This is a genomic window from Paenibacillus tritici (genome assembly GCF_018207515.1).
Lineage (GTDB): Bacteria > Bacillota > Bacilli > Paenibacillales > Paenibacillaceae > Paenibacillus_AQ > Paenibacillus_AQ tritici.
Genome location: NZ_CP073365.1, coordinates 1,210,778 through 1,441,463 on the forward strand (window position 1 = coordinate 1,210,778; position 230,686 = coordinate 1,441,463).

Consider the following 230,686-nt stretch of genomic DNA (forward strand, 5'->3'; position numbering starts at 1 on the left):
GTATCCTGATGCCAGGACCAGAGCACCGGCTTCAGGCCCATGCTGTTGGACACATCAATCAGGGTCTCGTCATACATTCCGCCCGGCGGCCTGAACAGGCTGCTGTGTCTGCCGGATACCTTCACAATCTCCTTCTCCGTAAGCTCCAGCTCCTGCTGAATCTGCTCCCCGGAGATGGGTTTTTTGAAATACACATGGTTATAGGTATGGTTCGCCAGCTCATGTCCTTCATTAATAACGCGTCTGGCGACATCCGGATAAGCGGCGATCCGCTTGCCAATGGCAAAAAACGTGCATTTCGCATGATACTCATGCAGCACCTCCAGAATGCCGTCCGTCTCCAGCGGGTCCGGGCCGTCGTCGAAGGTCAGCGCAATGACCTTCTGGCTGGTGCGCACTTCCCAGATCATGTCGCCCCGCTCCTCATAGTAGTAGCGGTTCTTGGGCTTGTCCAGACTGCCCTGGGCAAGCGCTGAGGAGGTGTGCATCAAGGTGAGGGCTGCAAGAACTGCTGCGGTTAGTCTGGAAGCTGTTGTCATAGTCTCGGGTTCACTCCACACTTGTGTCGTTATAAGCTGCTCCTGCAGTTTAAGTCTTAGAATGCTCTATCGTCCCCGGTTACTATGCATTTACAAGCGCCTGCACAGTGAATTGCATTTTAGAGTGAAAGTTCCGGCGGAAATGACTTATAATAAGTTACTAAATACAGATCAAGGAACAGGAGCGGCGGAGATGACACTGATTGAGCAAAGAGAACATAGACAATATCCGGAAATTACCAAGCTGGAAACCTCCAGAGCCGCATATGAACGCGACTATTCGCGTCTGATCCATTCGCCGACCTTCCGCCGGCTGCAAGGCAAATCCCAGGTGTTCGGAGCCGGGACCGGGGATTATTACCGGACACGCCTGACTCACTCGCTGGAGGTGGCGCAGATCGCCCGCGAAGCGGCCAAGAGCCTGCTGCGCTCTTACCCGGAGGTAGAGACAGGGGCGGCCGGGAACCCGGGGCTGGTCATTGATCCGGAAGTAGTGGAATGCGCGGCTATCGCGCATGATTTCGGCCATCCTCCATTTGGGCATAAGGGAGAGGAAGTGCTGGACAGCCTGCTGGAGAGCCTCATTGTCAAGAAAACTGCGGAGGCTGCAGCCAAAACCGGCGCCGGTCCGGTCCAGAAGCAGACTATCTATGAGAGCCTGAAGCGCAAATACGAGCATTTTGAAGGCAATGCCCATAACTTCCGCCTGATCATGTTCCTGGAGAAACGGGAGAATATCGACGGTCTGAACCTCTCTGATGCGGTGCTGCTGGGGATTAACAAATATCCTTTTCCCGGTACGGTCCTGAAGAAGGGCATGTATCTGCATGAATGGAACTATATCAACGAGATCCGCAGCCAGTGGGGGGTTCCGGCGGGCAAGAAGACACTTGAAGCCCAGCTGATGGACCTGTGTGATGATATTGCCTATTCGGCACATGACCTGGAAGACGGCATTAAGGCCGGGAAGATTGAGGTGCATGAGCATTTCATGCATGACGACTATATCCAGCGGCTGATTGTGGAGAAAATCACCACGCTGGAGGATGCCTTCTGGTCAGGCTGGAACGAGGCGGCAATCCGCTTCAAGGTAGAGGATGTGCTTAGCTCCTTCCTTCGCGTATGGATGGAGAAGATGCCGACCTGTGAGAATGACTATTCCCGCACCCGCCGTGAAGTTAAGGCCTATTGGGTTAGTACCTTTGTCGCCAGTCTCGGCGTCATTGAGGACGGGGATTGGAAGAAGGTCACGTTCATTAAGGAAGGCAAGGAAGACGAGGACATGCTGCGGACCGTCAGTGTGCTCAAAAGCTTCGCCTGGGTGACCATGATCCGTGATTTGCGCGTGCAGCGTCTGCAGAAACGGAGCGAATGGATTCTCCGGCGGCTGTGGGAGGCCTTTCTTGATCCCGAGACGTCGCGGAATATTATTCCTACCGACTGGCTCCAGCGGTTTGAGAAGGACCAGAAGTCGGCGAAGCCGATCTGGACCTGGGAGCATATGGTGATCGACTATATTGCCGGAATGACCGATGCCTTTGCCGAGAAAATATACAACGAGCTATACGGGCTGAAGGTCGGTTCGATTTACGATCTGGACTAAATATTGGGTTAGAGAACCTGTGGTTCTATTTACTTGTCGGCCATTTGGGCCGGCAGGTACAACCTTACATAGTGAGATGTATAAATTTTTAATCCCCTGTTGCCGAAATAGTACGTATATACTATTTTTTTTTGTCTTTTTATGAAAAAGAAAGGGTAACAGATGGAAAATGGTGTAATATTCTCGGCAATTATCAAGGGGGCATACAGGTATGGGTAAGGGTCAGCGACTGAAGGATTGGTTTAGTAAAGGGAGGAATGAAGCGGATAAGAAGCAGCGGGTCAGCCTGACCGGGCGCGGTAAAAGTATTGGCTTCAAGATTGCCTCCGGGTACGCGGCTCTGGCTGTGCTGGTTCTGGTGACCGGCGGGGTCTCGCTCTATCAAATGTACGGTATGCAGAAGAACACAGGTAGTATTCTTAATCAGAGCATTCCTGCACTGGATAAAATCCACAATGTTAATTATCTCACAGAGCATGTGATGGCGCTCAGTATGCAGCATATCCTGAACTCGGATATTGCGGAGAAAAGCGTACTTGCGGAAGAGCGGGCCAAATTCATCAGCAAAGTGTCAGATACGATGAAGGAATACAAGCTCACCTTGCACGGGAATAAGGAACTGGGGCAATTACAGTCGCTCGTCGGGAAATGGGCGGAGTTCCTGACCGTCAATAATCAGGCGATCCTGCTCAGCAGCTCGAATGACGAGGCATTGGCCCTGGAGGTATCGCGCAAGGGGATCGCGGCGTTTAATTCCATGCAGGTTGATCTCGATGCGCTCGTTAAGCACACTCAGGACGAAGCAGCGAAAGAGGGGGAAGTTTCCGAGCAAATTTTCCATACTTCGCTGACATTGAATATTGTAACTGTGCTGATTGTCTTGTTAGTCATCGGAATCATTAACATGGTGATCCGCAGAACGATCATCCGTCCGCTGAAGAAGGTAACCGCCCAGCTCCAGCAGATCGCAAACGGGGATCTGACGGCGGAGGAGACCGTGATCAGCAATAAGGATGAGATTGGCCTGCTGGCCAAGACCGTGAATGAAACCAACCGCACCCTGCTGGAGATGGTCAGCCGGATTCGTAATGTGTCCAACGTCATATCCGAGCAGGGTGATGAGCTGATGCATACGATTGCCGAAACCAGGGAAGGCAGCAGTCAGATTGCCTTGACGATGGAAGAGCTGGCTACAGCCTCGGGAAGCCAGGCTGAAGCAGCGGTGGAAGCCTCCAAGGCAGTAGAGGACTTAAATAAGCTGATCGAGAATTTTGCCGGCAGAGGCACGGATCTCTCCCTTCATTCGGAACAGGTGCGGCTTAAGGGTGAGAAGGGCCGGGCGCTCATGGAAAGCTCCGTATCGCAGATGAACCAGATTGCCGAGACCGTCTCACTGTCCATGGGAACCGTGGAGGAGCTGAACCGCAAGAATGAAGGCATCTTCCAGCTGGTAGGTGCCATCCGGAGCATCTCGGAGCAGACGCATCTGCTGGCCATTAATGCTGCGATTGAAGCCGCCAGGGCCGGTGACAGCGGACGCGGCTTCGCGGTAGTGGCCCAGGAGGTGCGTAAGCTCTCGGAGGATGTGCAGCGGACCGTATCGGAGATCACGGAGATTACGCAGGGAATCCAGCTCGACTCCAGAACCATGGTGGAGCAGCTTCGCGGAGGCGTAGCCAAGACGGAGGAGGGCAGCCGGCAAATTGTTGAGACAGGCGAAGCCCTGGCTGAAATCAACGGCTCGGTCCTTGGGATGGCGGTAACCATTGATGAGATGAGCCAGGACCTGCAGCAAATGACTGGAGCCAGCGAAACCATGAATGAGTTCAGCCAGCATATCTCGGCCCTTTCCCAGCAATCTGCTGCAGGTGTGGAGGAGACCTCGGCATCGGCGCATCAGCAGTTCACTGCCACTACGGAAGTGGCTAACGGCATCGGGCAGCTGAAGGTGCTGCTTACTGAGCTACGGGAGTCTGTTACGCGATTTCAGGTGTAGGGGGATATAAGCTGAAGGTGAAATAGAGTACTTAGGGATACGCCGTGACTACAGAGAATATTTGGACTTCCGGCCGCTGTTGTTCCCGGATTTCCTGATTGGTACCGCTAGCAGCGGTTGAAATCCGGGAACAAAGGCGGTCGCTACCGCTCCTACAGTTCCAAAATTCCCCTCCGCCACTTCTCCCTAAATTTAAATTTCAAGCTCAGTCTATATAGTGTGTATGTATATAATAAACAGCCTCTGCTTAGTTCAGCAGAGGCTGTTGGTATTTGTATAGGTGAATCCTGCACAAATTGCAACATTCGCTCATTAAATCAACCCTAAATCGAAGTTTGTTGCAGAAAAGGCAGCATTTTGCCCACATCCAGCAGGTTATCGTGACAAATTATTGCATTTGTTGCAACAATTGTATCAGGTGTGCGTTATCTGCGAGCCGGAGTTGTAATAAGTACAACATTTCGCCGGAGCGGGGCGTTCGAGTCAGGTTCATCCATCCGCTGACCAGGCGAGCGATCCGCCGGGACACCTTGGCCCCCCAGAGCACCAGCCTAATACTGGCGGCTGTAATCCACCAGATTGCGCGAAGGCTTGCCGGATTCCAGATACGCTTTCATGTTCTCCACAAAGATGTCCACGACCCGGTCAGCATAGCGGTCGGTTACCCCGGCACAGTGAGGGGTCATGATGACCTGCTCCATCCCCCAGAGCGGGTGATCCTCAGGCAGCGGCTCGGTCTCGAATACGTCGAGGCCCGCACCGGCGAGCTGTCCGCTGTTCAGCGCAGCGATCAGATCGTCCGTATGGGTAGTCACTCCCCGGCCAATATTAATATAATATGCCCCCTGCTTGCAGGCGGAGAAGATCTCTGCATCGAACAGTCCACGGGTCTCGTCCGTCAGCGGAAGCGTGTTGATCACGAAGTCAGCCTCGCGGACGGAATGCTTCAGCTCCCCGGTGGTGAAGACTTGATCGAAGTTCTCCACCGGCCGCCCAGAGCGGCTGACACCGATGGTCTTCATCCGGAAGGCCTTGGCAATTCTGGCGGTCTCGCTGCCGATGGCGCCGGTTCCGGCAATGACTGCGGTCTTGCCGGTCAACTCACTCTCTTGCCCGTCCGAGTGCCAGCGTCGGTTCTGCTGGTTGCGGATAGCGGTATGCATATTGCGCGTGAACATCAGCATGAAGCTGAGGATGACCGCCGTAATCGGTTCAGCATGTACACCGCTGGCATTCGTCAGCAGGATTTCGCGTTCCTTCAGCGCTTCCAGCGGAAGCTTCTCTACACCGGCAGACCAGGCTTGTACCCAGCGGAGCGGCGAATCCTGCCGCAGTACGGTATCGCGGATGCCTTTGCCCCAGCCGATAATAATCTCTGCGCCGGAGAGCAGCTCAAGATCAGGGTTCCTGGAGTCTCCAAGGGTAAGGGTGTAATCTGGTGCAGCAGCGCGGATCATCTCCTGCTGGCCTGACGAGAGGTGCTGCAGACAAACGATGGATTTAGTCATGTTGGTGCCCTCCTGTTCTACATTTCAGTAGAGAAATGGACGATAAGTATAGAATAAGCATAACAAATCTGCCTGGAAAGGTGAAATTAGCATGAGACCTATAGAACCGGAGCAAGAAGTTGAGCGCCTGTTTGTGGCAATACCGCTGCCTGATGCGCTATGCGATTATCTGAAAAATGAGTCTGCCCATGTGTCGTCCGGGCTTCATTTTGCCAGATGGACACATTTTAAAGATTTCCATATTACGCTGCAATTTCTTGGAGATACCCCCAGGGAACATATTCCAGCTCTTTATCAGGCACTCCGGGAGGTTGCGAAGTCAAGTAAAGGCTTTCAGCTGAAGCTCGGGGAGTGGGGCACTTTCGGTCTCCCGGATTCGCCAAGAGTACTCTGGACAGGGGTTTCCGGCGAATTGGAGCCGCTGAAGGAGCTGCAGAAACGGGTGGTTTCCGCGACCCTTCCATTAGGATATACGGCAGAGATGCGAACGTACAATCCCCATTTGACACTCGCCCGCAAATACCGCGGAGAAGGCTCTTTTACGCTGGAGCGGCTGGAAAATTTACGGATGCAAGGGCGTCCTGCGGGACAAGCACTTCCAGACATAGGCTGGACGGTTGATGCTTTTGTGGTGTATGCTACCAGGATGTATGCCATTCCTATGTATGAAATGACCGAAAAATTTACATTTTTCTCAACATAAATCGACAAGTGAGTTTTCAAGGCTTCCATTTTCGGTTACATACAATAGGAGTGTGCCGTAAAATAGGAGGTAAATTATGTTGATTTTTAAACAGAGCCGCTATATTGCGCTGCTGGTTGGTGTAATCCTAGTGTCTTTCTCAGCGATAAGTTTGATGAACCCCGCAGGATCTGCTGCTACCGGGGAGAATATGATAGAAATGGGTAAATTGAAGTCTGCAAGCCACCAGTCTGTGGAGCGGCTTGTCCCGCAAGCTGCATCAGTCCTGCATAGGACAAGCCCTTCAGCCAGCACGATTACACCCATGCTTTACACCACAGCCGCCAAACCGGCCCATACCTGGACCCGCACGGTTCATGCAGGATGGTTAAGTCCCGAGAAGCTTCAGCGTAAAGACGCTGCACAGAAGACTGCCATTCCGCCGAAGCCTAAGGTAACTGTGGTGAAAGCATCGCCGCCAGCGGCGCAAGTGCCGAAGATAGCGGCAACGGGGACAACGAGTGTCATTCCAAGCAAAGCTGTAACTCAGTATCATCCCCCCGCAACATTGTTCTTCTCTCGGACCAAGCTACTAACCAAGGAGCAGCAAGCTGAAGCTACCTGGAGCTACGCCGTATCCGAAGAAGACCTGCATCTGCTGCAAAAAATCGTTATGGCAGAGGCAGAAGGCGAACCGTACAAGGGCAAGGTGGCAGTTGCCAACGTTGTTCTAAACCGGCTGCGGTCAGCCAATTTTCCCGACACAATCAGAGAAGTAATCTATCAAAAAAGACAATTCAGTCCTGTGGCCAACGGGCGTCTTAAACGTGTGAAGCCTAATAAGGACAGTATTAAGGCTGTTAATGCAGCGCTGCTGGGAGTTAAGGAAGTGACGGACGATACGTACTTCTTCCTGTCGCTGACGCTGGCCCAGGACCTTACTGTGCATCATTCACGGACACTCGCCAAGACGATCGGCAATCATACATTCTATAAATAAACAAGGACACAATACATTAGGACGCTATAAGTCTATTCTATTACGGCCATTCAGCATTTCCGCGCAAAAAAAGAACCTCCAACTCCACGCTTACCGGTGGATTGGAGGTTCTTTGCGGCTTGGTTCCTATAATCCGCTTAAGGAGTGACATAGACAGCTTCTTCATTCCGCACCTTTTGCGGAGGGACATTCCAGGCCTCTGAGACGGCTGCAGCAGCGGCGGGCTTGCCCAGCAGCTGAAGTACGGTCGCTGCGCAGTGCTGCGGCTGCTGGCGGTCCGGGGAGGTCCGGCGTCTGTGCGGTGCCCCCTGTCCGGCATATTCACGCAGGAGCATCGTGAACCATTTGTCCACGACGGCCGAATCCAGCATCTCAGCCAGCCCCAGCTCAACGAAATATTGGCTGTTCTTCTCTTCCTGTCCCGGTATTGCGTTGTAGAACAACATCGGGATGCCCTTAGCCTGACCTTCGGTGCAGGTCATTCCGCCGGGCTTGGTAATCAGCAGATCGGAGGCATCCATCAGCTTGTTAATCTCACTGCTGTACCCCAGTATTCTTACATTGGGATGGTTCAGCAGGGGGTTGGCTTCCATCTTGGCTACCGCCTTGTCATTGCTGCCCATACAGAAGATAAGCTGAATCTCATCAATCCGGGCCGTGAGCGAGTCCATGATATCCTTGCCGAACATCAGCCCCCAGCCGCCGCCCATAATAAGCGCAGTCGGGATGTCGGCAAGACCCAGCTCTTTGCGCAGCTGGGTCTTGCCCTGGCACTCCCAGAACTTCGGATGCACCGGAATCCCGGTAACCGTCACAAGCTCGGAAGCTACGCCGCGTCCGGTAAGGATCGACTTGACCCGGGAAGTCGATACCAGATAGCGGTCCGACTCCGCATTCACCCAGCTTCCGTGGGCATCATAATCAGTAATCAGCGTATAGAACGGTACATCCAGCCCCTGGCGCTTCAGCCTGGAGATGACAGCAGCGGGAATCGGATGCGTACAGATAATCAGATCCGGCTTCAGCTGTTCAATGACCTGTGAGGCATGTGTATAAAAAATCCGGTGAAGTGCCAGCTGGGTCAACCGGTTCAGTGATTTATGATATTGGGTCTTATACATCATGCCGACCAGCTTGGGCTGGCTGCTGACGGTTTTGCGGTAAGCGGAAAGAATCCAAGGAGCGACCGTAGGATTTAGGAATTTCCCGAGCTCAATGACCCGGCACTGAACATCCGGGTTCAGCAGTCTTATTCCTTCAGCCAGAGCATAGGCTGCCCCTGTATGGCCCGTGCCGAAGCCTTCCGAAAACAGCAGTACTCTTTTCTTTCGCATAAGTTCACCTGCAACTTTCCATATAGGTAGATTTACGAATTCTCTTCATTAGTCCATGTGCTTATCCTGCGTGCTTGTTCTCTTACTCCTAATATTATACTAGGGATTTTGCTTCTTTTCTCACATTATACAAATAAGACGTAAATAGAAAGTTAAAACACTGCAATAAAATAAAAAAAATTATACAAAAGTATTGCAAAGACATAGGCAACATGATAAAGTTGGTCTTGACCGAATGACCGTATCAGTAAAACGGTCATAACGAGGATGTAAGACATTCCTGAGGGAAAGGAAGTGTATGAATGGCTGTGGTAGATCGAAGGCAGCAGGTGCTGCAGGCGGCGACCAAATCTTTTTCATTATTCGGCTATAAGGCAACAACCATGGATCAGGTCGCTAAGATTGCCAATGTCGGCAAAGGGACGATTTACACCTTTTTTACAAACAAGGAACAGTTATTTGATGAGATCCTGCGTGATGTTATTACCGAGATGAAAATTATCGCCGAGCGGGAGATTAAGCGTGACAAGCCGTTTTTTGATAATCTGCACCGCGTACTGGATGCCCTGCTGGAATTTCGCAGCGAACACGAGCTATTCATCAAGCTGTCCCAGGAAAGTCATGACTTCGGAACGCCGCAGGCCGGTGAAGGACTCGACAAGATCGAGAGTGTAGTGCTTGAATATCTGGAACGGGAGGTGGAGCAGGCCATTCGTCAAGGGGAGATCAAACCCTGCGACCCCCAGATTGTATCGGTGGTAATGTTCAGGTTATATATTGTGCTTACGGCTGAACTGAGTAAGGTACACGTGCCTTTGACCAAAGAACAGATCAAGAGCTATTTTCAGCTTTTTTTGGTAGAGGGGCTGGCACAGTAGATTATAAGTTCAGTATAGGGACGGCGTGTGCACCGCACTGCGCTATCCCGGAATAATTTTTTTTGCCCTCGAATGACTAAATGGGTAAAACGGTCATCTGGTGTTACTGTAACATTCACGAAACTATCATTTCGAAAAGCATTTTAAAGAGAGCATATGATCATAAGGAGAGAACCAGAATGAAATCTTTATCCGTGTTTATGAAGGATCTTGGCGCGGTTTTTAAGAATCCCAAGATGCGTATTTCCATGTTTGCCATTCTGTTTATTCCTGTACTGTACAGCGGATTGTTCCTGAAGGCATTCTGGGATCCTTACGGCAAAATGAACGAGCTTCCGGTGGCTGTTGTCAATGAAGACAAGGGTGCCGATTATGAGGGCTCCAAGCTGAGCGCAGGATCAGACCTGGTCGCCGAGCTGAAGAAGACGGACGGGTTCAAGTGGAATTTCGTCAGCCGGGAGATTGCGGAAGCCGGACTTGCCGATAATACTTATTATATGGCAATTGTGGTTCCGGAAGACTTCTCGGCCAAAGCAACTACACTGCTTGATGCGGATCCCCAGCCGGCCAAAATTATCTACGAGCCGAATGAAGGCTACAACTTCCTGGCGGGTCAGATTGGCGGCACGGCGGTGAAGGATATCAAGACCAAAGTATCTGCCAAAGTCACAGAGGCTTACACTAATTCTGTATTTGATAAAATTACTGAAATCGCCAGCGGTCTTGGCGAAGCCGGAGACGGCGCAGCCAAGATTGCAGACGGTGCCACCAAGCTGGATGACGGTGCACTTAAGCTGAAGGACAATCTGCTTGTGCTGACAGAAGGCACCGGCAAGCTGCTTGACGGAGTAGCGCCGCTTACCCAGGGTGTGAGTGATCTGAATAACGGAGCAGCCGCACTGAAAACAGGCAGCAGCACGCTGGCCGGAGGGCTTCAGCAGTTGTCCGCAGCGCATAAGCAGCTCCAGGACGGGGTGGCGCAGTCGGCGGCAGGCAGCAAGCAGCTTCATGCTGGGCTGCAGAAGACAACGGCCGGAGCATCTGCGCTCAAGGATGGAACACAGTCGGCTGTAGTCGGTACCGAGAAGCTGCAGGCGGGTACGAAGTCGGCTGTTGACGGCAGTGCGAAGCTTGCCGCCGGATTATCCTCCGCCGCCGAGGGCAGCGCGAAGCTCGAAGCCGGACTTACGGCATCGAAGGACGGCAGTGCGAAGGCAGCAGCCGGAGCCAAGGCGGTAGCCGATGGCCTGCAGGCGCTGGCGAAGTCGAATCCTCAGCTTGCGGCTAGCCCGGATGTACAGAAGCTGCTGGCGGCAAGCACCGCAGTAGCTGCGGGTACAGCCCAGCTGGACCAGGGCCAGCAGCAGCTCCTGGACGGAGCGGCAGCCCTGAACAGCGGCCAGCAGCAGCTACTGCAGGGAGCGAATCAGCTGCACAGCGGAACGCAGCAGCTGGATGCAGGGGTAACGCAGCTGCATGACGGAGCGCAGCAGCTAAGCACTGGCAGCGCACAGCTGCTTGAAGGCCAACAGCAGCTGGTAGCCGGTGCCGGTGCGCTTGAGACCGGCGGCGGCAAGCTGGCAGCAGGCATGAAGCAGTTCGGCGCCAAGCTGGGCGAAGCGGCAGCAGGCGGCACGAAGCTGGCAGACGGCGGCAAAGCGCTGGAAGCCGGTACAGCGAAGCTGCTGAACGGGGCAGGCCAGCTTGGCAGCGGCCTCAGCTCGGTAGCCGACGGGTCGAAGAAGCTGAGTGACGGAGCAGGCCAGCTTAAGGACGGCCTGGATGAGCTGAAGACAGGCTCCGGTGAGCTGGCAAGCAAACTGGGCGATGCCGCAGCACAGACGAAATCGGTGAATAAGACCGATGGAATGGTATCTATGTTCGCCCAGCCGGTACAGATCGAAGAAGTGAAGGTCAACGAGGTGCCTAACTACGGTACAGGGTTCGCTCCTTACTTCCTGTCACTAGGATTGTTCGTAGGCGCACTGATCTGCACCATTGTTATTCCGATGAGGGAATCCGAAGTGATTGGAGCCAGCCGGTTCAACCGGTTCATGAGCCGTACGCTTACGTTCTCCTTGATGAGTGTGCTCCAGGCTCTGCTCGCTATCCTGATTGTCTTGTACGGTCTGGGACTTGAAGTACAGAATGTGCCCTTGTTCTACGCTTTCTCCTTCATTACCAGCCTTGCCTTCATGTGGATGATCCAGGCCATTGTAACCTGGCTGGACCAGCCGGGCCGTTTCGTAGTCATCCTGATTCTGATCTTCCAGCTGACTACAAGTGCCGGAACCTTCCCTCTGGAATTGATTCCGGACTGGATGAAGATTGTAAGTCCGCTGCTGCCAATGACTTACAGTGTCCAAGGCTTCAAGGCAGTGATCTCGACAGGGGACTTCGGCTCCATGTGGAGTGATGCAGGAATGCTTGGCGTATATGGAATTATATTCCTCGCGCTTACCTTCACCTACTTCATGACCCGTGACCGGGGCAATGAGGCTGTGCTGAAAAGTGAACAAGTTTTGACTGTATAAAAGAACATTATTTCCTGTAAACCGTGTGAACTGGAAACGCCCCCTTAGGGGGCGTTTTTGGTTTATAGTGAAAAATAAACAGCTTAGAAAAGTGCCATCTCCATGGCAGGAAAAAAGTTGAAACGTTTTCAATGCATAAGTACTTATTCGTCATTTATGCATAAATATACATTCGAAAGTTTTTTTACGCTTCTATTCGCTAAAGCTGCGCTGCAAAAGCATTTGTTAATCAAGCTCATAAAAAAGTTTAAATTGCACTGATGTCAGCGCGATGATAAAATAATAACACCAATTCTGCCTGAATAATTATTAAGATTTTCCGCTGAAAAATTTTCCTGGAATTCCGTCTACTTTATAATAGAAAGGTTGCGTATGATGAGACACACTGAACTGCCCGGCAAACAGGGCCTTTATGATCCCCAGTTCGAAAAAGACGCTTGCGGCATGGGATTTGTCGCCCATATTAAAGGCAAACCGTCCCATGATATTGTTAGCAATGCGCTGACTATGCTCTTCAATATGGAGCATCGGGGGGGCCAGGGAAGCGAGCCGAACTCTGGTGACGGAGCCGGCATCATGCTGCAGATTCCTCACCGGTTCTTCGCCGGCGAAGCCGCCAAGCTGGGCTTCGAGCTTCCTGCACAGGGCCATTATGGCGTGGGCATGATCTTTCTGTCTCATAACGAGGAGATCCGGGCCCGCCATGAGGCACTCCTGAGCGAGATTATCGCTGAAGAGGGCCAGCAGATCCTCGGCTACCGTGATGTGCCTACCTTTGATGAGATGCTCGGCAAGACGGCTAAGGCTGCCAAGCCTTATGTACGCCAGGTATTCATCGGCCGCTCTGAAGGAATCAAGGACGACCTTTCTTTTGAACGCAAGCTGTATGTCATCCGCAAACGCGCGGAGCTGTCCATCCGCTACGGCGGGGGAGAAGAAGGCGAATCCTTCTATGTGCCAAGCTTATCCTGCAAGAAGATCGTATACAAAGGTATGCTCACCACTGTTCAGGTAGGACAATTCTATCTGGACCTTCAGGATGAGACCCTGGAATCTGCAATTGCGCTTGTCCACTCCCGCTTCAGCACCAACACCTTCCCTAGCTGGGAACGTGCCCACCCTTACCGCTTCATGATCCACAACGGTGAAATTAATACCCTTCGCGGCAACGTCAACTGGATGCATGCCCGCCAGTCGCTGTTCAAGAGCGAGGTGTTCGGAGAGGATCTCGGCAAAATCAAACCGGTTGTGAATCACGACGGCTCCGATACCGCAATGTTCGATAATACCTTTGAATTCCTGTACCTGAGCGGACGCTCCCTGCCGCATGTGGCGATGATGATGGTTCCTGAGCCTTGGAGCAATCATGACAGCATGGACGCGAAGAAGAAAGCCTTCTACGAATACCACAGCACTCTGATGGAGCCATGGGACGGGCCTGCCGCAATGGGCTTCACGGACGGTGTGCAGATCGGGGCTATCCTTGACCGTAACGGATTGCGTCCTGCGCGCTACTATGTAACGAAGGATGATCTGATTATTCTCTCCTCCGAAGCGGGTGTCCTTGATATTCCGGCTGAGGATGTACTATACAAAGACCGGCTGAGACCAGGCCGTATGCTGCTCGTGGATACGAAGCAGGGCCGGATCATCTCTGACGAAGAGGTCAAGGCGGAGATTGCCTCCGAGCAGCCTTATCAAGAGTGGCTGGATGAGCATCTGATCGGCCTCGATGAGCTTCCGGATGCGCCGGAGCTTCCGAATCCGAAGCATGATAACGTGCAGCAGCTGCAGCAGTCCTTCGGCTACACCTTTGAGGATCTGCGCAAGGTGCTGGAGCCTATGGCTTCGACTGGCGCTGAAGCAGTCGGCTCCATGGGTTACGATTCCCCGCTGGCAGTGCTGTCAGACCGTCCGCAGCGGCTCTACAATTACTTCAAGCAAATGTTCGCCCAGGTAACCAATCCGCCGATTGATGCCATCCGTGAAGAGCTGGTAACCTCCACGGCGACCACCATCGGACCGGAACGCAACCTGCTGAAGGCTGAACCGGAGAGCTGCCGGCAGATCTCGCTGGCTTCCCCGATTCTCTCGAACGAGGATTTCGCCAAGCTGCGCCATGTTCGCCGTGCAGGCTTCAAGTCGATGTCGATCCCGATTCTTTTCCCGGCTGAGCTGGGGGCAGAAGGACTGCGCATCGCGCTTGAGCGTATGAATGAGGCCGCAGACCGCGTAATGGGCAAAGGTCATAATATTCTTATTCTGTCCGACCGGGGTGTAGACCGCGAGAATGCCGCTATTCCGGCACTGCTGGCTGTCTCCAGTCTGCATCACCATCTGATCCGCTCGGGAACACGGACCAAGGTCAGCATTCTGCTGGAGTCCGGTGAACCGCGTGAAGTTCATCATTATGCGCTTCTGCTTGGATATGGCGTCAGTGCGGTCAATCCTTATCTGGCCTTCGAGAGTCTGGATGATATGATCGGCCAAGGCCTGCTCCGCGGAATCTCACATGAGAAGGCTGTGAAGAACTATATCAAGGCAGCTACGAAGAGTGTTGTCAAAATCCTGTCCAAAATGGGGATCTCCACCATTCAATCCTACCGCGGCGCACAGATTTTTGAAGCGGTTGGGCTGAATTCGGAGTTCGTGGACCGCTACTTCACCTGGACACCTTCCCGGATCGGCGGGATTGGCCTTGCGGAAGTGGCTCAAGAAGCGCTTGCCAGCCATAACCGCGCCTTCACCGACAAAGACGGCAACGACAAGGTGCTCGATTCCGGCGGTGAATACCAGTGGCGCAGTGACGGGGAAGAGCATCTGTTCAATCCGCAGACCATTCATCTGCTGCAGCATTCGGTGCGCAGCGGAGATTATGAGATGTACAAGAAGTATGCGGCACTCGTTCAGGGCGAGAGCGAGAAGCACCAGACGCTGCGTTCGATGCTCCAGTTCAGAAGTACGAATGCCCCTATATCCCTGGATGAGGTAGAATCGGCTGAGTCGATCATGAGACGCTTCAAGACCGGCGCGATGTCCTTCGGTTCGATCAGTAAGGAAGCGCATGAGACACTTGCGATTGCGATGAACCGTATCGGCGGCAAGAGCAACACCGGTGAAGGCGGGGAAGATCCGGCGCGCTTCATTCCGGATGCCAACGGCGATTCCCGCCGCAGTGCGATCAAGCAGGTGGCATCGGGACGGTTCGGCGTAACCTCTAACTACCTGGTGAATGCCGACGAGATTCAGATCAAGATGGCACAAGGAGCTAAGCCGGGCGAAGGCGGACAGCTTCCGGGCCGCAAGGTATATCCTTGGGTGGCAGAGGTCCGCGGTTCCACAGCGGGCGTAGGGCTGATCTCGCCGCCGCCGCATCATGATATTTACTCGATCGAGGATCTGGCGGAGCTGATCTATGATCTGAAGAATGCCAATCCGCGTGCCAGTATTAACGTGAAGCTGGTCTCTGAAGTCGGCGTAGGCACCATCGCCGCCGGTGTGGCCAAGGGCCGCGCTGATATTATCCTGATCAGCGGTTATGACGGCGGTACCGGCGCTTCGCCGATGAACTCTATCCGTCATGCCGGACTCCCTTGGGAGCTGGGGCTGGCGGAGACTCACCAGACGCTGATGCTGAATAATCTGCGTGACCGTGTCGTGCTGGAGACAGACGGCAAGATGCTGAGCGGACGCGACCTCGCGGTAGCTGTTCTGCTCGGTGCCGAAGAATACGGCTTCGCCACTGCGCCGCTGGTTGCTGTAGGCTGCATCATGATGCGCGTATGCCAGATGGATACCTGCCCGGTGGGCGTAGCTACACAGAACCCGGAGCTTCGCAAGAACTTCATGGGCGATCCGCAGCATGTAGTGAACTTCATGACCTTTGTAGCACAGGATCTGCGCGAGATTATGGCAGAGCTGGGCTTCCGCACCATTGAAGAGATGGTCGGCCGCACCGATTGCCTCGATGCGGTGAAGGCTTCCGCGCACTGGAAGAAGAAGGGCGTCGATCTGAGCAGTCTCCTGCATACTCCGGCTATGCCGGAAGGAAGCACCCGCTTCCGCAGCAAATTCCAGAACCACGGCCTGGACGAAACGCTGGATGTAACTCATCTGCTGGATATTGCTGCACCTGCGCTGGAATCCGGCACTGCAGTGGAAGCCTCCCTGCCGATCACGAACGTCAACCGTGCAGTGGGGACGATTCTGGGCAGTGAGCTGACACGCAAGTATGGCGCGGCAGGGCTGCCGGATGACACTATCCGGCTGCATTTCACCGGATCGGCCGGACAGAGTCTGGGCGCATTCGTACCGAAGGGCATCACCATTACGGTCGAAGGCGACTCCAATGACTATGTCGGCAAAGGGCTGTCCGGAGGCAAGCTGATTATCAGACCTTCCCGCAAGGCAACCTTTGCGGCGGAAGATAATATCATCATCGGGAATACGGCGCTGTACGGAGCGACCGGCGGCGAGGCCTACGTCAGCGGCATCGCCGGTGAACGGTTCGCCGTCCGCAACTCCGGGGCGAATGTAGTTGTTGAAGGTGTGGGCGACCACGGCTGTGAATACATGACCGGCGGCCGTGTGGTGGTGCTGGGTGCAACGGGCCGCAACTTCGCAGCTGGGATGTCAGGCGGTATCGCCTATGTCTATGATCCTGACGGCACGTTCATCAGACGCTGTAACCTGGAGATGGTGCTGCTGGAGCGTGTGGAGGAAACGGATGAAATCGCTGAGCTGCATGGCCTGATCACACGTCATACCGAGCTTACAGACAGTAATGCAGGCAAAGCGATTCTCGATTCATGGGATCAGGCGCTGCCGAAGTTTGCCCGGGTCATTCCGAAGGATTACAAACGGATGCTTGAGCAGATCCGCAAGGTGGAGAGCAGCGGGCTGACCGGTGAGGCTGCGCTGATGGCTGCTTTTGAAGCGAATATGCGTGAGCTTGCCCGTGTGGGCGGTTAAGATTCTAATCTAAGTTATTCAAGAGACCATGTCTTTCCATTGCGGAAGGATGTGGTCTTTCTTTAAAATATAAAAATTTATATGTTCCACATGATAAATTATCCTTCTATTTCTCGCTGAAACGGCTACGCTGTCCTTTAAAGGACGGCGTAGCCGTTTCTACTTGCTATTCCTGCATATTTTTCCGGTTTTCAGGAAAAAGGTAAACTGTGGTAAAATATAAAAATGGTTGAAACGGGTTTTGGATATAACAATAAAGTGTAAGTAACGGAGGGGATGTTTGGAACTGTAGGAGCGGTAGCGTCCGCCTTTAGGTTTGGATTTCTACCGCAACCAGCGGTTTTAATCAGGAAATTCAAACCTAACAGCGGCCGGAAGTCCAAACATTACCCGCAGTTACGATGGACACTTTAATTACAATCTCTACCCGTTTCATCCCAACCGACGAAAGGAAGTGAAGTTATGCCGAATACGGCAGAAGTGGTAAAGCCGGTGGCCAGTCTGATGGGGGTCACCAAAAAGATCGGCTCCAAAACGCTGGTCAGCGACTTGACACTCGATATTCCACCCGGGCAAATCTTCGGATTCCTGGGACCGAACGGAGCCGGTAAAACAACAACCATCCGCATGATGGTAGGACTTATCTCCATCAGCCGCGGAGATATTCTGATCTGCGGACGCAGTATTAAAGACCATTTTGAAGAGGCCATAGCCAATGTAGGGGCCATCGTAGAGAATCCGGAGATGTACAAGTTCCTTACCGGATACCAGAATCTGCGCCAGTATGCCCGCATGGTGCCCGGAGTAACCAAAGAGCGTATTAATGAAGTGGTCAAGCTGGTCGGTCTTGGACAGCGGATCAATGACAAGGTCAAAACCTATTCCTTGGGGATGCGCCAGCGTCTGGGGGTAGCCCAGGCCCTCTTGCACCGGCCGAAGCTGCTGATTCTGGATGAACCGACCAACGGACTGGACCCGCAGGGCATCCGCGAGCTGCGCGATTATCTGCGTCAGCTGTGTCAGACCGAGGGCACAACGGTGTTTGTCTCCAGCCATCTGTTATCCGAGATGGAGCTGATGTGCGATAGTGTAGCCATTATCCAGAACGGCCGTCTGATTGATGTGAAGCAGCTGAAGACGGTTGGTGATGTATTGATACCGGTGGGCGAAACCTTCTTCGAGGTGGATAATCCTGAAGCTGCGCTGGCCCTGATCGGCCAAGGTGTGCTGAAGGAAGGCGGAGTGGCGGTAGGGGCGGCACGTGAGGAGATTGCCGAGCTGAATGCGAGGCTGGTAGCCGGCGGCATTAAAGTGTACAGCATCAAGGCGCTGTCCCGTTCGCTCGAAGATCAATTCTTGGAAATTACAGGAGGTGAAGGCATTGGGTGAGTTCGCTGCTCTCATACATAATGAGAATATCAAGATTTTCAGACGTCTGCGGACATGGATTATGCTGTTCATTCTGGCACTGATAAGTGCGCTGTTTCCTGCGCTGATTCATTTCACCAGCAATGGCAATGATGTCACCGGGATTTGGGACAGCTTTCAGACCACAATGGCTATCGCTTTTTTCCTGAACACTATCTTCACAGCTCTGGTGGCTGCTGACTCCGTTGCGGGCGAATTCACCTGGGGAACGATTAAGCTGCTGCTGATCCGCCCTTGGAGCCGCTCCAAGATTCTGCTCTCGAAATATCTGTCCATGGTCATCTTCAGTCTGATTAGTACAGCGGTGCTGATCGGATTCGGGTATGGCTCCGCGCTGATCTTCTCTTCCTCGGCAGTAGAGCCGTTAGGCGGGAATGTGATGAGCTGGAGTCAGGGGGAATATGTCTTCCTGCTGATTCTGTGCAGCTATATTGAGCTGTTCCTGACGGCAGCTATTGCCTTCATGATCTCCAGCGTCTTCCGTTCAAGCGGCCTGGCGATTGTACTGTCGCTGTCCATCATGTTCACCAAAGATATCTTTATCGCCATCTTCAGCCCGGAACGGTATGAATGGGCGAATTATCTGATCTTTGCCCATATGAATCTGAGCAACTATCTGCTGACGGACACCGGTCCGGGAGGAGCTACGCTGGGGTTCGCCATTGCGGTCCTGGCCGTGTACTATGTTATTCTCATGGCGGTATCATGGATTGTATTCCGTAAAAGAGATGTCGCTGCCTAATTAGGCAGCCGGGCGGTACAAGCGTACAGGAGGCTGGAAATAAGCGGCTCATGCGCCTTCCAGACTGCTCTGTTTATCCGCTCTGCGTTTGCCTGTCTTATTCTTGGGAGTGACCGTATGCAGCCCGCCCGCTGTCTCAGTGGCGGGCTGTTCGGTCATGGTCATAGCCACAGCCCCGTTAACCAGGCTGCCTTCCGTAATGCTCAGGGAGCCGGCTGTAATGTTGCCGTGCAGTTGTCCGGTTCCGGTAAGGATCAGCTTCCGCTGGGCCGTTACGTTGCCGTAGACCGTGCCGGCGACAATGATCTCCTGCGCCTCGATACTGGAATGGACCGTGCCTTGTTCACCCACCGTCACTGTGCCTTCGCACAGAATCTCCCCGCTGAAGTTCCCTTCAATCCGCAGGTTGGTATCGCAATGTACCTTCCCTTCGAGCGTGCCTCCATACCCGATAAGCGAGTCGGTGGACGGGTATGAGCTAGTCTGCCGTCTGTTCCACATGCCTGCATTCCCCTTTCTGTTCTTAAGGATTCACATAATTGAGCGGATTCACCGGCTTGTTCTGCTTCACGACCTGAAAATGAAGATGGGGACCGGTGCTGCGTCCGGTGCTGCCCAGCATTCCGATCTGCTCGCCTTTGCTGACCGTGTCACCAGGGGAGACCAGCATATGATTCAAATGCATGTACCAGGTCTCGAGTCCGTTATCATGACGGATCACAACATATTTGCCTCTGGCCCCCATCTGCTCTGCGGAGATGACCACTCCACCCAATGCCGCGTATACCGCATCTCCGATATTCCCCGCAATGTCAATTCCGGAATGATAGGCGGAGCTCCCCTTGAAAGGATCGGAGCGGTACCCGAAGCTGGAGGTAATGATCTTCGAGCCGGTTGGCCACATTACGGCCCGGGTTAGTCTGGATTGCTTCTCCTGTGCTTGCTTCGCCTGAAGTTCTGCCTTCACCTTATTGGCTTTCTCTGCCTGTGTAATGGTGATCGGGATACTGTTGATCATCTCATCCAGCAGGCTGTGGATCTCCTCAAAGTCGTCTTTCGCTTCCTGGACCAGCTTCTGCGGATCTTCCTCATAGACGGCGATGTATTCACCGCCAACCTGCGGATTAACCGTACTGCGCAGGGCCTTCCCGGCAGCTCTGATCCGAAAAATAGCGGCAGGCGAGCCGGCGGAAGGTACAGCTTCGGGCTGCTCCTGAATGAATGGACCGGCGCTTAACCGGCTGACTCTTCCGTAGGTTCCTGCGGCTGCGGCGCTGAGTTCCGGCGGGGCCGGGAGTAACGGCTGGCTGCCTTTACCGGAAGCGGAAGCTGCGGAGGATGTCGTATCGGCGTCGTACGTTCCGTCACCGGCATCGGCACCTACACCAGCAGGAGAGCCGGTCTCCTTGTCGATCAGCGATTGAAGCTGCTGCTCCAGCTCCGTCACACTCTTCAGCTTGTCTTTAATGTCCTCAGCTTCCTCCGAGAGCTCGGTCACCTGGCCGCGAAGCTGCTGGAGCGCCTGATCCTTATCGGCAACCTTCAGCTCCATGCGGATATTAGTCAGCGATAATGCTGCTGCTTCGGCCTCCAGCTCTGCGATGGACCGGGAGGCATGAATATGCATGGAGGTGACCAGACTGGAGAGGGACAGGGCGGCTGCGGCAGGCAGGGCCAGCGCGTAGGACTTCGACATCTCCAGCTGTCTGACGGGCCTTCCGGCCTCACGCATAACGAGCAGCTTAATCTTTTTATGACCTGGCTGACTCTTCATAACGTCTCCTTACTGCGGCTTGGGCAGCCGCTTGGTATGAATGACTGATTGCAACCTGTTCATGGTGCTGGGGCTTATCCGGTTCGTCCTACTACTCTATGTATTCCATAACTAAGGTGAACATGACAACGGTTTACTTGAATAAAGAAGGAGAGTTAAGGCAAAACCTGTAGTAGTCATGCATTTTTCAGGAGGCCTAGGATGAGGATATTTGCCGTTATATTATGCTTATTTATTGTGCAGCTTGCCATCATATTAGGTTCGGAATACCGGCGTCCGCAGAGAGCCGTCGCCTGGCTATGTATAACATTCTGCTGCCCGCCGCTGGGGCTGCTGTTCTATTATTTCCTGGGACGCGATTACTGGCAGAGCCGCAAGCTCGGCACAAGATGTGTCTCCCTGCTGCGCGAAATCCGCGCCCATATCACCGGTAAAATTCACAGGGTCAAAAATGTGGAGGAGACGGGTAATCCCGGGTTTGTGGACCGCCCTGAGCTGCTGCATCTGCTGAACGGACTGGCAGAGAGCCACGTTACGCAATATAACCGGTGTGAGGTGCTCTCCGGCGCGCAGGAGGCTTATAAGTCTATGCTGGAGGCGATGGAGGGCGCGCATGAGCATATCCACATGGAATTTTATATTTTCCGGGAGGATGGGATCGGCAGGCGGTTTCAGGAGCTGATGATCCGTAAGGCACGCCAGGGGGTGAGAGTACGTCTGCTGTGTGATGGCCTTGGGAGCCATAAGCTGAGCCGGAGCTTCGTGAATACGCTGAGGAATGCGGGGGTGCAGGTGCATTTTTTCTTGCCTCCGCTGACTGCGCTGCCGGACCGCCGCTTCAATTTCCGGAATCACCGCAAAATCCTCGTCGTTGACGGACTGGCCGGATTCACCGGAGGAATGAATATCGGGGATGATTATCTGGGCAAAAACCCGAAGATGGGGGAGTGGCGGGATACGCATCTGCGGCTTGAAGGGGATGCTGTATATCAGCTGCAATATGTGTTTCTTAAGGACTGGAGGCTGGTAACCGGAGACGTTCTCAGCCATCCGCGGTTTTTCCCTGATCATGCCTGCAGCGGCAGGGAGGCGGTTCAGATTGTAGCCGGCGGCCCGGATGGGGCGATTGATGTCACTCAGGAGATGTACTTCGCGTCCATCTGTGCAGCGAAGCAGCGCGTCTGGATGACCTCGCCGTATTTCATCCCGGACCCCGCAGTTTGCAGGGCGCTTAAGAATGCGGTGCTCAGCGGAGTGGACGTAAGGATCATCATCCCGGCGAAGCCGGATAACAGGCTGGTCTATTATGCAACGCTGTCTTACCTGGAGAATCTGCAGGATGCCGGGGTGAAATTTTACCGCTACACCGCAGGGTTCATGCATGCCAAAGTAATGATTATCGACAGCCTGCTGGCAACGGTCGGCAGTGCCAATCTGGATATGCGCAGCTTTTATTCCAACTTCGAGCTGACGGCGGTGCTGCTCCAGCCGGAGGTTATTGCCGAGCTGGCTGAGGACTTTAGCAGAGATTTGAAGCATAGCGAATACATTGATCCGATAAAGTTCAGGGAGCGCGGCCGTAATGTCAAACGGATTGAGAGTCTATGTCAGCTCTTATCTCCGCTATTATGAGAGAAAAGATGGCTGAATCATCGTTTATCGAAGGTTATATCAATTTACATGCGTTATTTGAGGTTCCTTTATGATATAATGTGAATATAAGAAGAACAGGGGAGAAGGCACGCCTGTCAGCACTGCTTTCGTATACTTCTTAGATACACTATTTAGAGGGGGAGTTCTATGACTGTAAGCCAACATATCTTTACGAGTGAAGAACAGAAGAAGCCACAGAAGTCCGGAGTTTTTAAGACGGCAAGACTGGCCCAGCGGATTGTGATGATTATCATCGGAGCGGCTATGATGTCTGTTGCGCTTGAGATTTTTCTTGTTCCCAATAAGTTGATTGATGGCGGAATCACCGGTATTTCCATTATGTTGTCCCATATTTTTAATATACCGCTTGGTATTTTGTTAACCCTGCTTAACCTGCCGTTCCTGGTTATCGGTTATAAGCAGATCGGTAAGACATTTGCCTTATCTACGCTATTCGCTGTAATTGTGATGTCCATCGGAACACAGTTGCTCCATCCTGTTCATCCTATTACGGTTGAGCCGCTGCTGGCAGCCGTATTCGGAGGGGTAATCCTCGGCGTAGGGGTTGGACTCGTTGTCCGTTATGGCGGATCGCTTGACGGCACGGAGATTGTAGCCATTCTTGTGTCCAAGAGGCTTCCGTTCTCTGTAGGGGAAGTCGTCATGTTCTTCAACCTGTTTATTCTGTCCGGCGCTGGTTTTGTGTTCGGGTGGAACAATGCGATGTTCTCACTTATTGCTTATTACATTGCTTTTAAACTGATAGATATTACACTTGAAGGTCTGGATCAGTCGAAATCAGTATGGATTATCAGTGATAAGTTCCGCGATATCGGCGAAGCCCTGACGGAGCGTCTGGGACGCGGAGTAACCTATCTGGATGGTGAAGGCGGATTCTCCGGCGATAACAAGAAAGTGATTTTTGTAGTCATTACCCGGTTGGAAGAAGCTAAGCTTAAGACTATTGTGGAGGATTGGGATACCGAAGCATTCATCGCAATCGGCAATATCCATGATGTTAAGGGCGGCCGATTCAAGAAAAAAGCAATTCATTAGCGTAGTCAGCCCGAGCTGGAACGCTTCCGAAGGAAGGTATATTTACGAACGACAGATTAACCAATACGGCGGTTCTGACATGCTGCGCCGTATTCTCATATAGAATACCTTCCGTCCAAGATTTGGACGCCAGGATAAGCCCGCAGCCTGATAAGGCATTGCGGGCTTATTGCTGTCCTGGGGGCAGCTTGGCAATAATTGCTTCGACAGGCTGGGGAGGAACCCCTGCGATCAGATCTCCTGTCCGGGCCAGACGGTCCTCAATATTCAGCAGGTGGTAATCTGTTGGCTTGACGTCCCGTTGCACTTCCTCCCACAGGAGGGGCGTTGAGACGGTGGCAAGCGGCCTGGCACGCGGGGTATACGGTGCAGCAAGTGTTTTGCCGCCGTAGTGCTGCAGGTAATCAAAGTATATTTTGTCCCCGCGGTGTTTCTTCAGGCGCTCCAGGGTGAAAAGATCAGGCCGCTTCTCCGTGACATAACGGCCTACGAAATGCCCGATCCGGCGCAGGTCATCGAAGGTTACGCCCGGCTCCACCGGAACGATAATCTGCACTCCGGTGGCTCCGGAGGTCTTCGGAACGGATTCCAGACCAAGCGACTTCAGCACCTCCCCCACAAGGGCGGCTGCCTCCATGATACGCGGCTCCTCTTCAAGCGAAGGGTCCAGATCAATCATCCATTCGCAGGGCAGTGTACTGCCGGCGTAATGTAGCGAGGGATGAAATTCCAGTGCGGCTAGATTGCCCAGCCAGAGCAGCTCCGGCAGCCCTTGCAGCACAATATAGGTAATATTCTCATGCACAGCCGTATGGACGTATTCCGGTAGCGGCTCCGGGGCGTTCTTCTGATAAAAGGACATTCCCGGCACACCGTGGGGATAACGGATCACCGTCAGCAGCCTGTCTTTGCAATAGCGCAACAGATAGGGGGAGAGGGCGGCCAGCTTTTGCAGATAAATCTGCTTGGTGATGCCGCGTTCAGGCCACAGCGGCTTATCCGGGTTCGTAATGGTAATCTCATGTCCCTCTGCGGTAATGGTGCCTCTAACCTTCTGCGGCATAACCCGGTTCCTCCTTCTGAGCTTAATGACTAACTCTTCTGATCCATCCGGCAGGATAATGGCGGCAGCCCGACCTGGGCTTGAATCACCGGCTGGCGGAAGGTGCCGGAGGGATTCCACTCCAGGAAATGCAGCTTGAACACCAGCTCCGGCTTAATCCAGACCGCGCCTTTGCTGCGCTCAGGAAGCTCTGCAAAAGGCATACGCTCCGTAATTAGCCCCTCTATCTGTGCGGTCAGCGTCCGCCAGTCCTGGACGGTCATCCTGCCCGCCCCGGCATGTCCGATATAATGCAGCTTGCCTGCATCATCATACAGTCCGAAGAGCAGCGCGTTGACCTGGCCGTCGCGGAAGGTGACGCCACCGGCGACAGCGGTGACATCGGAGATAATTTTGAGCTTCTGCCAGCGTCTGTCTTTGCCGCCGGGGGCATAGGTGCTGTTCAGGTCCTTGCAGACAATTCCCTCCAGACTGCCCTTACGGGCTGCGGAGAACAGCTGGGCAGGATCATGATAGCTCGGCACCTGCTGCACATGAGGATGGGGCAGCAGGTGCTCCTTCAGCAGCTCCTGCCGCCGGGACAGCGGCTCGTCCAGCAGCCATGAGCCGTTGCAGTACAGAATATCAAACACCATATACAGCACCGGAACCCGGGGCACTGCTACCGCAATCGCGGCCTCATTCTTCAGGCTGTCGCGCCGCATGACCTCGTGGAAGGAAGGCTTGCCGCCGCTTAGCGCTATAATCTCGCCATCCAGAATGACAGAGCCGGCCCGGCAGTAGGCCTCGGGCCTGGCGAGCTCGGGATACTGCAGGGTGCGCCGGTTGCCCCTCCGGTTAATCAGCTCAGCGCTGGTTCCGTCATAATAGGCGAGCATCCGTACTCCGTCCCACTTGATCTGGGCGATCCACTGGCTCCCGGAAGGAATCCCGTATGCCAGCACAGGTTCTAACGGAGTGAGCGGCTGCAGCTTCAACGAAGGGTAGGTGCCTGCCGCCCCAAGCGTCCGGCTTCTAGGCACCGGTACCCTTGCTCTTGGCCGTCCGGCGTTTCGGCTTCGGGGCGATCACCGGAATAGGTCCGGTGGCATCATCTGCAACCGGAGCAGCAGGCGTACCGGCGTCTGTACCGGTGTCTTTGGACTTGGCTGTCCGCTTCTTCGCACCGGCGGCTGTCCGCGGCTTCGCACCGCTGCCTGCCTTGGAGGGGCCGGGATCGGAAGGGATATGCTGCACGGCCTCGATACTGGCCTGGAGGGCCGCCATCAGGTCGATGACATTGTTCTCCTGGCGGGCCGGGGCAATATGGAACTCTTCTCCGGCAATCTTGTGCGTGATCAGATCAAGCATCCGCTGGCGGTAATCATCGGTATATTTGGCCGGCTCAAAAGGCTGGGACAGCTGAGAGATGAGCAGCTTGGCCATATCCAGCTCTTTGTCGTTGACCGTTCCCGGCTCCGGCAGGCCGGGTACCTGCGATACCGGACGGACCTCGTCCGGGTAGTAGATCGTCTCAATCGCGAGGCAGTCAGCCAGGACGCGGATTGCGGCCAGACTGCTTTTGGAGCGGATGGAGATTTTGGCGATGCCGATCTTTCCGGTCTGGCGCATGGCCTCCATCAGCAGACGGTAAGCATTGGCGCCGGCCTGATCTGGAGAGAGGTAGTAGGTTTTCTGGAAATAAATCGGGTCGATCTCCGTCAAATCCACGAAATCCAGAATTGTGATGCTCTTGCTGCTCTCCTCGCTGAGCTGGTCCAGCTCTTCCTTGTCGAACAGGACGAACTTCCCTTTCTCATATTCGTACCCCTTGCCGATCTCCTCCCAGGTGACTTCCTTGTCACAGACAGGACATTTGCGTACATAGGACAGCGGGCTGCCGCATTCTTTGTGGATATAACGCAGCGAGATGTCTTTGTCCTCCGTAGCGGAGAACATTTTGACCGGTACATGCACAAGCCCGAAGCTGATGGCTCCTTTCCAAACAGTATGCATGAGAATCGCCTCCTGATGATGTGTGTTATGGCTTAGTATGGAGCGTCAGGGCTGTTTCTAGCCGGATGCATGAATTGAGAAGTATGGGAAAAAATAAAGCGGTTCCGCTTAGAAAGAGGCAGAGTCTGCCCTTGTTAAAGGAGGCGCCATGGACAAAGAGCTGAATCACTGGAGCGATGCCTTGTCAGAGCAGGATATTCCGGCAGAGGCTGTCCAGTGGGAGAATATTATTGCCGACCCGGAGGATGCCGGGCTGGATGAAGCTGCAGCGCTGCTGGATGCCGAAGCAACGATAGGCGAACTTCCGGCGGAGGACGAGGATGAATAAGGAGGGAAGAGCAGAATGGATATAACACGGGCAAAGGATATTTACGACTCCAAAGACAAGATCGCGGTGCATCTTGACGGAGAGCCGGTCTGGATTGAGCATGTGGATACGGATAACGGCATGGCTACGGTTCAGGTAGGCTCCCGGCCGACTAATACACAGACTGTCGGGGTAGAACGGCTGGAGGAGCAGGGACATTAAGGTAACAGAGCAGGGGAACCTCCTGGGATCGTTATTCCGGGAATACCCCTGCTTTTTTGTTGTGTGGTCACTCCAGGACGGCCTGCGGCCTGTTGCGGTGCAAGTATCATACCGATATAATTAAATATATTGTTAACCGGTAAGGGATATTTAAATTAAGGTGGTCGTTGCAGTCTTGGACAATAATACAGAAACGGTGTTCACGTACCGTTCATTCGGCCTTCAGGATACGGAGGCGCTGGCGGCCGCTATTGCTGACGCGTCATCGGCGGGCATGGTGATCGGCCTGGACGGGGATTTGGGCGCGGGCAAAACCGCGTTCTCGCAAGGATATGCGCGCCATCTCGGCGTGGAGGGCATTGTGAACAGCCCTACTTTTACAATTATCAAAGAGTATGAAGGACGTCTGCCGCTGTATCATATGGATGTCTACCGGATTTCGGTGCAGGAAGCAGATGAGCTGGGACTGGAAGAGTATTTCTACGGCCAGGGTGTGAGCCTGGTGGAATGGAGCCGGATTATTGCAGACCTGATGCCGCCGCGGCATCTCCATATAGAGCTGAAGACAGCCGGCCCGGACGAACGGGAGATTACGGTGACCGGAATCGGAGAGCCATACGGCGAAGTGTGCCGGACGCTGATCCAGAAGTGGGGTAAAGAAATATGACGAACTCGAATATTGAGCCGCGCAAGCGGTTTTTGGCGCTGGATACCTCGACGGCTGTTCTGGGAGTGGCAGTGACGGCAGGCGGGGAGCTGCTGCATGAGATTAATGCTTCCGGGGAGCGGAACCACTCTGTCCATTTGCTGCCCATCATTGAACAGGCGCTTCAGGCTTCAGCAACTACTGCAGATAGAATCGGCGGAATCTCGGTTGGCATCGGCCCGGGCTCCTACACCGGAACGCGGATCGCCGTAACCGCAGCGAAGACGCTGGCCTGGGCCTGGAGCGTCCCGGTTACCGGCGTATCCAGCCTTCATGCGCTGGCCTGGGGCGGATACCATGCGGCTTTTGTGCAGCAGCCTGAAGCTCAGCACACGGAGCAGCCATCTGTGACCCCGGCGGCAGGACCCGACTGGATCATTCCGCTGATTGACGCCCGGCGGGGACAGGTCTACACCGCTGTATTCGCGGCAGACGGGGACAAGCCTCCCCGGCGGCTGGCGCCGGATGCCATCCGGCTGATGGCGGACTGGGTACAGGAGCTGGCCACGCGGCTTACGGAAGCCGCAGGCGAAGGCAGAATGCCGGGCAGCCTGTGGTTCGTAGGCGAGACGGCGCTGCATGGAAGTGCGGAATCACTGGCTCCGCTTATGGAAGCGGGCAATGTCCGCACCCTGCCGTATGAGCTTGAAGGCCGCTGGACCGGCTTCCTTGCCGAAGCGGGCATCTACGCGGAGAGCGGAGATCTGCACACGCTGATTCCCAATTATACGCAGCTGTCGGAAGCGGAGGCCAATCTGCGCCGCAGCAGCGAAGGGAGCCTGAACACACGATGATAGAACCGGAACCAGTAAGGGCTCAGGGGGCTGACCTTGTTTTTCGGCTGATGCGGCTTGAGGATATCCCTGAGATTCTTGTGATTGAACGGGAGGCCTTCACCATGCCCTGGACGGAGGAAGCCTTCCGCAACGAGCTGAACCATAATCATTTCGCCAAATATATGGTGATGGAGCTGGAAGGGCGGTTAATCGGCTATGCCGGAATGTGGGCCATTGTGGATGAGGCTCATGTCACCAACATCGCTCTGCTGGAGGCTTACCGGGGGCGCAAATGGGGAGAACGGCTGCTGGACGAGCTGATGCGAACGGCAGCTTATCTCGGGATGCAGTCGATCACACTTGAAGTACGGGTCTCGAACGAGGTGGCCCAGAATTTATATCGCAAAAAAGGCTTCCGGCCGGCCGGTACCCGCAAGGGTTATTATTCGGACAACCGTGAGGATGCGCTCATCATGTGGGCGGATCTGCCGGACTACGGGGAGCAAGCTGTAACGGAAGGAAGCGTGGACTTGAAATGAAGACAGACACGGGCTTACTTGAGCCTGTATTAATTCTTGCCATTGAGACGAGCTGTGACGAGACCTCTGTAGCGATCGTGAAGGACGGCTGTGAGGTGTTGTCCAATATCATCTCAAGCCAGATCGAGACCCACCGCGCATTCGGGGGGGTAGTGCCTGAAGTGGCCTCCCGCAAGCATGTCGAGGTGATTACGCTGGTGATTGAAGAAGCCTTAAGCACGGCAGGCATACATCCGCAGGAGCTGACGGCAGTGGCGGTAACCCAGGGTCCGGGACTCGTGGGAGCGCTGCTGGTTGGGGTAGTGGCTGCCAAAAGCCTTGCGCTGGCCTGGGGCAAGCCGCTCATCGGCACCCATCATATTGCCGGCCATATCTATGCCAACCGGCTGGTCCGGGAATTGAAGTATCCCAATATGACACTGGTAGTATCCGGCGGGCATACGGAGCTGGTCCATATGGAGCGGGAGGGCGAGTTCCGGATCATCGGGCGCACCCGTGACGATGCGGTTGGGGAAGCCTATGACAAAGTGGCGCGTGCCCTCGGCTTTCCTTACCCGGGAGGCCCGCATGTGGACAGGCTGGCCCATGAAGCGGAGGAGGCCTTTGTACTGCCGCGTGTCTGGCTGGAGCCGGGCTCCTATGACTTCAGCTTCAGCGGCCTGAAGTCTGCGGTGCTGAACGCGGTGAATCAGAGCAAGATGAAGGGACTTACGCCGGATGTGGCCGGAATCGCCCGAGGGTTCCAGGAATCCGTAGTGGAGGTGCTGGTGGAGAAGGCGGTCCGTGCGGTCCGCGAGTACAACGCAGGGCAGCTGCTGCTCTGTGGAGGCGTAGCGGCGAATAAGGGTCTGCGTGAAGCCCTGATCCGGCGCTGCGGGGCAGAGGGCATCGAGCTGATCATCCCGCCGCCGGTCTATTGTACGGATAATGCGGCGATGATCGGTGCCGCGGCATATGTGAAATGGAGACATGAAGGCGGGATTCCGCTGGATATGGTCGCCGATCCCGGCTTCTCGCTGGAGAAGTGGTCGGTAACTGCCTATTGACTTTGGGAGAAGCAGGCGGTTATAATCAGTTCAATTCAAGAAACTTATATTTGAACAAACGCAATGATCGGAAGCAGTAAGGTAACTCCGGGATAAGAGAGCTGCGGTATGGTGCGACGCAGTCGAAGGAGACCTGAACTCGTCCGGGAGCGGAGCGGTGGAAGCAGGCAGCTCGTTGTAACAGGAGCACTGACCGGAGTAATCCTTAATCCGGTGGCCTTATGTACACCGTTACGGTTAACCTCCGTGAGAGGGTGGTCAAGCAGGGGATTACGGAGTGAGAACTTCCGGAGAATCTTGCAGGACTTGGAGTGGGTATCGCAGGACAGCCGAAGCAAGTGGCTGAAGCCGGGTATCAACAAGAGTGGTACCGCGACAGTTAACAGCCTGTCGTCTCTTGAAGGAGACGACAGGCTTTTTTGTGCGCTTATCCAGGCACACATAGGAATGACACGCAATGATCGGGAGCAGTAGACGGCCAAGGTGAACAGAGAGCTGCGGGGAGGTGCGACGCAGACACCGGAGGCCGGCGAATCTCGCCCGTGAGCGGAGCGGCGGAAAGAGCACCAGGTACGCAGCTACGGATGTCCCCGTTACAGGACGGTTCATATCTCCCGGGCTTCGCGTTACGGAGCATGGGGATATGATGCTGAGCTGGACGCAGCTTGGGCTTGCAAGCAGGAGCCTTATGCGTCAACAAGAGTGGTACCGCGGAGGGGTGACCCGCCGTCTCTTATATGAGACGGCGGGTCTTTGTGTTTTTTTAGATGGTGACCCTTGAAGGATCAACCCAATATGAGGAGGAACTAACGATGATTATTCCGGTAAAGAAACGAATTCAGATCTTTGACACCACGCTGCGTGATGGAGAACAGGCTCCGGGGGCCAGTCTTACGCCCGAACAGAAGATTATTCTGGCTGCGAAGCTTGCCGAGCTGGGTGTAGATGTGCTGGAACCGGGTTTCCCTGTATCCAGTCCGGGCGACTTTGCAGCGGTGGAGACCATCTCCCGCAAAATTCAGGGACTGGAGATCTGCGGCTTCGCCCGCGCGGTCAAAGGGGATATTGATGCTGCTGTCCGGGCCACCCGCGATGCTGAGCGGCGGCGGATTCATCTGTTCATCTCCTCCTCCGACATTCATCTGCGCCATCAGCTGCGCATGAGCCGCCCTGAGGTTGTGGCTGCCGCGCGTGAGATGACGGCTTACGCCCGCCAGTTCTGTGATGTGGTGGAATTCACCGCCATGGATGCCGCGCGGACCGGAATCGACGATCTGATCGAGATGGTCGAAGCCGTGATTGAAGAGGGCGCGTCGATTATCAATCTGCCCGACACCGTAGGGTATGCGCTGCCGCAGGAATACGGCGAGATGTTCCGGCGTGTACGGCTTGGGGCGAGAGGCGGCGACAAAGTCATCTACAGTGCCCATTGTCATAATGATCTGGGCCTGGCCGTGGCGAACAGCCTGGCAGCGATTGAAGGCGGCGCAACGCAGATTGAGGTCACGGTGAACGGAGTGGGGGAACGTACCGGCAACTGTGCGCTGGAGGAGTTGGTTATGGCTCTGGAGACGCGCGGCGATTCCATTGGTGCCGAGACAGGAATTGTACTCGACAAGCTGTATGACACTTCGCGTATGATCAGCGGAGCGATGCATTTCCCGATTGCCTACAACAAGCCGGTTGTCGGCCGCAACGCCTTCCAGCATGAATCCGGTATCCATCAGGACGGCCTGCTGAAGGACCGCAGCACCTACGAGATTATGGACCCGGAACGGCTGGGCATCCCGCGCAGCATGATTATCCTGGGCAAGCATTCCGGCAGACATGCGCTGAAGGACCGCGCTGCGAAGTATGGAATTGCCCTGGATTCGGCGGAGCTCGACGCGCTGTACGAATCCTTCAAGGAGACGGCTGACCGCCAGAAGGCCGTCAGCGATGATGAGCTGCTGCGGATGGTCAGCAGCACCACCGGGCAGCTCGCCCAGGTATACGAGCTGGGCGAAGTGCAGGTGCTGGCCGGCAGCGCGCCGCGCCGGGTGGCCGCAGTGACGGTGCGCCATCTGCAGAGCGGCGCAGAGACGACGCAGACCAGTACCGGAGACGGTCCGCTGGAAGCGATCATTGCCGCCATCGGGCAAGGCATCGCTGAGGATATCCGCTTTGACGGCCTGGAGCTGCATTCTCTGGGCAGCGGCGGGAATGCCCAGGCAGAGGCTGCTGTAATGGTGGAGTGGAAGGACAGTAAATTCCGCGGCACAGCCATTCATCATGATATTGTGATGGCTGCGGGGATTGCTTATATTGCGGCCTGCAATGCGGCGCTGCTGTCCGATGCAGCGGTCGTGTATCCAGACACGGCTGTGAACGGCTAGAGCGAAGTTCCCCACAGCTTCAGAGCTGTCTGTTTCTAAATGCATCTGCCCATGTCAGTGCTGACATGGCAGATGTTTTTTGCTGATCTCAGTGACTACGTCTTTAACGTTTTATAGAGTTAGTTGGACAAACGTAGCTTAATTTCTCGATTTCTGACGTTTATCCGTAAGCAAGTGGAATAACAGCATCTAATGCTGCTGATTTTGCCGCTTTGACCTGAATTGTGATCCAGTAAGTGATGTTTATCCAACTGCTCTTGCAGCAGAACCCCATTCGTGCATCAGCAAGTGTAGATCATCTAACTGCTGTTGTTCTAAAAAACTAACATGATTTTTACTCTCAGCGGCTTTTGTCAAGCTGTGGACAACGTTATCCACATATTCCGCACGAGTTGTGTAAAAACCGTGTAAAATCAGCAATAACGCCTTTTTTCTGAACCCTATAAACAGGAGGTTATACAATGAAACATATTTGTGGGAATTGTGGATAATGTGGATAATTCGGTGGATAAAAAGTCCTTGACAAGCGGAATAGCGATATTACGCATGAAAAAAGCCCCGAAGGGCTATTTTTAACCAATAGTTATGCACGAAAACTGTGGATGGCGCTGTGGATAACTTTATTTGAACAAATTGGAAACCGTTAAAATTTATTTTTAGCTTCCTTTAGCTTATTCTTCAGCCAGTTTCTCCCATTCGCTAAATAAATCTCCCAGCTGCCGTTTTTTGTCTTTAAGATCACTTTCATGCTCCTGAAGCGCCAGATAATCCTGATAGACCTCAGGCTTGGTCATTTCATGCTCGACGACCGAGATGGCTTCCTCCAGCTTGGCGATCTGATCCTCCAATTCGGAGATCCGCCGCTGGCGGTTACGCTCCTCACGTTTGGCCTGCTTGTCCGCTTCATAGGAGAGGGAGGTGCCTTTCTCCGCTGAACTGGCTTCATTATCGGCATTCCGCGAGCTCTTGGCGGCCGCCAGCTCGGCTTGCTCCTCGGCAATCGCTTCGAGCTCGCTTTTTTTCTCAATATAGTCGTCATAATTACCCAAATACTGATCAATTCCGTCCGGATGCAGCTCTAGAACCCGTTCAGCCATTTTATTCAGGAAATAACGGTCATGGGAAATGAACAGCAGTGTGCCTTCGAAATCAATCAGGGCCGATTCCAGCACTTCACGGCTGACGAGATCCAGATGGTTGGTCGGCTCATCCAAAATCAGCATGTTGGCTCCCCGCAGCATCAGCTTGGACAAGGCCACCCGTGCTTTCTCGCCGCCGCTCAGGGCAGCTACCTTCTTCAGCACATCTTCACCGCTGAACAGGAAGTTGCCGAGAATCGTGCGGATCCGGGCCTCCTCCAGCATCGGGTACTCACTCCACAGCTCTTCCAGCACGGTGTTGCGCGGGTTCAGCCTTGTCTGCTCCTGGTCGTAGTAAGCGATCTTCACTTTGGTTCCCCAGTTCACGCTTCCGGCGGAGGGCTCGCGGGTGCCGGTCATACACTGCAGCAGCGTGGACTTCCCGATTCCGTTCGGCCCGATCAGTGCCGCTGTCTCGCCGCGCCGCAGCTCGAAGGAGGCATTGCGGAACAGCGGGGCGGCTTCTTCACTAAAAGCCACAGCCACGCTGCGGACCTGCAGCACTTCCTTGCCGGACATGAAGTCCGGTTCGAAGGAGAAGCTGGCTTTCTTGAGGTCGCCCAGCGGCCTGTCGATGCGCTCCATTTTGTCCAGTGCCTTGCGGCGGCTCTGTGCCCGCTTGGTGGTGGAGGCCCGCACAATGTTGCGCTGCACGAAATCCTCCATCCGTGATATTTCATCCTGCTGTTTCTCGTATTGCTTCATGCGGATCTCATATTCTGCAGCCTTCAGCTCCATATACCGGCTGTAATTGCCCGTGTATCTGCGGGTCTGGTGCCGTTCAATCTCCACGATGGTCGTCACCAGACGGTCCAGAAAATACCGGTCATGGGATACGACCAGAATACCTCCCGGGTACCCGCGCAGATAATCCTCCAGCCAGGTGAGCGTCTCGATGTCCAGGTGGTTGGTCGGCTCATCGAGCATGAGCAGGTCAGGAGCCTGGAGCAAAATGCGGGCCAGTGCCAGACGCGTCTTCTGGCCTCCGCTTAAGGTCGAGATGGGAGTCTCAGGTGCGAACTCCCCGAAGCCCATACCATGAAGAACGCTGCGGATACGCGTATTCATCTCGTAGCCGCCATGATCCTTGAACCAGTCGGAACGTCTGGCGTAGCGCTCCAGCAGATCCTCATAACGCTTCGGATCTTCGGCGAGTGCCGGATCGGCTATATCCGTCTCCAGCTGCCGCAGCTCAGCCTCGGCCTCCAGCAGCGGCGCAAATACGGCCAGCATCTCTTCCTGTATGGTTTTATCCGACTGCAAGCCGCTGTTCTGGGCCAGATAGCCAATCGTAGTCTCTTTGGACTTATGAATTTGCCCGCTGTCGTAAGACATTTCCCCGGCCAGAATCTGCAGAAAAGTCGATTTGCCCGCTCCGTTAACGCCGACGAGACCGACTCGTTCCTTCTCATTCACCATGAGGCTGATGCCGTCCAGCACACTTTGTATTCCGTATGATTTCGTAATTCCTGTCGCTTGAAGAAGCATTCTGTATGAAACCTCCGCCCTTGCAAATTGGCCTTGGCAGCTTGTGCCCCGGCTATATCATAATCTTATTCTCCAGTTTACATGAAAAAGGTTTGCCGTGCGAGGTTCATTCTTCTAACAAGGGTAATGGATCAACCTTGGCGAACCAGTGAGAAGAGTGGTAAACTGAGCTTACAAACTATGATAAGCTAGGAACAAGTTAAGGAGGAGGCTGCCCATGCAGGAGCAGAGCATGCAGCTTACCGAGTGGAAGCGCAGGCTGCGGGCCGGGAATACCGCGCTCCGGGACGCCCTGTCTATAGAGCAGCGGGCGCTGTTATCTGCCCGGGTATGCAGTCATGCCTGGAGCTGGTTCTCGCAGGCAAAAGCGGCTTCCCTGCTCGCTTATGCCCCGTTCCGCTCGGAGCTGGACTGCCGTCCGCTTCTTGCGGAGGCATGGGCGGGCGGGTGTGAGGTGCTGCTTCCCCGTGTGAACCGGGAGAGCGGGGACTTAAGTCTCCACCGCGTCCGCTCCTGGGAAGAGCTTGTCCCGGGCGCTTACGGAATACTGGAGCCTGCAGCCGGGGATATCGCTCTAACCGGACCCGGCACGGCGGCAGGCGGGAGGACCGGCTGGCCGGAGGCCGTTTTCGTGCCGGGTCTGGCCTTTGACCGGAAGGGCGGCCGCCTCGGCTACGGACGGGGGTATTACGACCGCCTGCGCGCGGCAAGTGAAGCCGGGCTTCCCGAAGGGGCTGTCAGGCCGCTATGGATTGGCCTGGCCTATGACCTGCAGCTGGTCCCTGAAGTACCGCTTGAAGAGCATGATGCCCTGATGGATCTGCTGATTACGGAGAACGGCATCTGGGATTGCCGGAAGGAGAGGGTTAGATGGAGTTAACTCATTTCAACGAGCAGGGCAGAGCCCGCATGGTGGATGTCAGCGATAAGGAAGTTACCAAGCGGACAGCTGCTGCCCGCAGCCTGGTGCGTATGGCCGCGGAGACGCTGAGCGCGATTAAGGCGGGCACGATCCGCAAAGGCGATGTGTTAGCTGTAGCACAGGTTGCCGGCATTATGGCTGCGAAGCAGACCTCAAGCTGGATTCCGATGTGCCACCCGCTGCCGCTTACGGGAGTGGATATCCGCTTCTCGGATAACAGCAAAGATGAACTATATATAGAAGCAACCGTCAGCACAACGGGTAAGACCGGGGTGGAGATGGAGGCGCTGACTGCCGTTTCTGCAGCGGCGCTGACCGTATATGATATGTGCAAGGCGCTGCAGAAGGACATGATTATCGGGCCAACACTGCTGGTGTCCAAGAGCGGCGGCAAGAATGGGGATTACGCGCTGGAAGCAGAATAGAGAGCAGCATGGAATTATTTGTACAGCAGAAGGCGCAGCGGCAGCTTCTTCAGCAGCCGGACATACATAGTACATAGAGAGGGAGGGACAACCTATGGCGTGGAAAACAGCAATCCTGACGGCCAGTGATAAAGGGGCCAGAGGCGAACGGGAAGACACGAGCGCCCAGGTCATTCGGGAGCTGGTGGAAGAGGAGCTTGGCGGTGAGATCATTGAATACCGGATCGTGCCCGATGAGCAGGATGAGATTATTGCTGCACTGATTGAGCTTACAGATTATTTCCAGGCAGATCTGGTGTTGACCACCGGCGGAACCGATCTGGCTATCCGCGATGTTACGCCGGAGGCAACGAGGCGTGTCATTGAGCGCGAAGTACCCGGACTCTCCGAGGCGATGCGCAGTACGGTTATGCAGAAGAACCGCGCAGCCATGCTGTTCCGGGGGATCTGCGGGATTCGCGGAAGAACATTGATTGTCAATCTGCCCGGTACCCCGAAGGGGGTCCATGAGAACCTGGCGGCGATTATGGATCAGCTGCCGGAAGCCTTGTTGATGGTTACGGGCCAATACCGCCAGTAATTCCATCTCCTTTTGTATAAAACGTTCATGATAGAAGATGGATGTGTGATATAAGTTATGGTATTATTATTTTATTGTTAACGATATCATGAACGGACAGAAGGATGGGAGGAAACCGGAATGATAAGTGGTATTGGCGCACCCGGAATTATTTTGCTCGTGATCTTGGCGTTGCTGCTCTTCGGCCCCAATAAGCTTCCTGAGCTTGGGCGGGCAGTCGGGCGTACCTTCCGTGAATTCAAGGACGGCGCGCGGGAGATTGTGAATGAGCCGGAACCGGCCAAACGGAGCGAATCACCTGCTCCTGCGGCTCCGCAGACTGTAGCAGCAGAACTTCCGCAGGACCGCCGTCTGCCGGAATAATCTTCAGGTTACCCATGCAGGGGCGTCTTTCCCAGGTCTGCTTCAGACTGGGGCGGCGCCCCTTTTTTCTCTAATGTATATAGCCATATTCATATTCGGGTGGTGTCAGTCATGTCTCTGGAAGCGGAAGAAATGTCCCTGGTCGATCATCTGACGGAGCTGCGCAGACGGCTTATCTACGTGCTGATCGTGTTCGTGGCCGGACTTGTGCTGGGCTTGTTCGTTGCCAAACCAATCTATCTGTACCTTATCGACGCTGACGCGGCGCAGGGCTTCGTGCTTCATGCCTTCTCCTTCTGGGACGGGATCGGCATGTACGTGAAGATTGCGATGGCGGTATCGCTGGTCTTCTCTGTGCCGTTTATTGTTTTTCAGCTATGGGCGTTCATCAGCCCCGGCCTGCGTCCCGTGGAGCGGAGCGCTGCACTGCGTTATGTGCCGTATGTGTTCGTTTTGTTTATTCTTGGTATTGCTTTTGCCTATTACATAGTGTTCCCTATGGCCTTATCCTTCACCATTTCGATTACGCGCAGCATGGGACTTGAGGAGACCTACGGCATCGCGGAATACTTCAGCTTCCTGTTCGGTCTCGTGATTCCGCTGGCCCTGCTCTTCGAGCTGCCGCTGATTGTCATGTTTCTGACCAAGCTCAGGGTGCTGAACCCGCTGCGTCTGCGCCGGATGCGCCGGTATGCGTACTTTGCGCTTGTGTTTATCGCTGTGGTGATTACGCCGCCTGACTTCATCTCGGACTTCCTCGTGACGATTCCGCTGCTGGCGCTGTATGAATTCAGCGTGTTTCTGTCTGCGTTCGTCTACCGCAGGCAACTGGCTGAAGATGCGGAGCGGGAAGCACGTTATGTTAAGGCGGAATAGGGGAGGGGCATATTTTGCCCTTTGGGGGATAGAATGTAGTAGAGTGTGTGTCGGACAAGCGCTGAAACCATAATTTTACCAAAAACAAATACGATTTTACGTAAAAGGACTTGAAATTCGTCTTCAAGTTGAGTATCATAAAAATTGTTGTTAGCACTACAGAGGGTTGAGTGCTAACGCTGCGAAAAAAAACGGGAATAGCCGGAGCAACATCCTTTTTCAAGGTGCTGATCAGCTATATTGCCGCCTAACGGCAGATCCCCGCAGTTCAAACTATGTTTTCAAGGCAAATAACATAATTTCAAAGGAGGCTATTTTTTCATGATTAAACCACTAGGTGAACGCGTATTGGTAGAACCAAGCGAGCAACAGGAAACCACTTCTTTCGGGATCGTGCTTCCGGACTCTTCCAAAGAGAAACCGCAAGAAGGTACGATTATCGCTGTAGGCAGCGGAGCTTTGAAAGACGGAGTCCGTGTAGCGCTGGAAGTTAAAGAAGGCGACCGTGTGCTTTTCTCTAAATATGCCGGAACTGAAATCAAATACGAAGGCAAAGAGTATCTGATTATGAAAGAAAGCGACATTCACGCTATTCTTGACTAGTCCGGGATGCTTCTCATAAGTTAGATTCAGAGTACTTATATTCAAGGCAAGTGAATGCTCACAATACTATTAGGAGGTTAACTATACAATGGCAAAAGAAATTAAGTTCAGTGAAGATGCTCGCCGTGCAATGCTGCGCGGGGTTGATGCTTTGGCAAATGCAGTAAAGGTTACACTGGGTCCAAAAGGCCGTAACGTGGTGCTTGAGAAGAAATTCGGCAGCCCGCTGATCACTAATGACGGTGTGACGATCGCCAAAGAAATCGAACTCGAAGATGCCTTCGAGAACATGGGCGCACAGCTCGTTAAAGAAGTAGCTACCAAAACCAACGATGTTGCCGGTGACGGTACTACGACTGCAACTGTTCTGGCTCAGGCGATGATCCGTGAAGGTCTGAAGAACGTAACTGCAGGCGCTAACCCGATGGTTATGCGTAAAGGTATCGACAAAGCGGTTAAAGCTGCTGTAATTGAGCTGCAGAATATTGCTAAGCCGATTGTAGATTCCCAAGCGATCGCTCAAGTAGCCGCTATCTCCGCTGCCGATGAAGAAGTGGGCCAACTGATTGCTGAAGCTATGGAAAAAGTGGGCAAGGACGGCGTAATCACCGTTGAAGAATCCCGCGGATTCCTGACTGAGCTTGAAGTGGTAGAAGGTATGCAGTTCGACCGCGGTTACATCTCCCCGTACATGATTACGGATACGGACAAGATGGAAGCTGTTCTGGAGAACCCGTACATCCTGATCACGGACAAGAAAATCAGCAGCACACAGGAAATCCTTCCACTCTTGGAGAAGATCGTTCAGCAGGCGCGTCCGCTGGTGATCATCGCTGAAGACATCGAAGGCGAAGCTCAGGCGATGCTGATCGTGAACAAGCTGCGTGGAACCTTCAATGCTGTAGCGGTTAAAGCTCCTGGATTCGGCGACCGCCGCGAAGCTATGCTGCAGGATATCGCTGCTCTGACAGGCGGCCAAGTGATCACTGAGAAGCTGGGCCTTGATCTCAAGAGCACTTCCATCGAGCAACTGGGTAACGCCCGTCAAGTGCGCGTAACCAAAGAAAACACTACCATCGTAGACGGAAGCGGCGACAAAGCGGATATCAATGCACGTGTAAGCCAAATCCGTTCCCAGCTGGAAGAAACTACTTCCGAGTTCGACAAAGAAAAACTGCAGGAGCGTCTGGCTAAATTGGCTGGCGGCGTAGCCGTTGTCAAAGTCGGTGCTGCTACTGAAACTGAACTGAAAGAGCGCAAGCTCCGCATCGAAGATGCCCTGAACGCAACCCGCGCTGCGGTTGAAGAAGGTATCGTATCCGGTGGGGGTACTGCTCTTGTGAATGTATATGCTGCTGTAGCTGCTGTTGTAGCTGAAGGCGACGAAAGAACCGGCGTCAATCTGGTGCTGCGCGCATTGGAAGAGCCAGTTCGCACCATCGCTGCTAACGCAGGCCAGGAAGGTTCCGTAATCGTGGACCGTCTGAAAAAAGAAGCTATCGGCATCGGCTACAACGCTGCTACCGATGAGTGGGTAAACATGTTCGAAGCAGGGATCGTTGACCCTGCCAAGGTAACCCGTTATGCGCTGCAGAACGCAGCTTCCGTAGCGGCTATGTTCCTGACTACCGAAGCGGTTATCGCTGACAAGCCAGAGCCTGAAAAAGGCGGCGGCATGCCGGATATGGGCGGTATGGGTGGAATGGGCGGCATGATGTAAATTAACAAAGAACCCTTGTAGTCACAAGGGTTTGGCGTTAGGGGAAGGGTATTTCCCCACATTTCCCCCACAAGGGGTAACACAATTAGAAGCTTCTCATGAGTTCATTGAACTTGTGAGAGGCTTCTTTTTGTATGGCCGGTGAATTTCTTCCCGGTGTCAACGTTCATATTATGTCGGGACACTGTGGGAGGAAATAGGTGGATTTACTCCACTTGCTGAGGAACAAATAGACTCTGCTCAAACAGCAGTTGGATAAAGAGCACTTAAATATTCGCATTTCAGCCCAAGTAGCAGAAACCCCGAACATTAAATGTTGTTTTTCCACTTGCTTGCCCCAAATCCGCCCAAATCCACAAATTAAGATACGTTTATCCACTTGCTTGTTGGAGCCGTTGGTATCGCCCGCAATTCACTCCCTTTTTGTTCAGATCATTCAGCAGTGTCCGAAGTAGAGCAGACGGTCAGGGAGTTGGAGATAGGTATATTAACAGGTTTTGGATTGACGGATATTTAGAACGGTGGTAATATTAACCCAAAGTAAAAACCTTTAAACTTTTGTAAAGATTAATAAGGTTTGTATGGAGAGAAAGCTGACATTTAATGTTCTATTATCAGTGGGGACAAGGATATATCATGATATGTAAGGAATTTTTTATTTTCACTAAAAGTTTAATCGTTTAAACTTTGGAGTGAAGGAGGCGGGTAATCTTAGATGAATATTCATGATGTAGCCAAAAAGTCGGGGCTCTCGGTAGTGACTGTATCCAGAGTGCTTAACCACTCACCGTCTGTGCGTGAGTCCAATAGACAGAAGGTGCTTAAAGCGATGGAGGAGCTGAATTATCAGCCCAATTCCGCAGCGCGCAGTCTGGTACGCGGCAAGACGGGAGTCATCGGGATGTCGATTAACAACTTTAACGATTCTTTCTATGACCGCGTAATTCGTGTGGTCAACCGCAAGCTGACGGAGCAAGGGTATTTCTTGGCGTTATCCATTGCCGAGAATGAGGATGAAGGGGATAACTTCCTGTTTCAGAAGGACCGTGTGGACGGGATTATCCTGTTGTCCCCGCTGGAAGAGGAAGCATCTGTAGAGGAACTGAAAAGAAAAAACATTCCGTTTGTACTGCTGGATAACCAGTTCCAGCATGAGGATGTTCCCAGTGTCGTGGTCGATAATTACCAGGGCGGTTATGAGGCAACCAAGCATTTGATTAATCTTGGACACACGCAGATTGCCTTTATCGGCGGCCCTTCGGTATTCCTGAGCGTTGCGGAACGTAAGCGGGGGTACAGCCAGGCACTGGAGGAAGCAGGGCTAACGTCGTTCGGCACAGATTCCTGCGGGTTCACGGTAAGCGGGGGGTATGAGGTCGCCAAACGCTGGGTCCGTGAAGATAAGCTGCCGACAGCCTTTTTTTGCGGAGATGACTTCATTGCTCTTGGAGTAGTCCAGGCGCTGCGCGACGAGGGAATTCGGGTCCCCCATGATCTCTCGGTTGTCGGATTCGATGATCAGCAGTTCGCAGGCGAATTCTACCCGCGGCTCACGACGGTCAGGCAGCCTGAGGCACAAATGGGCAGCATCGGGGTTGATCTGCTGATGCAATTAATCCATGGGGAGGTGATGCCGCCCGCTGTAACGAAGCTCGCTCCTCAGCTTCTCGTGCGCGAATCGTCAGCAAATGTAAGATTAACCTGAATATTAGGAGTGAAATGATCTGTGAAGTATTACTTGGGAGTGGATGCTGGGGGCAGCAAAACCTATGCCATGATTGCAAGTGAACAAGGTCAGGTTATCGCTGTAGGCCGGGGAGGAAACGGAAATCACCAAAAGAATTGCGAGCAGGCAGAAGAGAGCTTACAGCAGGCGGTATCGGAAGCGGTCATGGCGTCAGGGTTGACGAAGGACCAGCTGGAGTATTCCTGGTTTGGAATGGCAGGAGCCGACAGAGAGGCTGACTTCAGGATTCTGCGGCCGATCATCAGCCGCCTCAGCCTTCCCCGGACGGAGATTTCCTGTGATACCTGGAATGCACTGCGCTCCGGCACCGGGGAGAATTATGGAGTTGTACTGATTTGCGGTTCAGGTGTGAATTGTGCCGGCAAGAATCCGATGGGTGTTATGCATCAATGCGGGGGGTTCGGTTACCGGTTTGGTGATTTTGGCGGCGGCTATGATCTAAGTATTGAGGTATTCCGCAGCGTGATGCGGGCGCATGATGGAAGGGCGGGCAAGACGGTGCTGGCAGAGCGCTTGACCCGGCGGCTGGGCTATTCCAGCGTTACGGAGCTGCGGGAGGAGTATCTGGATCATTACCGGGAATTACCGGCTGATATTGCCGAGCTGCTGTTTCAGGCGGCAGAGGACGGGGACGAGGTTGCCACTGAATTACTGATCAGACAAGGCGAGGAATTGGGGCTGGCTGCGGCGGCGACAATCCGCCAACTGGCGATGGAGAAGGATACGTTTGACGTTGTACTGGCTGGCAGCCTGCTGACCAAGGGAGACCGTTCGGGAATCATCAAGCGCGCCATTGAGCAGAGAGTGAAACAGTCGGCTCCGAATGGCACCTTAAAGATATTAAACCGTGAGCCGGTGGTTGGTTCGGTCGTTCTGGCGATGGAAAGCAGCGGGATGCACGTTAATCACGAGGTTCTTGACCGCCTGTCTCTGGAGCAGGTAATCAAATGAAAATGGTGAAGGAAGGTTCTATCATGGAGGAAACATTGAAGCTGGTTGTAATCGGAGCCGGGTCATCGTATACACCTGAGCTTATCGAGGGGATTATCAAGCACCACCAAGAGCTGCCCATCGGCGAAGTATGGCTCGTGGATATTGAGGAGGGGCGGGAGAAGCTGCATACGATTACGGAACTAAGCAAGCGTATGATTGCGGAGTCCGGCCTGCCGATCACATTAACGGAAACGCTTAACCGCAGGGAAGCCATCGCCGGAGCGCACTTTGTCTGCACACAGATCCGGGTAGGTATGCTGGAAGCGCGGAAATGGGACGAATTGATTCCGCTGAAGTACAATGTGATCGGTCAGGAGACGACAGGCTCCGGTGGGATGATGAAAGGCCTGCGGACGATCCCGGTCATTCTGGATATCTGCAGGGATATGGAGGAGCTGGCCCCAGAGGCCTGGCTGCTGAATTTCACCAATCCGGCGGGCATGGTGACCGAGGCGGTACACAAATATTCTTCGGTAAAGAGCGTAGGGCTGTGCAACTCTCCCATCGGTTTTCAAAAGTGGCTCTCCGAGTTCTTCGGACTCCCTACGGAGAAGATTTACGCCGAGTTCGTGGGCATCAATCATCTGCACTGGGTATCTGATGTGGTGATTGACGGAAAGAGCAAGCTGCAGGAGCTGATTGACTATCCTCAGAATTACAAGGCCAGCAATGTACCGTTTGATTCCTGGGACCACCGGTTCCTGAATGGGTTAAAAGCGATCCCTTCCTATTATCTAAGCTATTACTATATGACAGACGACATGCTTGCGGAACAGAAGGAAGCGGCAGCATCAACCGGCTCGCGGGCTGAGGTGGTGAAGCAGGTGGAGGAAGAGCTGTTCGAGCTGTACCGGAACGTAGAGCTGAAGGAGAAGCCGAAGCAGCTGGAGCAGCGCGGCGGAGCCTATTATTCGGAGGCGGCGGTACTGCTGATGCGGTCTATCTATAATGATTCGCGCGACATCCAGACGCTGAACGTACGAAATAACGGAATCATTGATTTCCTGCCGGATGATGCTTCCATCGAGGTGAACTGTCTGGTGACCAAGCAAGGTCCGCTGCCGGTCCCGCTGCGCCGCATTCCACCATCCGTCAGAGGTCTGCTGGCGGCGGTTAAGCAATATGAGAGTCTGACCATCGAAGCAGCCGTTCGCGGAGACCGGGATATTGCCCTGCAAGCCCTGGTGCATCATCCGCTAATCCCTTCAGTCACCGTAGCTGAACAGCTGCTGGATGAGATGCTGGAGCACAACAAACCGTTTTTGCCATTATTTCATTAGACTTAACGCCGGGGGGAAGACGGATGAAGATGGCTGAGAAATCAAGGGTAAGGCATAAGTTTAGGGATCAGTTAGATTTACAGTCCATGGTTTGGCCGGGCATTATCTTTGTTCTTATATTCAGCTACATTCCAATGTATGGCGTGGTTATGGCCTTCCAGCAGTATGATATCTTTGGCGGCATGATGAAGAGTCCGTGGGTCGGATTTATGAATTTCAAAATGTTCTTTGAAGCGCCGGAGTTCTGGAATGTGATGAGAAATACAATTGTGATTAGCTTGCTGAAGCTGCTGATTACGTTCCCGGCCCCCATTCTGTTTGCGCTCATGCTGAATGAAATCGGGAATATGGCGTTCAAACGGTTCATCCAGACCGTCAGCTATCTGCCGTATTTCCTGTCCTGGGTCATTGTATCCGGGTTCGTATTCTCGCTGTTATCTGTGGATAACGGAACGCTGAATTATTTGCTGGAACGGCTGGACCTGATTGTAGAACCGGTTAACTTTCTGGCGATTCCGAAATACTTCTGGTCCATTCTGGTGAGTGTCAATGTGTGGAAGGAGATCGGATTCGGGAGCATTGTCTATCTGGCCGCGATAGCGGGTGTTGATCCGGCCTTGTATGAGGCAGCCTCTATAGACGGTGCAAGCCGCTTTAAGCAAATCTACCTGATTACCCTCCCCAGTATTGCTTCTATTATTATCATCTTTATGATTCTTGCCATCGGTAATCTGCTCAGTGCAGGATTTGAGGACATTTTGCTGCTGGCGACCAATCCGGTCTTGCGGCCATACTCCGATGTCATTGACACCTACGTATACCGTGTCGGGATATTGAATGCCAGATTCTCTTATGCGACAGCGGTAGGACTGTTCAAAGCGGTGATCAGTGTAATTCTGCTGGTGACAGCCAACAAAATCGCCCGCCGGGCAGATGTTAGTCTCTGGTAGACCTACAATCTATAGGAGGAGTGAACAATGAGACTAAGCCTGGGCGACAAAATCATGCAGCGGACGATCTATATCCTCTTGACACTGATGGCTGTTATTATGCTCTATCCGTTTTGGAATGCGCTTGTGATCTCCTTTAATCAGGGGAGCGATACGGCGCTGGGCGGCGTAACCCTGTGGCCGAGAGTGTACACCTTCGAGAATTATTATATTGTGTTTCAGGATCACCGCCTGCTGAACTCTTTCCTGATCACCGTCCTTAGAACCTTGAGCGGCACGGCCTTGTCGGTCTTCTTCACGGCCCTGTTAGCCTACGGCATGTCCAAAAAGACATTGCTGTACCGTAAGCAGTATATGGTATTCTTCATGGTTACGATGTTCTTCAGCGGCGGGCTGATCCCCACTTATCTGCTCATCCGCTCTCTGCATATGCTGGATACCTTCTGGGTACTGATTATCCCGGGAATCATCAGCGTCTACAATATGATTGTGATCCGCACCTTCTTCGCTGCGCTGCCTGACGGGCTGGAGGAATCGGCCAAGATCGACGGCTGCGGCAACTATGGAATTTTCTTCAAAATTGTCATTCCCGTCTCCGGCCCGGTCCTCGCTACGATTGCATTATTTACAGCGGTGGGGTACTGGAACGACTGGTTCACGGGAGCCATCTATATTACGAAGGACAATCTGCTTCCTATACAGACTCTGCTGCGGCAGATCATGAACTCCAACATTATGACTGAGATCGGCTCATCGAATGCCATTGCACTGGATCATATGAACCGGAATCGCACGGTCACCACGAAGTCATTGACTATGGCTACGATGATGATCGCCACTATCCCGATTATTTTGACGTACCCCTTTCTCCAGAAGTATTTTGTTAAGGGCGTACTGATCGGTTCATTGAAAGAATAGCAGTCTTTCATATCGTGTAGAAAGAAGGGGACAACATGCGCATTCAGTTGAAATGGGTATCGCTTCTGCTTACCGGCCTGCTGCTGCTCACTGCCTGCAGCAGTGGCGGGGAATCCGGCACTTCGCAGAACACAAGTGAGGGAGAGGCCGGGGCAGCCACAGATGACGGCGGCATTAAGCCTACTACCTTCAGCTTCTATGGGAACTACGACTGGCTTACAACAGCCTCTTGGGGGGAGAATGAGGCGACGAGATGGATTCAGGAGAACCGCAAGGTTACCGTTGAGCCGGTGCAATCCGGGGGGGCGGCCGCAGAAAAGCTTAACACGATGATTGTCAGCGGCGCGCTGCCGGATGTGATCTTCACGGACCGGGGAGCCACAGTGGAACGGCTGGTACAGGCAGGAAGGCTCGTGGCGCTCGATGAGTATTATGAGAAATATCCGAATTTCAAGAAATATGTAAAGGAATCCACGCTGAACCTGCTTCGCTCTGAGGACGGCAAAATCTATCAAATCCCCAACTGGTACACCTCCGGGCAGTTTGGTAACGGGGGCTATATGGTCAATAAGGATATCTATAACGCACTCGGCAGACCGAAGCTTGAGACCTTCGAGGATCTGTATCAATATTTGCTCCTGGTGCGAGATAAGTACCCGGATGTAGTGCCTCTGGAGGTCGGTGAGAAGGGGGGCGGCCTTGACATTATGTACGGTGGTTTCAAGGAGAATGCCACCAGCAAATTCATCTCCCTTATGGGTTATCCGGAAGGCGACAGGCTGATCCCGATCTATGACGATCCTGCTTTTGAGGACATGATGCTCTATATCAACAAGCTGTTCCGCGAACGCCTGATTACCCAGGATGCACTGCAGCAGGTCCAGGATGCGGTGAAGGAGAAGGTGAATACCGGCCGGGTGGCGGTCATGGTCGAATCCAACATCACTACGTACGGCGCCGAGGGGCACCGGGCACTGACTGCGGGCAACCCGGACAGCGGATATGAGATTATTTGGCCGGTGCATAAGGCGGGAATAGACAAGAATAAGGTGTTTGTCAGCGGCTTCGAGACACTGGGCTGGAACGTCAATGTCATTACCACCTCCGCCAAGAACCCGGAGGCCATCTTCGCCTACTATGACTGGATCACGGGTCCGGAGGGACAGAAGGTCCTGTTCTTCGGTCCGAAGGGTCTGTATTGGGATGAAGAGGATGCAGACGGCGCCCCGGTTCCGAACGAGAAATACAAGACAACACCTGCTAATGAGCGTACGGAAACTATGCGGAAGTTCGAAGATTTCAACTGGGCGGGCAACACGACGCTTATTGATACGGCAAAAATGAGCCTGGAGGCTTCGCTTGCCGCCAACCAGAAATCATGGGAGACGGTAGCGCAGTCCACGGTGACCTGGAAAACCGCTCTGGACATTACGGAATTCGTGAATACCGATCCGGTTCCCGATACGGAGATGGGGATCATAGCCCAGAATGTTCAGAATATTCATACCCTGGCTTTTGCCCAGATGGTTCAGGCGAAGTCGGATGAAGAGGTACTATCCGCGCTGGAAACGGCAAGAAAGAACGCCAAAAAAGCCGGGCTGGATAAGCTGCTCGAGTTCAAAACGCAAAGATGGCAGGGGAATGTCCAGAAGATTAACGCGAAGAAATAATTCTTGTTGTGACCCGAATAAGACTATTATTATGGAGGCGTGTCTATGACAATTACCCTGAGAGCAAGGTTCACTGCGGTGTTAAGCTTGGCGTTGGTTTTCTCTGGAATAGGTGCTTCGGTTCCGGCTATGGCCGAGGAGGAGAGCAATCCGCCTTTTGAGACGGAAGTCATTGTACGAACCGTTAACCAGTTCAAAAATGTGGCGGATGTCGAGGACTTTATTGAGCTGGCCGACCAGCAAGGAGTGGATGTCATCAGCTTGAACGTGAAGCAGGATGAAGATGATGAGGTCCCGTCCGGGCGGGTATTCTATCAGAGTGATATCGCTCCGATTGCCCAAGGCTACGAGAACTTCGATGCCCTTCAGGAGGTAATTACAGCCGCACACGCCGCAGGAATTAAGGTTCATGCGTGGATTCCGCAGTTCCATGACCAGGAGGCCTTCCTGGCGCACGATGAATGGCAGATGCAGTCGCTGGTGAACGGGGTTCAGACTCCGTTTACTGGCGCGAACGGCAACGAATACTTCGTCAATCCGCTGCATCATGAGGTGCAGCAGTATGAGCGCTCCATCATTCAGGAGGTCATTGAGAATTATGCGGTGGACGGTGTGGTGTTAGACTGGATCCGCTTCGATAATTACAACATGGATGTCAGCAATTATACGGTAGCCAAATATCAGGCAGCGTTCGGATATTCTCCGCTCACTATTAATTTCGATGTGGATTCTGCGAAGCGGCGGCAGTGGAATGAATGGAGAACCGAACAAATCGGCCAGTATGTAGGTGATATCCGGCAGGACATTACCGGGTCCTCGAAACCGGATGTGGAGCTTGGCGTGTATATTTTGCCGCCGGAATTCACTGAGGTGGGGCAGAATGTCGCCAAATTCAAGGATGATATCGACTTCGTCGCCCCGATGGCGTATTTTGATGACTGGGAATTCAACAGCGACTGGGTGTACAGCACTTCCTACGGTATCCTGAAGGATACGAGCGACCGGATCAGCGGCAGCCCAGTAGACATTGTGCCGACGCTGGATAATGATTGGACGAATGATCAATATCAGGAGATCTACCAGGGAATCCGCCAGAATTATCCTGGCGTGAAGCGCCTGTCGTTCTTTTCTTATGGGGCCTGGCCTGAATCCGAGTTAATCAAAATCAATGAACGTACAACCTGGCCGACCCCTGACTGGACAGCGCCGGGGGAACATGACTATCCGGCCCAGTTACCGGCAGGCTGGAAGGCCAGAAATATCGGCTCCAAGCCGGGGAGTGCCACCTATAATACTTCCAAGAAGCAATTTACGCTCAGCAGCAGCACTACGGATATTTGGGGAAATGGAGACCAGCTGAATTATATCTATCAATCCTTGAGCGGCAATGCGGAGATTATAGTTAAGGTGCAGTCCACAAGCGGACTGGACGGCTGGGCCAAGGCCGGGGTTATGATTCGTGAGTCGCTGAGTTCGAATTCGAAGCACGCGGATATGATGCTTACCCCGGAGAATGGGGCAACCTTCCAGTACCGGACAGCGACTGCGGGCACTATGACCGATCAGACTGCGGCGGCTTCGGTTCCGAAGTGGCTAAAGCTGAAGAGAACCGGAAATACCTTCAAAGGCTCTATCTCATCTAATGGAAGCAGCTGGCAGACGGTCGGAACCGTGCAGATTCCAATGAACAGCCAGGTGTATATTGGAATAGCTCTCAGTAATCCGGGGGATGCAGCCGGGAGTAAGGCCGTGTTCGGCAATGTGAAGATCACCAATTAAGCTCAATGAACCAGTTAGCAAGCACGCCCTGTAGGGGGGCGTGCTTTTTCTTGTTCTCGCCGGAACCGTTCCGCTCCTATCCCGGCTGCACTACAATATACCGCTCTACCCAATCCAAATAGCAAGTCCTGGAGTAGACTAGCTTGAGGGTGGTTTTGTTAGACTCGCGGCAATGGATTGCGCCAAAAATGTGGACAGGGGTTAAGATGCAATCCGTTCCGATTCCATTAGGAAATGGGGGATACAGATGGATTTCAGTGCGTTGACTGGCCTTTTCGTGGATAACAATGGTTCAGTCGTACTGAATGTTCTGTTATCTACTGCCTTGATCTGGAGTGTTAAGCAAATTGCGAACAAAGAGAAAGTGATCCAGAACTATCAGAAGCGGGATGAGGACAATGAGAAGCAACTGAGCGAATATAACCGCACATTAGTGAAGCTGCTGATTGAGAGAGGTACCGCTCAGACAAAACCTAATGATGAGGAGGTCGTCAACAAGTGAAGCTCCTCGATATATTCCGAAAACACGAGCTCAAGCCCAGCCGGGTCAAACGCGAAATTGAGACTTTGGGCCAAATTCAAGAGGCGTATGAATCCAATGATCTAGAGCGGCTTATTGATCTGCACCGCACCGGTTTAGGTAGAAGGGGAGATGATCTGCATGGACATTATTGATTTGATCCTGATCACACTGGAGACGATAGCCTTGATTGCTTTTACCGCGTATGTTATCCGCTACAGCAGGTATTTCATGGGACGGGGTCCTATGCGCACGTATAATTTGTATCTCCGCAGTGTATGGGTAACTTACGGTGCGGTAGCGCTGCTATGTCTTAATCTGTTGTGGGGAAGGTTAAATATCATTCTCGGATATAGTACAGAAGGCGCTCTATCCAATATCATGCGGGAGTATGTACTGGTTCTGACCCTCGTGATGCTGGTATTCGCTGGCTGGATGCACAAGGAGCTATGGGACACCAACCGGAAGAACAAGACCCGTCCGAAGCGTACCAAACAGCGGGAACTTGAATAGATAATCCTTAAGGGATCACTCCCGGCCAGCCTACGGCTATTCAGCCCTATAATCTCTCTATATGAAAAAGCACCAGCTCCAGTTGAAACCGCTGACCACTGTAAGAAAGATTAAACAACCCTCCGGCTCTCTCAATCGTCTGGCGCATGTTTCGCAGTCCGATACCGTGGGCACGCTTATCGCCTTTGGTGGTCAGAAGCTCACCGTGCGGGCTTAGGCGAATAGGACCGGAGTAAGGATTCTGAATTCGTATAAATAAGCTGTCATTCAGATAATGCATATGTACAGCGATGTACCGCTCCGCTCCTGATTCCTTCGGTACCTGGCAGGCAGCCTCTAACGCATTATCAAGGGCATTGCCCAGAATAACGCTGATCACAGCGGTATCAAGCATTAGCCGGGGCGGAAGGTTCAGCTCCAGGCGCAGGGCGATCTCCGCGGTGTCTGCCTCCCGCCGTTTGTAGTCCAGAATGGAATCAATGACCGGGTTGCCGGTATTGCAGAAAGCGCCGGACTGCCCGGTCCAGCCCAGTAGAGCATCCAGCTCGGCTGTGGTGGCCGCTTCTTCTCCGTTAAGCACGCTGGCCCGCAGGCCTAGCAGGATATGATTGAGGTCATGGCGGAATCGGAGGGCTTCCTCCTGAAATTCCCGGTTCCGGTGATACTGGTTCACATAATAGCTGTTCTGCTGCTCCAGCAGCAGGCGCTGGCTGCGCTCAGAGCGTGCACTTAGCACGCGGTCCGTCAGAATGAAGATCAGGACATTAATGGCGAGCAGCAGTGCCGGAACGACAGGGAATAACCGCGGATATAGCCGAAAGAAGGGACTTCCGGACAACTGGAGCAGAGCGGCAATACTCAGAAAAGGACAGAGCCAAATGGCAGACCCTAACCATCCGGTCGGCTGGCCCCGGCCTTCGCCTCTAACGACCCGGCGCAGCAATAGAACGATGAAGAGCATCAGCAGCTTGGAGAGCAGCAGGCCAAGCCTGTAGCCATTGTCTGTCGGGATAAGCGGAATCCCCGCATCGCTGAGAATAATCACAGCTGAGATAAAGAGCGCAGCGTACAGCCGCCACTTAAGCTCGCCCCTGTAGAACAGGGACAGACCGAGGATAAGTCCGACATTGCCTGCCAGCAGCAGCAGGGCGGGCAGGGAACTGTAATGGAGCAGAATATGGACAACTATGTACAGAATATATAGCGCCATCAGCCGCAGCCGGGACTCCGTCAGACGGGTGAAGAAGCGGCCGAAGAAGAGATGCAGTATGACTGGCAGCAGCGGAAGTACAGCTAAATAGATCAGTTCATCCAGGAGGACAGGATTCAAGCAAGCTCCCCCCTGAAACGCAGATAAGCCTTACGTAATGCGTGGCTGTATTTATCACTCACCGGCAGCTCGCAGCCGGTGATCAGAATGATCTTTTTGGCGCTAATAGCCTTGATTGAATAGAAGTTGACAATATAGGATTGGTGAATCCGCACAAAATGGCTGGCCGCCAGCTTCTGCTCCTCCAGGGCCAGCTTCCCGTAATATTGCAGCGTGCTATCCCGGGCAACCAGCGTGATCCGCCTTATACTGCTCTCCAGATAGAGAATTTCCCGGTGGGGAATCCGCAATTCCTGGTTCTTTAGCTGCACTGCAAGGAAGTTCGTCCGGCCCTGCTGCCTGGTGCGGATGGTTTTGTGTATAGCTCCGGCCAGCTTCTGTCTGAAGCTCTCCGGCTCCACAGGCTTCTTGATGAACCCTGACGGACGCAGGTCAAACAACTGCATATGGTACTCTTCATGGCTGGAAATATAGATCAGCTGCACCGGATCATTGCCGTCGTCCTCGCGCAGAAGCTGGCCCGCTGTAATGCCATCGAGTCCACCCAGCTCAATATCCATCAATATAATATCGAAGCACCGGCCGTCCCGGAGGGCACGGGCGAAGCTTTCTCCTGAATAATATAAAGAAATTTCAATGTGCTCGTCCAAGCTTTCCCCGGATTCCATGATCAGACGCTCGGCTTCTCCGGCTGCGCGGGGCTCATCATCACACACGGCAATATGAATCATCGTCTTCTCCACCTCTGCAAGTATTCCTTCATTATACAATTTATCCCTTAAAAACGACATGATCTCCCGTGAATATGACACTGGCTGCACCGGAGGGAGAGGGCGGTGTTAGGGTTAAGCCTGGAACAGAAATGAGATAGAGAAGGAGTGTTTGGTTTGACGGCAGCGGTATTTGAGGCTGAGGGCTTATCCAAGAAGTATCCTTCGGGTTATGCGCTGGATCAGCTCAACATGAGGATTGAGGCAGGGGATGTGTATGGATTCGTAGGAGAGAACGGGGCGGGAAAAACTACGCTGATGAGAATGATCGGCGGTGTCGTGCAGCCGACAGCCGGGACAATAGCCTTGTTCGGAGAGCAGGCCAAAGAGAGGCTGATTGCGGCCAGACGCCGGATCGGCTTCCTGATCGAACGGCCTTCACTCTACCCGCATATGAATGCGCTGGAGAATCTGGGCTTTTATTGCCGGATCTTCGGAATCAGGGATAAGGGCAGGAGCGCTGAAGTGCTGCGGATGGTAGGTCTCAGTGAAGCGGGACCGAAAAAAGCCGGAGAGTATTCGCTCGGGATGCGCCAGCGGCTGGGGATTGCAGTTGCTCTACTGAATCGGCCGGATTTCCTGGTGCTGGACGAGCCGGTGAACGGATTAGATCCTGCCGGAATCGTGGAAATCAGGCATATCCTGGAGCAGTTGGCCCATGAACGAGGGGTGACTATTCTAATCTCCAGTCATATTCTGAGTGAGCTGCAGTTACTGGCCGGCAAATATGGCTTCATTCATCAGGGCAGGCTGATTAAAGAGATTGCCGCTACGGAATTGCAGCAGTCTGCGCAGGTCATGATCTGTATTACGACATCAGCTCCTGCAGCAGCAGTAAATATGCTGAAGCAGGAGCTGCAGCGTGAGGATATTCGGATCAATAAGGCCGGAGAAATTGAACTTCCACGGGACGGGGTGGATCTGGAGCACCTGATGTCTCTTCTTGTACAGCGGGGAGTTCCGATTGACGGTTTTAACCTGACAGCGCCCAACCTGGAACAGTATTATATGGATTTGATCGGGGGCGGCGGAAGATGAGAAACTTGTGGCAGGCAGAAATCTACTATTTGCGTAAAGATCTGGCGTTCAAAAGCGTCACTGCCGTCTTCGCGCTCGCCAGCTTCGTGCTTGTTCTAATCCTGGGCAGCAACGGAGGTTATGCCTTAAGGAGTTATGCGGAGCCGCTAAAGTCCGCTGCTTCGTTCTCCATCCTGTTCTATCTGGTTATTCCGCTGCATGCCTGCTTCTTCGCAACGGAAGGCTTTGAGCATGGCTCGGTGCAAAATATTATTGCTGCCGGGCACAGCCGGATGAAATACTTCACCAGTAAATATGTGCTGGAGTTGCTTGCAGCTCTGGGTTGGCTGCTGGAGTTCTACGGATTATTCTATCTCTTCTATCTCGCCGCAGCGCTGATCACAGGAGCGCCAATGGGTCATGCCGGATTTACAGCTGATCTGATGGCCAGTATGACGGCATTGGGGCTGAACCTGCTCTATCTGGCTGCCTATTGTGCGGCAGTCATGATGCTGGGGATGCTGATCCGCAAACCGGCCTCGGCGGTGGTAGCTGCTTTTTTCTTTATTTTCGGGAACCTTCTGCTCAGCGGATATCTCAAGGATTCATCCTCTGCGGTTCTGCGTGTGATCTCAGAGTATTCCCTGATGACGCAGATTCTCAAATTCTCAGGGATCTACGTGGCGCAAGCCCGGCTTGTACTCCTGTCGGACGCGGGAGATTATATACGTGCGGTGCTGATTCCTGTAATTTGGATCGCTGTTTGCCTGAGCGCTGCCCTGCTTGCTTTGGAGAACAAAGATATTCATATATAATAGGAGAAAAGCGTACAGGGAGGCGGTCTGTTTGACTGAAGAGACTACGCTGCAGCTGGCTACCTTTGCCGGCGGCTGCTTCTGGTGTATGGTTAAGCCGTTCGACGAGCTGCCGGGAATCGTCTCGGTGGTGTCAGGGTATACGGGCGGGCATACGGAGAGTCCAACCTATGAGGAGGTGGGGTCAGAAACCACCGGCCACCGGGAGGCGGTGCAGATCGTCTTCGACCCGGAGCTGTTCCCCTATGAACGGCTGCTGGACATCTACTGGCAGCTGATTGATCCGACGGATGACGGCGGGCAATTCATGGACCGGGGGCATTCGTATGCGGCGGCGGTCTTTGTTCACAATGAGCAGCAGCGCAAGACAGCAGAGCTGTCGAAGGAGCGGCTGAAGGCCAGCAAGCGCTTCAAGGCGCCGATTGTAACGCCGATATTGCCTGCTGCACCCTTCTATCCGGCTGAAGCGGAGCATCAGCAGTATTACCGGACCCATCCGCTGGATTATAAGTTATATCAGAAAGGCTCGGGCCGCGATGACTTCACCGCGCTGCACTGGAATGGCCGTGAGGACAAGCAGCGGCTGCGCAAGCGGCTGACGGAGCTGCAATATGAGGTCACCCAGCATAAAGGCACGGAGCCTGCATACCAGAATGCGTATTGGGACCACTTCGAGGAAGGTATCTACACGGATATCATCAGCGGTGATCCGCTGTTCAGCTCGGCGGACAAATTCGATTCCGGTACGGGCTGGCCCAGCTTCACGGGGCCGGTGGAAGACGGACTGATCCGGCGGGAGGCCGATTATAGCGGCGGGCAGGTACGGACCGTGCTGCGCAGCAGGCTGAGCGGAGCTTATCTCGGGTATCTAACCTTTGATGGCCCGGAGCCGGCGAAGCAGCATTACCATGTCAATTCCGCCGCGCTGGAGTTTGTCCCTAAGGCGGAGCTTAAGGACAGAGGGCTGGGGCGGTATTTGGGACTATTTTCCACAAGTTGAAAGCTTGGTCATATTTATAGCTGCCGGGAGCATATGCTTGATCTATAGTCCTGTCCACAAAAGGGGTTGAAGATTTGGCGGGTGCACTTTTAGGCAGCTTTTGTTCTGCAATGGCAACGGTGCTGGGCGTTATTCCAATTCTGTTCGTAAGGCGGCTGTCCGAGCTGTGGAAGGATGTGCTGGTTGCCTTTACCGCCGGGATTATGGTCTCTGCAAGCACCTTCGGGCTGATGCCGCAAGCGATTAAGGAGTCAGGCATTATTGCGCTGACCCTCGGGCTGATTACCGGTGTGCTGCTGCTTGATCTGATTGAGAGCCATATTCCGCATATTGATGTAGAGAACAAGCCGGGCCTCAGCAACCTGGATTCCAAAGCGCTGCTCGTAATGATTGCGCTGTTCATCCATAACATTCCTGAAGGGCTTAGCACAGGCTTCAGTTATGCCAGCGAGCAGACAAGCCTTGGCCCGATGGTGGCGATTGCCATCGGAGCACAGAATATGCCGGAAGGGCTGATTCTGGCGATCTTCCTGATGAATGCCCGCGCCACCCGGCGCAAGGCCCTGACCATAGCCGCCCTGACCGGTCTCATGGAGATGGTATCGGCCGTGATCGGATATTTCACAGCCAGCTATGTACAGAATGTGGTTGGATACGGATTGGCGTTCGCTGCCGGAGCGATGCTCTTCATCGTGTATAAGGAGCTGATCCCGGAGAGTCACGGCCACGGATTTGAGCGGCCCTCGACGTATTCGTTTATATTTGGGCTGCTGGCGATGGTCTATATTACACAGTTCTTTGGCTAAGCTGCTTCTGTAGCACTGTCATTTGCATCTGCCGGCGGTAGCCGCTATACTATTACGCAATCCCCGGTTCCTATGGATGAGGAGTGATGACAGGATGATTAGTCTGGAATGGGAAGCTGTATTATCCTTCGTATTATTGATTGCTTCGTACCTGTGCTTGTATGCTGCCATTCACAAACGGACGAATTTCGCCCGCTACAGTATGATAGTTCTCCTGGTAGCCAGTGGAGCGCCGCTGGCGGTCATGCTGATCCTGGAGAGCAGGAGGGAAGCGCTGGATGCCAATATCGGGTTAGGTATGGCGTTCCTGCTTACATGGCTCATTAGCGCAATAGTATTGGTGGCTGCACTGATCACCTGGATCGTTAAGGCAAGAAAGCGTGCATCCTAAGAATTAAGAAACAAGAAAATGAAGCTGTCCAGAGACTGTATTGTCTACAGTATCCGGGCAGCTTCTTCTGTGCGTTCCTCTTTACCGATCGGCCGCTCTACACATGCAGTGTATACCGGCCTGCCTTGCTGATCTCCTGTACTGCCTCAAGCTCCAGCGCAGAGAGGGGCTGTGAACGGGCTGCTGCAATATTCTGCCGCAGCTGCTCCAGGCTGCTGGCTCCCGGAATAATAGCGGCCACCGCCGGATCGGCCAGCGGATATTGCAGCGCGGTCTGCGTCAGTGTCCGGGTGAGGGTAGTCTGGCTCATTAGCTGTCCGTGCAGCTCTGTAAGCTCAGCCTCCGTATAGTCCAGATATGCCCGCTTAGCCTTGCTGCTGCCATGCTCTGTCAGGATGCCGCTCGCCAGCGGCCCCCGTGCAATCAGGCTGATGCCTGCGCGGGCCAGCAGCGGAAGGATGCTCTCCTCCGGGCGTCTGTCGAGGATGCTGTACTGGCTCATCACGCTGACTATGCCGGAACGCTGTACATATTCACGGATCACATTCGGCCGGATGGAGGAGATGCCGTAATGCCGGATAACCCCTTCCCGCTTAAGCTCTTCGAAGGCTTCAATCGTCTCGTCAATATCATCCTCCAGCGTTCCCCCGTGAAGCTGATACAGGTCAATATAATCGGTCTGCAGCCTGCGCAGACTCTCCTTCACCGCGGAGCGGATATAGGCCTTGGAAGCATCCCAGCTCCAGCCCTCTTTACCGGGAATTCTGCGGTTGCCCACCTTGGTCGCCAAGATAACATCTGCGCGGCGGTGCCGGATGGCCCGGCCGATGATCTCTTCATTGCGGCCCTCATCGTAGAGGTCGGCGGTATCCAGGAAGTTGATCCCGCGGTCCAGCGCTTCGTGGATAATGGCCGTTGCCTGCGCTTCATCGGTGCCCAGTGACATGCAGCCGAGGCCCATGGCACTTACGTCTAAATCGGATGATCCCAATCGGTTAGTCTTCATCGGATGTCCTTTCGTTACTGCAGTTATAGTTGAATTCATTATAGCATTCAGGGCGTTCTCTAATCCCATTACACCAAAACGGCAATCCTGCACCACCGCGCGAATAAGCGGATGGGGAGGATTGCCGTCATGATCTATAGGTGGAGTGCCTGCTTAACTTATCCGCGCAGAATCTGCTCGATCTGCTCCAGTTCTTCCGCACTTAGCTCAGGCGCATTGAGTGAAGCTACAGCATCTTCGATCTGGCTTACCTTGCTCGCACCGATCAGTGCAGAGGTCACTTTGCCGCCGCGCAGGACCCAGGACAAGGCGAGCTGGGACATCTTCTGTCCGCGGGCTGCGGCAATTTCGTTCAGCTTGCTTACCTTGGCGATCACCTCGGCAGTGATCTCCTTCTCGGAGAGGAACACACTCGGTCCGGCGGCACGGGAATCGGCAGTGATGCCGTTCAGGTAACGGTCGGTCAGGATGCCCTTCTGCAGCGGGGAGAAGGCAATGGTGCCGATGCCTTCTTCTTCGAGCACATCCTGCAGGCCGTCCTCGATCCAGCGCGACATCATCGAGTAGTTCGGCTGATGAATCAGGCAAGGCGTGCCCAGGCGGCGGAGAATCTGCGCCGCTTCGCGCGCCTCTTCAGGTCTGTAGTTCGAGATGCCGACATACAGTGCCTTGCCCTGCCGCACCAGCAGATCGAGGGCGGACATCGTTTCTTCCAGCGGCGTATTCGGGTCCGGGCGGTGGTGGTAGTAGATATCGACATAATCCAGTCCCAGCCGCTTCAGGCTCTGATCCAGACTGGACACCAGATTCTTTTTGGAGCCCCATTCCCCGTACGGGCCAGGCCACATATAATACCCGGCTTTGCTGGAGATGATCAGCTCATCGCGGTAAGGGGCGAGGTCCTTCTTCAGCATCTGTCCGAAGCTCTCTTCAGCAGAGCCGGCGGGCGGGCCGTAGTTATTGGCGAGGTCGAAGTGGGTAATCCCCAGATCGAATGCCCGCCGGACCATAGCGCGGCCGTTCTCAAATACATCCTGGCCGCCGAAGTTATGCCACAGCCCGAGCGAAATCGCCGGGAGCAGCAGGCCACTGCGGCCGGTGCGGTTATATTTCATAGTGTCATAGCGTTCAGGACTGGCAATATACATATTGGATTCCTCCTAAGTTTAAGTTGTGCAGACTGGATACCTCCCTAATTGTAGAGGATAAACGCTTCCAATCGTATGTCAGCATGGATGATTTTTATAGCACAATGTCCGTATCTGTATGGCGGAGCCGGTATTCTTTGGGCGAGCAGCCCTTCACCTTCTTGAACATCCGGGAAAAGAGCAGAGCATCCTGATACCCAACCGATTGCGAGATCTCCCCGATGGTGCAACCGGTCTCCGTCAGCAGCTCACAGGCCTTGGACATACGAAATTGGAGCAAATATTGCTGCGGAGGCAAGCCAACCGTCCGCTTGAACAGCGCCGACATATATTTGCGGTCCAGCTTCAGGGAAGCGGACAGGCTCTCCATCGTCACATTCTCGGCGTAGTGGGCTTGAAGGTAATGCAGGCACTGCTCGACATAGACACTTCTGCTGCGCGGAACCGGGCTTTCGGCAGCCGGGACCGTGCGCAGCAGCAGGGAGAAGAACTCATAGAGCATCACCTTCAGCGGCAGATCCAGCAGTTCCCTGCTGCTCCCCGTTTCAGATAACCTGGCAGACAGAGAGGGCATCAGCTCCTGGTCCATCGGGAACACCGGCTGCTCCGGGGTCAGTGAAGTCCGTGCCAGCAGATAACCCGCCTCCTCCCCGGTAAAAGCAATCCAGGAATACAGCCAAGGGTCATCTTGATCTGCAGCATAATGCGTTACCACATGCGGATAAGTGAGGAAGGCCTGCCCTGCGCCCAGTGTATGTGTGGCTTCACCGACGGTTACCTTGCCGGTTCCGGCGTGTATGAAGTGGATTTTGTACAGGCTTCGCACCCCGGGTCCGAACGAATGACCGGGTGTGCACTGCTCCTGGCCCCAGTAATGCAGATACAGGTCAGGACTGGCCCGGTGGGGGCGATGGGCGTTATATTTGAATACAGTCATGCTTTGCAGCCTCATTTCCGGGTAGTAAGATCGTGCTCCGCATGAAAGCGGTTATCTCCATTATACATCAGCCCGGTGAGAGCCAGACAACCCTAAAAAATTCCAGCGTGCAGTTTTCTGTTTCATAAATTTTTTTGTGGAACCCGGGCAAAGATTGAAAGTTACCAGTTTCGCGGAGGAGCGTTTGGTTAAGTAAGGGGTGTGAAAGTTAAGCGAGAACTAAATTACAAATCAGCTACCAGGAGGGAATCGTTATGAATAAGAAAATTGTAGGTGTATTCCATACGGAGCATGAAGCTTCGCGGGCTATTGAAGACCTGAAGGCACATGGATTTCTGACAGAGGATATCTCAGTGATAGCGAGAAATAGACGCGATGCGGAAGCGATCAATGAAGAGACAGGGACCAAGGCGCCTGAGGGGCTGGCATCCGGGGCGGCGACTGGCGGCGTGCTGGGCGGTGTGACTGGACTATTGGCAGGCATCGGCGCCCTGGCGATTCCGGGAATCGGGCCGATTATCGCAGCAGGACCGATCGCAGCGACATTGACCGGAGTGGCCGTAGGGGCAGGAACGGGCGGTCTCGTGGGCGGTCTGATCGGGCTAGGTATTCCTGAGGATGAAGCGGCAAGCTACGATAATGATGTGGATGAAGGCCGCATTCTGGTCATGGTGGATGCAGATAACAAGCGGGAAAGTGAAGTGTATTCTGTATTCCGCAATCATAATTCAGCGAACGCTGACCGTTATATGACTGATACAAGTGCTGCCGGGGATGCCCCGCGGGACTCCGTCACAGATGCTGTGGATGCGGCGTTCAACGGCTCTGGTCTTGAAGGCAGACATGATACAGGGCTGGATACTATGAATTCCGCTAGTGAGCATGACCTCCCGGAGCGAAGAGCGGTGGAGGACATGAACCGGCCGGGGATGACAGGAGACCTGTATTCCGGCACGCGTAACGGCATAGACAAGACACCGGATCATACAGCGGACCGCAGACTGGCGGATCTGGAGGAGAAGCAGGCACAGAATGCTGCAAGGAATGAAGGAGCACGAGCCGGCCAGAGCCGTGAGGGCGGACGGTTGTAGTGAACTGCTGCTAGACCAGAGCATGGTCGCAGCTGGCAAGCGATGAATGTAACATGTGAATGACACAAACAAGGGTTTCCCGAAGTCCCGCCGGACTTCAGGGAAACCCTTGTTTGTCGCTGTAACGAATGACGTCTATTAAAAGGATGGCGGAGCCTGTTCCTGCTTGACGGATAAGCTGCCGGGCAGAAACCTACATCCAAGCCGCATCCTGCCTGGCCGCAGCAATCTGCGGGATCTCCTTGCCGGGCAGAAAATGGATGCTGCGGATGTAACGGATCGTGCGGCTCTGCGCCCGCATGATCACGGAATGGGTCTCGGCGCGTTCCTTGCCGATGAAGCGGACGCCGCTGAGGAACTCGCCGGAGGTCACTCCGGTTGCGGCGAAGATCACATCACCGGTGCCGACCATGTCCTCCATGGACAGCACCCGTGCCGGATGGTCCAGGCCCATCTGCAGGCAGCGCTGCATCTCTACAGGGCCTTCGGGCAGCAGCCTGCCCTGAAGCTCCCCGCCCAGGCAGCGCAGTGCGGCGGCAGCCAGTACGCCCTCCGGTGCACCGCCGGAGCCCATGTACAGATCGACATCGCTGTCCGGCAGCGCGGCGGCAATCGCTCCGGCAACATCGCCATGGCCCAGCAGCTTGATGCGTACGCCCGCTTCGCGCAGAATGGCGATCAGCCGCTCATGCCGCTTGCGGTCCAGCACCATCACCGTCAGCTCGGAGAGCGATTTGCCGGTAATCCGGGCCGCATTGTGCAGCGTTACTTCCGCCGGGTCCGCCAGGCTGAGCCTGCCAGCCAGCTCCGGACCGCAGGCCAGCTTCTCCATATAGATGTCAGGCGCATGAAGAAGGCTGCCCTTATCCGCAATGGCAATGACAGACTGGGCATTATGCAGCCCGCAGGCCACCACCTCTGTGCCTTCCAGCGGGTCCACCGCCACATCGACGGAAGGGCCGTTACGGTTGCCGACCCGTTCCCCGATGTAGAGCATCGGGGCTTCGTCCATTTCTCCTTCACCGATCACGACGGTCCCGTCAATGGAGACGGAATCGAACATGGAACGGATTGCAGTTGTGGCAGCTTCATCTGCCGCGTGCTTGTCGCCCCGGCCGATCCAGCGGGCTGAGGATAATGCCCCAAGTTCAGTGACCCGTACAATTTCCAGTGCCAATTCGCGTTCCATAAGATTCCCTCCAGTTCAGTCTGATTAGATATAGCCCATAATAATGCCGGCCGTTTCTTCAATAGCCTTATCCGTAATATCAATGACCGGACAACCCAGCTTGGCGAATAGGGCTGCCGCATATTCCATTTCCTCTGTAATACGTTCAAGGCTGGCATACTGTGAGCCTGTGGGCAGACCCAGCATCTTCAGCCGCTCGGAACGGATCTTCAGCATATATTCGGATTTCATGGTGAGTCCGATGATCCGTCCTGCAGGCAGGCTAAGGAGCTGCTGCGGCGGGCCTACCTCCGGCACAACCGGATAATTCACAACCTTTTTGCCCCGGTGGGCCAGAAAGATACTAAGCGGCGTCTTCGAGGTGCGGGACATGCCGAGCAGGACGATATCCGCCTTCAGCATCGCACCGAGGTCGCGCCCGTCATCGCAGGCGACGGTGAATTCAATAGCCTCCATCCGCCGGAAGTAATCCTCGTCCAGCTGGTGCAGCAGTCCCGGACGAGCCTGGGGCGCATCGTCGAAGGTATCAATGAAGGCCTGCATCATCGGCCCCATGATGTCAACCACTCTCAGATCGAGGCGGACGGCCTCTTCACGGATCACCTCCCGCAGTTCAGGCTGAACGAGAGTATAAGCTACGAAGCCCTGGTGTTGAGCGGCCTCTTCCATTAACTTGCGCAGTTCATCTTCATGTCTGACATTACCGTATCTTCTGATGGTGACACGCTGATTCTGAAATTGGTGTATCACGGCCTGCACAACAGCCTCCGCCGTATCTCCAATAGAATCCGAGCATATCGTAATGAAATGGGTGGATGGCTCCATGCTCTATCAATTCCTCCGTTATCCTTTGGCTTCAAGCTCGAGGAGAAGCTTTACGATGGAAGTCTTGGTCAACCGCCCGACTACGTCCAGCCCGGTGGCGGACCCTTCCCCGCTGCCGGGAATAACTACCGGCAGACTGTCTACCTCGTGATATATCATGCGCTGCGCGGCGTCAAGCACCGTGTCATCGGGCGAAACAGTGACTACCTTGGGCTGACGCGTCATGACCATGCTCACAGGCATGGTTACCGCTCCGGGATTACCGAGCGTGACCTTCAGGAAGTCCTTGCGCGAGGCGACCCCGGTTAGCTTACCGTTGCTATCGCAGATGATCAGCGTACCGACATCCTGCAGGAACAGTGTAACTACAGCATCCTGAATCGTCGTATTCTCGCGGATAATGACCGGGATGCTCTGGATATCGCTAACCTTGGTATCCTGAAGCAGGCCCCGGCTGTTATGGCGCGCTGCCGCCTTGGTGCCGGGGAAGTAGCCGACCTTGGGCTTCGCGTCCACATATTCAAGCATGACCAGGATGGACAAGTCTCCCCGGATGGTCGGCCGGCTGAGGCCCAGGCTTTCGGCGATTTGGTCACCGGTAATCGGCGCTCTTTTTTTCACAATCTCAATAATTTGCAATTGTCGGGTTGTCAGTTCGATCACAATGTTCCTCCGCTTTCCGGTATACGAATAGATGCAGGCACTTCTCTATATAGAAAAGGAGTACCGTTCCGCCGATTCCCCCTTTCAATCAGACGTCCTAATGGAAGCTTATTCCCTAACTTGGTTATATAATACGCAATAATGATCATAAATGCAACATATAGTACGTCATATATAAAATTAATGAGACTTGGGCAAACAAAAGATAGGTGAGTTGTGTCCGACGTTGGGAAATATGGTAAGGTTTGGAGAGAGGTTCAGGCAAGGAGGTGTATTCATTTGAGGAAATCATGCTTCATTCTATTGTATAGCGTGGTCCTACTATCATTGTTAGTTGCCGGATGCAGCAAGGGTACCCCGAAGTATGCAGAACTGTTCACACAGGTGGAAAGGCACCAGGCTGTGTTCAAGCAGCCACTCGAAGAAGGGCTTGCTGCTCTGGAAATTACGGATGCCGTAGGGGAATACGATACAACTCTGGGGACAGTGATGCAGGATGAAATCCTAACCGTGAATGATATGGAGTTCATCCAGCAGATTACAGCAGATGTACCAACGGATAAGATCATTGGCTACCGGATCGGGACAGTATTTCCCAGATCAGAGTCCGGATATGAGAATGCGAGGGAGCTTGTGCGCGTATTCCTGGAACATTACAAGCCTGCGGATAAGGAAGAGGCGGCCAAAGTTGAGCAATCCATCCAGAAGATTAACCGGATGGCGCTTCCGCTTAAGCCGCTGACTGGATCCATCGAAGAATCATGGACCTACGGCGAGGGTGAGAACAAACTGTATATCACCTACAAGATATCGAACAGCAACCAGAGTGATGAGGAATTGCCGCTGAATTTGTATTTCAGTTCGGAAGAGAAGCATTAAACTCCAGGGCACCCCAAGCCCTATGAAAAGACAACAGAACAGCCTGTAACCCTTAAAGTCAGGGTACAGGCTGTTTGTGTTTCTGCAGGACACCTATAAGGAGTACTGTCTATAAGAAGCACTAAAGAAATAAACAAAAAGTAAAAGAAGCGGAGGGGAAATTTGGAACTGTAGGAGCGACAGCGACCGCCTTTGTCACCGGATTTCCACCGCGAAGAGCGGTATGAATCAAGAAATCTGGGGACAACAGCGGCCGAAAGTCCAAATGTTCACCGCAGTGACGATGAAGCTTCAAGTTAAAAACTTAAGTGCTACCCTTACTCCTGCGGAAGTGCTTCAATGCCCGCTTTTGGCAGCACGGGGATTATCGGTTTCGGCTTGAATATTAATTGCCTCAGGGCACCCGCATTCACCAGGATCGTTCCGGCGATAATGGTAATTACACCAAGCAGCGTTACCCAGGTGACCGCCTCGTTATAGAACAGGAAGCCTACACCGACGGCAATCGGCGGAGAGATGTACAGCCAGGTGGACGGAAAGACGGGATTCGTCTTCGAGACGAGCCAGTAGAACAGGGTATGTCCAACCATGGAGCCGATAATGGTCAGGTAGAGCAGAGAGCCGGCGGTTTGGAACGACAACAGGTAGGAAGGGTGCAGCGGCTCGGTGAACAGGGACAGGATAAACAGCAGCACCCCGCCGTACATCATCTGGGCTGCGTTTAGGGCCACAGGGGATACTCCAGAGAAGGTGGTGATTACTTTTTTGGAGTAAATGGCCCCTGCCGCATAGCAGAGTTCTCCGATCAGCACAACCACACAGCCGATCAGCCAGAGCGGAGTGACATCAGCCGCAAGGCTGGGCAGCACCAGCAGCAGGACGCCGGTGAAGCCGATGATACAGCCGAATAGAGAATAGGCGGGCGCTTTTTGCCGCATAAAGGCCATCTGCATGAGCAGAATCATCATCGGCCCGGTGGCAGACAATACGGCGGCAAGCCCGGAGGATACATATTGTTCCGCCCAGTAGAGAGCGGCGAAGGTGCCGAAGGTCAGCGCAGCTCCTGTGAGCAGCATTTCCTTGCGCAGCAGCAGGGAGAAGCGGGCTTTGCCCCGCAGGACCATGAACAGGAACAGCACCGCACCCGCCGTGAAAAAACGCAGTCCGGCAGAGAAGAAGGGCGGCGCTCCGGCGTCTACGCCGATTTTGATGGCCAGGAAGGTAGTGCCGAAGATCAGACAGACCAGTGAATAAGCTAACATAATCATGATTCAGTTCCCCTTTGCGGTGGTAATGAGGCAGCCTCTTAAAGTATTCTGTTCATCATATCCTCATAGGCACAGAACAGATTGCAGAACACAGAACAGTTACCGGGCGGAATGCTGTACAATAAGGCGGAGAGAAGTTAGCGGTAGAGTGTGCAGGAGCTAGCAGGAGTAACCAGTGAGCTGTGAAGCGATTGCGGTTAAATGAAGGAGAGGCGGTGTAATTATGAGAAAAACGGCGGGAGCCGAGCCAAGTCATCCCTTATTTCGCCAAGTCTATGAATTCATGCTGAAGCGGATTGAGCGCGGGGAATGGAAGGCCGATGACAAGCTGCCGTCGATCCGGCAACTGGCGGATGAACTGGGTGTCCACCGGCTGACAGTCTTCAAGGCTTACCGGGCGCTGAGCGAGAATGGCAAGCTGTATGTCAAGGATAAATCCGGTTATTATGTTACCCCCGGCAGCAAGCTGGACAGGAATATCGAGGAGGGAGCAGGCGTGGCAGGGTATAGGGTCCGCAGTCCGATGTCCGACATCCAGCGGCTGCCGGTCACTTACCAGTTCTCACAGGCATTGATTGATCCGGGCCTGCTGCCGAACCTTTTTCTGTCCGACTATGTCAAAAAAGTATTCGACCTCTACCCGAAGGTGATGGGCACCTATTCCTCCGTGCAGGGGGATGAGGAGCTGCGCACTACACTGAGCAGCCATTTCCACGAACGGTACAGGCTGCAGCTGTCGGCCCGTGAGCTGCTGATTACTTCCGGCGCACAGCAGGCCATTAATCTGATTGCCGGGATCATGCTCGGCCCGATGGATGCCGTATTGGTGGAGCGGCCTACGTATAGTGTGGCGCTGGATATTTTTCGGCGGGCAGGGGCGCGGCTCGTAGCGGTAGAGATCTCGCCCCAGGGGTACGATCTGGCGGCGGTGGAAGAGCTGATGCGTAGGCACAAGCCCCGGATGTTCTATATCAACCCGACCCATCATAATCCGACGGGGTATACGGTTCCTGCGAAGCAGCGCAAGCTGCTGGTGGAGCTGGCGGAGCGTTACCGCTGCCTGATCGTAGAGGATGATCCGTTCCGCGACATGTACTTCTTAGAGGAGCCGCCCCCGCCGTTCTTCGCTTATGATACGGAGGGATGGGTTATGTATATCAGCAGCTTCAGCAAATATGTGGCCCCCGGCCTGCGGATCTGTGCGGTGGCCTGCCGTTATCCGTTCATGGAGCGGCTGATCGCCGCCAAGTCCTTGGCAGATAACGGGACGCCGCTGCTGAACCAGAAGATATTCCTGCATTACTACACCTCGCCGCGCTTACAGCAGCATCTCGGGAAGCTGCGGATTGCGCTCCAGGTGCACAAGGAGATTATGGAGGAGGAGCTTGCAGCCACCGGCTGGGAATGGCTCACCCCGCAGGGCGGCCTGAGCCTATGGGTGAAGCTGCCGGAGGCGGTCCCGGTAGATAAGCTGTTAGCCCGCTGCCTGGAACATTCGATCTCCTTCGTTCCGGGTGAAATCTGTGATCCGCTGGGGGAGATGAAGTCCTGGCTGCGCCTTAGCTACTCCTTCGCCAGCGAAGCGCTGCTCCGCGAGGGGGTGCGGCGGCTCACCGCGATTGCGCGGGAGATTGAGGCTGAAGAGGGAAGCTGAGAGCAGAAGATAGATGCAGGGAGGAAATGCAGGAGGGCCTGCGTTTAATCCCCCGGACAACAGCAACCGGGAGTCTAGGCAGGTAATAGCTGTTCCGATTGTTCTCTCCGCTGCTGTTTGCCAATTTTGTTTTATTTTGGCTGGAGCGGTAACCTTTCTCCTGTTTTTCCGTCTTGTTAATAAGGAGAGTGATTGCGATGTTTGCGATAAGGAAAATCCGGGGCGTTATGCTCATGCTTCTCTGTGCCTTGATGGTCTTCATAACGCTGCTGACTGTTCGCCCGCAGGTAACGTATGCCTGTTCCTGTGTCATGCCAGCTCCGCCGCTGGAGGCGATGGAGAAGAGTGCGGCTGTTTTTGAAGGAACGGTGGTCAGGATTGAAGAGGAAGTTAAGCCTATGCAGTCCAGCATGGACCCGGTGTCAGTAACCTTTCAAGTAGGCTCCCGCTGGAAGGGAGAAGTGGGGGAGCAGGTGACTGTAACGACGGCATTGTCGGATGCGAGCTGCGGATTCGAGTTCACCGAGGGTGAACGCTACATGGTATATGCAAGTGGAGAGGAAGCAGAGGGCAATGGGGGAACCACTACTAAGCTTACGGTCAGCCTGTGCAGCCGGACGGCGCTGTTCTCTGGAGCGCAGGAGGATCTGAACGCGCTTGGTGCAGGGATGTTGGGGGGCTCGCCCACGGAGCCGCCTGGGATCGCTGACGATCAAGGGGCGGTCTCTGGTAACCATCCAACCTCAACTAACTATCCAGCTTCTGAAAATAACCCAACAACTGAGCCTGAACCCACATCTGCATCTTGGCTGCCATACGCCGGAGCGGGTGCCGGAATCGTAGTCCTTGGAGCCGCCGCACTGATTCTCCTGCGCCGCTAATCTAATTCGCGCAAGTAATCTAGAGCATCTGGAGTATCCGTAACTCCAGAATGCAGCGGACGGGGAGCGATGGGCATAGGAAGAGCTGAAGTGCACCTGAATTTGCCGGATGCGCGCTAAATGAGCGAATGAGGAGCACTAGTGCCTCTGAATGCAGCAGATGCGGGCTAAATGAACGAATGAGGAGCACTAGTGCCCCTGAATGCAGCGGATGCGGGCTAAATGAACGAATGAGGAGCACTAGTGCCCCTGAATGCAGCGGATCCGGGCTAAATGAACTAATGAGGAGCACTAGTGCCCCTGAATGCAGCAGATACACGCCAAATAAACAAAGGAGGGGCATTATCGCCCCTCCTTATTCCGTTGCTCTTTTTCCATCAGAGCTGATAAAGCCTATGCTCTGTCAGCCAGCTTATCAGCTCTTCCATACATTGTTCCGGCGTACGCTCCGCCGTGTGCAGCGTCAGCTCCGGGTCAGCCGGAGCCTCGTAAGGATCGGAGATTCCGGTGAAGCACGGAATCTCACCGGTGCGGGCCTTGGCGTACAGCCCTTTGACATCCCGTGCTTCACAGACGGGGAGCGGGCAGTCGACATAGACCTCCACGAAGCCCGGCAGCTCCTGCCGGGCATAGCTGCGCATGTCGGCATAAGGGCTGATCACCGAGACCACAGTGATCACGCCATGCCGGTTCAGCAGCCCGGCGACGTAGACGGCCCGGCGGATATTCTCGAACCGGTCCTCACGGCTGAAGCCAAGCCCCCGGCCCAGGCTGCGCCGCAGCTCATCGCCGTCCAGCCATTCCACCGCCTGCCCCTGTTCCCGCAGCCGGTCTGTGAGCAGTGCGGCAAGCGTGGACTTGCCTGCCCCCGACAGACCGGTAAGCCAGATCGTTAATCCATTAGGTGTGTGTGCATGTACCTGAGCCGTCATTGCTCTGTCCTCCGTCTCATGTCGTTATAGATAGTCACAATTGCTATAATAATGGAGCCAGTTGAACGGTAACGTTTCGGGAGCGGGCTATACTTAGGCATGAAGCCAAGCTAAGGAACCTTAGCTATAGACCTCGCTTATGGACCTTGCTTATGGACCTTGCTTATGGACCTCGCTTATGGACCTTGCTGATGAACCCCGCTTATGGCCCCCACCGGAATATAACTGTATTTGATGCAACTAAAATCATCAGATAACGGAAGGCAAGCACTTTAGTTGCACTTTCTACACTTAAAAAGTCCGTATTACCTCGAAAGTCCACTTTACGGCAATTTTAGCTGTACAGAATACACCTATCAGAACAATTTGATGTTTAAACCTGATTTTAGATGTACGAAATACAACTATTCGCGATCCGCCGTCCTGCCGCCATGTTTCAGCTCATTGGAGCTAAGGCGATAGCCACTCCTCGCACCCGGTTCCTGCGGAACCTTCATTTCCTCAGTTCATGGGGAATGATCTCTTCAGGGCGGGAAGAAGCCCCGCGCCGTAAGGAATCCGCTCCAGCAGGCCGGAGCCGTAGACCTGCTCCAAACCAAGCTCCGGCATGTGAATATAGCCGATGTAGCAGTCGCATACCTTCATGCGGCAGCTCCGCTGGGCAGCCAGTCCTTCCAGTCCGTCACGGTAGAGGTTGCCAATGACTGCGCGGTCTTTGTAGCACCGTTTCACCAGGCCGGGCCCCTGCACATAGAACACGTTGCGGCCGGCGTTGCAGCTTGCGCCGAGGCTGTCGTAGTCCACCGCATTAATCTGAAAATGCGGGTCGATGCCGCTAAGGAAGCTTATGTCCTCAGCGGTATAATAATCCGGCTTGTCCTTGTAGGCGTTCACCCACAGATAGACATCCTCCGGCAAGGCGGCCCGCAGCGAGGCAATGGCCGGAAAAGCGCCGCGCAACCCCACACTGCCCACACTGAAAGGAATGCCCTGCCGGTATACCGTCATGCACTGCGCCAGGAACTTTTCCTCACTCACCTGACCGGGATGATAAGTCGCCCAGAAGGCAGCTTTGGCCGGGTTCAGCTCAGCGGTGAAGTCAAGCCGGGCTGACAGATTGGTCTGGATGGCGACTTTGTCCACATGCTCCATATGGGACAGCGTAATCAGCGCGTCACGGTACCAGCGGTGAGTCAATCCCTCACCGTAAGGATTGAAGAATATAGACAGACGGTGGCCTGCCGCCTCCTGCTCCGATACCCAGCGAACGAAGGTGTCCAGGCCCGCACGGTCTTTGGCGAGGGTGGCGGCGCTGTCTTTGGTTTTGCCGAAGGGGCAGTAAGGGCAGTCGTAGTTACAGGAAGAGAGGGAGCCGCGATAGTAGAGGACCGCCTTCATGGCACGATGAACTCCTGCATCTGCTCCCTGATCTCACCGGAGATGAACCAGTCCCCGATCGAATCGGAGTATCCCAGCCCATCCGGTGTCAGCCGCAGAATGCCCTCTTCCTCCGTAGCGAACCCGCTCTGCACCAGCAGGCCCAGCTCGGGATGATCTTCCCACAGCGAAGATCCAAACCGCCGGTTGTAATCTGCCACGGTGAGTCCTTCGCTGTGCAGGATGGCTTTTAGAATGAAGCGCCGTTTCTGCTCCGCAAGGCTCAGCACGATGCCGTAATCGGCCGTATCGTAACGCTCAGCTGCAACATAATCGGCGATGATGCTCTCCGTAGCTTTGCGGCTGACGCCGTAGCGGGAGGCATAATGTACATTCCGGGTATAGGACCGCGCGCCGCAGCCGAGGCCGACCATCCCTTCCTCCTGGCAGCTGTAATCGAGAAGCTCCTTACTGGTTCCTGCATCCTCCTTGGCGAACCGCCGCATCGAATATTGGCGGTAGCCATGCGCTGCCAGCAGCGCACATGCAGCCTGATAACAGTCATGGCGGATATCACTCTGGCTGAGCAGATCGCCCGGCTTCACAATGGTATGCTCACGGGTGTAGAGCGGGTAGATGAAGATTTCCTCCGGTTCCTGCAGCAGCGCCTGATTCAGCGAATAGAGCCAGGAATCCACCGTCTGCCCCGGGAGTCCGTAGATCAGATCCAGATTGAGGACCGGAAAATCATATTGGCCCAGCAGCTCCAGCGCACGGTAGACCACCTCCGGGTCCTGCGGCCGGTAGATGGCAGCCGATTCGGCGGCGACGAAGCTCTGGATGCCCATGCTGACCCGGTCCACCGTATGCTCCTTCAGAATCGACAGCTTCTCCTCGGTCAGAGTCTCGGGCGAGGTCTCCACGGAGATGGAGGTGGTGCTGAGGTCTACTCCCATAATATCTGTGGCGATGCTGAACAGCCGGTTCAACTGCGCAGGGGCCAGCAGGCTTGGTGTGCCGCCGCCGATGGCGAAGCGCGCGTAAGGCTTGTGTCTGGTGAAGGCGGCCCACTGCTTCGCCTGACGTTCCAGCGCATCCACGTATTCGGCGTGGACATTCGCTCTTTTATCGGGCAGCGTGAACAGGTTGCAGAAGCCGCAGCGGGCGCCGCAGAAGGGAATATGCATATATAAGAAGAAACTCTCCGCAGGCTCATCCCGCCACAGCTCCGCTAAAGAGAGGGGGGAGGCGAACTCGCGGTAAGCGGTTTTGTGCGGATAGGAATAGAGATAATTGCGGTAGGGATGGGCCGTAATCTGCCCGGTCCACTGCTGAAGCTCCCCTGAAGAGAAGGGAGGTTGTCCGTCTTGGTTCGTGTGGTGCAGAGATTGCCGGATGGACGTCATACGTTCTCCTTCCTTGTGCGGGATCAGATTTGGATTAACTTGTTACATCATGAATTCGCGGTAAGGAACATTCCATACCGTGTCATGCGCCAGCCGGTGGCCCTGATAGCCGTCTTCGCCGTAAGCCGTACCGTGATCGGAAAAAGCCAGACAAAGAACCGGATTCCCGCGCTCACGGAACGCATCGAACAGCCGCCCCAGCTCTCCGTCGGCATAGCGGAGGGCCGCGCGCTGGCTGTCCACAGAATCCCGGCGGGCACCCGGAAGGAACATATGATTCGGGCCGTGGATCGCTGACACATTGAGGAACATGAATAGCCGCTGATCCAGCGGGGTATTGCCCAGCAGCTTGAGCGCGTGGTTGACCTGATGCTCCGTCGAGCGGGGGTTCGTCACCCCGAACGTCATCCGCCAGTAGCTGTGCTGGAAGTAGCCGGGCAGGACACGGGCGAGAGGCACTTTTTTGCTGAAAAAGATGACGCCTCCGATACACACCGTCTGATAACCGGCCGCCGCCAGCCCTGACACCATATCCGGCGTATCGAACAGCCAGGTATGGGGATGGGTCTTCATCCCGGTATTCCTGGAATGGAACAGCCGCACATGCTCCGCCTTATTCGTAGTGGCCGGAGTAGGCAGGAAGCCGCCGAAGAAGGCGTGATGAGCCGCGTAAGTGAAGCTGCCGGGGGTATGCCGCTGCTCCCAGGAGCCGCTGCCGCAGAGGTTAGGGCAATTCGCCTCCTCCAGAACAGCCGCATCATAACGCAGGGTATCGAGTGTAATCATTAAGATATCGTGGGTGCCGACGACGGCATTCATATCTGTCATAGGGACAGGTTCCTCCCGGAGAGCTGCTTCATTTCCCATTCATAGGTGCTGCAGCCCTGGTATTCAACATCGTACAATAAGTCGCCAAAAGGGTTCACATCCGCCGTATATGTCCGCCCGGAGCTTCCCACCAGCACATCAATCCCGGCGATAGAGCAGCGCGGAAAAGCCGCCAGCGACGCCTCCGCGCTGCGGCGTACCTGGGCCTGCATTTCCTCCGGGAGACCCGCTTCCGCCGGAGTCATCCTCTGGCTGCGCAGATGCAGATTCGTAATCGGTGTGGTGCTGACCCTGGCGACGGCATGGCAGGCTTCACCGGCAACCACCAGCTGGCGGATGTCGAAGGAATGCCCGCTTATGCCGGGCTTCGGAATCCACTGCTCGGCATAAGCGCCGTGGCGGTAGAGCCAGTTGATGATTCCGGCAAGGCGGGCCGAATCCGTATAGCGCTGCAGCTTGCCGGAATTATAATATACCGGGGGACGGGTGATATAGTTCTCGACCCCGATGGTGGTAACGGCCACCTCGGCTCCTGTTGCCGGGTTGAGCTGATAAGCAATAACGCCGGAGGCTGCGGAGCCGCTGGCCAGCTTGATGAACACGCGGTGCATCCGCTGCGTAAGCATGAGCTCACGCAGGGAGGCATAATCCACAGGGGCCTGCCCGCCGCTGCCGCAGAGCGGCCGGGGCACAGGAACGCCTGCCTCAGCCAGAATCTGCTGGGTCCGGCGTTTATCTGTCATGGCGGCGATCTCCGCCGGATCATTGGTCCAGCGGGAGGCTGGCAGGAGCTGCCCGGCCTCCCGCCGAATGCGTGCGAGCAGGCGGCAGTAGCCGCGGAACCATTGGGATGGATGATGCAGCACCCCAGGCATGTCCTTAAGGGCTGCGGCCGCCTTGAAGCTCAGCGGCCGGAGGTCCGGCTGCTGCCCGAACGGGTGCAGCGAGTCGTCCGTATCCGGCGCATCCGGCGCGCCCAGCGCGATGAGTGCCCGTTCCAGCCCGAAGCTACCGCCGGGAGATTCCAGCCGCAGCAGCGGGGGGCGCGCTTGCGCTGAGGAATCCAGCGCGGGGTGCCTGCTGAAGCTGCCGTCGGAAGATTCGAGCCGTAGCAGCGGAGGGCCTGCTTGCGCTGGGGAATCCAGCGCGGGGCGTCCGCCGCTGCCGTCCGGGAAATCCGGCGTAGGACGTCCGTTGCTGCCGTCTAGGGAATCCGGCTGTTCCAGCTGCGCTCGCCCCGGCGCTCCGTTCAGCCCCGGTGTGGGCAGCCCCGCCTGTTCCGGCATTCCGTCCCGGACCTGCTGCTGCACAGCCTGCTCCAGCAGATCGGCCAGCGGCTGGCCCTCCAGCAGCCCGGCGTACGGAATCAGGAGCGCGGGGGGCATCCCGAGGCGCAGCCGCGCCTGCTGAATGCCTGCCGAGCGCCTGTCGCCGGGACTACAGAAGACAATCAACGGCTCTGAAGCCGGCATTATTCAGTGATGGACGGATAACGCCAGTCATCATCGTCATCGGCTTTTTGCTGGTCGCTGATATCGACCGGCAGTCCGCTGTTTTTCAGGCGCAGCATCATCTCACCAGACAGGTAATGATGGCTCAGGTTGAGCAGCTTCAGTCCTTTGATCCGCTCGCTGGCGAGCAGAGCCTCAGCACCGGTGTCACTAAGCGTTCCCAGTGACAGATCAAGGGTGTGGAGCTGATCCAGAATCGGCGCATCCGCCAAGGCTGAGGCAATTTCATCCTGGATTTCACTGTTTTTGAGTCCGAGATAGGTAAGCTTAGGGAACTTTGCAGGCTCAATAAGCGGATAGAGGTCTTCCAGTCCGCCATCGAAACCATAGTTGTCCACCCCGAGATATAGTTCAAGCTTCTGCAGATTAGGCAGAGTTGAGGCGGCAATATCGGCCAGTACAACTTTGCCGAGTCCGCCTGTAATAATAATCAGTTCTTCGAGCTTCTCATGCTGCAATTGGCTTAGCCGCAGACTGGTGCCCCCTTGGATCGTCAATGACTGAAGCTCCGGATAAGCAGGGAGCAGCGGTGAGAGATCGCTCTGGGTAATCCACGAGATCTCACATTCCTCGTAGCCCATTTCACCGATGAACAGCTTACGCAGTGCCGGGAAGCTTGCGCTATGCTTCACAAGCGCCTGGACGGTTTCCTCTGAGCTGTTCTCATAGGCTTGTCCCCAGTCGCCAATCGTAAGACTGGTCAGATCAGCTGCCTCCGGGCTTGCGCTTAAGCGTTCAATCTCCGTCTCCATCCGCTTGCCTTCTTCAAATCCATCGTAATCAATACTGAGCTTCACTGCTGTCATGAACATCCCTCCAAGGTAATATTATGGCTTCCAAATCACCCTATCATTTAGCGGAAAGGGAGTCAAATTACCGCGATGGAAGGTTGTGAGAGAGGAATGGAATACCCCTTATTTGGAATTTGTTGGTTGTAATTGACAGGGTTTGAGCGGGAGGTACAACGGAGGGGAAGAGCGAATGAAGGGGAGCTAAGCAAAGGGGGCGAAAGCTAAGTGGAAGACTTGGGAGGTTAAACAAATATGCTCGTGTACCTAACAGTCCTGTACCTTCAGTTCTTGTACTGTAAAGTTGTTGCATTTTAACGTTCTGTTACTTTACTGGTTCTGGCACTTTAACGTTCTGTTACCTTACTGTTCTTGTGATTTACCCGTTCTGGTACTTTAATGTCCTTGTACTTTACCCGTGTGTTGACCGAAAACAGATGGATTTCCTCCACTTGCTGATGAACGAATCGGGCGCTTCTGGATAGCAGTTGGAGAAACAGCACTTAAATTCTCGCATTTTGCCCAAAGTGCCCGTTACCGCCAATAGTAGATGCCCTTTTTCCACTTGCTTCCTTGCATTGTTCGGAAATTGGCAAATTAAGATACGTTTGTCCACTTGTTTGTGACGGGAGCGCGGTATCGTGCCGGTTAGCACTCGTTAGTATGGCTCTCATCAGTGTGGCTCTCATCAGTGTGACTCTTGTTAGTGTGGTTCTCGTTAACTTGTTTGTGGCGGGAGCGGGTAACGTCCCGGTTAGCTCCCGTTGGTTAGCCCCCATCAGTGTGTCTCCCGTCAGTGTGGCACTCGTTAGTGTGTCTCCCATCAGTGTGGCTCTCGTTAGCGTGTCTCCCATAAGTGTGATTCTCGTTAGTGTGTCTCCCATCAGTGTGGTACTCGTTAGTGTGGCTCTCATTTATTAGCTCTCATTTATATGTAGCGTCATGAACGTTGTCATGTGGGGGGCAAATACGGGGGACAGACGCACACCGCGCGCGGGGTGCTGCATAGACAAGCAGCATCCCCCGCGCGCGGTGCTCACATCTCATATTTCGCATCTCATACTTCACATCCCGCATCCCGCATCGCACCACATCCCGCATCACGCCACATCCCGCATCACACCCAGCCGAACAGCCGGGCCGCCGAAGCCACGGCGAAGGTTACGCCGATTGCGATGGCGAGTGGAATCACAGCGGAGAGTACGGCCCACTTCATGCTTTTGGTCTCCTTGTAGATGTTCACCAGCGTGGTGCCGCATGGGTAGTGGAGCAGGGAGAACAGCATCATATTCAGCGCGGTCAGCCAGGTCCAGCCGTGGCTAAGGAAGATATCCTTGATGCTGCCCAGGCCTTCGATATCGACCATAGCCCCGGAGGACATATAGCCCATCAGCAGGATCGGCAGCACAATTTCGTTGGCTGGCAGGCCGAGAATGAAGGCCATGATGATGAATCCGTCCATGCCGAGCAGCTGGGCGAACGGATCGAACCAAGCCGCCATATGGTTAAGCACGCTCTCTCCGCCGACGAAGACATTGCCGAGAATCCAGGTGATAATGCCTGCCGGAGCGGCTACGATGATGGCACGGGTCAGTACATTCAGCGACTTCTCCTTGGAGGAGCGGACAATCGTCTTCCAGATCTGCGGACGGCGGTAAGGCGGAAGCTCAAGGGTGTAGTGGGTAGGGACACCGCGCAGCGCGGTTTTGGACATGACCCACGATACGCTCAGGGTGACAACAATACCGACCAGTACGATCCCCATCAATACCAGCGCAGTGGAAAAGGTACGCAGTGCCCCGGTGGTGGCAGCCCCGACCATGAACATGGAAGAGAGCAGAATAAGTGTCGGCCAGCGGCCGTTGCACGGAACGAAGTTGTTGGTCAGAATGGCCAGCATCCGTTCGCGAGGCGATTCAATAATGCGGGTGGACAGAATAGCCGCGGCGTTACAGCCGAAGCCCATCGACATCGTCAAGGCCTGCTTGCCGTGCCCCCCGGATTTCTTGAACAGGCGGTCCATATTAAAAGCTACCCGGGGCAGATACCCGAAATTCTCCAGCAGCGCGAACACCGGGAAGAAAATCATCATGGGCGGCAGCATGACGCTGATGACCCATGAGGTTCCGCGGTACAGTCCGAGGACAAGAACGCCATGCAGCCAGGCCGGCGCATGAACCGCCTCGAAGCCCAAGGTCAGGTAGCCTTCGATCCAGCTGAAGAAGGAAGCAATCCAGCTCGAAGGATAATTGGCTCCGGCAATCGTAATCCAGAAGACCAGGCCAAGCCCGGCAAGCATAATGGGGAAGCCCCAGATCCTGGAGGTAACGATATTGTCCAGCTTATAGGTGCTGCCGAGCTTCTTCTTGTCTTGGTAGATGACGGCATCCCTGCAGATGTCTGCGGATACACCATAGATTCCGCTGACAATCTCATCGCGGATTCCCCCCTGGTCAGCCAGCTTTTTCGCGGCAGTGAGCAGGGAATCCATCGGGTCGCGGCCGTTAATGGCATGCGGTGATTCCATGGCTGGCTACCTCCTCGCTTACGTGAATATTCTTGCGGCCCATATGGGCTTTGAGGGAAGCAAGCAGGCTGTGATCACCGTCCAGCAGCCGCAGGGCAATCCAGCGCGCCGGATATCTTGCGCCGACAGTCTGCTCCACCATCGGGATCAGCTCCGCAATACCTTGCTCAATCTCATCGTTATAGGTGATCTTCAGCGGTTCAGCCCTGAATTCACCGGTAGCCACGCGCGCGATCTGATCCAGCAGCTCTTCAATGCCGATCCGGCCCCGGGCAGAAATAGCTGTTACCGGAACCCCGAGTCTTTTGGCGATCGCCTTCAGATTAATATCAATGCCCAGCCGCCGGGCTTCATCAATCAGGTTGATGCAGACAACCGCGCGTCCGGTAATCTCCAGCACCTGCAGGGCAAGATTGAGGTTGCGCTCCAGCGAGGTTGCATCCAGAACCACCAGCGTGACATCAGGCTGCTCAAAGATAATATAGTCGCGCGCGGCCTCTTCATCGGCGGAATTGGAGTACAGGGAATAGGTGCCCGGAAGATCAACGGCCAGGTAAGTATGATCCTTATGGGTGAACTGTCCTTCGGCGGTGACCACGGTTTTGCCCGCCCAATTGCCGGTGTGCTGGCGCATACCCGTCAGCAGATTGAACAGCGTGCTCTTGCCTGTGTTGGGATTGCCTGCAAAAGCGACCGTATAGCGGCTCATCCTTCACCGCCCCCAATCAGTTCCCCGTAGATGAGGGAGCTCTCTTCCCGGCGCAGGGCAATCGTTGTATTGCTAACCCGAAAAGCCGTAGGGTCTCCAAGCGGGCTGCGCCGCAGCACTTCCACGCTATTCCCGGCGACAAATCCAAGATCCAGCAGTCTTCTCCGCAGCACACCCTGAACTTCGATGCCGCTGATGCGCAGCGTGCTGCCGTTCACGGCTTCTGACAATGGAATTACGGCTCCAGCCATACCATCTCCTACTTTCGTATTAAAAATAATAAATGAATCGTTATCCATTAGTATGAAGTATGCACTTGTATAGTATATTGTGCAGGGCATAGAATATTGCAGCCTGCCACAATATTAGTATAAGTAAATAAATTTGTCCTTGCAACAATAATGTTGCCCTCGGGAAAGAAAAAATACAGCAAGATTTATCAAAAAAGGTCCCGGTACCTGCTATATACTTCTAGTTGTCGGAGGAGGTGAGACATTGTACTACCAATTGATTCACAAGAGCATTGAATATATTGAACAGCATTTAGAAGAAGAGCTGGATCTGGAGAAGGTTGCCAAGGCTGCGGGGTTGTCCAAATTTCATTTTCACCGGATTTTCCGTAAATATGTGAATAAAAATGTGCATGAATATATCCGAACCCGCCGTCTTAGCCAAGCGGCCAATCTCCTGCTGTATTCCGAGGTGCGCATTCTTGATATTGCGCTGCAGTTTGGCTTTGAGAGCCAGGAAGCTTTTACAAGGGCCTTCAAGGAAATCTACGCTTTGCCGCCTGCCCAGTACAGATCGCAGGTGAGATTATTGATTCAGGGAAGAGAGGTCTACACAATGACAGAGATTACAGGCTGGAAAGTTACCGGAACGAACCCCGAGAAATATGAGGTCAGAATAGATCCGCGGATCTGCTATAAGACAAGTCCCTCCATGCAGCTTCAGTCTATAGAAGAAACTGCGCCGGACGCCAACGTATTCGGGACATTAATGCAGCAGTTTCAGGCAGGCCAGTATCTGGGAAGACGGATGCGCTTCTCCGGGTTCGTCAGAACGGAGGATGTCACCGGCTGGTGCGGTCTTTGGATGAGGGTTGATGACAGACAGCAGGAGCTGTTGGCGTTCGACAATATGCAGAACAGAAGCATACAAGGGACCACGGAATGGAATCACTATGCCTGCGTGCTGGAGATTCCGCCCGAAGCTGATATTATCAACATTGGAATTCTGCTGTGCGGAAGCGGGAAGGTGTGGCTGGGGGAGTGTGAATTTGAGGAAGTGGGTAAGGATATTCCTGTAACGGATGGCTCTTCGGGAGCAGAGAACCTTCCGTCCGAGCCGCAAAATCTGAAATTCGACCAGTAGCCGGAAACGCAGCGGCTGCTCCCTTGTTCAAGATTCGTTCTGCCCGAACCGCCCGCGCACCCAGATAGAAACCGCCAGCAGCAGCGGAATGGCGACCTGGAATACCGGGTCAAGCTTAAGGCTTGGCCCGAGGCCGATGGCAATGTGCTGGGTATAGTCCCGCTCCAGGAAGGAAGCGCCGTAGATAACCGCACCCACGGGGAACACCCACCATTTGGCGGGTTTGCCGGTCAGCCCGGTCATGGCTTTTACCGAACAGAAATAGAAGATCATCATCTTGATCAGCAGCCCCACGAAGAGCTGGGCGGTTACCAGGATATCAAGCCGTTCCACGAATTTGAGATTGGATAAGGTGCGGACGGTTTTGAGAAAAGGCAGCTGGCTGATTCCCGCGATAGCCGGGCCAAGGACCGCCACATTAAGCGCGTTCATGAAGATCAGGAACAGGCTGATGAGCAGATAAGCGTTCACCGTATATTTTACAGGCAGCCCGGGCTTCTCCCATAAGGACCACAGCATCAAAAAAACAATCATCTGCCCGAAGGGGAACGAGACGATTTCCGGCAGCGCAGCTTCAATCACCGGCATTAGCCCGCCCCCAAGGACAGGGGACAGACGGCCGAAGTCGATAGCCCCCATTATTCCAAGCATGATAACGAGCAGGATATAGAAGACAAGCATCACCGGCAGCAGGACCTCGGGCAGCCTGAATACAACCTCGGCCCCCTTCCAGATGGCGTATAGCGCAAGCAACACAAAAACAAGCATCGTGACAGACATAGGTGTTCTTGGCAGCATGGTCATCGCCGTCAGTTCACCGAGATCGCGGACATTACGCATGGACTGATAGGCAAAATACAGGCTATAGACCCCGCCGATGACGGCTCCCGGAAGCTTGCCGAAATGGAGCTTAAGCATCCCGATCAGGTCTGTACCCGGAGAGCGCCACTGAATCCACATCAGCAGCAGAAGCAGGATGAATCCGGCGGCGGAGCCTGTACACATCGCCAGCCAGGAGTCCTGCTTCGCCGTGCCTCCGAGTAGGAACAATGGCGTGCTGCCGATCTCAAACAGCATAATCATGAACGCAATCTGGAGGGAAGAGACCTGTTCTTTGTTGGGCATGATTACGAATTAGCCTCCTAACCAATAGATGATGGCTCTGCCGACAGGCTGGAAGAACGCCGTATATAGAAGGCTCAGTGATACATGAGGGGTTCTGGTTATCCCGCATAGGTTAATGTAGGCACAGTAGCCAAGAATACAGCCGAACCAGAGCCGCTGCAGGCGGCGGCCTTCTCCGCGCAGCTTCGTCCACCCCCAGAGATAAGCAATCGCGTAGAGTATTAGAGTTATAGCTATTTTCATAGATAGGCTCCTTTACTCCTGTTGGACGGATTTGAACGATTTATTGCTGAGGCCGGTCCGTTCAATCTCGATCGAGACCTGCGGGCGGATCTCAATCTCCTGAAATATGCGGTCCCAGCTTTTCTCCTCTTCGATCTGCTTCCAGCGCTTGCGGTCGCTCCGGTGGATTCTCACGGCAAATCCCGTAACGTCGGCACCCAGCCGCTTGACCTCTGTCCATGAATCATTGACGAGACTCAGCACCTGCTGTTCAAGAGAGGCTTCCATCTCACGGATGGCCTTGCGGTCATTCAGATCCATGACACTCCCAAGCTCGGTGAGTACGCCGCTGCCTTGGACCTCAATATTCATCACATAATGATCCTTATCCCAGACGGGATGGACCGTAGTAGCCGAATTCTGCAGAATAAATGAGGCGTCCAGCTTGTCACTCTTCGTGGGCTGAGAGGCGAAGGCGAGGGTCGCAGAGTCGATGTTATTGGTCAGAAAAGAGAGGCCAAAAGCCTGCTTCTGGCTAAGCCACCCCACGAACGTGTCCCCCTTGATGACGCCCAGTCTTCCCAGCGCCAGGCGTGAAGGCAGATCTGTAACGCCTGTCTCGCTCGTCTCATCCATCGTCTGGGGACCGGTCAGGAGAATCTCCGGCAATACGGCACTTCTTGACTCGGAGGAGAGGGCCATAGCCAGCTCATACAGGCGGGTTCCGGGATAATAGGACATAAGCTTCGCTTCCTGTTCAATCATGAGCTGGATACCGGCCCCCTGATTTTTGGTCATCTGCATGAGCTGATCCAGGATATCCCCGGCTTCTCCCTGGGTTATGAATACGAATACAGTTTCCCTGGCATCCTGCTTGCGCAGGAACATATCAATCAGCTGATTAATCCCGTGCCTGGCGAGGCTCTCGCCAATGACGGTTATTCTGGAGTGGGAGAAGAACATCTCCCGCGTACTGGTCAGATTGGTTCGTTCAATGGCCTCCATGATCGTCCGGCCTTTGACGGTGAAGGTGAGGAACGGCGGTGAGCTGGTACTGCCGCCACCGCCGCCACCGCCGCCACCCATACCGCTGGCCCCCGATGAAGGGTTGATCACCTGATAGGTCGCTTTCCACTGATTGTTCTCCCAGTCATAGGCCGAGCCGGAGGTAATGCCCAGTTCATTCAGCTCACGGTCATCCCAGCAGCCGGAGAGAAGAACAGACAGCAGCGGAAGACAGAGGATCAGGCACAGCAGGGTTCTCTGTTTGCTCTTCATGTCTCCAGCTCCTTCCGCCTGGACCTGGCCTTCTGCACCCTGTTCAACAGAACCGCCCCCAGCGGAACCAGCACATTGAACAGGAAGAAGACCACGAACCGCCCTTCCTTGTTGTAGTCATTAAGCTCGGCTGAGCTTTGCCAGGAGAACAGGCATTCCAGCGCAATGACCAGACCCAGCGCCCCGATGAAGGGACGGCTGCTGCTGACCCGGAACGTCTGCTTGAAGCACTCTACCGTGACGAACAGGAAGATCCCGAATTTGAGATAGATCGACAGCACCCAGTAGGAGATGAATAGAATATCCAGCTTCTCCACGAACCGGCCGATACGGACGATCCCCACGGTGGAGAAGCCCGGATAGGCCGTCAGCTTGATAAACTGGCTTCCGAATACCATCAGAGCGGAGACCAGAGAGAGCATCATCAGCGTAGCGACGAACAGCAGGCCCGTCCAGCCGATGATCCGCGCCCGCTGCGGATACCTCAGGTAGGGTGCCAGGAACAGCATCACGGCTACTTCGGACATCCAGGCCGTTGGCGTCAGGCTGGCCAGTGTCAGCTCCGCCAGGGTATGATCGAACATCGGCAGCAGCTGGTGCACATTCAGATCATGATATAACCCGAACAGGTACAACGGTGCGAAGAACAGGTAGAGCAGAATAACCAGGCTGTTCACCCGGGCAATGGCTTCGATGCCTTGTCTTACCATATAGATTGAAATGCACAGAATCAGAATCACGAGCACCGTGACCGGCGTGTTGATCAGTACATTGTCTTTGATGAAATTGACGAATTCGCGCAGGATCGTTGCCGAGGTATCCAGATAGAATTGCAGCATCAGCAGGCCCAGGATGGTTGAGACAACCGGAGAGCTTTTCTCCCCGACCCAGTCCAGAAAAGGAGCGCCGTTGCTGCTGCGAATCACAGTCCCGACGATGGCGGCAATCAGCAGACCGGCCAGAGTGGACATAATGATGGCCAGCGGTGCATCTTGTTCGGCATAAGTGCTGATAATGATGGGCAGCACGACGGTGGCCGTCGGCAATATGGTATTGACGATGAGCATGGCTGCCTGGGTAGTGCCGATTTTTCCGTTCATGCCGGCCCCTCCCCCTGCGGATTCTGCTGCTCCCGGGAGGGCCCGTTCGCGCTTTCCGCAGGCTTGGGCTTCTGGTGCGGTGCTTGTCTGCGGGTTTCTTTACCCAGGTTAGTCTTAGGACGTATGTCCATGCTCCACAGCGGAACGCGGATGAAGATATCCTTCAGATAACGCGGAATCATCGGCGCTACCGGAGACAGGTAGGGCACCCCGAAGGAACGCAGGCCCGCCATATGAATCAGCAGCACCATCAAGAAGGACATGATGCCGAACAGCCCAAGCGATGCGGCGATAAACATCATTACAAAGCGTATCAGCCGGATGGAGTTAGCGATAGCGAGTGACGGGATCACAAAGTTCGAGATCGCGGTAAAAGAGACGACAATGACCATCGCCGCAGAGACAAGCCCTGCCTGAACGGCAGCCTGTCCCAGCACCAGTGCGCCGACAATAGAGATGGCCGGACCGATGGTGCGGGGCATACGTACCCCCGCTTCGCGCAGCACATCGAAGGTCAGCTCCATGAGCAGCGCCTCCGCGAAGGCGGGAAGCGGCACTCCTTCGCGCTGGGCAGCCAGACTGATCAGCAGGGTGGTCGGCAGCATCTCCTGATGAAAGGTGGTCACTGCAATATAGAGCGCAGGCAGCAGCATGGATACGAAGAACGCACCGTAGCGTATCAGCCGCAGAAAGGATGAAATATCATACCGCTGGTAGTAATCCTCGCTGGATTGAAAGAAATTGAAAAAGGTAGACGGTGCCAGCAGGGCAAAGGGAGTACCGTCGATAATAATTCCTACTTGTCCTTCCAGGATACCCCCGGCCATAGCGTCAGGCCGCTCTGTATTCTGAATGGTGGGAAAAGGCGTCAGACCGCCGTCCTGGATAAATTCTTCGATATAGTTGCTCTCCAGAATAGCGTCGGTATCAATGGCGTTCAACCGGCGGCGTAATTCGGCCAGCACCTGCTCACTGGCAAGGCCCTTCAAATAGACGAGGGCAATGCCGGTCCCGGTCCGCTGGCCGATTTTATATTCCTCAATCCGCAGATCGGTAGTTTTCAGCCTCCGGCGCAGCATAGAAGTCCCTGTGCGCAGGCTTTCCGTGAAGCCTTCCTTGGGCCCGCGGATAACCCCTTGGGAGGTGGGCTCGTTAATGCTTCTTTTCTCCCAACCGGCAGTATCGGCGGCCACAGCGGTCTGAAGCCCCTCGATTAGAATCAGGGTGTAGCCTTCAAAAAGCAGGGGCAGCAGCCCTTCCAGGGTTGCCCCTTCCTTGACTCCCCCGACCGGCAGCATATGATCCTTAATCAGGGTGAAGGCCGCCCCGGTTGTAAGCGTGCCCCCATTCAGCGCGCCATTCTCCATGATCGGCTGAAGCACCATCTGGTTAACCGCATCGGCATTCACCAGGCCGTCAATATAGATGAAGCATAGAGAGAGAGAATGCGGGGATTCACTATTGAACTTACGGATAACAATATCCGAGCTGTCACCGATCCGGCGGCTGATTTCCTGCAAATTGGCCTCCAGTGAGAGATTCAGCGGCAGCGGCGCAGGTACAGAGGTCTCTGCGGGATCTTTGGTTGTTCGGGTACTTTTCTTCTGATTGTGAGGCATCTCGGATACCCCTTTCTGCTGAAATCTGGATGTTGTCCCTGTATTATCCCCCGCAATGGGATTCCTTATTCTGGCTGATATAATCGTATAATAGAGAGCGTTTACGACAAAAAAGAAACTGCACTTTAGGCATGGTATCTTCCCACCATTCCATAAAAGCAGTTTCATAATGAACATACGTATTTACGATAGATTGAACTTGTATTATCTAGTCTGAACAACCAGCGCATTGCTGATCAGGCGGCCCGGCGTAGTCAGATATTTGCCGTTGTAGTACAGGCCGCTTGAGGCGCCGCCATCGAGATTCATCGCCTGGTAGGCTCCGGCCTGCTTCATGATTTCTGCAAGCTGGGGAATGGTTGCCCCGCCGGAGGTCAGCAGAATCAGCTTATGGTCGCGGGTCAGACCCAGGGCGCTGCGGGAGCCCCCGCCTGTCAGGATCTTAGGGTCCTTGAAGCCCTCGGCCAGCACATTCAGGGCCACCTTTCCATTCACCAGGAGGCGCGGGCCTGCCTGAATTGCGCCCTGGATGGAACCGGCGTCGAAGCGTTCCCGGAACTGGCTTCCCGGGATCAGCTCAGCCAGGAGATTGCGGTCATAGGAGAAGACGGTCCGCTTGTCCCCGGAGCTGTTCTTCAGCATTTTGCCGCCGCTGATGATGTAACCGTAAGGGGCTTTGAAGGCGCCATTAGTATAAGCATCGAAAAATGTGCCGTTGATAGCAGCGGTTGCCTGACTGCGCTTGGCAATACTGGCCAGGGCTTCTGTCTTGCCAACGGTATTGCCGGCCAGAACGGCATCCAGCTTCACCGAAGGATGCAGCAGAGAGACCGTAACCGTCTGCACGCTGAAGGAGCGGCCGCCAACCTTGTATGTATGTTTCCCGCTGACCACAGCAGGCGTACCGTTCTTGATCAGGGCGCCGTTCTGGACGGGCAGGGTGGCAGTTTCATCACCGCTTGTAAGGGTAAGCGAGCCTGCTTCTCTATTCCACTGGAGCTGGATGCCGAGCGTTTGGCTTACGAGAGACAACGGGACATAGGTTGTCCCATTCTGACTGAAGGGCCGCTGACCGGATGCAGCGGGCTTGCCGTTAACTGTGGCACCTCCACCTGGATTGAAGGTAATGGAAGTATCCCCGCGTGTGATCTGGATCTGGCCGCCGGAAGCGGCGAGGACAGACTGGATCCCGGCGAATTCGTTAAGAGAGCGGAGCGGGATGAAGGAGTGATTCTCCTTGTCCACATATGCAGCAAGTTTGGTCTGCGGCGCCGCAGCGGCCCCGCTCTGCAATGCAGGAAGAAGTGCCGCCAGCAGACAGAAGGCGGTGAAGAGGGTAAGTATTTTTCTCATAGTACACAGAATCTCCTTTAGAATGATAGCAGTATCAGTTGAGATACCATCATATAATCGTCTCCCGTTACCGTCAATGGAGCATGCATCCAGGGGGCGGTTAGTTTATAATGGGATGACATATGGATATCAGAATAAAAGGCGGTTAGCGACGATGACAAGGATAGGCTTAATCCGGCACGGCAGCACACGCTGGAATCAGGAGGGCCGGGTACAGGGGCACACGGATAACCCTCTGGACGAGGAAGGCTTCCGGCAGGCTGCCGTACTTGCGGAACGGCTCAGCAGGGAATCGTGGGAGTACATCTATGCAAGTGATCTGCTGCGGGCCAGGCAGACGGCAGAGGTAATCGCCGGGAAGCTGGGGATTCCGCTGGCAGGTATGGTTCCGGGCCTGCGGGAAATGAATGGCGGATTAATTGAAGGAACCACCGAGCAAGAGCGGGTGGAGCGCTTCGGCAGCCAGTGGAAGACGATGGATATGAAGCTGGAGAGTCAGGAGGTGGCACGGGAACGGGGGGTGAAGGCTATCGAAGAGATTGCTGACCGCCATCCCCGCAGCAATGTGCTCATCGTCAGCCATGGTGCCATTCTGCGGAGTACGCTGGCCGGGCTGGTGCCTTCACTTGACGTTGGCATTCTGCTGAAGAATACCTCTATCACCTGTCTTGTACAAGAAGAGGGTGGCTGGAGCTGCGAAATCTACAATAGCGCAGAACATATGGATGAATAGAAGAGACCTCCCGCTCAAAAACATACAGGTTCTGCCGATAATAGATGTTGTATAGATAGACAGGCCCGGCATACCCAGCCGGTGATGTTCAGAAAATGTTTAGTCTGACCATGTACAGTAGCGCTTGAAAGTGATGGATTCTATGATAGACAAAAGGAGGGCGCAGGATTAATGGAAGAGGCCCGTAATTATATGCTGACGATTCTATCCCTACTGATAGGCGTCGTGACTGTATACAGTGCGTACAGACTGACCCGGAACTTCTCCAGGCAACAACAAAGAACCCGGGCGGTATGCTCGAGTCTTGTTGTTCTGGTTATTAGTGCCGGCCTTGGGGGTATGCACCTGCTCGGCAGGAGATCCCTGTCCGGTTCCGCTCCTGAAGACGGGAGCCTGTTCATGGCACTGGCGCTGTATCTGCTGACACTCGCAGGTATCCTGTACCTGTTCCTGCGGTTGCGCCAGCTCCTTGGGGAGCGTGAGCAATTGAAGGAATTGGCTTACCGGGATACCTTGACCGGTCTGCTTAACAAGAACGGATTGGATCATTTCTGGGATCACTGCAAAGCAAGCGAGCAGCTTGCGGTATTATATCTGGACCTGAACCGTTTCAAGTCCATCAATGACACCCTCGGCCATCATACAGGGGATTTGCTGCTGGAGGCTGTCGGTACCAGCCTCCAGCAGTTCACCCGCAAAGGCAAACGGCATATTTTCCGGGTAGGCGGAGATGAATTCGTCATTATCGCCAAACGCTGCAGCCGGAAGGAAGCCGAACAGCTTGCCCTTAAGGTTCTGGAATACATCACCCGGAACTACAAGCTGGAGGCGCAGGAATTATTCGTGTCCGCCAGTGTCGGCATCACGATGAGCCAGGGCAGACTCAACCCGAAACGGCTGCTCCAGGAAGCGGATACCGCCATGTACAATGCGAAGCAGCTTGGAAGCGGTCGTTATGCTGTATACAAGCAGGAGAGTCATGTTCCGCCCGTGAAGCTGGTTAGCAGCTCAAGGGCACAATAACAGGGTTATGTCAGGCGTAAGCAGTTTAATGCTTACGCCTGTTATCATTTTTTCAGACTCCCTTGGCTGCCAGAAGCCCGGCCAGAACATCCGGATAATCGGTGATGATCCCCGCTACCTCAGCTTCGATCAAGGCCTGCATCCGCTCGGGATCATTTACAGTCCAGGGATGATAGACTACACCTTTCTCTGCTGCTGCATTGACGAACTCCGGCAGAACCGAGGAATGATGGGCATGCAGTGCATCCGCCTGCAGGGACGCAGCATAATTCCATGGGCGGTACAGCCCCTCCCCGTATAGAATACCTGTACGGATCTCTGGTGCCAGGGACTTGCAGTAGGCCAGGGAGTAATGGTTGAAGCTGGAGATGACAACCCGCTCACTCATGCCCTGTTCCCGGACAGCGGCGATGACCTTTTCTTCCATGCCGGGGTAGAGGAAAGTCCCGTTCTTCAGTTCTATATTAAGAATCGTCTCCCGGCCCTGAAGCAGATCCAGCAGCTCGTCCAGTGTCGGAATCCGTTCTCCCGTGAACTCAGGGTTGAACCAGGATCCTGCATCGACCTCCAGCACTTCACGAAGCGTCTTATCCTTCACATAACCGCTGCCTGTGGTGGTGCGGTTGAGACTTTCGTCATGAATGACTACCACAGCTCCGTCACTCGTCAGCTGTACGTCTGTCTCGATGCCGGTTGCACCAAGCTCAAGAGCCTTACGGAATGCCGCCATTGTGTTCTCCGGGGCGACTGCGGATGCGCCGCGATGCGCGAAATTAATAATGTTCATGTTGTGTAGTTCCCTCCATCTCTGTGATGTAATACTGCCCGTGTGGACGGGCCCCTTATAGTATATTCCACAGTCTCTTAAGAAACCCTGTCCGCAGGGAACAAATACAGAAAGAAGTGATAGGGTTGAAATTTTGTCTGGAATGCGGAAGCCGGCTGGTGCTGAAGGAATGTAACGGGGAGGGAGAGGTGCCGTACTGTGAAGCATGTGCTATGTTCAGGTTCCCTGTGTTCAGTACAGCGATAAGTACAGCTGTACTGAACCGGGAACTGGACAGAATTCTGCTCATTCAGCAATATACACGCAAGGATTACATCCTGCTCGCCGGGTATGTGAATAAAGGAGAGAACGCCGAAGCTGCTCTGGTCCGTGAAGTGAAGGAAGAAGCGGGCCTAGAGGTCATTGCCTATGAATATATGCGCAGCCAGTATTTCGCGCCGTCCAATACGCTTATGCTTAATTTCATTAGTGTGGCGGACACGGAGGACTTAAGCGCGATGAGTGACGAACTGGATCATGCCGCCTGGTTCACGCTGGAGGAAGCTGCGGAGGCTATATTACAAGGCAGTCTCGCGGAGAGCTTCCTGCTGACGATCATTGATAAGCTGAGACAAGGACGGGCTCTGGAGGATTTTACAGCCGTTGCCCGGTAAGCGTGAATTAAGGCCGACACGATATCGCGGATACGTTCATGCACCTGCTGCGCCTCCAGAAGGGCTTCGGAGTGCACCTGAATTCAGCGGATGTGGGCTACATGAGCCAATGAGGAGCAATAGTGCACCTGAATTCAACTGATGTGGGCTATATGAGCCAAGGAGGAGCATTAGTGCACCTGAATTCAGCGGATGCGGGCTACATGAGCCAAGGAGGAGCATTAGTGCACCTGAATTCAGCGGATGCGGGCTAAATGAGCTAAGGAGGAGCATTAGTGCACCTGAATTCAGCGGATGTGGGCTACATGAGCCAAGGAGGAGCATTAGTGCACCTGAATTTACTGGATGCGGGCCAACTGAGCCAATGAGGAGCATTAGTGCACCTGAATTCAGCAGGCGCGGCCAAAAAAAGGTGGGCCACGCGTGAAAATGAAAGGGATAAATCCCTCCGAATCCGTCGAAAGTGGGCCACGTGTGGAAATGAAAGGGATAAATCCCTCCGAATCCGTCGAAAGTGGGCCACGCGTGGAAATGAAAGGGATAAATCCCTCTGAATCTGCCCAAAGTGGTCTACGCGTAGAAAGGAAAGGGATAAATCCCTCCGAATCCTCGAAAGTGGGCTACGTGTGGAAATGAAAGGGATAAATCCCTCTGAATCCGCCCAAAGCAGGCTACGCGTAGAAAGGAAAGGGATAAATCCCTCTCAATCCACCGAAAGTGGGCAGCAGTCGAGAACCCGGATGCTGCGGCCAGGAGTATGCCGCTGGAGAAGGGGAGGTTACTGTAGAAGGCTTCTCCAGCAGATATGGGAACATTACTTGCGAAAATAAAACGGCCATACGGATTCTTCGTGACCGGTACAGCCGTTTCAGCTTGTCTGCTCAAGTGTCTAGTTAACGAAATGGGCGAATCAGGATACCCTGTCCCACTTATCCTGCAGTGAACAGGTATGCCTGTTCACTGCTGCTTGTAATAGATCACCGTAGCATCCATTCCTCCGCTGGCAGAAATCACATAGTCGGGGATCCTTCCGGCCTCTATATATCCCCGTGACTGATACAATAGATTGGACGGATCGCCTTCCCTGGTGTCCAGTACCAGCAATGTCCGGCCTCCGGCAGCCGCAGCCTGCTCGGCGGTCTCCAGCAGCGCTCCCGCGATACCCTTGCGGCGGTGAGCCGGATGGACCATCAGCTTGGCGATTTCCGCCCGGTGCGGAGCGTTGGGCTTCAGTACCACATGGAGCTGCACTGAACCGACAATGGTATCGCCCTCCAGCGCTGCCCACAGCCGGACAGCAGACCCGGGGACATTCTGCCAATACGCTGCGGCTTCCTCCTGTCCCAGCGGAGGCAGAAATCCGATGGAAGCACCATCCTCCACTACAGCAATCAATAAGCTGCTTAATTGCTGTACAAGCTGAGGGCTAAGCTCCTGAAAGGATACAATCTTTAATTCATGGCCCATACTCATTCTGCAAACATTCCTTTCTGCTATATAAGACGCACTTAAGATTTGAACTTGAAGCTTCATCGTCACTGCGGTGAACATTTGGACTTCCGGCCGCTGCCCATCCCCAGATTTCTTGATTTGAACCGCTGTTAGCGGTAGAAATCCGGTGACTGCTGATGCTTCCGAAGCTAGCTTTCCTGCGGAAAGCTTTCAGGCGGTCGCTACCGCTCCTACAGTTCCAAATTTTCCCTCCGCTTCTTTTGCTTTTTGTTATTTTCTTTAGTGTTTCTTATATATTTACTATGATTATCATTATACTGGGAGTAGGGCCGGTTACAATTGATATATACGGTACGGATCATTACGAGCCAAGAAGGGGAGTAGAGCAAACTATGCTGTTAGAGGTTATAGCTACTACAGTAAGTGATGCGGTCACAGCGGAACGTTATGGTGCTGACCGGATCGAGCTGATCACGGCATTCGGTGAAGGCGGATTAACGCCCAGTCTCGGGCTGATTGAAGCGGTCCGGGAGAAGGTTGCTATTCCTGTGAGAGTGATGGTCAGACCCCATGCGCGTTCCTTCATATATGATGCGTCCGATGCGGAGACGATGCTGCGAGATATCCGGCATATTGCCGGAGTGGGCGGTCTCTCCCTGGTCATGGGAATGCTCCGCGAGAATCATACAATAGATGAAGAGCTGCTGACCCGGCTGCTGGAGCAGGCAGAGGGGATGGAGGTTACCTTTCACCGTGCGTTTGACGAGGTGCAGGACCAGCTTGAAGCCCTCGAATTCCTGAAGCGGTATCCGCAGATTACGGATATATTAACCTCCGGCGGCACTGCCGCCGCCACTACACCTGGCGGCATGGTGAGGCTCGCCGTATTGGAACGGCTGTCTGCCGGTTCTTCGGTATCCATCCTTGCAGGCAGCGGCCTGAATGCCGCAGCGCTGAAGGACTTCATTACACGGACCGGGGTTCGCCGGGTACATTTCGGCTCGGCGGTCCGGGAGGATGGCGATCCGCTGAAGCCTGTGGACCCCAAGCGGCTGGAAGCCGTATGCAAGATTCTCAAGCCTTAGGCTGCCCTGCATGACCGCTCTGCCCGCCCAGCAGCTTGGGCAGCAGAGTCAGCAGCCGCTCTCGGGTCAGGGCATCGCCGGAATTCCATTTGGCCCCGTCCAGCATGTAGGCATGGCCCTGCTGTACGGCGGGCAGACTGCTCCAGAGCTGCGACTGTAGCAGCAGCTCCATCGCTTCCCGCGAGTCTTCGCGCTCCGGGATCAGCATGAAGACGCGGTCTCCGGCGTAGCTGTGCAGCCTCGCGGGGTCCACCTCGCGGAACCCCAGACCCTTGTCCAGGATGTCCTTGATCTCCGCCGTCGGCTGCAAGCCGCCGGTGGCATACAAGGCCGCGGACAAGCCGGTCATTCCCATGGCGAATAGACGGTTGCCATGGTCATAGAACAGCGCTGAGGCCGTTTCACCCGCCTGAAGCCCCCCGTCGTACAGACGCTGCCACATGGCGGCGTTTTTGACATGGTAGGCTTCCAGCCAGGCCTCAGCCTCGCGCTGCTTCCCGAGCCACTCCCCGAGAATCCGCAGCCGCTGCTCAAGCGGTGCGAAGGAGTCGAAGGTGAGTGCCGGCGCAATGCCGGATACACCCCGGTAGACCTCCTCATCCGGGCTGGCGAGGATGATCAGGTCAGGGCGTATGGACCGGGCCAGTTGCGGGTCCAGCGGAAATCCCACATTGACCAGATGCTTAAGCCGGTGGCTATAGACGCTGCCCCGGGCACAAGCCTCGTCGCCTCCTGCAGGCTTCACCCCCAGTGCCAGCACATCGCCCAGTGTCTCCCCGTGATAGACCACCCGCTTCGGACGTTCAGGAATGTCTACCGAATGTCCGGTCCAATCCTTGACGGTAATCTTGCGCTGCCGTGACTGGGCATATTGCCCGGGAGTCACCCCCGTCTTCTGCCGGAAGCGGCGGCTGAAGTAGTATTCATCCGAGAAGCCGACCAGCCGGGCGATCTCGCGCAGCGGCTCGGCAGCTTCGAGCAGATAGTTCTTCGAGTGCCCGATGCGCAGATCTGTCAGATAATCGAGCGGCCTTTTGCCGGTCAGCTTCTGGAAGATGGGCGTGTATTGCCAGGGGGAGACGCCGGCCAGCTCTGCAAGCTGCTTCACCGTAATGCTCTCCCTATAATGATCCTGCATAAAATGTATCGTGCGCTCCACGGATTGCGCCGGACTTGGCAGCTGTCGGGTGGAGTGGTTCTGTTCAAACAGCAGGAGCAGCAGCTCCTGGAACCGCAGCTGTTGCCTGAGATGCTGGAGTTCGTCCCCGCTGTTATGGTGCACAAGCAGCTCCTCCGCCAGCCGGATCACTCTGGTGAAGGGGTGGACGAGCAGCTCTTGCCGGCCCGGAAATAATTCATCCAGATAGGTCGCAGGGGAATCCCCTGTGGTAATAGCAGTGAAGCTAAGCAGATAATAATAGAGCGTCAGCTCCTGATTATCTATGCTGTATGAGGTTCCGGGAGAGAGCAGACAGCACTTGTCTCCATGTACGGAAATTGAAGTCTGTTCCGGGATACTGAGCTCACCGCGGCCGCCCGTGAACAGCAGGAGGGTATGCTCCTTCGCAGTCTGCACTGCGGACACTGTGTCAGCGCTCTGCATCACCAGTTCCAACTCCCTCAGTTGAAACAGCAGGGACCGCAGAGGGACGGACGGCAGGTGTAAGGGCGGGGCAGACGGGAGTGCAGACAGTTGTTCAGGGTTGCGGGCAGTCTGGCGCAAGGGTCGGTACTCCTTTCAGGCTTATATTGAGAACGATTATCAATAAAGATCATTGTATATAAAATAAAGCAGCTTATCAACAGGGTTGATAAGCTGCTTGAACAGTGTGTCCGTTACTGTTGCTTGCTGAGCATTGCGGGAATCTCGCCCAGCAGCCACTCTCTTGTGGCAGCATCACTGGAGGTCTTCATGATGTCCTGCGTGTAGACGTAGCCGTTCTTAACGGCAGGGAGGCTGTTCCACACCGCGCTTTTCAGCAGATTACTGGTCGATTGCTTGGCTTCGTCTGCTACCGGAGTCAGCAGGAAGATGCGGTCTCCAGCGTATTCACGGAGCACTTCCAGCGAGATTTCCTGGAAGCCCATATCGGCATCCAGCACCTTTTGAATGGCCGGGGTAGGCTTGAAGCCTTGCTCTCCGTACAGTACCTGCGAGAGGCCCGTCGTTGCCATTACGAACAGCCGGTCTCCCGGATAATAAGTGAAGACCGAAGCGGTCTCGCCCTCCTTCATCCCCGAAGCCTTAAGCTGAACCCACATCGCATCCTCCTTCGCCTGATACTGGGCCAGCCAGTCCTCCGCTTCCTGCTTCTTGCCTAAAATATCCCCAATATCCAGCATCCGCTCCTTCAGGGGGGCGAAGGTATCGAAGATAATCGTTGGAGCAATTTTGGAGAGAGCGTCGTAATCAGCTTCATCAATCCCGGCATAGATAATCAGATCGGGCTGAAGCTCCAGCGTCTTCTCTAGATTGATCGGGAACCCGACATCTGCAATTCCGGTCAGCTTATCCTCGAAGACCTGGCCGTCCCCCATGGAGAGCGGATAGCCGATGGCCTGTACACCAAGTGCGAGCAGATCGCCATAAGTTTCCCCGGAATAGATAATCCGCTGCGGATTCACTGGAATCTCCGCCGTATGGCCTTTGTAATCCGTGTGTGAACGGGTAGTAGCGGCAGGTTCAGCAGTGGCTTGCGCGGCAGGCGCGGTGGTTGCTGCACTGCTCCCCTGATTATTCTTATTGCTGCTGCAGGCGAGCAGTAAGGTGCCCATCAGGACGATGATGCATGGAATCGCGAAGAATGGTCTTGCTTTGTTCATGGTAGATAGGCCTCCCCAAAGGTATGGTGATTACCAATAATGATAATCATTCTCGTTTAAGTCATCATAAAGGATGACCGACTGTTACTCAATAGACAAAACCCAATGCAGGATTTGAGTTTGTACAATAATTTTTTTCGCGGAATTTGTTATTAACATATTGATAATATCAAAATTTCCTGTTATGATGTTGTTAATAACAAATTAATAATAACATAATATGATTAACAAAATGCAGCTCCGCTAACCCAAGTGACTCTCAAACCTACTATAGGAGGTAATGACCATGTTCGGATTCCGGTTCGTGAAATTTCAGCCCAGTGATTATGTGCTTAAGGTGAAGAACGGCAAGGTAGTGCGTGAGGGGGTTGGACTTTCTTTTCGTTATTATGCGCCGACGACTTCGGTTGTTGTAGTGCCGGTCTCCTCGATTGATGTCCCCTTCATGTTCGAAGAGATTACGGCAGACTATCAGACGGTGACCGTGCAGGGGCAACTGACTTACCGGATCGTCGATTACCGCAAGACCACGCAGATTCTCAACTACACCTACAATTTGAAAAAGAATACCTATCTCTCCGATGATCCGCACAAGCTGGCCCAGCGGGTGATTAATATCGCCAAGGTCCTGACCAAGAAGCAGCTGGGGCAGCTGCCGCTGAAGGAAGCCATCCAGTCGAGTGAACGTCTCGCCAAGACTATCACCCATGAGATCGGACAGAGTGCAGAGATCGAGAAGCTGGGCATCGAGCTGATGGGGCTGTCCATTCTGGCTATTGTGCCGAATAAGGAAACGCTGCGTGCCTTGGAGGCGCAGGCCAGAGAGGAGATTCTCCGCAGCGCCGACGATGCGCTCTATGAACGGCGCAACGCCTCGATTCAACAGGAGCGGCGGGTGAAGGAGAATGAGCTGAATACGGAGATCGCTGTCGAAACGAAGAAGAGACAGATCCGCGAAACCCAGCTTGACGCCGAACGTTCGGTGAAGCAGAAGCAGAACGAGATGAAGGAAGAACAGCTTAGCTTCGATACGGAGCTGGAGGAGAAAAAGCAGGCGCTGATTGAGCTGGCGATTGCGAATAAGAGAGCTGAAGCAGATGCCAAGGCCTATGAGCTGTTAGCAGTGATGAATTCGCTGCAGGGGGTATCGCCTAATGTTCTGCAGGCGTTGACCAATGTGGGCATGAACCCGGATAAGCTGATTGCCATCGCGTTCCAGGAGCTGGCGGAGAATGCCGGGAAGATCGGGCAGCTTAATATTACACCGGATCTATTGCAGGGAATTATGGCCGGGTCGTCGGGTAACGGGGCTGGCACGGCAAGAGGAGGCAACGGCCGATGAGCAGCAGCCGGGGATCGGAGAATAAGATTATTCTGATTAAGCGCAAGACACGCCTGGAGGAGCTGGTGGTCCGCTACAATACGATTCAGCAGGCCCAGTTCTATATTGAACGGCTGGGGGCCGACTTCAGCGATTATCTGAGCGAGGACTTTCAGTACCGCAAGGCAGTAGAGACTGCTGTGACCCAGCTGAGCGCCATTGGCCGCCTGCAGGTTCTGGAGCGGCAGCATGTGCCGAACTTTATTTTTGGGGCTCAGGATACAGTGGTGGTCCTGGGACAGGACGGCCTGGTAGCCAACACGCTGAAGTACCTCCATGAGCAGCCGCTGATCGGTGTGAATCCTGATCCGCTGCGCTGGGATGGCGTACTGCTGCCCTTCAGGGTGAAGGAGCTGGGGCAGCTCGTGCCGGAGGTGCTGCGCGGCCAGCGTCAGGTCCGTGAGGTGAGCCTCGCCAAGGTGGAGCTGAACGACGGACAGAGCCTGTACGGGGTGAACGATCTGTTCATCGGCCGCCGGACCCATGTCTCGGCCCGCTATCAGCTTGAGCTGAACGGGGTGCAGGAGCAGCAGTCCTCCAGCGGCATTATTGTCTCCACCGGCATGGGCTCAACAGGCTGGCTCAAGAGTGTTCTTGCCGGAGCAGCAGGCATTGTCAGCCGTGCCGCACAAATGCAGACTGAGGATGCTGAACGGACAGCAGCGGCCCTGGCCGATATTGCCGGGGTGAGTGCCGGCAGGGGGCTGGCCTGGGATCATCCGGAGCTGTATTTTACAGTGCGGGAGCCTTTTCCGAGCCGGACGACTTCAGCAGAGCTGGTATTCGGGAGAATTAGCAGCAAGCTGCCGCTGCGCATCACCTCGCAGATGCCGGAGGACGGCGTGATCTTCAGTGATGGAGTAGAGAGTGATTATCTGGAGTTCAACTCCGGTGTGGAGGCGACGGTCGGACTCGCGGAGAAGACGGGGAGGCTGGTAGTGTAGATTATGTATGGACCGCTCAGCCCGAGGTACACGAAAAAGGGGTTCTCTGCAGTGTCCGCCTATGCGGTCTGCGAGAACCCCTTTCTAAATAATAAACCGGCGGTTCAGATGAATCCGCCCATGCTTACCGCTCCTACTGCTGGAAGCTGCGTCCCTGGTTCATTGGTGAGCTGAAGGATGAACCTGCCGACATTGGTGTATGCATCGGCTGCGGGTTGAATGAGTTCATCGGACGGTGCAGCGGGTTCACCGGCTGGCTGCCTGAAGTGAAGGACGGGCTGAACGAAGAGCCGATGCTCCCGCTTCCCATGCTGGAGTTCATGCTTCCCATGTTAGAGTTCATGCTCCCCATGCTAGAGTTCCCGCTTCCCAAGCTAGAGTTCATGCTTCCAGAGTTGAAGCCCGACATGCCTGTACTGTTCTGGATGCCAGTGCCAAAGCTCTGATGCTCTGGATTCATTCTGTGCATATCACTTGTATTGAAGCCGGTTGTCTGCGGGAACTGCTCAAGCGATTTGACGGTCTGCAGAATCTGCTGCATCTGCTGCATCGCTGTCTGATGGCCCTGCATCGCCTGCTGGATCATCTGAATCGCCTTGTTGTTGTGCTGGCTAAGCTCCTGGAGCTTGGCGGCATCCTGTTGTTCCTGCTGAAGCATCTGCTGATACAGCTGTGTTCCCTGCTGGGTCTGTGCCATCAGCTGCTGAATGATCTGTTCACATTCTCTGATCTGTCCGGATAGGTTGGAATTCAAAATATTTGGCCTCCTTGGCACTAAGGTTTATGGTCATGCGGCCTTATTATCTCTGACGCAGTTAGCAAATATTCATGGTTCTTGTGTATACAGCAGGAGTCCCGCCGGAACGGTTACAATTCTGCAAACGTTGCGTCAATCCAGGCGGGACGAGTTGATAAGAATAGGAACAAGCTGCTGTGCAACTATTACGGCAGATGAACGTCTATGTAGAAAGACGATCCAGAATCATCCATAACCCGGAGGTGGGGCAACCATGAATCAGCGTGAACAGGCAAGCCGAATGAAGAAGTATTTTCCCAAAAGCATCGCGTTGACATTAGTATTTGTAATGCTATTGACAGCGTGCTTCACAGGATCAGCCGCAGCATCGTCATCCTCAGATCTGATTATTGTGAACAAAAAAACGAACAAACTGGCCTATTACAGTGACGGCAAGCTGGTGAAGATTTTTCCGGTCGCTACCGGCAAGACCAAGAGCCTGACTCCTGAAGGCAGCTTCCGAATGGTGGTCAAAATCAAGAACAGACCCTATTACAAGGAAAAAATCCCCGGGGGCGATCCGGCCAATCCGCTGGGCGACCGCTGGCTGGGGCTGGAGGTTAACGATACCTACGGCACAACCTATGCCATTCACGGCAATAATAATGAGTCCTCTATCGGTAAGTATGTCAGCGCCGGATGCATCCGGATGCATAATGAAGATATTCACTGGCTGTACCCGAAGATCGCCAAGAATACGAGAGTGATTATTACCACCTCCGGGCTTGATATGGCCGGCATTGCCGAGAAGAATGGCTACCGGCTGGGATCAACGATGTTTGCCGGAGCTTTTATCAGGGGCGGGCAGAAGCTTCCGGTGAAGGATTCCTTCCTGCTGGAGGATTCCCGGGTGTACATTCCGCTGCGCGAATCCGTGATGCTGCTGGGCGGAAGCCTGATGCAGGAGAAGGGAACCGGATCACTTATCATTCACATTGGTAAAAATACAGCAGTTCATAGACCGCTCAGCAATACGGCAAAAGTGAACGGAAAAACAGTGGCGATGCTGCCCTCCAAAAGTGTGGACGGCCGTCTGTATATTCCTCTGGGCAGCTTAACGCCGCTGTTCGGCCTACCGTTCACATGGAGTGCCAAAGAGGCAGCGGTAAAACTCTAAAACCCGTGAACGATGCACAAGTTTGTTATCAATAGAATTCCCCGCCGCAGTCCTTGCGGCCCTGAAGCCGGCCTGTCACTGATGGGCCGGCTTCACTGCTTAAGCAGGATTACCAGAATACATATAGAATAGTTCATATTCCGGATCCTCCAGATCTTCCAAATATTACAGAGTGGATTTAGATTAGAATTCGGATCACCGTGCGTCATAACCGTGAGATTCTGCAGCATGTCAGCAGATATGCGGAAGAGGCCAACGCCCGGGTGGCGGGCCAATCTATTCATTGAACCGGAGGTACTTATGGGGAAATTAGCAACTTTTGGTATCGAGATGCTGCGTTTAGTCATTCTGCTGGTGCTTACGTTACTCGTGCTGGGAGGCGTGGAGCAATGGTTGTTCAAGCTGTTGTATGGATGGGAAGGGAATTTGTATACGGCTGTGCCCGGAAATCTGCTGGTGTTCTTTGTCCTGTACCGGAACTATTGGCAGTTCAAGGGCTGGTACCGGTCGGAGAAGAATCAGCGGCTGAAGCCGGTATGGACCCGAAGCCTGAGTATTGCCGCGCTGCTGCTGGTTCTGCTGCCGTTTGCTATTCCGGTAGTGCTGAGATCGTAGGTAATAGTCTAACTTCTATCTGAGGAGGAACAATATGGAGCAGCGGATCGAGCAGCAGCTGGATTGGAGCGACTATGTGGGCTTTTGGTCAAGAGTGCTGGTCACCTTCATCGACTTCGTGATTCTGGCGCTTCCTACCTTTGTACTGGACCGGATGTCTATTTCGGTTGCAGTGTCGGCTGGTTCGGTATTTCCACTCTTTATCCAATTTGCGCTGCTTATGGGGTTCAATGTATTCATGGTCGTCAAGTATGGAGGGACACCGGGTAAGCTGATTCTCGGCATGAGAATTGTCGATGGGGATGGGAGGTATCCGGGACTGAAGCAGGCATTGATCAGGGATTGTTTATTCATCATCAACGGCTTCCTGGCCGTGATTGTGAGCCTGAATTCTGAGGAGTTATCCGCCGTATCCAGCAGTCTCGCCAATTGGAGCCCGCTTGCTACCGACCTGAATGTCATCTTAGGCTGGGTTGTAGTCGCAGATTGCCTGATCGTTGCCTTCACCCAGCGCAACCGGGCACTGCATGATATGGTGGCCGGAACGTATGTGGTGAAGAAAACTTCACTCGACCATCTGGTCTGAGGATAAGCCATTCTATAGGACACTTCAATCGCTAGAATCCAATACCGCATCCTATATGGTGCAACCTTTGTCACTGCCTCAGCGTCTTAGGACTACAGTAGACATAAGAGGATATTTCCCATAACGAAGGAGATGGCATCATGATTACCTCATTCAAAACAATAGCCGGTCTTATCATACTTGGAGGAATGCTCAGTCTTACCGCTTGTAATTCCGGCAAGCCGGATGCGTCGCCCGGCGAAGTCACTTCGGCAACGGAAGCGCCGGCAGCTGTGCAGCCGGAAGCCAGTCCGTCACCGGCAGCGGACGCCGGAACGGTCAGTGAGCCTGGTGCAGATGACGGCGCTGCGGCGGGGGCAGAGCCGGTAACGGCAGATCCGGGAGCGGCGGCCGGAGCCTCTACAGTCACTGAGGCCGCAGAGGCTGAAGCGGAACTGGTGGCTCCCGCCACCCCGGAGGAGCGGAGCAAGCAGCTGAAGGAGCTGCTGGAGTTTGCCAAGCAGGGCAAAGTGCCCGGCGTAGAATATGCTGCGCACAGCGGACTCATCGACGAGGTGGAAGCCGCATGGGGAGAGCCGGATCTCAAGGAGTCGGCAGGCAAAGGGATGTATTCCACCTATTCAGGCAAGAATGCAGTAATTGGTTTCAATAAGGGCAGCAAGATTTTCGATGTGCGCTCCAACGCTTCGAACCTCCAGAGCCTGACGCTGGAGCAGATTGAAGAGGTTCTCGGCAAGCCGGATGCAACCTCCTCACTGGGCAGTGACAAGATCTATATATATCAGGCCGGCAAGCAGTATCAGCTCAAGTTCATCATCCCGGAATCGACCGGTACCGTAGATCATATCTCAGTATTCTCCGAACAGGATTCAATCAACAATATGGCGGGGTAGGTAACTCGCTGGCTGGGGGTTTGCTGTTCTTGGAACAACTACGGTATATGCGGTATGCGCTTGCTCAATTGCACTCTGTACAACTATATCGTCTGATATTCCACCGAATATCCACTTAGCTGTATTTCGTACAATTAAAATGCATCTGTCCCTTTGTTTCCGCCCATTCGGGCAGATTTAGTTGTACAGACTACAGCTATAAGTGGCAAGCCTTCCTTTTCACTGTTTTTAACTGCACGGAATACAGCTATCACAGAATGTTCACTTCAAACCGATCAAAGAGTCCTCCCGCAGCGGCAACTGCGTGGAGGACTTTTGATTTTCAACCTCACTTTAACCGAAGCCACAGAATGCTGAAATGCAGAGTTTGTAGTACAGCGTCAGATTTAGTTTAGTGAATGGAGTTCTAGAATGCCTGAAGGAGTACAGGAGTGGAGGCCCCCCTTCACGTGCCATTCCCAGATGAAGAGGGGAGTTGTTCATTGGGGCGTTTGGCAAGGCGTAACGGACTGAGGCGCACGTATTCCGGATGAAAGACACCCCTTGGGCAATGGAACGGACCCCACGGAGCTTATTCTTGGAATTTCTACGCTTAAACCTCTCGTAGAGAGACGATAAGGCCCACTCCGTCCGTTAAACCGCAAAACGTGGTGTTTTTCGGGGAATAAGGTCTCTCAGGTCCGTTAGGAGCAAACTCGGCCGGGCGGTGTAGTTCCTAGTTTAAAAGGAGCTGAAAACTGGTGCGAATGGCAAGCTCCCATGAAATCCACAGGTCCTTCGCACTTCAGAATTTGTCGAAACCTTATGTAACTGTAAGTGTTTATAAGAAGTCAATGATTGATGTATAATTTTCTTGTAATACATAAGGGGAATAGTACGGATTCATACGGAACAAGCACTATAGAGTGCGTAGATTGAAATATGATCGGCACAGACGGTGTGTTTGGGCTTCCAAGTCGCACTCCGTATAGAGTGCATGGATAAAGAATCACAGCGTTGAAAAGCACAAGAAAAGAGGCACAGCCATGCATCTCGAATTGGACGGAAGTGAATATAAGGTATCCTCCGGCGGATTGACGATTGAACTGCTGCCCAAGGAGTTTGCGCTTCTGCAGTTTCTGTACCGGAACCGGGGGCGGACCTTCAGCCGCGAGCAGCTGCTCGATAAAGTGTGGCCTATGGAGTATCCGGTGGAGCGGACGGTTGACGATCATATCTACCGGCTGCGCAAGAAGCTGCGCCAACTAGGCGGGATCGACATTAAGACGATTCGCGGATTCGGCTATAGTCTGGCTATCCCCGGCAGTCTTGAAGGGGTGGCGATGAATCCGGCAACGAATGACCCGGAGCTGCGCAATACGATGCGTGAGGTGTTCATGAAGTTCCATGTCTACGGTCAGGGGCAATCCATGCTCACCCTTGCCCGCCAGCAGGACATCCTCGGCTACGAGCTGGACCCGCATTATTCCATGGTCGTTCATTTCGTGCAGGGAGATTTGGACTGGCTGATCCATACCGGTGAGGTTCCGCTGAAGGACCGGCTTTTTTATCTCAATCTGTTCTACTTCTTCATTGGCGAACCCGGCGTGAAGGTAGAATATGCCGAGCGGCTGATCAAGAAGAAGCTGCTGAATGAACCGGAACAGCTGGAGCTGGAGATACTGACCATGCTGGATCTCTATACCCTGGCAGGTCAGCCGGAAAAAGCGCTGGAACGCCTTAAGCGTTCCTATCAGGTAATCTCTGAACCCGGCTTCGAGAACTTCGTTCCGGTTACGGTGATTACCGAGCTGTTCATTCATCTCGTAGCGGGCGCCGGTGATGTGGAGCTGGAACGGATGGATCAAGCCGCCAGCCGGATTCTCCAGGACAAGCCCTTTTTGCGGGAGATTGGCGGGTACAAAGTAGTGAAAGGGCTCTGGAAGCTGCGCCGTGCACAGTGGGCTGAGGGGGAGAAGCTGATCCATGAGGGATTGCAGGTGCTGGAGATGTCAGGCTTCATCCCGCTGCGGCTCTATGCGCTGTACCGGACTCATCATTTTTGCCGCATGTTCCTGACCGGGAGCGCCTTGGACCGCAAGTATGAGCGCCTGTTCACAGCGGAGCTTGAAGCCTGTGGTCTGACAAGGCTGGAGCAGTCCCTCGAAGGTCTGCTGCTGCGGCTGCTGGAGGCCCCATGATTATTCTCTGACAATTCTCCGTTACCTTAAGATCATAGATGGATCAGCATCTACGATTACAAGGAACCTGGAGGAATGTCAGATGGAGCTCTCAACCAGGCAAGGAACCAGCTTGCTTCATAACAAAACGTATATGCGGGTGTACAGTGCTTTTGCCACGGCAAGCTTTGGCGACTGGTTCGATACACTCGCCATTCAGGTGCTGGTCGGCTACCGCTGGCAGGCCGGACCGCTGATGCTGTCGCTCATTCCGGTAGCGCTGGCGCTGCCGAGCATTCTGCTCGGCTCGGTTGCCGGAGTAGCCGCTGACCGGCTGAACAAGCTGAAGCTGATGCGTGTCTGCGATCTGCTGACGGCGCTGCTGACGGTGCTGGTGTTATTCGCACCGAGTATGGCCTGGCTGCTGCCGCTGCTGGCGGTGCGTTCGGCGCTATCCACGCTGAACATGCCTGCCCAGCAGTCTTTGACCCGCAGCCTGGTCAGGGAGGATCAGCTGCTGCAAGCCTCATCGCTCAACGGGCTCGTCAACCAGGGCTCCAAAATCGCCGGCCCGCTGCTCGGAGGTCTGGCCCTGGCCTTCCTTACGCCGCAATGGTGCATCCTGCTCAATGCTTTGCTGCGCGGCTGCTCTTATCTGCTGCTGCTATCGGTGAAGAACATCCCTGCGGAAGAAGAGGACAGTAAGCAGCGTGAAGCCCGCCAGGAGGAGGCCATCCCGCTTCATCTGATGTGGAGGGAGGGCTGGAGCTTCATGCTGCGCAGCCGTTTGCTGCTGAATACGATGTTGTTCGGGCTGGCCGGAGCGCTGGTGATTCAGGTGGTCGACTTTCAATTCACCAGCCTGTTCCGGGTATTCGCACCGGAGCGGGAATCGCTGCTCGGCTGGATGGTAGCTGCTTCAGGAATCGGAGCGGTGATGATTATTCTGGTCCTGAACAAGCTGCAATCGGCTATAGGGTATGGCTGGCGGCTCGGCTGCGGATATGTCCTGATTGGCGGGTCAGTTGCTGCACTTGGGCTGCTTCAGCCGGGGGCATCCATTCTCTGGGTGCTGCTGATCGGATTTGTGCTGGGGATCGGCAACGGGGTGTTCATGATTACTTTCAATTATTGTCTGCAAAAAGAAACCCCGCCGCACATGACCGGCCGCATCTTCGGCATCCAGAACACCATACTCAGCACAGTACTCATTGTTGCGCCCTTGCTGGGCGGTATGCTTGTGCAGTATGCAGGTCCTGGCCGGATTTTTGTCAACATTGGTCTGCTGCTGCTGCTTCTGGGTCTGACCGGGGTGCTGTTCGGGCGGCAGCTCTGGCCTGTGGCGAGGAGTGCAGTGGAAGGCGTACAGTCTGTAGTGAAGGCCAACTAGGGAGAGAGGCGGGCAGCTCCGAGTCCAGATTAAGCTGCCCGCACTACCTACTCAGGAGGAAGTTATGACAACTTATATTTACATGGTGAGGCACGGGGATTCACTCCGAACCGGAGTGGATGAATGGACACGCGGCTTATCGCCTAAGGGCGAAGAGGATGCCCGGAGAGTTACGGAACGCTTGCAGAAAGAAGGGATTAATGCACTGTACAGCAGTCCATATCTCCGGGCTATACATACGATTGCTGATTTGGCTGACCGGCTTGGGCAGGAGATATCCCTCCAAGAGGAGCTAAGGGAGAAGGTCTGGATGGAGGGCAACCGGCAGCTGCCGGACGAGAAGTTGCGGGATGAGCTTCAGAAAATGTATGCCGATCCGGATTATGCCCTGCCGGGCGGGGAGTCGAACCGCGACTGCCAGGCACGGGCGGTGGGAGCGCTACAGGAGATCCTGCGGACCCATGAGGGGGAGCGGGTTGCCGTCGGAACCCACGGGCTGGTGATGGCTTTGATGATGGGCTATTTTGCTCCGGAATATGATCTGGATTTCTTGCTGCAGACGACGAAGCCTGATATTTATGTCATGGCCTTCTCGGAAGGCAGCTTGACCGGGGTCGAGCGTCTTCTAGTGAACGAATACTAAATAAGATTAGTGCCCGAACCTAAAGCCCATAGAACCGCCTTGTATTCGCCGTCAGTATGGCCTTGGCCTCGGGAATAGAATAGCCATGCAGCGCGCCCCAGGCGGCGGCAACGTCATGCACCATTGCCGGATGGGTGGCGCGCCCGGTGAACGGCCCTTCAAACGGCCAGGGGCCGTCCGTTTCGGCCATGACAAGCTCCGGCGGGTAGCGGCGGGCAAGGTCTTGAATCTCCTGCTCGTAGAGGATGTCAGGAGTGAAGGAGATATAATAGCCGCAGCTGATCATACGCTGGACAGTAGCCTCAGGACCCTTGAACCAATGGAAATGGGCTTGTGTAATGTTATGCCGCTCCAGCAAATCGCATACGGTCCAGGCATCTTCATAGACAGCATGAAGCACAACCGGCTTGCCAACCTGTGCGGCCAAGCCAAGTAGCCTGTCGAGAAGCTCTATGTAGGGCCCCATATCCCAAGCTTCGCCTCGGGCTGCAGCCTCGGCCCGGGAATAGTAGGGAAGCCCGATTTCACCTATGGCAGCCATGTCCCCGGCATGAGCTGTAATCCAGTCCAGCAGCGCTGTCAGCTCCTCTGCCTCAGGCAGCGTCTGTTCAGGATGGAAGCCATAAGCAGGCTTCACCAAGCCGGGATAACGGGCGGCAATCTCCCGCGTACGCCTGCTGGAAGCAAGGTTCATCGAGACGGCTATCAGGGACTCGATGCCCTGCTGGGGCAGGCCCGCCAGGAGGGAGGACCGTTCGTTATCCTCATATTGTTCGAGATGAATATGGGCATCAATCATAGGTAAGCGGCTCCTTCCGCAGCGGATTATTTCTCAACGAATGCTTCAGTGGTATCATGCGGCTCAAAAGTAATGGAGCCAGACTCCATCCCCGTTAGTCCTGCTTTGTATTCCAGCCTCAGTGTTCCCATGCTCTCGCTCATGCCTAGCATCAGGCTGGTATCGGCGAGCAGCTTGTTTTTCTCCACCGTGTAATAGGTGACCGCACCAATCGCCGCTGTTTTGCCAAAATATTTCAGCCCGTCCTCCGCACGGTCCGGAATTCTCATCGTCACCTTGGAGGGCGTGGGTCCTTTGAGATCGAGCTTCAGCAGGACATCGTTCTGATCTATGGAAATACTGGAGGATACAGCGGCGGCTGCTGCTTTGTCCGCAGCAGGCACGGAGAGTTCCTTCCACTGCTCCGGCTTAACGACATGAACCTCCTGCGCGACCACTGAGGTTCCGGTGCCGAGTGTGAATACAACCGTTGCCTCCGGTTTGCCGTCAGAATCTATATCAGCGTAGAAAAGCTGGGGCGGATGTGAGTAATCCCGGGGTACGTTCCAGTTGAAGCGTTGCTTGCGGCCGTTCACCTCAAGGATGAATCCTTTGTAGGTATTGCCGTCCTTCAGCGCGGCGTACAGCTTCACCTTGGCATTATTGTCTGCGACAGCAAGGGGGGCTGCGGGGACCCTGACAGTTGTGCTGACATCGCCCGGTGTAACGGTAACCCGGCTTCCTCCCGTCTTCAGCTCCGTGACCGCTCCCGTAAGGGAGTCCAAGCTAGCTGCCGCGATATAGACCCGGCCGGCCTTCAGCAGGACTGGGGCGTCCAGCTCTTCATTATAACCTCCGTCCGTTTGCGTATAACTTACATGCATGGAAGCGCTGCCCGGTGTAAGAACAGTTTTGTCCCAGGCGGTCGAAAGTGTAAGCTGCTTGCGGCTGTTATTCCATTGCAGTTGTACAGGGAAGTACTCCAGCAGAGCACGGGCCGGAATATATAATACTCCATTGGACCGAAAGGGAGGAGCTTGGGGAAGGACGGCTTGTCCGTCGACAACAAGAGATAGGGGGGCAGGGGCAGAATGGGCAATATTTATGGATGATACTGCCGCATGGCCTGCGAAGAGCAGGGCGATGGCGGAAGCAGCAATTAATTTTTTCATAAGATAACCTCCGGAGTCTGGAAATTCCAATCCATTATATTATAAATGAAAAACTCCGCTTGCGGGTCACGTTCTGATAACAAAGATAAGACAAGCCTGTTACGGACCTGTTCTGGGCACATAGCCTATCACCGGACTTCAACAAAGACGCGCTCCCCGCTCCAGTCCATGCTGCACTGTGCCAGCTCCCCTGCAATTCGCCATATCCTTATAGAATACTTGCAGGAGGGTATGTAAATGGATCAATTGGAAGCGATCGTGCAGCATATAGAAGCAGAACGGATCAGATTGAATCAGCTGGAAGAGCATTACGGCCGGCTGCATCCCAGCGTCATCAGACAGTCCAGAATCCTGGATGAGCTAATCAATGAATATCACAAGGCAGACCCTTCCGGCAAAAACCGGGATTCCAGGAGGGAATAGCGTCACGCTTCAATCCCCTCAAATGCGAGTAACACCAGGGATCTGACAGAGGCTTCACTCAGTTCATCCCCGGTCAGCAGCAGCCGGTAAAAAATAGGGCCATAGATCAAGTCGATACAACTCCCAATATCAAGTTCCTGCTTCAATTCCCCCTTGGCAATACCCCGTTCAAGCAGCTTCCAGGCTTCCTGGCGGCGCGGGCCGAAGTATCTGCTCCGGTAAGCGTCGGCCAGTCCCGCATCGAATTGCCCTTCACCAATCAGCTCCGTAATGACTTTGCCTTCCCTGCTGGTCAGGAACTGGGCAAGGGTCCCTGCATGAATCAGTATATCCTCCTTCACGGAGCCGGTGTCCGGTAAGGGCAGTCTGGCAGACGCGGCAAAAAGATATCCATCCATCACGACAGCAGCTTTATTGGGCCACCATTTATAGATCGTTGCTTTACTGACCTGGGCCTGCTCCGCAATTTTCTCCACGGTAACTGCACCGAATCCCATCTCCAGCAATAAATCATATGAAGCATTTAGAATAGCGTTCTTCGCCTCGGTATTGCGCGGGCGGCCTCTCTTCTTATCCATTGCGATTCCTCCTATAATAGAGCTTGACCAACTATAACTGGAGTATAACATAAAATTGCCTATTTACAATACTGAACGTATAGTATATTATTTGGTCATGGTAATTATTGAACTGAACGTTCAGTATTTAAATTTGAAGGGTGGAATTCATAATGAAACAACAAGCAGCATCTCCTGTGATTCAAAAAGCAGTTCCCGGCTGGATCACTTTTCTGCTGGCCGTCTCCTGCGGACTGATTGTGGCGAATCTCTATTATGCGCAAACACTGGTCGGACCAATCGGGCAAGCGATTCATCTGTCGGCCGGGGCGACGGGGCTGATCGTTACGCTGACACAAATCGGTTACGTGGCCGGGCTGCTGTTCATTGTCCCGCTCAGTGATATTATCGAGAACCGGCGGCTCGCCGTGACGTCGCTTGTATTGGTTGTAGCCTCACTGGCCTTGGCGGTCCTGGCGCCGAATGCTCCGCTGTTCCTTGCAGCCTCCCTGCTGATCGGGCTGGGTTCCGTAGCAGCGCAGATCCTGGTGCCGTACGCTTCCTATCTGGCGACGGAGGAGGAACGCGGCCGGGTGGTCGGTAACGTGATGAGCGGATTATTGCTGGGAATTATGTTTGCCCGTCCGGTAGCCAGCTTCATGGCCGGACTGTGGGGCTGGAAATCTATATTTATGGTCTCTGCTGTAGTAACCGCACTGCTGACGCTTCTCTTATCCCGTATTCTGCCGGCCCGCAAGCCGGTTCCTACCTTGAATTACGTGCAACTGCTCCGTTCCCTGGTCACACTGCTCATGCATACCCCGGTTCTGCGGCGCCGGGCATTATACCAGGCCAGCTTATTCGGAGCCTTCAGCCTGTTCTGGACAACGGTTCCCCTTCACTTGGCCAGCTATTATCACCTGTCCCAGCAAGGAATTGCCCTGTTTGCTCTGGCCGGAGTAGGTGGAGCGGTAGCCGCGCCCATTGCGGGCCGCTTGGCCGACAAGGGCTGGACCAGACTGCTGACCGGTCTTGGCATTTCACTGGCGGCGGTCTCCTTCATTCTGGCCTATCTGCTGCGGGACTCCTCCAATCTTACACTCGGTCTGCTGGTGCTTACGGCCATTCTGCTCGATATGAGTGTGTCCGGTAATCTGGTTCTGGGGCAGCGGGCAATTTATTCACTGGGATATGAGACCCGGGGGCGGCTGAACGGATTGTTTATGGCGATCTTTTTTGTAGGCGGGGCTGTCGGCTCCTCGCTGGGCGGCTGGGCCTATGCTTATGGCGGCTGGAATCTGACCACCTTAATCGGGCTGGCGCTTCCGGCGCTGGCACTGGTGTACTTCTTGACGGAGAAGAAGGAGCTATAAACGGCATAGCGGGTAATTCCAGATCAGAATAGAGTAGGCAGAGGACTTTTGTTCTCTGTAACACCAGACTGCAGCCCGAGAGGGAATGCGGCTCTGGTGTTTTTTTGCCTGAAAATCCGCCCGGGAAGAAATACTTCTCTTCAAGCTTGTCATGCCCGTCTGCATATTGGGGCCAAGTCCCTCATAGACATGTACTAATCAATGCATTCAAAACAGGTTAAGGGGATGATGTCATGCGCCGGATAACATGGGTACTCGCGATCATTATGAGCGTGGCCTTAGTATTGACGGGGTGCGGGAAGAAGGATGCCGCCTCTGTGGTCAAGGATCTGAACAATGTGTCTGACAAGCTGGAGAGCAAGCAGGGAGCTTATCAGGGCTCAGGCACAATGACCTTGTACACCGGGGAGCAGCCGCAGGAATACAAGGTGGAAGTATGGTACAAGAATCCTTCGTACTACCGGATCAGCCTGTCGAATGTCCAGAAGGATGTGAAGCAGATTGTGCTGCGCAATGATGAGGGCGTATTCGTTCTGACCCCAAGCCTCGGCAAAAGCTTCCGCTTCCAGAGCGACTGGCCGGACAAACAAGGTCAGGTATACCTGTACCAGACGCTGCTCAAGGGTATTGTCTCCGACAACAACCGCCAGTTCGTGGAGGACGGGGATAATTATGTATTTGAGGTAGCCGCGAACTACCAGAGCAGCGCATTGGTCCGTCAGAAGATATGGCTGGCCAAAAAGACGTATGAGCCGAAGCAGGTTCAGGTCTCAGACTCTGAAGCCAAGGTTGTGGTGAACGTGAGCTTCGACAGCTTCAAGTTTGATCCGGAGTTCACCGCAGATTCTTTTGACATGCAAAAGAATATGGCGGCCGGCAGCCCTTCCGAGAACACGATGGCTGAAGTGGACATCAACGGCAACCCGGTGGTCCCTGCAGACGGTGAAGAGACCGGTGAACCGGTTACAGCAGATCAGGGCGACTTCGGCATCATTGAGCCGGATTATATCCCGGCCGGCGTGAAGCTGAAGGATACCAACAAAATTGAAGACAGCAAGGATCACGCGGTGCTGATCCGTTATGACGGGCTTTACCAGTATACGATTATGGAAGCCCGTCCGCTGGACCGTGCGGTATCACTGGCTCCAGGATCATTGATTGATCTCGGGTTCACGGTCGGCCTGCTTAGCGGGGATGAGCAGCAGACACTGACCTGGATGAGCGAGGGTGTGGAGTACCGGATTACAAGTGCAAATCTGCCAGTTACGGAAATGATGCAAATAGCCGCTTCTATGGAGGAACAATCGGGTAAATAAAGTTCAGTGGGCGGATACTGCGCAAGGTGGGAATCATTCCTCTACCCGCAGTGTCCGTTTTTTGCTACCTTTGCTCACATTGACAGCGGCCTTCCCGAGCATTACCATTGCAGTAAGACTTCTGATTCTGTGCGAAAAAAGCAGAGATGTTTTACTACAATGTAAGAAGGTGACCTGAAGTGGGGGCAAGCTATCGGCCGACAGCAGCCGAGATTAACCTGGATGACTTGCGTGCCAATTACGAGGCTTTCCGCGCGGCATTGCCGCAGGAGACCAAGTTCATGGGATGCGTCAAAGGAAATGCGTATGGACACGGAGCCGTGGAAGTAACGCGGGAGCTCCAGCGGCTTGGAGCGGATTATGTCAGTGTTGCCTTTTTGGATGAGGCATTGGAGCTGCGTCAGGCGGGAATACTACTTCCTATTCTGGTGCTGGGCTACACCTCGCCGGAAGGAATAGCCGTTGCCTGGAAGAACAATGTTACCGTTACACTGTTCACACCGGAGGTACTGGAGGCGGTTAGAGCGCTTCCTGTAGACCCGGAGCACCGGCTGAAGGTACACATCAAGATTGACAGCGGAATGGGCAGGCTGGGATTATTGCCGGCGGATGCACCTGCATTCATCGCTGAAGTGCATTCTGTAGCACAGGCGGAGCTGGAGGGCATGTTTACCCATTTTGCCAGAGCAGACGAACATGTCAAAAGCTATACACTCATGCAGTACCGACGATTCATGAACGTGGTGGAAGCGCTTCGGGACATGGACATTAAGATCCCGATCATACATACGGGCAATAGCGCTACGGCCATTGATACACCTCTCCTATCCATTAACATGGTGCGTGTAGGCATAAGCTTGTACGGATTCTACCCCTCGGCTGAGGTGAACCGTGAGCTGGTGGCTCTACACCCGGTAATGACGCTGAAGACGCAGGCTGTCTATATCAAGACCCTGCCGCCTGATTCAGGCATCAGCTACGGCACCCGGTACTTCACGGCAGACGATGAGATCATCGCTACGCTCCCCGTGGGGTACGCTGACGGATATTCCCGCATGCTAACAGGCAAAGCGGAGGTGCTTATACGCGGACGCCGCGTTCCTGTCGTCGGAACCATCTGCATGGACCAGTGTATGGTATCACTCAAATCTTTCGCTGCAGAAGCGGAACAAATCCAAGCAGGCGAAGAGGTTGTACTCATCGGCCGCCAGGGCACCGAGTCGATCACGGCAGATGAACTGGCGCTCCATTTAGGGACGATTCACTACGAAGTTATCTGTATGCTGGCTCACCGGGTACCGCGCGTATATGTACGCAGCGGTACACCGCCTCATCTTGTGAATCCCTTGCTGCAGGCTTAAGCCCCTGACCAGATTACCCAGTACAGGAATTGGAATATAAGGAACGTACCGTATAGAGCATGTGACTTATAGTCTATACGAACCGCCATTTCTAGTTTATAATGGGATGCAGCATACTTGATATACTGGCGGCATATATTCCTTGTATAAAATTCCTTGTATATTGTAACACTGGAACACAAGGGCAGAAGGTTTGTGGGGGTGGAAGAGAAGGTGGCCAATTTGCAGAACACCAAAAGAATCATGATCAGCTTGCCCGATCATCTCTTGCAGGAAGTAGATGGGATCGTTCAATTGGAGAACTCTAACCGTAGTGAATTGATCAGGCAGGCCATGAAGCTGTATCTGAGCGACCGGAGGAAACGTACCATCCGTGAGTCCATGCAGCGTGGCTATATGGAAATGGCTAAGATTAATTTGACCATGGCATGCGAGGCCTTTCTCGCGGAGGAAGATGCAGACAGTACTCTTGGCCGCTTAGTAAGCGGGGTGTAAATATTGATTGTTAAACGCGGCGACGTTTTTTTTGCCGACCTTTCACCGGTTGTAGGTTCTGAGCAAGGTGGAGTAAGGCCGGTACTGGTCATTCAGAACGATATTGGCAATCGCTTCAGCCCGACTGTGATTGTGGCAGCTATCACTGCCCAGATCCAGAAGGCCAAACTGCCGACGCATGTAGAGATTGATGCGGCTGCACATGGCTTTGACCGGGATTCCGTGATCTTGCTGGAGCAGGTTCGGACAATTGACAAACAACGCTTGACCGATAAGATCACCCACCTGGACGATGAGACCATGAAGCTGGTGGATGATTCGCTGCAAATCAGCCTGGGGCTGATTGATTTCTGAACCCTCCGGGGATTGGATCGAACATCAATAATCGTAACAAAAGGCAGGCCGGATGAATCCCGGTGCTGCCTTTTTTAATAAGATAAGAATTTATATATTTTGGGGCCCCCGCAAAGTACCTGAGTAAACATCGAAGCAAAGCCCCACTTTGTGGGGTTATTTAAAAAGATAAGAATTTATATGCTTCGCGCTATAATTATCCTTATCTTTCTCGCTGAAACGGTACCGTCCTTTAAAAAGGACGGCAATGCCGTTTCCACTTGCGTGTATGGATATACGTAAAGTGATAGATAGGCTGATGGATAACCATCTGTTACGGGTGCTGCTAGGTATATTTCAGCCGGGGTTGTGTAAGGTTATATCTGCGTGATATAATTGGACCGATCGGTCGGTCTAGAGGAGGGGTAATGATCAGAGGACGTTCAGATGGAGAAGAAACCAAAAGCCGTATTCTGCACAATGCTTCCAGTCTATTCGCGCAAAAGGGCTACGGAGCAGTAAGCATGAATGAGGTCTGCCTGGCTGCGAAGGTCAGCAAGGGCAGTTTATATCACCATTTTCCCAGTAAGGATGAGTTGTTCCTGCATGTGGTGGAAGAGGATACACAGAAATGGATCTGTGAGTGGGAGGAGCTGAAGAGCAAGCTCAGCGGAACGGAAGCCCGCCTGTTCGCGCTGGGGGATCATTATGCGAATGATTTTCAGAATCCGCTGATTCACGCACTGGAGGAATACGCCAGATCCCGCACACTTCCGGACGATATCCGCCAGCGTCTCTCGCAGATCTATGAGTTGGTTGCACGGGTCTGCCGTGAGCTGCTGCAGGAGGGAATGGATTCCGGGTACCTGAACAACATAAATCTGGAGAGCTGTGTAATCACACTCAGCGGGATGCTGGAAGGAATCGGCCGGGTCAATGAGATTACAACCATCGCCAATACCCCGGAGGAGATCAGGGCATACTACCGTGCAGCCGTTCAGATCCTGCTGCAGGGGATACGCGCCGGGGAACGTTAACCAACAGATACAGATAGATATAGATAGATGAACCTAGGAAATTCGGAGGGAATCACAATGTCATTACTGTTAAGGAACCGGGGAGCGATGCTGCTTCTCATGCTGAATATCTTTTTGGCGTTCACGGGGATCGGTCTGGTTGTCCCTATTATGCCTACCTATATGAACGAGCTGGGTATCGGCGGGAGTATGGTCGGGCTGCTGGTGGCCGCATTCTCGCTGACTCAGCTGCTGGTCTCGCCCTTCGCCGGAAGACTCTCGGACAAAATGGGCCGCAAAAAAATCATTGTCGGCGGTCTGGTGGTGTTTGCGTTCTCGGAGCTTCTGTTCGGTCTGGCTAACGCATCATGGGTGCTGTTCGTCTCGAGAATGCTTGGCGGTATCGGTGCAGCGATGATTATGCCTGCTGTTATGGCTTATGTGGCGGACACCACCTCCTCAGAGGAGCGGGCCAAAGGAATGGGCTTCATCAATGCGGCGATTACCACCGGCTTCATCATCGGGCCGGGAATCGGCGGCTATCTGGCCGAGCTGGGCATCCGTGTTCCCTTCTTCGTTGCTGCGGGTGCTGCCGGGATCGTGGCCGTCATTACGTTAATCGTCCTGCCGGAATCGCGTTCGGCGGAGCTGCGTGAAGAAGCCAGAGACCAGAAGGGGAATAAGGATAATCTAATTCTCCAGCTTGTACGCTCTTATCGTGAGCCTTACTTTTTCGGACTTATTATTGTATTCGTACTGTCTTTCGGGCTGGCTAACTATGAAACGGTATTCGGACTGTTTGTGGATCATAAATTCGGGTTCACGCCCAAGGATATTGCGTTTGTCCTGACGTTTGGCTCGATTGCCGGGGCTGTGGTACAGGTTACCGCATTCAGCTGGATTCTGAACAAGTTCGGGGAGAGCCGGGTCATTTCCGCCTGTCTGCTGGTCTCGGGCCTGTCGATCCTGTTGACGCTGTTCGTGCATGGCTTCGTGGCGATTGTATCTGTGACCTTTGTTGTGTTCCTCGCCATGGATATCCTTCGCCCGGCTGTCGGGACACAGCTGTCCAAGATGGCGGACGAGACGCAGCAGGGCCTTGTGATGGGAATGAATTCCGCGTACACCAGCCTTGGCAACATTGCCGGACCGATTGTGGCGGGCATCCTGTTCGATATGAATCTCAATTTCCCTTATGCGGCGGCTGCGCTGGTCATGTTCCTCAGCTTCCTGTTGTCAGTGAGCTATGGAAGACGGAGAAGAAGCAAGGGGATTCCGGTGGTACGGTAACATTGGGAGAGGGATTCGGACCACTTTACATGCCAATAAGATAAAAATTCCTATAAAATAAGAATACGGCTATGTCATCCCGGAGGGGGCGGCGTAGCCGTATTTTGTATAGGCGTGCCCAGAGGCACGCATTATCTAGTTGGTGAAAGTCCAACCAAAGGAGGGACCAAGCTACCTTTGTAGCTAGGATGCTTGCACATGGCGAAATCTGTGTGTAAAAGCGCATCGACAAAAGTACTGGTCAGAGACCGGGCGAGCAACAATTCAGGCCGCAACATCAAGTGAATCCTGCCGCGTCGTCAAAAAGGCCCTGCAAAGGGGAACAGAGGGAGCCGAGTCCCGCTATTATGGACGAAGGCCAAGGAAGCTGTGCAGAACTTGGAACAACAGTGAAGAACCCTCCGGCGTATAGGGAACGGCATGGATTGAAAGATAATGCAGTGAACTGGGGAGACCCTCCCCCACACGGAATTTTTTTTTTAGGAACCCGTAAAGAGGCGCTCTATAAGTCCAGAAGACGAAGTGAACCGTCTGTGGGAAGGGAGTCCGAGGGGCTCGTAGTACCGAAGAACCTAAGGACAACATAACCTTAGGGAGGGAAGGAGCCCTGCTTTGTTTACGCTTTTGGAGGAGGTACGAGTGAGTGAATGCCAAACGGCTAACGACACCCAAGGAAAAAGTTCAAGAACTCCAAGAAAAGCTAGGTCATGCGGCCAAGGAGAACAACAAGCGTAAATTCCACGCCTTGTACGACAAAGTCTACCGGTGGGATGTGCTATGCGAAGCCTGGAAACGGGTGAAAGCGAATAAGGGAGCTGCGGGAGTGGATGCCGTAACGCTCGCTGAAATCGAGAAACAAGGAGTGACGAGATTTCTCAAAAGCTGTGAGCAAGAATTGAAAGAAGGCAGCTACCATCCGCAGCCGGTTCGGCGGCACTATATCCCGAAGAAAGATGGGAAGCCAAGACCGCTAGGCATCCCTACCGTACGGGACCGTGTCTTACAAATGGCAACCAAACTGGTGATTGAACCCATCTTTGAAGCCGATTTTAAAGAAGTCTCCTTCGGATTTCGTCCAAAACGAAGTGCCAAAGGAGCGCTGGAGCGAATCCGGAAAGCCTGCAACCGCAAAGGAAATTGGGTAGTCGACGTCGATATCCAAGGTTACTTCGACCATATCAATCAAGAGAAACTCATGAAATTGGTACAGATGCGTATCAATGACAGACGGATTCTGAAGCTCATACGGAAGTGGCTTCATGCGGGAATAATGGAAGAAGGAAAGGTACGGCGCTCCGATCTAGGGACACCCCAAGGTGGTGTCATCTCGCCACTGCTGGCGAATATCTATTTGAACTACTTTGACCGGTTATGGGAAAAACACGGAAGTGGACTGGGAGAACTGACGAGGTATGCAGACGACTTCGTCGTGGTCTGTAAAACCAAAAAGGATGCAGAACATGCGTATGAACTCATCCGCACCATTATGGAACGTCTAGAACTCACGCTGCATCCGACCAAAACCCGCATTGTAGGTCTGTGGACAGGAGACGAAGGCTTCGACTTCTTAGGAATGCACCACCGAAAAACGAAAGCAGAAACTTCTCAAGGGAAGGTGTACTATACCACCCAGCAGTGGCTAACGAAGAAGGCAGAGGAACGTATCCGAGGCGTGGTCAAAGACCGATTAGCACCGCCCGGCATGCGCTGGAAATCGTTCGTGGAACACGTGGAATGGCTCAATCCAAAGATACAGGGATGGAGAAATTATTACTACACGAACTACAGCCAAAAGAGATTAGCCAAGCTGGATTGGTATATCCTGCAGCGATTTACGCGGTGGTATGCGAAGAAGAGACAACGGAGGAGATGGATGAGTTCATTCCCGGAGGTCAAGTATATGGTCAATAAGTGTGGACTAAAAACGCTATTGTAATCTGCATGCCCATGAATGACAAACATCGGAAAGCCGTATGAGGGAAAACCTCACGTACGGTTTGATGAGGAGGGGCTGGGTTGTACCAGCCCTTTACTCTAGAACTTAGGGGTTGAAAATAGCTGGATTTCTTCCACTTGCTGATGAACGATTGAACGCTGCTGGGACAGCGAGTGGATAAAAGGCATTTAATAATCTCTTTTCAGCCGAAATAGGGGAAACGCTCTATAGCAGATGTTGTTTATCCACTTGTTCAAGCATATTTCTCAGAAATCGGCGAATTAAGATACGTTTGTCCACTTGCCTGCTGCGGAATTCTGTATGCCTGCCTGGTGGTGTCGGACTTTGGTCCGGCGGCAAACTGTGATAGTATTTCAGTAGAGAGCTATGAACTCAGACTGTGTATAGAAAGAGGGATCTACTTGAGCGTTGATACGAATCAGGCGGGGAAGGCAGCGGAGGATGCTGCTGCCCGTCAGGAGCAGGAATTGATACTTGCAGCCATTGCGAAGGAACTGAGCATCAGCCTGAAGCAGGTGCGGACTACGGTGGGGCTGCTGGATGAAGGCAATACCATTCCGTTCATCGCCCGCTACCGCAAGGAAATGACCGGGGAGCTGGATGAGAACGCGCTGCGTGACATCGAAGAACGGCTGGGCTATCTGCGCAATCTGGGTGACCGCAAGAAGGATGTTATCCGCAGTATTGAGGAGCAGGGCAAGCTGACCCCGGAGCTGCAGGAGCAGATCATGAGAGCGGTCAAGCTGCAGGAAGTGGAGGATCTGTACCGCCCGTTCAAGCAGAAGCGTAAGACAAGAGCGAGTGTGGCGAAGGAACGGGGACTGGAGCCGCTGGCGGATTGGGTGATGGAGCAGCGCCGGCAGGGAGTTCCGCTGGAAGAGGCGGCTAAGTATATTGATGCAGACAAAGGTGTAGATAGTGCCGAGCTGGCGCTGCAAGGGGCGATGGACATCATTGCCGAGAATATTGCCGATGATCCGGCAATCCGTTCGTGGGTGCGTCAGTATACGGCGAGCCAAGGGATTCTGGTCTCCGAGGCCAAGGATGCGCAGCAGGAAAGTGTATACGAGAATTATTATTCATACCGGGAGCCTGTGCACAAAATGCCGCCGCACCGTATTCTCGCCATCAACCGAGGGGAACGGGAGAATGTGCTGAAGGTCGGTATTGAGGTTGTGGCCGACAAGATCCATGCATTCATTATCCGCAAGCTGGTGAAGGGGCCTTCCCCGGTCAAGGAGCTGCTCGAAGCGGTGACCGAGGATGCGTACAAACGGCTGTTAGCCCCTTCCGTCGAGCGCGAGGTACGCGGGGAGATGACGGAAAAGGGGGAGATGCAAGCGATTTCCATCTTCTCCGGAAATCTGCGCAGCCTGCTGCTGCAGCCGCCGGTGAAGGGACGACATGTACTTGGTGTCGACCCGGCCTACCGCACCGGCTGCAAGCTGGCCGTAGTGGATGATACCGGCAAGCTGCTGGAGGTAGCGGTCACTTATCCGACGCCGCCGAACAACAAGAAGAAAGAGGCGGCGGCCAAGTTCAAGGAGCTGATTGCCAAATATGGCATCCAGCTCATCGTGATCGGCAACGGCACCGGCTCGCGGGAGACGGAGCAGTTCACGGCCGAGGTCATTGCCGAGGTCGGTAACCCGGAGCTGGCCTACCTGATCGTCAACGAGGCAGGGGCCAGCGTGTATTCGGCCTCCAAGCTGGCGCAGGAGGAGTTCCCGGATCTGGATGTGGCGGAGCGCAGCGCCGCCTCCATCGCCCGCCGCGTGCAGGACCCGCTCGCGGAGCTGGTGAAGATTGACCCGAAGGCCATCGGTGTCGGGCAGTACCAGCATGATGTGTCGCAGAAGCATCTGGAGGAGAGCTTGAAGGGCGTCGTGGAGTCGGCGGTTAACCACGTCGGTGTCGACGTCAATACCGCCTCGGCCTCCCTGCTGTCCTATGTGGCGGGAGTGAATACGACGATCGCCAAGAATATTGTGAAGTTCCGCGAAGAGAACGGCAAGTTCTCTACCCGCAAGGCACTGCAGAAGGTGCCGCGCCTGGGCGCGAAATCGTACGAGCAGTGCATCGGCTTCCTGCGTATCCCCGGAGGGGACAATACGCTGGACCGCACGCCGATCCACCCGGAATCCTATCCGGTGGTGGACCGGTTGTTCCGCGAGCTGGGGCTGGATGTGAAGCAGCTTGGCAGCAAGGAGGTTGCAGCACAGCTGAGTGCCCAGGATGCGGCAGAGCTGGCGGCGAAGCTGGAGGTCGGCGTACCTACGCTGCGCGACATTCTGGAGAGCCTGCAGCGCCCGGGCCGCGACCCGCGCGAGGAGCTGCCACTGCCGATCTTCCGCACGGATGTGCTGAAGATCGAGGACCTGGTGCCCGGCATGGAGATGCAGGGAACCGTGCGCAACGTGATCGACTTTGGCGCTTTTGTCGATATCGGGATCAAGAACGACGGGCTGGTCCACATCTCCCAGCTCAGCGGCAGCTTCGTGAAGCACCCGATGGATGTAGTCTCCGTTGGCGACAATGTCACCGTATGGGTGATGGGCGTTGACCTGAAGAAAGGCCGCGTCAGCCTGACCATGCGCCAGCCTCGTGAGGCCGCGGGCAGCGGGAAGTAATTCGAGGACGAACCAGAGTGTAGTAAGAGCACCTGCCAGAGCGCAAACCGAAGTACAAACCGAAGTACAAACCAAGTACGAACCAAGTAAAACCAGAGCACGAACCAAAGTATGATCCAAAGTACAAACAAGAGTACAAACTACAAACCAAAGCATAAACCAAGTACAAACCAAGTACAAACCAAGTACAAACCAAGTACAAACCAAGTACAAACCAAAGCATAAACCAGAGCACTAGCTATAAGTACAAACTTTAGGGCCCAACCAACTAATCAACCAGCAGCCCCGGCTGCGCTTCCTTCATTAGGAGCGCAGCCGTTTTGGTTGTATAAGAAATTAAGATATCCCAAGAAACCCTCTGATCCCGCCGAAAGTAGGCGGTACGGGGAAATGAGAGGGATAAATCCCTCTGGTCAAGCCGAAAGTGGGCGGAACGAGGAAATGAGAGGGATAAATCCCTCTAATCCCGCCGAAAGTGGGCGGTACGGGGAAATGAAAGGGATAAATCCCTCTGATGCCGCCGAAAGTGGGCGGAACGAGGAAATGAAAGGGATAAATCCCTCTGATCCCGCCGAAAGTAGGCGATATGGGAAAATGAGAGGGATAAATCCCTCTGGTCCCGCCGAAAGTGGACGGTATGTGGAAATGAGAGGGATAAATCCCTCTGGTCCCGCCGAAAGTGGATAGTATGTGGAAATGAGAGGGATAAATCCCTCTGATCCCGCCGAAAGTGGACGGAACGAGGAAATGAGAGGGATAAATCCCTCTGGTCCCGCCGAAAGTGGGCGGAACGAGGAAATGAGAGGGATAAATCCCTCTGGTCCCGCCGAAAGTGGGCGGAACGAGGAAATGAGAGGGATAAATCCCTCTGGTCAAGCCGAAAGTGGGCGGAATGTGGAAATGAGAGGGATAAATCCCTCTGATCCTGCCGAAAGTGGGCGGAACGAGGAAATGAGAGGGATAAATCCCTCTGGTCCCGCCGCAAGTGAGCGGAACGAGGAAATGAGAGGGATAAATACCACCGACTAAGCCAGAGACACATGCCAATTGAGCAGCTGAGGAGCAATAGTGCACCTGAATTCAGCAGACACATGCCAAATGAGCAAACGAAGAGCAATAGTGCACCAGAATGCAGCGGGTACGAGCCAAATGAGCAAACGAAGAGCAATAGTGCACCAGAATGCAGCGGCTACGAGCCAATTGAGCAACTGAGGAGCAATAGTGCACCTGAATTCCCCGGATACGGATCAACCGAGCAAACGAAGAGCAGAAGTGCACCACGTTGCTCCCGATATGTCCCAGGAAAGTAGTCTGAACGGAACAATATAAGGTTATGTTAAACGAGCAACAGTAGAAAACAACTATAGTCGTTTAGGATCAGCTGGATGAGCGTTGGAAGTGGTAGGATGGGGGAAATTAGAGACAAGGTGGCGGGATGGAAATGGTGAACAGAAGGATCCGGCAGTTTGAGCAGGGCGATATGGAGGCACTTGGGGAGATGTACGCGCTGGTGTCGGCGCAGGAGGATGTGCTGTTCTGGTGGGTGGGGGACGAGGAGAACTGGGAGAATGTGTTCTGCGCCTTTGAGGGGGATAAGATGGTGGCGAAAGGCCAGCTACAGATCTTCAATGTGGTACCTCCGGGACGGGCGGCAGAGAGCAAACACAAGATTTTTATGAATCTGAAGACGCTGCCCGGACGGGAAAAGGATCTTGAACTGCTGGACGGCCTCTACTCCCGTCTGCTGAAACGGGCACATGAACTGCGCGGTACGCTGTCCAGGGAATATGGCACAATTCTGTGTACAGGGAATTATGCTGCGGAGGAGAGCTACCATACTTATTTTGACAAGCATCTGGGTTACCTGCCGTATAGCCGCTTGTATACGCTCCATCGTGACTTGAATGAACCTATAGCGGCGGCGGAGCCCGATTCAGGGTTGGAGGCGGTTTTTGCTCCGCTGGATTCACCGGAGCAGAGAGAGGCTTATCTGGAGCTGGAGGCTGAGATCTGGCCGGATACACCACTGGGTATGGAACGTCTGCTGGAATACCAGGAGCATCCGCTCTGGACCTCCATTGTTGTGAGGGATGCAGGCCAAGTAGCCGGCAGTCTGATGGTCTGGCAGGAGGAACAGACCGGCATCATTGAAGATGTATTTGTCCGTGAGCCCTGGAGAAGACGGGGCATCGCCAAGGCTCTGCTGAGCCGCGCGCTGTCGTATCTGAAGGAGCAGGGGCTGGAGCAGGCGCAGCTTGTCGTACTGACGGACAATGAATCGGCCTTGTCTCTGTATAAGTCAGTCGGGTTCCAGACGGGACGGCAGGAGATCAGATATTATACGGAGCTGGGGTAAGGGAGCAATCAACCTGCAACTATCTCCGCCCGGCAAGCGTCTAAATAGAATAAGAATAGCATCATAAGGAGGAATTGCAGGTTCATGAATACATCCAGAACTATTGGTTTTACTGCACTGCTGGCTCTAACGCTGGTTCTGGCCGCTTGCGGTTCTGCAGAGAATACGGCGCCGGAAGCTACGTCTGCTCCAGAGCAGACTCAGGCCCCTACGCTGGCACCTGCGGAGACCGCGTCTTCCCCGGCACCTTCATCAACGGCTGCTCCAAGTCCTGCGGCCACGGAAGCACCGCCGGTAGCGGAAGATCCCGGACCGCCGGAGGAAGGCACCCCGCCTACAGCATTGGAAGCGGCAGCAACGGTGATGCGGGCACTGAAGAGCGGCAATATGGAGACGCTGGCGGCCTGGGTGCACCCGGAGCGCGGAGTACGATTCTCCCCCTACGCCTATGTCGATACGAAGCGGGACGTTGTGCTTAGCAGGGAGGAGCTCGAACAGGCGATGCAGGATACCCGCAAGCGGGAATGGCGGGAGTTCGCGGGTACTGGCGAGATCATTGAGCTAACCTTTGCCGACTACTATAAAGACTTTGTGTACGATGCTGATTTCGCCAGCAAGGCTGAGATTGCGCTGAACCAGGGTCTGGGCCAAGGGACGACACTCAACAATCTGAGGGAGGTATACCCTGCAGACAGCCATGATTTCGTAGAATATCACATTGCCGGTGTAGATCCTTCGGCAGAGGGGATGGACTGGAGCAGCCTGCGTCTGGTTTTTGAGAAAATAGGCCAGGACCACGCGCTGGTTGGCATTATCCACGATCAGTGGACTCCCTGATTCCCGCAGCATGTGAATAGAACCAACTGCAAACAGCGCACCGCCGGATGTCCGGACGGTGCGCTGTTTGTATATAAATATCAACTTATCTAACTGGAGGAGTGGTCGAAGTCTCCTGGCCTGCTACGGGTTGGGCTACTGCTGTGTAGCCTTCCGGCAGATAAGTGACTGCGGTACCTGCCGAGATAACCTGCGGATTCATAGAACCGGGAGCAGGCTTAGTCACCCTGAAGTAGATCACTGCGGTGTGGTCTGCGCCGAATTCAATCCGTTCAATGAACAGGCCGTACCCCGGGTTCGGCAGATTGGAGACAGTCACAGTGGCTTTGTTGACACCAGTTGCGGCTTTGTCCAGCTTCACTGCGGCTTCGTAGGTGTAAGCGGGAGCCGTATTGCTGTTATCCATGTTAATCACTTCCTTGGCGAATTTGGCGGCATCATAGACCCATACCGCAGCCTCCGCGCGGGTAACCGGTTCATTCGGACGGAAGGTGTTATTCTTCTCCAGTGCGATCAGCCGGGTGTTGACCAGGATCTGCAGGCTGTTCATCTCCGCGGCGGATAGCTTGCCGCCGTCCGAAATCTCTGCGTACCTCTCCGTATACGCGAAGTCCCCTTTGTTCTGGAGCGTCTGAAGCAGCAAATGTGCGAACTGGATACGGGTCATGACGGCGTTAGGATCAATGGACCTGTCCAGCGGCAAGCCGCTCTCTTTGGCCGTCAGGAATGCGGGGGCATACCAGGCCGTATTCTTCACTTTGTCGAAGTAATCACCGGCTTGCTTGCCGGAGGTGTTCTGCGGAGAGAGCTTCAGGCCGCTTACAATGAACTGCAGGCCTTGGGCATAAGTCAGCTTGGATTTCGGTGCGAACTTATCGCTGGTCACTCCGTTAAGGATGCCCTCTTGATGAAGGGCATTGATTTTGGATTCGGAAGCATGGCCCTTCAGGTCCGAAAAGGCAGAAGCCGATGCTCCGAAAGTTACCGTTGACGCCAGAATGCTGCATGCCAGAGTGATTTTTGCAGTACGCATCTGGAAAGATTTATTCTTCATTGTGCCTCACCTCGTATACTCTTAGATGGCATTACGGGGTAAAAGGTTGCAGTCAGAGCTACATAAACAGGAATTATTATTCTCCATCCGCGCACAAGTGATTCCTGTTCCTCGCAAGAACCCTTATGTGTCAATTTTCACCTACTTCAAGCCGGTAGAACCCTTGTAATATCACATTCTCTCTGCCAAAAAGGTCAAAATACGATGATTAAAAGGTAATATACGGTGAGACATGGGCAAGAAGAAAAATTATAATAATGATAACGCTTACCTTAATAAAGAAAGAATTAAATGTATAAATTGTTAATTCTTATATTCCATCTGAGGGGGTAGATTAAATGAGAAAAAAGAGTGTTCTTGCCTTACTTTTGGCAGGCTGTCTGGCGGGACTATCATTGGCGGGTTGCAGCAGCAAGGAGAATAGTTCGGATGGGCCGGATTCGGGCAACAGCTCACCGGAGGGGAAGACGAAGCTGAAGGCCATTATTGTGAAGCACTCGCTTACCAAAGACGTCGGGGAAATGAAATGGCTTACGGAGTTAGAGGAAAAGGCGAATGTAGACATCGAATGGCAGCAGATCTCCGCCGACTGGGATCAGAAGAAAAGCGCTCTTTTTGCCAGCGGTGAAATTCCGGATTTGCTGTTTAATGCTACGTCCAATTCGGATTTCGTCCAATTCAACGGATTATTTGAGGACTTAGGTCCGCTGATCGACCAAGGTGCACCCAATATCCAAAAGATGTTCAGCGAGCACCCGGAATTGAAAACGCTTGCTACACAAATTGACGGTAAGCTCTATGGCACTCCGCGATATAAGGGGATCTGGCCCGGCTCCACGGCCTCCATGTTCATTAATAAAACCTGGCTGGACAATCTGGGCCTTAAGGTGCCTACGACCTGGGATGAGCTTGAAGCCGTGCTGATTGCCTTCCGCGACGGAGATCCGAATCAGAACGGGGATAAGACGGATGAGATTCCGATGGACTTCAATCCGATAGGCTGGGACTTCACGCCGAAGCTGCTGCTGGGCAGCCTGGGGCTTCCTCTGTCCAACGGGGCAAGCGACGGATATTTCACGGAAGAGGCGCAGGTTAAGAATTTCTACGTGGATGAGCGGTTCAAGACATTGATGCAATTCCTGCAGAAGCTGTACAGCCAGAACCTGATCAACAAAGAGGCCGTCACACAGGATTACTCCAAATTCCAGTCCGTTGCCCGGGGCAGCGGCGCTACTGCCAAAGTCGGATTTACCTGGGGCTGGGAGACGGGGGACCGCTTCGGCAACGAGCTGAAGGATCAGTATATTACTTTGCCGCAGCTTAAGCACCATGCAGACTCTACAGATGAGCTGTACTGGAGCGATGATTACTACTATCAGAATTACGGCTCCAATGCCGTATCGGTCAGTGCCAGCTCCAAGAACAAGGAAGCTGCGATCCGTTTCATTGATGCTTTTTATGAGCCGGTTGTCAGCCTGCAGGTATTGTTTGGCGGGATGAATGACACGGACAAGGGTATGAAGGACAACGGGGATGGCACCTATGAGGTTCTTCCTCCGGCGGATGCTTCGCTTGACCCGGGCTCCTGGAAATGGACGAATTCATTCGCCGACAACGGTCCGATGTATATTGCCGATGCGCTGAAAGACAAGCTGACTCTCGGCTCGGATATGCAGAATGTCCTCAAAGAAAAAGCCGTCTATGACGAGCTGCTGAATAAGGCGGACCAGAAAACGAATGTCTATCCGCAGAACTTCATGAAATACAGTACGGAAGACACCAATACCCTGGCTATGAATCAGGCGAACATTAATAATATCACCGACCAGAAGTGGGCCAACTGGCTGACAACGAAGGTAGATATCGAGAAGGAATGGGCCGCGTATGTTGCTTCCGTCAATAGCTCCGGTCTTGAGCAGAACCTGCAAATCCGTCAAAAAGCCTATGAGGAATACCTCTCGACCTTGAAATAGTGGACTTGAATGGAAGGAGCGCTCTTAAATGAAACCAGCACAGACGACGGTGCCGCCTCAGACCCTTCGCGGGAACGGATGGTTACGTAAGCAAGCCGGGCATGTTCAGCTATGGCTGATGGTGCTTCCTGCGGTTATCTATATCGCCATATTCTGCTATGGTCCGATGTATGGCATTCAGCTTGCTTTCCGTGAATTTGATTTCAGCAAAGGGCTGACGGGGGGAGACTGGGCCGGATTTAAATATTTCGAGCAATATTTCACCAGCCCGATGTTCTGGCCCACGCTGAGAAATACCTTTATCATCGCTTTTTTCTCCATCCTGCTGGGCTTTCCGATGCCTATATTGCTGGCGCTGGTTGTCAACTCGATCCGCAGCAACAGACGCAAGCGCATCCTCCAGACTACCGTATATATGCCTTACTTTATTTCAACCGTAGTTCTGGTAGCGTTGCTGCAGATTATGCTGTCTCCTACCACCGGACTGATCGACGGCTTCCTGAAAACGCTGCATCTGATCCCTGCGGATACGAACCTTATTGGTGATCCCGGCGCCTTCGTCCCTGTGTATGTGATCTCTGCCATCTGGCAGGCGTGCGGCTGGAACAGCATTATCTTCATCGCGGCCCTCTCCTCGGTGGATTCACAGCAGTACGATGCTGCCAGAATTGACGGGGCCAACCGCTGGCAGACGGTCTGGCATGTGGAGCTTCCGGCCATCCTGCCGACCATTATCATCCTGCTAATTATGAATATGGGCAGCATCCTCAGCGTGGGCTTCGAGAAGACTTTTCTGATGCAAAACAGTCTCAACAAACCGGTCTCGGAGGTCATCTCCACGTATGTGTTCAACGTAGGCGTGAAATCCAACCAGTTCAGCTTTGGTTCAGCGGTCGGACTATTCAACACCCTGATTAACTTTACGTTCCTGATGCTGGCGAATGCACTGGCCAAAAAAACTTCAAAAATCAGCTTGATGTAAGGAGGGGATGGGATGTCAAGCAAACAAGCCTCACATTCGCAGAGCCTGAACTACTCTGGCGGCATCGCAGACAGGCTGTATACGCTGGTGGTCGCGGTCATAAGCATTGCAGCGTTCGTGATGGTCGCCTATCCATTGTATTTCATCATCATCGCCTCGGTCAGCAACTCCACCATGGTGAACCAGGGACAGGTCATTTTATGGCCGAAGGCGGTTAATTTTTACGGCTATGAGCAGATTTTCAAGGACACCCGGATCTGGCAGGGATATATGAATACGATCATCTACACGGTGCTGGGCACACTGCTGAATCTGCTGGTTACGCTTCCTGCGGCTTATGCCTTGTCCCAGCGGAAGTTCAAGGCACGCAGGTTCATTATGCCGCTATTCGTCATCACGATGTACTTCGGCGGCGGCATGATTCCTACCTATCTGCTTATCCGGGATCTGAATCTGCTCAATACGCCATGGGTAATGATTGTGAATGGAGCGATTAGCGTTTACAATCTGATTATTACGAGAACGTTCTTCGAGACTTCAATTCCGGAAGAGCTGCACGAGGCGGCTACCCTGGATGGCTGCTCGCATTTCCGTTACTTCGTATCGGTTGTGGTCCCGCTGTCCAAGGCGGTAATTTCAGTCATTACGCTCTATTACATGGTCGGTCACTGGAACGACTTCTTCAACGCTTTGCTCTATATCAATACGGATAGCTTACAGCCGCTGCAGATTGTCCTACGCAATATTCTGCTGTCCAATCAGGCGTTCGCCGGCGGAGCCGGATCAGGTGCGGGAGCCGGTGCGGGCAGCTATGCCCAACAGTTCGCGGATCAGATCAAATATGCAGTCATTATCGTATCGACGGTGCCGGTGCTGATTATCTATCCGTTTATCCAGAAGTATTTTGAGAAAGGTGTAATGATCGGTGCAGTGAAAGGCTGAGTCATGCTGCGGGCTGCATCTTGCGGGCCGGGAGGGAGAGAACTTCGGTGAAAAAAACGCTTGAACTGCTGGAACCCATCGGCGAGCCCGTCTCTCAGGATATGAAAGAGAAGCTTACTCATGGCAGCAGACAGTTCCGCATGAGCGTGCATGTGACCAAGGTACCTCCCATGAATAATCTGGTGCTGTATTCCCACTGGCATGAAGAGCTGGAGCTGCTGTTCATGCTCAAGGGGGCGGCCAAGTTCCATGTGGGGCAAGAGAAGATGGTCGTGCAGAGCGGAGAGGTGGTATTCATTCAGCCGAATATGCTGCATTCTGCGATCCGGCTGAATCAGGAGGAGATTATCTTCTGCGCGGTGCTGGTGCACTTCAATTTCCTCTCCAGCCTGGAGAATGATCAGATACAGCAGCAGTATGTCTTCCCGTTGTTCTTGAATAACCGCCGTTATCCGCTGCTGATCAAGCGGGAGCTGGAGGAGAAGCTGCGGCTTATTCCACTGCTGGAGGAAGTACGGGATCTCTATCAGCAGGAGGCTCACGGCTATGAAATGCTGATCAAGGCGAGGATGTTCGAGGTGCTGTATCGTCTGGAGAAGTGTGCGGCCGAGCATCCGCCTACGGGGTTGCCCGGGCAGTCCAGGGGCGGCAACAGTTCCATGCTGGCCAAAAAAACGCTGGCCTACGTCCAGCAGAACTACAGCAAGCGGATCACACTCTCCGATATGGCGCAGCAGGTCAATATGAGCCCGTCGTACTTTTGCCGCTTCATGAAGAAGCAATTCGACCTGTCTCCGATGGACTTCCTGAACGAATACCGGATCTCGGAGGCGGTGAGCCTGCTGGAGACCACGGATAAGAAAATCATGGAGATCTCCGGTATGACCGGCTTCAGCAATGTTAACCGTTTCACGGAGATGTTCAAGAAAACCTACGGCTGCCGGCCGATGGATTACCGGAAGAGACTTAGGCAGAACCGGTAGGCGGAGCAGGATAGACTAAGAAAAAGCAGTTCCCCGTGGGGAACTGCTTTTAACTTCTCGTTGATCCATCCTTGGAGGATCGTCACATCTTATTGAGTCTGGGTGGACGGCTGCAGCCAGCGCGAACCCATTACAGGCTCTGCTGTCGCGGTGTAGCCTGCGGGCAGATATGTGGATACCGAACCTTTGGTGATCACCTGAGCGTACATTTTATCCGGGTCAGGCAAGGTGACTTTGAAGTAAAGCACTGCTTTGGTGGCACTGGTGAACTCGATACGCTCAACTACCAAGCCGTAACCTGGGTTAGGCAGATTGTCAACGGTGATGGTGGCTTTGTTGACGCCTTCAGCCGCTTTTTCCAGGACTACATCCGAGACGTAGTTATTGACCGGAACCGGCTCCGGTTCAGAAGGCTCAATCACCGGATTATTCGGAGTGATCACCCGTGCGGCAAAATCAGCGGCATCATGGATCATCACCGCAGCCTCGGAGCGTGTAATGACATCTGCCGGGCGGAATTTGCCGTTGTCCAGGGTAAGTACCTTCGTGTTCAGCAGGACCTGGAGACTGTAATTAACCTCTGGAGAGAGTTTATCGCCATCCTCAATCATGAAGAACATTTTGGTGACCGGGAAATTGCCCTTGCTCTGCAAGACTTGCGTCAATAAGTGGGCGAATTCTGCCCGGGTCATAGGCGCGTTCGGGTCGATATCCTTCGCCAGCGTAAGGCCGCTCTGCTGAGCAATTGCGAACGAGGAAGCATACCAGGCATTATCTTTTACATTGTCAAAAAAACTGCTGGCCGTGGAAGCATTGCTGTCCGTCCCCGGTTGTGGGGCAAGCGCCAATCCCTTGACAAGAAACTGGATGGCTTGGGCCGTAGTCACTTTAGCCTTGGGGGCAAACAGATCACTAGTTATACCGTTGATCACACCCGCGTTATGCAGTGCATTGATTTTGGTTTCGGCAGGATTTCCTTTAAGGTCCGAAAATGCAAACGCGGACGCTCCAAACGATAAGCTGGCAGCCAGGATTCCGCACGCGATGCTCATTTTTTTTGCGTGCTTCGTTAGATTAGTTGGTTTCATTGTGCATCACCTCTATATACTAAGATGGTCATTTGAGGCGAAATGTTGCAGTTGGTGCAGAAAAATTTATGACAGCGGGATAAAACGGGTTGTCCATAGGTAAAATTTGTTCTGAGGATCAACAAAGCCCCGTTTATTCTGATCCAGGGCAGCGATTTGACCCATCTCTTCGTCAGACAGAGCAAAATCAAATACTTCCAAATTTTGTTGCAGTCTTGCGGGAGTGACCGATTTCGGAATCACTGCGATATCCCGCATAAGGTTCCACCTCAGGATGACTTGCGCCGCTGTTTTATTATACTTGGCTGCAATTTCGGCCAGTACAGGGTGGGCAAGTATCTCCTTGTTCCCGTGTCCAAAGGGGCTCCAGGCAACATGCTGTATCCCGTGCTTGCCCATGTATTCATGAAGCGCACCTTGCTGCAGCAGCGGGTTCGTCTGGATCTGATTCACAGCAGGAATGATGGTTCCCTGCTTCATAACCTTGTCCAGATGCTCCTGCTCAAAATTAGATACCCCAATGGCCCGGATCTTCCCCTCCTTGTACAGCGATTCCATGAGATGCCAGCTCTCCAGGTAGTTCTTCGCTGGCCAGTGGATCAGATAAAGATCAATATAGTCGGTTTGCAGTTTTTGCAGACTGGTCTCAAACGCCTGACGGGTCTTCCGCCCCAGATCAGTACTCCATACCTTGGTCGTAATAAAGATATCGCTTCGCTTGACGCCTGATTTCCGGATGGCCCTGGCGACCAGCTCCTCGTTGCGGTAAGCTGCCGCCGTATCCAGATGCCGGTACCCGTTATGGAGCGCCCAGAGTATAGCGTCTTCATTATTATCTTTGATGTTATACACACCCAGACCAATCTTTGGCATTACCACACTGTTATTCAACACAAAATGTTCCATTGCAGAGTCACCCTTCCTCTTTCATTACTGGTGTAGAGCTAGCTTGAAGCTGGTGTACAAACGCCGCAGAGTCCTCAAAAAGCTGCTTCAGCTTGAACAGGTCACTGTGTAAAACCTCTAAATAGTAGTAGTTCCTGGTGCCAACCCGTCTCATACAAATGAAATGGGCATCCTTCAAAATCTTCATATGGTGGGACACGGCCGGGCGGGACAGGTTGGTTCTGGAGGCGATCTCACCCACCCGGCTCCCTTGATTGGATTCACCGCTGCCTTCAATCAGGGCCAGAATGATCAATTGGCGTGTCGGATCTCCAATCGCAAATAAGGCTTGTTGACATTCGCTGAATGCTGCGGCAAGCTCATCCAACCGCTTTTTTCGGTCCATATTGTCCAAGTTGCCTACCCCCTGTATCGAATGGTTTAATCTTGTGGACGATTATAGCATAAGAAGATATCTAATCCTCATTGGGAAAGAAAATCGAGACGAATCGTCTTCATTCCAGGCTTGCATTCCCTAATATAACCCCATATAATTAAACCGAACAGTCGGTTTTATGTAGGAGGAATGAAATGAGTACACCCAAAGGTTCGGTAAAGCGGAGTTTGATCCTTGACCAGGCGCTGGAGCTTTTTGTGCAGAAGGGATATGCCGCCACCTCGATGGAGGATATCGTCAAGCACACCGGGGTCAGCAAGGGCAGCATTTATTACCACTTTTCCAGCAAAGATGATTTGTTTGTGAGTATGGTAGAGAAAATAAACCGCGAATGGGTGGAGGAGTGGGCGGAGATTCGCCGCCAATTTCCGAAGGTCGGAAGCAGACTGATGGGAGCAAGCTTGCATTTCGTGAACAGCTTCCAGAGTCCTCTGACGAAGGTCGCTGAAGAATTTTCTATGAATATGCAGGATGGTTATCAGGAGGTGCATGACCGGCTGATCGAGATCTCAATGGTGCAGATTGAAGTATTCACCGAGATATTCCGGGAGGGGATGGAGCAGCAGATTTTTACTGAGGCGGACCCGGGCAAGCTGGCTGTGTTATTCACCAGTATGTTAAGCGGCTTGACGCTGTACCCCCAAGTGTTCCCCAAAGACGGGATGCACCAGCATACGCAAGACGCGGTGGCTGTGTTATTAGAGGGGATTCAGAAAAAGTGAACGAAGCGGAGCCTGTTCGAGTGGTTGAACCGAATTTCTCGGGCAGGCATGTTTATTTGCGAATAATTAAACCGAACGGTCGGTTTTATCTACGAAGGAGGTAATTACATGAAAGAATTATTGCGCAATCGGGTATTCCTGCTGGTGATGGCTTCGGATGTGCTGCAGCAGGTGGGAATATGGGTGCGAAATATGGCTTTGCTCTATTATGTGGTGCAGCAGACGCAGGGCGACCCGGTGGCTGTGTCTTTGCTTACGGTTGTGGAATACGCGCCGATTTTTTTGTTTTCCCTGGTGGGCGGTGTGCTGGCTGACCGCTGGCGTCCCAAGCGCACCATGATCTGGGGTGATATTCTAAGCTTTCTCTCCATTGTGCCGATTTTATTCGTGGTGGCCTGGGGATACTGGCAGGCGGTGTTTGTTGTGACGATGATTTCCGCGATTGTGTCCCAGTTCTCCCAGCCTTCCTCGTCTAAGCTACTTAAGACTCATGTCCCGGAACAAGAGTTGACGGCTGCCATGGCAATGACCCAGATGGTCAGCTCGCTGTTCATCATCCTGGGCCCCATCCTCGGCACCTTTGTGTACTACACCTTCGGAGTTATGGTTTCCTTAAGCAGCCTGCTGGTAATCTTTGCGCTTTCCGCTTGCTTTTTGTTCTTCCTGCCCGATTCCCCGCGCTCCATGGAAAAGTTGTCCGTACAGGCTGTAGTCAGGGATTTACGGGGCGGTCTGCTCTACCTGCGGGAACATGCCAACTTGAAAGTGTTGATGGTGATGTTTGGCGTCCTTGCCTTGGGAGCCGGATTGACTGCTCCGCTCGACATCTTCCTGGTTACGGAGCGGCTGGGATTGGCGGAAGCAGACTTGCAGTGGTTTACCGCCTTGTCCGGATCGGGCCTCTTGATCGGGGCCATAATCGCCGCCAGCCTGTCCGGCCGCCTGAAGGGCAAAGGGGTGGTTTTCGCCGGTTTGATTTTGCTTGGAGCGGGGACGATGATTGAAGTATGGTCGGTCTGGCCGGTGCTCACAGGCGGGATGCGGCTGATTACCGGTCTGTTCCTGGCTTTGACGCAGACTGTAATTGGCACATATATGCTGACTTTGGTGCGGGCCGAATATATCGGACGGATTAATGGCCTCATCACTCCAATTTTCACCGGGTGTACGCTGATCGGGACAGGACTTTCTGGCATGCTGGTGGCGCAAAGCTCGCTAATCTTTGTCTATATGTTATCCGGTTTGATTTTGATGCTGGCGGCCCTGGTAGCGCTTCGTCTACGCTTCGATTACCCTGTGGCTAAGCAGGCAGACGGGGTAGAAATAGCGGGTAAGTAATGCTGATAGAGGGCTGCCGCAACCCAGAGGACCGTAGCGAAAATGCGCGGCCCTTTTTTTGTTCATTTTTCAAGTAGAAAACTATGATATTTTTCCTTTTTTATCCTAATTAATACTATAAAATAGAAATAAGAAGCTTGGTGAAATTAGGTCAATGATGAGAAGAATGGATTGGGGAGAAGCGCATGCGGGTTGCACTGGTATGTTGTGCGGGTTCCACAGAGCCTTGTGAGGATTGTAGGTTTCAGAATGTTCATTCTTTTTTTGCCCGGGTGTACGGTTGCAAGGTGTTTCATTTCAAGGAGCTTGATGCGCTGGTTGATATTGTGAAGGAAGGCCTGAGGTTTGACGGTGTAGTTGTGAGCACTCCGGATTTCAACCCGGGATTCCTTCATACGATGCAATATCTGCAGCAGCTGCTTACGCTGAAGATGTTCATTATTGTGGAGGAGACCGGCACTCAGGGCATTCCTGTCCAAATCCCGTCTAATCACATTTTCTTCGGCAGATATGAACGCCATCGCTTCCAGGATGAATTATTCAGCCGTTTGCGCTGCTGGTTTGACGAAGGGCTAAGCAAGGACACCCCCTGCTCCAGACGATCTAAGGGGATCGCGCTCAACCTTCACTCCAAATCCTTAAAAGTCGGCGAGACGGTCATTGAACTTACCTGTAAGGAATTTGAACTGCTTGACCTGCTGCTGGAATGCCAGGGCCAGTATATCCCCACCGAGCAGATTCTGCACCACCTGTGGGACAGCTATACTTCTCCTGAAATTGTCAGGCAGTATGTATATAAGCTGAGACACAAAATTGAGATGACCGCCGGCCGAAGCGATGTCATTCTGTTCCGCCGCGGGATTGGATATTCAGTTAGCCTCTAGATCTGACAATTTATTGTCAGGTCTTTTTTTTGCGGCGTGGGTGAAAGAGGGAGGAGAGTTGGAAAAAAGGCACTTAAATCTTCCGCAACAGAGTGTTATGGGGAAGCAGTTGGAAAAAGTACACCTCCTCCACCGAATCTTACGGATTCAGCAGAAATTGGGCCTTGTAAGTGTTGTTTTTCCAACTTATTTCTGGAAATCCATCGCTGACGCCAAATTAGATGTACAAACTCCACTTGTGTATATCCACCGCGCTTCTGCAAAAAAAGGAATAACTGTAAATTAACGCAAACTTAACAGCCGGGTTATGTCTCCAGCTGAACTTTAGCGTTACGATGTTCCTAATACTATTGGGGAGGCATGTATAGTGGCAACGATTCAGAACAGTATCTGGATTCATGCAGACCGGATCACCGTATTTGACAGGACCAATGACATTGCGGGCTGGACAGACTTATTCACGGAATATCAGGAAACGCGGGTGCTGGAGCAGGGGGACGCCTACATCCGCTTTGAGCTGACTACTCATCCCGAGAGTAACCGGCCTTCGCGCTCATGGATATCGGAACGATGGCTGGACCGGCCGAACTTCCGGATTACCGCGAAGCGCCTGGAGCCGCTGCTGCCGTTCAAGCATATGAACCTGGAATGGCTCTATGAGGAGCAAGACGGGGGTACGTACATGACCTGGATTCAGGAGTTCGAGGTAGATCCCGCCAGCGGCCTCACCGAAGAGCAGGTTGAAGCCCATCTGAACCGCACGACCAAGGAGCAGATGGCAGCAGTCAAGCACAATATCGAGAAGCAAACGGTTCGGAGCTGAGGCTGGATGGAGAATGTGACGGGAAGAAGAGTTGTGATCACCGGAATGGGGCTGCTTACTCCGCTAGGGAATACGCTGGAGAAGTTCTGGAGGAATAGCCTGGAGTGTAAGGTTGGATATGACAGCTTGCAGGGTTATGAGCATATGGCCTTGAAAAGCCGGGTCACCGGAAGAATACCGGAGTTCGAGCATCTGGGCCGGACGGCCGATGAAGCGCAGAGGGCTGGCATGGGCCGGCCGGGTATACTGGCGGTCAACGCCGCTGTACGGGCGGTCGCCGATGCACGGCTGGAGTTCACGAAGGAGCTGCGGGAGCGTTCCGGGGTCTGCATCGCCAATGCGATTGCCGATACCCCGTTCTCGGAGCAGACCTTTCTGCGGATGACGGAAGGCGGCCAGGGGCCGATTGATCACGGGTTCTGCCAGGATGACCTGTACCGCCAGGGCATGTTCTCTTATATAGCTTTTGAAGTGGCGCATGAGTTCGGGCTGCAGGGAGAAGCACTGGTGATGTCAACAGGCTGTACTGGCGGCATTGATGCTGTCGGTTACGGGTATGAATCTATCGCCGCAGGTGAACACGACATTATGATCTGCGGGGCAGCGGAAGCACCGATCAGCTCCATGACCATTGCTTCGTTCGATGCGATTGGTGCCTTGACCTCGAAGTTCAACGATGATCCGAAGCGGGCCTCCAGACCCTTTGAGAAGAACCGGAGCGGATTCGTGCTCAGCGAGGGTTGTGCGGTTGTTGTGCTGGAGGAGCTGGAGCATGCGCTAAGCCGGCAGGCCAACATCTATGGTGAGGTCACCGGATTCTCCAGCACGAACAATGCTTTTCATATGACGGATTTGCCGCAGAACGGGGATGCGCTCAGTCTGACGATGAACGAGGCGCTGAAGAATGCCGGCCTTACAGGGGAGGACATTCAATATATTAATGCGCATGGAAGCTCGACTCCGCAGAATGATGCATTTGAGACGGCGGCTTACAAAAGAACCTTCGGCGACCTGGCCTATTCCATTCCGATCAGCTCGACGAAATCCATGGTGGGTCATCCGCTCTCGGCAGCAAGCGCCATTGAGATTGTTCACTGTCTGCTGGCCCTGAACGAAGGCTATGTCCCGCCAACGGCCAATCTGGACGAGCCGGACCCGGCCTGTGATTTGAACTATGTGCCGAAGCAAGCGTTAAAGCGTGACCTGCACCATATTCTGACCAATGCAAGCGGGTTCTCCGGCATCCATTCAGCGATGATTCTGACGGAGAACGAGTTCAGTAATATGGCAGGGAAGCTTCAGACTGAGCAATGGATGTGCAGCCCATGAAGAATAAAGTGTTCGTAACCGGAGTTGGCATGGTAGGGCCTTGCGGGAATAACGCAGGGGCATTCTGGGAGGGGCTTCTGAGCGGCGTCAACTATATGACTCCGCTTCAGCTTGAGGGTACGGTTGGCGCCGCACCTCCCTTCGCCGGACAAGTCAGAGGGATGGAACCGGAGCGGGTCATCTCGAAGCGTCTGCTTAAGAAATGCTCCCGTTTCTCTGTGATGTCGATCCTGGCCGCTAAGGACGCCATGGATGATGCCCGCTGGGAGCTGGGTTCGATGAGCCGTGAGCGGATCGGCATCTTCGTCGGCAACAACTCGGGGGGCTGGGAGAGTGCAAGGAATGGCCTGCGCGTCCTGCATACCGAGGGTGCCCCCTTCATTGACCCGAACCTGGCGAGCAACTGGTTTCCGGCTGCTGCACAGGGGCATATGTCGCTGGCTTTTGATATTAAGGGTTACAGCAAGACCGTCATCGCGGACCGGAGCAGCGGGCTGCTTGCCATAGCGTATGCGGTCAGAGCCATCCGCAGCGGGATTATTGATGCGGCCATCGTGGGCGGTGCAGAGACGCCGCTTGATCCGTGGGCGCTCTCCTTCTACAACTCGGAGGGGCTGCTGAACCTGAAGGCGGATAGTCCGCAGGCAGCTTACCGGCCGTTCGTAGAAGCCCGGAACGGAATGGCGTTAGCCGAAGGGGCGGCCTTCCTCTGCCTCGAATCGGAGCGCAGCCTCCAGCGGCGTGAGGCGTCCGGGCGGGTGAGAGCGAGTATCCAGGGCTTCGGATTCACGAATGACGGGCAGGAAGCGGCTCCGCTGGAGGACAGTGTGGCGCAGTGTGCCAGAGCCATCCGGCTGGCGATCGGGCATTCGGATACGCCGCCGGAGAGCATCGGCTATCTCTCCCTGGACGGGGCGGCATCCTCCCGTGAAGACGGGATTGAATGCTCGGCCATCCAGGAGGTATTCGGCGCCAGTGCAGCAGACAAATGGGCGGGCTGTCCCAAGACCTCCTTCGGCAACACGGTTGGAGCCGCAGGGGCGTTCGACGTCGCACTGAGCGTGCTTGCCATGAATCACGGGGAGCTGCCCGGTCTTCCGTATCTGGCGGAGTCTGTTCCAGACCATAACTTGAACTTTGTGCCGGGAATCAGCAGCCGGATAGCGGTGGAGTCCTCACTTATTCTCGCCAGAGGGAGGGGAGGCGTCTCTTCGGCACTGGTTGTGAACAAGGAAGCGTAAGGTCCATTAACTCTAACGGGAGGGTGTATCTAATGGTATTCGAGAAGATTAAGGACATTATTGATGACATTGGAATTGAGGAAGAGATTACAGAGGCATCGCATTTGTATGAGGATCTGGCACTGGACTCGACAGAGCTGGCGCTGGTCTCAACAGCCATTGCCAAGGCCTTCGGCATCTTCATTGAGAGCAAGATGCTCAAAACCTATACAGTGGCCCAAGTGATGGAAGCTGTTGCCTTGAAGGCATGATTAGAGGGATTGGCATGGATCTGGTCAGCGTTAGCTTTGTGGAGCAGATGCTGGCGAAGTGCGGTGAACATTTCATGCAGCAGTACTTTTCCCCGGAGGAGAGGGAGCTGTTCACCAGTAAAAAAAGACATGCGGAAGAATTCCTGGCCGGCAGATTCGCCGCCAAGGAAGCGCTGCTGAAGGCCATTGGAACCGGAATGAACTGTGAGCTGGACTGGAACGGGCTGGAATTCCTTAACCACCCCAGCGGCCAGCCCTATCTGGTTCGCAGTCCGAACCTGGAGCCTTATGTACAACAGCAGGAGACTATCCATGTTAGCATCAGTCATCACGGTGATTATGCTGCCGCATTCATCATTATTGAGAGCAGTCAATGACTGTGAGGAGGACGATTCACATGAGCAACAACAAAATTTTCACACTTTTAGCCGTCAATATTCTACTCGTATTTTCGATTATGGTCAGTATCTTCCCCATCGCACCGCTGATTAGCAGTGATCTCGGCATGACCTCCGGTGAGATTGGAACCATCGCGGGGATTGCCTCGCTGGTGATGACGTTCCTGTCGATTCCATCGGGCGTCTTCGCCGACCGGTATGGGCGGAAGAAGATTATCGTTGCCTCCATGGCCCTGTCAGCAGTGGCCGTGTTCATGGTGGCGGCTTCCCACGGGGTGATGTTGTTTACGGCAGGGTGGCTGCTGTTCGGCTTCGCCAGAGGGTTCGTGTCCACGCCGATTTTTGCGGTGGTCATGGATGTGTGCAAGCCCGAAGAGCGGGGCAGAGCGATGGGCATTGTGTCGGGGGCGATTGGCGCCGGGTCAGTGCTGGGATATGTACTCAGCGGCCTGCTCAGCAATTATTTTGGCTGGCATACCTCCTTCGCAGTGCTGGGTTCCCTGCTGCTGCTGTCGACGCTGGTTACGACTGTGCTGCTGAAGGAGACCGGGGTCAAGAATGCAAGCAAGAGCATCGGGCAAGCGTTCAAAAGTTCATTCAAGTGGCTGGGCGTCCGCGAAATCCTGCTGGCAGGAATTGTAGGAACCCTGTGCTTCATGGTGGGTGTGTTTACGACCTTCCTGGTGCCGTTTGCGGCCAAGGAACAGGATATTTCCCTGGTGCTGCTCAGCCTGCTCTTCATTCCTTATGAAGCCGTAGCTTCGTTCGGGGCGGTATTCATTGGCTGGATCTCGGATAAAGTGGGCAGACATGCGCCCCTGATCTGGGCCCAGTCGATCTGTCTGGGAGCGCTCGTGCTGCTGTATGCGCTTGACTTCAACCCCTGGCTGCTGACCTTCGGCTATGCGCTGATTGGACTGACTGAGGGGCCAATTATCACGCTGGTCAACACGATTATTACGGATAAGGTCATCAAGATCAATCCGATGGAAATGGGCGCGGCCTTAGGGACCTTCCGGACCTTGCAGGGAGTCGGGATTGCGCTGGGATCAACGCTTGGCGGCTTCTTTTACAGCAGGATCGGCACGCATCCCAGCTATCTGGTAGCCGCCGGACTCATGGTGCTGACGATTCTGATCTCGCTGGGCCTCGGCAAAAAAGAAGCAACAGGTGTAACCGAATATAAATCAGCCGGATAAGGGAGTGCAGTGATGAAGCAGATGTACGCGAGTACAGTGGTTCAATTGGAGGATGTGCCGGTGGTTCATGCCAGGGGAGGACAGATGCGTGTGCTGGCCAGTCCGGCAACGATCGGGGCCACGCAGTTAATTATGGGCCATGTGCTCCTCCAGGCAGGGGAAGAGATCAAGGAGCATCTCCATGATTACGGCGAAGAGACCGTATTTGTGGTCCGGGGACAAGGCACGGCGTTCATTGAAGATATCCCGCATTCCATTCGGGAGAACTGCCTGTTCATTGCGAGGAAGGGAGAGCGCCACCGCGTGGTTAATGAGGGGCCGGGCGACATGGAGCTGGTCTTCGCCACGGCACCGCTGGCCCCAAGGCCGGAGATCGGTCATAGAGAGGTCTAGAGTCCTGCGCTTGCAATGCTAATTCTAAGCAAAGTGGTGAGAAGAACAACGTGAAAAGCAATCTTGTTATTGTAGATACTCATGCCCATTTCGCCGTCAAGGAGAATAAGAGTCTGGAGCTTAGTCTGGCTGGAGCCGGAACCGTCCCGGATTACAAGAAGCAAAGAGGATTCGACGATCTGCAGTACTTGAAGAAAATGGTAGGTGCGGCTCAGGATGGATTCGTCGATGACAACAATCTGCTGGAGGATTATCTGGCCTGTATGGCCGAGAATCAAATCGCGATGAGCTGGGTTCATCAGCTTAGCTTCGAGGATGTGTACGGCTATGAGGTGCTGTCCAATGAGAAAATCGCTGAAGCGGTCCGGGCGCATCCCGACAAGCTGCGCGGCTTCGCCAGCGTCAATCCCTATAAGGGGAAGGAAGCGCTGGTCGATCTGGATTACGCCATTAATACGCTCGGCATGCAGGGCTTCAAGCTGAACCCCAATGATTACGGGGGCTTCGTCCTGAACGACCGGGAGCTGCTGTACCCGCTGTATGAACGGTGCAGCGAGCTGGGAATTCCGGTAAGCGTGCATACGGGGATTACGCCGGGCAGTATTTTTCGGATGAAGCATAACTACCCGATTCTGCTCGATGATGTTGCGGTGGATTTTCCTAACCTGACCTTGATTGTGGAGCATATGGGCCATCCCTGGAATGACCTGTGCTATTACATGGTGGGCAGGCACGACAATATGTATGTGACCATTACGGCCGTAGCCAACATCCTCATTCACAACAATCCCAAGGTGTTCCGCATGGAGCTGGCCAAGATGATCTCGGTCTGCGGCAGCCATAAGATCCTCTGGGGCTCGGACTGGACGGTCACGCCGAACATCGCCGAAGTGCTGAATTATATGCAGAAGGTAGCCATTCCGCTGCCCATGAAGCTGATGATGGGGGTGAAGGAGATCAAGAAGGAGGATGTCCAGAACATCCTGGGACTGAACGCACTCAGAATTATGAAGTAGGTGAGGGCATGACATATCATTTCATTGATCTAAGTGTGCATATGGAGGAGAATCCGGGCGAGTTGGCCCCGTACGGGTTCGAGCAGACCGGCCATAAGGAGGGGGCAGACCGCTTTGCCCGCCAGTTCGACGGAAGCCGGAAGGACTTTCCGGGAGAAGAGTTCCTGAACATGGAGATGATCACCGCTTCCACGCATACAGGGACACATTTCGATGCCCCGCTGCATTTCGGCTCCATGAGCGAAGGCAAGCCGGCAGCATCCATTGATCAGGTGCCGCTTGAGTGGTGCTACGGCGACGGCGTGGTATTGGATGTCACGCATATACAAGCGGGGGAAGCGATTGAGCAGCCGGATATTGAGCAGGCGCTTGAGCGGATCGGATACAAGCTAAAGCCGCTGGATATTGTGCTGATCCGTACAGGTGCGGACCGGCATTGGGGTACACCCCGGTATCTTACGGATTACCCGGGGATGAGCCGGGAGGCCACGCAATATCTGACCGGGCAGGGCATCAAGGTGATGGGCATTGACAGCTACGGGTTCGACCGGCCGTTCAAGAATATGATCGGCGATTATAAGCGGACGGGCGATAACGCCTATCTGTTTCCGGCCCATTTCTGGGGAAGGGAGCAGACCTACTGCCATATGGAGCGCCTGGCGAATCTGGAGCAGATTCCGGTTCCGTACGGCTTCAAGGTGGCTTGTTTTCCGGTTAAGATCAGAGCGGCCGGGGCGGCTTGGGTCCGTGCAGTGGCGATTGTTGAGTAGCGTATGGCTAATTAAGTGAAACGAATCACACAATCCAATGAGGAGGGTTTACGAATGAATTATGAATTTGAACTTAAGGTAACGGGCGTTAAAGGGCATTGCCGGGCAGGGCACAAAGAAGGGGATATTATGAAGGTCTCCCCGCTGAATGCAGGCAATCTCTGCGGAACGGCATTTCATGCGGTCTTCCCTATGCTGCTGGCGCTGAACATGGATGCGAAGCTGCCGTGGGACCCTGAGGGCAATATTGTACACTCGGCTTGCCCGGATATGCGCAACCAGATGACCATGGAGATCCGCCGCATCCCGGTGGAGCCGTCCGAAGATTCCCCATATGCGGGCCGGATGCTGCAATCCAAATGAAGGGGGACCGCTCCATATGAGCAGAGCGAAGCAATATGTTGAATTGTTCAAAGAGAGAGATTCGATCTGTGTCTCTCATTATCCGGTGCCTGTCTCTCAGCATGAAGAGTCTGAAGTAAGGTCGCTGATGGAGCTTGATCAGGTGAATACCAAAGATACGCCGACGGCCTTGTATCTGCACATTCCCTTTTGTGATGCTACCTGCTCGTTCTGCCCGTTCAACCGTTATCTGAAGCGGCAGGATCAGGTGGATGATTATCTGGCGGCAGTCCGCAAGGAGATCGACAGATATGCGGCTACGCCGTTTGGCGGCAGCATTACAGTCTCTTCCATTAATCTCGGCGGCGGTACTCCTTCCTGCCTCTCCACGGAAGAGCTGACCGGCATTCTGCAATACATGAAGCAGGCCTTTCATGTTGAGGAGGATGCCATGATCTTCATCGAAGGCAACCCGCGGAATTTCACGGCAGACAAGCTGGAAGCCTTATCCCTGCAGGGACTGAACCGGATTAGCGTAGGGGTGCAGACCTTCCAAGAGGAGCTGGCCGGGCTGCTGGGGCTGTACCATAGTGTCGAGGATTCCTTTGAGCTGGTGAAGAATGCCCGAAGCTGCGGAATCGACAATATCGGGATTGATCTGATGTACAATCTGCCGGGTCAGACGCTGGATCAGTGGCGGGCGGACATCCTCACCTCTATCGAGCAGGAGATCGACCATATCTGCGTAATTTCGTTCTGTGTGGTGCCGCATACCCAGATTGCCTCGCGTATCGCTGACGGTAAGATTCCGGGGATCGGAGATGTCTACAGGGAGATCGAGCTGTATACCATTGCCAAGGAGATGCTGCTGGAAGCGGGGTATGTCCAGTACAGTGTGATTGATTTCGCTAAGCCGGGCAAGACGGACCGCCACGCTACCCTGTACTTCTCGGAGCAGGCGCATATGATCGGGATCGGTGCGGCTGCCTTCGGAATCATCAACGGCTATATGTATATTAACAGCGGGAATCTGAATGAATATATGACCCGTGTGCAGGACGGGCTGCTGCCGGTCAATTGCGGGGAGAAGGCTGACGAGCTGGAACTGGCGCACGGAGCGATGGCCAAAGGCTTGCGGATGCTGTCCGTTAACCGTGCGGAGTTCGTACGGATGTTCGGGCAGGAGCCGGAGCAGCTGTTCCCGGATACGATTGAGCGTCTGGTGCAGGACGGGCTGCTGATTCAGGATGCCGAAGGGATTCGGCTGACTGATGACGGAATTATATGGGGCAATAATGTCAGCAAGCAATTTTTCTCCGCGAAGTATGCGGATTACGGGCTACAGCACCGGATGAAGCTGGCCAAAGGGCGTCCGGTACATTCGGTAAAATGACAAGGAGGGTATAGCTAATGAGCGATATGTTGATGAGAGTTAATCCCCGGGTGGGTACCGCTTTTGATAGCATGTGCAAGTCGATTGAGGACACGGGGACGCTTGAGCCGAAGGTGCGGGAATTGATCCGCCTGGCTTGTGTAGTGACAGACCGTTCTCCCTTCGGCATCCGGCTGCATGCGCTGAAGGCTTACGAGCTGGGAGCAACTGCTGAGGAAGTAACGGAGACGGTGATGAATTGTCTGCCTGTGGCGGGCATTGAGGCTGTATCCTCCGGTCTGGCTGCGGCAATGACGGCGCTGGAATCGAAGCGGGGTGTCCACCATGGCAGTTAAAACATCCTATGAGCCATTCTACAACGTGTATCCCCATAGAGACCCGATCTGTGTGTCCCACTATCCCAATCCGGTGACCGAGGTTGCCCCGGCTGACATTTATGGACGGATGGGTCTTGGCGGCCCGCCTCCGGCGGATAATGTGGGTGCCGTCTATGTGCATGTTCCGTTCTGCGCCTCCGTCTGCATCTTCTGTCCCTTCAATAAGATGGCTTACCAGGAGAAGCAGGTGGAGCAGTATATGGAGGCGGTCAAGGCCGAAATCGGCATCTATGCCTCTTCACCGTATGGCTCCCAGTCCACAATCAGCGCAGTGACCTTCGGGGGCGGTACGCCGTCGGCTCTGTCTGCTGAGAGAATGGTAGAGATGCTGAAGAGTGTCCAGGCGAATTACCGGGTGACACCGGATGCGCAAATCTCATTTGAAGGAAGCCCGGCAACCTTGACGCTGGAGAAAATGCAGGCCATCCGCGCCCAGGGAGCGAACCGGATCAGCATTGGGATACAGACCTTCAATGATAAGATGGGGCACCATCTGCGGATGAGTCACGATTCACACCGGGCCTTCGAGGTGCTGAATGAAGCGAAGGAAGCGGGCTTCGAGAATATCGGCATTGATCTGATGTACAATCTGCCCGAGCAGACCATGGAGGAATGGCTGGAGGATGTAAGAACAGCCGTGCGGCTGGGAATTGACCATATCACGGTATTCTCTCTGTGTGTAGTGCCGTTTACGGCCCTGTTCAAAATGATCAAGGAAGGCAAGATTCCGCCTACCGGCAGTGTCGAGCTGGAAGTAGATATGTATCTGGAGGCCAAGCGGCTGCTCCAGGAAGAGGGGTATGTCCAGTACAGCGTGTGGGATTTCGCCAAGCCGGGGTTCGAGGACCGGCATGTCCTCTTGTACTATACCCAGCAGAAGGATCTGTTCGCGCACGGCCCGGCGGCCTTCGGGTATGTCAACAAGCTGATGTATATCAATCAGGGTGATATCCAGGAGTACAGCGACCGGCTTCAGCAGCAGTTCCTGTCCGTCTTCATTGCCAGCCAGGCGGATGATCTGGAGGCGATGCACGGAATGATGGCCAAGGGTCTGCGGATGCTGGCGGTGAAGCGGGAGGATTTCACCGGCATGTTCGGCTACCAGCCGGAAGAGATCTTTGGTCCTACGATCGACGACCTGGTAGCCAGAGGTCTGCTGGAGACGGATGAGCAAGAGATCCGCCTGTCCGCCAAAGGCATTGTCTGGGGCAACAATGTATGTAAGGAGTTCTTCTCAGAGGCGAACCAGCAGACGTTCGAGAGCCGTGTGAAGCTGGCACGCGGGCAAAAACCGGCCGAAGCTGCCGGGGAGGAGCTGAAGTGATGAAGCTGTCTGTCGGCACCAATTTCGATGACCGGTTACCTTTGCTGCTGCAGGATTCGCATGTTGATGTATTCTATGGCAAATTATCCTCTGATCTGGTGGGCGGGGGCCGGCCGACCTTTGCGCTGCCAACGATAGACCGGGCAAGAGTGGAGGAGCATGTGAAGCTCCTTCACGCCTACGGGTTCAAGTTCAACTATCTGCTGAATGCCACTTGTCTGGATAACCTGGAGACCACCAAGGACTTCCATTACCGTCTGCGCGAGCTGCTGGAATGGATCGGTACCCTGCAGCCGGAATACGTGACGGTATCCCTCCCCATGCTGATTGATATGGTGCGCACCGCGCTGCCGGATGTCAAGATCAGCCTGTCTACCTTTGCGAACGTCAACACGCTGAGACAGGCGCAGTATTTTGAAGAAAAAGGTGTCAGCGAAGTTACCCTGCCCGAGAGCCGGAACCGTGACTTCGCCTTCCTGGAGAGCCTGCGCAAGAATACCCGGCTCGATTATCAGCTCATTGCGACCAATGACTGTCTGCTGGATTGCCCGATGCGCCACAATCATGCGAACTTCCAGAGCCATGCCTCGCAGTGCAACCATGTAACCGATGGCTTCGCGCTGGATTATTACATGCTGCGCTGTACGGAGCGCAAGCTCCAGCATCCCGAAGAGCTGCTGAAGTCGCAGTGGATTCGTCCGGAAGACATGTATCTCTATGAGGAGCTGGGCTATCACAAGTTCAAGCTGACCGAGCGCATGAAGACCACGGAGAAGATTGCAGCTACGGCTGAGTCCTACTCCCGGCGCAAGTATGAGGGCAACCTGCTTAGTCTGCTGAATTCGCGGATGGCGGAGGCCGATTTCGAAATGCCCAACTTCTCGAAGAATATCAAGGAGGAGTTCGCGCCGTCTGAGAAAATGCGGCAGGTCTACAGCCTGCTGTTCAGCTTCCAGGCAAGCATCGACAATGAGAGCCTGGACGGCTTCCTGGAAGGCTTCCGTTCCAAGCGCTGCGACCGGATGGACTGCGACAAATGCGGGTATTGTGCCGAATGGGCCAGCCGTACCGTTCAGGTGGCGAAGCCGGGTGAGGCTACTCTGGCGGAGTTCGAGCAGCTGTTTCAGGCGCTGGCTTCAGGCACCTTCTTCGATTCTGGTGCAGCAGCGGCGGTAACCTGGACAGCGGAGGGCCAGAGCCTCTATGAAGGGATTGTTGCGCGTAAGCCCGAGTTCATCCGCGATATGGCAAGTACCGAGATTCGGAAGAAGGCGGAGGAGCTTGCCGCAGCACGCGGAACAGGCCAGGTCTCCCGATATGATGTAGCCAAAGCCAATGTGCTGTGTACCCCGGCCGACTTCCGGATGTTCGCGCTTAGCGATCTGCGGGCGCTGGGGTTCGATACGGCTGAGCTGGACTTAGAGGAGGCAGCCGGATGAAGAAGATCATCGGGCTTGCCGGGTCCATGAAGAAGCATCACAGCTCCAGCGAATATCTGCTCTCCGTTGCGCTTGAAGCTGCAGCGGAGCAGGGGGTGCAGACGGAGCTGCTGCGGCTGAATGATTACAACATTCTGCCCTGTGACGGCTGCGGCAACTGCATGAACGGCAAGCACTGCCACCTGCTGAAGGACCCGGAGGACCAGTTGACGGAGCTGTATGACAAGCTGAAGGAGGCGGACGGGTTCGTCTTCGCCTCCCCGGTCTATGCGCTCTCGCTTCCGGCCGTCTGGAAGAACTGGATTGACCGCTGCGAGCCTTGCAGCGACGAGGATCTGGACTTCGAGTATTACAATTATGACCGGGTTGCCGGGGTGAAGGGCAAAGCGTTCACGGGCAAGGTAGCCGGACAGATTGTTGTCGCAGCAGGTCCGGGGCATGAATGGGCACTGGCTTCGCTGATGCCTTGCTTCACGGCGATTAAGCTGTCGATGATCGCCAGCGCAGGCATCAGTCTGATTGAATATGACGGCCAGCCAGGCATCCGCAAGCGCTCCTGGAGCAAACCGATTGAAGAGGCGGAAGAGGCCAAGATGATGGCCCGGGCGGTCGGGATGCGGGTGGCCTCCTCCTTGGGATTCTCTTACTTCGACCTTCCCGGGCAGTCGGGGGCAGGGCAAGGGCAGGGAAGCGGGGGGCAGGACCCTATGGAGCAGAGTCGGGAACACGGGATGCAGGCTGATCCTTGGTCTGCCTTCACTGTGCAGAACGTCAAGGATGAAGAGATCGCACTCGGTGAGCTGGCAGCGGAGCGGCCGCGCATCTTCGTCATCGGCGACCAGCAGGCCAGCGTCCGCTGCGGGCCGCTGCTGGAGCAGCTGGAGCAGCAGTTCGGCGGCAAGGCCGCCTGTGCGCTGATCGCAAGAGTAGGACAATTGCCGCACTTCATTACCCATGAATTCGTAAAGGAGAAGACCGGGCAGACGGTTCCCGGCTTCGAGCTATATTATGACTGGGAAGATAAGCTGGCCTCGCGCTGCAGTCTGGCACCCGGCCAGCCAGCCATTCTGGTGGGCCGCAGCCGGGAGGAGTGGCGGCTGTTTGCAGTAGATGAAGCGGAAGGCCGGGAAATCGGCCGGGTCGTGGACTATCTGGACGAAGTAGTTGTATGAGCAGTCAGGACGGGGAAGTGCTAAGGGAGGAGAGAAAGTAAATGTTGAAGACTAAGGGCGTACCTTTATTTCACAGCTGCCAGGGCACCGGGGAGGCGATTCTCTGTCTGCACGGCAACCGGGACTCTTCGCTCGTATTCCGGGAATTGGCCCAGTCGCTGCAGACCTCTTATCAGGTGCTGTGCGCTGATTTGCGCGGACACGGCCAGTCAGAGTACTCAGGTCTCCCCTTCACCCTAGAGGATATGGTTGATGATATTCTCAGGCTGCTGGACGAGCAGGGGCTGAAGCAGGTCTCGATCGTTGGACATTCTCTGGGAAGCACGCTGGCGCTGCTGCTGTCTGCACGGGAGCCGGGCCGGGTGAAGAAGCTGGTCCTTATGGGGGCCGCTGCCACCTTTCAGGTTCCGTTCAAGCGGCCAAGCCACGGTGAAGAGATCACGCCGGATACCGTGAGGCAGACGAATGCGGCGGCGGTTCCATATTTTTTCACAGAGGGTCATGAAGAGGTGCAGCACCGGATTCTGGAAGGCTGGTCCAGGCTGCCTGCCGCGACCCACCGTCTGATGATCCAGATTCAGCATCCCGATCTCCGGCCGATTCTTCAGAATATCCGGCAGAGAACGCTGATTATAACCGGCCAGGAGGACCGGATCACTCCGCTGCACAAGGCGCTGGAGCTGAACCGGTACTTGCCGGACTCCCGGATGATGGCGGTTCCGGGTTCGGGACACTTTATGTTTCTTGAGGAGAAGGATGCCGTAGCGGATGCCATGCTCAATTTCCTCAGGGAGGAGTAGTATGGGCAGAGTACTGCTGATATCGGCGAATACGGAGAAGCGGCCGCCTGTGTTCCCGCTGGGTCTCAGCTATATTCATGCCAGTCTTGCCGCTTCCGGCTGGGAAGCCGGGATGCTGGACATGACCCAGCTGGACTATACCCGGGAGGCCGTCACCTCCTACCTGGATTCCTATGCACCGGACTACATCGGCGTGTCGATCCGTAATCTGGATAATTGCTGTATGCAGTATCCACGGAGCTTCGTAGAGCAGGTCTGCGCTCTGGTGGACTGGGTCCGGCAATGGAGCGGCACGGCGGGAGTGATTCTGGGGGGAGCGGGCTTCTCGCTCCTTCCCAGGCAATGGCTGCAGGAGACGGGAGCGGATTATGGAATTGTCGGCGATGGCTGTGACAGTATGGTTGAACTCCTGTCGCAGCTGGAGAAGGGGGAGGAGCCGTCCGCAGTAAGCGGACTGATGTTCAGGACAAGGGCCGGGGTATGGAATTACTGGCCGCCTGACGCGCCTGAGCAACTGGATCAGGAGTATTTCCCGAGCCGCAGCGGGTTCCTGCACAGCTATGATGTCGAGCGTAAGGTGCGCCATAATGTATTGACCAAGAGGGGCTGTGCACTGAGCTGCACCTATTGTGCTTATCCGTCGCTGGAGGGCAGGGCCGTCCGCCTGCGGTCGCCAAAGGGGGTAGTGGATGAGATTGAACAGATGGTGCGGCAGCATGACATCGGATCGTTCGATTTCGTGGACAGTGTGTTCAACTTCCCGTTGGAGCATGCCGAGGATATCTGCCGGGAGCTGATCGGGCGCGCGGTTCCTGTATCCTGGGGCTGCTTCCTGAATCCCAGGTTCTTCACCGCAGAATTCGCCGGGCTGCTTAAGCAGTCGGGGTGTACGGAGGTGGAATTTGGCATTGATTCCGGCAGCGATATCTGCCTTAGGTCGTTCAAGAAGAACTTCCGGCAGGGCGAGATCCGGGCGGTGGTGCAGCTCTGCCGGGCCCAGGAGCTGGACTTCAGCTTCTGTCTACTGATCGGGGGACCGGAGGAGACGCCGGAGACCCTGAAGGAAACACTGGATCTGATGGAGGAGCTGGAGGTTCAGCGTATCTTCGGCCTGTTCGGCATCCGCATTCTGCCGTCCACCGATATGTACAGCTATGTCGGCTCCCCGGAGCCGGATGAGCTGCTCCATCCGAAGTTCTTCATGTCCCCGCAGTTGAAGCTGGAGCAGGCCAATAGTATCTGCGCCCCTTACCGGGAGCGGAACCCGGACTGGATGTTCATCTAATTTCACAAAAACAGGGTGGAGCGTAATCATGAGAATACTGGTAGTGTCTACGAATACTCTGCTGAAGCCGATGCCGGTGCTTCCGGTTGGGGCGGGGATGGTCTACTCGGCCCTGAAGGCTGCCGGATTCGAGGCCCGCTTTCTGGATATGGCGTTTGTGGCCGAGCCGCTGGAGGCCCTCCGCGATGAGCTGCGGGCGTGTGAGCCGGAGCTGATCTGCCTCTCGGTGCGCAACATCGACAATCAGGTGATTCAGCAGCCGGAGAGCTATCTGTCTTTTGTACATGAAGTCATGAAGGTGTGCCGTACTTGCAGTTCAGCCAAGGTAATGATAGGCGGGGCTGCGATGCTGGTGATGCCGGGTGAGCTGGTCGAGGAGCTGGGGGCGGATTACGGAATCAAGGGGAGCGGGGGCGAAGCGGAGGCTGTCCGGCTCGTCCATGATCTGGAACGGGGAATGGCCCCGGACACAGGTACGGTAAGGAATGCAGATCCTGCCTATCATCCGGTGTACAGCCGTATTCCGGCCAAGTCGCTGTTCTCTCCGCAGTATTTCATCCCGAACCCACGCATCAAAAAAGCCTCCATGGGCTATCAGGCCTCCAGAGGCTGCAGCCGGCACTGCATCTATTGCTCGGAGGGCTATATGAATTCCGGCGCCTGCCGGATTCCTGCGGAGCAGTTCATGGAAGACATGAGGATTGTGCAGGCGGACTATCAGGTGAACAGCATTACTTTTGTAGACGGTGTCTTCAATCATGAGGTGGAGGAGACGATAGAGTTCTGCGGGCAGATCGGCCGCACAAGCACCTCGCTGGAATGGAGCTGCGCCCTGACGCCTGCCAATATTACGGAAGAATTGATACGCTCACTGAAGCATACCGGCTGCCGCTTCGTGGATATCGGGGCCGATTCGGGCTCGGGGCGTATGCTCCGGCGTATGGGGAAGCAATTCACCCCGGAACACCTGCTGGAGCTGGGGCGTCTGCTGGAGCAATATCATATCCCGTATTCGGTATCGCTGCTGTTCGGCGGGCCGGGGGAGCATGAGGAAACGGTGCAAGAGACTGTGCAATTGGTCAATCAGCTGAATCCTGTCTATATCCTGGCCAGTCAAGGCATCCGGATCTATCCTCATACCGCCCTGTACAATATCGCCCTGCAAGAGCAGGTGATTCATCCGGCGGATAACTTGCTGCTTCCGGCCTTTTACCAGTCCAGGGACTATAGCACAGATCTGCTCACCAAGGCTCTGGCGGCATCGCGCCACATCTATAAGGATATGCTTATGAATTCAATTGGAGGAAGGACTTGATCGAATGAACAAGCCGGCTTACCCGTTCCGGGAGATAGGGATAGGACATTATCCCATGGGGAATTCTCCGGTTGCACCGGAGGACAGCAAACGTCTGCCGTCCATGATGAACTTGAATGATGCCGCTGCAAGCTCTAAACTGGTATATGTACATATTCCGTTCTGTGATTCCATCTGCCCGTTCTGCCCGTATCCCAAGGCGTTCAATGAGCAGGGAGCCCGCCAGGAATATTTGACCGCGCTGTTTCGTGAACTGGAGATGTACGGCTTCACGCCGCAGATCCGCAATTCCTCGGTGGAGGCGCTCTACATTGGCGGCGGTACGCCGAGCGTTCTTAATGAGGAAGAGATTACGGCTCTGTTCGAGCAGCTACAGTCTACACTTCCCATGCACAGTGTCGAAGAGATCACCTTTGAGGGGAATCCCGCCTCGTTCACCGCAGGCAAGCTGAAGCTGCTTCATGCCCTGGGTGTTAACAGAATCAGTCTGGGGGTGCAGACCTTCAACGATGAGCTGGGGAGACGCCTTGGACTGCTTCAGACCTGTGAGGATTCACTGCGCACCATTCAGCAATCCAGAGAGGCCGGAATTTCCAACGTCAGCCTGGACCTGATGTACAATCTGCCGGGGCAGACGATGGAGGAATGGCTGGAGGACTTGGCGAAGGTAGTGGAGCTGGGAATCGGTCATGTTACCTTATTCCCGCTTAAGCTTATTCCCGGCTTCGGACTCTTCAAACGAATTGCCAGCGGCGAGCTTCCACCCTGCGGAGATCTTGAACTGGAGCAGCAGATGTATGTTGAGGCCTGTCATTATCTGGAGTCACAGGGCTATGCGGTCGAATCCACCTATGACTTTGTACGGCCGGGAGGACATCATATCTACAGCCGCAAGCATTTTGACGATCATCTGGACCTGCTCTCTGTCGGGCTGGGTGCGTTTGGCGATGTGGGCGGTTATGCCTACCAGAATGTGAAGCTTCTCCCTGAGTATGTGAAAAAAGTTACATCCGGCGACCTGCCGGTTGCCTTAGGCTACGAGGTGAAGGCAGACGATCTGCCTAACCAGTTCCTGGCGATGGGCCTGCGCCGCACGGCTATTGACCGCCAGCTCTTCCAACGCAAATTCGGCATCTTCCCGGAGGAAATGTTCCCGGAGCTGTTCGATAAGTTTGTTAAGGCGGGCCTGGTGGAGATTCGCGAGGATACCATTGCTCTGACGCGGTTTGAGGGATTGTTCTGGGGCAACAATGTGTGTAAGGAGTTCTGCGAGGAACATATCAAAATGGCTTTTCCAAAATGATGGAGGGGTACTATGAACAGCAAAGTGACCAAGAACATCTTCTATGAGGAGCTTCAGGAGGCCGGGAAATTCAAGCAGCTTGAGCAGCGGTTGCTCGGTGAGTCGAATCTGCCCGGTCCGCGGGCAAATCTGGGGGCGGCGTCCACATTCGCAGATGCCTTCACGTCCGATTGGGTTTCTGACGACGCCTGGAACCTGCTTATGGAATGGAGCGGCAAGCCGGAATCGGCAGCGCCTACGGACGATCCCCGGGAGTTCTTGCCGTTCTGCGCCTTGCAGGCGATGGGCAGCTATTACCGTTACGCGGAGCCTTCCCGGCAGCAGATCATTCTGGAGCGTTGTCAGGCAGCCATGAATGATTCCCGCTGGCGGATGCGCGAAGCGGCAGCGATGGCACTGCAGCGGATTGGCGAGCAGGACTTCAGCGCACTCCGTAGCTTGTTCGATGGGATGAAGGACGCAGCCGGTCCGCTGGAGCAACGGGCCTTCGTCGCGGCGCTGGCCCATCCGCCCATGCTGAAGGATTCCGCGAATGTCTTGTACGCGCTGGAGCTGTCAGAGGAGATTCTGGATGAGATTGCCGCCGGACAGACCCGTTATGGTACGGAGGATTTCCGCATCCTGTCCAAGGGTCTGGAGTATGCACTCAGCGTATTCGTGGAACGCGCCCCCGAGCATGGCTTCCGGATGCTAGCCAAATTCGCCGTGACCGACGACAAACGGATGCAGAAGATCGTAAAGTCCAACCTCGGTAAAGCCCGCCTGGCCAAAAAATTCAGCCAGGATGTGGAGCGCATTCAGTTGATGATGAATGCTTGAGGGTGCTGATTAGTCAGGGTAACACAGAAACAGCCGGATCACACGCAAATGCGCGGGTTGGGCTGTTTGTTGTGAATTGAAACACTGACATGGTAGAGTCTAAGAGTTATCGTTAGTTCCATTATTAGCTTAGTAGCTCTGATCTCTAGCAGTCCGTGTGGTTCAGAATTTATCGGGATTCTTAATCCTAATGGACGCTACTTCGCCGCATCTTTTACAAAATGTATATATAACCGGAGAACCGAAAGAAAAAGTTTTGCCTACTGGCATAACTCTAGCGTCAACAGCGTTAACTTCACCTTTTGCAAAGGTAGTATATCCACAGGTTTTACAAGTTAAGTTTTCCTGATTCATAATAACCATCCTCAATGAAATATTTTACAATATGTGTGGAGTAAGATAGGAACTGATAGCTGGTGCGAATGCCAAGCTCTTATGAAATCCCCGGGTTCTTCGCACCTCGGAATTTGTCGAAACACAATTGAGTTGAGAACGTTTATAAAAAGTCAACAATTGATTCATATCCTTTATTGTACTATATTGGCAGAAGAGTAGAAAATTAATATGGAAAAGGCATAGGTCATGCTGATTTCCGCTGTCGCACTTCGTGTGGAGTGCGTGGATTGAAATGCCCATACCGTGGCTGCCGTGCAAAAGCCCATCCGTCGCACTTCGTGTGGAGTGCGTGGATTGAAATCATATCAGCAGCCAAGCGTTCGTAGTTTTTTTCGTCGCACTTCGTGTGGAGTGCGTGGATTGAAATTTAATGGGGACGAAGCTCATACGTTTGTAGCTGTGTCGCACTTCGTGTGGAGTGCGTGGATTGAAATGGCAAAGATGCGGTCGTCATTGATTTCCATCACGTGTCGGACTTCGTGTGGAGTGCGTGGATTGAAATAATTTATGCGGCGAGCTGGTCAGCCATTTCTGCGTCGCACACTGTGTGGAGTGCGTGGAATTGAAATAGCCAGAATATGAGGGCCGTTGCATTGGGATGGTCGCACTCTGAGGCACTATCCCGATTTTATTTGGAAAATGTAGATCCGTTAGATTATTTGGGGGTGGACACGAGCTGGAGGGGTGGCCGAACTGGCTGTTAATTTTAGTAAAGAGAATCCCGCTCTAACTTTAATTGAAGCTATCGAAAAGGCAGAGAGGAGGCAAGAGATTACATAGGTGTATGAAGGGCAAATATAGTTTTGCAGAACACAATCAGTGGAGTAAGATAGGAACTAAGGACTTGTGCGAATGCCAAGCTCCCATGAAATCCCCGGGTCTTTCGCACCTCAGAATTTGTCGAAAGCATTAGAGAAAATGAGAATTTATCAAAAGTCAATGATTGATGTATACTTTTTTTAGTACAGTCTGATGAAAAGATAGTGAATTGATGCGGGGGAAGCATAGATTATGCTGATTTCCGCTGTCGCACTCCACACGGAGTGTGTGGATTGAAATGTTCTTGCGCAGCTTTCTCTTGCGCCTCCAGAAAGGTCGCACTCCACACGGAGTGTGTGGATTGAAATCTAAACAAGTTGGCGAAGAGATTGGTGAGCGATGTCGCACTCCACACGGAGTGTGTGGATTGAAATGCCAGCCAAGTCACCTTAAGCCAACCATTACCGTCGCACTCCACACGGAGTGTGTGGATTGAAATTTCAACATACCTACGGATAAGGACGATCCTGACGCGTCGCACTCCACACGGAGTGTGTGGATTGAAATACTCTGGCGATACTCCAGAGGAGTTGATGAAATAGGTCGCACTCCACACGGAGTGTGTGGATTGAAATGATTGCCAAGATAATCCCTCCTTAATTCATGGCTCGTCGCACTCCACACGGAGTGTGTGGATTGAAATTTTTTGGAAAAGGAATGGTTCTCCCCGGTGCCTGGTCGCACTCCACACGGAGTGTGTGGATTGAAATCCTCACCCCATAAAATCCTTGATGGGTATAAGGCGTCGCACTCCACACGGAGTGTGTGGATTGAAATAATCGGAGTCCGGTAGCCATGTTACAAGTTACCTCGTCGCATTCCACACGGAGTGTGTGGATTGAAATTCCGCAGCTCGCTCCGTCTTGGGCAATGGGAACCCGTCGCACTCCACACGGAGTGTGTGGATTGAAATAATAATAACTGTCCAAGGTGGGTACGCGCCCATGTCGCACTCCACACGGAGTGTGTGGATTGAAATATATTATCTAAGGGGGGATAACCATGAACTGGAAGTCGCACTCCACACGGAGTGTGTGGATTGAAATAAAAACAACCAGCATAGCAGGCCGTGGGTGAGAGTCGCACTCCACACGGAGTGTGTGGATTGAAATATGATGGCCTGCTGAATCTCATCAGGTAGAGCGTCGCACTCCATACGGAGTGTGTGGATTGAAATTCTCTAGCCGCAGATCCTGTACTGTTAAGGGCTGGTCGCACTCCCTAATCTAATAGTCGCCTGATTTGGATCATAAGCAAAAGCACTGGATTTCTGCGTAGCCGCAGGACCCAGTGCTTTTTTGATCATAGACTATTTTTTACGGCGTACCTCAAATAAATCGTTAGGAGTGACATCGAAATAGAGACATAACTTCATTATCAATTCTGCGGATACTATCTTCTTGTCCATGTTGGAGTTGTGCATTAATTTCATAATAGTTGTTCGACGGTTCCCAATTTCTTTGGAAAGTTTAAGGACTGAGATTTCATGCTCCTTCAGAATTTAATCCAACTTGCAATATAGTATGTATTTGTTAAATTCCATGCGGCTCTCCAAAACTAAAATTAGTTGTACTTTTTATGAAAATGAAATTAGTGCCACTAACAAGGAAACGAAGGAATGTATATGTCTAAAGGCTACTCTTCAACTTCAGATTTTAAGACTATGTATAGTCTTAAGCCAATTAAGGCATTAACTCGATTTATGTGAAAAATGTAGATACGTTAGATTATTGGAAGCGGATATAAGTTGGAGGGAGGGCTGAATTGGCTGTTAATTTAAAAAAAGAGAATCCTATTCTAAGTTTAATTGAAGCTATTGAGAAGGTAGAGTGGAGCAACGGGACAACGTAGGATTCGGAAGTAAGGGGGAGTAAAAAGTAAATTAGTTTTGCAGAATTTAAGCTGTGGAGTAAAATAGGGGGTAGACTGGTGCGAATACCAAGCTCCCATGAAATCCCTAGGGATTTCGCACCTCGGAATTTGTCGAAATCCTAAAGGTATGAGAGGTTTCTTGGAAAGTCAAGGGTGGACGCATACTTTTTTAAGAATAGAGTTAAGGAAGATTCAACGAATTAATATGGGAAAAGCATAGATGATGCTATTTTTCGCTGTCGCACTCTATACGAGTGCGTGGATTGAAATGTCAATCCCACGATATTCCCCAACTGCCATCAGAGTCGCACTCTATACGAGTGCGTGGATTGAAATTCCTGCACAGCTCCAGGTGCATCCTCGTCAAACAGTCGCACTCTATACGAGTGCGTGGATTGAAATCTGTCCGCAGTGTCCGCCGAAGTGTAACCCCCAGTCGCACTCTATACGAGTGCGTGGATTGAAATCTCACAATTGGGGGTCCTCGCGCCCCCGCCTGAAGGTCGCACTCTATACGAGTGCGTGGATTGAAATAAGAATCTCGCAAACATCCTTAGAGCCGGCAGTGGTCGCACTCTATACGAGTGCGTGGATTGAAATGGCATCTTGCTGTAACTCCACGCCGTTGACTTTCGTCGCACTCTATACGAGTGCGTGGATTGAAATACTGGTGATCGGATGCTCTGAATCGCTGCCATAACCGTCGCACTCTATACGAGTGCGTGGATTGAAATACGCACCGCGAATCACCCCCGCGAACCGAGCCACGTCGCACTCTATACGAGTGCGTGGATTGAAATGTAGTTCTTTTCGTAAATCCGTAACATGATTAAGTCGCACTCTATACGAGTGCGTGGATTGAAATATGGCCTACGAAATGGGAGACCACAATTGGCACATGTCGCACTCTATACGAGTGCGTGGATTGAAATGTAATCAAATTTAATTAGGAGTGAATTTATATTGTCGCACTCTATACGAGTGCGTGGATTGAAATGGGAAGGGTAAGAACACCACGGCTGTGATTAAAAGTCGCACTCTATACGAGTGTGTGGATTGAAATCGACTTTGGCCACTGGGGATTAACCGATGAAGCAGTCGCACTCTATACGAGTGCGTGGATTGAAATAAGTCGAACGCCGTTTGCCTGCATCGCTCGGGCCACGTCGCACTCTATACGAGTGCGTGGATTGAAATGCAAATGGTGCGGGTATTACCGTCAAAAATGCAGTCGCACTCTATACGAGTGCATGGATTGAAATAACACCGCCGCGAGGCGGTTTAACATATGCTTTAATGTCGCACTCTATACGAGTGTGTGGATTGAAATATCCAGCGCTGGTCGATGGCGTTCTCTTTGCCGTCGCACTCTATACGAGTGCGTGGATTGAAATCACTGCCAAGTTGACTCTCTAGGTGAGACGGATTGTCGCACTCTATACGAGTGTGTGGATTGAAATTTGCTGCCTGGTTCGTATAGGTGAACCTGGGGCCGGTCGCACTCTACACGAGTGCGTGGATTGAAATGGGCAACTGCGGAAAGGTATCCGAGATATGGCGAAGTCGCACTCCGTGTGAGTGCGCGGATTGAAATGCCTCCAGATAAAGCGCGTGCATACCCTTTTCAGGTCGCATTCCGTATGGAGTGTATGAATTGAAAAATCCAGCAATCGAAACGCGAGCGTACAATCACATCGCATTTTTACAAAAAGCATCCAACATTGATTCCATGTTGGATGCTTTTTCTCTAGGCTTTGATGGTAAATGTGATAAAATGTTCAAATTATCACCAAATTATGACTCCCTTTTCACAAAGAAATTGTTATGATGGGAGGGTGAATTCCTTATAGTGGAAAAGACCTAGACGAGGGTGGAGGTAGGATGGACTACATTGCTCATATCCGTGAAAGTGACGGGTGCATTCAGACGGTGAATGAACATTTGTTGGGTGTCTGTGCATTAGCCGAAAACTTCGGTGAGAAATTGGGAGTACGGCATATTGCGGGACTGGCTGGACTCTTGCATGACCTAGGCAAATACACAGAAGAATTCAGAACATACATACTTGAAGCAGTTAATAACCCGGATGCTCCACCCAGAAGAGGCAGTGTGGACCACTCGACAGCTGGAGGGAAGTTATTGTTTGACTGGTTTCATCCCTCGTCGCCCGAATATGTGAATGAGAAAGGTAGCCAGACAAAAGCTATTTTAGCCGAAATTGTGGGTAACGCTATTATTTCTCATCACTCTTATTTGCAGGATTTTTTGAATCAAGATTTGGAATCCAGCTATCTAAAACGTGTTCGTGATAAGAACCTTGAGGAGTTCGACTCTCTGACGGTCAAGAGTTTTTTCGAGCAGGTGATGGATGAGCGGGAGTTTCGTCTCTATGTAGACAAAGCCGAGCTTGAACTGATTGCTTTTATTAAAAAAGAGCCAAAAGTAAACCTGGAGCATAAATCAATGCTCCTAAGTAAATTTATTTTCAGTACTCTAGTTGATGCTGACCGGACCAATACACGATGTTTTGAACAGAACAAAAAGGACGAGGAGATCGACTCCAAGGCCTTATTTGAGCAGTATTATGACCGGCTGATGTCCCGGATTGAATCTTTCAACACTCATAAACATGCTGGTTCGGCTATCAATCAGTTGAGACGGGAGATGTCGGAGCAGTGTGATGCCTTTGCAGAGAGGGCCACTGGCATATACACCTTGTCGATCCCGACGGGTGGTGGAAAGACACTGGCCAGCCTGCGATATGCGCTCAAGCACACAAAGAGGTTTTCGAAACAACGTATTATTTATGTAGTGCCATATACGACAATCATTGAACAGAACGCTGAAGAAATCCGGAAAATTCTCCGGGATGATCAGCACCTGCTAGAGCATCACTCGAATGTAGTTGAGGCGGAGAAGAAAGATGACGAAGAGGATGAAGGTAAGGCTAGCATTCAGCAAAAGCTGAAGCTGGCTAAGGACAATTGGGACGCTCCGATTATTTTTACTACGATGGTCCAGTTTCTAAATGTCTACTACGCAGATGGAAGCAGAAATATTCGCAGACTTCATAATTTGAGCAATGCCGTTATTATCTTTGATGAAGTGCAGAAGGTACCGATTCCGTGCATCTCTTTGTTTAATCAAGCGGTGAATTTCCTCAAAACATATGCTAATTCAAGCATCGTTCTGTGTACTGCTACTCAGCCGGAGTTAGACTATGTTCGGCATAAATTGCAGCTTAGTCCTGATGCCGAGATGATCCACCACTTAGACGATGTCATTCAAGCGTTTAAGCGTGTGGAGATCATAGACAGAGCGACTGGAGAGAAATTCAATACAGATAAGCTGGCGGATTTTGTGATGGACAAGACCCAAGAGGTAACCAGTGTGCTGGTCATTCTTAACACCAGGTCTGTAGTTAGGTCTCTATATAATAGGTTGCTAGAGGAAGAGTTATCTACTCCAGTCTATCACTTGAGTACTTCTATGTGTGCGGCTCACCGGAATGAGATTTTGACTAAAGTTAAAAAGCTCCTTGAAGCTAAACAGCCAGTAATCTGCATTAGCACCCAATTAATTGAGGCAGGGGTGGATGTAAGCTTTGAATGTGCGGTTCGATCCTTAGCGGGACTGGATTCCATTGCTCAAGCCGCAGGCCGCTGCAATAGACACGGCGAAGATGAGTTGCGGCAAGTCTATGTTATTGATCATGCGGAAGAGAATTTGAAGAATCTGAAGGAAATCCGGATCGGCAAAGTAGAAACGGCTAAAATCTTCACTGATTTCCTATGTCATCCAGAAAGTCTTGGGGGTCATTTACTGTCTGTTCAAGCAATGAAGCAGTATTTCCAAGCATTCTATACGCAGTTAGCACCCAATCTGAACTACCCTATTCCCAAGCTGCAACTAGAAATGACCGAGCTATTGTCGTCAGACAGAGCGAATAACACATATCATCAGGAATACCGTGGTGAGCAAAAGGTCAGCTTGCCCTTATTCCTCCATAACAGCTATAAAACGGCTGCCGAGCATTTTCATGTGATTGATAGTCATACCACCTCAGTGATTGTGCCCTTTGGAAAAGGGAAGGAGATTATCGCTGATCTCAATGGTCAGCACAGCATTCAGGATTTATCCCGACTATTACGTGAAGCACAGCAGTACACAATTAATATATTTAGCTTCGAGAAGGAAGCACTCAGCAAAAATAACGGGATTGTTTGTTATCTGGACGGCAAGGTTTTTGCTCTGAAGGAGGGGACGTATTCCAGCGAATACGGCTTGGATTTGAAGGGCGAGAGTGTAATGGAAGTGAGCTTATTTTAACCATATATCGAGCTTGATCCTAAGAAAGGAGGCAAAGCCTTATGAGAAACTCAATTGAATTCAAAGTTTATGGTAAATACGCACTGTTCACGGACCCTTTAACCAAGTTGGGCGGGGAGAAGTTGACGTATAGTGTCCCTACCTATCAGGCGCTTAAGGGAATTGTGGAATCTATCTATTGGAAGCCCACGCTCATCATGATTATTGATGAAGTTCGAGTGATGAATGCGATCCGCATGGAATCCAAGGGAATACGTCCTATGGAATACGGTGGAGGGAATACTCTTGCGAATTATACGTACCTGAAGGACCCGCATTATGAGGTTAGGGCGCATTTCATATTTAATGAGAATCGCCCGGATCTGGCACATGACCGTAACGAGCATAAGCATCACAATATTCTCAAGCGGTCGCTGGAGGCCGGAGGCCGGAGAGATATATTCCTGGGGGCAAGAGAGTGTCAGGCCTATGTGGAGCCTTGTGTTTTTGGGGAAGAGCCAGGATATTACGACAACTATAATGGAGAAATTCATTTTGGCAGCATGGTACATGGAATTAACTATCCTGATGAGACCGGCAGGGATCAGATGGAGGTTCGGCTGTGGAATCCGGTGATGAAGAATGGGTACATCCAGTTTGATAGGCCCGAGGATTGCACCAAGGTGCGAAGAATTGCCGATATGCAGCCTAAGCCTTTTGATCGTAACAATGTCCAAGCGGTGGATGAACTGTTCGAGGAGATCGAAGCGGGAGGGCATTCATGAGCTGGCTATTGAATTTATATGAGACGTATGAAGCCAATCTGGGCCGTGTCGGCAAGATTGAATTGAAGCACAATGATACCGAGTATACGCTGTTGCCTGTATCTCATACCACACAGAATGCCCATATCACAGTTGAGATTACTGAGGACGGAGAGTTCCACTCGGCAATCGTGAATGATAAAAGCGATATCAACACATTGATTCCTTGTACAGAAGAATCCTCGAGCCGGGCCGGTTCCAAGGTTGCACCATACCCTCTCCACGATAAATTAAGCTATGTCGCTGGCGACTTTGTAGCCTATGGCGGCAAAATCAAGAAGGAAGAGCCTTTTGCAGCCTATATCAAGCAATTGGAGGCTTGGGCAAATTCTCCTTACGCAACCCCAAAGGTGAAGAGTATATACCGCTATTTAAGCAAGCGGGAATTGATTCAGGACCTGGTAGCCAGCAAGGTTATATATCTCGACGCCGATCATAAGCTCATTGATAAATGGGACAAGAAGTACGAAGCCTTGCACGGGGATAAACCCGCTATCTTCTCTTTAATTGCCGGTGAGCAGGAGAGTGCATTTGTCCGGTTTAACGTTCGTAAGCCCAACGAGCATACTGAGGTTTGGAAAGATCCTGATATGTATAATTCCTTCGTTCAGCATTATTCCAGCCTGTTAGGTGAAGAAGATTATTGCTACGTAACCGGCAAAATACTACCCAGTACGGACCGCCATGCGAACAAGATCAGAAATGCCGGAGATAAAGCTAAGCTCATTTCTGCCAATGATAATAGCGGATTTACATTCCGGGGACGTTTTGCCCAAAGCAGTGATGCAGCCAGCATCAGCTATGAAGTGTCCCAGAAGGCACATAATGCCCTGAAGTGGCTGATTAACCGGCAAGGCAAAATCATTGATCAGCGTGTCTTCTTGGTCTGGGGAAACCAGGAGCTGAATATCCCTGACCCGATTGCGGATACCTTCACCCTGAAGCTTGAGCTGGAACCGGAATCAGAACCAGAACTGACACAGGTTACTGTCCAAGAGAGTACCAGTCATACCTTCAAAGAATATGCGCGTGAAGTATCCAAAAGCCTTAGCGGGTACCGTAACAAGCTGGCATCACGAACGAGATCGGATGTGAATATTCTTATTCTCGATTCCGCGACAACCGGTCGTCTTGCTGTCCTATACTATCGTAATATGGAGAAAAATCTGTATGTAGACCAGCTGATTAAGTGGCACTCAACCTGCGCTTGGCTGCATAAATACCGTAAGGATGAGCATGGAGGTGTAGCCACTTTTTACGGGGCGCCCTCTACCAAGGATATCGCTTTTGCCGCTTATGGTCCCAAAGCCAACGAGAAAGTAGTCAAGGGAATGATGGAGCGGGTCCTGCCTTGCATCGTCGACGGACATAAGATTCCTCACGATATTGTACGAAGTGCCTTTTACCGGGCATCCAATCCCGTAGCAATGGATACCTGGGAGTGGGAGAAGACACTAAGCATTGCTTGCGCTCTAATTAATACAGAGGAGGAGTACAGCGTGGCACTAGACACTGAGAATGATGACCGCAGCTACTTGTTTGGAAGATTATTAGCGATTGCTGATGTGCTGGAAAGACGGGCATTGGATTCAGATGAGAAACGTTCGACAAATGCGATTCGCTATATGAATTCTTTTTCCAAATATCCGGCGAGAACCTGGAGCACGATTCAATCCTGCCTGCAGCCGCATCAAGCTAGACTTGGAACGAGAGTGAGATATTACTCGAATTTGATAGACGAAGTAGCTTCGAAGATCAAAATTGAAGATTTCAACAATAATGTGCTAACAAGTAAATATTTGCTTGGATTCTACTCTCAGCGGCATGAGCTTAACTACGGCAAGGCTAAATCGGGCGATTCCACACCAGCTTCCACATCAACCAATCAAGAGGAGAGATAGACTATGACCACACTCGATCATAAAATTGATTTTGCTGTTATTGTATCCGTTACCAAAGCCAACCCTAATGGTGATCCGCTCAATGGAAATCGGCCACGCCAGAACTATGATGGCTATGGGGAGATTTCCGATGTTGCCTTGAAACGTAAAATAAGAAATCGTCTACAAGATGCTGGAGAATCCATATTCGTGCAATCCAACGACCGTAAAACGGATGCCTACGGAAGCTTAAGAGAACGTGCAGATGCCAATGCTGAACTGGATAAAATTCTGAAAGCCAAAACAAGCTCGAATGAAGAGTTTGCCCGTATCGCTTGTCAGGAGTGGATCGACGTACGCAGCTTCGGTCAAGTATTTGCTTTTAAAGCGGATAGCAAAGGTTCCGGTGTCTCTGTCGGGGTGCGAGGTCCCGTGTCTATCCATACAGCGACCAGTGTAAGTCCTATTGATATTACCAGTATGCAGATCACCAAAAGTGTAAATTCTGAACCAGGCAAAGACAGAGGTTCTGATACGATGGGAATGAAGCACCGGGTGGATTTTGGAGTGTATGTATTCCAGGGCAGTATTAACACACAACTTGCCGAGAAAACAGGGTTCACAAACGAAGACGCAGACAAGATCAAAGAGGCACTGGTCACGCTTTTTGCAAATGACGTATCTTCCGCAAGACCGGATGGAAGCATGGAGGTACATAAGGTGTACTGGTGGGAGCATAACTCTAAATTAGGTCAATATTCTTCAGCTAAGGTTCACCGATCACTTGATATACGGGCGAAGAAGGACGAGCCTAAATCTATTGAAGATTATTCGATTGAAGTATATCCATTGGAAGGATTGCAGCTTGAGGTTATAGATGGCCTATAGTGACGATGATGATGCACTAATGCTCTCCGGGATACAGCATTATCATTTCTGTAAACGGCAGTGGGCCTTAATCCACATTGAGCAGCAATGGGCAGAGAATACCAGGACGATTGAGGGTCAGCACCTTCACCGAAATGCAGACCAGCCTTTCACACGTGAAAAACGTGGGGATAAGCTCGTAGTTCGTGCAATGCCCGTGAAGTCGCAGGAGCTTGGAATTACCGGGATTTGTGATGTTGTGGAATTTGTAGCTTTTGGTTTCACCGGAGCGAGTCCGGCATTGATGGGTTACTGTGCAGACCACGATGTCTCGCTGATCTTTTTGACGATGAACGGAAGATTTCTGGCCAGGGTAACAGGGGAAAGCCGGGGAAATGTTATTTTGCGCAAGAAGCAGTATGCTCTGTCTGAGGATGAGATGAAGTCTGCAAAGATAGCCCGGAATTTCATTATCGGCAAAATTTATAATCATAAATGGATACTTGAAAGAACGACCAGAGACTATCCGATGCGTGTGAATGTAGAGCAATTCAAGGAGGCCTCGCAGCAGTTGTCTGCTCTTATCTTTGAGGTGAGAAGCTGTGAGCAGTTGGACCGGTTGAGGGGATTGGAGGGGCAAGCGGCGATCACGTATAACAAGCTGTTTGATTCAATGATTTTACAGCAAAAAGAAGACTTTCAATTTCATCTCCGTTCCCGGAGACCTCCGCTGGATAATGTAAATGAGATGCTGTCTTTCGCTTACACCCTGCTTGCACATGATACGGCATCTGCGTTAGAGGCGGTTGGACTGGATGCTTATGTGGGATTTCTTCATCGGGATCGTCCGGGCCGGGTATCTTTGGCTCTTGATCTGATGGAGGAGCTGCGCGGGGTAATGGCAGACAAATTTGTCTTGACCCAAATTAATAAGAAGCTGGTTAACAAAGACGATTTTGTGAAAAAAGAGAATGGTGCAGTAATTATGACAGATGAGGCTAGGAAGAGGTTCCTTACGGCTTGGCAGAATAGGAAGCAGGAAAAAATAACACATCCCTACTTAGGAGAAAAGATATCCTGGGGACTGGTGCCACACGCTCAAGCGTTATTACTTGCCCGTCATTTGCGTAATGATCTGGATGAATATCCGCCGTTTATGTGGAAGTAGGTGTAATGAATGCTGGTGTTGATAACTTATGACGTAAGCACAACCAGTAATGCAGGGCAAAGCAGGCTGCGCCGGGTGGCTAAGGTCTGTCAGAATTACGGGCAGCGTGTTCAAAACTCGGTGTTTGAATGTATCGTAGATGCCGCACAATATACTGAGCTTAAGCTAAAACTGAAGGACATTATTAATCTGAAAGAGGATAGCCTCCGGTTCTACCAGCTAGGAAATAACTATAAAAACAAAGTTGAGCATGTGGGAATAAAAGAGTCTTTGGACCTTGAAGGACCTCTGATTCTATAGTGCGAATGTGAACCTCACATGAAATCCCCGGGAGATTCGCACCGGGTTTATAGAAATAATTGTAAATTTATTATGAGATACTGATGCGAAATTGATAAACTGTGTGATTTTTCGAATGAATATAAGGATTATTTTCCTTATTTTGATGGAAAATCGCTGTCGCTCCTCGTGCAGGAGCGTGGATTGAAATTATGGTCCCCCACATCTATCGGCACCACCTCCGGGTCGTCGCTCCTCGTGCAGGAGCGTGGATTGAAATATCAACCCATTAGCGCCGATTCCGCCAGCCAGGTCGCTCCTCGTGCAGGAGCGTGGATTGAAATATCTATGGGTTAACCTCCTTGAGGGGAGGGGCTTGTCGCTCCTCGTGCAGGAGCGTGGATTGAAATGGAATGACCCGGGATGTAATGAGGACCGAGATTAGCCGTCGCTCCTCGTGCAGGAGCGTGGATTGAAATAACGGGCGGGGCTTGGAATCGTACTGGTAATTCTGGTCGCTCCTCGTGCAGGAGCGTGGATTGAAATATTACATTTGAAGGGGTGTTTTTATGTCTGATAAGTCGCTCCTCGTGCAGGAGCATGGATTGAAATTACTATTCCACCGTAATCATTGATACGACCTTCAGGTCGCTCCTCGTGCAGGAGCGTGGATTGAAATTCCGATGACCATATTGCCCTTCGTATCCGTGCACATGTCGATCCTCGTGCAGGAGCGTGGATTGAAATATGGTGTACCTCCTTGGAAGTATTATCCTTTATAGTCGCTCCTCGTGCAGGAGCGTGGATTGAAATGTTACGGTAACGTTACTATTTTTTCTTGCCGTCTCGTCGCTCCTCGTGTAGGAGTGTGGATTGAAATACATAACGTCCAAACTCCGTATTAGGCGGAATTTCGTCGCTCCTCGTGTGGGAGCGTGGATTGAAATCGTTGGAGCGCTCCGATATAATGGCGGATAATCCATGTCGCTCCTCGTGCAGGAGCGTGGATTGAAATATTTCATAGCAGCCGAGTGCGACCGCCACTATACGTCGCTCCTCGAGCAGGAGCGTGGATTGAAATCGTATGTATCCAGTGGATGCATTTTCAATCGATCGTCGCTCCTCGTACAGGAGCGTGGATTGAAATTTATCCTGTCGGAACTTGTATTCTGGATGCCAGGTCGCTCCTCGTGCAGGAGCGTGGGTTGAAATAACCCCCCAATCAATCACGCGATAAACTTTCCCATATCGCTCCTCGTGTAGGAGCGTGGATTGAAATCTCCCTTAGTGGGAGAGGAGGGATACTCCTACTGTTGCTCCTCGTGCAGGAGTGTGGATTAAAATCATCGACTTCACGTAGCGCTTGTTCACAGTCAGCGTCGCTCCTCGTACAGGAGCGTGGATTGAAATTTTAGCTGCTCATCCTCTATAAATCTCCTTGGTTGTCGCTCCTCATGTAGGAGTGTGAAGTGAAATCATCAGGTCGATGAGCTGGTGTACCTCTTGTAGGTGTCGCTCCTCATACAAGCCCCCCCCCACCCATTAGTACATATCCCCCAAGAGAGTATCCGACCCGGCCCCTGGCATGTTAAAATAGGAGAAATGTGTACATCGAAATGTGTGAATCTTATCTGGGGGCGGCAGGTGAAAGCGTTGAGATTAAGAGATTTCATGGGCCCTTCGGATACGTCTGCTCACCGGCAGGCCCGGTGGATCAAGCGGTTTCTGTATACCTATTGGCTTGTGATTGCGCTGCATTTTCTGGCTCAGTTGGGGGCTTTTTGGTGGCTGGCTTATCCCATGGGGCCGAAGGAATTTTACTGTGAGGTGCTGTTGTATCCGACACTTCTGATGAGTGCGGTTGTCGGGATTACGCAGCTTGTGGATTATGCAGCACCGAAGTATTCCTTCGTGCTGCTGTTTGTAGCGGGGACGATTATAGCCATGCTGATCATTCATCTGAATATGGATATTCGGATCATCGGGGCACTGATGCTGCTGCCGATTATGGCGTCTGCGATATTCTTCCGTTTGGATCTGACCTTATTTACGTCTGCCCTGCAGGCGGCTGCATTCTTCATTCTCTACCGCTGGGATTACCGGTTCAAGATGTACTTGAATGATTTTGACCTGATTGCCATTCCGCTCTTCCTGCTGGTAGGCACGCTGGTAGCGGCTATTATCATTATTAACGGGCGCGAGCTGGCGAGCGATCTTGAAGCCACCCTGACCGCCAAGCAGGATCTGATGATCGAGAATGCTGTCATCCGCAAGCTGTCTACCACCGATGCGCTGACGGGGCTGTATAATCATATTTCTTTTCACGAATTCTATGAAAAAGCGCTGGAATACGGCAGCCAGGGAGCCCCGTTCCATCTGGCGCTGCTTGATATAGATAATTTCAAGCGGATCAATGATAAATATGGACACCGTACGGGGGACCTTGTGCTGGCTCGGGTCGCCCAGATCATCAAGGAGTATATCTCTCCCGCGGACATTGCAGCCCGCTACGGCGGGGAGGAATTCGCCATATTGCTGTTCGAGAAAAGCTTCGAGGAGGCTTACGAGCTGATCGACGGAATCCGCCGCCAGCTGTCGGAGACGTTCCATGAAGAGATGGAGAACCGGGCGGTTACCGTCAGCGTTGGCCTCCAGAGCTATGCCGAAGGAGCCACCAAAGAAAAGCTGTTCGAGGAAGTGGACAATCTGCTCTATACTGCCAAGCATTCCGGCAAGAACACCACGCTAACCCCGTTGTCCCGCCAAAATATCGTATAAGTTACTCCGCTGTCCTGCCGGATCATCGTATCAGTTACTCTGCTGTCCCGCCGAAACATCGTATCAGTTACCCCGCTGTCCGCCGGATCATCGTATGAATTACTCTGCCGGAGGTTCATCCTCCGCAGCCTTCTTGCGTGCCCGGAACCGCCGGACCTTCATCAGATTCCCGCAGAGCTTGTCGTCGCAATACCGCTTCGAGCGGTTACGCGTATCATCGTAATAGACCCAGAGGCAATCGGGATTGCCGCAAATGCGGAAGCGTGAGGGCTCTTTCTCCAGTAAGGCGGCCGCAAAAGAGGCAGCAATCTCCGCCATGATCTGCTCCCAATCCGCCCGCTGCGGCAGGAGGGAGATCCCGGCTTCGCCTGTGGCATTCCAGACCACCTGGCGCACAACCGGCCCGTTGCCCAGATAATCATTGAGCTGCTCTAGCAGAGCTGTAGCCGGGGCCTCGCCCGCGACCAGCCTCTGCAGCTCGTCCCATAACAATCCGCGCAGCCGCTTCAGCCGCTCCAGCTCCTCCGGCAGGAGCGGGGCGGCTGCAGGCAGCTTCTGCTCCACCAGCCATTCCTCCAGCCACTTGGGTTCCTCCAGCCGGTCCCGGTCCTTGCTCCGGTCGCTTGTCCGCCAATCCCGCCAATAGCTGTTCATGAAATCTACCCACAGCAAGCTTCATCGGTCCTTTCGCGTCATCTTTGCTTTGATTGTAACAGTTAAAAATAATATTTGCTAGTTACTTGATGCGCTCCGGGAAATATGATACATTTCTCATGTAACTGTTATTCGGGTTATTAAGTCGTTACAGGAGGGATACAGGTGAAAAACAAAATTAGCGATGTTCTGGTTGAAAATTGGGATTATGTCATGGAGGTTGAGGATTGGCAGCCGCCGCTTAAGGACGCGCTCGAAGGCGTGAACAGTGAGCAGGCCAGCTGGAAACCGGAGGGGGCTGCGGGCAACTCCATCTGGGAGACTGTGAATCATCTGACTTATTATAAGGAACGTCTGCTGCGTAAGCTGAAAGGGCTGGAGAAATTGCCTGATCTGGAGAGCAATGACGATACGTTCACCGTAACGGAGAGCGGGGAAGAGGCCTGGAACAAGGCGGTCGACAAGCTGAAGTCCGTTCACGCCTCTTTGCGGGAGATCATTGTGGCCCTTGAAGAAGGCGCCTATGAATGGGGCGGCTCGGGACATGCGCCGGGCGAAGAAGTGATGAGCCTGATTCTGCATGATGCTTACCATACCGGACAGATTGTGCTGGTCCGCAAGCTGCAGGGCTCCTGGCCGGGCACGCGCAGCTTCGACTAAGCAACACCGTCACTTTTTTAAAAGTAGCCGGACCTTAACAAGCCGCGATGACCTTTAAAGGTTCTCGCGGCTTGTTTGGATTGTATAAGCTGTTCTGCATCCATCAACCAGACTACACGTTGTTCTGGATGTACTCCTTGGGTTCAGCGGAATTCCGGTAGAAGAACCAGCATTCGTTCAGCAGTTTGATCTGACGGCTGTCTTTTTTGAAATAGGCCTTCATGAGCTGTTGTCGAAGCCACTGTGGCACGGGTACCCCTCCTCTGGCATGCATCCTATGTATAGATAGCATATGGGGGAATTCGCCCAAAGGTGCGACTTTGGCATCAGTTTTGCAGGCAGAAATTAAGAGGGCCTGCCCATACCGGGCCTACTGTACCCGTTCTGCTTCTTCTTCATACCATTGCTCGAGCTGCGCCTGGAGTGCACGGATCTCCGTCAGCAGAGAGATCAGCGGATAATGATCCTCCTTGATGGAGGCAAAAGCACTCTCCAGCCGGTTAATATACGCCAGCCCCGATTCCAGGTGGTGCTCCTCGCGCAGCAGCTCCAGCGAATCGCATTCGGCAACGGCGAGCGGCAGTCCGGGAACATTCTCAGCGGTCAGCTTGTCGATTTCTTTATTCAGGCGCAGATTAAGGGCGCTCAACTGGTAAGCATACTCCTCCGGCATCTCCACGAATTGCAGTTCCTGATCCTGCTGCATGATTACGTACCGCATTTTCGGCATAACTCATTCTCCCTCCGGACTTGTCTTCCTTCTTGACAGTGTAGCCTATGGGCAAGTTACAATTCAAGTAGAGATCTAATTTCCTTAAGGAAGGACCGTGAAGGAACGCTATGACCAGTATGAGCAACGAAGAGCTGCAGCTGTGGATCGAGCAGGTGTCGCTGAGCAGCTTCGGCGTGCCTTTCCGGCATACGGCCAGCTTTAACAGCAGACTTACGACAACGGGCGGACGGTATTTTACCAAAAGCCATAATATAGAGATTAATCCCCAGCAGCTTGCCATGTACGGACGGGAGGAGACGGAGAAGATTATCAAGCATGAGCTCTGCCACTACCACCTGCATCTGGCGAAGCGGGGGTATATGCACCGGGATGCCGATTTCAAAACCCTGCTGGCCCGCGTCGGCGGCAGCCGTTACTGCCAGACTCTGCCCGGAGCCAAAGCGCGCAAGCCTCAGCCGTACCGGTACAAGCTGGTATGCATTACCTGTGCCACCGAATATTTGCGCAAGCGCAGAGCCGATCCGGGGCGTTACCGCTGCGGGAAATGCTCCGGCAAGCTGAAGCTGGTCACCCTGACCACAGATGCGGGTCCGGCTACTTAATCTTTGATTACGAGGCCAAGCAGTCCGGCAAAAGAAGCGGCCTGCTCCGCAGAGATGATACAGCCCTCCAGATCCTGAAGATCCACCAAGAGGCCGGTGAACTCGCAATCGCTTAAGTCAATATCCTTCAGCTTGCACCCGGCCAGCGTAGCTTGCTCCAGATTGCATTGCGAGAAGTACAGGCCGTTCAGAGTGGACTTGTAATAATCCGCACTGGCCAGCGAGCTGCGCTCGAAGGAAGCCCCTTTGAAATTCGCAAAACGGAACACCGCGAACTCCCCGAGGCATCCGGTCACCGACACATTTTGAAACCGCGCTCTCGTGAAGTCCGTCCCGATTAACCGGCAATCCCTGAATTCGGTCCGGTGCATGAAGGCGTCGCTGAAATCCACATTGGACAGGTCGCAATGATCGAAGAGGACATCGGTCAGCTCAATGCCGTGCAGGGAAGATTCAGTGATGGTAACGTTGCGGAAGATGGTTTTGTCAAAGGACACCCTGGCGGCCTCCTGATACTCAATCAGCGCACCTTCAATGAGGCAGCGGCTGAATTCGTCCTTGGAAGCGAGGGCATGAATCTGCTGGGGCAGCAGTAGCTCCGGTTCCGGGATTCTGGGTTGTTCAATGGTATGATTCATGATTACCTCCGAGATTTAGTGTGTTATCCAGCTGTTCACCATTTCCTATTTGATCTGGCCCATGTCCAGGTTGACGCGGTAATTGCCGTACACCAGCAGCTCGTCGAGCAGAGCGTTCAGCGCTTCCTGATTCACAGTGCGCACCCGCATCCAATAGCAGCCCTCCCCGCTGATACGGTGCACCTCGGCTACGTTATCATGGGCCTTCGCAAACTCCTGAAATGGCAGGTGGTCACCCTTGGTGCTGAGATAAACCGTAATAAAAGCATGAATATTCTGCCCGATCCGGAGCGGGTTCCAGCGAATGGTGTAGCCTTCAATGATCTCCAGCTCCCGCATTCTGCGGATACGTGCGCCTACAGCTTGACCTGTCAGGTGGACCAGAGCTCCAATATCCTTATGGCTTAATGTAGAGTCTTCTATTAGAAGCTGGAGGATGCGGTAATCCGTATGATCTATGTGAGTAGCGGTCATGACGGTCATTTCCTTTCCGGCTGAAAGTAGAACCGGCGAATCTCTTTCGCGGCACAATGGTCTCTCTTCCGCAGCTAATTTATAATGAATGGTAACAGAATGCAAGCTTGAGGAAGAGGTGTATATAATGAAAATCCAACTTATCCGCCACGCCGCCCTATGGCTGGAATACGGAGGTGTAACGTTTCTGGTCGACCCGATGCTGAGTGCGCAGGGAGTTAATCCGCCGATTATGAATTCAGGCGATGAACGCCGGAATCCGCTGGTTCCATTGCCCGGCCCGGTAGAGCAGTGGCTGAAGCCGGATGCTGTCCTTGTGACACATCTCCATCAGGATCACTGGGATACAGCGGCCGTAGATCAATTATCTCATGAGCTGCCGGTATTATGCCAGGAAGGTGACGGTGAGAAAATATCCGCTCAGGGTATGCTCAGCGTTACAGAGATTAAGGACAGCAGCTCTGCTTCCTTCGGTGCAGTGACCCTGACGCGTACAGACGGCCGTCACGGGACGGGGGAGATCGGGGAGAGAATGGGCAAGGTATCCGGCTTCATATTCCAGGCAGAAGGGGAACCAGTGCTGTATCTGGCGGGGGATACGATCTGGTGCAGGGAAGCGGAGCAGGTGCTTGCTGATCATCGGCCTGAGGTCATTATCCTGAATGCAGGGGGTGCACGGTTTGCAGCCGGGGGACATATCACGATGAACGAACAGGATGTTGTCGATGTATGCCATGCCGCCCCGGAAGCTTCCGTGATCGCCGTTCATATGGATGCCATCAACCACTGCCGCGTTACCCGCGAGTTATTGAAGCTTCGTCTTGAACAGGAGGGGCTGCTGGACCGTGTCGCTGTACCGCTGGATGGGGAGTGGATATACAAACAGGACCAATCTGTATAAGTTGTAAACGATCTCAATATCTTATTCTCTGCCCTTGACTAACCTTCAGAATCATGATAAATTAATCCTTGTTCATGTTAATGTTCCCTGATAGCTCAGTTGGTAGAGCACTCGACTGTTAATCGAGTTGTCACAGGTTCGAGTCCTGTTCGGGGAGCCATTACTTGGAGAGATACCCAAGTGGCTATAAGGGGACCCTCTGCTAAGGGGTTAGACTGCGTAAGCGGTGCGAGGGTTCGAATCCCTCTCTCTCCGTTCTGAAATACTTCATTGCCAGGGATGAGAACCCTCGGTGGTTCGTTGGAGCATAAGCTTCGTTAGCAATACTTCGCAATCTCTCGCGTAGCGAGAGTATCCCTCTCTCTCCGTACTTTAATCAACACATAAGGAGCTCATATTGAGCTCCTTTTTTGCGTCCATCCAGCTGGAGCAGGCGGAATCTGTGAACGATACGATTTTTCTCAAAATGTCGTAATTCCATATACCCGATGTCGCATTTATCTACTAAAAATCCTGCTTATTATATGATACTTTATAGGTGATGTCAGAATAATGTATATGGAGGTGCAGGCGGATGAGCATTAGGATTGGCAAGATCAGCTTTTGGCATGTACATGCTTGGGATTATACGAAGCAGGCTCAGGAGCATGGCGATACGGAAATTGCTGCGGTATGGGACGAGGATGCGGAGCGGGGCAGGAAGGCGGCAGAGAGCTTGAATGTCCCGTTCTGTGATTCTTTGGATGATCTGTTGGCCCGGGAAGATATAGATGCCGTTATTGTCGACGCGCCAACCTATATGCACCGGGAGGTCATGATTGCGGCGGCCAGAGCAGGCAAGCACATCTTCACCGAAAAGGTTGTAGCTGCAACGCTGAGTGAGGTTAACGAGATCCTCTCCGAGGTCGCAGATCATGGAGTGAAGCTAACCGTCTCCCTGCCGCGGCTAAATGACGGTTATACATTATCGGTTCAAGACATTCTAAGCCAGGGACTGCTGGGGGAGATCACCTATGTCAGAGTCCGCTTATCCCATAACGGGGCAACGGCCAACTGGCTTCCTGAGCATTTCTATAGCCTGGAGCAATGCCAGGGCGGTGCGTTGATTGATCTGGGATGTCATCCCATGTACCTGACCAGACTATTCCTGGGTCAAGAGGTGACCGGGGTAAGCGCGAACTTCGGATATGTGACGGGCAAGGAAGTGGAAGACAACGCGGTAGCAACGCTCTATACCGATTCGGGAGCTATCGGTGTTGTGGAAGCCGGTTTTGTGAATAGCTACTCCCCGTTTACCATCGAAGTGCATGGAACAGAAGGCACCCTATTATATGGAACGCCTGAAGAGAAGCTGCTAGTGAGAAGTACCAAAGCGGCCGATCAAGGGGCTTCCTGGAACGATACGCCTGTGCTGGCCAATCGGGAGAGCGCTTTCCAGCAATGGGTCGCCCACATCCAGAACAACACGCTTGCTTCTGACAATATTCAAGCGGCAACCGAGCTTACCCGGTTAATGGAGGCGGCGAATCTCTCGGCGAAGGCAGGACGGGTGGTCCGGTTAGCCGAATTGAAATCTTGATTTGCAGGAGGTTAACATGAGTCCTTTTCCCTTCGAGATTATGTTTGAGAAGATGGATCTGCTGGAACGGCTGGATATTTCCATTCTGTGGGGACATTATGAAATTTCAGTGCTCCGGTTTCATTTGACCTCTTTTCCGCCGGGGAAGGTCATTGATTTCCATAACCATGCTGAATTTGAATTTCATTTCATCCCGCGGGGCAAGGGAACGGTCATTCTTGGCGATCAGCAGTATCCTTTATCGGAGGGAATGCTCTATTTGACCGGACCTGGAGTCATGCACCGTCAGGAAGCGGATGCGGAAGAGTCGATGGAAGAGTTATGTCTGCATGTCAATATTGCGGAGAAGCCCAGAGACGACGCAGATCCATGGGAGGTTGCGGAAGCAGAGGAATGTGTGGAGAAGCTGAGGAGGCTGCCGCTTATCCCTGCGCAGGATTATCACAGGGCGATGAAGTGTTTTCTGGAGGCCTATGAAGCCTGTGACGGCAAGCTGGCGGGATATTACACATCCATCAAGCATCTTGTGATCAGTATATTGCTGAAGGTAACCAGAGCTTATGATACAGGCGGGATGGGCGCTGCGGCACCCGTACGGGATATGTTGACCTACCGCTATCAATACGCCGTTCAGTACATGGAAGCGAATTATTCATCAGCCGTGACGCTGGAGAATGTTGCGGAGAAGCTGAATATCAGCTCCAGACAGCTGCAGCGGATCTTTAAGCAGGTCCATCCGGATCAAACGTTCAGCCGGATTCTTGAAGAGATCCGGTTGCAGGCGGTGTGCAGCAAGCTTGAAGCCAGCAGCCTGTCGATCGAACACATCGCGGAGTCCGAAGGGTTCACCAATGCGACCTATCTGCATTCGGTATTCCGCAAGCGGCTGGGCATGACCCCGGCTGCATACCGCAAGGCCCGAAAAATACATGAACAGTGAGGATGAGAGACTATGAGCAAAGTATATCGTGTTGGAGTTATCGGCTGTGGAGGAATTGCGAACGGGAAGCACCTTCCCAGCTTGAGCAGACAGGATAAGGTTCAAGTGGTGGCTTTTTGCGATATTATCAAGGAACGGGCGGAAGCGGCTGCTGAACAATTCGGCGGTGCGGAAGCGGCTGTCTACACGGACTATCAGGAATTATTGAAGGATGCTTCCATTGATATTGTTCATGTTCTTACGCCCAATGATGCGCATGCGGAAATATCCATTGCGGCCTTGGAAGCGGGCAAGCATGTGATGTGTGAGAAGCCAATGGCCAAAACTGCGGCAGATGCCAAACGTATGGCTGAAGCAGCGAAACGTACAGGCAAGAAGCTGACCATCGGGTATGACAACCGGTTCAGACAAGACAGCCAGTATTTGAAAAAAGTCTGTGAAGCTGGCGAGCTCGGCCATATCTATTATGCGAAAGCACATGCCATCCGGCGCAGAGCGGTTCCGACCTGGGGAGTATTCCTGGATGAGGAGAAGCAGGGGGGCGGCCCGCTGATTGATATCGGAACCCATGCGCTGGATCTGACGCTCTGGATGATGGACAACTACAAGCCGAAGGTTGTGCTGGGGACCAAATACCACGAGCTCTCACAAAAAGAAGACGCTGCCAACGCCTGGGGACCCTGGGACCCGAAGAAATTCACCGTGGAAGACTCTGCGTTCGGGATGATTGTGATGGAGAACGGCGCAACGATTACGCTGGAGGCGAGCTGGGCGCTGAATTCGCTGGATGTGGATGAAGCCAAGTGCAGCTTAAGCGGAACCGAAGCGGGAGCGGACATGAAGAATGGTCTCCGGATTAATGGGGAGAATCATAGCAAGCTATACACGAATGAGATTGAGCTTGGTGCCGGGGGAGTAGCCTTTTATGAAGGCAAAGAAGAGAAATCTACGGATGTGGAACTGCGAAAGTGGATCGAAGCAATCGAACAGGATAAAGATCCGGTCGTGACTCCTGAACAGGCCTATGTGGTATCCCGGATACTTGAGGCTATCTATGAATCGGCGCAGACGGGTAAGGCGGTCTATTTGGATTAACGTTACACGACCCTTGCAAGACTATATCTGACATGAAGCCGGACCTTCGATGATCGAGGGGCCGGCTTATTTGCCAGTTCAATCCGTGACAAATGTTATATTAATTACGCAGAAACAAAGTATTGTATAAGAAAAGGAAACCACTGCTAACACCATCCTGCTGCAAAATCCTCTGTTTTACTCCTGTTTTCTACACACTCTACAATAACCAACTTAAACCTACCGGATACTACACATATCACGTTATGTAATATAACACCAAATATTGAATTTTATATTAATTCGCACAAAAATTAGTGACTACCTCCTGAGCATGTGTTAATATAAGTGACATCATATTCCAAGTAGAGAAGGTACACAGCGAAAGGGGATTTAAGATGAATATAGGGAAAAGGGGTTGGCGATGGAGTACTTCATTCAGCAACTAATTAACGGGATTTCCGTAGGCAGCATCTACGCTCTGATCGCCCTTGGTTACACTATGGTTTACGGGATTATTAAACTGATCAATTTTGCGCATGGCGATGTATTTATGGTAGGGTCATTCATCGGCCTGTACAGTGCCAAATACTTGGCGGCTGCCGGATTACCGCCCGTCGTTGTTCTGCTCCTGTCGCTGATCATCTCAATGACCATCAGTGCATGTCTCGGGATTAGCATTGAACGTCTGGCCTACAAGCCGCTGCGCAAGTCAACACGGATTGCAGCGCTGATCACAGCGATTGGCGTATCCTTCCTGCTCGAGTATACCGGAGTGCTGATTCTGGGGCCACAGGCCAAGGGCTTCCCGGATATTATGGATAAGAAGCAGGTTCATCTGTTCGGTTCCTCGATTCAGGTGGAGTCCAATCAGATCATGATTCTGCTGACCACGATTATTCTAATGCTTGTCTTGCAGTATATCGTTCGTTACACCCGGACGGGCAAAGCCATGCGGGCCGTATCCTTCGATGTGGAAGCCGCGCGGCTCATGGGAATCAATGTGGACCGCACCATTTCAGCCACCTTCGCTATTGGTTCGGCGCTGGCCGCCGCAGCCGGTGTCATTTTTGGAATGACGTACAATTCGGTTGATCCTCTGATGGGCGTGATGCCCGGACTTAAGGCTTTTGTAGCGGCGGTGCTTGGAGGTATTGGAAGTATTCCCGGTGCGCTGGTTGGCGGCTTGCTGCTGGGGACAGTTGAGACTGAAATTTCTTCACTCGGGTTCTCCTCCTGGCGTGATGGCGTGGCCTTTGCGGTACTCATTCTAATCCTTATTTTCAGACCCTCCGGGCTGTTCGGCAAGAATGTCCGGGAGAAAGTGTAGGAGGAGGCTGCCGTGCGAAAGTTAAATAAAAAATTCTGGCTGGGCATTCTTGTCGCCCTTGCGTTCTATGGAATCGTTAAAGTTCTTCTAACAACGGGAATACTTAGTGATGTGAATCAGTCTATGCTGCTTCTAATCGGAGTCAACATCATGCTGGCGGTGTCGCTCAACCTGATTACCGGGATCACCGGGCAGTTCTCTATTGGCCATGCCGGATTTATGTCTGTGGGTGCATACACTTCGGCGATCCTTACTCTGGACTACAACGTGCCATTCGTTCCAGCTATTATTGCAGGCGGGCTCCTGGCGGCCGTGTTCGGCGTATTGATCGGAATGCCCACCCTCCGGCTGAGCGGTGACTATCTTGCTATCGCCACGCTGGGGTTCGGTGAGATCATCCGGATTATCATGCTGAATACAGAATATGTCGGCGGAGCTTCAGGGCTTAGCGGTATTCCGGCCAAAACCACCTGGACCATGCTCTTTTTCTTCACGCTAATCTCGGTAGTGCTGATTAATAACTTCATTAGATCCACGCATGGCCGGGCCTGTATCGCTATCCGCGAGAATGAGATTGCCGCTGAGGCGATGGGGATTAATACAACCCGCTATAAGATTATCGCGTTTACCATTGGTGCTTTGTTCGCCGGTATGGCGGGCGGCTTGTCAGCCCATACGTTCTATGTGATTACGCCGGGCAGCTTCAACTTCCTGAAGTCTTTTGAAATTATCGTGATGGTGGTTCTCGGGGGGCTTGGCAGTACGGCTGGTTCTATTGTTGGAGCGGTGTTCGTTACTCTGCTCTACACCTACTTACGTGAATTCCCGGAATGGCGCATGATTATCTATTCGATCGTACTCATCCTGATGATGATCTTCCGTCCAAGCGGCCTGCTGGGCTCAACCCGGTTCTCATTCGGCAAGTCCGGCAAAAAGGAGGCAAAGGCAAATGACGCAATCGAGAGCAGCAGTACTTCTTGAGGTGAAGGAGGCCAGCCGGGCCTTTGGCGGACTTAAGGCTGTAAGTGAGGTTTCCCTCCATATTGACCAAGGGGAGCTGATCGGTCTGATCGGGCCTAACGGTGCAGGCAAAACAACCTTATTCAACCTGCTGACCGGCGTATACCCGCCCTCATCGGGCAGCATTCTGCTGAATAATGAATCTATCGGCGGGATGAAGCCTTACAGAATCAATCATAAAGGCGCTGCACGTACGTTTCAGAACATTCGCTTATTTACGGCGATGACGGTTCTGGAAAATGTCAAAATTGCCTTCCATCAGCATGCCAGGCACTCGTTGTTCTCTTCGATGCTACGTCTGCCGAAGCACTTTCAGGGAGAAGAAGAAATCACCCGGAAGGCCATGGACATTCTCTCTATCTTCAATCTGGCCGACCAGGGGGATGAGATCGCCAGCAACCTGAGCTACGGGAATCAGCGCCGTCTGGAGATTGCCCGGGCGCTGGCGGCCGGACCCAAGCTGCTGCTGCTCGATGAGCCGGCTGCCGGGATGAACCCGAATGAGACGCGTGATCTGATGAATCTGATCGCCTGGATCCGGGAGGAATTCGACCTGACCATTCTGCTGATCGAGCATGATATGTCACTGGTGATGGGGGTCTGCAATCGCATATATGTCCTGGACCGCGGCATCCTTATCGCTGACGGAACACCGGCGGAGATCCGCAATAACCCGAAGGTCATCGAAGCGTATTTGGGACAGGAGGTGTAGCGCGATGCTTACAGTACAAGGGATTAACGTCTATTACGGAGCGATCCATGCCTTGAAGGATCTCAGCATCCACGTGAAGCAGGGAGAGATCGTGACCCTGATCGGAGCCAATGGCGCTGGCAAGTCTACGCTGCTTAAGACGCTCTCGGGACTGCTTAAACCGAAGACAGGAAGTATTGAATTTCTGGATAAATGGATTGTGAATCAGAGTGTTCAGGCGATTGTCAAAGAGGGGCTGATCCATTGTCCCGAAGGGCGGCGCGTATTTGCCAATATGTCCGTCGAGGAGAATCTGGAGATGGGGGCTTATCTGCAGGTTGGCAGCAGCCTGACCGCTGATCTTGAACGGGTCTACCATATCTTCCCCCGGCTGCTGGAGCGCAAGAAGCAGCAGGCCGGAACCTTGTCCGGCGGGGAACAGCAGATGCTGGCTATGGGGCGGGCCATTATGGGCCATCCCAAGCTTCTGCTGCTGGATGAACCGTCCATGGGACTGGCGCCGCTGCTGGTCCAGGATATTTTCCGGATCATCAAGGAAGTGAACGATGCCGGAACCACGGTCCTGCTGGTGGAGCAGAATGCGCATCAGGCGCTCAGAATCGCCGACCGGGCTTATGTACTGGAGACGGGCCGCGTAGTACTTGAAGGGGATGCCAAGGAACTGGCTGACTCGGATGAGATCCAAATGGCTTATCTTGGGCATTAAGCAGGATATGCCGGACTACAGCAGCATCACAGAAACACCATATATAAAAATCAATTAACCGGGAGGCTGGGAGAAACAATGAAGAAACTTGGGGCCATTATCTTGTCGGCAGTATTGACTGCGGTGTTAGCATCTGGCTGCGGCAACAACACAGAGAACAGCGGTAACTCTGCAAGCGGCGGCAATACTGCCGGAGGCACAATCAAAATCGGGGCTGACCTTGAGCTCACAGGCGGTCAGGCTTCTTTCGGCGACTCCGTATCCAAGGGCGCGAAGCTGGCAGTGGACGAGATCAACGCCGCAGGCGGTGTACTCGGCAAGCAGCTTGAGCTGATCGTTGCAGACAATGCGTCGAAGTCGGAAGAAGCGACGCAGGCGGCGCAGAAGCTGATCACAAGTGACAAGGTGGTTACCATCATCGGCGCTTCCACTTCTACCAACACCCTGGGTATCGTTCCGGTAGCCACCGAGAAGAAGATCCCGCTCGTCTCCGTAGGTGCCACCAACCCGAAGGTTACCGTGGATGAGCGCAGCGGCAATGTGAATGAATATGTGTTCCGAGCAGCGTTCATTGATCCGTTCCAAGGTGAAGTGATGGCTAACTTTGCCCTGGATTCCCTGAAGGCCAAGACGGCTGTAATCTATACAGATACCTCAAGCGACTACTCCAAGGGTCTGCAGAAGTTCTTTGAAGAGACCTTCAAAGGCAAAGGCGGCGAAGTGCTGAGCCAGGAGTCCTACCAGCAGAAGGATTCTGACTTCAAAGCGGTGTTGACCCGGATCAAAGCAACGAACCCCGATGTCATCTACCTGCCGGGTTACTATGAAGAGGTAGGGAAAATTGTGAAGCAGGCCCGTGAAATGGGCATCACCGTTCCGTTCCTGGGCGGCGACGGCTGGGATTCCCCGCAGCTCGTTGAAATCGCCGGTGCCGCAGCGCTGGATAACACCTTCATGTCCAATCACTACTCGTCCGAAGATACGGCTCCTGAAGTAACCTCCTTCGTGGATGCTTACAAAGCGGCTAACGGCGGCGCGGTTCCGGATGGTATGGCTGCCCTGGGTTACGACGCCCTGAAGCTGGTTGCCGATGCCATCACCCGTGCCGGTGAAGCAGATCCGGCCAAGATTACAGAAGCGCTGGCAGCGACCAAAGATCTGCAGCTTGCTACAGGCAAGATTACGCTGAACGACAAGCATGACCCGGTCAAAGCCGCAGTTGTGCTGAAATTCGTTGACGGGAAGCAAACCTTTGAAACCAAGGTTAACCCTTAAGCTGTCCATCTGCATATAGTGAGGAGAGGAATTAACTTCTATTCCGCAGGCGGCCAGAGGCCTCTTGCCTTACTTAGCTGTTAAGAGGAAGGCTCGACTTAGAGCCTTTCTTTTCGCATCTCAGAGCGATAGAATGTTGACTATGCTATATAAGAAGCACTGAAGAAAATAACAGAAAGCAAAAGAAGCGGAGGGGAAATTTGGAACTGTAGGAGCGGTAGCGACCGCCTTTGTCACCGGATTTCCACTGCGAATAGCGGTATTAATCCAGAAATCTGGGGACAACAGCGGCCGGAAGTCCAAATATTCACCGCAGTGACGATGAAGCTTCAAGTTTAAAACCTAAGTGCTTCTTATATAGCGCAACTAAGTCTATGCTTACAAAACTTTTAGGGGGAATCCGCATGATCGTTGGCGTACCCGCAGAAATCAAGAATAATGAGAACCGTGTCGCCATCACTCCGGCCGGGGTGGAAGCGTTACGTAAGGCCGGGCACGAAGTGTTGTTTGAATCCTCTGCCGGTACAGGCAGCGGGATGAGTGACAAGGAATACATGGATAAAGGCGCAGTGATTCTGGACACGGCTGCAGAGGTCTGGAGCAAGGCAGAGATGATCCTTAAGGTGAAGGAGCCGCTGCCGGAGGAATACGCTTATTTCCGCAAAGGGCTGATTCTGTTCACTTATCTGCATCTGGCTCCTGAAGCAGAACTGACTAAGGCGCTGGTAGAGAGCGGCGTGACCGCCGTGGGATATGAGACGATTCAGCTGGAGGACGGCTCGCTGCCCCTGCTGATTCCCATGAGCGAGGTCGCCGGGCGGATGGCGGTGCAGATCGGTGCCGGGCTGCTGGAGAAGCCGCATGGCGGCAAGGGCGTTCTGCTCGGCGGTGTGCCTGGAGTGCGGCCTGGTGAGGTAGTCATAGTAGGCGGCGGAATTGTCGGCACCAATGCGGCCAAGATTGCCCTGGGGATGGGTGCGCGCGTTACGGTACTGGACCTGAATGCGAGCCGTCTGCGTGCGCTGGATGATATTTTTGGCGGACGGCTGGTTACCGTGATGTCGGATTCCTATCATCTGGAGCAGGCAGTACGCCGGGCCGATCTGCTGATCGGGGCCGTGCTGATTCCCGGTGCCCGTGCCCCCAAGCTGGTCAAGGAGTATATGGTGCAGCAGATGGAAGAGGGATCTGTAATTGTGGATGTTGCGATTGATCAAGGCGGGTCGATTGAGACGATTGACCGGATTACCACCCATGAGAACCCGACCTATGTGAAGCATGGCGTGGTTCACTACGCTGTAGCCAATATGCCGGGGGCAGTCGCCCGGACCTCGACGCTGGCGCTGACCAATGTGACGATCCCCTATGCGCTGCAGATTGCCAATCTTGGCATTCAGGCGGCGGCAGTCCAGAACGCGGCGCTTGCGCGTGGTCTGAATGTAGTGGCCGGACAGGTCACCAACGCAGCGGTGGCCGGGAGTCTGGGGTATGAACACGCGGACGGAATAAGTGTGCTTGCTGCTGTTGGCGGCGGGAAGAGCTAATTCTAAGGCGGAAGAATATGGATTCTGTCCTGCGGGAAGGCGGGGCAGGAGCGGGGAGAGAAGCAGAGGCTGCACACTGCGGTTCTCCCTATATTTTTCGCAGACCCTAGCTTTCGAAAAAAGGCTTGTCAAATCCGCCAGCGTTTGATATACTCATTTTTGTTGTCACAAAGAAAAACTTCAAATTTGGCTCGTTGGTCAAGGGGTTAAGACACCTCCCTTTCACGGAGGTAACATGGGTTCGAATCCCATACGAGTCACCAATATGCGGTAGTGGTGGAATGGCAGACACGCTATCTTGAGGGGGTAGTGGGTGTATACCCGTGGAGGTTCGAGTCCTCTCTACCGCATACGATTTAAAAAGCAAAAGCAGCAAAAGCCTTTGGTACTTCAAGGGATTTTGCTGCTTTTTGCGTAGAATCAGTTATAAATTCTCCAAGGAGAGATGGTATGAATAAAATCAACCGGGTGATCTTAGGATTAATTTTGACTACAATGACTTGAAAAGGATAGATAACTTTATAGAGAATTTTAATCAAGGAAAATCTGATTATTTAATGTTAATTCCCCGGCCTGTTGATAGTGGCTTTGTAATCAATGATGTATACACGGAGGGGAAGACAATCACTTGGGGCATTGACAATAGCAGAGATGCATTGAGTACAGGAAAAGGAATGAAATATTATTGCAAGAAGATCGAGAAAGCAGAAACCAATGATTTTTATACCGTATTGCTTAGCAACTGTGTTAATTTCGATCCTGATGAAAAGTTGAAAGTTTTTACCATTGAAAAGAAAAATTAGACAGTCGGCAGAGACATGGGTACACAAGTAGCGCTCCTCCTGTTATGGGAGGGGCGCTGCTGTGCATTCCCGGACATTTTTAACTTGCAGAAAGAAGGATTTTGCGGGGATCAAGTGGAATTAAAGCCAACAGGAATGATCATGCCGGACATTCCCGGACTGATCACCACTTCAGAGAAGCGGCGTATTGCGGATACAGCTCGCGGATGCAGTCCGGGCAGATATCGTGAGTGAATTGCAAAGAAAGCTGCTGCTGCAGGAATCGTTCGATCCTGATCCATTCCTCCTGGGTGCTGCGGATAGATTTGCAGGAGGCACAGATCGGGACAAGTTGGCGTATGACAGGGGGCAGCCCTATATCGCGTATGGCCAGAATAGCAGCCTTGTAGGCAGGAGCCGGTTCAGCAATAAACGGACACATATTCAGCTCGAAAAGCCTGCTGCCCCTGTTCATTGTCAGGAGAGCCAGTTCGGTACTGGAGGACAGACGGGTGCCTTGAACAATATCCTGTAGCAGTTGCTCCAGCTTATGGATGTCTGCGGGAACGATCAGTATATTCTGAAACAGCTCAAGTATGCTCCGCTCCAGGCAGTCCGGGGTGCTTGTGAGTCCATATTGCCGGTTAAATTCATCCCACCGGGCGCTAACGTAGCGGATCATTCCGCTGCTGTCGATTACCAGTGCATTATGTGTCAGCGCATCAAGAGACGGGAAGAGGGTTGAGAGACTGTCAGGCAAAGATAATCGCTCCTCAGTATGCGGGTTGAAGGCACTAAGATGGAGGCAGGTTCAACAATTCAGCGACTTGACGACGGTATCGGTCTGCCTTGCGCGTACCGTGAATCAGGTTGGACAGCCGATAGGGTGGGATGTCGTGTAACTCACAGAATTTCTTCTGATCCAAGTGCAGTTCTGCCAGACGTTTCTTAATAGCCCAACCGTAGGCAGTAATGGGGCGTTTGCTGTTCAGATTGCTCACCTCGTATCGACTATCCAGCCGCTATGATATAAAATAGGTAAAGATATAATAATAGTTAATTATATACTTTTTTACGTCATTTTTCAATAAAAAATAACGTTTTTACGTATTATATTTTCTGTCGGGAGGCGGTTGGGTGATGCAGACCATATACGAACGAATTGAATTTCTGATCAAACGGCAAGGTCTTACCAAGAAATCCTTCTGTGCGCAGCTTGGAATCAGTACCGGCAACATGGGCGATTGGAAGCGGGGCAAGTCTACACCCGGCACTCATAAGCTGATCGAGATCGCCGCGTTTTTCCATGTCAGCCTCGATTGGCTGATTCTGGGCAAACAGACCCAAACGGTGCAAGAAAGCGGCGAGGATTATTTTTTTGGCCCAATGCGGCAATTGAATTGCCAATCGGAGGAGCTGCAGCCGGAGGAGAAGAATTTCATCAAGGAATATATCGCTTTCACCGAGTATCGCAAACGTAAGGATAAGGACCAAAATTCTTAAGCCAGCATCTTTACTTTTGAGCGCAACCGATTTATAATATTGAATGTTGGCCTCAAACAATGCTTCAACGTTAGACACACCGCGCGGTAGTGGTGGAATGGCAGACACGCTATCTTGAGGGGGTAGTGGGTGTATACCCGTGGAGGTTCGAGTCCTCTCTACCGCATACTATTGGAAAAAAGCCGAGACCTTTGATGATTCAACGGTTTCGGCTTTTTTTGTCTCAAAAAACACCCTTCGCCCCCGTTTCGATCCGGGTATGAAGGGTGTTTGCTTTTCATTCTACTTCAGCAGCTTGGCGATCTCATCTTCGATCTGATCCGGCGTTGTCTGCGGGGAGAAGCGCTTCAGCACGCGGCCTTCCTGGTCCACCAGGAATTTGGTGAAGTTCCATTTGATACTCTTCGAGCCGAGGACTCCGGGTGCCTCTTTGGACAGATATTTGAACAGGGGATGGGCATCGGCGCCATTGACATTAATCTTCTCGTACATGGGGAAGGACACACCGTAGTTAATCTCGCAGAACTCCGCGATATCCTCACTCTCACCCGGCTCCTGTCCGGCAAACTGGTTGCTGGGGAATCCCAGAACCTCGAAGCCGCGGTCTTTGAATTTATCGTACACTTCCTGGAGACCCTTATATTGCGGGGTGAGTCCGCATTTGCTGGCTGTATTCACGACGAGCAGAACCTTGCCTTTGTATTTGGAGAGCGATTCTTCCTGACCCCGCAGGGTGTTGGCTTCATAATCATAGACACTCATGGATGATTCCTCCCGAACAAATGATTTATCACAATTTAATTGTACACCATTCACCAGCAGAAGCAAGCCTCAAGGTGGATACATCAGCTATAATCGTTTCAAAAACATGAGGTGGTTTAAGTTATGGGTAAGTGTTCTTACAAAATTTGTGTCAAAAAGGAGAAGATTAAAGATGACTGCATTGAAACTGAAGGCATTATATACAGCTACAGCTAAGGTTCGCGGAGGCCGTGAGGGTTCAGTTGAATCTTCGGATGGGGCGCTTAAGCATGACCTCAAAATCCCCAAGGAGCTTGGAGGCCCAGGCGGTGCCGGCACGAACCCGGAGCAGCTGTTCGCGGCGGGCTATGGCGCTTGCTATGAAAGTGCGCTCGCCAATATCGCCCGTAAGGAAGGCGTGAAGCTGCAGGATGTCGAGATTACCTCGAATGTGCTGATCGGCAAGGATGAGAGCGACGGAGGATTCAAGCTGGCCGTGAAGCTGGATGTGAAGCTGCCGGGTATCGAGCGTTCTGTTGCGGAAGATCTGGCTAAAAAAGCCCATGATTTCTGCCCTTACTCCAAGGCTACCCGTGGTAATATCGAAGTGGAGCTGAACGTACTGTAAGAGGATACTCGGAATTCTATAGCTGCAAAATACTTCAAAAATATTCGTAAACACTTAAGGCCGGGCAGCAAATGTCCGGTCTTAAATGCTGTGAACATCCGGGTTCATTATAACGGGTAAGAAAGCACAATGCTGGGAATAATGGCTAAATAGAGTCGAAGAAGGATAGAAGTGTAATAAATAGCGGCCTTCCGCCACTGCTTTGGTTGACATCACCCCGAATATTCTTTAATATGTCTAAGTATCTGTTAGTGTCGTGTGCGCTATTAATTTACCAAAAATTTAAATAATGGGTGATGAAGATGTCTTACAAACCGAGTATTACGAATGTGACCAAAGCCAGCAGCAATGATAAGGAAGGATTGTACGAGTTCATTATCAAGCTTGCTGACGGAACGGAGTGCCGCGCGTTCTACAATCGGTTTCCGGAATGGAAAATGACGAACATCAGCCGCCTGCTCAAGACTCCTTGTCCGGTATGCCGCAAAGATTTCATCTGCAAATGTATGGAATCCTTCACAGCTGATTTTGAAGAGCAAATGACCGGAGACGAGTGGATTAACAAGGCAATTGCCGAGTAATTAGACGAACGGACATTGTAGGCGCGGGAGCTATCCCGCGTTTTTTGCTGTTTTCTGCAGAGGAGTGAAGGGTACACTATGTCTAAGAGGAAGGGGCGGAAGAAGTGGCGGAGACCAACAAGGAAGTGCAGAGAGAAGCGGTCGTGCTGATTGATGGAGTCTGTCATCTGTGCCAGGGGCTGGTCCGGTTCATTATTCCCCGTGATCCGCAGGCAAACTTCAAATTTGCTTCCCTGCAGAGTGAGGCGGGCCGGGAGCTGCTGAAGGCAGGCGGCCTGCCGGAGCGGCAGTTAGACACGGTTGTGCTGGTAGAGAACGGCAAGTATTATACAGAATCGGCGGCAGTGCTGCGGATTGCCCGCAGGCTGCGGTTTCCGTGGCCTCTGGCGTATGTGTTCACCCTGATACCAAGGCCGCTGCGCAACGCAATATACAGGATTGTGGCAAGGAACCGCTACCGCTGGTTCGGCCGGGATGAGCAGTGCCTTTTGCCGACACCGGACATGAAGCGGAGATTTCTCTAGCCGATCAATAAGGTGAATTCTGGAGTGATCTGCCGGATGCTGGAAAAAATCTATTGCTGTGCTCTTATATATATGCTACTATAGCTGTAAATTACAGGAACAGTAACGGAAGCACCGTTCAATGACCGTATCCCACGGTTATTGGCGGTGCTTTTTTTGCTGCCGTTTTTCTCAATATTCTTCAAAGGAGGGTGATTTCATGACGGCAAGAATCGTGCTTGCAGTCCGGGAGAGTGAGTACATAGAACCGCTGCTGCATTATCTTCATCACAGTGAGTACGGGGAAATCATGCGGATCACGGCTTTTAGCAGACTGGACGCTTTTATGGAATTTATGACAGGCGATGAGCTGCCGGACGCGGTTGCAGGAGATCCGTCCTTCATTGAAGCCTGGCTGGTGGAAGGAAGAAGCACGGTTCCCTGGGCAGTTTTAACCGAAGCCGGAGAATTATCCGAACGCGGAGACCTGGCAGGGGGAAGGAGAATTGCCAAGTATCAGGCCCTGCCGTCGCTGCTGGAAGCGATTCTTCAGCTAAGTGACCTGAAGCGGATTAGAACCGCTGCGTTGTCTAAGGAAGCAACACTGCTGCTCGGAGTCGTCTCGGCGAGCGGCGGCAGCGGCAAAACAACCGTAGCGTTAAATATGGCGAAGCAGCTTGGAGCCACCGGCCTGTCCGTGTTCTATCTGAATCTGGAGAGTGTGGACAGCAGCGGATTCATCCTGCGGATGCCGGGCAGTAATGTACCTGGTATGGAACGGCTGCTATACGAGTTGAAGGCCGGAGGCGCAGAGCATAAGGGGGGACGGGGCAAGCCGAAGTGGGGCGACTATGTGTTTAGACATGACAGTCTGCGGTGTGATGCCTTCCGGCCTGTGGAGAACTTCAAGGAGATGCTGCAGATGTCGCAGCAGGACACGCTGGAGCTATTGGAGGGGCTGGCCGGGGCCGGAAGTTATGATGTGATTATCGTAGACACCGGCAGTATTGAGGAGGAGCGGGCCCAGGCTGTTCTGCACAGGTGTGGAGTCTTGCTGTGGGTGCTGAAGAATGAGCAGGTCAGTATCCGCAAGACTGAACGCTGGATCGAGTATATGGCAAGTCCGCATTCCGGGATGCCGCCGGAGCTGATGAATAAGAGCCGGTTAGTGTTGAACAACTGCACCGGGGCGGAGAATGAGCGGCTGCCCTCTTCGGCGCTCAAGCTGGATGCCGTCCTTCCGTATATCCCTTCCTGGGGGCTGCAGCATTACGGAGAGCTTTGTCTTAACTCCCCCCAATTCATTGATGGTATTCAGGAGCTCTGCCGGGGGATCGTAGAACCGGCATTGCCCGGGGTGTTCACCGGGAGTTCTGTATGAATGAAGAAATGTTCAGAGCGCTGCGCAGCGATATCCGGGCCGGGCTGGATGTGACCTCGGTCATCGGGAACCATGAGCTGGCTGCTTTTATAGAACGGATTATCCTGGAGCGGGAACACTTGCGCCTCCTGACAGCCCAGGAGAAGCATGAACTGGTGAAGAAGCTGTTCGATTCCTTCCGCGGGCTGGATATCCTGCAGCCCCTGGTGGATAATCCGGCGATCACCGAGATTATGATCAACAGCCATGAAGAGATCTTCATTGAGGAGGACGGGATGATCCGCAGGCTGCCGCTGGCCTTTGAATCCGGGAGCAGGCTGGAGGATATCATCCAGATCATCGTCTCCGGCGTCAACCGTGTGGTCAATGAATCCTCACCGATTGTGGATGCGCGGCTGCCGGATGGCTCACGTGTCAATATCGTACTGCCGCCTGCGGCGCTGAAGGGTCCGGCCATGACGATCCGCAAATTCCCGGAGACCCCGATGACGATGGAAGAGCTGGTGAAGCGTGAAGCGCTAACTGAGGAGGCGGCAGAGCTGCTGCAGATTCTGGTAGCCGCCAAATATAATATTTTCATCAGCGGCGGGACCGGATCAGGGAAAACAACCTTTCTGAATGCTCTGTCACAGTTCATCCCGCCGCAGGAGCGTGTCATCACGGTGGAGGATTCGGCAGAGCTGCAGATTGTCACGGTTCCGAATCTGGTCTCCCTGGAGACCCGGAATGCCAATACGGAGGGACGGGGCGAGATTACCATCCGTGACTTGATCCGCACTTCATTGCGGATGCGCCCGAACCGCATTGTTGTCGGCGAGGTACGGGGAGCCGAATGTCTGGATATGCTGCAGGCGATGAACACTGGCCATGACGGCTCATTATCGACTGGGCATTCCAACAGCGCGCTGGATATGCTCAGCCGCCTGGAGACGATGGTGCTTAGCGCGGCTGAGCTACCTGTGACCGTCGTCCGTCAGCAGATCAGTTCGGCGATAGATATCTTCGTGCATCTGTCGCGGCTGCGTGACCGTTCGCGCAGAGTGATGGAGATCAGCGAAGTTGCCGGTGTGCGCAGCGGCGAGGTCGTACTGAATCCGCTATACGAATTCCGTGAATCAGGCGAACTGGACGGCAGGGTGCAGGGCAGACTTGCGGTCTGCGGGAACCCGCTTCTGAGTACGGTCAAGCTGCAAATGGCCGGAATCGGCGATTATCCGTTGAAGCGGTATGGTATTGCAGGTTCCGGGAAGGAGGCGATTGTATCCTAAAGGTCATGAAGAAGAGGGGACAGTCGCCCCCGGGCAGGCACAGAAGAGGCTTCATGAAAAGAACGCCGCCAGGGCTGCCGGAAGGCTCATCTGCTGCGGGAGAACAAGTGCTTCTGCCCGATTATACCGTATACGAGTTGACCTCCCTGCAAAGAATGTTGGTCATTCTAGGTGCCGGGGTCCTGTTGTTCGGGATTGGTTACTTGTTCTACCATCAGCTGCTTCTGGCGGCGCTGCTTGTCCCCGGCAGCGCGTACGGGCCACGGCTGCTGCGCCGGTATCTGCTGCAGCGCCGCCGGGCTGCGCTGAATCTGCAATTCAAGCAAATGCTGTTCTCGCTTTCTTCGTCGCTCTCTGCCGGACGGTCGGTGGAGAACGCCTTCCGGGAGGCCGTGCTAGATCTGCGGATGCTTGACCCGGAGGGCGCAAGCGACATGATCTCAGAGCTGAATATCATCTGTGCCCGCATGGAGAACGGGGAACCGATTGAAGATGCGCTGTATGAATTCAGCAAAAGAGCGGGAATGGAGGATGTAGAGCGCTTCGCCGATGTGTTCATGGTCTGCAAGCGGACAGGAGGGGATCTGGTGGAGATCGTGCGGCGTACGTCGACCATTATTGGGGAGAAGCTGGATATTCAGCAGGATATTGCGGTCAGTATTGCCCAGAAGAAATTCGAAGCCAAGGCGCTGCTGGTCTCTCCCCTGATGATGGTGATGTTCATGAGTCTGAGTGCCGGTGACTATATGCAGCCCATGTACACCGGAGCAGGAATAGCGGTGTCTACACTCGCCTTAATTGCGTTATTCCTCTGTTATCTCTGGACCAATAAGATCATGAACATTCCGCTGTGAAGGGAGGAGAGTGAAGGGGATGTCATGGATCTGCGGTATTGTCCTGCTCCTGCTCGCAGCAGGCTGGCTATTCCTGCGCATGAGATGCGGAAGCCGCTATGCGGCACTGCGGGAGCTGTCTATGGAAGGCCTGCGGCTTCGCCGGTTGGGTGAGCCTCTGTTGTTACTTGTAGAGCAAGGCAGAATCGCCAGTTATCTTCCCTCGGTGATGTTCAGGATACAGCGCTCGCTTCAGCGGCTCTATGGGATGCGCTACAGTGCAGAACGCACCTTGCTCTTCCTGGGAGAGATGCTCAGCTACAGCTGGCTGCTGCTGGCAGGCGGAAGCGCACTGACCTTGCTAACAGGCGAGCAGACCGGAATGATCCTTGGAGGACTGCTGGCCGTAGCGCTTCCGGTGGCCATGGTCAGCGATCTGCACAAGAAGGTCCGTGTGCGGGAGCAGAATATTATGCTTGAGCTTCCCGAGCTGCTGAACAGTATTGTCCTGCTGGTCGGCGCAGGAGAGACGGTGCAGCGGGCCATTATCCGCTGTGTGAACAGCCGCCATGGAGACAGCACCCATCCGCTGTACGCGGAATTAATGAAGATGACGGCGGAATGGGACGGAGGTTATTCCTTCCAGCAGGCGTTTGAGAACTTCAGCAAGCGCTGTGCGGTGCAGGAGGTCTCCATCTTCACCACTACGGTGCTGCTGAATTACCGCAGAGGCGGGGCCGACTTTGTTCTGTCACTGCGCGATCTGTCACGGATGCTCTGGGAGAAGCGGAAGGCGATCAGCCGGACACGCGGGGAACAGGCATCGTCGAAGCTGGTTTTTCCGATGGTGGTTATCTTCTTGATTGTGATTGTGCTGGTGGGCACACCGGCGCTTATGATGTTAAAAATGTAGGAGGTAGAAGTGAATGTTAACACAGATGGTAGAAGGAGCAAAAAGCTTTTGGAAGGATGAAGAAGGGCTGGGTACGCTGGAGATGATACTGATCATTGCTGTGCTGATTGCGGTAGTTCTGGTGTTCCGTGAGGAGATTGTAAAGGTGGTCAAGGACCTGATCAGCACGGCTGGAGATAAGAGTCAGGAAGTATTTGATTGATTCCGTTGCGGGAGGATGAGGGCAGCTTCACCATCGAGGCTTCGCTTCTGCTGCCGATCATTATGGGGATTACGCTGGTGCTGCTGTTCTTCTCCTTGTACACCTATCAGAAGTCGATGCTGCTGCAGATCGCCTCAGCTACTGCGGAGCGTGCCTCCTATAACTGGGAGAACAGTAACCGGGCGACAACCGGAGAATTTCAGGCCGGTAATTATGACCCGCTGTACTGGAGAGTCGGGGAGGATGGTCTATTGTCTTCCCTGTTCGGAATCGGGACAGATAACGGCAGTACAGCCATTGCGCTCCCTGATAAGGCAGAGGGCGGAGGCCCGTTGCCGGTGGTGAAGCTGCGCCTGGCTGCGCAGATGGTACCGGCCGGTCTGCAGGGAGAGATGGGCTATGCTTACAGTCTCACAGGCCGCAGAATCAGTACGGAGTTGAAGAAGCTGCTGCAACTGCCTGTCCTGGACAATCTGCTGGCTGATGGAGCTGTTCCTGAGGTGTATGCCCGTTCCTATGTTACGGAGCCTGTTGAGTTTATAAGAACGGTGGATCTCATGCGTTACTATGGGGCCAAGTTCAAACGTAATTCGTCCGGCAGCAAGGAGGGCAATGGTATGGAGAAGAAGAATGCAGCCCTTATGCTGGACAAGCTGCGCTAAGGTCTGCCGGCCGGAGCAGCCGGGAGCTGTTCCGGGGATAAAGGTAGGGGGAGATCATATGCGTATTTTCAAGCACAGCAGTTCCTTGAACAAGCTCTCTGGCCGGAGCCGCTTCCTAGGCTATGAAGTTAGTATTACTAGCAGCAATGCGGGCAAAGGAGCAGCAGGAGTAGCTGGATATACCTTCAGAGGTCTTCGTGCAGCAGAAGGTTCGGTTTCGATCTTTCTGATTATGGTTCTGGCCTTTGTATTTCTATTCAACGCTGTACTAATTGATTATGCACGGATTGCAGCAGTGAATGTGCAGGAGGAACGCTTGGCGAGAGCCGCTATCCGTTCTGTGATGTCTGCTTATGATATTGAACTGCGGGAGGGTTATGGATTATTTGCCTTCGGCGGCGGAGACGGGAATCAGCTGTTGTCGAAGGTGCTTAACGATAATCTGTACGAGAGCGGACGGGGCGATGCCTTTAATCTGCTTCCCGTGATGGTGGATTCCTCTTCCCTGGACTGGAGCCGTCCGCTGGGCAGCTATGAGGTCTTCCGGCGGCAGATTATTGAAGAGATGAAATACAAAGCGCCGGTTGATTTCGCCCTGGAGCTGGCAGGCAAGCTTAAGCCGTTGTCGGCGGCAATGACTGAGGCTTCACGGACAACGAATGTACTGGGAGACCTCCAGCCCTTGTACGATCAGCGCGAGGAAGCACTGGATCTTATGCTGCGGAAGCGGAGGGAAGCTGCTGACAGTGCCCGGAAGCTGCAGAAGCTTCTGATGGACCCTCCCGGGAATAGCATATCCGCGCTTACGCTTGGACCTCTGGCTTCTGGCTCTGACATCCCGGCGATGTATGGGGATTATGTGAATAAGTATTATGAGGATTATTACCGGGATTCCAAAAGGTGGCCGAGGTATACAGCGGTTCTATCACGTTATGAGAATCAGACCCTTGAACTGGCAGGCCGTATCCCTGCAGCTCTGGCAGACTTTCAAGAGAGCAATAACCGCCTGCTGGAAGAGGCAGCGGCTGCGTTTGAACAGGTTAAGGCGCTGAACCTTCAGATGAAGAGTGTGATTGAACAGGCCGATGCAGAGGCCAGTGCTGCCGGGGATGATCCTGCGCGCAGCTGGGACATTCCGGAGACTGCGGGAGAACTTAGCTCAGAACCGCTTAAGAAGCTGAGGGAACAAGTGGAGGGGCTTATCCTCCCTTCGTCAGAGATTAGCGAGATGGAGAATAACATCGGGGTACAGCGAAGTGCAGCTCTGCCTATGGAACCGGTGGTCTCCAGTCTACCGGCTATATTAAGCACGGCAGCGGGGCTCTATGCAGACCATTCTCTTATGACTTCCGGGGTTCTTGATGCTTCTCAGGCCGTTAACGGCTATATAGGGAGCTATGGACAACACGGCACTGTTATTGCCGCAGAAGCCGCACGGATCGAGAGCCGCCGCACCTCCGACGGCGAACGCAAGCAGATAGAACGGCAGGCCAAGGAGAAGCTTGGGGATGCCATGAATCTGCTGGATCAGATCCGCGCCCTTGGAGGCAGCGCAGGCGAAGGGATGGAACAATATCGTAGTCTGCGCCGGTACCACCAGGAGAATGTTTCATTCAACGAAGGGGTAGAACAGGAACCGGCTGCTTCCGTGAACACCTCCAGTCATTATGCTGCGGGCCAATCTTCGATGAAGGATATGGATGGTATCTATGCTGCAATGGGCAGTGTGCTGGAAGGAGCCAGGGACAGGCTATATCAGACAGAGTATTCTGCGATGTACTTCCGGCATTTTGATCTGTCGGCGCTGACCTCCTTGGCTTCCGGGTCCGCTGAAGGAGCCGGTGAGCAGCTTGGGGAACAGCTGAAGCCGCAGGCACAGGAACTCGAATATATCTTGTATGGATTCTATAATCCTGCCGGGAATGTAGCGTCAGCATATGGGGAGATCTTTGCCATGCGGCTGGCAGTGCGGACGATGGAGGGGATGATAGAGAAATCCGGCCTGGGCAATCCGCTCGTTGTGCTGGCGGCTGCACTGCTGTACGGCATTGAGCAGGCTATTCAGGATATGATCCTTCTCTGCACGAAAGGGGAGATTCCGTTATCCAAATATATGACTGCGAAGCTCTCGTACCGTGATTATTTGCGGCTGTTCCTCCTGCTTCATGGAGGAGGCGAAGAGCAGCTGGCCCGGATGCTTGCGCTTATCCGTCTGAATACTGGCATCAATCCGATAGAGAAATTTACATATGCCTCCACAGAACTCACGCTGGGGATGCCGCTTTGGTTCCTCCCGGGTGTGGTGAAGCTGGTGGATTACAGTGCAGGACTGCCAGGTGATATACGGGGCAAAACGTATTTGAGAACAGTAGGGGCTGACTTTTCTTATTGAAGGGGGACAGGAGAATGAAGCACTGGCTGCGGAAGTCACCGGGCCCGCAGGAGGAAGGCAGCATGGTTGTCGAAGCGGCGCTGGTTCTGCCCATGTTCCTGTTGTTTATCTTGTTCCTCATCTTCATTATCCAAATGACTTTGTATTCGACAGCGCTGCAGAGCACAGCTTCTGATACCGTCAAAATCATCTCAACCCATATGTATCCTGCGGCATTGGCTGCGCAGCAGCGGGATGCTGCTGGGGAAGATGAAGCCGGGGAGACAGGTAAAGCAGGTGAAGCGGGTGAGGCAGGTGAAGCAGGTGAAGCTGGCAGTTCTGGTGACCCAGCCTCTGCGGGAATCTGGAACATTCCGCGGCTGTCGCTAACGGAATGGAGTGAGGACTACGTCAGTAAGCTTCCAGAACCCATGGAAGCCTGGGTCAGGGCTGCTGTCCGGGAGGGAGAGGGACCGCTGCAGAAGGTGCAGGCGGGAGCCTCGGAGGCTGCGCTGGATCTGGTGCTTAAGCCTATGCTGCGTCCCTATATGTCCTCGGACTGGCTTGAATATAGCAGAATTCATGTTTCCAATGTTACTGTGCCAGATCTTCAAAAGGGTACGCATCCCTATTTCGGTCTGGTGGTCAGCTATGAACTGCCGATGAAAGTCCCGTTCCTGAATCAAAAAATCGTGCTGGAGGCCAGCGCAGTTGAACGCTTATGGATCGGCAACACGGATTCTTCCGGGGAGGGAACTTCGGCTGAACCGGAGGAGGAGACCGGGACGATCATGATCCTGGAGAAGCCAAACCCGGGAGTGGCGAATCGTCAGGGGACAATAAAGGTGAAGGTGCCTCCCGGGGCATCGGCCAATCTGTCGATTTTCTACAAGAGCGGCCGGAGCACTGCCAAGTATCTGGGCTGGAAGCAGGCGGATGAGAACGGGTACATCGAATGGGAATGGAAGATAGGCGTCAACACAACGCCGGGGACCTGGCCCTTCGTGATTAGTCTGGCTGATGGAACTACGTTGGAAGCGACCTTTACAGTGGTGAAAAAATAAAAGACTAGGAAAGAGGAACACGGATGACGGAATGGGCACTATGGGGCTGCCTGCCGTTTCTGACAGCGGCATTATTCACAGATATACGCTGGATGAGAATTCCTAACTGGATTACACTGCCTGCGTTGCTCGGGGGGCTCATCCTTCAGACGATTATAAAGGGCTGGCCGGGACTGCTGTTTTCTCTTTGCGGCGGCGCAGCAGGATTTTTGCTATTGCTGATTATGTATTTTATCGGAGCGGTAGGGGCCGGGGATGTTAAGCTGTTTGCCGCCATCGGAGCCTGGACCGGAGTACTCTTCTCACTTCAGGTGATTGTATATTCAGTCCTCTTAGGGGCGGTTGTGGGCTGGGTAATTATTCTGTTCAGACGGGAGACCGGCCGCAGGCTCCGCAGCATGATTAGCAGGACAGCGGGCTTCCTGCTGCTGCGCAATAGGAGTTCCTTCAAAGGGCGGGAGGGGGAACTGCTCCGATTTCCTTTTATGCTGGCAGTATTTCCGGGATTCATCTGTGCTTATATTTATTTCTGACATCAAGCTTATTATTGTCAGCTCAGGAGGTGAGGGAGTTTGTATGGACTGGAACGTGATTTCATCCAGCAGGACGGAATAACCATGCTGCTGGGCAGATCCGCAGGACTCAGCGCAGGAGAGCTGAATATGGTGCAGGCCCGGATGCTGATGAATAGCGGTATTCCGCATCATCTGCGGTTGCTCCTCAGAGAGATAGATTTACAGGTAACACTGGAGTATAAGGTTTCCAAGCGGAAGATGCTGGGGGCATTACTTAAGAGTGAGAAGCTCAGCATGATGGAGTTCTTCGGACTGCTGCTGCAGATCGCTGCCGGAATGGAGGAGGGGCAGTTATATATGCTGCGTACAGAGCAGTATGCGCTCCATGAGGACTTTATTTTTATTGAAGGCCCGCTCAGCAGCGGCAAGGTATTCCTGACTTATATTCCGCTGCAATGCACGGAGCCGGCGCTGAGACCGGGTGAAGCATTGAAATCGCTGATCATGGTATTCATGGCTGCGCTCTATGAGTTGTCCGGTGACGGTATCCAGCGGCTGCTGCAATATTGCGGGGAGGATACCTTCAGTCCGGGAGGGCTTAAGGAGCTTTTGGCGGAGCTGCTGACGGGAGCGAACAATCATAAGGTCCATGCTGAAGCAGCGGAGCCTGTCCATGGGAGCCAGGTAGCTGGGGCGGGTACCTCTGCTGCCGGATCAGGGAACAGGATAGATTGGGTACAGCCTCCGCTCCGCAGCATGGCAGAACCGGCAAGGGAGTTCCCGGCGGCCGCAGCGTCCCCGCGTGGACAAGGAGATAATCAGGCGCTGTCTTCTGGCTCGATGCTTAATCCGGCTCCTTGGATGAGCGGTACGCCGCAGCTGAAGCGGAAGGAGGGTGCGACCGGTGGGCAGACGGCAACGGACCAACCACTGAGAGCCATTCAGGATGCGGACAGGCCTAGTAGTCCTTATAGGACATATCTATTGCTGGGGGCCGTCCTGTGTGATGCGCTGCTATGGAAGTTTCTCTATTTACATGATCCCGGGACGTTGTGGCTCATAGTCTGTGCTGCGGGTACTCTGATTCTTGCAGCTTTTGGCTGGCTGGTATGGAGTGGAAGAGTGGCATGGGGCGAAGCTGAGGAAGACTTGGAAGCTGCGGAAGAGGAGGATGAGGATTATAGTGGTGCAGCCCGGAAGCGGAAGCTGAGAAGCGAACTGGAGTGGGATTTCGGCAGGAATCCGGTAGTTCAGCAACAATTAGCTGATGTAGCAGCCAATGGCTTCACAGGCAAACCGGCCAGCAGCCAACAGGCATCGGCTGGGACAGCCGGGAGCGGTCCCCCGAAGAAGGAGACAGCCATGGCTACAGCACTGCTGACCCGTGAACCTCAACAGGGTACAGGCAGCGGGCCACCCTTAACCGGCCGGACAGGGCCTTATCTGGAAAGAACCGATTCAGATGAGAGCGGAGTTCCGGAGAGAATTGAGCTGAACCGTCCCAGCTTCATTATCGGACGCTCATCAGAGGTGGCCCAGTATGTAGAGAAGTCAGAAGGAGCCTCACGGGTCCATGCTGAAATCTCCAGAGGCCCGGGAGGATACATTCTGAAGGATTTGGACTCCAGGAATGGTACGTTTCTTGCAGGTGAGACGATGGTTCCCTATAAAGAGTACCCGTTGACCGAAGGGGCTGTATTCACAATTGTTAGGGGGTGCTACACATTTCATACTGCCTAATCTACTGGGATCTTAATTGCTCCAGAGCAGGCTGAAGTGTCGGGTAGGTGAATGTGAACCCATGGTTGATCGCTTTGGAAGGCAGCACACGCTGGCCCTCCAGCAGAATCTCTGACAGTTCACCTACAGCGCTCTTCAGCAGAAAGGCCGGGAGAGGAAACCAATGCGGACGATGGTAGACTTTGCCGATCATTCTTCCGAATTGTTCATTGGTGACCGGCTGTGGAGCCGTGGCATTGACCGGACCTTCCAGCTCGGGATGAAGAATGCAGAATTCAATGAGCCGGACGATATCTGTGAGGTGAATCCAGGACATCCACTGCTTACCGGTGCCGATTTTGCCGCCGAAGCCAAGCGAGTAAGGCAGCTTCATTTTGGGAAAAGCACCGCTCTCATTACCGAGTACGACACCAGTGCGCAGCTTAACCAGCCTTACACCCTGGTATGCTTCATCAGCAGCCTCCTCCCAGGTCTTGACGACTTCTGAAGGGAAGTCCACAACACGGACAGGAGAAGATTCGTTATAAGTATCCTGCAGTGAAGTACCATAGATGGCGACAGCAGAAGACTGGACGATGACCTGGGGTTTATGCTGAAGGGAATTCAGCAGCTTCCCGGCAGCGGTAACGGTTTCAAGCCGGGATGTCATAATGGCCTGCTTACCCTTCGGAGTCCAGCGCTGGCTGAGTGAAGCTCCGGCCAGGTTAATCAGTGCATCTGCACCCTCGGCAGCTTCTGGATTTGATTCGAGGCTGTCCCAGGTAAGATAGCTCAGACCCGGATGTGCCAGCTTATTCTCCGGGAGCCGGCGGCCGACACTGATAATCTGATGTCCGCTATTCAGCCAATATTCCGTAAGCTCACTGCCAATGAATCCGCTGCCTCCGCAGATGATATATTTCATAGGGATTCCTCCTGTTCTGGACGCCCGGTAGTGAAGTAACTTATTTGACCAGATGTTTGTAGGGAGCGTAGTCGATGCCGTTCTTTTCCAGAAAAGTGACCAGGAATCTGTTGTCGCGCCGAGGTGTGGCGATAATATAGCCTTTGATGCAGTGCTCACGGGTGACCTCCGGCGCATCGCTCTCCACGGCAAGCTTGCCGATCTCGGCAGCAATGGAATGCTTGGCAATGTCGCGGAAGGGGGTAGGCACAGGCTGTACAAGCTGGTCCAGAAAAGCCTTCATCTCGTCGCTCCATAGCGGACGGCTGCGTTCTACCCAGTAATTCTGCCAGTCCAGCTTGGATTTGCCGTCAGCCTTGGGCAGTACCTTCAGGAATTTGCGGAACATAAAGTAGCCGCCGATGCACATACAGCCCAGCAGTAAAAACGTCCAAAATGCGATGGAATTCATAAACCAATTGCTTGGTCCCGTGGATAACAGGCTTGAGGGTGAATGAAAATGCATGGTTACACCGCCTTTGACAATGATGATTGTCACTTTCCTTTACTTATCTTGAGTATAGCGTATTTCCCAAGTTTTGCGAAGCCAAAGCAGCCTCTCCGGGCTTGCCTAGATTTATTCTCCCGATCACGGTAGAATAAGGGTTAATTCGTGAAGGAAAGAGGGAAATAGGCATGCTGAAAATAGGTTCACATGTGTCCTGCGCGGACAAGGGTCTCTTGAGCGCGGCCAATGAAGCAAATGAGTACGGATCTACCTCGTTTATGATATATACGGGAGCGCCGCAAAATACGCGCCGTAAGCCAATTGAGTCAATGTTCCCTGAGGAAGGCAAGCTGGCGATGCGGGAGAATGGCGTAGAGGAGATTGTGGTTCACGCTCCTTACATTATTAACCTGGGCTCCTATAAGGAAAACACCTACCAGCTGGCAGTAGATTTCCTGCAAGAGGAGATTCGCCGCACCCATGCACTTGAGGTCAAGCATATTGTTCTGCATCCGGGTGCATTCACCGACAAGGATTCTGAATATGGCATTCAGCGTATTGCAGACGGACTGAATGAGGTGCTGGGCGGTACGAATGAGACGGATGTGCATATCGCGCTGGAGACGATGGCCGGCAAGGGGACGGAGGTCGGCCGCAGCTTTGAGGAGCTTGCCTCTATTATTGATAAGGTCGAATTCAATGAGCGGCTGTCCATTTGTCTGGACACCTGTCATATTCATGATGCCGGATACGATATCGTGAACGATCTGGATGGGGTGCTGAAGAAATTCGATGACACCATCGGCCTTGAGCGTCTCGGTGTTATTCACATCAATGACAGCAAGAACCCGCGTGGAGCGGGCAAAGACCGCCATACTCCGATTGGCTCAGGCTATATTGGTTACGAGGCAATCAACAATGTTGTGCATCATGAAGCGCTGGCAGGTCTGCCGTTTATTCTGGAGACGCCTTGGATCGGCAAAGAAGCGAAGAAGGTCCGTCCTATGTATGAAGTGGAAATCGCCTTGCTGCGCGGCAATGTCTCTGAACGTTTCGGAGCGGAATTCCTGAAGGAGCTGGAAGAGCTGCATGCTTTTTTTGCCAAGCAGGAGCTGGATTCCCGCCGTTATGTCCTTGATGTGTGGGAACTGCTGAAGAACGACGCGAAGGCCAAAAAGGCAGATCCCCGTGAACCGCTGGAACGTCTCTATGATCAGGTAATGGCCGCCGGATTATTCCCTCAGCTCAGTGAGGAGGCCGTTAATCACCGGCTGATCGCCTGGCTGGCAGGCAAACAGCTGCTCGTGAAGGCCTAATCAAACAACAGATTGCGTTAACAGATGAGAGGATGGACGGAGAAATATGGAATTACATGTGAAGAGAGATCATTCATCAGGCACACAACATCCTGACCGGGCGCGTATGCTCATTTCTTGTCCTGACGGTCCGGGGATTGTAGCGGCGGTGTCGCATTTTTTGTACCAGCATGGCGCGAATATTGTGCAGTCGGACCAATATACGATGGACCCGGACGGCGGAATGTTTTTCATGAGAATAGAGTTTGACCTGCTCGGGCTGGATGAGCGGATTGAAGAGGTGCGTACGATCTTCGGCGGCGTTGCCGAACGCTTCAAGATGAACTGGCAGATCTTCAAGGTGAGCCACAAGAAACGGCTGGCGATCTTTGTCTCCAAGGAGGATCATTGTCTGGTGGAGCTGCTCTGGCAGTGGCAGGCCGGTGATCTGGATGCGGATATTGCCCTAGTTGTCAGTAACCACACCGATATGCAGGCTTATGTGGAGTCCTTCGGGATTCCGTTCCATCATATTCCGGTTACGGCAGAGACGAAGGCTGAAGCAGAGAAGCGCCAGCTTGAGGTAATCGGTGAAAATATAGATGTGATCATTCTAGCCAGATATATGCAGATTATCTCTCCTTCGTTCATCGAGCATTACCGGCACCGGATCATTAATATCCATCATTCGTTCCTGCCCGCATTCGTCGGCGGCAAGCCTTACGCCCAGGCCTATCAGCGCGGAGTCAAGATCATTGGGGCGACTGCCCATTATGTGACCGAGGAGCTGGACGGCGGGCCGATTATCGAGCAGGATGTGCAGCGGGTCAGCCACAGCGACGATGTGAATGAGCTTAAGCGCATTGGACGTACGATTGAGCGGGTGGTTCTGGCCCGTGCCGTGAAATGGCATATCGAGGACAGAATTCTCGTGCATCATAACAAGACAGTAGTATTTAACTAATCAGCGGACTACTTCATGTAGCCTTACAACCACTCCGGTAAAAGCCAGGGAACATGCGAAAGCAAATGTACATCACATCGTTCCTTCCTGGCTTTTACCGGAAATTATCTTCAGCCGGGAACTTCCCGCAGCCTCAAGCTAGACAACCTCACATGATAATCTAATACACTTCTCACCATGACAGGTAAAAAAGCATTTTACCACATTTTGGATATTAATCCTAAGTGTATTTTGTTATGTGCAAAATCACATTCAAAGGGGGTAAAGGGCTTGGCAACACCACACGGACGTTTATTGAAACGCAATTACTTCTTCGCTTGCCTCATTCTGATCATCGGCTTCGGCGGACTGCTCGGCTATGATCTTTATTTCAAGCCTTATGTGCTGTCACAGACTGTTGTCAAAATTAAAGTGGATAGCGGAGGGTTTCTGCCGAAGAATCATGAGCTTAAGGCGGAGAATCTCTATCTGGATTCCGTGCAGACCAAAGATATTCCGGCCGGGGTCATCACAAGCCTGGATCAGGTGGAACGGAAGATTACGAATGTCAATCTGACAGATGGAAGCATCCTGACCGAATCGCTGGTGGATGTAAGCGAGCTGGAGCCGCAGCAGGATGAAGGGATTTTCCCCGTTCCCAAGGATGCTATCTATGCCATTAACGGTTCTCTCCGCAGCAGGGATAAGGTGGATATCTATCTGGTAGAAGGTGAACCGGCCGCTAAAGAGCGGAGGGGAAGCAGCCCGGTGGCAGCAGCACCTGCATCAGTAACTACTCCCGGAGGGAGTATGGCCTCAGACGCTTCTTCCCTGCTGGAAGCAGAGGTTCCGCCCGAGGTACCGGCCCGCAAGGTATTCTTAAGCGGAGTGACGGTGAACTATGTGCGTACTGAAGACAACAATGATGTCCTCGACTCGGAGAATGGCAACAACAATAACCGCTTTACTTCGACCGGGAAGGTGGCAGCACCTGAGCTGAAGCTGAAGAAGAGTGACGGTGAGCTGCTGGGTGCTTATCTCGAACAGGGCAAGAAGCTATGGATTGTAAGGGTAGAGTAGCGCGGAGCAGAAGCAGAAGGGAGGAAGGATGAGCTTGAGAATATTCAGTCTGGGAATTGATCAGCTGACAATCAATGAAATTAAGCTTGCAGGATTTACGGTCATTGCACAAAGTGTGCTGCCGGGGCCTGAACATACCGGAGGGCATCTCTTGATGGTCACAAGCGAGCAGGTGCCGGTGGCGGATTTAAGTGAGCTGAGAGGGAGGTACCCGGACTCTTCTATTTTGTATATGTATTTGCAAAAAGGAGTGAGGGGTTATCAGGCCATACATATGCACTGTGAGGGTCTGGGCATCTTCTTCATGCCCCCGCGTTCAACCTCGGCGGCTATCATAGATAAGCTGCGCTACATCATGGAGGATGAGCTTAAAGACAGCGGTAATCTGGTCGGATTCTTCGGCTCTGGACCGGGTATTGGCTGTACAAGTGTCGCCAAGCTGTTCGCCAGAAGAATCGCAGCTTCAGGTCTGCGGGTGATATTGCTTGGTCTTGATCTGTACGATCCGGGCCATGACCGGAAGACAGCGGTTAGTCTGGACAGGCTGCGGCCGCGGATTACCGGCAAAATGCTGCATGCTGAGGATTTTGACGGATTGGTGAAGCAGGAAGGTTATGCTTATCTGCCTGGCAACTTCGATTATCTTAGCGCGCAGGATTACCAGGAAGAGGAGATCGAATATCTGCTGGCCAGCGCCATTGAGAGTGCTGATGTGGTTATAGCGGATTTCGGATCGATTCCCGAGAGCGCCGCCTGGTATGTGGGTATGCAGAAATCCGTACTGCGCATGATGGTGACGCATCCACGCCATGAATACAGGCTGCAGCCCCTTATGGAGCTGGCCGGGCATATGGACCTGCACCCGCAGGACTTCCAGTGGATTATTAACCGCAGCAATGTGGAGGAGCTGACATCAGCGAAGAATCTGGCCCTGCATTTCGGCTGCGAACTGCTGCTGGAGCTTCCGCATTATCCATCTTTCCCGGAGAGTCTGCCGCTCGGCAAAAAGGAGCTTCAGCAAGCGGACGACAAGGTCCATGCTTTGCTTGTATCGCTGGGCCTTGCCCGCGAAGTCCGCAAGAAGGGGATATTTCAATGACACAGGTTTTCTCACTGAAGCAGAGCGTGCTGCGTACCAGCACACCAGGCAAAGAGGACTTTTACGGATTCCTGCAAAAAATGAAAAATGAAATGAACGCCGGGCTGGAACGTGAAGATGACAGCTATTTTGAACTGAATGCCAAGGCGCTGATTGGTGATCCGCAGGCGGTCAGCTTTTTCATGAACGAGATTGAGAAATATCTGCGGCGGACCCCGTTTACCGGCAAAGTGCCGGAGGCTTACCGTACAGCGGCAGAAGCGCTGTTTCATGAATGGAAGGGCTTTGGCCCCGCCTACCGCTGGTTTACAGACCGTGCCTATAGTGAATCAACCGGACTGCAGATGATCGGACGTCAGATTTTCTACAACCATCAAGGGAGGTTTGTCGCTTATCCGTACGAGATGCCCTCGCTGGACCGGGTGGAGCAGCTTAAGCGTTCTCTGCTGAAAAGTGATCCGAACAAGAAGCTGAACAAGGATAACCCTTCGGTGGAATTCAAAATGGATGATCCCCTCTGGCCGGGCCGGTTCATTCGTCTAGCCATCTGGGTCTCGCCGCGGGTCTGGGAGGGCTTCACCACCATCTCGTTGCGGCGTCAGGTTGTTGAATTCCTGGATCTTGACGATCAGGCCGGTACGGAATGTATTCCTGCAGAAGCGATTGATCTGATCCGCGCCCTTACAGGCACGTTCCGCAATACAATTATCGCGGGGGCGGTAGGCTCAGGCAAAACCACTTTTGCCAATACGATTGTCGGTGAGCAGCTGCTGGGCTCCTCTTCCTGCATGGGAGTAGTCATGATTGAGAAGCATCCCGAGTCGATTCTGCCGTATCAGATTAAAGGCCACCGGATCATCCCGATCCAGGCATCCAATGAAGAATTAATGGAGGTCGGAGTGGAGTCCCTGCGGCATGACCCGAACATTCTCTACATGACGGAAATGCGCTATAACGAATGGGAATTCTATCTGTGGAGCGGAGAGAAGGGCTATGACGGCATTACAGGAACCTTTCATACTGTAGATTCAGAGGATATTCCGTATCAGGGGGCATTTGCCGTATCTACACGGATTGGCGGCAGCCTGAAGGGGCATTTAATCTCAGCGCTGAAATCCTGTGAGCTGGTATTTATTCTGGAGAGTGTCCCGGACGGGAAGAAGCGGCTGACGCGGATTTCCGAGGTCTTTTATGAAGAAGCCAGCAACTCGGTATTCGCCAGTGATCTCATGCGCTGGGAACCGGAGCAATCGGCCTGGAGCTATAATGACAAGCTGACACCGGGGCTGATGCTGAAGATGAACAAGAAGAATGCCAGAGCTGCACGGATGCTGCTGCAGGAGCTTGGACATCTTGCTGCGCAGAAGCCGATGGCTAACCCGCTGAAGGAAAGTCTGAAATCCAAAATTGTTTTGAACGAATGAGAGGAAGCGGAGCCTGTGGAACTGCTGTTATATATCATCCAGTTTATCCTTCACTTACTCGTTGTAGGCGGACTCTGGCTGCTGGTGAAGCCACTTGCCCATCGCGGGCTGAAGCAGTGGGGGCAGAAGCTGGAATTCCGGATGGACCTGAGAAGGAGCCTGTTCGGCAAGAAAGTCAGTACGGTGAAGAGGAGAAATTGGCTGTACCGTCATCTGGATGATCTGCTGTATTTTGCCCATAAGAGATATGAGCCGGGCCTCAGTGTTCTGCGCTTTACCGCCCGTTCAGGAATGCTGTTCCTGGGGGTGTTTCTATCCAGTTTGCTGACACTGAGGGAGCTGCCGGGGCAGATGAGCTTCAGCAATCCTTTTCTTGAGGGAATGGTCCTGAATGACGGCGCACCTGTCCAGAATGCCTGGCGGCTTCCGCTGTTCCTGGCAGTCCTCTCGGCATGTATTCCTTATCTGCGGATGAGATATGCCCATGCCCAGAGAAAGGTACGGGGGAGCTACGACCTGCTCGATGTGATCAAAATCGCCACCAAATTCACTCATTTATCAGCAGATTCTATTTTGTCGAAGACCAGTGAATTGCTGCCCGGGGATAACGTGCTGAAGACTCCTCTGAAGCTGCTTGGGGCAGCGTTCGCCAATTACAGCAATGAACGGGAGCTGAATGAGGAAACAGGGCGTTTCGCCCGGGCGATTGGGACGACGTTTGCCGTAGAATTCGTCTCCGATCTGCTCTACTGCGAGAAGGAGGGGACACGTTATCTCAAAAGCTCACTCATGACGCTCAACCGCTCAATGGAGCTGCAACGGGAGACCATTATGACGGTGAAGGCAAGCAGCAGGGATGCGATTAGCCTGGGGCTGTACGGAAATCTGATTGTGCTGGTATCTTCTGTTGGAACGTTTATGTACATGCTCAAGCCGGATGTCTATTTCAAATTACAGTTTGAAACGACGGTTGGACTTACCTTTATGATGGTGATCATTGCGGGATTATTCATCTCGTTCATGATCAGTACCATCCTCGCCAGACCCAAGCTGGACTACCACTAAGGTGATGAATAATGGATAGATTACTACTATTAATAGCTGTAACAGGTATTGTGTATCTTGCCCTATTGGTCTTTGTCAGCAGCAGCAGCCGTCAGGAACGGTATGTGCTCCGTCTGGGCATGCAGTGGAAGGCCTTCGGGGAACGGGTGCAAAATGAGCGTCTCCAGCAATTGCTGAATCAGAGCGGGCTGTCCATCTCAGCGGCCAAAATCACTCTGTTCCGTTATTCGGCGGCTGTGATGTATCTGGTTATCCAGGCAGCGGGAGACTTCGTACGTTCCGAGCCGATGTCTGTGTATGATCCGCTTATTGCCTTACTGATTCTGCTGATTACCAGTCCGAAGCGGGCTCTGCCGCTTGGCTGGCTGCTGATCTGGCTGCATCAGAAGACACTGATTCAAAAAGACGGGGAACTGATCTCCTTCATCCGTCTCTATGAGAATAATCGGCTGCGCAAGCGGGGATATGTGGAATTTGGAGCCTTCTGCGCCGGAACGGCCAACCATTTCAATTACATCCGCCAGGATCTTTACGAGCTCTCGGAAAGGGCGGTGGATGAGGGAACGGAGCGGGCGATTGAATGGTTTTGCGGCAAATTCCCCGAGAACCATACGTTTATCAACGATATCCGCTCTATTCTGCTGGCGACGGAGGGTATGGATGATGACCATGAAGCGGCGAATTATTTACGGGAGCAGGGCAAAATCATCACCAAAATCTCCAGCGATCAATATTTGAAGAAGTGGTCCTTTATCGGAGATATTTCCACTATCATCAATGTCATTCCGTCTATCGCTACCTTCCTGATGATTGTCTCACTGGCCATGCAGTACATTATGCTGATCAAAGGAAATTTTAACGGCGTAGGTATGTTTCAGTGAGCAGATTTGGCCATTGGCAGCAAGAAAGTGCTACAAGTGAAATTTTTGTTATATTCAAGCAGCATTTTACAATATAAAATCATAAGGGAGATATTAACAATGAAAAAAGACGCTATTTCTACCGGTTTATTTATCGCTATCGGATTCCTGTGTGTGGCTATCGTAATCGCTATATTGATTCCTGTGGTGCGGGACGTAATTGACAAAGCCGACGACAACCGGCCTGATATTCCCAAGGTTAGTCTGGTTCAACCGGCAGATTCCGGGGAAACTGCCGTAGCTTACACGCTCGTTCATCCCTTGGTTTAACTGAGATGAAGAAGGACTCGATTTCCGTCGCGCTGTTCCTGGCTATTGGCTTTGTGATTGCAGGTATTTTTATTGCCGGGGCTACAAGCATTATCGGCGGCAGCCAGGATGATATTATTACCCATGTCAAAGCTGTCGAGCAGTATTAAAAGGAGGCGCTGCGCTTGAAGGCAACCGTCCTCCGGGCATTGTTCATGTGGCTGGTGCTGTTCATAATCCTGCAGCCGATTTTTACGTATATTGATTATCTGCTCGATCTGCAGGTCAAGGCCAACACATCTTATATCACGCAAAAGGCAGCGACAGAAGGGATGGTCACGGCCTCTATGAAGGCTGAGGTCATCTCTAATCTGAAGGCCGTCGGATTTCCGGAGAGCTCGATTCAAATTACCAGCGGAACAGAAGTGATCCTAGAGCGCAAACAGCGGATTGATGTGTATGTGACAGCACCGCGGGTGAACTTGTTCCCCTATAATTTCTCCGGCGTATCCCAGCCCACACAGTATTACGGACATGGCTCAATCATGAGTGAATATCTCGATTAATTAAGGGATGAAGCTAACCAATGGATTATATTATTAAGCTGGCATTTGTCCTCCTGATCTTTATTTATTCCTGGTTCTTTCAGATTCAGAATCAGGAATGGGATACTATGCGAAGTATGCTTAAGGACGCCAACAACATGGCTGTCCATGACGCATCACAGGAATTGAACGAAGCAGCGAGAGCACAAGGCCGGCTGGTCATTGACCCCGCTGAGGCGTATGCCACCTTCCGCCAAACCCTGCAGAGCAATCTGGGACTGGACGACGGCTTATCCCCCCTGGCGGGGAGCCGGCTTCAGGCTCAAGTGAAGATCGTCAAGTTCGACATTGTGGATGAAGCAACCGGAGCCACTTTTCCGCTGCTCTATGAAGACCGTACTTACGGCATCACCAAATACATACAAGGCCCTTCGGTCATAGCGGTTATTCAAACCGAGCATCCGGTTCTCATCTCCAGAAACAAGGTCCAAGAGGCCATCACGGTCCCGGCGGTGCAGGAGTATAGGATGAATCGCTGAACTAAGCGGCACAAACTACTAAAGGAGAGATACAAATGAAAAAGATAATGATGAAATCTATTTTAGCAACTACACTGTTGGCCGGTACAATTTTAGGTCAAGCGGGTTCTGCACATGCAGCAACTGCAAAACCGACGGCAGCCCCAGTAATGACTGATAATTTAGCGAAATATGGCTTGAAGAAAAGTATTGAATTACCCGTAACTATGTCTGACAAAAATTTTAGCTACACGCTTCATAAGATTATGATCTACGATTTTAATTCTAAAGAAGCAAAAACACTTAGAGATAAGTACGGGTATCAAAACTTTGGGAGAGTCCTTGTTAAGCCTAAATATTTCATGTGGACGAAAATCACTATTGCCAACACTTCTAATAAGAATTTATATGGGGGTGGTGGAGATTTGGGGATGGCAATTAGACTTCACTTTGATGATTCTAGATCTATCGTCGATATTATCGGACCTATGAAACATATGGAAAAAACGAACAATAAGGATGCCATGTGGACCTATGATCTAGACCCAGGAGAGAAACTCACCACCTATTTCGCATATGTCTATGAGGGAGAGTTCGACTATTTTTCGATCCAACATTTTGGAAAAGAATTAACTGAAAAGTATGTGGTTAAGGAATGAAGAGATTTGCTTTATTATTTTTGCTTCTTTGTTTAGGTACTTCTCTTATTTCGTCGGGTGTTGCAATGGCAGCAGATACTAAATCATCCTCAATATCAATACCCATTACTACGGGCTTAATCGGATCTAATAATAGCGCTAAAGTCTACTATTTAGATCTGCCTTCAGGAGTTACTAGTCAGTCCATAAAGACAGGAACACTTAAGTATAACGGTTCCAATGAAACCGTTGGAGGAGTTACTGTTGAGAATGGAAAAATTAAAGTTACGCTTAGGGGTACAGCGAATACTAAGGTTATCTCAGGTGTTCAAGGTTATCAGGCTTCTTACAAGCAAGACTTTCAGGCCAATCCAGGAAACTCCATATGGCGATATTCGGATGGACAAAGATGGCAAATTAATGAATACGATGAAAATACAAATGGTATGAAAACCAAGGATCGAGGAGGAGAGGATGGGCAGGTTCCTTCTGCAAATCCTCCGCATGTCGTAGTATCTGCTGGCCCCCCCATGGATACAAATTATTTGAAATGGTACAACGGGTCGCAAACAGAAGTTATTGATTCATCAGCCATCATTCAATCGACAATCAAGCCAAATTTTACTACAGGGTCACCCCAGTTGAAGGACAATCCGAAATTTAAAAATGGCAGAGTTATCGTAAATTATTACATTCCCTATTATGGAGACAAAGTTTATTTAGACTTTAAAAATCAACAGGGGGATGCAACCCATCCGCTTGTTGGTCATGCAACAGGGAGAATGTACGAAGTGTATGCGTATTATTATTACACAGCCGATGCCAAAGTAACCACTTACAGCTACGGAGGCCTGGTCACCTTCGACTACTCCCCACCAGACCAGGCCACCCTAAGCGGAACAGCAACGCTGGAGAAGCCAAGCCCGAACCCGATCAAGCTGGAGGGGAGCAAGGTCGATGTGAAAATCAATGTTAAGGGCGAGCTGCTCGGTTACATGGATTCGTCTAACATCGAGGAATGGGTGTTTTATGCCAATGAGAAGAATGGTACAGGCAAGGCCGACATGAAGAAGGATTACAGCAAGCAGCTTACAGCATCCAAGAGCTTTGACTTCTCCATCCCGGGGAGTCGTGTCATCAATGATAATTTCAAGCAGGATTATACCCTGACTGTTGTCATTCGATTCAAAAAGCCGGTCATCACCAAGACTGGAACCATAACCTCCCTAGAGCAGAAAATGGAGGTCTCTGCCGGGGTGTACAAGACGGATAACCCCATCACCTATCCATCCGTACCCAGCAAACCGACCAAGCCAGAGGGCAAACCGCCTATCGCCCGCATCAGTGCTCCCAAGTACATCAAAGCCGGTTCTGACATGATGGTATACGGGGGAAACTCCTCTGATCCAGACGGATATATTACCGACTATGCGTGGGGAACTCCTGGAGCGCAAGGGGGCATAGAGAATACGGCCAGGGGTTATGTGTGGTATACCCGAGATGATGTTGGACAGACGTTCCCCATTACTCTTACCGTTGTCGATAATGATGGCCTGATCGGGAGCACCAGTACGGAAGTAACGGTTATCGAACCGGTTCCATCGGCAAACCTGGAAATTATCGGATCACTCAAGCAGAATCGGAAAACTACATTGATCAACAGCAGCCAGAGTCCAACCCGGTTTCCGATCATTAAGTCCAAGACACAGGTCACGATCAGTGCAGTCAGCGGTGGGACGAATGCAGACATTAAGTACAGCGGCAACTTGGCCGAGCTAGAGAGTAAAGATATTCTTTTTAAAAAGCCAGGAAAGTATAAAGCTACAATTCACGTAGAGAATACGGCCGGGTATGCTTCGGACAAGGAGATTATCTTTGATATCGTCCCCGACGAATCCCCTTTTGCCTACTTTGCAATGCCGATTGGTTCCTATCGGGACCCGGGTAATGGAAACAAAGCGATCATCTCGATTGATGATATGTCATTCTCTTCAGACAAAGATAATATCATTCAACGGATCTGGGAATATCGCTACGATTCTAATAACAACGGAAGTTTCACAGATGAGGGCTGGGTTCAGTTCAGCGACGCCAACCAAACCCGCCTAAATTTGGAGCTGTATCAGGTTGGGAAGTATGAGGTGCGAGTTACCGTTCTTGAAGAGTTCGGACAGCCAACCATTGAGGATTTTGTCACTGATGCAGATCGGCTGCGGACGAACTCTGAGGCGACCCAGAATGTGATTGAGCGAATTGTAGAAGTGAATAACCGCGCGCCTGAAGTAGATTGGGATTTATAAGGGAGGAGGGGAAGCTGGCAATATGAAACATCAAGTTAGAAGGATCATTATCCTTTTTTTAAGTTTAACTTTACTGCTGCCTTTGTTACCGCAACCAGCCCTAGAGGGAGTAGGAATCGGAACGGTTGTGCAGGCAGCAGCAGACGATTTCATATATTACAAGGATATTAACTTTGAAGCTGGACGAGGGGGACATGGCAATCAGGATGATAAGGTTGTCATTGATTTTCCTGCTCTGAAGGTAACCAATCTTAAATTTAATAAAACTACCAAAAGGTTGACCTATGATATTGTTCCAGGCTCTAATTTACATGTCACCTATACAACGGGAAGACCTGATTGGGCCGGATATACTGAGCCAATGCAAATCGAAATGTGTAGTACCGTGTATACCAAAAAAGCATATCAATATGAAATAAACAGACAAGATTATGGCCGTGACGAATTATGGAGCTGTAACGATCCTAGAACACCTGATTATTATGGTCAGTATTACAACTGGTCAGCAGATTGGGGAAATTTACACATCAATGCAGTAGCATCACAAGGATATTATATGCCTGCTGTTCTTGATGTAGATATGTCCAAAATACGGGGTTTAATGGCGAACACATATCCGAATGAATATGCACAAGGATATAACTATTATCAGCCAAATGAATACACTCCAGGTCTAGCGGATGATCCAGAATTGTTCCGGTTTAGAGTGCTGGCTAGGACAAACACCTATTGGTGGTCGCCATACATGACCAGAGTTGCAGAATTAATACCCAATTATGCACCAAGTCTTTCTATCGGGACAGCCAATGGTATTACTTTAGTCAATGCCCCCAACTTAAGCGGGATTAATATTGAGGGGTATGTTAGTGATCCCGATAACGAGGATCTCACCGTAACAGCCGAGATTCCGGATGTTTTTTACAAAAAGACCGTGGTACCTCAAACCAAGATGTCAAAAATATTTAATATTCCACTGGATGTTCTTCAAGACACGATACCACCAGGAACCTACACCATGAACATCACAGCATCGGACCCATCAGGAATGACAGCCCGGGGGACGCTTACGATTAACGTCAGACAACAAATGAGAAATAAATCGTTTGTCTTGATTAATACTCCCGTGGAGGTTAGAACCAAATACTCTGACTCTGAAGGTGACCCGAAGCGGGAAGAAAGATACAGATTTGACCATGATCCGTATTTCTTTGACAATTCAATGGGGATCATTGGTGATTCCGGATTATGGCGAAGTTCACCATATGCGTCCTTCCCGTATAGCGGGGTGTACGTGGCTAACTTCCAGGGAAGAGACAATCCCAAGGGTGATGACCGGTTCGATGTCTACCGCAAATGGAGCCGGAATAACTTGTCCTCCATGACCTTCCATGTTCACCGCAAGCCGATTGCCTTGTTCAGTGCCAGGCTGACGGGCGGATGGTTGCAGATCACTGACAGTTCATATGATTCAGATCATATCACTGCCTCTAACAAGGGGCTGATGGACTGGCAATGGCAATATAAGAAGACAGAGGGGCAAGTCTGGACGGACGGGTATCCTCCAGCCCAACTGCCGACCAATGACCAGTATGATATCCGTCTAAGAGTGAGGGACGTAGATGGCGAGAGTGGGGTTGGTGTCTGGAGCGACTGGTCGCAGCAAACAGTAGGTGCAGCAGGCAACTTGCCGCCGGTGGCGCTGTTTACTGTCGAGCCCAGTATTGTGTCCTATCGTAAGGCCATGGCGATCACTGACAAGTCATTTGACCCGGATAATGATCCGCTTGATGTATACAACTGGACTGTGATCAAGGACGGGTGGCAGCAGGTATGGAGTCATTGGGGCGGTGCGGCGGTGCCGCCGAATATCGCTGCCTTCGGTGTGGGGACGTATCAATTGACCCTTCAGGTCCATGATAACCGGGGGCTTTGGTCACAGCCTTACAGCCAAACAGTACAGGTCATAAATCATCCTCCGGCAGCCGCGTTCAATATGCCCGCTGAGGTGTATCGGGATACATTGATCTCACTGGAGAACCTGACTCCCGATCCGGATGAGGACGGAGATAACCTAATCTATGGCTGGAACGCACGGATCAATAACAGCGGGTATTATTATGCCAGTGGTAACCGATATCCATCTATGACGATCCGTGATTTGATTGCAAGAAATGGGATTTCACAACAGCAGGCCATTTCAGAGGGCTGGGAGATGAGGCTTACGGCATCGGACGGGTCGCTGAGCTCGAATGCTACGCGACTGTTCACTGTCAAGAATCATATTCCAACCGCAGAGATTAACGGACCTTCGGTGGTATACCAGTATGACAGTAAGACTTATTACGGGATTGATGCGGATGAGGATTACTCTGATGCTGGCAGCCTGCAATACTACTGGAAGGTGACTTACAGCGACGGGGCTACCCGGATGTACAATACCCGCAATATCAATGTAGTGTTCCAGGACAAAGGGATATACACACTGGAGCACTGGGTAGTAGATCAAGTTGGGGGCAAATCGAATATCGCTGCGTTAAAAGTCAATGTGAATCCAAACCTGCCGCCGTCCATTATACTCAGCACTCCTGCGGGAACCCTGTCTAATCCTTCAATTATTGACGCAGAGCTTCAAGGAGATCCGCTGATTGAATGGCTATACTCTGACCCTGAGAATGACCCGCAAGAGAAATACCGGTTGGAGTTCTTCGCCAAAGACGGTTTGCTGGTCAACACGATTGAGGATTCAGACCCTTCGGGCGGGGTGCGGCAGCATCAGGTGGCGAATCCCACCTTTGAACGGTTCGCTCTGTTCAGCTTATACGCCCGGGCCTATTCCAAGGGTTCCTGGTCTGAAATCTCCAACGAAAAAGCCTTTATCATCGACAACCCGCCGAAGCCAGGATTCACCTTAATGACGGATACAGGACAAGATGCGGCCAAGCAGCCGATTTACCGGACGGATCTCCTTACCATCAAAAGCACGGCCACGGATGAGGATATCCCGAAAGGCGACAGCATACGGTATCAATATTTCCTGAAGCCGGCAAGCGGAGTAGAGGGGCTGTCGAACACGCAAAGTGATTTCACCAAGCAGTTTACTACCAACGGGACCTTTGCGTTACGGCAAGTGGTTACAGATTCTTTGGGCCTATACCGGGAACGGATTCAAAATATTACAGTGGTGAACCGGCTCCCTGTAGTCAACGTCACCTACCCGACGAGTACAGTATCCACGAATCCTACCATTGTAAGTACGTTAACTCCAATATTGAAGTGGGATTATCAGGATGACGACGGGGATGTGCAGCAGCGTTTTAAGGTACGGGTCATCGACTTGTCCAATGGGCGCATACAGGTCCAATCCGGTGAACAACTATCGGAAGCACATCAGTGGCAGGTGCCAGCCGGCGCACTTGTAGAGAATGTGAGATATGGAGTGGAAGTAGAAGCCTATGACGGCTTTGAATGGAGTAAGGTATCTCCGAAGAAATTTATGATGGTTAACCTGCTTAGCATTAAGGGGGCTGTCCAGCATACAGAGGAGTGGAATAACAACCGTCAGGCGTACAATCTGAAGCAAAGCGGTTCACCTGAAAGTCCGCGGGGATATAGCGTGTATTGGGCGGGCGAGAAGTTTGTGCTCCAGGGAAAGGCAACCGGATTGCCGGATACGGTGCAGGTTACGATGACTGGCGGGTACACAGCAGAACTGAGTCCAACCGGGAGTGACAAGACCCTGTGGACAGGTGAACTGGCAGACCCGTCTTTTGAACAGCTGCCGGATGGCCTAGTTACGTTCACTTTTACGGCTACCAATGAATACCACACCAAGGTGGATCGGGTTACGGTAACGATACTCGGAGATTGGACCGAATATTATCAGAGCCACCGTGTAAAATAACGGAGTACTCCACCTCTGTGAGCCAGTGGCTTAATCTATAATTCTCATCACACGCAAGCGGGCGGAGGGTGATCGTTCAGACGATCCCCTCGGCCCGTTCTTCATTAAGCCGCATTCTTCTTGCAGCATATTCTGCCGGAACAGAGGACGGGGTATTATGTAGACTGGAATTAAGGTGGGCCATACGATTGGTACGGTGCATATAATAGGAGAGTTTGCCGCTGAATATCTTGTGGGCGCACAGGGATGACGCGAAATCCTCCGGAGTGACGAAGCAGGAGGGCTTGGCTACCGGATGAACGGCTGTTTCTTCAAATACAGAGGCTACGAACTGGGAGCAGAAAAAAGCATTCTCCCGGTCAATCCGGATGTTCAGCAGCACGCCGACCAGGCCAAGCAGGTGATACTTATAACGTTCCTGATTCTGCATCATCCCCTGCACATGGTTGTACATGGTGTCATACTCTTCCGTAGTGACTCTGAGCTGATAGATGGCACAGTCTGCGCTGCTGTAGAACGGATGAACGAAATCCTCATGGATAAGGCCGGCGATAAACGGATTGTATACCTTTTTTCTGCCGAAGCTGTAGACCTCGCGCAGTTCACTGTCAAAGGCAATCGAAGCATGATTCAGCTCTGCTTTGGTGAACCATTTTATAAGTCCGCTGAAGGCTGTGCCTGTTCCGGTCAGCACAATATAAATATCTCTGTTTGCAGTCATCTTCAGTATTCCTTTCTGCTGGAAATTATGGATAATCCGGTTAAAAATCTTGCTGAGGTACTTCCATCTTACTGTATAAATCCGCTTTGTAAAACAAACTTTAGTCTTAGATAGAAACTAGACTTAAGGCTAAGTCCCGGGCATAGGAGTGCATAGACCCGGCCGAAGCCGCAAATTATAAGCTGCAGCAAAAACAATTGGAAATGCTTCCACTTACGTGATACAATAATAGTCAAAATGACATTCTTGATTTGAGGAGGATTATTTTAATGACTGAACAAGCAAAAGATCAAGCCATTCATAAAGCAGAAAACTCAACGGTGGACAACCTGGCCATCACAACGATCCGTACACTCGCCATTGATGCCATTGAAAAAGCAAATTCAGGACATCCGGGTATGCCGATGGGTTCGGCACCGATGGGATACCAATTGTTCGCTAAGACGATGAATCATAACCCGGACCATCCGACTTGGATTAACCGTGACCGTTTCGTATTGTCCGCCGGACATGGCTCCATGCTCCTGTACAGCTTGCTGCACCTCAGCGGCTATGATCTGCCAATGGAAGAATTGAAGCAGTTCCGCCAATGGGGCAGCTTGACACCGGGACATCCGGAATTCGGCCACACTGCCGGTGTAGATGCAACAACCGGTCCGCTTGGACAAGGTATCGGTATGGCTGTAGGTATGGCAATGGCTGAAGCGCAGCTGGGTGCCACTTACAATAAAGATGAACATAACGTGATTGACCATTATACGTACGCCATTTGCGGCGACGGCGACTTGATGGAAGGAATCTCCTCCGAATCTGCATCGCTTGCCGGCCACTTGAAGCTGGGCAAACTGATTGTAATGTACGATTCCAATGATATCTCCCTCGACGGCAAGCTGAACCTTGCGTTCTCCGAGAATGTTGCCAAGCGTTTCGAAGCTTACGGCTGGCAGGTTCTGCGTGTAGAAGACGGCAATGATCTTCCTGCACTGGGTAAGGCTCTTGCCGAAGCTCAAGCAGACAGCAGCAAACCGACATTGATCGAAGTGAAGACAGTAATCGGCTACGGCAGCCCGAACAAACAAGGTAAAGGCGGCCATGGCGGTACTCACGGCTCCCCGCTGGGGGCTGATGAAGCGAAGCTTACGAAGGAATTCTACAAATGGGTCTATGAAGAAGATTTCTATGTACCGGATGAGGTCCGCGCCAGCTTCGCTGAAGTGAAAGCTAAAGGCATTGCAGCTAACCAGGCATGGGATGAGAAATTTGCAGCCTACAAAAAAGCCTACCCTGAGCTTGCTGCACAGCTCGAAACAGCACTGAACGGTGAGCTTCCTGCAGGCTGGGATGCGAATCTGCCATTCTACCAAGCAGCAGACAAAGCGGTATCCACCCGTGTGGCGTCCGGTAATGCGCTGAACGGCTTGACTGCCGGTATCCCGCAGCTGGTAGGAGGTTCTGCTGACCTGGAGAGCTCGACTATGACGCATCTGAACGGTCTGTCGCAGTTCACTTCCGAATCCTATGACGGCCGCAATATTTATTTCGGCGTACGTGAATTCGGTATGGCTGCAGCCATGAACGGGATTGCACTGCACAGCGGTCTGAAAGTATTCGGCGGTACGTTCTTCGTATTTACGGATTATCTGCGTCCGGCAGTCCGTCTGGCTTCCATCATGAAGCTTCCGGTTACTTACGTGCTTACCCATGACAGTATCGCAGTGGGTGAAGATGGTCCTACCCATGAGCCGATTGAACAGCTGGCGTCCCTGCGTATCATTCCAGGCCTTACGGTAATTCGTCCGGCGGACGGCAACGAAACCTCGGCTGCCTGGGCTTATGCTATGGAGAACACCTCGAATCCGGTAGCCTTGGTACTGACCCGTCAGAACCTGCCGATTCTGCCAGGTACTGTAGACGGTGTGCGCGATAACATCAAACGCGGCGGTTATGTTGTCTCTGACTCCAAGAACGGTACTCCGCAGGCGCAGATCATCGCTACAGGCTCTGAAGTACAGCTGGCGGTTAAGGCGCAGGCTGCTCTTGCCGAAGAAGGCATTGATGTTCGTGTAATCAGCTTGCCAAGCTGGGATCTGTTCGAGAAACAGGATAAGGTATACCGTGATTCCGTCATCCTGCCTGAAGTGAAAGCCCGTCTGGCGATTGAAATGGCGCAGACCTTCGGCTGGGAACGTTATACAGGTGATCAGGGCGACATTCTGGGTATCACCACCTTCGGCGCTTCTGCCCCTGGCGATACAGTAATCAGAGAGTATGGCTTCACCGTAGAAAATGTAGTCAGCCGCGTAAAAGCACTGCTATAATAGACGGATCTAAGGACAAAGGGGAGAATAAGCATATGAGTCAGTTTACGGGCGCGACAATTCAAAAAGCAGCTAATATCTATTACGACGGTAAAGTTACCAGCCGTACAGTTACTCTGGAGAACGGTACTAAGGTGACACTCGGCATTATGCTGCCTGGAGTATACGAATTCAGCACAGATGGCCCGGAGACCATGGAGATCCTCTCCGGTAATCTGAAAGTGCTGCTTCCCGGCACTGAGGTGTGGAAGGACATTAACGGAGCGGAAACGTTCCATGTTCCCGGTAACTCCAAATTTGCGCTGGAAGTATTCGCATTAACTGATTATTGCTGTTCTTACCCGATTGTGTAGTATGAAGCAGTAGCAAAAAAGCACCCTGGGAGATTATGTCCCGGGGTGCTTTTTTTTAGGTGATAATCAGGCTCCTTCTGAATCCGCCAATAGCGGGCCGGTAATCCGCTCATACTGCAATGAATAGACGCAGCCTGTGATCCGGCTGCGTCTGAAGTATTACTGGAAGTCTCTTATTCCTGCTCCCCTGTACCGCCGATCTTCCGTCCGATCCAGTCTTCGTAGGATTTGACCACGGCGGACAGGTCCTCGTCGCCGTAGCCGTGATTGAAGCCCGCCTGGAACATGCTTTTGGCTACGCCAAGCATAGGGGAAGGAACGCCGGTGGAATCGCTGAGCGAGGACGCCAGCTTGAGATCCTTCAGCATCAGGGCAAGGGAGAACTGGTTACTGAAGTCATTGTCGATAATCTTCTGTCCCTTGAGTTCGGCCTGCTTGCTGCCGGCAGACCCGTTCTTCACCAGTTCCAGGAACTTGTCTGCGGGAACGCCGGACTTCACGGCGATGGAGAAGCCCTCGGCAAGCGCCACGTTGTGAATGCCGACCATGGCATTGTGGGCCAGCTTGGCTACAGCTCCGCTGCCGTTAGCGCCCATATGCAGCAGCAGACGGCCCATGGAGTCGAAGAGATCCCGGTGCTTCTCAATCACTTCGGCATGTCCGCCGACCATGAAGACCAGAGTGCCGTCGATAGCTGCCGGCTTGCTGCCGGTTACAGGGGCATCAAGGAAGCTGCCGCCCCGCTCCTCTACGGCAGAGGCAATCTCCTTGGCCAGACCGGGGGAGATGGTACTGGAATCAATGACGGTTGTTCCCGGCTGAAGGGCAGCCAGAATACCGCTGTCGCCGTAGAAGACTTCACGGATCGAATCGTCATTGCTGATCATGGTAATAATAACATCTTTGCCCGCAGCCGCGGCCTGCGGCGTAGGGGCGGTCTTCGCGCCTTCCTGTTCCAGGGGTCTGCATTTCTCAACGGTGCGGTTGTAGACCGTAACCTCAAAGCCGCTGCGCAGCAGATTGGACGCCATAGGCGCCCCCATCGTTCCGAGTCCAATAAAACCGATTTGCTTCATTTGATTTCCACCTTTGCTCAAGTGAGATCCTATTCTAGAAATTAAGTTTGTCTACATTCTATCAGAAGGACCCAGCAGGTTCCACAGAACAGAATACCTGTTCTGCCTGGCAAACGCTTTCATGAAACTTTCAAAAACATGGTTCCAAAGCCGGGGTTATGCCTTAAGACCTTGCCAGTCAAGGCAAATTAAAGTATCCTAGATTATAATGTTGCAACAAACGGTGTCAAATCTAAAGAGATAAACAGGAGGCTACCATTACCGATGTCCAAGAAGATTAATTTTGACTACACCAAGGCCCTTTCCTTCTTCAGCCAGACCGAGATTGACTATTTCGCCGCTCCGGTGAAACTGGCCCACGAGCAACTGCACAACAAGAGCGGAGCCGGCTCCGATTACCTGGGCTGGATTGATCTCCCTACAGCGTATGACAAGGAAGAGTTCGCCCGCATTCAGCAGGCCGCCAAGAAGATTCAGAGTGATTCCGAAGTACTGATCGTAATCGGTATCGGCGGATCTTACCTGGGAGCCCGCGCAGCGATTGAGGCGCTATCACATTCCTTCTACAATAACCTGTCCAAGGACAAGCGCAAGACTCCGGAAGTATATTTTGCCGGGAACAACATCAGCTCCACCTACATCACGCATCTGCTTGATCTGGTAGAAGGCAAGGACTTCTCCGTGAATGTAATCTCCAAATCCGGTACGACTACTGAGCCGGCGATTGCTTTCCGCATTTTCCGCGCAGCACTGGAGAAGAAATACGGCAAGGAAGAAGCCCGCAAACGTATCTACGCAACTACAGACAAGGAGAAGGGCGCACTCAAGAAGCTGGCTAATGAAGAAGGCTATGAGTCGTTCATTATCCCTGATGATGTCGGCGGACGTTATTCCGTACTGACCCCGGTAGGTCTTCTGCCGATTGCCGTAGCCGGTATTAACATTGAAGAGATGATGCAAGGGGCCGCAGCCGCAGCCGATGAATTCAACAATCCCGATGTGGCTACCAACCAGAGCTATCAATATGCTGCAGTACGTAACGCACTCTACCGCAAAGGCAAAACTACAGAAATTCTCGTGAACTACGAGCCGTCCCTGCACTTTGTCTCCGAATGGTGGAAACAGCTGTACGGCGAAAGCGAAGGCAAGGACTTCAAGGGAATCTATCCGTCCTCGGTGGACTTCTCTACAGACCTGCACTCCATGGGCCAGTTCATTCAGGAGGGTAACCGCAACATCTTTGAGACGGTTATTCAAGTGGAGAAGGTACAGCACCATGTAACGATTGAGAATGATCCGGATGATCTGGATGGATTGAACTTCCTGACTGGCCAGACTATGGACTTCGTGAACAAGAAGGCCTTCCAGGGAACGATGCTGGCGCACACGGACGGCCAAGTGCCGAATCTGATCGTTACCATTCCTGACCAGACCCCTTATACCTTCGGTTATCTGGTGTACTTCTTCGAGAAAGCCTGCGGCATCAGCGGATACCTGCTGGGTGTGAATCCGTTCGACCAGCCGGGTGTTGAAGCCTACAAGAAGAATATGTTCGCACTGCTGGGCAAACCAGGCTACGAGAAAGAAAAAGCAGAACTGGAAGCCAGACTTACAGAATAGTTCTACACATAACCACAGGACCGCAGATTATTCATACGCATATAAGTCATCAGGGAGCAGTCCAGAGGTAACCATTACCGGGGCTGCTCCTAATATATATCAAGTTATCATATGTAGATTAAGGAATGGACAACAATGCTGGAACAATACCGGACGGTGCGTACTCCCGGTTCACGGGAAGTCGTAATCCGTAAATCACGCTTCATTGGACATGTAATGCCAGTGGAGAACGAAGAAGAAGCTGTTCAATTTATCGATCATATCAAGAAGCAGCATTGGAACGCTACACATAACTGCTCTGCTTATATGATTGGTGAGAGGGATGAGATCCAGAGACAGTCGGACGACGGGGAACCGGGCGGAACGGCCGGGAAACCGATTTTGGAAGTAATCCGCAGCCAAAAGGTTAAAAATGTAGCAATTGTAGTTACCCGTTATTTCGGAGGTATTATGCTGGGTGCAGGCGGGCTGATTCGTGCTTATACAGACGGTGCGGTTCTTGCACTGGAAGCCGGAGAGGTAATCACACGTGTGCTGAGGCGGGAGGTGTTCGTAGAGATCGAATACACTTGGCTGGGCAAGGTGGAGAACGCGCTGCGGGGCAGGAACATCCAGACCGGAGAGACTTTATTTACGGATAAAGTTACACTGCTATGCCTTCCGCGCAATGACGAAGGTGACGCATTTATCGCATGGATAATCGATCTTACGGAGGGGCAATCCCTTGTTACAGAAGGGCGGCGGCTTTACTACAGCGAAGGGGAATAGACTATGGCAAGAAGAGCAGTGGAACAGGAGTTGTCGAGAGAAAGAATCTTGGAGGCGGCGAGGCATCTTTTTATAACCAAAGGGTACCGTGCCATTTCGATGCGCAGCATTGGTCAGCACCTGGGGTATAGCCACGGCTCTCTATATTATCATTTCAAAGAAAAAGCTGAACTTTTCTACGCGATCGTGGTCGAGGATTTCAATCATGTAGCCACGTTATTGAATGATGCAATGAGCACTCCTCCTGTAGAGGGAATGACCCGAGTGGAACAGCTGGTTATGGAGTTCATCCGCTTCGGACTGGACCATCCGTATCAGTATGAGATCATGTTCATGATCCGCGACGAAGAACTGCTGGCTTATTGCCGGGCAGAACAGGGCCGATGTTTCGAGTTATTCGCAAGTATTGTCCGCCGTCATATGAAGGAAGAGGGATATGTGTCAGAAGACTGGCAGAATGTGCCGTTGACTCTGTTCCTGTCTGCCCACGGATTTATTTCTTATTATATCCAGGATAAAGTGTTGTTCGAGGATGTGAAGCAAGCTGCTCTTACGCATGTCAAAGTATTAAGCCGCAGTCTGTAAAAGCTGTTTTTTTTAACAGCTCACACTTTAGAGCGTTGCATTGGTATAACATTGATTGGTGAAAGTGTTATAGAAGCTATCAATTGTATAGAGAGCAGCTCCGCAGGAACCGGCGAAGCTGCTCTTCTATAAGTTTTTACAAGGCAATAATAGACTAACCTTCGATGATTTTGAGGTGGCACTGGCGCTGCCTCGGACCATCGAACTCACAGAAATAAATGCCCTGCCAGCGGCCCAGCAGCACAGCCCCTTCATGAATAATGAGCGTCTGTGATGGTCCGGCAGTGATGGATTTCAGGTGGGAGGCCGTATTACCCTCGGCGTGGCGGTATTTGGGATGCTCCCAGGGATAGACCTCATCCAGGCGCATCAGCACATCACGCTTCACATCAGGGTCTGCGTTCTCGTTAATCGCAATCCCTGCAGTGGTGTGCGGGCAATAGACGAAGACCAGCCCGTTAAGCACTCCGCTTTTTTTCACATAAGATTGAACCTCGCGGGTAATGTCCCGCATTTCATCCCGCTTGCTGGTGGTGATCTCCATAGTATGCAGCATTATGAATACGCCCCTCTCTGATTTGAACAACAATGATGATACTTATACTTTAACCCAAAACTTAACAAAGTAATTGACGGCAGCAAGCAGTCTTTGGTAAAGTAGGGATAACTTTAAACCAAGTATATTAATAGGAATAATTACAGCCTTAAAGTCGAGTAAACCGACCGGTTATCCGCCGGAGGTGGGAGGTTGAGCATTGAATTCGTTGATCAGGCACAAGGGCTGGACTTGGGGATTTAGAACAACAGTCGTACTGTATTTCGTCATACTGATCGTGTTGCCGATCCTTGGAGTCTATTACAATTCATTCTCGTCAGGGTTCGGAAGCTTCGCCGAGAGTGTGACCGACCCGATTGCTTGGAAGTCGGTTGTATTAACACTTAAGCTGGCTGTCATTGCTGCACTTACGAATGTACTTCTGGGCACGATGATTGCCTGGGTCCTTATCCGTTATAAGTTCCGGGGCAGAGCGCTGCTGAACAGTCTCGTTGATCTCCCGTTTGCCCTGCCTACTGCAGTTGGAGGACTAATGATTCTGCTGCTGCTGGGTCCCGGAAGCCTGATCGGCGGCCTGGCGGAATCTCTGGGCTTTACGGTGGTTTTTCACCAGCCGGCCATTGTGATTGCTATGGTCTTCGTCACGTTCCCCTTCGTAATCCGGGCGGTACAGCCGCTGCTGGAGGAGCTGGATGCTTCGGAAGAGGAGGCGGCGTATACGATGGGGGCGAGGCCCAGCCGGGTCTTCCTCCAGGTGATTCTTCCGTCTATGGCACCTGGCATGATCGGCGGCGGGATGCTGGCCTTCTCGCGGGCGCTTGCTGAATTCGGTGCGGTTGTACTCGTAGCGGGCAATATCCCGGGGCGTACCCTGGTGTCTTCTGTCTTTATCTTCGGGGAGGTCGAAAGTGACAATCCGGCCGGGGCGGCAGCGGTGTCAATCATTCTGCTGACCCTATCCTTTCTGATTCTCTGGCTGATTAACCTGCTGCAGATGCGGGGGAGAAGATCATGAGAAGACTGTGGATTGGCCTTACTTATCTCGTATTCTTCGTGCTGATCGCTGCCCCGCTTGGCAGAATGACGATGGGCGCCTTCAGCGAAGGCTGGAGCGGCTTCTGGAATGCGCTGACCCGGCCGGAGGCGCTGCATGCGCTGCTGATGACCGGAGGCGTGGTGGCCGTAGTGACACTGCTGAACACTTTGTTTGGCATTATGATGGCCTTGTATCTGGTAAGGGCAGACTGGCTGGGACGGCGTCTGAAAAGCCTCTTGAACAGCATTGTGGATTTGCCTTATGCGGTATCGCCGGTTATCGGCGGCCTGATGATCGTCCTGCTGCTCGGGCCGGACAGTGCGCTTGGTGCATTATTTGAACAAATCGGAGTGAAGATTGTTTATGCTTTTCCGGGAATGGTCATTGCTACGCTGTTCGTGACGTTTCCGCTGATGGTGCGTGAGGTGATGCCGGTGCTGCAAGAGATCGGCTCCCAGCAGGAAGAGGCTGCGTCAACACTTGGCGCCTATGGCTGGACCACCTTCTGGAAGGTGACCTGGCCTTCGATCCGCTGGGCTGTCATCTATGGAGTGATTCTGACCGTGGCCCGCTCGCTTGGTGAATTCGGGGCGGTGCTCGTCGTGTCCGGCAATATTATGAACCGGACGCAGACGGCAACCACGCTGATCTACCAGGATGTCGAGAATTTCAATGTTACGGCTGCGGGTGGTGTAGCGCTGGTGCTGGCCGCATTCTCTGCGGGGCTGCTGCTGTTGATGGAATGGAGCAAGAGAAGAAAGGGAGGGCACTAGTTATGCATGTAGAGGTCCGGGGACTCGATAAGCATTTTGGAGATTTTCATGCCGTGAAGGATGTTCATTTCGGAATTACCAAGGGTCACCTGATCGGGCTGCTCGGCCCAAGCGGCGGCGGCAAAACCTCAATTCTGCGCATGCTGGCAGGCCTTGAGACACCGGACAGCGGGGAGATTATATTCCACGGCAAGACCGTGAACCATCTTCCGCCGCAGGAGCGTGAGATCGGCTTCGTGTTCCAGAATTATGCGCTGTTCAAGCACATGACGGTGTTCGAGAATATCGCCTTCGGGCTGAAGGTCAAGAAAGCCAGCAAATCGGCCATTCGTGACCGTGTCACCGAGCTGGTGGAGCTTACCGGACTGAAGGGCTTCGAGAAGCGGTATCCGCATCAGCTGTCCGGCGGGCAGCGCCAGCGGGTGGCCTTTGCCCGGGCGCTGGCGCCTGAACCGCAGCTGCTGCTGCTGGATGAGCCGTTCGCGGCAATAGATGCGAAGATCCGCCAAGAGCTGCGTTCCTGGCTGCGGGAGCTGATTGAACGTGTTGGCATCACCTCGATCTTCGTCACTCATGACCAGGATGAAGCGATTGAAGTGGCGGATGAGATTATGATCATTAACCAGGGACGGCTGGAGCAGAAGGGAACGCCTTGGGATATCTATAAAGAGCCGAAGACGCCGTTCGTGGCGACCTTCATCGGGGAATCCACGCTGATCGAAAGTGCCTCTGAGCTGAAAGGCTTCCAGGGAGCAGGCGGCGGCAGGCCGACCAAAGCGCTGATCCGTCCCGAGTATATTGAGGTGGGCCATCTGCATGAATTCAAAATGGCTTCGGCCACGGAGCAGGGTACGGTCAAGCATCTGCATTTCCGCGGAAGTGAATGGCTCGTGGAGGTTGAGGTAAAGGGACATAAGCTGGTCACCTACCGCTCTCTGGAGAAAGAAACGCTGACTCCGGGCCAGGAGATATCCGTGCTGGTACACCGCGCTTACCTGTTCAATGAGGAGCGGAGCTGGATTCAGGAGAATGGCCTTAAGAAAGATCCGATGCCTGTATTTATCTAAAAAATAAATGATCTAGGATGTGTCGCCGGGATGAGGCTTATCAGAAGGAGCAGACTACTGCACGGATGGCTGACAGTCTTCATGCTGGCGGTGTTCACCCTGAGCGCTGCCGGCTGCGCAAATGAACAGCAGGCCTCCGGGGAAGCAGGTACGCCGCCGCAGGGAGATGTGACGCTTGTGGTGGGTGCGTATAGCGTGGTGAAGGATGCCATGGGCGAGATTCTCCCCTTGTTCGCGAAGCAATGGCAGGCGGATACCGGCCAAAAAATCGTATTCCAGCAGTCCTATGAGGCCTCTGGAACCCAGGCGCGGGCGATTGCCGGCGGCTTCGAGGCGGATGTCACTCTGCTGGCGATGGAAGGCGATGTGGAGAAGCTGGTCAAGGCAGGACTGGTGGAGAAGAGCTGGAAGAATCACGGCGAGGCGGGTATGGTGACGCGGTCAGTAGTGGCCTTGGGAACGCGGGAAGGCAATCCGAAGGGCATTCATGATTTTGCGGATCTGGCGAAGCCGGGTGTGAAGGTGCTCTACCCTAACCCTAAGACCTCCGGGGGGGCCCAGTGGGATATCAACGCGATCTACGGGGCGGGTCTGAAGCGTTCTGAGGAGCAGGAAGGGGCGAAGGACCCTGCTGCTGCCAAGGCCTTCCTGGAGAGCATACACCGAAACGTCGAATCTCTGGATAAAAGCGGGCGGGCTTCCATGGCTGCCTTCGAGTACGGGGTCGGCGATGTGATCGTGACCTATGAGAATGAGCTGCTGGCGCGGATTGCCGAGGGGGTCAAGTATGAGGTGATCCTCCCCCGGAATACGATGCTGATCGAGAATCCCGCTGCGGTGGTGGATAAATATGTGGATGAGCGCGGCACCCGCAAGGCCGCAGAGGCGCTGGTGGATTATCTGACTACGCCGGAGGCGCAGGAGATTTTCGCCAAATTCGGCTTCCGTCCCGTGAACCAGCAGGTCTATGCCGAGCATGAGAGCCAGTATCCGGTTCCTGCCGGGCTGTTCGACATCAGCTACCTTGGCGGCTGGGAAGAGGTCCGTACGACGTTATACTCCAAGCGGGGCATATGGTACCAGGTACTGGCCGGAATCTAGGCGGGTAAGAACGAGGTAGGTCTGGCGGAGGGTTGATGAAGCGTACTGCGATTGGACGGTACCTGTTGGGTGTGAGGTGTGCATGAAGAAGAGAGCTGTTCTGCGGCCGGGTCAGGCTGAGGGGCGGCTCTTTGTTTGAAATATAAGAATTTATATGTTTCACATGATAAATTATCCTTCTATTTCTCGCTGAAACGGTACCGTCCTTTAAAGGACGGCTAAGCCGTTTCCACTTGTATCGGGCTAAGGTGCAAAGGACCGGCTGCTGTTCTATAATGAACTGACGGATACACGCTGAAAAATAGACGATGATGGAGGGCAGGCATATGGATACATTAGTGTTCCTTGGAACAGGGGATGCCATGGGGGTACCCCGGGTCTACTGCGATTGTGAGACCTGCACGGAAGCAAGGACAACCGGGCGCAATAGCCGCCTGCGTTCTTCTGTGCTTATAGATAACGGAGCCGGATTCCTGGCGATTGACTGCGGACCGGACTGGCGGCGTCAGATGGAGCTGCTGGGACACCGCCGCATGGAACGTCTGCTGGTGACGCATGCGCATTTCGACCATATCGGCGGCCTGCCTGAATGGGCGGACAGCTGCCGCTGGATGGGCTTCAGGGGAGAGCTGTACGCTCCGGCCGAGGTCATTCCCGTCATTGAACGGCAATACCCGTGGCTCAGCGGGCATATCGACCTGATTCCCTGCGATGACGGCGTTACGCTGGACGGCTGGCAGATTACTACGTGGCGGGTTAACCATGGCAAGAATGGTTATTCCTACGCCTACAGGCTGGAGAAGGAGGGCTATGTCTGGATATACTGCCCGGACTCCATCTCCCTCACCCCGGAGGAGACGAAGTCTATGCACGGAGCGGATCTGCTGGTGCTGGGAACCAGCTTTTATTACGAAGCCGCAGCATTGTCCACCCGCTCTGTGTATGATATGACCGAAGCCGCCGATCTGCTGGAGACCGTTCAGCCGCGCCGTGCGGTCTACACGCATATGTCGCATGACATCAATCTGGAGAAGGATTATATTCTGCCGGAGAAGGTGACCCTTGCGGTTACGGGGATGAAGATTCCGCTGCACCCGGAGGAGTCCTGAACCCCAGGATCAGAGGGAGTGCTCTACTCCAGGGATTTTTGACAGGATAGCAGGATTCTCCCGTATTCACTCCAGTCAGCCCCGAGACCGATTAAGGAATCCATCTGCCGCCGCTGGGTTCCTTGCTTTGTGGTATAGTAAACTGAATGCATGAGCTAGAAGGTAATTAAATACAATGCAGGATGTTGAATTCCAATGGGAGCTGATGATGT

General features: G+C 53.1%; 214 protein-coding genes, 5 tRNA genes, 2 pseudogenes, 2 CRISPR repeat arrays and 1 other annotated feature (2 of these 224 cut by a window edge). Of the genes and pseudogenes, 162 read left to right on the forward strand and 59 right to left on the reverse strand.

The features are described from left to right. Positions 1 to 539, reverse strand: partial view of a polysaccharide deacetylase family protein gene (locus tag KDC22_RS05105; RefSeq protein ID WP_211722270.1) — the 5' portion only. The gene continues 238 nt to the left of window position 1, outside the view; only the first 539 of its 777 coding nucleotides appear in the window; its start codon is at positions 537 to 539; the stop codon falls past the left edge of the window. Between the two features lie 193 nt (positions 540 to 732). On the opposite strand from KDC22_RS05105, the gene KDC22_RS05110 reads away from it, so the two are divergent. Further along, positions 733 to 2,142 (forward strand): deoxyguanosinetriphosphate triphosphohydrolase family protein, encoded by a 1,410-nt coding sequence (locus KDC22_RS05110; protein ID WP_211722271.1) that lies wholly within the window; start codon positions 733 to 735, stop codon positions 2,140 to 2,142. A gap of 211 nt (positions 2,143 to 2,353) precedes the next feature. After that, the gene (locus KDC22_RS05115; protein ID WP_211722272.1) at positions 2,354 to 4,138 is read left to right on the forward strand and encodes a methyl-accepting chemotaxis protein; all 1,785 of its coding nucleotides are present in this window, start codon (positions 2,354 to 2,356) and stop codon (positions 4,136 to 4,138) included. Between the two features lie 551 nt (positions 4,139 to 4,689). On the opposite strand, the gene KDC22_RS05120 is transcribed toward KDC22_RS05115, so the two are convergent. Beyond that, positions 4,690 to 5,646, reverse strand: a complete 957-nt coding sequence (locus KDC22_RS05120) for a D-2-hydroxyacid dehydrogenase (protein ID WP_211722273.1) — start codon at positions 5,644 to 5,646, stop codon at positions 4,690 to 4,692. A gap of 91 nt (positions 5,647 to 5,737) precedes the next feature. Between KDC22_RS05120 and thpR the strand changes: the two genes are divergently transcribed. Together thpR and KDC22_RS05130 are read left to right on the forward strand one after the other, a co-directional pair. Next, complete coding sequence (gene thpR / locus KDC22_RS05125) at positions 5,738 to 6,349, forward strand: RNA 2',3'-cyclic phosphodiesterase (protein WP_173136577.1); 612 nt, start codon at positions 5,738 to 5,740, stop codon at positions 6,347 to 6,349. 76 nt (positions 6,350 to 6,425) lie between these two features. Then, positions 6,426 to 7,328, forward strand: a complete 903-nt coding sequence (locus tag KDC22_RS05130; RefSeq protein ID WP_211722274.1) for a cell wall hydrolase — start codon at positions 6,426 to 6,428, stop codon at positions 7,326 to 7,328. Between the two features lie 137 nt (positions 7,329 to 7,465). On the opposite strand, the gene KDC22_RS05135 is transcribed toward KDC22_RS05130, so the two are convergent. Next, positions 7,466 to 8,662, reverse strand: a complete 1,197-nt coding sequence (locus KDC22_RS05135; protein WP_173136573.1) for an MGDG synthase family glycosyltransferase — start codon at positions 8,660 to 8,662, stop codon at positions 7,466 to 7,468. A 302-nt stretch (positions 8,663 to 8,964) separates the two neighbouring features. Between KDC22_RS05135 and KDC22_RS05140 the strand changes: the two genes are divergently transcribed. The 5 genes from KDC22_RS05140 to KDC22_RS05160 all read left to right on the forward strand — a co-directional run bounded on the left by KDC22_RS05140 (position 8,965) and on the right by KDC22_RS05160 (position 19,215). Next, positions 8,965 to 9,540: a TetR/AcrR family transcriptional regulator gene (locus tag KDC22_RS05140; RefSeq protein WP_173136571.1), complete on the forward strand. Its 576-nt coding sequence runs from the start codon at positions 8,965 to 8,967 to the stop codon at positions 9,538 to 9,540. A gap of 179 nt (positions 9,541 to 9,719) precedes the next feature. Then, positions 9,720 to 12,074, forward strand: a complete 2,355-nt coding sequence (locus KDC22_RS05145) for a YhgE/Pip domain-containing protein (protein WP_211722275.1) — start codon at positions 9,720 to 9,722, stop codon at positions 12,072 to 12,074. A gap of 375 nt (positions 12,075 to 12,449) precedes the next feature. Further along, the gene (gene gltB / locus KDC22_RS05150; protein WP_211723892.1) at positions 12,450 to 17,045 is read left to right on the forward strand and encodes a glutamate synthase large subunit; all 4,596 of its coding nucleotides are present in this window, start codon (positions 12,450 to 12,452) and stop codon (positions 17,043 to 17,045) included. Between the two features lie 462 nt (positions 17,046 to 17,507). After that, complete coding sequence (locus KDC22_RS05155) at positions 17,508 to 18,434, forward strand: ABC transporter ATP-binding protein (RefSeq protein WP_173136567.1); 927 nt, start codon at positions 17,508 to 17,510, stop codon at positions 18,432 to 18,434. Beyond that, a complete protein-coding gene (locus tag KDC22_RS05160; protein WP_173136565.1) occupies positions 18,427 to 19,215 on the forward strand; it encodes an ABC transporter permease in 789 nt (262 codons plus the stop codon). Before KDC22_RS05155 ends, KDC22_RS05160 begins: the two co-directional genes overlap by 8 nt. A 48-nt stretch (positions 19,216 to 19,263) precedes the next feature. On the opposite strand, the gene KDC22_RS05165 is transcribed toward KDC22_RS05160, so the two are convergent. Both KDC22_RS05165 and KDC22_RS33725 read right to left on the reverse strand, forming a co-directional pair. Continuing rightward, entirely contained in the window at positions 19,264 to 19,716 is a 453-nt protein-coding gene (locus KDC22_RS05165) for a bactofilin family protein (RefSeq protein ID WP_211722276.1), read from the reverse strand. Positions 19,717 to 19,738: 22 nt separating this feature from the next. Then, positions 19,739 to 20,989 (reverse strand): peptidoglycan DD-metalloendopeptidase family protein, encoded by a 1,251-nt coding sequence (locus KDC22_RS33725; protein WP_281424963.1) that lies wholly within the window; start codon positions 20,987 to 20,989, stop codon positions 19,739 to 19,741. A gap of 201 nt (positions 20,990 to 21,190) precedes the next feature. Here KDC22_RS33725 and cls point away from each other — a divergent pair, with 201 nt between their 5' ends. Beyond that, complete coding sequence (gene cls / locus KDC22_RS05175) at positions 21,191 to 22,621, forward strand: cardiolipin synthase (protein ID WP_173136561.1); 1,431 nt, start codon at positions 21,191 to 21,193, stop codon at positions 22,619 to 22,621. 168 nt (positions 22,622 to 22,789) lie between these two features. Then, positions 22,790 to 23,698: a YitT family protein gene (locus KDC22_RS05180; protein ID WP_211722277.1), complete on the forward strand. Its 909-nt coding sequence runs from the start codon at positions 22,790 to 22,792 to the stop codon at positions 23,696 to 23,698. A 166-nt stretch (positions 23,699 to 23,864) separates the two neighbouring features. On the opposite strand, the gene ligD is transcribed toward KDC22_RS05180, so the two are convergent. Genes ligD through ku form a run of 3 tightly spaced genes read right to left on the reverse strand, consistent with a single transcriptional unit; the run spans position 23,865 to position 26,756 of the window. After that, positions 23,865 to 24,761: a non-homologous end-joining DNA ligase gene (ligD, locus tag KDC22_RS05185; RefSeq protein WP_211722278.1), complete on the reverse strand. Its 897-nt coding sequence runs from the start codon at positions 24,759 to 24,761 to the stop codon at positions 23,865 to 23,867. Positions 24,762 to 24,790: 29 nt separating this feature from the next. Beyond that, positions 24,791 to 25,783 carry an ATP-dependent DNA ligase gene (locus KDC22_RS05190; RefSeq protein WP_343221921.1) on the reverse strand — a complete coding sequence of 331 codons (993 nt, stop codon included), beginning with the start codon at positions 25,781 to 25,783 and terminating at the stop codon, positions 24,791 to 24,793. Then, the gene (gene ku / locus KDC22_RS05195) at positions 25,776 to 26,756 is read right to left on the reverse strand and encodes a non-homologous end joining protein Ku (RefSeq protein WP_211722279.1); all 981 of its coding nucleotides are present in this window, start codon (positions 26,754 to 26,756) and stop codon (positions 25,776 to 25,778) included. The genes KDC22_RS05190 and ku overlap by 8 nt, the downstream gene beginning before the upstream one ends. A 148-nt stretch (positions 26,757 to 26,904) precedes the next feature. Here ku and KDC22_RS05200 point away from each other — a divergent pair, with 148 nt between their 5' ends. From KDC22_RS05200 to KDC22_RS05230, 7 genes are all read left to right on the forward strand, one after another. Continuing rightward, on the forward strand, positions 26,905 to 27,084 hold the full coding sequence (locus tag KDC22_RS05200; protein WP_211722280.1) for a hypothetical protein: 180 nt from the start codon (positions 26,905 to 26,907) through the stop codon (positions 27,082 to 27,084). A gap of 15 nt (positions 27,085 to 27,099) precedes the next feature. Beyond that, positions 27,100 to 27,285, forward strand: coding sequence for an H-type small acid-soluble spore protein (locus KDC22_RS05205; protein WP_211722281.1), 186 nt, complete (start codon positions 27,100 to 27,102; stop codon positions 27,283 to 27,285). A 175-nt stretch (positions 27,286 to 27,460) separates the two neighbouring features. Beyond that, positions 27,461 to 27,952, forward strand: coding sequence for a tRNA (adenosine(37)-N6)-threonylcarbamoyltransferase complex ATPase subunit type 1 TsaE (tsaE, locus tag KDC22_RS05210; RefSeq protein ID WP_211722282.1), 492 nt, complete (start codon positions 27,461 to 27,463; stop codon positions 27,950 to 27,952). After that, positions 27,949 to 28,785: a tRNA (adenosine(37)-N6)-threonylcarbamoyltransferase complex dimerization subunit type 1 TsaB gene (tsaB, locus tag KDC22_RS05215; RefSeq protein ID WP_211722283.1), complete on the forward strand. Its 837-nt coding sequence runs from the start codon at positions 27,949 to 27,951 to the stop codon at positions 28,783 to 28,785. Before tsaE ends, tsaB begins: the two co-directional genes overlap by 4 nt. Further along, on the forward strand, positions 28,782 to 29,306 hold the full coding sequence (gene rimI, locus KDC22_RS05220) for a ribosomal protein S18-alanine N-acetyltransferase (RefSeq protein WP_173136547.1): 525 nt from the start codon (positions 28,782 to 28,784) through the stop codon (positions 29,304 to 29,306). The genes tsaB and rimI overlap by 4 nt, the downstream gene beginning before the upstream one ends. Next, complete coding sequence (gene tsaD / locus KDC22_RS05225) at positions 29,303 to 30,352, forward strand: tRNA (adenosine(37)-N6)-threonylcarbamoyltransferase complex transferase subunit TsaD (RefSeq protein WP_211722284.1); 1,050 nt, start codon at positions 29,303 to 29,305, stop codon at positions 30,350 to 30,352. Before rimI ends, tsaD begins: the two co-directional genes overlap by 4 nt. Before the next feature lie 448 nt (positions 30,353 to 30,800). Beyond that, positions 30,801 to 31,089: a binding site (T-box leader), on the forward strand. Positions 31,090 to 31,164: 75 nt separating this feature from the next. Continuing rightward, positions 31,165 to 32,727 carry a 2-isopropylmalate synthase gene (locus KDC22_RS05230; protein ID WP_211722285.1) on the forward strand — a complete coding sequence of 521 codons (1,563 nt, stop codon included), beginning with the start codon at positions 31,165 to 31,167 and terminating at the stop codon, positions 32,725 to 32,727. Positions 32,728 to 33,398: 671 nt separating this feature from the next. Here KDC22_RS05230 and KDC22_RS05235 read toward each other — a convergent pair. Beyond that, positions 33,399 to 35,354 carry an ABC-F family ATP-binding cassette domain-containing protein gene (locus KDC22_RS05235; protein WP_211722286.1) on the reverse strand — a complete coding sequence of 652 codons (1,956 nt, stop codon included), beginning with the start codon at positions 35,352 to 35,354 and terminating at the stop codon, positions 33,399 to 33,401. A 217-nt stretch (positions 35,355 to 35,571) separates the two neighbouring features. Between KDC22_RS05235 and KDC22_RS05240 the strand changes: the two genes are divergently transcribed. The 17 genes from KDC22_RS05240 (at position 35,572) to KDC22_RS05320 (ending at position 51,213) form a co-directional block, all read left to right on the forward strand. Then, positions 35,572 to 36,234 carry a 5-formyltetrahydrofolate cyclo-ligase gene (locus KDC22_RS05240; RefSeq protein WP_211722287.1) on the forward strand — a complete coding sequence of 221 codons (663 nt, stop codon included), beginning with the start codon at positions 35,572 to 35,574 and terminating at the stop codon, positions 36,232 to 36,234. Then, on the forward strand, positions 36,225 to 36,701 hold the full coding sequence (gene moaC, locus KDC22_RS05245) for a cyclic pyranopterin monophosphate synthase MoaC (RefSeq protein WP_211722288.1): 477 nt from the start codon (positions 36,225 to 36,227) through the stop codon (positions 36,699 to 36,701). The genes KDC22_RS05240 and moaC overlap by 10 nt, the downstream gene beginning before the upstream one ends. Before the next feature lie 94 nt (positions 36,702 to 36,795). Further along, positions 36,796 to 37,281, forward strand: a complete 486-nt coding sequence (locus tag KDC22_RS05250; RefSeq protein ID WP_036693720.1) for a MogA/MoaB family molybdenum cofactor biosynthesis protein — start codon at positions 36,796 to 36,798, stop codon at positions 37,279 to 37,281. Between the two features lie 123 nt (positions 37,282 to 37,404). Further along, positions 37,405 to 37,644 (forward strand): twin-arginine translocase TatA/TatE family subunit, encoded by a 240-nt coding sequence (gene tatA / locus KDC22_RS05255; protein ID WP_281425107.1) that lies wholly within the window; start codon positions 37,405 to 37,407, stop codon positions 37,642 to 37,644. A 111-nt stretch (positions 37,645 to 37,755) separates the two neighbouring features. Then, positions 37,756 to 38,520, forward strand: a complete 765-nt coding sequence (tatC, locus tag KDC22_RS05260) for a twin-arginine translocase subunit TatC (RefSeq protein ID WP_173136537.1) — start codon at positions 37,756 to 37,758, stop codon at positions 38,518 to 38,520. 321 nt (positions 38,521 to 38,841) lie between these two features. Then, positions 38,842 to 39,123: a co-chaperone GroES gene (gene groES / locus KDC22_RS05265; protein WP_036723192.1), complete on the forward strand. Its 282-nt coding sequence runs from the start codon at positions 38,842 to 38,844 to the stop codon at positions 39,121 to 39,123. An 88-nt stretch (positions 39,124 to 39,211) separates the two neighbouring features. Next, positions 39,212 to 40,843, forward strand: a complete 1,632-nt coding sequence (gene groL, locus KDC22_RS05270) for a chaperonin GroEL (protein ID WP_173136536.1) — start codon at positions 39,212 to 39,214, stop codon at positions 40,841 to 40,843. A 715-nt stretch (positions 40,844 to 41,558) separates the two neighbouring features. Beyond that, on the forward strand, positions 41,559 to 42,548 hold the full coding sequence (locus KDC22_RS05275) for a LacI family DNA-binding transcriptional regulator (RefSeq protein ID WP_173136535.1): 990 nt from the start codon (positions 41,559 to 41,561) through the stop codon (positions 42,546 to 42,548). A gap of 21 nt (positions 42,549 to 42,569) precedes the next feature. After that, a complete protein-coding gene (locus tag KDC22_RS05280; protein WP_211722290.1) occupies positions 42,570 to 43,541 on the forward strand; it encodes an N-acetylglucosamine kinase in 972 nt (323 codons plus the stop codon). Between the two features lie 23 nt (positions 43,542 to 43,564). Next, entirely contained in the window at positions 43,565 to 44,863 is a 1,299-nt protein-coding gene (locus KDC22_RS05285; protein ID WP_211722291.1) for a 6-phospho-beta-glucosidase, read from the forward strand. Between the two features lie 23 nt (positions 44,864 to 44,886). Further along, positions 44,887 to 45,813 carry an ABC transporter permease gene (locus tag KDC22_RS05290; protein WP_211722292.1) on the forward strand — a complete coding sequence of 309 codons (927 nt, stop codon included), beginning with the start codon at positions 44,887 to 44,889 and terminating at the stop codon, positions 45,811 to 45,813. Between the two features lie 27 nt (positions 45,814 to 45,840). Continuing rightward, positions 45,841 to 46,731 (forward strand): carbohydrate ABC transporter permease, encoded by an 891-nt coding sequence (locus KDC22_RS05295; RefSeq protein ID WP_173136530.1) that lies wholly within the window; start codon positions 45,841 to 45,843, stop codon positions 46,729 to 46,731. Positions 46,732 to 46,766: 35 nt separating this feature from the next. Further along, on the forward strand, positions 46,767 to 48,401 hold the full coding sequence (locus KDC22_RS05300) for an extracellular solute-binding protein (protein WP_211722293.1): 1,635 nt from the start codon (positions 46,767 to 46,769) through the stop codon (positions 48,399 to 48,401). A 45-nt stretch (positions 48,402 to 48,446) separates the two neighbouring features. Continuing rightward, positions 48,447 to 50,180, forward strand: coding sequence for a family 10 glycosylhydrolase (locus tag KDC22_RS05305; protein ID WP_211722294.1), 1,734 nt, complete (start codon positions 48,447 to 48,449; stop codon positions 50,178 to 50,180). Positions 50,181 to 50,457: 277 nt separating this feature from the next. Next, positions 50,458 to 50,682 (forward strand): hypothetical protein, encoded by a 225-nt coding sequence (locus tag KDC22_RS05310; protein WP_173136524.1) that lies wholly within the window; start codon positions 50,458 to 50,460, stop codon positions 50,680 to 50,682. Next, the gene (locus tag KDC22_RS05315) at positions 50,679 to 50,855 is read left to right on the forward strand and encodes a hypothetical protein (RefSeq protein ID WP_155991288.1); all 177 of its coding nucleotides are present in this window, start codon (positions 50,679 to 50,681) and stop codon (positions 50,853 to 50,855) included. The genes KDC22_RS05310 and KDC22_RS05315 overlap by 4 nt, the downstream gene beginning before the upstream one ends. Next, positions 50,842 to 51,213 (forward strand): hypothetical protein, encoded by a 372-nt coding sequence (locus tag KDC22_RS05320; protein WP_211722295.1) that lies wholly within the window; start codon positions 50,842 to 50,844, stop codon positions 51,211 to 51,213. Before KDC22_RS05315 ends, KDC22_RS05320 begins: the two co-directional genes overlap by 14 nt. A 46-nt stretch (positions 51,214 to 51,259) precedes the next feature. On the opposite strand, the gene KDC22_RS05325 is transcribed toward KDC22_RS05320, so the two are convergent. Together KDC22_RS05325 and KDC22_RS05330 are read right to left on the reverse strand one after the other, a co-directional pair. Further along, positions 51,260 to 52,543, reverse strand: a complete 1,284-nt coding sequence (locus KDC22_RS05325) for an ATP-binding protein (RefSeq protein WP_211722296.1) — start codon at positions 52,541 to 52,543, stop codon at positions 51,260 to 51,262. Continuing rightward, complete coding sequence (locus KDC22_RS05330; protein WP_211722297.1) at positions 52,540 to 53,334, reverse strand: LytR/AlgR family response regulator transcription factor; 795 nt, start codon at positions 53,332 to 53,334, stop codon at positions 52,540 to 52,542. The genes KDC22_RS05325 and KDC22_RS05330 overlap by 4 nt, the downstream gene beginning before the upstream one ends. 96 nt (positions 53,335 to 53,430) lie before the next feature. On the opposite strand from KDC22_RS05330, the gene KDC22_RS05335 reads away from it, so the two are divergent. The 5 genes from KDC22_RS05335 (at position 53,431) to KDC22_RS05355 (ending at position 57,342) form a co-directional block, all read left to right on the forward strand. After that, entirely contained in the window at positions 53,431 to 54,351 is a 921-nt protein-coding gene (locus tag KDC22_RS05335; protein WP_211722298.1) for an ABC transporter ATP-binding protein, read from the forward strand. Then, positions 54,348 to 55,145, forward strand: a complete 798-nt coding sequence (locus KDC22_RS05340; protein WP_211722299.1) for an ABC transporter permease — start codon at positions 54,348 to 54,350, stop codon at positions 55,143 to 55,145. The genes KDC22_RS05335 and KDC22_RS05340 overlap by 4 nt, the downstream gene beginning before the upstream one ends. Positions 55,146 to 55,176: 31 nt before the next feature. Then, positions 55,177 to 56,145 (forward strand): peptide-methionine (S)-S-oxide reductase MsrA, encoded by a 969-nt coding sequence (gene msrA / locus KDC22_RS05345; protein ID WP_211722300.1) that lies wholly within the window; start codon positions 55,177 to 55,179, stop codon positions 56,143 to 56,145. Between the two features lie 74 nt (positions 56,146 to 56,219). Further along, on the forward strand, positions 56,220 to 56,951 hold the full coding sequence (locus KDC22_RS05350) for a ZIP family metal transporter (protein ID WP_173136510.1): 732 nt from the start codon (positions 56,220 to 56,222) through the stop codon (positions 56,949 to 56,951). Between the two features lie 94 nt (positions 56,952 to 57,045). Further along, complete coding sequence (locus tag KDC22_RS05355; RefSeq protein ID WP_211722301.1) at positions 57,046 to 57,342, forward strand: hypothetical protein; 297 nt, start codon at positions 57,046 to 57,048, stop codon at positions 57,340 to 57,342. A 97-nt stretch (positions 57,343 to 57,439) separates the two neighbouring features. Here the strand turns inward: KDC22_RS05355 and KDC22_RS05360 are convergent, their stop codons facing one another. From KDC22_RS05360 to KDC22_RS05370, 3 genes are all read right to left on the reverse strand, one after another. Next, positions 57,440 to 58,348: an aldo/keto reductase gene (locus tag KDC22_RS05360; RefSeq protein ID WP_211722302.1), complete on the reverse strand. Its 909-nt coding sequence runs from the start codon at positions 58,346 to 58,348 to the stop codon at positions 57,440 to 57,442. Positions 58,349 to 58,506: 158 nt separating this feature from the next. Further along, positions 58,507 to 59,496 (reverse strand): aldo/keto reductase, encoded by a 990-nt coding sequence (locus tag KDC22_RS05365; protein WP_173136504.1) that lies wholly within the window; start codon positions 59,494 to 59,496, stop codon positions 58,507 to 58,509. Between the two features lie 94 nt (positions 59,497 to 59,590). Further along, positions 59,591 to 60,433 (reverse strand): AraC family transcriptional regulator, encoded by an 843-nt coding sequence (locus KDC22_RS05370; RefSeq protein WP_211722303.1) that lies wholly within the window; start codon positions 60,431 to 60,433, stop codon positions 59,591 to 59,593. Positions 60,434 to 60,687: 254 nt separating this feature from the next. Here KDC22_RS05370 and KDC22_RS33310 point away from each other — a divergent pair. Beyond that, positions 60,688 to 61,233, forward strand: a pseudogene (locus KDC22_RS33310) (general stress protein); the annotation flags it as partial. Between the two features lie 484 nt (positions 61,234 to 61,717). On the opposite strand, the gene glpX reads toward KDC22_RS33310, so the two are convergent. Genes glpX through KDC22_RS05390 form a run of 3 tightly spaced genes read right to left on the reverse strand, consistent with a single transcriptional unit; the run spans position 61,718 to position 64,201 of the window. Further along, a complete protein-coding gene (gene glpX, locus KDC22_RS05380; protein WP_211722305.1) occupies positions 61,718 to 62,713 on the reverse strand; it encodes a class II fructose-bisphosphatase in 996 nt (331 codons plus the stop codon). A 24-nt stretch (positions 62,714 to 62,737) separates the two neighbouring features. Next, positions 62,738 to 63,538: a pyruvate, water dikinase regulatory protein gene (locus KDC22_RS05385; protein WP_173136496.1), complete on the reverse strand. Its 801-nt coding sequence runs from the start codon at positions 63,536 to 63,538 to the stop codon at positions 62,738 to 62,740. Positions 63,539 to 63,556: 18 nt separating this feature from the next. After that, entirely contained in the window at positions 63,557 to 64,201 is a 645-nt protein-coding gene (locus KDC22_RS05390) for a helix-turn-helix transcriptional regulator (RefSeq protein ID WP_173136494.1), read from the reverse strand. Positions 64,202 to 64,480: 279 nt separating this feature from the next. Between KDC22_RS05390 and KDC22_RS05395 the strand changes: the two genes are divergently transcribed. Next, entirely contained in the window at positions 64,481 to 65,080 is a 600-nt protein-coding gene (locus KDC22_RS05395; RefSeq protein WP_211722306.1) for a hypothetical protein, read from the forward strand. Positions 65,081 to 65,397: 317 nt separating this feature from the next. On the opposite strand, the gene KDC22_RS05400 is transcribed toward KDC22_RS05395, so the two are convergent. Then, positions 65,398 to 66,348: a DMT family transporter gene (locus tag KDC22_RS05400; RefSeq protein ID WP_211722307.1), complete on the reverse strand. Its 951-nt coding sequence runs from the start codon at positions 66,346 to 66,348 to the stop codon at positions 65,398 to 65,400. Positions 66,349 to 66,571: 223 nt separating this feature from the next. Between KDC22_RS05400 and KDC22_RS05405 the strand changes: the two genes are divergently transcribed. Both KDC22_RS05405 and KDC22_RS05410 read left to right on the forward strand, forming a co-directional pair. Continuing rightward, positions 66,572 to 68,002, forward strand: a complete 1,431-nt coding sequence (locus tag KDC22_RS05405; protein WP_173136488.1) for an aminotransferase-like domain-containing protein — start codon at positions 66,572 to 66,574, stop codon at positions 68,000 to 68,002. Between the two features lie 197 nt (positions 68,003 to 68,199). Then, entirely contained in the window at positions 68,200 to 68,883 is a 684-nt protein-coding gene (locus tag KDC22_RS05410) for a hypothetical protein (RefSeq protein ID WP_211722308.1), read from the forward strand. A 377-nt stretch (positions 68,884 to 69,260) separates the two neighbouring features. Here KDC22_RS05410 and cysC read toward each other — a convergent pair. The 9 genes and pseudogenes from cysC to KDC22_RS05455 all read right to left on the reverse strand — a co-directional run. Next, positions 69,261 to 69,824, reverse strand: a pseudogene (gene cysC / locus KDC22_RS05415) (adenylyl-sulfate kinase); the annotation flags it as partial. Between the two features lie 492 nt (positions 69,825 to 70,316). Then, a complete protein-coding gene (locus tag KDC22_RS05420; protein WP_211722310.1) occupies positions 70,317 to 71,213 on the reverse strand; it encodes an STM4011 family radical SAM protein in 897 nt (298 codons plus the stop codon). Continuing rightward, on the reverse strand, positions 71,210 to 72,598 hold the full coding sequence (locus tag KDC22_RS05425) for an STM4012 family radical SAM protein (RefSeq protein ID WP_211722311.1): 1,389 nt from the start codon (positions 72,596 to 72,598) through the stop codon (positions 71,210 to 71,212). The genes KDC22_RS05420 and KDC22_RS05425 overlap by 4 nt, the downstream gene beginning before the upstream one ends. 42 nt (positions 72,599 to 72,640) lie before the next feature. After that, positions 72,641 to 73,426 carry an STM4013/SEN3800 family hydrolase gene (locus KDC22_RS05430; RefSeq protein ID WP_211722312.1) on the reverse strand — a complete coding sequence of 262 codons (786 nt, stop codon included), beginning with the start codon at positions 73,424 to 73,426 and terminating at the stop codon, positions 72,641 to 72,643. Then, positions 73,423 to 74,898: an STM4014 family protein gene (locus KDC22_RS05435; RefSeq protein ID WP_211722313.1), complete on the reverse strand. Its 1,476-nt coding sequence runs from the start codon at positions 74,896 to 74,898 to the stop codon at positions 73,423 to 73,425. The genes KDC22_RS05430 and KDC22_RS05435 overlap by 4 nt, the downstream gene beginning before the upstream one ends. After that, the gene (locus KDC22_RS05440; RefSeq protein ID WP_211722314.1) at positions 74,898 to 75,743 is read right to left on the reverse strand and encodes an STM4015 family protein; all 846 of its coding nucleotides are present in this window, start codon (positions 75,741 to 75,743) and stop codon (positions 74,898 to 74,900) included. Before KDC22_RS05440 ends, KDC22_RS05435 begins: the two co-directional genes overlap by 1 nt. Before the next feature lie 1,099 nt (positions 75,744 to 76,842). Beyond that, positions 76,843 to 78,252, reverse strand: coding sequence for a ferrous iron transporter B (locus KDC22_RS05445; RefSeq protein ID WP_211722315.1), 1,410 nt, complete (start codon positions 78,250 to 78,252; stop codon positions 76,843 to 76,845). After that, entirely contained in the window at positions 78,230 to 78,961 is a 732-nt protein-coding gene (locus tag KDC22_RS05450) for a FeoB small GTPase domain-containing protein (RefSeq protein ID WP_211722316.1), read from the reverse strand. Before KDC22_RS05450 ends, KDC22_RS05445 begins: the two co-directional genes overlap by 23 nt. Further along, positions 78,958 to 79,212, reverse strand: a complete 255-nt coding sequence (locus KDC22_RS05455) for a FeoA family protein (RefSeq protein WP_173136467.1) — start codon at positions 79,210 to 79,212, stop codon at positions 78,958 to 78,960. The genes KDC22_RS05450 and KDC22_RS05455 overlap by 4 nt, the downstream gene beginning before the upstream one ends. 244 nt (positions 79,213 to 79,456) lie before the next feature. Between KDC22_RS05455 and KDC22_RS05460 the strand changes: the two genes are divergently transcribed. Continuing rightward, on the forward strand, positions 79,457 to 80,335 hold the full coding sequence (locus KDC22_RS05460) for a helix-turn-helix domain-containing protein (protein ID WP_246553311.1): 879 nt from the start codon (positions 79,457 to 79,459) through the stop codon (positions 80,333 to 80,335). Positions 80,336 to 80,362: 27 nt separating this feature from the next. Here KDC22_RS05460 and KDC22_RS05465 read toward each other — a convergent pair whose 3' ends face one another. From KDC22_RS05465 to KDC22_RS05490, 6 genes are all read right to left on the reverse strand, one after another. Then, entirely contained in the window at positions 80,363 to 81,460 is a 1,098-nt protein-coding gene (locus KDC22_RS05465; protein WP_211722317.1) for a GerAB/ArcD/ProY family transporter, read from the reverse strand. A gap of 9 nt (positions 81,461 to 81,469) precedes the next feature. Then, positions 81,470 to 81,703 (reverse strand): hypothetical protein, encoded by a 234-nt coding sequence (locus KDC22_RS05470; protein WP_211722318.1) that lies wholly within the window; start codon positions 81,701 to 81,703, stop codon positions 81,470 to 81,472. A 12-nt stretch (positions 81,704 to 81,715) separates the two neighbouring features. Next, positions 81,716 to 82,960, reverse strand: coding sequence for a Ger(x)C family spore germination protein (locus tag KDC22_RS05475; protein ID WP_211722319.1), 1,245 nt, complete (start codon positions 82,958 to 82,960; stop codon positions 81,716 to 81,718). Next, positions 82,957 to 84,060: a GerAB/ArcD/ProY family transporter gene (locus KDC22_RS05480; protein ID WP_211722320.1), complete on the reverse strand. Its 1,104-nt coding sequence runs from the start codon at positions 84,058 to 84,060 to the stop codon at positions 82,957 to 82,959. Before KDC22_RS05480 ends, KDC22_RS05475 begins: the two co-directional genes overlap by 4 nt. Further along, the gene (locus KDC22_RS05485; RefSeq protein ID WP_211722321.1) at positions 84,057 to 85,679 is read right to left on the reverse strand and encodes a spore germination protein; all 1,623 of its coding nucleotides are present in this window, start codon (positions 85,677 to 85,679) and stop codon (positions 84,057 to 84,059) included. Before KDC22_RS05485 ends, KDC22_RS05480 begins: the two co-directional genes overlap by 4 nt. Positions 85,680 to 85,883: 204 nt before the next feature. Continuing rightward, the gene (locus KDC22_RS05490; RefSeq protein WP_211722322.1) at positions 85,884 to 87,032 is read right to left on the reverse strand and encodes a phosphodiester glycosidase family protein; all 1,149 of its coding nucleotides are present in this window, start codon (positions 87,030 to 87,032) and stop codon (positions 85,884 to 85,886) included. 154 nt (positions 87,033 to 87,186) lie between these two features. Here KDC22_RS05490 and KDC22_RS05495 point away from each other — a divergent pair, with 154 nt between their 5' ends. Together KDC22_RS05495 and KDC22_RS05500 are read left to right on the forward strand one after the other, a co-directional pair. Continuing rightward, a complete protein-coding gene (locus KDC22_RS05495; protein WP_211722323.1) occupies positions 87,187 to 87,765 on the forward strand; it encodes a histidine phosphatase family protein in 579 nt (192 codons plus the stop codon). A gap of 171 nt (positions 87,766 to 87,936) precedes the next feature. Then, the gene (locus KDC22_RS05500; RefSeq protein WP_211722324.1) at positions 87,937 to 88,788 is read left to right on the forward strand and encodes a GGDEF domain-containing protein; all 852 of its coding nucleotides are present in this window, start codon (positions 87,937 to 87,939) and stop codon (positions 88,786 to 88,788) included. Between the two features lie 52 nt (positions 88,789 to 88,840). Here KDC22_RS05500 and KDC22_RS05505 read toward each other — a convergent pair whose 3' ends face one another. Then, positions 88,841 to 89,575 carry a glycerophosphodiester phosphodiesterase gene (locus KDC22_RS05505; protein WP_211722325.1) on the reverse strand — a complete coding sequence of 245 codons (735 nt, stop codon included), beginning with the start codon at positions 89,573 to 89,575 and terminating at the stop codon, positions 88,841 to 88,843. 125 nt (positions 89,576 to 89,700) lie between these two features. On the opposite strand from KDC22_RS05505, the gene KDC22_RS05510 reads away from it, so the two are divergent. Further along, a complete protein-coding gene (locus tag KDC22_RS05510; RefSeq protein WP_211722326.1) occupies positions 89,701 to 90,228 on the forward strand; it encodes an NAD(+) diphosphatase in 528 nt (175 codons plus the stop codon). A gap of 957 nt (positions 90,229 to 91,185) precedes the next feature. On the opposite strand, the gene KDC22_RS05515 is transcribed toward KDC22_RS05510, so the two are convergent. Beyond that, a complete protein-coding gene (locus KDC22_RS05515) occupies positions 91,186 to 91,695 on the reverse strand; it encodes a GNAT family N-acetyltransferase (RefSeq protein ID WP_211722327.1) in 510 nt (169 codons plus the stop codon). A 287-nt stretch (positions 91,696 to 91,982) separates the two neighbouring features. On the opposite strand from KDC22_RS05515, the gene KDC22_RS05520 reads away from it, so the two are divergent. After that, the gene (locus KDC22_RS05520) at positions 91,983 to 92,765 is read left to right on the forward strand and encodes a copper homeostasis protein CutC (RefSeq protein ID WP_343221926.1); all 783 of its coding nucleotides are present in this window, start codon (positions 91,983 to 91,985) and stop codon (positions 92,763 to 92,765) included. Here KDC22_RS05520 and KDC22_RS05525 read toward each other — a convergent pair. Both KDC22_RS05525 and KDC22_RS05530 read right to left on the reverse strand, forming a co-directional pair. Beyond that, positions 92,755 to 94,488, reverse strand: a complete 1,734-nt coding sequence (locus KDC22_RS05525; protein WP_343221927.1) for a helix-turn-helix domain-containing protein — start codon at positions 94,486 to 94,488, stop codon at positions 92,755 to 92,757. The genes KDC22_RS05520 and KDC22_RS05525 overlap by 11 nt on opposite strands. Before the next feature lie 113 nt (positions 94,489 to 94,601). Next, complete coding sequence (locus KDC22_RS05530; RefSeq protein WP_211722328.1) at positions 94,602 to 95,588, reverse strand: ABC transporter substrate-binding protein; 987 nt, start codon at positions 95,586 to 95,588, stop codon at positions 94,602 to 94,604. Between the two features lie 286 nt (positions 95,589 to 95,874). Here KDC22_RS05530 and KDC22_RS05535 point away from each other — a divergent pair, with 286 nt between their 5' ends. Together KDC22_RS05535 and KDC22_RS05540 are read left to right on the forward strand one after the other, a co-directional pair. Next, positions 95,875 to 96,930: an SPFH domain-containing protein gene (locus KDC22_RS05535; RefSeq protein WP_173136440.1), complete on the forward strand. Its 1,056-nt coding sequence runs from the start codon at positions 95,875 to 95,877 to the stop codon at positions 96,928 to 96,930. Continuing rightward, on the forward strand, positions 96,927 to 97,913 hold the full coding sequence (locus tag KDC22_RS05540) for an NAD(+)/NADH kinase (RefSeq protein WP_173136438.1): 987 nt from the start codon (positions 96,927 to 96,929) through the stop codon (positions 97,911 to 97,913). Before KDC22_RS05535 ends, KDC22_RS05540 begins: the two co-directional genes overlap by 4 nt. 133 nt (positions 97,914 to 98,046) lie before the next feature. Here the strand turns inward: KDC22_RS05540 and KDC22_RS05545 are convergent, their stop codons facing one another. Beyond that, positions 98,047 to 98,667 carry a hypothetical protein gene (locus KDC22_RS05545; protein WP_211722329.1) on the reverse strand — a complete coding sequence of 207 codons (621 nt, stop codon included), beginning with the start codon at positions 98,665 to 98,667 and terminating at the stop codon, positions 98,047 to 98,049. Positions 98,668 to 98,923: 256 nt separating this feature from the next. Here KDC22_RS05545 and KDC22_RS05550 point away from each other — a divergent pair, with 256 nt between their 5' ends. The 7 genes from KDC22_RS05550 to KDC22_RS05580 all read left to right on the forward strand — a co-directional run bounded on the left by KDC22_RS05550 (position 98,924) and on the right by KDC22_RS05580 (position 106,112). After that, positions 98,924 to 99,826 (forward strand): L,D-transpeptidase family protein, encoded by a 903-nt coding sequence (locus KDC22_RS05550; protein WP_211722330.1) that lies wholly within the window; start codon positions 98,924 to 98,926, stop codon positions 99,824 to 99,826. A gap of 300 nt (positions 99,827 to 100,126) precedes the next feature. Beyond that, the gene (locus tag KDC22_RS05555; RefSeq protein WP_211722331.1) at positions 100,127 to 100,441 is read left to right on the forward strand and encodes a hypothetical protein; all 315 of its coding nucleotides are present in this window, start codon (positions 100,127 to 100,129) and stop codon (positions 100,439 to 100,441) included. A 34-nt stretch (positions 100,442 to 100,475) separates the two neighbouring features. After that, positions 100,476 to 101,027 (forward strand): RDD family protein, encoded by a 552-nt coding sequence (locus KDC22_RS05560; protein WP_211722332.1) that lies wholly within the window; start codon positions 100,476 to 100,478, stop codon positions 101,025 to 101,027. A gap of 140 nt (positions 101,028 to 101,167) precedes the next feature. Further along, positions 101,168 to 101,920 (forward strand): YjgB family protein, encoded by a 753-nt coding sequence (locus tag KDC22_RS05565; RefSeq protein ID WP_246553313.1) that lies wholly within the window; start codon positions 101,168 to 101,170, stop codon positions 101,918 to 101,920. 1,025 nt (positions 101,921 to 102,945) lie between these two features. Further along, positions 102,946 to 104,100: a winged helix-turn-helix domain-containing protein gene (locus KDC22_RS33730; RefSeq protein ID WP_211722333.1), complete on the forward strand. Its 1,155-nt coding sequence runs from the start codon at positions 102,946 to 102,948 to the stop codon at positions 104,098 to 104,100. Between the two features lie 82 nt (positions 104,101 to 104,182). After that, complete coding sequence (locus KDC22_RS05575; RefSeq protein ID WP_211722334.1) at positions 104,183 to 105,469, forward strand: MFS transporter; 1,287 nt, start codon at positions 104,183 to 104,185, stop codon at positions 105,467 to 105,469. Positions 105,470 to 105,533: 64 nt separating this feature from the next. After that, complete coding sequence (locus tag KDC22_RS05580) at positions 105,534 to 106,112, forward strand: histidine phosphatase family protein (RefSeq protein ID WP_211722335.1); 579 nt, start codon at positions 105,534 to 105,536, stop codon at positions 106,110 to 106,112. 19 nt (positions 106,113 to 106,131) lie between these two features. Here KDC22_RS05580 and KDC22_RS05585 read toward each other — a convergent pair whose 3' ends face one another. Continuing rightward, positions 106,132 to 106,911 (reverse strand): TatD family hydrolase, encoded by a 780-nt coding sequence (locus KDC22_RS05585; RefSeq protein WP_211722336.1) that lies wholly within the window; start codon positions 106,909 to 106,911, stop codon positions 106,132 to 106,134. 26 nt (positions 106,912 to 106,937) lie between these two features. Continuing rightward, complete coding sequence (locus KDC22_RS05590) at positions 106,938 to 108,062, reverse strand: stalk domain-containing protein (RefSeq protein WP_211722337.1); 1,125 nt, start codon at positions 108,060 to 108,062, stop codon at positions 106,938 to 106,940. Positions 108,063 to 108,299: 237 nt separating this feature from the next. Between KDC22_RS05590 and KDC22_RS05595 the strand changes: the two genes are divergently transcribed. After that, positions 108,300 to 108,485 carry an aspartyl-phosphate phosphatase Spo0E family protein gene (locus tag KDC22_RS05595; protein WP_211722338.1) on the forward strand — a complete coding sequence of 62 codons (186 nt, stop codon included), beginning with the start codon at positions 108,300 to 108,302 and terminating at the stop codon, positions 108,483 to 108,485. A gap of 2 nt (positions 108,486 to 108,487) precedes the next feature. On the opposite strand, the gene KDC22_RS05600 is transcribed toward KDC22_RS05595, so the two are convergent. After that, on the reverse strand, positions 108,488 to 109,063 hold the full coding sequence (locus tag KDC22_RS05600) for a TetR/AcrR family transcriptional regulator (RefSeq protein WP_173136427.1): 576 nt from the start codon (positions 109,061 to 109,063) through the stop codon (positions 108,488 to 108,490). 152 nt (positions 109,064 to 109,215) lie between these two features. Between KDC22_RS05600 and KDC22_RS05605 the strand changes: the two genes are divergently transcribed. From KDC22_RS05605 to KDC22_RS05655, 11 genes are all read left to right on the forward strand, one after another. After that, the gene (locus KDC22_RS05605) at positions 109,216 to 110,415 is read left to right on the forward strand and encodes an MFS transporter (protein WP_211722339.1); all 1,200 of its coding nucleotides are present in this window, start codon (positions 109,216 to 109,218) and stop codon (positions 110,413 to 110,415) included. Between the two features lie 233 nt (positions 110,416 to 110,648). Beyond that, positions 110,649 to 111,731, forward strand: a complete 1,083-nt coding sequence (locus KDC22_RS05610; RefSeq protein ID WP_173136423.1) for a LolA family protein — start codon at positions 110,649 to 110,651, stop codon at positions 111,729 to 111,731. 179 nt (positions 111,732 to 111,910) lie between these two features. Beyond that, positions 111,911 to 113,092, forward strand: coding sequence for an alanine racemase (gene alr, locus KDC22_RS05615; RefSeq protein WP_211722340.1), 1,182 nt, complete (start codon positions 111,911 to 111,913; stop codon positions 113,090 to 113,092). Between the two features lie 213 nt (positions 113,093 to 113,305). Continuing rightward, on the forward strand, positions 113,306 to 113,587 hold the full coding sequence (locus tag KDC22_RS05620) for a CopG family ribbon-helix-helix protein (RefSeq protein WP_036697455.1): 282 nt from the start codon (positions 113,306 to 113,308) through the stop codon (positions 113,585 to 113,587). Positions 113,588 to 113,590: 3 nt separating this feature from the next. Continuing rightward, on the forward strand, positions 113,591 to 113,941 hold the full coding sequence (locus tag KDC22_RS05625; RefSeq protein ID WP_019913013.1) for a type II toxin-antitoxin system PemK/MazF family toxin: 351 nt from the start codon (positions 113,591 to 113,593) through the stop codon (positions 113,939 to 113,941). 407 nt (positions 113,942 to 114,348) lie between these two features. After that, complete coding sequence (locus KDC22_RS05630) at positions 114,349 to 114,957, forward strand: TetR/AcrR family transcriptional regulator (RefSeq protein ID WP_211722341.1); 609 nt, start codon at positions 114,349 to 114,351, stop codon at positions 114,955 to 114,957. 57 nt (positions 114,958 to 115,014) lie between these two features. Further along, on the forward strand, positions 115,015 to 116,226 hold the full coding sequence (locus tag KDC22_RS05635; RefSeq protein ID WP_173136417.1) for an MFS transporter: 1,212 nt from the start codon (positions 115,015 to 115,017) through the stop codon (positions 116,224 to 116,226). A gap of 643 nt (positions 116,227 to 116,869) precedes the next feature. Then, on the forward strand, positions 116,870 to 118,162 hold the full coding sequence (ltrA, locus tag KDC22_RS05640) for a group II intron reverse transcriptase/maturase (RefSeq protein WP_211720874.1): 1,293 nt from the start codon (positions 116,870 to 116,872) through the stop codon (positions 118,160 to 118,162). A gap of 422 nt (positions 118,163 to 118,584) precedes the next feature. Then, positions 118,585 to 120,813 (forward strand): Tex family protein, encoded by a 2,229-nt coding sequence (locus KDC22_RS05645; RefSeq protein ID WP_425516997.1) that lies wholly within the window; start codon positions 118,585 to 118,587, stop codon positions 120,811 to 120,813. A 1,441-nt stretch (positions 120,814 to 122,254) separates the two neighbouring features. Continuing rightward, positions 122,255 to 123,169 (forward strand): GNAT family N-acetyltransferase, encoded by a 915-nt coding sequence (locus tag KDC22_RS05650; protein WP_211722342.1) that lies wholly within the window; start codon positions 122,255 to 122,257, stop codon positions 123,167 to 123,169. Positions 123,170 to 123,253: 84 nt separating this feature from the next. Further along, positions 123,254 to 124,006 (forward strand): hypothetical protein, encoded by a 753-nt coding sequence (locus KDC22_RS05655; RefSeq protein WP_211722343.1) that lies wholly within the window; start codon positions 123,254 to 123,256, stop codon positions 124,004 to 124,006. Between the two features lie 85 nt (positions 124,007 to 124,091). Here the strand turns inward: KDC22_RS05655 and KDC22_RS05660 are convergent, their stop codons facing one another. Beyond that, positions 124,092 to 125,060: an S-layer homology domain-containing protein gene (locus KDC22_RS05660; RefSeq protein ID WP_211722344.1), complete on the reverse strand. Its 969-nt coding sequence runs from the start codon at positions 125,058 to 125,060 to the stop codon at positions 124,092 to 124,094. Positions 125,061 to 125,398: 338 nt separating this feature from the next. On the opposite strand from KDC22_RS05660, the gene KDC22_RS05665 reads away from it, so the two are divergent. The 4 genes from KDC22_RS05665 to KDC22_RS05680 are packed head-to-tail and all read left to right on the forward strand — an operon-like array spanning position 125,399 to position 129,940. Beyond that, on the forward strand, positions 125,399 to 127,033 hold the full coding sequence (locus tag KDC22_RS05665) for a type 2 periplasmic-binding domain-containing protein (RefSeq protein ID WP_211722345.1): 1,635 nt from the start codon (positions 125,399 to 125,401) through the stop codon (positions 127,031 to 127,033). 28 nt (positions 127,034 to 127,061) lie between these two features. Next, the gene (locus KDC22_RS05670) at positions 127,062 to 128,015 is read left to right on the forward strand and encodes an ABC transporter permease (protein ID WP_211722346.1); all 954 of its coding nucleotides are present in this window, start codon (positions 127,062 to 127,064) and stop codon (positions 128,013 to 128,015) included. Between the two features lie 12 nt (positions 128,016 to 128,027). Next, the gene (locus tag KDC22_RS05675) at positions 128,028 to 128,957 is read left to right on the forward strand and encodes a carbohydrate ABC transporter permease (protein WP_211722347.1); all 930 of its coding nucleotides are present in this window, start codon (positions 128,028 to 128,030) and stop codon (positions 128,955 to 128,957) included. A gap of 47 nt (positions 128,958 to 129,004) precedes the next feature. Further along, complete coding sequence (locus tag KDC22_RS05680; protein ID WP_211722348.1) at positions 129,005 to 129,940, forward strand: helix-turn-helix domain-containing protein; 936 nt, start codon at positions 129,005 to 129,007, stop codon at positions 129,938 to 129,940. Positions 129,941 to 130,029: 89 nt separating this feature from the next. On the opposite strand, the gene KDC22_RS05685 is transcribed toward KDC22_RS05680, so the two are convergent. The 3 genes from KDC22_RS05685 to KDC22_RS05695 form a co-directional block, all read right to left on the reverse strand. Then, positions 130,030 to 131,028 (reverse strand): S-layer homology domain-containing protein, encoded by a 999-nt coding sequence (locus KDC22_RS05685; RefSeq protein WP_211722349.1) that lies wholly within the window; start codon positions 131,026 to 131,028, stop codon positions 130,030 to 130,032. 66 nt (positions 131,029 to 131,094) lie between these two features. After that, the gene (locus tag KDC22_RS05690; protein WP_211722350.1) at positions 131,095 to 131,934 is read right to left on the reverse strand and encodes an aldo/keto reductase; all 840 of its coding nucleotides are present in this window, start codon (positions 131,932 to 131,934) and stop codon (positions 131,095 to 131,097) included. A 7-nt stretch (positions 131,935 to 131,941) separates the two neighbouring features. Further along, positions 131,942 to 132,319, reverse strand: a complete 378-nt coding sequence (locus KDC22_RS05695) for an ArsR/SmtB family transcription factor (protein WP_211723900.1) — start codon at positions 132,317 to 132,319, stop codon at positions 131,942 to 131,944. 185 nt (positions 132,320 to 132,504) lie between these two features. On the opposite strand from KDC22_RS05695, the gene KDC22_RS05700 reads away from it, so the two are divergent. The 24 genes from KDC22_RS05700 to KDC22_RS05815 all read left to right on the forward strand — a co-directional run bounded on the left by KDC22_RS05700 (position 132,505) and on the right by KDC22_RS05815 (position 154,303). After that, on the forward strand, positions 132,505 to 133,092 hold the full coding sequence (locus tag KDC22_RS05700) for a TetR/AcrR family transcriptional regulator (RefSeq protein WP_211722351.1): 588 nt from the start codon (positions 132,505 to 132,507) through the stop codon (positions 133,090 to 133,092). A 108-nt stretch (positions 133,093 to 133,200) separates the two neighbouring features. Beyond that, positions 133,201 to 134,430 carry an MFS transporter gene (locus KDC22_RS05705; RefSeq protein ID WP_211722352.1) on the forward strand — a complete coding sequence of 410 codons (1,230 nt, stop codon included), beginning with the start codon at positions 133,201 to 133,203 and terminating at the stop codon, positions 134,428 to 134,430. Between the two features lie 287 nt (positions 134,431 to 134,717). Beyond that, entirely contained in the window at positions 134,718 to 135,314 is a 597-nt protein-coding gene (locus KDC22_RS05710; RefSeq protein WP_211722353.1) for a winged helix-turn-helix domain-containing protein, read from the forward strand. Next, a complete protein-coding gene (locus KDC22_RS05715) occupies positions 135,292 to 135,600 on the forward strand; it encodes a hypothetical protein (protein WP_211722354.1) in 309 nt (102 codons plus the stop codon). The genes KDC22_RS05710 and KDC22_RS05715 overlap by 23 nt, the downstream gene beginning before the upstream one ends. 81 nt (positions 135,601 to 135,681) lie before the next feature. Beyond that, positions 135,682 to 136,137, forward strand: coding sequence for an SRPBCC family protein (locus KDC22_RS05720; protein ID WP_211722355.1), 456 nt, complete (start codon positions 135,682 to 135,684; stop codon positions 136,135 to 136,137). Between the two features lie 6 nt (positions 136,138 to 136,143). Then, positions 136,144 to 137,466: a beta-ketoacyl-[acyl-carrier-protein] synthase family protein gene (locus KDC22_RS05725; protein WP_211722356.1), complete on the forward strand. Its 1,323-nt coding sequence runs from the start codon at positions 136,144 to 136,146 to the stop codon at positions 137,464 to 137,466. Further along, entirely contained in the window at positions 137,463 to 138,707 is a 1,245-nt protein-coding gene (locus KDC22_RS05730; protein WP_211722357.1) for a beta-ketoacyl-[acyl-carrier-protein] synthase family protein, read from the forward strand. The genes KDC22_RS05725 and KDC22_RS05730 overlap by 4 nt, the downstream gene beginning before the upstream one ends. A gap of 32 nt (positions 138,708 to 138,739) precedes the next feature. Continuing rightward, entirely contained in the window at positions 138,740 to 138,958 is a 219-nt protein-coding gene (locus tag KDC22_RS05735; protein WP_173139923.1) for an acyl carrier protein, read from the forward strand. Then, entirely contained in the window at positions 138,955 to 139,335 is a 381-nt protein-coding gene (acpS, locus tag KDC22_RS05740) for a holo-ACP synthase (RefSeq protein ID WP_211722358.1), read from the forward strand. Before KDC22_RS05735 ends, acpS begins: the two co-directional genes overlap by 4 nt. Before the next feature lie 20 nt (positions 139,336 to 139,355). After that, positions 139,356 to 140,555 carry an MFS transporter gene (locus KDC22_RS05745; RefSeq protein WP_211722359.1) on the forward strand — a complete coding sequence of 400 codons (1,200 nt, stop codon included), beginning with the start codon at positions 139,356 to 139,358 and terminating at the stop codon, positions 140,553 to 140,555. A 12-nt stretch (positions 140,556 to 140,567) separates the two neighbouring features. Continuing rightward, a complete protein-coding gene (locus KDC22_RS05750; RefSeq protein ID WP_173139917.1) occupies positions 140,568 to 140,948 on the forward strand; it encodes a cupin domain-containing protein in 381 nt (126 codons plus the stop codon). 50 nt (positions 140,949 to 140,998) lie between these two features. Next, complete coding sequence (locus tag KDC22_RS05755; RefSeq protein WP_173139915.1) at positions 140,999 to 141,964, forward strand: amidohydrolase family protein; 966 nt, start codon at positions 140,999 to 141,001, stop codon at positions 141,962 to 141,964. An 8-nt stretch (positions 141,965 to 141,972) separates the two neighbouring features. Beyond that, the gene (locus tag KDC22_RS05760; protein WP_211722360.1) at positions 141,973 to 142,734 is read left to right on the forward strand and encodes a cyclase family protein; all 762 of its coding nucleotides are present in this window, start codon (positions 141,973 to 141,975) and stop codon (positions 142,732 to 142,734) included. A gap of 54 nt (positions 142,735 to 142,788) precedes the next feature. Beyond that, positions 142,789 to 143,097, forward strand: a complete 309-nt coding sequence (locus KDC22_RS05765) for a TIGR04076 family protein (protein WP_036723289.1) — start codon at positions 142,789 to 142,791, stop codon at positions 143,095 to 143,097. 16 nt (positions 143,098 to 143,113) lie between these two features. After that, on the forward strand, positions 143,114 to 144,469 hold the full coding sequence (gene hemW, locus KDC22_RS05770) for a radical SAM family heme chaperone HemW (protein ID WP_211722361.1): 1,356 nt from the start codon (positions 143,114 to 143,116) through the stop codon (positions 144,467 to 144,469). 17 nt (positions 144,470 to 144,486) lie between these two features. Then, complete coding sequence (locus tag KDC22_RS05775; RefSeq protein WP_211722362.1) at positions 144,487 to 144,804, forward strand: carboxymuconolactone decarboxylase family protein; 318 nt, start codon at positions 144,487 to 144,489, stop codon at positions 144,802 to 144,804. Next, positions 144,794 to 146,170: a radical SAM family heme chaperone HemW gene (gene hemW / locus KDC22_RS05780; RefSeq protein ID WP_211722363.1), complete on the forward strand. Its 1,377-nt coding sequence runs from the start codon at positions 144,794 to 144,796 to the stop codon at positions 146,168 to 146,170. The genes KDC22_RS05775 and hemW (KDC22_RS05780) overlap by 11 nt, the downstream gene beginning before the upstream one ends. Beyond that, the gene (locus tag KDC22_RS05785; RefSeq protein ID WP_246553660.1) at positions 146,170 to 147,609 is read left to right on the forward strand and encodes a U32 family peptidase; all 1,440 of its coding nucleotides are present in this window, start codon (positions 146,170 to 146,172) and stop codon (positions 147,607 to 147,609) included. Before hemW (KDC22_RS05780) ends, KDC22_RS05785 begins: the two co-directional genes overlap by 1 nt. Then, positions 147,606 to 148,781, forward strand: a complete 1,176-nt coding sequence (locus KDC22_RS05790) for a flavodoxin family protein (RefSeq protein WP_211722364.1) — start codon at positions 147,606 to 147,608, stop codon at positions 148,779 to 148,781. The genes KDC22_RS05785 and KDC22_RS05790 overlap by 4 nt, the downstream gene beginning before the upstream one ends. A gap of 41 nt (positions 148,782 to 148,822) precedes the next feature. Beyond that, complete coding sequence (locus KDC22_RS05795) at positions 148,823 to 149,581, forward strand: alpha/beta fold hydrolase (RefSeq protein ID WP_173139899.1); 759 nt, start codon at positions 148,823 to 148,825, stop codon at positions 149,579 to 149,581. A 1-nt stretch (position 149,582) separates the two neighbouring features. Continuing rightward, entirely contained in the window at positions 149,583 to 150,866 is a 1,284-nt protein-coding gene (locus KDC22_RS05800) for a B12-binding domain-containing radical SAM protein (RefSeq protein WP_211722365.1), read from the forward strand. Between the two features lie 28 nt (positions 150,867 to 150,894). Beyond that, on the forward strand, positions 150,895 to 152,181 hold the full coding sequence (locus KDC22_RS05805; RefSeq protein ID WP_173139895.1) for a B12-binding domain-containing radical SAM protein: 1,287 nt from the start codon (positions 150,895 to 150,897) through the stop codon (positions 152,179 to 152,181). A 4-nt stretch (positions 152,182 to 152,185) separates the two neighbouring features. After that, positions 152,186 to 153,484, forward strand: coding sequence for a radical SAM family heme chaperone HemW (gene hemW / locus KDC22_RS05810; protein WP_211722366.1), 1,299 nt, complete (start codon positions 152,186 to 152,188; stop codon positions 153,482 to 153,484). A gap of 12 nt (positions 153,485 to 153,496) precedes the next feature. After that, positions 153,497 to 154,303 (forward strand): HEAT repeat domain-containing protein, encoded by an 807-nt coding sequence (locus tag KDC22_RS05815; protein WP_211722367.1) that lies wholly within the window; start codon positions 153,497 to 153,499, stop codon positions 154,301 to 154,303. Between the two features lie 1,422 nt (positions 154,304 to 155,725). Beyond that, positions 155,726 to 156,695: direct repeats of the CRISPR family, unit length 33 nt; unit sequence GTCGCACTCCACACGGAGTGTGTGGATTGAAAT. Between the two features lie 132 nt (positions 156,696 to 156,827). Here the strand turns inward: KDC22_RS05815 and KDC22_RS33320 are convergent. After that, positions 156,828 to 157,019, reverse strand: coding sequence for a helix-turn-helix domain-containing protein (locus KDC22_RS33320; RefSeq protein WP_343222029.1), 192 nt, complete (start codon positions 157,017 to 157,019; stop codon positions 156,828 to 156,830). Positions 157,020 to 159,271: 2,252 nt separating this feature from the next. On the opposite strand from KDC22_RS33320, the gene cas3 reads away from it, so the two are divergent. From cas3 to KDC22_RS05855, 7 genes are all read left to right on the forward strand, one after another. Then, positions 159,272 to 161,719 (forward strand): CRISPR-associated helicase Cas3', encoded by a 2,448-nt coding sequence (gene cas3, locus KDC22_RS05825; RefSeq protein WP_211722368.1) that lies wholly within the window; start codon positions 159,272 to 159,274, stop codon positions 161,717 to 161,719. A gap of 41 nt (positions 161,720 to 161,760) precedes the next feature. Next, the gene (gene cas5c / locus KDC22_RS05830; protein WP_211722369.1) at positions 161,761 to 162,483 is read left to right on the forward strand and encodes a type I-C CRISPR-associated protein Cas5c; all 723 of its coding nucleotides are present in this window, start codon (positions 161,761 to 161,763) and stop codon (positions 162,481 to 162,483) included. Next, positions 162,480 to 164,423 carry a type I-C CRISPR-associated protein Cas8c/Csd1 gene (gene cas8c / locus KDC22_RS05835; RefSeq protein ID WP_211722370.1) on the forward strand — a complete coding sequence of 648 codons (1,944 nt, stop codon included), beginning with the start codon at positions 162,480 to 162,482 and terminating at the stop codon, positions 164,421 to 164,423. The genes cas5c and cas8c overlap by 4 nt, the downstream gene beginning before the upstream one ends. 3 nt (positions 164,424 to 164,426) lie before the next feature. After that, entirely contained in the window at positions 164,427 to 165,290 is an 864-nt protein-coding gene (gene cas7c, locus KDC22_RS05840) for a type I-C CRISPR-associated protein Cas7/Csd2 (protein WP_211722371.1), read from the forward strand. Continuing rightward, on the forward strand, positions 165,280 to 166,437 hold the full coding sequence (gene cas1c, locus KDC22_RS05845) for a type I-C CRISPR-associated endonuclease Cas1c (protein WP_211722372.1): 1,158 nt from the start codon (positions 165,280 to 165,282) through the stop codon (positions 166,435 to 166,437). Before cas7c ends, cas1c begins: the two co-directional genes overlap by 11 nt. A gap of 9 nt (positions 166,438 to 166,446) precedes the next feature. Continuing rightward, complete coding sequence (gene cas2, locus KDC22_RS05850; RefSeq protein ID WP_211722373.1) at positions 166,447 to 166,737, forward strand: CRISPR-associated endonuclease Cas2; 291 nt, start codon at positions 166,447 to 166,449, stop codon at positions 166,735 to 166,737. 158 nt (positions 166,738 to 166,895) lie between these two features. After that, a CRISPR array of direct repeats spans positions 166,896 to 167,928; the repeat unit is 32 nt; unit sequence GTCGCTCCTCGTGCAGGAGCGTGGATTGAAAT. Positions 167,929 to 168,360: 432 nt separating this feature from the next. Continuing rightward, a complete protein-coding gene (locus KDC22_RS05855) occupies positions 168,361 to 169,494 on the forward strand; it encodes a GGDEF domain-containing protein (RefSeq protein ID WP_343221929.1) in 1,134 nt (377 codons plus the stop codon). A 99-nt stretch (positions 169,495 to 169,593) separates the two neighbouring features. Here the strand turns inward: KDC22_RS05855 and KDC22_RS05860 are convergent, their stop codons facing one another. Further along, positions 169,594 to 170,166, reverse strand: coding sequence for a CGNR zinc finger domain-containing protein (locus tag KDC22_RS05860; RefSeq protein ID WP_211722374.1), 573 nt, complete (start codon positions 170,164 to 170,166; stop codon positions 169,594 to 169,596). A 147-nt stretch (positions 170,167 to 170,313) separates the two neighbouring features. Between KDC22_RS05860 and KDC22_RS05865 the strand changes: the two genes are divergently transcribed. After that, entirely contained in the window at positions 170,314 to 170,808 is a 495-nt protein-coding gene (locus KDC22_RS05865) for a DinB family protein (RefSeq protein ID WP_246553315.1), read from the forward strand. Positions 170,809 to 170,920: 112 nt separating this feature from the next. On the opposite strand, the gene cmpA is transcribed toward KDC22_RS05865, so the two are convergent. Together cmpA and KDC22_RS05875 are read right to left on the reverse strand one after the other, a co-directional pair. Next, the gene (gene cmpA / locus KDC22_RS05870) at positions 170,921 to 171,058 is read right to left on the reverse strand and encodes a cortex morphogenetic protein CmpA (RefSeq protein WP_211722375.1); all 138 of its coding nucleotides are present in this window, start codon (positions 171,056 to 171,058) and stop codon (positions 170,921 to 170,923) included. Positions 171,059 to 171,178: 120 nt separating this feature from the next. Continuing rightward, the gene (locus tag KDC22_RS05875; protein WP_173139885.1) at positions 171,179 to 171,538 is read right to left on the reverse strand and encodes a hydrolase/acyltransferase; all 360 of its coding nucleotides are present in this window, start codon (positions 171,536 to 171,538) and stop codon (positions 171,179 to 171,181) included. Between the two features lie 119 nt (positions 171,539 to 171,657). Between KDC22_RS05875 and KDC22_RS05880 the strand changes: the two genes are divergently transcribed. Further along, positions 171,658 to 172,143: a SprT family protein gene (locus KDC22_RS05880; protein WP_211723903.1), complete on the forward strand. Its 486-nt coding sequence runs from the start codon at positions 171,658 to 171,660 to the stop codon at positions 172,141 to 172,143. On the opposite strand, the gene KDC22_RS05885 is transcribed toward KDC22_RS05880, so the two are convergent. After that, positions 172,140 to 172,781, reverse strand: coding sequence for a pentapeptide repeat-containing protein (locus KDC22_RS05885; RefSeq protein WP_211722376.1), 642 nt, complete (start codon positions 172,779 to 172,781; stop codon positions 172,140 to 172,142). The two genes, KDC22_RS05880 and KDC22_RS05885, sit on opposite strands and share 4 nt — an antisense overlap. A 45-nt stretch (positions 172,782 to 172,826) precedes the next feature. Continuing rightward, on the reverse strand, positions 172,827 to 173,255 hold the full coding sequence (locus KDC22_RS05890) for an Lrp/AsnC family transcriptional regulator (RefSeq protein WP_211722377.1): 429 nt from the start codon (positions 173,253 to 173,255) through the stop codon (positions 172,827 to 172,829). 127 nt (positions 173,256 to 173,382) lie between these two features. Between KDC22_RS05890 and KDC22_RS05895 the strand changes: the two genes are divergently transcribed. From KDC22_RS05895 to KDC22_RS05965, 15 genes are all read left to right on the forward strand, one after another. After that, positions 173,383 to 174,156, forward strand: coding sequence for an MBL fold metallo-hydrolase (locus KDC22_RS05895; RefSeq protein WP_211722378.1), 774 nt, complete (start codon positions 173,383 to 173,385; stop codon positions 174,154 to 174,156). An 84-nt stretch (positions 174,157 to 174,240) separates the two neighbouring features. Continuing rightward, positions 174,241 to 174,316: transfer RNA gene (locus KDC22_RS05900), tRNA-Asn, on the forward strand. 6 nt (positions 174,317 to 174,322) lie between these two features. Beyond that, positions 174,323 to 174,411: transfer RNA gene (locus KDC22_RS05905), tRNA-Ser, on the forward strand. 319 nt (positions 174,412 to 174,730) lie between these two features. Next, positions 174,731 to 175,735 (forward strand): Gfo/Idh/MocA family protein, encoded by a 1,005-nt coding sequence (locus KDC22_RS05910; protein ID WP_173139881.1) that lies wholly within the window; start codon positions 174,731 to 174,733, stop codon positions 175,733 to 175,735. Positions 175,736 to 175,751: 16 nt separating this feature from the next. Continuing rightward, positions 175,752 to 176,675 carry a helix-turn-helix domain-containing protein gene (locus KDC22_RS05915; protein ID WP_173139880.1) on the forward strand — a complete coding sequence of 308 codons (924 nt, stop codon included), beginning with the start codon at positions 175,752 to 175,754 and terminating at the stop codon, positions 176,673 to 176,675. A 12-nt stretch (positions 176,676 to 176,687) separates the two neighbouring features. Continuing rightward, entirely contained in the window at positions 176,688 to 177,770 is a 1,083-nt protein-coding gene (locus KDC22_RS05920) for a Gfo/Idh/MocA family protein (protein WP_211722379.1), read from the forward strand. A 403-nt stretch (positions 177,771 to 178,173) separates the two neighbouring features. Next, complete coding sequence (locus tag KDC22_RS05925) at positions 178,174 to 179,079, forward strand: branched-chain amino acid ABC transporter permease (protein WP_211722380.1); 906 nt, start codon at positions 178,174 to 178,176, stop codon at positions 179,077 to 179,079. A gap of 12 nt (positions 179,080 to 179,091) precedes the next feature. Continuing rightward, positions 179,092 to 180,060, forward strand: a complete 969-nt coding sequence (locus tag KDC22_RS05930) for a branched-chain amino acid ABC transporter permease (RefSeq protein WP_211722381.1) — start codon at positions 179,092 to 179,094, stop codon at positions 180,058 to 180,060. Further along, complete coding sequence (locus KDC22_RS05935; RefSeq protein ID WP_211722382.1) at positions 180,029 to 180,811, forward strand: ABC transporter ATP-binding protein; 783 nt, start codon at positions 180,029 to 180,031, stop codon at positions 180,809 to 180,811. Before KDC22_RS05930 ends, KDC22_RS05935 begins: the two co-directional genes overlap by 32 nt. Before the next feature lie 4 nt (positions 180,812 to 180,815). Continuing rightward, a complete protein-coding gene (locus KDC22_RS05940) occupies positions 180,816 to 181,517 on the forward strand; it encodes an ABC transporter ATP-binding protein (protein WP_211722383.1) in 702 nt (233 codons plus the stop codon). A gap of 78 nt (positions 181,518 to 181,595) precedes the next feature. Continuing rightward, positions 181,596 to 182,792, forward strand: a complete 1,197-nt coding sequence (locus KDC22_RS05945) for an ABC transporter substrate-binding protein (protein WP_211722384.1) — start codon at positions 181,596 to 181,598, stop codon at positions 182,790 to 182,792. Positions 182,793 to 183,196: 404 nt separating this feature from the next. After that, entirely contained in the window at positions 183,197 to 184,336 is a 1,140-nt protein-coding gene (gene ald, locus KDC22_RS05950) for an alanine dehydrogenase (RefSeq protein ID WP_211722385.1), read from the forward strand. 188 nt (positions 184,337 to 184,524) lie between these two features. Beyond that, positions 184,525 to 184,599: transfer RNA gene (locus KDC22_RS05955), tRNA-Glu, on the forward strand. Positions 184,600 to 184,603: 4 nt separating this feature from the next. Beyond that, a tRNA-Leu gene (locus tag KDC22_RS05960) sits at positions 184,604 to 184,686 on the forward strand. A gap of 150 nt (positions 184,687 to 184,836) precedes the next feature. Next, positions 184,837 to 185,139 (forward strand): DUF4362 domain-containing protein, encoded by a 303-nt coding sequence (locus KDC22_RS05965; RefSeq protein ID WP_211722386.1) that lies wholly within the window; start codon positions 184,837 to 184,839, stop codon positions 185,137 to 185,139. Between the two features lie 163 nt (positions 185,140 to 185,302). Here the strand turns inward: KDC22_RS05965 and KDC22_RS05970 are convergent, their stop codons facing one another. Together KDC22_RS05970 and KDC22_RS33325 are read right to left on the reverse strand one after the other, a co-directional pair. Next, complete coding sequence (locus KDC22_RS05970) at positions 185,303 to 185,878, reverse strand: PAS domain-containing protein (protein ID WP_211722387.1); 576 nt, start codon at positions 185,876 to 185,878, stop codon at positions 185,303 to 185,305. Between the two features lie 34 nt (positions 185,879 to 185,912). Next, positions 185,913 to 186,110: an XRE family transcriptional regulator gene (locus tag KDC22_RS33325; protein WP_246553664.1), complete on the reverse strand. Its 198-nt coding sequence runs from the start codon at positions 186,108 to 186,110 to the stop codon at positions 185,913 to 185,915. 148 nt (positions 186,111 to 186,258) lie between these two features. On the opposite strand from KDC22_RS33325, the gene KDC22_RS05975 reads away from it, so the two are divergent. After that, positions 186,259 to 186,621 (forward strand): helix-turn-helix domain-containing protein, encoded by a 363-nt coding sequence (locus KDC22_RS05975; protein WP_173139950.1) that lies wholly within the window; start codon positions 186,259 to 186,261, stop codon positions 186,619 to 186,621. A gap of 83 nt (positions 186,622 to 186,704) precedes the next feature. Further along, positions 186,705 to 186,787 (forward strand) — tRNA-Leu (locus tag KDC22_RS05980). Between the two features lie 116 nt (positions 186,788 to 186,903). On the opposite strand, the gene KDC22_RS05985 is transcribed toward KDC22_RS05980, so the two are convergent. After that, positions 186,904 to 187,383, reverse strand: coding sequence for a glutathione peroxidase (locus KDC22_RS05985; protein WP_173139862.1), 480 nt, complete (start codon positions 187,381 to 187,383; stop codon positions 186,904 to 186,906). 187 nt (positions 187,384 to 187,570) lie between these two features. Between KDC22_RS05985 and KDC22_RS05990 the strand changes: the two genes are divergently transcribed. The 13 genes from KDC22_RS05990 to KDC22_RS06050 all read left to right on the forward strand — a co-directional run bounded on the left by KDC22_RS05990 (position 187,571) and on the right by KDC22_RS06050 (position 200,023). Further along, the gene (locus tag KDC22_RS05990) at positions 187,571 to 187,990 is read left to right on the forward strand and encodes an organic hydroperoxide resistance protein (protein WP_173139949.1); all 420 of its coding nucleotides are present in this window, start codon (positions 187,571 to 187,573) and stop codon (positions 187,988 to 187,990) included. Between the two features lie 302 nt (positions 187,991 to 188,292). Continuing rightward, positions 188,293 to 188,571 (forward strand): hypothetical protein, encoded by a 279-nt coding sequence (locus tag KDC22_RS05995; RefSeq protein ID WP_036727511.1) that lies wholly within the window; start codon positions 188,293 to 188,295, stop codon positions 188,569 to 188,571. Between the two features lie 104 nt (positions 188,572 to 188,675). Next, positions 188,676 to 189,095 (forward strand): thiol-disulfide oxidoreductase DCC family protein, encoded by a 420-nt coding sequence (locus tag KDC22_RS06000; protein ID WP_211722389.1) that lies wholly within the window; start codon positions 188,676 to 188,678, stop codon positions 189,093 to 189,095. Between the two features lie 199 nt (positions 189,096 to 189,294). Continuing rightward, positions 189,295 to 190,455, forward strand: coding sequence for a CpaE/TadZ family protein (locus tag KDC22_RS06005; protein ID WP_211722390.1), 1,161 nt, complete (start codon positions 189,295 to 189,297; stop codon positions 190,453 to 190,455). Beyond that, on the forward strand, positions 190,452 to 191,723 hold the full coding sequence (locus tag KDC22_RS06010; RefSeq protein ID WP_211722391.1) for a TadA family conjugal transfer-associated ATPase: 1,272 nt from the start codon (positions 190,452 to 190,454) through the stop codon (positions 191,721 to 191,723). Before KDC22_RS06005 ends, KDC22_RS06010 begins: the two co-directional genes overlap by 4 nt. A gap of 5 nt (positions 191,724 to 191,728) precedes the next feature. Continuing rightward, complete coding sequence (locus KDC22_RS06015; RefSeq protein WP_425516998.1) at positions 191,729 to 192,577, forward strand: type II secretion system F family protein; 849 nt, start codon at positions 191,729 to 191,731, stop codon at positions 192,575 to 192,577. Positions 192,578 to 192,596: 19 nt separating this feature from the next. Further along, positions 192,597 to 193,469, forward strand: coding sequence for a type II secretion system F family protein (locus KDC22_RS06020; protein ID WP_211722392.1), 873 nt, complete (start codon positions 192,597 to 192,599; stop codon positions 193,467 to 193,469). A gap of 13 nt (positions 193,470 to 193,482) precedes the next feature. Next, positions 193,483 to 193,671, forward strand: a complete 189-nt coding sequence (locus KDC22_RS06025; protein WP_211722393.1) for a Flp1 family type IVb pilin — start codon at positions 193,483 to 193,485, stop codon at positions 193,669 to 193,671. After that, positions 193,668 to 194,333 carry a TadE/TadG family type IV pilus assembly protein gene (locus KDC22_RS06030; RefSeq protein ID WP_211722394.1) on the forward strand — a complete coding sequence of 222 codons (666 nt, stop codon included), beginning with the start codon at positions 193,668 to 193,670 and terminating at the stop codon, positions 194,331 to 194,333. The genes KDC22_RS06025 and KDC22_RS06030 overlap by 4 nt, the downstream gene beginning before the upstream one ends. 58 nt (positions 194,334 to 194,391) lie before the next feature. Then, on the forward strand, positions 194,392 to 196,725 hold the full coding sequence (locus tag KDC22_RS06035) for a hypothetical protein (protein ID WP_211722395.1): 2,334 nt from the start codon (positions 194,392 to 194,394) through the stop codon (positions 196,723 to 196,725). 14 nt (positions 196,726 to 196,739) lie between these two features. Next, positions 196,740 to 197,768 carry a TadE/TadG family type IV pilus assembly protein gene (locus KDC22_RS06040; RefSeq protein WP_246553318.1) on the forward strand — a complete coding sequence of 343 codons (1,029 nt, stop codon included), beginning with the start codon at positions 196,740 to 196,742 and terminating at the stop codon, positions 197,766 to 197,768. Positions 197,769 to 197,791: 23 nt separating this feature from the next. Beyond that, the gene (locus tag KDC22_RS06045; protein ID WP_211722396.1) at positions 197,792 to 198,301 is read left to right on the forward strand and encodes an A24 family peptidase; all 510 of its coding nucleotides are present in this window, start codon (positions 197,792 to 197,794) and stop codon (positions 198,299 to 198,301) included. A gap of 39 nt (positions 198,302 to 198,340) precedes the next feature. Further along, positions 198,341 to 200,023 (forward strand): DUF6382 and FHA domain-containing protein, encoded by a 1,683-nt coding sequence (locus KDC22_RS06050; RefSeq protein ID WP_246553319.1) that lies wholly within the window; start codon positions 198,341 to 198,343, stop codon positions 200,021 to 200,023. Between the two features lies 1 nt (position 200,024). On the opposite strand, the gene KDC22_RS06055 is transcribed toward KDC22_RS06050, so the two are convergent. Continuing rightward, positions 200,025 to 200,927, reverse strand: coding sequence for a TIGR01777 family oxidoreductase (locus KDC22_RS06055; RefSeq protein WP_211722397.1), 903 nt, complete (start codon positions 200,925 to 200,927; stop codon positions 200,025 to 200,027). Between the two features lie 40 nt (positions 200,928 to 200,967). Further along, a complete protein-coding gene (locus tag KDC22_RS06060; RefSeq protein WP_173139945.1) occupies positions 200,968 to 201,432 on the reverse strand; it encodes a DUF2621 domain-containing protein in 465 nt (154 codons plus the stop codon). 170 nt (positions 201,433 to 201,602) lie between these two features. Here KDC22_RS06060 and KDC22_RS06065 point away from each other — a divergent pair, with 170 nt between their 5' ends. From KDC22_RS06065 to KDC22_RS06130, 14 genes are all read left to right on the forward strand, one after another. Further along, on the forward strand, positions 201,603 to 202,730 hold the full coding sequence (locus KDC22_RS06065; protein WP_211722398.1) for a deoxyribonuclease IV: 1,128 nt from the start codon (positions 201,603 to 201,605) through the stop codon (positions 202,728 to 202,730). 46 nt (positions 202,731 to 202,776) lie between these two features. Next, positions 202,777 to 203,673: a formyltetrahydrofolate deformylase gene (purU, locus tag KDC22_RS06070; protein WP_211722399.1), complete on the forward strand. Its 897-nt coding sequence runs from the start codon at positions 202,777 to 202,779 to the stop codon at positions 203,671 to 203,673. A 270-nt stretch (positions 203,674 to 203,943) separates the two neighbouring features. Beyond that, the gene (locus KDC22_RS06075; protein ID WP_211722400.1) at positions 203,944 to 204,732 is read left to right on the forward strand and encodes a CpaB family protein; all 789 of its coding nucleotides are present in this window, start codon (positions 203,944 to 203,946) and stop codon (positions 204,730 to 204,732) included. 28 nt (positions 204,733 to 204,760) lie between these two features. Continuing rightward, positions 204,761 to 205,831, forward strand: a complete 1,071-nt coding sequence (locus KDC22_RS06080) for a CpaE/TadZ family protein (protein WP_211722401.1) — start codon at positions 204,761 to 204,763, stop codon at positions 205,829 to 205,831. Beyond that, entirely contained in the window at positions 205,828 to 207,255 is a 1,428-nt protein-coding gene (locus KDC22_RS06085; protein WP_211722402.1) for a P-loop NTPase family protein, read from the forward strand. Before KDC22_RS06080 ends, KDC22_RS06085 begins: the two co-directional genes overlap by 4 nt. A 15-nt stretch (positions 207,256 to 207,270) precedes the next feature. Further along, the gene (locus KDC22_RS06090) at positions 207,271 to 208,320 is read left to right on the forward strand and encodes a hypothetical protein (protein WP_211722403.1); all 1,050 of its coding nucleotides are present in this window, start codon (positions 207,271 to 207,273) and stop codon (positions 208,318 to 208,320) included. 11 nt (positions 208,321 to 208,331) lie between these two features. Then, positions 208,332 to 209,201: a hypothetical protein gene (locus tag KDC22_RS06095; RefSeq protein WP_211722404.1), complete on the forward strand. Its 870-nt coding sequence runs from the start codon at positions 208,332 to 208,334 to the stop codon at positions 209,199 to 209,201. Between the two features lie 99 nt (positions 209,202 to 209,300). Next, entirely contained in the window at positions 209,301 to 209,510 is a 210-nt protein-coding gene (locus KDC22_RS06100) for a hypothetical protein (protein ID WP_211722405.1), read from the forward strand. Between the two features lie 5 nt (positions 209,511 to 209,515). Then, entirely contained in the window at positions 209,516 to 209,659 is a 144-nt protein-coding gene (locus KDC22_RS06105) for a hypothetical protein (RefSeq protein ID WP_156118554.1), read from the forward strand. A gap of 15 nt (positions 209,660 to 209,674) precedes the next feature. Then, entirely contained in the window at positions 209,675 to 210,055 is a 381-nt protein-coding gene (locus KDC22_RS06110; protein WP_211722406.1) for a hypothetical protein, read from the forward strand. Positions 210,056 to 210,075: 20 nt separating this feature from the next. Then, positions 210,076 to 210,573 carry a hypothetical protein gene (locus KDC22_RS06115; RefSeq protein ID WP_211722407.1) on the forward strand — a complete coding sequence of 166 codons (498 nt, stop codon included), beginning with the start codon at positions 210,076 to 210,078 and terminating at the stop codon, positions 210,571 to 210,573. 35 nt (positions 210,574 to 210,608) lie between these two features. Further along, a complete protein-coding gene (locus KDC22_RS06120; protein ID WP_211722408.1) occupies positions 210,609 to 211,211 on the forward strand; it encodes a hypothetical protein in 603 nt (200 codons plus the stop codon). Continuing rightward, the gene (locus KDC22_RS06125) at positions 211,208 to 213,490 is read left to right on the forward strand and encodes a hypothetical protein (RefSeq protein WP_211722409.1); all 2,283 of its coding nucleotides are present in this window, start codon (positions 211,208 to 211,210) and stop codon (positions 213,488 to 213,490) included. The genes KDC22_RS06120 and KDC22_RS06125 overlap by 4 nt, the downstream gene beginning before the upstream one ends. A 745-nt stretch (positions 213,491 to 214,235) precedes the next feature. Then, positions 214,236 to 217,391, forward strand: coding sequence for a glycoside hydrolase family 78 protein (locus KDC22_RS06130; RefSeq protein WP_211722410.1), 3,156 nt, complete (start codon positions 214,236 to 214,238; stop codon positions 217,389 to 217,391). Positions 217,392 to 217,467: 76 nt separating this feature from the next. Here KDC22_RS06130 and KDC22_RS06135 read toward each other — a convergent pair whose 3' ends face one another. Beyond that, the gene (locus KDC22_RS06135) at positions 217,468 to 218,112 is read right to left on the reverse strand and encodes a hypothetical protein (protein WP_211722411.1); all 645 of its coding nucleotides are present in this window, start codon (positions 218,110 to 218,112) and stop codon (positions 217,468 to 217,470) included. 269 nt (positions 218,113 to 218,381) lie between these two features. Here KDC22_RS06135 and tkt point away from each other — a divergent pair, with 269 nt between their 5' ends. Further along, a complete protein-coding gene (gene tkt, locus KDC22_RS06140) occupies positions 218,382 to 220,430 on the forward strand; it encodes a transketolase (protein ID WP_211722412.1) in 2,049 nt (682 codons plus the stop codon). A gap of 35 nt (positions 220,431 to 220,465) precedes the next feature. Further along, complete coding sequence (gene ppnP / locus KDC22_RS06145; protein ID WP_173139820.1) at positions 220,466 to 220,783, forward strand: pyrimidine/purine nucleoside phosphorylase; 318 nt, start codon at positions 220,466 to 220,468, stop codon at positions 220,781 to 220,783. 173 nt (positions 220,784 to 220,956) lie between these two features. Here the strand turns inward: ppnP and KDC22_RS06150 are convergent, their stop codons facing one another. Then, a complete protein-coding gene (locus KDC22_RS06150) occupies positions 220,957 to 221,859 on the reverse strand; it encodes an NAD(P)-dependent oxidoreductase (protein ID WP_173139819.1) in 903 nt (300 codons plus the stop codon). A 264-nt stretch (positions 221,860 to 222,123) separates the two neighbouring features. Here KDC22_RS06150 and KDC22_RS06155 point away from each other — a divergent pair, with 264 nt between their 5' ends. The 3 genes from KDC22_RS06155 to KDC22_RS06165 all read left to right on the forward strand — a co-directional run bounded on the left by KDC22_RS06155 (position 222,124) and on the right by KDC22_RS06165 (position 224,832). Next, entirely contained in the window at positions 222,124 to 223,479 is a 1,356-nt protein-coding gene (locus tag KDC22_RS06155) for a glucose-6-phosphate isomerase (protein WP_036700477.1), read from the forward strand. A gap of 135 nt (positions 223,480 to 223,614) precedes the next feature. Beyond that, positions 223,615 to 224,247, forward strand: coding sequence for a YigZ family protein (locus tag KDC22_RS06160; RefSeq protein WP_211722413.1), 633 nt, complete (start codon positions 223,615 to 223,617; stop codon positions 224,245 to 224,247). 3 nt (positions 224,248 to 224,250) lie between these two features. Then, a complete protein-coding gene (locus KDC22_RS06165; protein ID WP_173139817.1) occupies positions 224,251 to 224,832 on the forward strand; it encodes a TetR/AcrR family transcriptional regulator in 582 nt (193 codons plus the stop codon). Positions 224,833 to 224,986: 154 nt separating this feature from the next. On the opposite strand, the gene KDC22_RS06170 is transcribed toward KDC22_RS06165, so the two are convergent. Further along, positions 224,987 to 225,388 (reverse strand): secondary thiamine-phosphate synthase enzyme YjbQ, encoded by a 402-nt coding sequence (locus KDC22_RS06170; RefSeq protein WP_173139816.1) that lies wholly within the window; start codon positions 225,386 to 225,388, stop codon positions 224,987 to 224,989. 199 nt (positions 225,389 to 225,587) lie between these two features. Between KDC22_RS06170 and cysT the strand changes: the two genes are divergently transcribed. The 6 genes from cysT to KDC22_RS06200 all read left to right on the forward strand — a co-directional run. After that, complete coding sequence (gene cysT / locus KDC22_RS06175; protein ID WP_173139815.1) at positions 225,588 to 226,403, forward strand: sulfate ABC transporter permease subunit CysT; 816 nt, start codon at positions 225,588 to 225,590, stop codon at positions 226,401 to 226,403. Next, positions 226,400 to 227,197, forward strand: a complete 798-nt coding sequence (locus tag KDC22_RS06180; protein ID WP_173139814.1) for a sulfate ABC transporter permease — start codon at positions 226,400 to 226,402, stop codon at positions 227,195 to 227,197. Before cysT ends, KDC22_RS06180 begins: the two co-directional genes overlap by 4 nt. Positions 227,198 to 227,199: 2 nt before the next feature. Beyond that, complete coding sequence (locus KDC22_RS06185) at positions 227,200 to 228,264, forward strand: sulfate/molybdate ABC transporter ATP-binding protein (RefSeq protein WP_173139812.1); 1,065 nt, start codon at positions 227,200 to 227,202, stop codon at positions 228,262 to 228,264. Positions 228,265 to 228,294: 30 nt separating this feature from the next. After that, complete coding sequence (locus KDC22_RS06190) at positions 228,295 to 229,365, forward strand: sulfate ABC transporter substrate-binding protein (RefSeq protein ID WP_173139810.1); 1,071 nt, start codon at positions 228,295 to 228,297, stop codon at positions 229,363 to 229,365. A 326-nt stretch (positions 229,366 to 229,691) separates the two neighbouring features. Beyond that, the gene (locus KDC22_RS06195; protein ID WP_173139808.1) at positions 229,692 to 230,474 is read left to right on the forward strand and encodes an MBL fold metallo-hydrolase; all 783 of its coding nucleotides are present in this window, start codon (positions 229,692 to 229,694) and stop codon (positions 230,472 to 230,474) included. 210 nt (positions 230,475 to 230,684) lie between these two features. Beyond that, a protein-coding gene (locus KDC22_RS06200; RefSeq protein WP_211722414.1) for an ABC transporter ATP-binding protein crosses the window boundary here: on the forward strand, positions 230,685 to 230,686 show a 2-nt sliver of it. It continues 1,828 nt past the right edge of the window; a 2-nt sliver of its 1,830-nt coding sequence is all that appears in the window; the start codon is cut by the window's right edge — 2 of its three bases fall inside, at positions 230,685 to 230,686; its stop codon lies beyond the right edge, outside the window.

Bases quoted from the DNA above. Each gene is read 5' to 3' on its own strand.
- KDC22_RS05110 (WP_211722271.1), top strand. From the start codon at position 733: ATGACACTGATTGAGCAAAGAGAACATAGACAATATCCGGAAATTACC.
- KDC22_RS05115 (WP_211722272.1), top strand. From the start codon at position 2,354: ATGGGTAAGGGTCAGCGACTGAAGGATTGGTTTAGTAAAGGGAGGAAT.
- KDC22_RS05120 (WP_211722273.1), bottom strand. From the start codon at position 5,646: ATGACTAAATCCATCGTTTGTCTGCAGCACCTCTCGTCAGGCCAGCAG.
- thpR (WP_173136577.1), top strand. From the start codon at position 5,738: ATGAGACCTATAGAACCGGAGCAAGAAGTTGAGCGCCTGTTTGTGGCA.
- KDC22_RS05130 (WP_211722274.1), top strand. From the start codon at position 6,426: ATGTTGATTTTTAAACAGAGCCGCTATATTGCGCTGCTGGTTGGTGTA.
- KDC22_RS05135 (WP_173136573.1), bottom strand. From the start codon at position 8,662: ATGCGAAAGAAAAGAGTACTGCTGTTTTCGGAAGGCTTCGGCACGGGC.
- KDC22_RS05140 (WP_173136571.1), top strand. From the start codon at position 8,965: ATGGCTGTGGTAGATCGAAGGCAGCAGGTGCTGCAGGCGGCGACCAAA.
- KDC22_RS05145 (WP_211722275.1), top strand. From the start codon at position 9,720: ATGAAATCTTTATCCGTGTTTATGAAGGATCTTGGCGCGGTTTTTAAG.
- gltB (WP_211723892.1), top strand. From the start codon at position 12,450: ATGAGACACACTGAACTGCCCGGCAAACAGGGCCTTTATGATCCCCAG.
- KDC22_RS05155 (WP_173136567.1), top strand. From the start codon at position 17,508: ATGCCGAATACGGCAGAAGTGGTAAAGCCGGTGGCCAGTCTGATGGGG.
- KDC22_RS05165 (WP_211722276.1), bottom strand. From the start codon at position 19,716: ATGTGGAACAGACGGCAGACTAGCTCATACCCGTCCACCGACTCGCTT.
- KDC22_RS33725 (WP_281424963.1), bottom strand. From the start codon at position 20,989: ATGAAGAGTCAGCCAGGTCATAAAAAGATTAAGCTGCTCGTTATGCGT.
- cls (WP_173136561.1), top strand. From the start codon at position 21,191: ATGAGGATATTTGCCGTTATATTATGCTTATTTATTGTGCAGCTTGCC.
- KDC22_RS05180 (WP_211722277.1), top strand. From the start codon at position 22,790: ATGACTGTAAGCCAACATATCTTTACGAGTGAAGAACAGAAGAAGCCA.
- ligD (WP_211722278.1), bottom strand. From the start codon at position 24,761: ATGCCGCAGAAGGTTAGAGGCACCATTACCGCAGAGGGACATGAGATT.
- ku (WP_211722279.1), bottom strand. From the start codon at position 26,756: ATGCATACTGTTTGGAAAGGAGCCATCAGCTTCGGGCTTGTGCATGTA.
- KDC22_RS05200 (WP_211722280.1), top strand. From the start codon at position 26,905: ATGGACAAAGAGCTGAATCACTGGAGCGATGCCTTGTCAGAGCAGGAT.
- KDC22_RS05205 (WP_211722281.1), top strand. From the start codon at position 27,100: ATGGATATAACACGGGCAAAGGATATTTACGACTCCAAAGACAAGATC.
- tsaB (WP_211722283.1), top strand. From the start codon at position 27,949: ATGACGAACTCGAATATTGAGCCGCGCAAGCGGTTTTTGGCGCTGGAT.
- rimI (WP_173136547.1), top strand. From the start codon at position 28,782: ATGATAGAACCGGAACCAGTAAGGGCTCAGGGGGCTGACCTTGTTTTT.
- tsaD (WP_211722284.1), top strand. From the start codon at position 29,303: ATGAAGACAGACACGGGCTTACTTGAGCCTGTATTAATTCTTGCCATT.
- KDC22_RS05230 (WP_211722285.1), top strand. From the start codon at position 31,165: ATGATTATTCCGGTAAAGAAACGAATTCAGATCTTTGACACCACGCTG.
- KDC22_RS05235 (WP_211722286.1), bottom strand. From the start codon at position 35,354: ATGCTTCTTCAAGCGACAGGAATTACGAAATCATACGGAATACAAAGT.
- KDC22_RS05240 (WP_211722287.1), top strand. From the start codon at position 35,572: ATGCAGGAGCAGAGCATGCAGCTTACCGAGTGGAAGCGCAGGCTGCGG.
- moaC (WP_211722288.1), top strand. From the start codon at position 36,225: ATGGAGTTAACTCATTTCAACGAGCAGGGCAGAGCCCGCATGGTGGAT.
- KDC22_RS05250 (WP_036693720.1), top strand. From the start codon at position 36,796: ATGGCGTGGAAAACAGCAATCCTGACGGCCAGTGATAAAGGGGCCAGA.
- tatC (WP_173136537.1), top strand. From the start codon at position 37,756: ATGTCTCTGGAAGCGGAAGAAATGTCCCTGGTCGATCATCTGACGGAG.
- groES (WP_036723192.1), top strand. From the start codon at position 38,842: ATGATTAAACCACTAGGTGAACGCGTATTGGTAGAACCAAGCGAGCAA.
- groL (WP_173136536.1), top strand. From the start codon at position 39,212: ATGGCAAAAGAAATTAAGTTCAGTGAAGATGCTCGCCGTGCAATGCTG.
- KDC22_RS05275 (WP_173136535.1), top strand. From the start codon at position 41,559: ATGAATATTCATGATGTAGCCAAAAAGTCGGGGCTCTCGGTAGTGACT.
- KDC22_RS05285 (WP_211722291.1), top strand. From the start codon at position 43,565: ATGGAGGAAACATTGAAGCTGGTTGTAATCGGAGCCGGGTCATCGTAT.
- KDC22_RS05290 (WP_211722292.1), top strand. From the start codon at position 44,887: ATGAAGATGGCTGAGAAATCAAGGGTAAGGCATAAGTTTAGGGATCAG.
- KDC22_RS05295 (WP_173136530.1), top strand. From the start codon at position 45,841: ATGAGACTAAGCCTGGGCGACAAAATCATGCAGCGGACGATCTATATC.
- KDC22_RS05300 (WP_211722293.1), top strand. From the start codon at position 46,767: ATGCGCATTCAGTTGAAATGGGTATCGCTTCTGCTTACCGGCCTGCTG.
- KDC22_RS05305 (WP_211722294.1), top strand. From the start codon at position 48,447: ATGACAATTACCCTGAGAGCAAGGTTCACTGCGGTGTTAAGCTTGGCG.
- KDC22_RS05320 (WP_211722295.1), top strand. From the start codon at position 50,842: ATGGACATTATTGATTTGATCCTGATCACACTGGAGACGATAGCCTTG.
- KDC22_RS05330 (WP_211722297.1), bottom strand. From the start codon at position 53,334: ATGTCGTTTTTAAGGGATAAATTGTATAATGAAGGAATACTTGCAGAG.
- KDC22_RS05340 (WP_211722299.1), top strand. From the start codon at position 54,348: ATGAGAAACTTGTGGCAGGCAGAAATCTACTATTTGCGTAAAGATCTG.
- KDC22_RS05355 (WP_211722301.1), top strand. From the start codon at position 57,046: ATGATTAGTCTGGAATGGGAAGCTGTATTATCCTTCGTATTATTGATT.
- KDC22_RS05360 (WP_211722302.1), bottom strand. From the start codon at position 58,348: ATGAAGACTAACCGATTGGGATCATCCGATTTAGACGTAAGTGCCATG.
- KDC22_RS05365 (WP_173136504.1), bottom strand. From the start codon at position 59,496: ATGTATATTGCCAGTCCTGAACGCTATGACACTATGAAATATAACCGC.
- KDC22_RS05370 (WP_211722303.1), bottom strand. From the start codon at position 60,433: ATGACTGTATTCAAATATAACGCCCATCGCCCCCACCGGGCCAGTCCT.
- glpX (WP_211722305.1), bottom strand. From the start codon at position 62,713: ATGGAACGCGAATTGGCACTGGAAATTGTACGGGTCACTGAACTTGGG.
- KDC22_RS05385 (WP_173136496.1), bottom strand. From the start codon at position 63,538: ATGGAGCCATCCACCCATTTCATTACGATATGCTCGGATTCTATTGGA.
- KDC22_RS05400 (WP_211722307.1), bottom strand. From the start codon at position 66,348: ATGATTATGTTAGCTTATTCACTGGTCTGTCTGATCTTCGGCACTACC.
- KDC22_RS05405 (WP_173136488.1), top strand. From the start codon at position 66,572: ATGAGAAAAACGGCGGGAGCCGAGCCAAGTCATCCCTTATTTCGCCAA.
- KDC22_RS05410 (WP_211722308.1), top strand. From the start codon at position 68,200: ATGTTTGCGATAAGGAAAATCCGGGGCGTTATGCTCATGCTTCTCTGT.
- KDC22_RS05420 (WP_211722310.1), bottom strand. From the start codon at position 71,213: ATGAAGGCGGTCCTCTACTATCGCGGCTCCCTCTCTTCCTGTAACTAC.
- KDC22_RS05425 (WP_211722311.1), bottom strand. From the start codon at position 72,598: ATGACGTCCATCCGGCAATCTCTGCACCACACGAACCAAGACGGACAA.
- KDC22_RS05430 (WP_211722312.1), bottom strand. From the start codon at position 73,426: ATGACAGATATGAATGCCGTCGTCGGCACCCACGATATCTTAATGATT.
- KDC22_RS05435 (WP_211722313.1), bottom strand. From the start codon at position 74,898: ATGCCGGCTTCAGAGCCGTTGATTGTCTTCTGTAGTCCCGGCGACAGG.
- KDC22_RS05440 (WP_211722314.1), bottom strand. From the start codon at position 75,743: ATGACAGCAGTGAAGCTCAGTATTGATTACGATGGATTTGAAGAAGGC.
- KDC22_RS05445 (WP_211722315.1), bottom strand. From the start codon at position 78,252: ATGGAATCACCGCATGCCATTAACGGCCGCGACCCGATGGATTCCCTG.
- KDC22_RS05450 (WP_211722316.1), bottom strand. From the start codon at position 78,961: ATGAGCCGCTATACGGTCGCTTTTGCAGGCAATCCCAACACAGGCAAG.
- KDC22_RS05455 (WP_173136467.1), bottom strand. From the start codon at position 79,212: ATGGCTGGAGCCGTAATTCCATTGTCAGAAGCCGTGAACGGCAGCACG.
- KDC22_RS05465 (WP_211722317.1), bottom strand. From the start codon at position 81,460: ATGCCCAACAAAGAACAGGTCTCTTCCCTCCAGATTGCGTTCATGATT.
- KDC22_RS05470 (WP_211722318.1), bottom strand. From the start codon at position 81,703: ATGAAAATAGCTATAACTCTAATACTCTACGCGATTGCTTATCTCTGG.
- KDC22_RS05475 (WP_211722319.1), bottom strand. From the start codon at position 82,960: ATGAAGAGCAAACAGAGAACCCTGCTGTGCCTGATCCTCTGTCTTCCG.
- KDC22_RS05480 (WP_211722320.1), bottom strand. From the start codon at position 84,060: ATGAACGGAAAAATCGGCACTACCCAGGCAGCCATGCTCATCGTCAAT.
- KDC22_RS05485 (WP_211722321.1), bottom strand. From the start codon at position 85,679: ATGCCTCACAATCAGAAGAAAAGTACCCGAACAACCAAAGATCCCGCA.
- KDC22_RS05490 (WP_211722322.1), bottom strand. From the start codon at position 87,032: ATGAGAAAAATACTTACCCTCTTCACCGCCTTCTGTCTGCTGGCGGCA.
- KDC22_RS05495 (WP_211722323.1), top strand. From the start codon at position 87,187: ATGACAAGGATAGGCTTAATCCGGCACGGCAGCACACGCTGGAATCAG.
- KDC22_RS05500 (WP_211722324.1), top strand. From the start codon at position 87,937: ATGGAAGAGGCCCGTAATTATATGCTGACGATTCTATCCCTACTGATA.
- KDC22_RS05505 (WP_211722325.1), bottom strand. From the start codon at position 89,575: ATGAACATTATTAATTTCGCGCATCGCGGCGCATCCGCAGTCGCCCCG.
- KDC22_RS05515 (WP_211722327.1), bottom strand. From the start codon at position 91,695: ATGGGCCATGAATTAAAGATTGTATCCTTTCAGGAGCTTAGCCCTCAG.
- KDC22_RS05520 (WP_343221926.1), top strand. From the start codon at position 91,983: ATGATTATCATTATACTGGGAGTAGGGCCGGTTACAATTGATATATAC.
- KDC22_RS05530 (WP_211722328.1), bottom strand. From the start codon at position 95,588: ATGAACAAAGCAAGACCATTCTTCGCGATTCCATGCATCATCGTCCTG.
- KDC22_RS05535 (WP_173136440.1), top strand. From the start codon at position 95,875: ATGTTCGGATTCCGGTTCGTGAAATTTCAGCCCAGTGATTATGTGCTT.
- KDC22_RS05540 (WP_173136438.1), top strand. From the start codon at position 96,927: ATGAGCAGCAGCCGGGGATCGGAGAATAAGATTATTCTGATTAAGCGC.
- KDC22_RS05550 (WP_211722330.1), top strand. From the start codon at position 98,924: ATGAATCAGCGTGAACAGGCAAGCCGAATGAAGAAGTATTTTCCCAAA.
- KDC22_RS05555 (WP_211722331.1), top strand. From the start codon at position 100,127: ATGGGGAAATTAGCAACTTTTGGTATCGAGATGCTGCGTTTAGTCATT.
- KDC22_RS05560 (WP_211722332.1), top strand. From the start codon at position 100,476: ATGGAGCAGCGGATCGAGCAGCAGCTGGATTGGAGCGACTATGTGGGC.
- KDC22_RS05565 (WP_246553313.1), top strand. From the start codon at position 101,168: ATGATTACCTCATTCAAAACAATAGCCGGTCTTATCATACTTGGAGGA.
- KDC22_RS33730 (WP_211722333.1), top strand. From the start codon at position 102,946: ATGCATCTCGAATTGGACGGAAGTGAATATAAGGTATCCTCCGGCGGA.
- KDC22_RS05575 (WP_211722334.1), top strand. From the start codon at position 104,183: ATGGAGCTCTCAACCAGGCAAGGAACCAGCTTGCTTCATAACAAAACG.
- KDC22_RS05580 (WP_211722335.1), top strand. From the start codon at position 105,534: ATGACAACTTATATTTACATGGTGAGGCACGGGGATTCACTCCGAACC.
- KDC22_RS05585 (WP_211722336.1), bottom strand. From the start codon at position 106,911: ATGATTGATGCCCATATTCATCTCGAACAATATGAGGATAACGAACGG.
- KDC22_RS05590 (WP_211722337.1), bottom strand. From the start codon at position 108,062: ATGAAAAAATTAATTGCTGCTTCCGCCATCGCCCTGCTCTTCGCAGGC.
- KDC22_RS05595 (WP_211722338.1), top strand. From the start codon at position 108,300: ATGGATCAATTGGAAGCGATCGTGCAGCATATAGAAGCAGAACGGATC.
- KDC22_RS05600 (WP_173136427.1), bottom strand. From the start codon at position 109,063: ATGGATAAGAAGAGAGGCCGCCCGCGCAATACCGAGGCGAAGAACGCT.
- KDC22_RS05605 (WP_211722339.1), top strand. From the start codon at position 109,216: ATGAAACAACAAGCAGCATCTCCTGTGATTCAAAAAGCAGTTCCCGGC.
- KDC22_RS05610 (WP_173136423.1), top strand. From the start codon at position 110,649: ATGCGCCGGATAACATGGGTACTCGCGATCATTATGAGCGTGGCCTTA.
- KDC22_RS05630 (WP_211722341.1), top strand. From the start codon at position 114,349: ATGATCAGAGGACGTTCAGATGGAGAAGAAACCAAAAGCCGTATTCTG.
- KDC22_RS05635 (WP_173136417.1), top strand. From the start codon at position 115,015: ATGTCATTACTGTTAAGGAACCGGGGAGCGATGCTGCTTCTCATGCTG.
- KDC22_RS05650 (WP_211722342.1), top strand. From the start codon at position 122,255: ATGGTGAACAGAAGGATCCGGCAGTTTGAGCAGGGCGATATGGAGGCA.
- KDC22_RS05655 (WP_211722343.1), top strand. From the start codon at position 123,254: ATGAATACATCCAGAACTATTGGTTTTACTGCACTGCTGGCTCTAACG.
- KDC22_RS05660 (WP_211722344.1), bottom strand. From the start codon at position 125,060: ATGAAGAATAAATCTTTCCAGATGCGTACTGCAAAAATCACTCTGGCA.
- KDC22_RS05665 (WP_211722345.1), top strand. From the start codon at position 125,399: ATGAGAAAAAAGAGTGTTCTTGCCTTACTTTTGGCAGGCTGTCTGGCG.
- KDC22_RS05670 (WP_211722346.1), top strand. From the start codon at position 127,062: ATGAAACCAGCACAGACGACGGTGCCGCCTCAGACCCTTCGCGGGAAC.
- KDC22_RS05675 (WP_211722347.1), top strand. From the start codon at position 128,028: ATGTCAAGCAAACAAGCCTCACATTCGCAGAGCCTGAACTACTCTGGC.
- KDC22_RS05685 (WP_211722349.1), bottom strand. From the start codon at position 131,028: ATGAAACCAACTAATCTAACGAAGCACGCAAAAAAAATGAGCATCGCG.
- KDC22_RS05690 (WP_211722350.1), bottom strand. From the start codon at position 131,934: ATGGAACATTTTGTGTTGAATAACAGTGTGGTAATGCCAAAGATTGGT.
- KDC22_RS05695 (WP_211723900.1), bottom strand. From the start codon at position 132,319: ATGGACCGAAAAAAGCGGTTGGATGAGCTTGCCGCAGCATTCAGCGAA.
- KDC22_RS05700 (WP_211722351.1), top strand. From the start codon at position 132,505: ATGAGTACACCCAAAGGTTCGGTAAAGCGGAGTTTGATCCTTGACCAG.
- KDC22_RS05705 (WP_211722352.1), top strand. From the start codon at position 133,201: ATGAAAGAATTATTGCGCAATCGGGTATTCCTGCTGGTGATGGCTTCG.
- KDC22_RS05725 (WP_211722356.1), top strand. From the start codon at position 136,144: ATGGAGAATGTGACGGGAAGAAGAGTTGTGATCACCGGAATGGGGCTG.
- KDC22_RS05730 (WP_211722357.1), top strand. From the start codon at position 137,463: ATGAAGAATAAAGTGTTCGTAACCGGAGTTGGCATGGTAGGGCCTTGC.
- KDC22_RS05735 (WP_173139923.1), top strand. From the start codon at position 138,740: ATGGTATTCGAGAAGATTAAGGACATTATTGATGACATTGGAATTGAG.
- acpS (WP_211722358.1), top strand. From the start codon at position 138,955: ATGATTAGAGGGATTGGCATGGATCTGGTCAGCGTTAGCTTTGTGGAG.
- KDC22_RS05745 (WP_211722359.1), top strand. From the start codon at position 139,356: ATGAGCAACAACAAAATTTTCACACTTTTAGCCGTCAATATTCTACTC.
- KDC22_RS05750 (WP_173139917.1), top strand. From the start codon at position 140,568: ATGAAGCAGATGTACGCGAGTACAGTGGTTCAATTGGAGGATGTGCCG.
- KDC22_RS05760 (WP_211722360.1), top strand. From the start codon at position 141,973: ATGACATATCATTTCATTGATCTAAGTGTGCATATGGAGGAGAATCCG.
- KDC22_RS05765 (WP_036723289.1), top strand. From the start codon at position 142,789: ATGAATTATGAATTTGAACTTAAGGTAACGGGCGTTAAAGGGCATTGC.
- hemW (WP_211722361.1), top strand. From the start codon at position 143,114: ATGAGCAGAGCGAAGCAATATGTTGAATTGTTCAAAGAGAGAGATTCG.
- KDC22_RS05775 (WP_211722362.1), top strand. From the start codon at position 144,487: ATGAGCGATATGTTGATGAGAGTTAATCCCCGGGTGGGTACCGCTTTT.
- hemW (WP_211722363.1), top strand. From the start codon at position 144,794: ATGGCAGTTAAAACATCCTATGAGCCATTCTACAACGTGTATCCCCAT.
- KDC22_RS05785 (WP_246553660.1), top strand. From the start codon at position 146,170: ATGAAGCTGTCTGTCGGCACCAATTTCGATGACCGGTTACCTTTGCTG.
- KDC22_RS05790 (WP_211722364.1), top strand. From the start codon at position 147,606: ATGAAGAAGATCATCGGGCTTGCCGGGTCCATGAAGAAGCATCACAGC.
- KDC22_RS05795 (WP_173139899.1), top strand. From the start codon at position 148,823: ATGTTGAAGACTAAGGGCGTACCTTTATTTCACAGCTGCCAGGGCACC.
- KDC22_RS05800 (WP_211722365.1), top strand. From the start codon at position 149,583: ATGGGCAGAGTACTGCTGATATCGGCGAATACGGAGAAGCGGCCGCCT.
- KDC22_RS05805 (WP_173139895.1), top strand. From the start codon at position 150,895: ATGAGAATACTGGTAGTGTCTACGAATACTCTGCTGAAGCCGATGCCG.
- hemW (WP_211722366.1), top strand. From the start codon at position 152,186: ATGAACAAGCCGGCTTACCCGTTCCGGGAGATAGGGATAGGACATTAT.
- KDC22_RS05815 (WP_211722367.1), top strand. From the start codon at position 153,497: ATGAACAGCAAAGTGACCAAGAACATCTTCTATGAGGAGCTTCAGGAG.
- cas3 (WP_211722368.1), top strand. From the start codon at position 159,272: ATGGACTACATTGCTCATATCCGTGAAAGTGACGGGTGCATTCAGACG.
- cas5c (WP_211722369.1), top strand. From the start codon at position 161,761: ATGAGAAACTCAATTGAATTCAAAGTTTATGGTAAATACGCACTGTTC.
- cas8c (WP_211722370.1), top strand. From the start codon at position 162,480: ATGAGCTGGCTATTGAATTTATATGAGACGTATGAAGCCAATCTGGGC.
- cas7c (WP_211722371.1), top strand. From the start codon at position 164,427: ATGACCACACTCGATCATAAAATTGATTTTGCTGTTATTGTATCCGTT.
- cas1c (WP_211722372.1), top strand. From the start codon at position 165,280: ATGGCCTATAGTGACGATGATGATGCACTAATGCTCTCCGGGATACAG.
- cas2 (WP_211722373.1), top strand. From the start codon at position 166,447: ATGCTGGTGTTGATAACTTATGACGTAAGCACAACCAGTAATGCAGGG.
- KDC22_RS05875 (WP_173139885.1), bottom strand. From the start codon at position 171,538: ATGCCGAAAATGCGGTACGTAATCATGCAGCAGGATCAGGAACTGCAA.
- KDC22_RS05880 (WP_211723903.1), top strand. From the start codon at position 171,658: ATGAGCAACGAAGAGCTGCAGCTGTGGATCGAGCAGGTGTCGCTGAGC.
- KDC22_RS05885 (WP_211722376.1), bottom strand. From the start codon at position 172,781: ATGAATCATACCATTGAACAACCCAGAATCCCGGAACCGGAGCTACTG.
- KDC22_RS05890 (WP_211722377.1), bottom strand. From the start codon at position 173,255: ATGACCGCTACTCACATAGATCATACGGATTACCGCATCCTCCAGCTT.
- KDC22_RS05895 (WP_211722378.1), top strand. From the start codon at position 173,383: ATGAAAATCCAACTTATCCGCCACGCCGCCCTATGGCTGGAATACGGA.
- KDC22_RS05910 (WP_173139881.1), top strand. From the start codon at position 174,731: ATGAGCATTAGGATTGGCAAGATCAGCTTTTGGCATGTACATGCTTGG.
- KDC22_RS05915 (WP_173139880.1), top strand. From the start codon at position 175,752: ATGAGTCCTTTTCCCTTCGAGATTATGTTTGAGAAGATGGATCTGCTG.
- KDC22_RS05920 (WP_211722379.1), top strand. From the start codon at position 176,688: ATGAGCAAAGTATATCGTGTTGGAGTTATCGGCTGTGGAGGAATTGCG.
- KDC22_RS05925 (WP_211722380.1), top strand. From the start codon at position 178,174: ATGGAGTACTTCATTCAGCAACTAATTAACGGGATTTCCGTAGGCAGC.
- KDC22_RS05935 (WP_211722382.1), top strand. From the start codon at position 180,029: ATGACGCAATCGAGAGCAGCAGTACTTCTTGAGGTGAAGGAGGCCAGC.
- KDC22_RS05940 (WP_211722383.1), top strand. From the start codon at position 180,816: ATGCTTACAGTACAAGGGATTAACGTCTATTACGGAGCGATCCATGCC.
- KDC22_RS05945 (WP_211722384.1), top strand. From the start codon at position 181,596: ATGAAGAAACTTGGGGCCATTATCTTGTCGGCAGTATTGACTGCGGTG.
- ald (WP_211722385.1), top strand. From the start codon at position 183,197: ATGATCGTTGGCGTACCCGCAGAAATCAAGAATAATGAGAACCGTGTC.
- KDC22_RS05975 (WP_173139950.1), top strand. From the start codon at position 186,259: ATGCAGACCATATACGAACGAATTGAATTTCTGATCAAACGGCAAGGT.
- KDC22_RS05985 (WP_173139862.1), bottom strand. From the start codon at position 187,383: ATGAGTGTCTATGATTATGAAGCCAACACCCTGCGGGGTCAGGAAGAA.
- KDC22_RS05995 (WP_036727511.1), top strand. From the start codon at position 188,293: ATGTCTTACAAACCGAGTATTACGAATGTGACCAAAGCCAGCAGCAAT.
- KDC22_RS06005 (WP_211722390.1), top strand. From the start codon at position 189,295: ATGACGGCAAGAATCGTGCTTGCAGTCCGGGAGAGTGAGTACATAGAA.
- KDC22_RS06010 (WP_211722391.1), top strand. From the start codon at position 190,452: ATGAATGAAGAAATGTTCAGAGCGCTGCGCAGCGATATCCGGGCCGGG.
- KDC22_RS06015 (WP_425516998.1), top strand. From the start codon at position 191,729: ATGAAGAAGAGGGGACAGTCGCCCCCGGGCAGGCACAGAAGAGGCTTC.
- KDC22_RS06020 (WP_211722392.1), top strand. From the start codon at position 192,597: ATGTCATGGATCTGCGGTATTGTCCTGCTCCTGCTCGCAGCAGGCTGG.
- KDC22_RS06025 (WP_211722393.1), top strand. From the start codon at position 193,483: ATGTTAACACAGATGGTAGAAGGAGCAAAAAGCTTTTGGAAGGATGAA.
- KDC22_RS06035 (WP_211722395.1), top strand. From the start codon at position 194,392: ATGCGTATTTTCAAGCACAGCAGTTCCTTGAACAAGCTCTCTGGCCGG.
- KDC22_RS06040 (WP_246553318.1), top strand. From the start codon at position 196,740: ATGAAGCACTGGCTGCGGAAGTCACCGGGCCCGCAGGAGGAAGGCAGC.
- KDC22_RS06045 (WP_211722396.1), top strand. From the start codon at position 197,792: ATGACGGAATGGGCACTATGGGGCTGCCTGCCGTTTCTGACAGCGGCA.
- KDC22_RS06055 (WP_211722397.1), bottom strand. From the start codon at position 200,927: ATGAAATATATCATCTGCGGAGGCAGCGGATTCATTGGCAGTGAGCTT.
- KDC22_RS06060 (WP_173139945.1), bottom strand. From the start codon at position 201,432: ATGCATTTTCATTCACCCTCAAGCCTGTTATCCACGGGACCAAGCAAT.
- KDC22_RS06065 (WP_211722398.1), top strand. From the start codon at position 201,603: ATGCTGAAAATAGGTTCACATGTGTCCTGCGCGGACAAGGGTCTCTTG.
- purU (WP_211722399.1), top strand. From the start codon at position 202,777: ATGGAATTACATGTGAAGAGAGATCATTCATCAGGCACACAACATCCT.
- KDC22_RS06080 (WP_211722401.1), top strand. From the start codon at position 204,761: ATGAGCTTGAGAATATTCAGTCTGGGAATTGATCAGCTGACAATCAAT.
- KDC22_RS06085 (WP_211722402.1), top strand. From the start codon at position 205,828: ATGACACAGGTTTTCTCACTGAAGCAGAGCGTGCTGCGTACCAGCACA.
- KDC22_RS06095 (WP_211722404.1), top strand. From the start codon at position 208,332: ATGGATAGATTACTACTATTAATAGCTGTAACAGGTATTGTGTATCTT.
- KDC22_RS06100 (WP_211722405.1), top strand. From the start codon at position 209,301: ATGAAAAAAGACGCTATTTCTACCGGTTTATTTATCGCTATCGGATTC.
- KDC22_RS06105 (WP_156118554.1), top strand. From the start codon at position 209,516: ATGAAGAAGGACTCGATTTCCGTCGCGCTGTTCCTGGCTATTGGCTTT.
- KDC22_RS06115 (WP_211722407.1), top strand. From the start codon at position 210,076: ATGGATTATATTATTAAGCTGGCATTTGTCCTCCTGATCTTTATTTAT.
- KDC22_RS06120 (WP_211722408.1), top strand. From the start codon at position 210,609: ATGAAAAAGATAATGATGAAATCTATTTTAGCAACTACACTGTTGGCC.
- KDC22_RS06125 (WP_211722409.1), top strand. From the start codon at position 211,208: ATGAAGAGATTTGCTTTATTATTTTTGCTTCTTTGTTTAGGTACTTCT.
- KDC22_RS06130 (WP_211722410.1), top strand. From the start codon at position 214,236: ATGACCAGAGTTGCAGAATTAATACCCAATTATGCACCAAGTCTTTCT.
- KDC22_RS06135 (WP_211722411.1), bottom strand. From the start codon at position 218,112: ATGACTGCAAACAGAGATATTTATATTGTGCTGACCGGAACAGGCACA.
- tkt (WP_211722412.1), top strand. From the start codon at position 218,382: ATGACTGAACAAGCAAAAGATCAAGCCATTCATAAAGCAGAAAACTCA.
- ppnP (WP_173139820.1), top strand. From the start codon at position 220,466: ATGAGTCAGTTTACGGGCGCGACAATTCAAAAAGCAGCTAATATCTAT.
- KDC22_RS06150 (WP_173139819.1), bottom strand. From the start codon at position 221,859: ATGAAGCAAATCGGTTTTATTGGACTCGGAACGATGGGGGCGCCTATG.
- KDC22_RS06155 (WP_036700477.1), top strand. From the start codon at position 222,124: ATGTCCAAGAAGATTAATTTTGACTACACCAAGGCCCTTTCCTTCTTC.
- KDC22_RS06160 (WP_211722413.1), top strand. From the start codon at position 223,615: ATGCTGGAACAATACCGGACGGTGCGTACTCCCGGTTCACGGGAAGTC.
- KDC22_RS06165 (WP_173139817.1), top strand. From the start codon at position 224,251: ATGGCAAGAAGAGCAGTGGAACAGGAGTTGTCGAGAGAAAGAATCTTG.
- KDC22_RS06170 (WP_173139816.1), bottom strand. From the start codon at position 225,388: ATGCTGCATACTATGGAGATCACCACCAGCAAGCGGGATGAAATGCGG.
- KDC22_RS06180 (WP_173139814.1), top strand. From the start codon at position 226,400: ATGAGAAGACTGTGGATTGGCCTTACTTATCTCGTATTCTTCGTGCTG.
- KDC22_RS06185 (WP_173139812.1), top strand. From the start codon at position 227,200: ATGCATGTAGAGGTCCGGGGACTCGATAAGCATTTTGGAGATTTTCAT.
- KDC22_RS06190 (WP_173139810.1), top strand. From the start codon at position 228,295: ATGAGGCTTATCAGAAGGAGCAGACTACTGCACGGATGGCTGACAGTC.
- KDC22_RS06195 (WP_173139808.1), top strand. From the start codon at position 229,692: ATGGATACATTAGTGTTCCTTGGAACAGGGGATGCCATGGGGGTACCC.